This is a genomic window from uncultured Parasphingorhabdus sp. (assembly GCF_963677535.2).
Lineage (GTDB): Bacteria > Pseudomonadota > Alphaproteobacteria > Sphingomonadales > Sphingomonadaceae > Parasphingorhabdus.
In genome coordinates, this window is the sequence record NZ_CAXXUT010000001.1 from 511,748 (window position 1) to 742,433 (window position 230,686).

The 230,686-nt window shown below is 56.8% G+C and carries 218 protein-coding genes, 3 tRNA genes and 1 riboswitch (2 of these 222 cut by a window edge); of the genes, 94 read left to right on the forward strand and 127 right to left on the reverse strand.

Annotated elements, in window-relative coordinates; translation table 11 throughout:
* From ACHZCJ_RS02440 to ACHZCJ_RS02450, 3 genes are all read left to right on the forward strand, one after another.
* A protein-coding gene (locus tag ACHZCJ_RS02440; RefSeq protein ID WP_321323599.1) for an ABC transporter ATP-binding protein crosses the window boundary here: on the forward strand, positions 1–1,398 show its 3' portion. It extends 312 nt beyond the left edge of the window; 1,398 of the gene's 1,710 nt are visible here — the last part of the coding sequence; its start codon lies beyond the left edge, outside the window; it ends in the stop codon at positions 1,396–1,398.
* A 406-nt stretch (positions 1,399–1,804) separates the two neighbouring features.
* Positions 1,805–4,363: a TonB-dependent receptor gene (locus ACHZCJ_RS02445; protein WP_321323601.1), complete on the forward strand. Its 2,559-nt coding sequence runs from the start codon at positions 1,805–1,807 to the stop codon at positions 4,361–4,363.
* Positions 4,364–4,590: 227 nt separating this feature from the next.
* Complete coding sequence (locus ACHZCJ_RS02450; RefSeq protein WP_321323603.1) at positions 4,591–7,542, forward strand: TonB-dependent receptor domain-containing protein; 2,952 nt, start codon at positions 4,591–4,593, stop codon at positions 7,540–7,542.
* A gap of 356 nt (positions 7,543–7,898) precedes the next feature.
* On the opposite strand, the gene ACHZCJ_RS02455 is transcribed toward ACHZCJ_RS02450, so the two are convergent.
* The 7 genes from ACHZCJ_RS02455 to ACHZCJ_RS02485 all read right to left on the reverse strand — a co-directional run bounded on the left by ACHZCJ_RS02455 (position 7,899) and on the right by ACHZCJ_RS02485 (position 15,163).
* Positions 7,899–7,974, reverse strand: a tRNA-Thr gene (locus ACHZCJ_RS02455).
* A 30-nt stretch (positions 7,975–8,004) separates the two neighbouring features.
* Positions 8,005–8,877 carry a hypothetical protein gene (locus ACHZCJ_RS02460; RefSeq protein ID WP_321323605.1) on the reverse strand — a complete coding sequence of 291 codons (873 nt, stop codon included), beginning with the start codon at positions 8,875–8,877 and terminating at the stop codon, positions 8,005–8,007.
* A gap of 85 nt (positions 8,878–8,962) precedes the next feature.
* Complete coding sequence (locus tag ACHZCJ_RS02465; RefSeq protein WP_321323607.1) at positions 8,963–10,210, reverse strand: mechanosensitive ion channel; 1,248 nt, start codon at positions 10,208–10,210, stop codon at positions 8,963–8,965.
* 115 nt (positions 10,211–10,325) lie between these two features.
* The gene (locus ACHZCJ_RS02470; protein ID WP_321323609.1) at positions 10,326–11,324 is read right to left on the reverse strand and encodes an NADPH:quinone oxidoreductase family protein; all 999 of its coding nucleotides are present in this window, start codon (positions 11,322–11,324) and stop codon (positions 10,326–10,328) included.
* A complete protein-coding gene (locus ACHZCJ_RS02475; protein WP_321323611.1) occupies positions 11,321–12,679 on the reverse strand; it encodes a serine hydrolase in 1,359 nt (452 codons plus the stop codon). The genes ACHZCJ_RS02470 and ACHZCJ_RS02475 overlap by 4 nt, the downstream gene beginning before the upstream one ends.
* Positions 12,660–13,979: a replication-associated recombination protein A gene (locus ACHZCJ_RS02480; RefSeq protein ID WP_321323613.1), complete on the reverse strand. Its 1,320-nt coding sequence runs from the start codon at positions 13,977–13,979 to the stop codon at positions 12,660–12,662. The genes ACHZCJ_RS02475 and ACHZCJ_RS02480 overlap by 20 nt, the downstream gene beginning before the upstream one ends.
* 2 nt (positions 13,980–13,981) lie before the next feature.
* Complete coding sequence (locus ACHZCJ_RS02485) at positions 13,982–15,163, reverse strand: glycosyltransferase family 1 protein (RefSeq protein WP_159643058.1); 1,182 nt, start codon at positions 15,161–15,163, stop codon at positions 13,982–13,984.
* Between the two features lie 64 nt (positions 15,164–15,227).
* On the opposite strand from ACHZCJ_RS02485, the gene ACHZCJ_RS02490 reads away from it, so the two are divergent.
* Positions 15,228–15,881, forward strand: a complete 654-nt coding sequence (locus ACHZCJ_RS02490; protein WP_321323616.1) for an MOSC domain-containing protein — start codon at positions 15,228–15,230, stop codon at positions 15,879–15,881.
* 5 nt (positions 15,882–15,886) lie between these two features.
* On the opposite strand, the gene ACHZCJ_RS02495 is transcribed toward ACHZCJ_RS02490, so the two are convergent.
* From ACHZCJ_RS02495 to ACHZCJ_RS02545, 11 genes are all read right to left on the reverse strand, one after another.
* Positions 15,887–16,822 carry a hemolysin family protein gene (locus ACHZCJ_RS02495; protein ID WP_321323618.1) on the reverse strand — a complete coding sequence of 312 codons (936 nt, stop codon included), beginning with the start codon at positions 16,820–16,822 and terminating at the stop codon, positions 15,887–15,889.
* Between the two features lie 21 nt (positions 16,823–16,843).
* Entirely contained in the window at positions 16,844–17,350 is a 507-nt protein-coding gene (gene ybeY / locus ACHZCJ_RS02500) for an rRNA maturation RNase YbeY (RefSeq protein ID WP_321324965.1), read from the reverse strand.
* A complete protein-coding gene (locus ACHZCJ_RS02505; RefSeq protein WP_321323620.1) occupies positions 17,337–18,368 on the reverse strand; it encodes a PhoH family protein in 1,032 nt (343 codons plus the stop codon). Before ACHZCJ_RS02505 ends, ybeY begins: the two co-directional genes overlap by 14 nt.
* Positions 18,368–19,705, reverse strand: coding sequence for a tRNA (N6-isopentenyl adenosine(37)-C2)-methylthiotransferase MiaB (miaB, locus tag ACHZCJ_RS02510; protein ID WP_321323623.1), 1,338 nt, complete (start codon positions 19,703–19,705; stop codon positions 18,368–18,370). Before miaB ends, ACHZCJ_RS02505 begins: the two co-directional genes overlap by 1 nt.
* A 9-nt stretch (positions 19,706–19,714) precedes the next feature.
* On the reverse strand, positions 19,715–20,461 hold the full coding sequence (locus ACHZCJ_RS02515) for a 1-acyl-sn-glycerol-3-phosphate acyltransferase (protein ID WP_236553849.1): 747 nt from the start codon (positions 20,459–20,461) through the stop codon (positions 19,715–19,717).
* A gap of 79 nt (positions 20,462–20,540) precedes the next feature.
* Positions 20,541–20,963 carry a Fur family transcriptional regulator gene (locus ACHZCJ_RS02520; protein ID WP_067199835.1) on the reverse strand — a complete coding sequence of 141 codons (423 nt, stop codon included), beginning with the start codon at positions 20,961–20,963 and terminating at the stop codon, positions 20,541–20,543.
* Between the two features lie 113 nt (positions 20,964–21,076).
* The gene (locus tag ACHZCJ_RS02525) at positions 21,077–21,493 is read right to left on the reverse strand and encodes a MucR family transcriptional regulator (RefSeq protein WP_159643046.1); all 417 of its coding nucleotides are present in this window, start codon (positions 21,491–21,493) and stop codon (positions 21,077–21,079) included.
* Between the two features lie 107 nt (positions 21,494–21,600).
* Entirely contained in the window at positions 21,601–22,104 is a 504-nt protein-coding gene (gene rimI, locus ACHZCJ_RS02530; RefSeq protein WP_321323631.1) for a ribosomal protein S18-alanine N-acetyltransferase, read from the reverse strand.
* A 3-nt stretch (positions 22,105–22,107) separates the two neighbouring features.
* A complete protein-coding gene (gene tsaB, locus ACHZCJ_RS02535) occupies positions 22,108–22,734 on the reverse strand; it encodes a tRNA (adenosine(37)-N6)-threonylcarbamoyltransferase complex dimerization subunit type 1 TsaB (protein ID WP_321323633.1) in 627 nt (208 codons plus the stop codon).
* A gap of 7 nt (positions 22,735–22,741) precedes the next feature.
* Positions 22,742–23,335 (reverse strand): malonic semialdehyde reductase, encoded by a 594-nt coding sequence (locus ACHZCJ_RS02540; protein ID WP_321323635.1) that lies wholly within the window; start codon positions 23,333–23,335, stop codon positions 22,742–22,744.
* A 24-nt stretch (positions 23,336–23,359) separates the two neighbouring features.
* Positions 23,360–23,932, reverse strand: coding sequence for a NifU family protein (locus ACHZCJ_RS02545; protein ID WP_159643038.1), 573 nt, complete (start codon positions 23,930–23,932; stop codon positions 23,360–23,362).
* A 123-nt stretch (positions 23,933–24,055) separates the two neighbouring features.
* On the opposite strand from ACHZCJ_RS02545, the gene ACHZCJ_RS02550 reads away from it, so the two are divergent.
* Entirely contained in the window at positions 24,056–26,974 is a 2,919-nt protein-coding gene (locus ACHZCJ_RS02550) for an insulinase family protein (RefSeq protein ID WP_321323638.1), read from the forward strand.
* A 9-nt stretch (positions 26,975–26,983) separates the two neighbouring features.
* Here ACHZCJ_RS02550 and ACHZCJ_RS02555 read toward each other — a convergent pair whose 3' ends face one another.
* The 4 genes from ACHZCJ_RS02555 to ACHZCJ_RS02570 form a co-directional block, all read right to left on the reverse strand.
* Positions 26,984–27,616, reverse strand: a complete 633-nt coding sequence (locus ACHZCJ_RS02555) for a peroxiredoxin family protein (RefSeq protein ID WP_321323640.1) — start codon at positions 27,614–27,616, stop codon at positions 26,984–26,986.
* Positions 27,617–27,729: 113 nt separating this feature from the next.
* Positions 27,730–29,031, reverse strand: coding sequence for an ATP-dependent protease ATPase subunit HslU (hslU, locus tag ACHZCJ_RS02560; protein ID WP_321323642.1), 1,302 nt, complete (start codon positions 29,029–29,031; stop codon positions 27,730–27,732).
* A 40-nt stretch (positions 29,032–29,071) separates the two neighbouring features.
* Positions 29,072–29,638 carry an ATP-dependent protease subunit HslV gene (hslV, locus tag ACHZCJ_RS02565; RefSeq protein WP_159643030.1) on the reverse strand — a complete coding sequence of 189 codons (567 nt, stop codon included), beginning with the start codon at positions 29,636–29,638 and terminating at the stop codon, positions 29,072–29,074.
* 163 nt (positions 29,639–29,801) lie between these two features.
* Positions 29,802–30,041 carry a hypothetical protein gene (locus ACHZCJ_RS02570; RefSeq protein WP_159643028.1) on the reverse strand — a complete coding sequence of 80 codons (240 nt, stop codon included), beginning with the start codon at positions 30,039–30,041 and terminating at the stop codon, positions 29,802–29,804.
* A 277-nt stretch (positions 30,042–30,318) separates the two neighbouring features.
* Here ACHZCJ_RS02570 and ACHZCJ_RS02575 point away from each other — a divergent pair, with 277 nt between their 5' ends.
* The gene (locus ACHZCJ_RS02575) at positions 30,319–30,564 is read left to right on the forward strand and encodes a hypothetical protein (protein WP_236553847.1); all 246 of its coding nucleotides are present in this window, start codon (positions 30,319–30,321) and stop codon (positions 30,562–30,564) included.
* A gap of 18 nt (positions 30,565–30,582) precedes the next feature.
* Here the strand turns inward: ACHZCJ_RS02575 and ACHZCJ_RS02580 are convergent, their stop codons facing one another.
* Entirely contained in the window at positions 30,583–31,869 is a 1,287-nt protein-coding gene (locus ACHZCJ_RS02580; protein WP_159643026.1) for an MFS transporter, read from the reverse strand.
* 163 nt (positions 31,870–32,032) lie between these two features.
* On the opposite strand from ACHZCJ_RS02580, the gene pgsA reads away from it, so the two are divergent.
* Genes pgsA through ACHZCJ_RS02595 form a run of 3 tightly spaced genes read left to right on the forward strand, consistent with a single transcriptional unit; the run spans position 32,033 to position 33,317 of the window.
* A complete protein-coding gene (pgsA, locus tag ACHZCJ_RS02585) occupies positions 32,033–32,605 on the forward strand; it encodes a CDP-diacylglycerol--glycerol-3-phosphate 3-phosphatidyltransferase (protein ID WP_159643024.1) in 573 nt (190 codons plus the stop codon).
* Positions 32,605–32,868, forward strand: a complete 264-nt coding sequence (gene moaD / locus ACHZCJ_RS02590; protein ID WP_159643022.1) for a molybdopterin converting factor subunit 1 — start codon at positions 32,605–32,607, stop codon at positions 32,866–32,868. The genes pgsA and moaD overlap by 1 nt, the downstream gene beginning before the upstream one ends.
* Complete coding sequence (locus tag ACHZCJ_RS02595) at positions 32,865–33,317, forward strand: molybdenum cofactor biosynthesis protein MoaE (RefSeq protein WP_321323649.1); 453 nt, start codon at positions 32,865–32,867, stop codon at positions 33,315–33,317. The genes moaD and ACHZCJ_RS02595 overlap by 4 nt, the downstream gene beginning before the upstream one ends.
* Here ACHZCJ_RS02595 and ACHZCJ_RS02600 read toward each other — a convergent pair.
* Complete coding sequence (locus ACHZCJ_RS02600) at positions 33,314–34,237, reverse strand: hydrogen peroxide-inducible genes activator (RefSeq protein ID WP_159643018.1); 924 nt, start codon at positions 34,235–34,237, stop codon at positions 33,314–33,316. The genes ACHZCJ_RS02595 and ACHZCJ_RS02600 overlap by 4 nt on opposite strands.
* A 153-nt stretch (positions 34,238–34,390) precedes the next feature.
* On the opposite strand from ACHZCJ_RS02600, the gene epsC reads away from it, so the two are divergent.
* Complete coding sequence (gene epsC, locus ACHZCJ_RS02605; RefSeq protein WP_321323650.1) at positions 34,391–35,095, forward strand: serine O-acetyltransferase EpsC; 705 nt, start codon at positions 34,391–34,393, stop codon at positions 35,093–35,095.
* Positions 35,095–35,448, forward strand: coding sequence for a DUF2794 domain-containing protein (locus tag ACHZCJ_RS02610; RefSeq protein WP_321323652.1), 354 nt, complete (start codon positions 35,095–35,097; stop codon positions 35,446–35,448). Before epsC ends, ACHZCJ_RS02610 begins: the two co-directional genes overlap by 1 nt.
* 42 nt (positions 35,449–35,490) lie before the next feature.
* Here the strand turns inward: ACHZCJ_RS02610 and phoB are convergent, their stop codons facing one another.
* The 7 genes from phoB to ACHZCJ_RS02645 form a co-directional block, all read right to left on the reverse strand.
* Complete coding sequence (gene phoB, locus ACHZCJ_RS02615) at positions 35,491–36,192, reverse strand: phosphate regulon transcriptional regulator PhoB (RefSeq protein WP_100094691.1); 702 nt, start codon at positions 36,190–36,192, stop codon at positions 35,491–35,493.
* Positions 36,192–36,923, reverse strand: coding sequence for a phosphate signaling complex protein PhoU (phoU, locus tag ACHZCJ_RS02620; RefSeq protein WP_159643012.1), 732 nt, complete (start codon positions 36,921–36,923; stop codon positions 36,192–36,194). Before phoU ends, phoB begins: the two co-directional genes overlap by 1 nt.
* A gap of 25 nt (positions 36,924–36,948) precedes the next feature.
* The gene (pstB, locus tag ACHZCJ_RS02625) at positions 36,949–37,746 is read right to left on the reverse strand and encodes a phosphate ABC transporter ATP-binding protein PstB (RefSeq protein ID WP_159643010.1); all 798 of its coding nucleotides are present in this window, start codon (positions 37,744–37,746) and stop codon (positions 36,949–36,951) included.
* A 53-nt stretch (positions 37,747–37,799) separates the two neighbouring features.
* Positions 37,800–39,062 carry a phosphate ABC transporter permease PstA gene (gene pstA / locus ACHZCJ_RS02630; protein WP_159643008.1) on the reverse strand — a complete coding sequence of 421 codons (1,263 nt, stop codon included), beginning with the start codon at positions 39,060–39,062 and terminating at the stop codon, positions 37,800–37,802.
* Complete coding sequence (gene pstC, locus ACHZCJ_RS02635) at positions 39,055–40,440, reverse strand: phosphate ABC transporter permease subunit PstC (RefSeq protein WP_159643006.1); 1,386 nt, start codon at positions 40,438–40,440, stop codon at positions 39,055–39,057. Before pstC ends, pstA begins: the two co-directional genes overlap by 8 nt.
* 60 nt (positions 40,441–40,500) lie before the next feature.
* Positions 40,501–41,544, reverse strand: a complete 1,044-nt coding sequence (locus tag ACHZCJ_RS02640; RefSeq protein WP_321323657.1) for a substrate-binding domain-containing protein — start codon at positions 41,542–41,544, stop codon at positions 40,501–40,503.
* A 182-nt stretch (positions 41,545–41,726) separates the two neighbouring features.
* Positions 41,727–43,103 carry an ATP-binding protein gene (locus ACHZCJ_RS02645; RefSeq protein WP_321323659.1) on the reverse strand — a complete coding sequence of 459 codons (1,377 nt, stop codon included), beginning with the start codon at positions 43,101–43,103 and terminating at the stop codon, positions 41,727–41,729.
* A gap of 129 nt (positions 43,104–43,232) precedes the next feature.
* On the opposite strand from ACHZCJ_RS02645, the gene ACHZCJ_RS02650 reads away from it, so the two are divergent.
* From ACHZCJ_RS02650 to ACHZCJ_RS02705, 12 genes are all read left to right on the forward strand, one after another.
* Positions 43,233–43,649 (forward strand): hypothetical protein, encoded by a 417-nt coding sequence (locus tag ACHZCJ_RS02650; RefSeq protein ID WP_321324967.1) that lies wholly within the window; start codon positions 43,233–43,235, stop codon positions 43,647–43,649.
* Between the two features lie 72 nt (positions 43,650–43,721).
* The gene (locus ACHZCJ_RS02655; RefSeq protein ID WP_321323661.1) at positions 43,722–44,006 is read left to right on the forward strand and encodes an HPr-rel-A system PqqD family peptide chaperone; all 285 of its coding nucleotides are present in this window, start codon (positions 43,722–43,724) and stop codon (positions 44,004–44,006) included.
* A gap of 8 nt (positions 44,007–44,014) precedes the next feature.
* Positions 44,015–44,875 (forward strand): HprK-related kinase A, encoded by an 861-nt coding sequence (locus tag ACHZCJ_RS02660; protein ID WP_321324969.1) that lies wholly within the window; start codon positions 44,015–44,017, stop codon positions 44,873–44,875.
* Entirely contained in the window at positions 44,875–45,906 is a 1,032-nt protein-coding gene (locus ACHZCJ_RS02665; protein WP_321323663.1) for a nucleotidyltransferase family protein, read from the forward strand. The genes ACHZCJ_RS02660 and ACHZCJ_RS02665 overlap by 1 nt, the downstream gene beginning before the upstream one ends.
* 112 nt (positions 45,907–46,018) lie before the next feature.
* Positions 46,019–47,368, forward strand: a complete 1,350-nt coding sequence (gene glmU / locus ACHZCJ_RS02670; protein ID WP_321323665.1) for a bifunctional UDP-N-acetylglucosamine diphosphorylase/glucosamine-1-phosphate N-acetyltransferase GlmU — start codon at positions 46,019–46,021, stop codon at positions 47,366–47,368.
* A gap of 120 nt (positions 47,369–47,488) precedes the next feature.
* Positions 47,489–47,722, forward strand: a complete 234-nt coding sequence (locus ACHZCJ_RS02675) for a ribbon-helix-helix protein, CopG family (protein ID WP_321323667.1) — start codon at positions 47,489–47,491, stop codon at positions 47,720–47,722.
* Between the two features lie 6 nt (positions 47,723–47,728).
* On the forward strand, positions 47,729–48,094 hold the full coding sequence (locus ACHZCJ_RS02680; RefSeq protein ID WP_321323669.1) for a type II toxin-antitoxin system VapC family toxin: 366 nt from the start codon (positions 47,729–47,731) through the stop codon (positions 48,092–48,094).
* Between the two features lie 18 nt (positions 48,095–48,112).
* The gene (gene glmS / locus ACHZCJ_RS02685) at positions 48,113–49,936 is read left to right on the forward strand and encodes a glutamine--fructose-6-phosphate transaminase (isomerizing) (RefSeq protein WP_321323672.1); all 1,824 of its coding nucleotides are present in this window, start codon (positions 48,113–48,115) and stop codon (positions 49,934–49,936) included.
* Between the two features lie 2 nt (positions 49,937–49,938).
* Positions 49,939–50,379: an OsmC family protein gene (locus ACHZCJ_RS02690; protein WP_159642990.1), complete on the forward strand. Its 441-nt coding sequence runs from the start codon at positions 49,939–49,941 to the stop codon at positions 50,377–50,379.
* A gap of 91 nt (positions 50,380–50,470) precedes the next feature.
* Positions 50,471–51,637: a DUF2157 domain-containing protein gene (locus tag ACHZCJ_RS02695; protein ID WP_321323675.1), complete on the forward strand. Its 1,167-nt coding sequence runs from the start codon at positions 50,471–50,473 to the stop codon at positions 51,635–51,637.
* A complete protein-coding gene (locus ACHZCJ_RS02700; RefSeq protein ID WP_321323677.1) occupies positions 51,634–52,170 on the forward strand; it encodes a GDYXXLXY domain-containing protein in 537 nt (178 codons plus the stop codon). The genes ACHZCJ_RS02695 and ACHZCJ_RS02700 overlap by 4 nt, the downstream gene beginning before the upstream one ends.
* 11 nt (positions 52,171–52,181) lie before the next feature.
* Positions 52,182–52,556 carry a GFA family protein gene (locus ACHZCJ_RS02705; protein ID WP_236553843.1) on the forward strand — a complete coding sequence of 125 codons (375 nt, stop codon included), beginning with the start codon at positions 52,182–52,184 and terminating at the stop codon, positions 52,554–52,556.
* 77 nt (positions 52,557–52,633) lie between these two features.
* On the opposite strand, the gene katG is transcribed toward ACHZCJ_RS02705, so the two are convergent.
* Complete coding sequence (gene katG / locus ACHZCJ_RS02710) at positions 52,634–54,829, reverse strand: catalase/peroxidase HPI (RefSeq protein ID WP_321323680.1); 2,196 nt, start codon at positions 54,827–54,829, stop codon at positions 52,634–52,636.
* 271 nt (positions 54,830–55,100) lie between these two features.
* Between katG and ACHZCJ_RS02715 the strand changes: the two genes are divergently transcribed.
* The 6 genes from ACHZCJ_RS02715 to queE all read left to right on the forward strand — a co-directional run bounded on the left by ACHZCJ_RS02715 (position 55,101) and on the right by queE (position 60,063).
* Positions 55,101–56,285: an aspartate aminotransferase family protein gene (locus ACHZCJ_RS02715; protein ID WP_321323682.1), complete on the forward strand. Its 1,185-nt coding sequence runs from the start codon at positions 55,101–55,103 to the stop codon at positions 56,283–56,285.
* Positions 56,282–57,208 carry an ornithine carbamoyltransferase gene (argF, locus tag ACHZCJ_RS02720; RefSeq protein ID WP_321323684.1) on the forward strand — a complete coding sequence of 309 codons (927 nt, stop codon included), beginning with the start codon at positions 56,282–56,284 and terminating at the stop codon, positions 57,206–57,208. The genes ACHZCJ_RS02715 and argF overlap by 4 nt, the downstream gene beginning before the upstream one ends.
* Positions 57,208–58,110: an Hsp33 family molecular chaperone HslO gene (locus ACHZCJ_RS02725; protein ID WP_321323686.1), complete on the forward strand. Its 903-nt coding sequence runs from the start codon at positions 57,208–57,210 to the stop codon at positions 58,108–58,110. Before argF ends, ACHZCJ_RS02725 begins: the two co-directional genes overlap by 1 nt.
* Before the next feature lie 147 nt (positions 58,111–58,257).
* Entirely contained in the window at positions 58,258–58,665 is a 408-nt protein-coding gene (locus ACHZCJ_RS02730; RefSeq protein ID WP_321323688.1) for a hypothetical protein, read from the forward strand.
* 70 nt (positions 58,666–58,735) lie between these two features.
* Positions 58,736–59,422: a 7-cyano-7-deazaguanine synthase QueC gene (gene queC / locus ACHZCJ_RS02735; RefSeq protein ID WP_321323689.1), complete on the forward strand. Its 687-nt coding sequence runs from the start codon at positions 58,736–58,738 to the stop codon at positions 59,420–59,422.
* Positions 59,419–60,063, forward strand: a complete 645-nt coding sequence (gene queE, locus ACHZCJ_RS02740) for a 7-carboxy-7-deazaguanine synthase (RefSeq protein WP_321323691.1) — start codon at positions 59,419–59,421, stop codon at positions 60,061–60,063. Before queC ends, queE begins: the two co-directional genes overlap by 4 nt.
* Before the next feature lie 4 nt (positions 60,064–60,067).
* Here queE and ACHZCJ_RS02745 read toward each other — a convergent pair whose 3' ends face one another.
* Together ACHZCJ_RS02745 and lipB are read right to left on the reverse strand one after the other, a co-directional pair.
* A complete protein-coding gene (locus ACHZCJ_RS02745) occupies positions 60,068–60,295 on the reverse strand; it encodes a hypothetical protein (RefSeq protein ID WP_159642970.1) in 228 nt (75 codons plus the stop codon).
* A gap of 50 nt (positions 60,296–60,345) precedes the next feature.
* Positions 60,346–60,996, reverse strand: coding sequence for a lipoyl(octanoyl) transferase LipB (lipB, locus tag ACHZCJ_RS02750; RefSeq protein WP_321323694.1), 651 nt, complete (start codon positions 60,994–60,996; stop codon positions 60,346–60,348).
* 72 nt (positions 60,997–61,068) lie between these two features.
* Between lipB and ACHZCJ_RS02755 the strand changes: the two genes are divergently transcribed.
* On the forward strand, positions 61,069–61,809 hold the full coding sequence (locus tag ACHZCJ_RS02755) for a hypothetical protein (protein ID WP_321323696.1): 741 nt from the start codon (positions 61,069–61,071) through the stop codon (positions 61,807–61,809).
* Positions 61,810–61,812: 3 nt separating this feature from the next.
* Here the strand turns inward: ACHZCJ_RS02755 and ACHZCJ_RS02760 are convergent, their stop codons facing one another.
* The 3 genes from ACHZCJ_RS02760 to ACHZCJ_RS02770 are packed head-to-tail and all read right to left on the reverse strand — an operon-like array spanning position 61,813 to position 63,717.
* Complete coding sequence (locus ACHZCJ_RS02760; protein WP_321323699.1) at positions 61,813–62,400, reverse strand: GNAT family N-acetyltransferase; 588 nt, start codon at positions 62,398–62,400, stop codon at positions 61,813–61,815.
* Between the two features lie 4 nt (positions 62,401–62,404).
* On the reverse strand, positions 62,405–63,262 hold the full coding sequence (hemF, locus tag ACHZCJ_RS02765) for an oxygen-dependent coproporphyrinogen oxidase (protein WP_321323701.1): 858 nt from the start codon (positions 63,260–63,262) through the stop codon (positions 62,405–62,407).
* Positions 63,259–63,717: a tRNA (cytidine(34)-2'-O)-methyltransferase gene (locus ACHZCJ_RS02770; RefSeq protein ID WP_321324972.1), complete on the reverse strand. Its 459-nt coding sequence runs from the start codon at positions 63,715–63,717 to the stop codon at positions 63,259–63,261. The genes hemF and ACHZCJ_RS02770 overlap by 4 nt, the downstream gene beginning before the upstream one ends.
* A gap of 176 nt (positions 63,718–63,893) precedes the next feature.
* On the opposite strand from ACHZCJ_RS02770, the gene petA reads away from it, so the two are divergent.
* From petA to ACHZCJ_RS02785, 3 genes are read left to right on the forward strand one after another with little or no spacing between them, the layout of a single operon-like run.
* A complete protein-coding gene (gene petA, locus ACHZCJ_RS02775; protein WP_159642962.1) occupies positions 63,894–64,457 on the forward strand; it encodes a ubiquinol-cytochrome c reductase iron-sulfur subunit in 564 nt (187 codons plus the stop codon).
* A 14-nt stretch (positions 64,458–64,471) separates the two neighbouring features.
* Complete coding sequence (locus ACHZCJ_RS02780) at positions 64,472–65,740, forward strand: cytochrome b N-terminal domain-containing protein (protein WP_321323703.1); 1,269 nt, start codon at positions 64,472–64,474, stop codon at positions 65,738–65,740.
* Positions 65,741–65,759: 19 nt separating this feature from the next.
* A complete protein-coding gene (locus ACHZCJ_RS02785) occupies positions 65,760–66,611 on the forward strand; it encodes a cytochrome c1 (protein ID WP_321323706.1) in 852 nt (283 codons plus the stop codon).
* 71 nt (positions 66,612–66,682) lie between these two features.
* On the opposite strand, the gene ACHZCJ_RS02790 is transcribed toward ACHZCJ_RS02785, so the two are convergent.
* Positions 66,683–68,155, reverse strand: coding sequence for a glycerol kinase (locus ACHZCJ_RS02790; protein WP_321323708.1), 1,473 nt, complete (start codon positions 68,153–68,155; stop codon positions 66,683–66,685).
* 116 nt (positions 68,156–68,271) lie between these two features.
* Here ACHZCJ_RS02790 and glpD point away from each other — a divergent pair, with 116 nt between their 5' ends.
* From glpD to ACHZCJ_RS02805, 3 genes are all read left to right on the forward strand, one after another.
* Complete coding sequence (gene glpD, locus ACHZCJ_RS02795; RefSeq protein ID WP_321323710.1) at positions 68,272–69,780, forward strand: glycerol-3-phosphate dehydrogenase; 1,509 nt, start codon at positions 68,272–68,274, stop codon at positions 69,778–69,780.
* Between the two features lie 66 nt (positions 69,781–69,846).
* Positions 69,847–69,920, forward strand: a tRNA-Gly gene (locus ACHZCJ_RS02800).
* A 302-nt stretch (positions 69,921–70,222) separates the two neighbouring features.
* Complete coding sequence (locus tag ACHZCJ_RS02805; RefSeq protein WP_321323712.1) at positions 70,223–71,299, forward strand: PAS domain-containing protein; 1,077 nt, start codon at positions 70,223–70,225, stop codon at positions 71,297–71,299.
* 25 nt (positions 71,300–71,324) lie between these two features.
* On the opposite strand, the gene ACHZCJ_RS02810 is transcribed toward ACHZCJ_RS02805, so the two are convergent.
* Complete coding sequence (locus ACHZCJ_RS02810) at positions 71,325–71,729, reverse strand: response regulator (RefSeq protein ID WP_201295634.1); 405 nt, start codon at positions 71,727–71,729, stop codon at positions 71,325–71,327.
* A 264-nt stretch (positions 71,730–71,993) separates the two neighbouring features.
* Between ACHZCJ_RS02810 and ACHZCJ_RS02815 the strand changes: the two genes are divergently transcribed.
* From ACHZCJ_RS02815 to ACHZCJ_RS02830, 4 genes are all read left to right on the forward strand, one after another.
* Positions 71,994–72,695 carry a hypothetical protein gene (locus ACHZCJ_RS02815; protein ID WP_159642950.1) on the forward strand — a complete coding sequence of 234 codons (702 nt, stop codon included), beginning with the start codon at positions 71,994–71,996 and terminating at the stop codon, positions 72,693–72,695.
* 210 nt (positions 72,696–72,905) lie between these two features.
* Positions 72,906–73,538 (forward strand): hypothetical protein, encoded by a 633-nt coding sequence (locus tag ACHZCJ_RS02820; RefSeq protein ID WP_321323715.1) that lies wholly within the window; start codon positions 72,906–72,908, stop codon positions 73,536–73,538.
* A 106-nt stretch (positions 73,539–73,644) separates the two neighbouring features.
* Positions 73,645–74,364: a response regulator gene (locus tag ACHZCJ_RS02825; RefSeq protein ID WP_321323717.1), complete on the forward strand. Its 720-nt coding sequence runs from the start codon at positions 73,645–73,647 to the stop codon at positions 74,362–74,364.
* Entirely contained in the window at positions 74,361–75,764 is a 1,404-nt protein-coding gene (locus ACHZCJ_RS02830) for a HAMP domain-containing sensor histidine kinase (RefSeq protein WP_159642944.1), read from the forward strand. The genes ACHZCJ_RS02825 and ACHZCJ_RS02830 overlap by 4 nt, the downstream gene beginning before the upstream one ends.
* Positions 75,765–75,807: 43 nt before the next feature.
* On the opposite strand, the gene ACHZCJ_RS02835 is transcribed toward ACHZCJ_RS02830, so the two are convergent.
* Both ACHZCJ_RS02835 and ACHZCJ_RS02840 read right to left on the reverse strand, forming a co-directional pair.
* Positions 75,808–76,050 (reverse strand): hypothetical protein, encoded by a 243-nt coding sequence (locus ACHZCJ_RS02835; protein ID WP_321323721.1) that lies wholly within the window; start codon positions 76,048–76,050, stop codon positions 75,808–75,810.
* On the reverse strand, positions 76,047–77,435 hold the full coding sequence (locus ACHZCJ_RS02840; RefSeq protein ID WP_321323722.1) for a M28 family peptidase: 1,389 nt from the start codon (positions 77,433–77,435) through the stop codon (positions 76,047–76,049). The genes ACHZCJ_RS02835 and ACHZCJ_RS02840 overlap by 4 nt, the downstream gene beginning before the upstream one ends.
* Positions 77,436–77,633: 198 nt before the next feature.
* Here ACHZCJ_RS02840 and ettA point away from each other — a divergent pair, with 198 nt between their 5' ends.
* Positions 77,634–79,313 carry an energy-dependent translational throttle protein EttA gene (ettA, locus tag ACHZCJ_RS02845; RefSeq protein ID WP_159642938.1) on the forward strand — a complete coding sequence of 560 codons (1,680 nt, stop codon included), beginning with the start codon at positions 77,634–77,636 and terminating at the stop codon, positions 79,311–79,313.
* Positions 79,314–79,448: 135 nt separating this feature from the next.
* Here the strand turns inward: ettA and putP are convergent, their stop codons facing one another.
* From putP to ACHZCJ_RS02860, 3 genes are all read right to left on the reverse strand, one after another.
* A complete protein-coding gene (gene putP, locus ACHZCJ_RS02850; RefSeq protein ID WP_321323725.1) occupies positions 79,449–80,921 on the reverse strand; it encodes a sodium/proline symporter PutP in 1,473 nt (490 codons plus the stop codon).
* Between the two features lie 220 nt (positions 80,922–81,141).
* Positions 81,142–81,906, reverse strand: a complete 765-nt coding sequence (locus ACHZCJ_RS02855; RefSeq protein WP_159642934.1) for an NYN domain-containing protein — start codon at positions 81,904–81,906, stop codon at positions 81,142–81,144.
* A 297-nt stretch (positions 81,907–82,203) separates the two neighbouring features.
* Positions 82,204–82,845, reverse strand: coding sequence for a carbonic anhydrase (locus ACHZCJ_RS02860; RefSeq protein ID WP_159642932.1), 642 nt, complete (start codon positions 82,843–82,845; stop codon positions 82,204–82,206).
* 64 nt (positions 82,846–82,909) lie between these two features.
* On the opposite strand from ACHZCJ_RS02860, the gene lipA reads away from it, so the two are divergent.
* Together lipA and ACHZCJ_RS02870 are read left to right on the forward strand one after the other, a co-directional pair.
* Positions 82,910–83,863 (forward strand): lipoyl synthase, encoded by a 954-nt coding sequence (gene lipA, locus ACHZCJ_RS02865; RefSeq protein WP_159642930.1) that lies wholly within the window; start codon positions 82,910–82,912, stop codon positions 83,861–83,863.
* Positions 83,850–84,335 (forward strand): type II toxin-antitoxin system RatA family toxin, encoded by a 486-nt coding sequence (locus ACHZCJ_RS02870; RefSeq protein WP_159642928.1) that lies wholly within the window; start codon positions 83,850–83,852, stop codon positions 84,333–84,335. Before lipA ends, ACHZCJ_RS02870 begins: the two co-directional genes overlap by 14 nt.
* Here ACHZCJ_RS02870 and ACHZCJ_RS02875 read toward each other — a convergent pair.
* Genes ACHZCJ_RS02875 through ACHZCJ_RS02885 form a run of 3 tightly spaced genes read right to left on the reverse strand, consistent with a single transcriptional unit; the run spans position 84,284 to position 86,508 of the window.
* Positions 84,284–84,799, reverse strand: coding sequence for a CinA family protein (locus tag ACHZCJ_RS02875; protein ID WP_159642926.1), 516 nt, complete (start codon positions 84,797–84,799; stop codon positions 84,284–84,286). The two genes, ACHZCJ_RS02870 and ACHZCJ_RS02875, sit on opposite strands and share 52 nt — an antisense overlap.
* A gap of 15 nt (positions 84,800–84,814) precedes the next feature.
* On the reverse strand, positions 84,815–85,333 hold the full coding sequence (locus tag ACHZCJ_RS02880; RefSeq protein WP_159642915.1) for a hypothetical protein: 519 nt from the start codon (positions 85,331–85,333) through the stop codon (positions 84,815–84,817).
* 2 nt (positions 85,334–85,335) lie between these two features.
* Entirely contained in the window at positions 85,336–86,508 is a 1,173-nt protein-coding gene (locus ACHZCJ_RS02885; RefSeq protein WP_321323731.1) for a bifunctional 2-C-methyl-D-erythritol 4-phosphate cytidylyltransferase/2-C-methyl-D-erythritol 2,4-cyclodiphosphate synthase, read from the reverse strand.
* Between the two features lie 149 nt (positions 86,509–86,657).
* Between ACHZCJ_RS02885 and ACHZCJ_RS02890 the strand changes: the two genes are divergently transcribed.
* Both ACHZCJ_RS02890 and ACHZCJ_RS02895 read left to right on the forward strand, forming a co-directional pair.
* Complete coding sequence (locus tag ACHZCJ_RS02890) at positions 86,658–87,593, forward strand: IS1595 family transposase (protein WP_321323733.1); 936 nt, start codon at positions 86,658–86,660, stop codon at positions 87,591–87,593.
* Positions 87,594–87,640: 47 nt separating this feature from the next.
* Complete coding sequence (locus tag ACHZCJ_RS02895) at positions 87,641–88,078, forward strand: hypothetical protein (RefSeq protein WP_321323735.1); 438 nt, start codon at positions 87,641–87,643, stop codon at positions 88,076–88,078.
* 88 nt (positions 88,079–88,166) lie between these two features.
* On the opposite strand, the gene ACHZCJ_RS02900 is transcribed toward ACHZCJ_RS02895, so the two are convergent.
* Entirely contained in the window at positions 88,167–88,316 is a 150-nt protein-coding gene (locus ACHZCJ_RS02900) for a hypothetical protein (RefSeq protein WP_321323736.1), read from the reverse strand.
* On the opposite strand from ACHZCJ_RS02900, the gene ACHZCJ_RS02905 reads away from it, so the two are divergent.
* The 8 genes from ACHZCJ_RS02905 to hflX all read left to right on the forward strand — a co-directional run bounded on the left by ACHZCJ_RS02905 (position 88,315) and on the right by hflX (position 98,242).
* Positions 88,315–88,917: a hypothetical protein gene (locus ACHZCJ_RS02905; RefSeq protein WP_321323738.1), complete on the forward strand. Its 603-nt coding sequence runs from the start codon at positions 88,315–88,317 to the stop codon at positions 88,915–88,917. The genes ACHZCJ_RS02900 and ACHZCJ_RS02905 overlap by 2 nt on opposite strands.
* A gap of 108 nt (positions 88,918–89,025) precedes the next feature.
* Positions 89,026–90,021 (forward strand): tRNA dihydrouridine synthase DusB, encoded by a 996-nt coding sequence (gene dusB / locus ACHZCJ_RS02910; protein ID WP_159642911.1) that lies wholly within the window; start codon positions 89,026–89,028, stop codon positions 90,019–90,021.
* Complete coding sequence (locus ACHZCJ_RS02915; RefSeq protein WP_159642909.1) at positions 90,021–91,094, forward strand: nitrogen regulation protein NR(II); 1,074 nt, start codon at positions 90,021–90,023, stop codon at positions 91,092–91,094. Before dusB ends, ACHZCJ_RS02915 begins: the two co-directional genes overlap by 1 nt.
* 14 nt (positions 91,095–91,108) lie before the next feature.
* Positions 91,109–92,530, forward strand: a complete 1,422-nt coding sequence (gene ntrC / locus ACHZCJ_RS02920) for a nitrogen regulation protein NR(I) (RefSeq protein WP_159642907.1) — start codon at positions 91,109–91,111, stop codon at positions 92,528–92,530.
* A 97-nt stretch (positions 92,531–92,627) separates the two neighbouring features.
* Complete coding sequence (locus ACHZCJ_RS02925) at positions 92,628–94,928, forward strand: ATP-binding protein (protein WP_321323742.1); 2,301 nt, start codon at positions 92,628–92,630, stop codon at positions 94,926–94,928.
* Positions 94,929–94,937: 9 nt separating this feature from the next.
* Complete coding sequence (locus ACHZCJ_RS02930; RefSeq protein WP_159642903.1) at positions 94,938–96,320, forward strand: sigma-54 dependent transcriptional regulator; 1,383 nt, start codon at positions 94,938–94,940, stop codon at positions 96,318–96,320.
* A 132-nt stretch (positions 96,321–96,452) separates the two neighbouring features.
* Entirely contained in the window at positions 96,453–96,947 is a 495-nt protein-coding gene (hfq, locus tag ACHZCJ_RS02935) for an RNA chaperone Hfq (RefSeq protein WP_089132374.1), read from the forward strand.
* Positions 96,944–98,242, forward strand: a complete 1,299-nt coding sequence (gene hflX / locus ACHZCJ_RS02940; RefSeq protein WP_321323748.1) for a GTPase HflX — start codon at positions 96,944–96,946, stop codon at positions 98,240–98,242. The genes hfq and hflX overlap by 4 nt, the downstream gene beginning before the upstream one ends.
* Before the next feature lie 4 nt (positions 98,243–98,246).
* Here hflX and mazG read toward each other — a convergent pair whose 3' ends face one another.
* From mazG to ACHZCJ_RS02990, 10 genes are read right to left on the reverse strand one after another with little or no spacing between them, the layout of a single operon-like run.
* On the reverse strand, positions 98,247–98,990 hold the full coding sequence (mazG, locus tag ACHZCJ_RS02945) for a nucleoside triphosphate pyrophosphohydrolase (protein ID WP_268893894.1): 744 nt from the start codon (positions 98,988–98,990) through the stop codon (positions 98,247–98,249).
* A gap of 53 nt (positions 98,991–99,043) precedes the next feature.
* Positions 99,044–99,661 carry a TIGR02281 family clan AA aspartic protease gene (locus ACHZCJ_RS02950; RefSeq protein ID WP_321323750.1) on the reverse strand — a complete coding sequence of 206 codons (618 nt, stop codon included), beginning with the start codon at positions 99,659–99,661 and terminating at the stop codon, positions 99,044–99,046.
* Between the two features lie 4 nt (positions 99,662–99,665).
* Positions 99,666–100,436 carry an MBL fold metallo-hydrolase gene (locus ACHZCJ_RS02955; RefSeq protein WP_321323752.1) on the reverse strand — a complete coding sequence of 257 codons (771 nt, stop codon included), beginning with the start codon at positions 100,434–100,436 and terminating at the stop codon, positions 99,666–99,668.
* A gap of 2 nt (positions 100,437–100,438) precedes the next feature.
* On the reverse strand, positions 100,439–101,215 hold the full coding sequence (locus tag ACHZCJ_RS02960; RefSeq protein WP_321323753.1) for a TatD family hydrolase: 777 nt from the start codon (positions 101,213–101,215) through the stop codon (positions 100,439–100,441).
* A gap of 1 nt (position 101,216) precedes the next feature.
* A complete protein-coding gene (gene metG, locus ACHZCJ_RS02965) occupies positions 101,217–102,770 on the reverse strand; it encodes a methionine--tRNA ligase (protein ID WP_321323755.1) in 1,554 nt (517 codons plus the stop codon).
* 57 nt (positions 102,771–102,827) lie between these two features.
* Positions 102,828–103,835, reverse strand: a complete 1,008-nt coding sequence (locus ACHZCJ_RS02970; protein WP_321323757.1) for an AAA family ATPase — start codon at positions 103,833–103,835, stop codon at positions 102,828–102,830.
* Positions 103,832–104,461, reverse strand: a complete 630-nt coding sequence (gene tmk, locus ACHZCJ_RS02975) for a dTMP kinase (protein WP_321323759.1) — start codon at positions 104,459–104,461, stop codon at positions 103,832–103,834. The genes ACHZCJ_RS02970 and tmk overlap by 4 nt, the downstream gene beginning before the upstream one ends.
* A complete protein-coding gene (locus ACHZCJ_RS02980; RefSeq protein WP_321323761.1) occupies positions 104,458–105,600 on the reverse strand; it encodes a D-alanyl-D-alanine carboxypeptidase family protein in 1,143 nt (380 codons plus the stop codon). Before ACHZCJ_RS02980 ends, tmk begins: the two co-directional genes overlap by 4 nt.
* Positions 105,601–105,640: 40 nt before the next feature.
* Entirely contained in the window at positions 105,641–106,660 is a 1,020-nt protein-coding gene (locus tag ACHZCJ_RS02985) for a septal ring lytic transglycosylase RlpA family protein (RefSeq protein ID WP_321323764.1), read from the reverse strand.
* On the reverse strand, positions 106,644–107,675 hold the full coding sequence (locus ACHZCJ_RS02990) for a lytic transglycosylase domain-containing protein (protein ID WP_394700053.1): 1,032 nt from the start codon (positions 107,673–107,675) through the stop codon (positions 106,644–106,646). Before ACHZCJ_RS02990 ends, ACHZCJ_RS02985 begins: the two co-directional genes overlap by 17 nt.
* 209 nt (positions 107,676–107,884) lie before the next feature.
* On the opposite strand from ACHZCJ_RS02990, the gene ACHZCJ_RS02995 reads away from it, so the two are divergent.
* A tRNA-Ser gene (locus ACHZCJ_RS02995) sits at positions 107,885–107,974 on the forward strand.
* A 574-nt stretch (positions 107,975–108,548) separates the two neighbouring features.
* Positions 108,549–109,457, forward strand: a complete 909-nt coding sequence (locus tag ACHZCJ_RS03000; protein ID WP_321323766.1) for a hypothetical protein — start codon at positions 108,549–108,551, stop codon at positions 109,455–109,457.
* Positions 109,458–109,675: 218 nt separating this feature from the next.
* Here the strand turns inward: ACHZCJ_RS03000 and ACHZCJ_RS03005 are convergent, their stop codons facing one another.
* From ACHZCJ_RS03005 to ACHZCJ_RS03030, 6 genes are all read right to left on the reverse strand, one after another.
* The gene (locus tag ACHZCJ_RS03005) at positions 109,676–109,903 is read right to left on the reverse strand and encodes a hypothetical protein (protein WP_321323768.1); all 228 of its coding nucleotides are present in this window, start codon (positions 109,901–109,903) and stop codon (positions 109,676–109,678) included.
* Positions 109,900–110,154, reverse strand: a complete 255-nt coding sequence (locus ACHZCJ_RS03010; protein ID WP_321323770.1) for a hypothetical protein — start codon at positions 110,152–110,154, stop codon at positions 109,900–109,902. The genes ACHZCJ_RS03005 and ACHZCJ_RS03010 overlap by 4 nt, the downstream gene beginning before the upstream one ends.
* On the reverse strand, positions 110,151–112,907 hold the full coding sequence (locus ACHZCJ_RS03015) for a tape measure protein (RefSeq protein ID WP_321323772.1): 2,757 nt from the start codon (positions 112,905–112,907) through the stop codon (positions 110,151–110,153). Before ACHZCJ_RS03015 ends, ACHZCJ_RS03010 begins: the two co-directional genes overlap by 4 nt.
* Before the next feature lie 216 nt (positions 112,908–113,123).
* Positions 113,124–113,561, reverse strand: a complete 438-nt coding sequence (locus tag ACHZCJ_RS03020) for a DUF5681 domain-containing protein (protein WP_321323776.1) — start codon at positions 113,559–113,561, stop codon at positions 113,124–113,126.
* Positions 113,562–113,628: 67 nt separating this feature from the next.
* Positions 113,629–114,513, reverse strand: coding sequence for a hypothetical protein (locus tag ACHZCJ_RS03025; RefSeq protein ID WP_321323778.1), 885 nt, complete (start codon positions 114,511–114,513; stop codon positions 113,629–113,631).
* 11 nt (positions 114,514–114,524) lie between these two features.
* A complete protein-coding gene (locus ACHZCJ_RS03030; RefSeq protein WP_321323779.1) occupies positions 114,525–115,061 on the reverse strand; it encodes a hypothetical protein in 537 nt (178 codons plus the stop codon).
* 355 nt (positions 115,062–115,416) lie between these two features.
* Between ACHZCJ_RS03030 and ACHZCJ_RS03035 the strand changes: the two genes are divergently transcribed.
* Complete coding sequence (locus ACHZCJ_RS03035) at positions 115,417–116,013, forward strand: hypothetical protein (protein WP_321323781.1); 597 nt, start codon at positions 115,417–115,419, stop codon at positions 116,011–116,013.
* 97 nt (positions 116,014–116,110) lie between these two features.
* Here ACHZCJ_RS03035 and ACHZCJ_RS03040 read toward each other — a convergent pair whose 3' ends face one another.
* The 15 genes from ACHZCJ_RS03040 to ACHZCJ_RS03110 form a co-directional block, all read right to left on the reverse strand.
* Positions 116,111–116,506: a hypothetical protein gene (locus ACHZCJ_RS03040; protein WP_321323783.1), complete on the reverse strand. Its 396-nt coding sequence runs from the start codon at positions 116,504–116,506 to the stop codon at positions 116,111–116,113.
* A gap of 332 nt (positions 116,507–116,838) precedes the next feature.
* The gene (locus ACHZCJ_RS03045) at positions 116,839–119,169 is read right to left on the reverse strand and encodes a DUF3987 domain-containing protein (RefSeq protein ID WP_321323785.1); all 2,331 of its coding nucleotides are present in this window, start codon (positions 119,167–119,169) and stop codon (positions 116,839–116,841) included.
* The gene (locus ACHZCJ_RS03050) at positions 119,169–119,450 is read right to left on the reverse strand and encodes a hypothetical protein (protein WP_321323787.1); all 282 of its coding nucleotides are present in this window, start codon (positions 119,448–119,450) and stop codon (positions 119,169–119,171) included. The genes ACHZCJ_RS03045 and ACHZCJ_RS03050 overlap by 1 nt, the downstream gene beginning before the upstream one ends.
* Complete coding sequence (locus tag ACHZCJ_RS03055) at positions 119,447–119,623, reverse strand: helix-turn-helix domain-containing protein (RefSeq protein WP_321323788.1); 177 nt, start codon at positions 119,621–119,623, stop codon at positions 119,447–119,449. The genes ACHZCJ_RS03050 and ACHZCJ_RS03055 overlap by 4 nt, the downstream gene beginning before the upstream one ends.
* Entirely contained in the window at positions 119,620–119,814 is a 195-nt protein-coding gene (locus tag ACHZCJ_RS03060; protein ID WP_321323790.1) for a helix-turn-helix domain-containing protein, read from the reverse strand. Before ACHZCJ_RS03060 ends, ACHZCJ_RS03055 begins: the two co-directional genes overlap by 4 nt.
* 90 nt (positions 119,815–119,904) lie before the next feature.
* On the reverse strand, positions 119,905–120,483 hold the full coding sequence (locus ACHZCJ_RS03065) for a hypothetical protein (RefSeq protein ID WP_321323792.1): 579 nt from the start codon (positions 120,481–120,483) through the stop codon (positions 119,905–119,907).
* 9 nt (positions 120,484–120,492) lie between these two features.
* Positions 120,493–120,780, reverse strand: a complete 288-nt coding sequence (locus tag ACHZCJ_RS03070) for a hypothetical protein (RefSeq protein WP_321323795.1) — start codon at positions 120,778–120,780, stop codon at positions 120,493–120,495.
* A 70-nt stretch (positions 120,781–120,850) separates the two neighbouring features.
* On the reverse strand, positions 120,851–122,113 hold the full coding sequence (locus tag ACHZCJ_RS03075; protein ID WP_321323797.1) for an integrase arm-type DNA-binding domain-containing protein: 1,263 nt from the start codon (positions 122,111–122,113) through the stop codon (positions 120,851–120,853).
* 301 nt (positions 122,114–122,414) lie between these two features.
* A complete protein-coding gene (locus ACHZCJ_RS03080) occupies positions 122,415–123,098 on the reverse strand; it encodes a TetR/AcrR family transcriptional regulator (protein ID WP_159642541.1) in 684 nt (227 codons plus the stop codon).
* Between the two features lie 220 nt (positions 123,099–123,318).
* Positions 123,319–124,770: an efflux transporter outer membrane subunit gene (locus ACHZCJ_RS03085; RefSeq protein WP_321323799.1), complete on the reverse strand. Its 1,452-nt coding sequence runs from the start codon at positions 124,768–124,770 to the stop codon at positions 123,319–123,321.
* Positions 124,770–126,365: a DHA2 family efflux MFS transporter permease subunit gene (locus ACHZCJ_RS03090; protein WP_394700018.1), complete on the reverse strand. Its 1,596-nt coding sequence runs from the start codon at positions 126,363–126,365 to the stop codon at positions 124,770–124,772. The genes ACHZCJ_RS03085 and ACHZCJ_RS03090 overlap by 1 nt, the downstream gene beginning before the upstream one ends.
* Entirely contained in the window at positions 126,362–127,600 is a 1,239-nt protein-coding gene (locus tag ACHZCJ_RS03095) for an HlyD family secretion protein (RefSeq protein WP_321323802.1), read from the reverse strand. The genes ACHZCJ_RS03090 and ACHZCJ_RS03095 overlap by 4 nt, the downstream gene beginning before the upstream one ends.
* 248 nt (positions 127,601–127,848) lie before the next feature.
* Positions 127,849–129,717 carry an AMP-binding protein gene (locus tag ACHZCJ_RS03100; RefSeq protein WP_321323804.1) on the reverse strand — a complete coding sequence of 623 codons (1,869 nt, stop codon included), beginning with the start codon at positions 129,715–129,717 and terminating at the stop codon, positions 127,849–127,851.
* 10 nt (positions 129,718–129,727) lie between these two features.
* A complete protein-coding gene (locus ACHZCJ_RS03105) occupies positions 129,728–130,123 on the reverse strand; it encodes a 2,4'-dihydroxyacetophenone dioxygenase family protein (RefSeq protein WP_321323805.1) in 396 nt (131 codons plus the stop codon).
* 22 nt (positions 130,124–130,145) lie between these two features.
* Complete coding sequence (locus ACHZCJ_RS03110) at positions 130,146–132,377, reverse strand: TonB-dependent receptor (protein ID WP_321323807.1); 2,232 nt, start codon at positions 132,375–132,377, stop codon at positions 130,146–130,148.
* 234 nt (positions 132,378–132,611) lie between these two features.
* Between ACHZCJ_RS03110 and ACHZCJ_RS03115 the strand changes: the two genes are divergently transcribed.
* The 11 genes from ACHZCJ_RS03115 (at position 132,612) to ACHZCJ_RS03165 (ending at position 145,837) form a co-directional block, all read left to right on the forward strand.
* Entirely contained in the window at positions 132,612–133,589 is a 978-nt protein-coding gene (locus ACHZCJ_RS03115; protein ID WP_394700019.1) for a helix-turn-helix domain-containing protein, read from the forward strand.
* A gap of 114 nt (positions 133,590–133,703) precedes the next feature.
* Positions 133,704–134,489, forward strand: a complete 786-nt coding sequence (locus tag ACHZCJ_RS03120; RefSeq protein ID WP_321323810.1) for a glucose 1-dehydrogenase — start codon at positions 133,704–133,706, stop codon at positions 134,487–134,489.
* On the forward strand, positions 134,486–135,469 hold the full coding sequence (locus ACHZCJ_RS03125) for a thiamine pyrophosphate-dependent dehydrogenase E1 component subunit alpha (protein WP_321323812.1): 984 nt from the start codon (positions 134,486–134,488) through the stop codon (positions 135,467–135,469). The genes ACHZCJ_RS03120 and ACHZCJ_RS03125 overlap by 4 nt, the downstream gene beginning before the upstream one ends.
* A complete protein-coding gene (locus ACHZCJ_RS03130) occupies positions 135,456–136,505 on the forward strand; it encodes an alpha-ketoacid dehydrogenase subunit beta (protein ID WP_321323814.1) in 1,050 nt (349 codons plus the stop codon). Before ACHZCJ_RS03125 ends, ACHZCJ_RS03130 begins: the two co-directional genes overlap by 14 nt.
* A complete protein-coding gene (locus tag ACHZCJ_RS03135) occupies positions 136,502–136,732 on the forward strand; it encodes a biotin/lipoyl-containing protein (RefSeq protein ID WP_159642521.1) in 231 nt (76 codons plus the stop codon). Before ACHZCJ_RS03130 ends, ACHZCJ_RS03135 begins: the two co-directional genes overlap by 4 nt.
* Positions 136,732–137,412 carry a hypothetical protein gene (locus ACHZCJ_RS03140; RefSeq protein WP_321323817.1) on the forward strand — a complete coding sequence of 227 codons (681 nt, stop codon included), beginning with the start codon at positions 136,732–136,734 and terminating at the stop codon, positions 137,410–137,412. Before ACHZCJ_RS03135 ends, ACHZCJ_RS03140 begins: the two co-directional genes overlap by 1 nt.
* A 175-nt stretch (positions 137,413–137,587) precedes the next feature.
* Positions 137,588–138,787, forward strand: coding sequence for an efflux RND transporter periplasmic adaptor subunit (locus ACHZCJ_RS03145; RefSeq protein ID WP_321323819.1), 1,200 nt, complete (start codon positions 137,588–137,590; stop codon positions 138,785–138,787).
* Positions 138,788–138,831: 44 nt separating this feature from the next.
* A complete protein-coding gene (locus ACHZCJ_RS03150) occupies positions 138,832–142,056 on the forward strand; it encodes a multidrug efflux RND transporter permease subunit (RefSeq protein WP_321323821.1) in 3,225 nt (1,074 codons plus the stop codon).
* Entirely contained in the window at positions 142,053–143,462 is a 1,410-nt protein-coding gene (locus tag ACHZCJ_RS03155; RefSeq protein WP_321323823.1) for an efflux transporter outer membrane subunit, read from the forward strand. The genes ACHZCJ_RS03150 and ACHZCJ_RS03155 overlap by 4 nt, the downstream gene beginning before the upstream one ends.
* A 224-nt stretch (positions 143,463–143,686) precedes the next feature.
* A complete protein-coding gene (locus ACHZCJ_RS03160) occupies positions 143,687–144,859 on the forward strand; it encodes a thiolase family protein (protein ID WP_321323825.1) in 1,173 nt (390 codons plus the stop codon).
* A 48-nt stretch (positions 144,860–144,907) separates the two neighbouring features.
* Positions 144,908–145,837: an acyl-CoA thioesterase II gene (locus ACHZCJ_RS03165; RefSeq protein ID WP_321323827.1), complete on the forward strand. Its 930-nt coding sequence runs from the start codon at positions 144,908–144,910 to the stop codon at positions 145,835–145,837.
* Between the two features lie 3 nt (positions 145,838–145,840).
* Here the strand turns inward: ACHZCJ_RS03165 and ACHZCJ_RS03170 are convergent, their stop codons facing one another.
* The 4 genes from ACHZCJ_RS03170 to ACHZCJ_RS03185 form a co-directional block, all read right to left on the reverse strand.
* Complete coding sequence (locus ACHZCJ_RS03170; RefSeq protein ID WP_394700020.1) at positions 145,841–147,583, reverse strand: class I adenylate-forming enzyme family protein; 1,743 nt, start codon at positions 147,581–147,583, stop codon at positions 145,841–145,843.
* Positions 147,584–147,613: 30 nt separating this feature from the next.
* On the reverse strand, positions 147,614–149,650 hold the full coding sequence (locus ACHZCJ_RS03175; protein ID WP_321323829.1) for a 3-hydroxyacyl-CoA dehydrogenase NAD-binding domain-containing protein: 2,037 nt from the start codon (positions 149,648–149,650) through the stop codon (positions 147,614–147,616).
* A gap of 403 nt (positions 149,651–150,053) precedes the next feature.
* Positions 150,054–150,374 carry a DUF6481 family protein gene (locus ACHZCJ_RS03180; RefSeq protein ID WP_321323831.1) on the reverse strand — a complete coding sequence of 107 codons (321 nt, stop codon included), beginning with the start codon at positions 150,372–150,374 and terminating at the stop codon, positions 150,054–150,056.
* 357 nt (positions 150,375–150,731) lie between these two features.
* On the reverse strand, positions 150,732–151,079 hold the full coding sequence (locus ACHZCJ_RS03185) for a hypothetical protein (RefSeq protein WP_159642505.1): 348 nt from the start codon (positions 151,077–151,079) through the stop codon (positions 150,732–150,734).
* Positions 151,080–151,284: 205 nt separating this feature from the next.
* A riboswitch (cobalamin riboswitch) is annotated at positions 151,285–151,495 on the forward strand.
* An 80-nt stretch (positions 151,496–151,575) separates the two neighbouring features.
* On the opposite strand from ACHZCJ_RS03185, the gene ACHZCJ_RS03190 reads away from it, so the two are divergent.
* The 3 genes from ACHZCJ_RS03190 to ACHZCJ_RS03200 are packed head-to-tail and all read left to right on the forward strand — an operon-like array spanning position 151,576 to position 155,009.
* Positions 151,576–153,513 carry a TonB-dependent receptor domain-containing protein gene (locus ACHZCJ_RS03190; protein ID WP_321323836.1) on the forward strand — a complete coding sequence of 646 codons (1,938 nt, stop codon included), beginning with the start codon at positions 151,576–151,578 and terminating at the stop codon, positions 153,511–153,513.
* A gap of 27 nt (positions 153,514–153,540) precedes the next feature.
* Positions 153,541–154,089 carry a hypothetical protein gene (locus tag ACHZCJ_RS03195; RefSeq protein WP_159642501.1) on the forward strand — a complete coding sequence of 183 codons (549 nt, stop codon included), beginning with the start codon at positions 153,541–153,543 and terminating at the stop codon, positions 154,087–154,089.
* The gene (locus ACHZCJ_RS03200; protein ID WP_321323838.1) at positions 154,086–155,009 is read left to right on the forward strand and encodes a cobalamin-binding protein; all 924 of its coding nucleotides are present in this window, start codon (positions 154,086–154,088) and stop codon (positions 155,007–155,009) included. The genes ACHZCJ_RS03195 and ACHZCJ_RS03200 overlap by 4 nt, the downstream gene beginning before the upstream one ends.
* 216 nt (positions 155,010–155,225) lie before the next feature.
* Here the strand turns inward: ACHZCJ_RS03200 and lpdA are convergent, their stop codons facing one another.
* From lpdA to ACHZCJ_RS03215, 3 genes are read right to left on the reverse strand one after another with little or no spacing between them, the layout of a single operon-like run.
* A complete protein-coding gene (lpdA, locus tag ACHZCJ_RS03205; protein WP_321323840.1) occupies positions 155,226–156,638 on the reverse strand; it encodes a dihydrolipoyl dehydrogenase in 1,413 nt (470 codons plus the stop codon).
* Positions 156,639–156,659: 21 nt separating this feature from the next.
* Entirely contained in the window at positions 156,660–157,043 is a 384-nt protein-coding gene (locus ACHZCJ_RS03210; protein ID WP_321323842.1) for a hotdog domain-containing protein, read from the reverse strand.
* Positions 157,040–158,350, reverse strand: coding sequence for a pyruvate dehydrogenase complex dihydrolipoamide acetyltransferase (locus ACHZCJ_RS03215; protein WP_321323844.1), 1,311 nt, complete (start codon positions 158,348–158,350; stop codon positions 157,040–157,042). The genes ACHZCJ_RS03210 and ACHZCJ_RS03215 overlap by 4 nt, the downstream gene beginning before the upstream one ends.
* 136 nt (positions 158,351–158,486) lie before the next feature.
* On the opposite strand from ACHZCJ_RS03215, the gene ACHZCJ_RS03220 reads away from it, so the two are divergent.
* Positions 158,487–158,942, forward strand: coding sequence for a universal stress protein (locus ACHZCJ_RS03220; protein WP_321323846.1), 456 nt, complete (start codon positions 158,487–158,489; stop codon positions 158,940–158,942).
* Here the strand turns inward: ACHZCJ_RS03220 and ACHZCJ_RS03225 are convergent.
* From ACHZCJ_RS03225 to pgi, 15 genes are all read right to left on the reverse strand, one after another.
* Entirely contained in the window at positions 158,939–159,469 is a 531-nt protein-coding gene (locus tag ACHZCJ_RS03225; RefSeq protein ID WP_321323848.1) for a peroxiredoxin-like family protein, read from the reverse strand. The two genes, ACHZCJ_RS03220 and ACHZCJ_RS03225, sit on opposite strands and share 4 nt — an antisense overlap.
* 71 nt (positions 159,470–159,540) lie before the next feature.
* Positions 159,541–161,844, reverse strand: coding sequence for a ribonuclease R (gene rnr / locus ACHZCJ_RS03230; RefSeq protein ID WP_321323850.1), 2,304 nt, complete (start codon positions 161,842–161,844; stop codon positions 159,541–159,543).
* Positions 161,844–163,379: a proline--tRNA ligase gene (gene proS, locus ACHZCJ_RS03235; protein ID WP_159642487.1), complete on the reverse strand. Its 1,536-nt coding sequence runs from the start codon at positions 163,377–163,379 to the stop codon at positions 161,844–161,846. The genes rnr and proS overlap by 1 nt, the downstream gene beginning before the upstream one ends.
* 31 nt (positions 163,380–163,410) lie before the next feature.
* Entirely contained in the window at positions 163,411–164,028 is a 618-nt protein-coding gene (gene phaR / locus ACHZCJ_RS03240; RefSeq protein ID WP_159642485.1) for a polyhydroxyalkanoate synthesis repressor PhaR, read from the reverse strand.
* A gap of 180 nt (positions 164,029–164,208) precedes the next feature.
* Positions 164,209–165,264 carry an alanine racemase gene (alr, locus tag ACHZCJ_RS03245; RefSeq protein WP_321323854.1) on the reverse strand — a complete coding sequence of 352 codons (1,056 nt, stop codon included), beginning with the start codon at positions 165,262–165,264 and terminating at the stop codon, positions 164,209–164,211.
* 19 nt (positions 165,265–165,283) lie between these two features.
* Positions 165,284–166,921 (reverse strand): MFS transporter, encoded by a 1,638-nt coding sequence (locus ACHZCJ_RS03250; RefSeq protein WP_321323856.1) that lies wholly within the window; start codon positions 166,919–166,921, stop codon positions 165,284–165,286.
* Positions 166,922–166,955: 34 nt separating this feature from the next.
* Positions 166,956–168,929 (reverse strand): acetyl/propionyl/methylcrotonyl-CoA carboxylase subunit alpha, encoded by a 1,974-nt coding sequence (locus ACHZCJ_RS03255; RefSeq protein WP_321324982.1) that lies wholly within the window; start codon positions 168,927–168,929, stop codon positions 166,956–166,958.
* Between the two features lie 117 nt (positions 168,930–169,046).
* On the reverse strand, positions 169,047–170,150 hold the full coding sequence (gene bioB, locus ACHZCJ_RS03260) for a biotin synthase BioB (RefSeq protein WP_321323858.1): 1,104 nt from the start codon (positions 170,148–170,150) through the stop codon (positions 169,047–169,049).
* Entirely contained in the window at positions 170,147–172,282 is a 2,136-nt protein-coding gene (gene scpA, locus ACHZCJ_RS03265) for a methylmalonyl-CoA mutase (protein ID WP_321323860.1), read from the reverse strand. The genes bioB and scpA overlap by 4 nt, the downstream gene beginning before the upstream one ends.
* 62 nt (positions 172,283–172,344) lie before the next feature.
* Positions 172,345–173,127 carry an enoyl-CoA hydratase-related protein gene (locus ACHZCJ_RS03270; RefSeq protein WP_321323862.1) on the reverse strand — a complete coding sequence of 261 codons (783 nt, stop codon included), beginning with the start codon at positions 173,125–173,127 and terminating at the stop codon, positions 172,345–172,347.
* Positions 173,128–173,234: 107 nt separating this feature from the next.
* Complete coding sequence (mce, locus tag ACHZCJ_RS03275) at positions 173,235–173,669, reverse strand: methylmalonyl-CoA epimerase (RefSeq protein WP_159642474.1); 435 nt, start codon at positions 173,667–173,669, stop codon at positions 173,235–173,237.
* Entirely contained in the window at positions 173,670–174,614 is a 945-nt protein-coding gene (locus tag ACHZCJ_RS03280) for a DUF808 domain-containing protein (RefSeq protein WP_159642472.1), read from the reverse strand.
* 10 nt (positions 174,615–174,624) lie between these two features.
* Complete coding sequence (locus ACHZCJ_RS03285; RefSeq protein WP_159642470.1) at positions 174,625–176,151, reverse strand: acyl-CoA carboxylase subunit beta; 1,527 nt, start codon at positions 176,149–176,151, stop codon at positions 174,625–174,627.
* 128 nt (positions 176,152–176,279) lie between these two features.
* Positions 176,280–177,629: a glutathione-disulfide reductase gene (gene gor / locus ACHZCJ_RS03290; RefSeq protein ID WP_321323865.1), complete on the reverse strand. Its 1,350-nt coding sequence runs from the start codon at positions 177,627–177,629 to the stop codon at positions 176,280–176,282.
* Between the two features lie 16 nt (positions 177,630–177,645).
* Positions 177,646–179,145, reverse strand: a complete 1,500-nt coding sequence (pgi, locus tag ACHZCJ_RS03295; protein WP_321323867.1) for a glucose-6-phosphate isomerase — start codon at positions 179,143–179,145, stop codon at positions 177,646–177,648.
* Between the two features lie 152 nt (positions 179,146–179,297).
* Here pgi and lepB point away from each other — a divergent pair, with 152 nt between their 5' ends.
* From lepB to ACHZCJ_RS03315, 4 genes are all read left to right on the forward strand, one after another.
* Entirely contained in the window at positions 179,298–180,101 is an 804-nt protein-coding gene (lepB, locus tag ACHZCJ_RS03300) for a signal peptidase I (protein ID WP_321323869.1), read from the forward strand.
* Positions 180,050–180,766, forward strand: a complete 717-nt coding sequence (rnc, locus tag ACHZCJ_RS03305; protein ID WP_159642462.1) for a ribonuclease III — start codon at positions 180,050–180,052, stop codon at positions 180,764–180,766. Before lepB ends, rnc begins: the two co-directional genes overlap by 52 nt.
* The gene (era, locus tag ACHZCJ_RS03310; RefSeq protein ID WP_321323872.1) at positions 180,763–181,656 is read left to right on the forward strand and encodes a GTPase Era; all 894 of its coding nucleotides are present in this window, start codon (positions 180,763–180,765) and stop codon (positions 181,654–181,656) included. Before rnc ends, era begins: the two co-directional genes overlap by 4 nt.
* Positions 181,657–181,901: 245 nt before the next feature.
* Positions 181,902–183,338: a diguanylate cyclase gene (locus ACHZCJ_RS03315; protein WP_321323874.1), complete on the forward strand. Its 1,437-nt coding sequence runs from the start codon at positions 181,902–181,904 to the stop codon at positions 183,336–183,338.
* Positions 183,339–183,454: 116 nt separating this feature from the next.
* Here the strand turns inward: ACHZCJ_RS03315 and topA are convergent, their stop codons facing one another.
* The 3 genes from topA to plsY all read right to left on the reverse strand — a co-directional run bounded on the left by topA (position 183,455) and on the right by plsY (position 187,893).
* Positions 183,455–186,052 (reverse strand): type I DNA topoisomerase, encoded by a 2,598-nt coding sequence (gene topA, locus ACHZCJ_RS03320; protein WP_321323875.1) that lies wholly within the window; start codon positions 186,050–186,052, stop codon positions 183,455–183,457.
* Positions 186,053–186,175: 123 nt separating this feature from the next.
* Entirely contained in the window at positions 186,176–187,294 is a 1,119-nt protein-coding gene (gene dprA / locus ACHZCJ_RS03325; RefSeq protein ID WP_321323877.1) for a DNA-processing protein DprA, read from the reverse strand.
* 5 nt (positions 187,295–187,299) lie between these two features.
* Positions 187,300–187,893, reverse strand: coding sequence for a glycerol-3-phosphate 1-O-acyltransferase PlsY (plsY, locus tag ACHZCJ_RS03330; RefSeq protein ID WP_321323879.1), 594 nt, complete (start codon positions 187,891–187,893; stop codon positions 187,300–187,302).
* 152 nt (positions 187,894–188,045) lie between these two features.
* On the opposite strand from plsY, the gene murI reads away from it, so the two are divergent.
* Positions 188,046–188,858 carry a glutamate racemase gene (gene murI, locus ACHZCJ_RS03335; RefSeq protein WP_321323881.1) on the forward strand — a complete coding sequence of 271 codons (813 nt, stop codon included), beginning with the start codon at positions 188,046–188,048 and terminating at the stop codon, positions 188,856–188,858.
* Positions 188,859–188,975: 117 nt separating this feature from the next.
* Positions 188,976–190,196 (forward strand): 5-aminolevulinate synthase, encoded by a 1,221-nt coding sequence (gene hemA, locus ACHZCJ_RS03340; protein ID WP_321323883.1) that lies wholly within the window; start codon positions 188,976–188,978, stop codon positions 190,194–190,196.
* Between the two features lie 333 nt (positions 190,197–190,529).
* On the opposite strand, the gene ACHZCJ_RS03345 is transcribed toward hemA, so the two are convergent.
* The gene (locus ACHZCJ_RS03345) at positions 190,530–191,513 is read right to left on the reverse strand and encodes a threonine/serine dehydratase (RefSeq protein ID WP_321323885.1); all 984 of its coding nucleotides are present in this window, start codon (positions 191,511–191,513) and stop codon (positions 190,530–190,532) included.
* Positions 191,514–191,566: 53 nt separating this feature from the next.
* On the opposite strand from ACHZCJ_RS03345, the gene ACHZCJ_RS03350 reads away from it, so the two are divergent.
* The 5 genes from ACHZCJ_RS03350 (at position 191,567) to ACHZCJ_RS03370 (ending at position 196,267) form a co-directional block, all read left to right on the forward strand.
* Complete coding sequence (locus ACHZCJ_RS03350) at positions 191,567–192,784, forward strand: saccharopine dehydrogenase family protein (protein WP_159642444.1); 1,218 nt, start codon at positions 191,567–191,569, stop codon at positions 192,782–192,784.
* A 1-nt stretch (position 192,785) separates the two neighbouring features.
* Positions 192,786–193,955 carry a carboxynorspermidine decarboxylase gene (locus ACHZCJ_RS03355; RefSeq protein ID WP_321323888.1) on the forward strand — a complete coding sequence of 390 codons (1,170 nt, stop codon included), beginning with the start codon at positions 192,786–192,788 and terminating at the stop codon, positions 193,953–193,955.
* Between the two features lie 146 nt (positions 193,956–194,101).
* Entirely contained in the window at positions 194,102–195,301 is a 1,200-nt protein-coding gene (locus ACHZCJ_RS03360; protein ID WP_321323890.1) for a type III PLP-dependent enzyme, read from the forward strand.
* Positions 195,302–195,374: 73 nt separating this feature from the next.
* The gene (locus ACHZCJ_RS03365) at positions 195,375–195,806 is read left to right on the forward strand and encodes an MAPEG family protein (RefSeq protein WP_321323892.1); all 432 of its coding nucleotides are present in this window, start codon (positions 195,375–195,377) and stop codon (positions 195,804–195,806) included.
* A gap of 29 nt (positions 195,807–195,835) precedes the next feature.
* Positions 195,836–196,267, forward strand: a complete 432-nt coding sequence (locus ACHZCJ_RS03370; RefSeq protein ID WP_159642437.1) for an MAPEG family protein — start codon at positions 195,836–195,838, stop codon at positions 196,265–196,267.
* Positions 196,268–196,308: 41 nt separating this feature from the next.
* Here the strand turns inward: ACHZCJ_RS03370 and ACHZCJ_RS03375 are convergent, their stop codons facing one another.
* Genes ACHZCJ_RS03375 through ACHZCJ_RS03410 form a run of 8 tightly spaced genes read right to left on the reverse strand, consistent with a single transcriptional unit; the run spans position 196,309 to position 206,015 of the window.
* Positions 196,309–197,517, reverse strand: coding sequence for a class I SAM-dependent RNA methyltransferase (locus tag ACHZCJ_RS03375; protein ID WP_321323896.1), 1,209 nt, complete (start codon positions 197,515–197,517; stop codon positions 196,309–196,311).
* A complete protein-coding gene (locus tag ACHZCJ_RS03380) occupies positions 197,514–198,917 on the reverse strand; it encodes an NAD(P)H-hydrate dehydratase (protein WP_321323898.1) in 1,404 nt (467 codons plus the stop codon). Before ACHZCJ_RS03380 ends, ACHZCJ_RS03375 begins: the two co-directional genes overlap by 4 nt.
* A gap of 8 nt (positions 198,918–198,925) precedes the next feature.
* The gene (locus tag ACHZCJ_RS03385; protein ID WP_159642431.1) at positions 198,926–199,294 is read right to left on the reverse strand and encodes a hypothetical protein; all 369 of its coding nucleotides are present in this window, start codon (positions 199,292–199,294) and stop codon (positions 198,926–198,928) included.
* 55 nt (positions 199,295–199,349) lie between these two features.
* Positions 199,350–201,071, reverse strand: coding sequence for a dihydroxy-acid dehydratase (ilvD, locus tag ACHZCJ_RS03390; protein WP_321323900.1), 1,722 nt, complete (start codon positions 201,069–201,071; stop codon positions 199,350–199,352).
* A 52-nt stretch (positions 201,072–201,123) separates the two neighbouring features.
* A complete protein-coding gene (locus ACHZCJ_RS03395; protein ID WP_321323902.1) occupies positions 201,124–201,876 on the reverse strand; it encodes an N-formylglutamate amidohydrolase in 753 nt (250 codons plus the stop codon).
* Positions 201,849–202,703 (reverse strand): 4-(cytidine 5'-diphospho)-2-C-methyl-D-erythritol kinase, encoded by an 855-nt coding sequence (locus tag ACHZCJ_RS03400; RefSeq protein WP_321323905.1) that lies wholly within the window; start codon positions 202,701–202,703, stop codon positions 201,849–201,851. Before ACHZCJ_RS03400 ends, ACHZCJ_RS03395 begins: the two co-directional genes overlap by 28 nt.
* The gene (locus ACHZCJ_RS03405) at positions 202,703–204,391 is read right to left on the reverse strand and encodes a tetratricopeptide repeat protein (RefSeq protein ID WP_321323907.1); all 1,689 of its coding nucleotides are present in this window, start codon (positions 204,389–204,391) and stop codon (positions 202,703–202,705) included. Before ACHZCJ_RS03405 ends, ACHZCJ_RS03400 begins: the two co-directional genes overlap by 1 nt.
* Positions 204,360–206,015: an electron transfer flavoprotein-ubiquinone oxidoreductase gene (locus ACHZCJ_RS03410; protein ID WP_321323908.1), complete on the reverse strand. Its 1,656-nt coding sequence runs from the start codon at positions 206,013–206,015 to the stop codon at positions 204,360–204,362. Before ACHZCJ_RS03410 ends, ACHZCJ_RS03405 begins: the two co-directional genes overlap by 32 nt.
* Positions 206,016–206,143: 128 nt before the next feature.
* On the opposite strand from ACHZCJ_RS03410, the gene ACHZCJ_RS03415 reads away from it, so the two are divergent.
* Both ACHZCJ_RS03415 and ACHZCJ_RS03420 read left to right on the forward strand, forming a co-directional pair.
* Complete coding sequence (locus ACHZCJ_RS03415) at positions 206,144–206,920, forward strand: uracil-DNA glycosylase family protein (protein ID WP_159642421.1); 777 nt, start codon at positions 206,144–206,146, stop codon at positions 206,918–206,920.
* Positions 206,917–208,659, forward strand: a complete 1,743-nt coding sequence (locus ACHZCJ_RS03420) for a transglycosylase SLT domain-containing protein (protein ID WP_321323912.1) — start codon at positions 206,917–206,919, stop codon at positions 208,657–208,659. Before ACHZCJ_RS03415 ends, ACHZCJ_RS03420 begins: the two co-directional genes overlap by 4 nt.
* A 76-nt stretch (positions 208,660–208,735) precedes the next feature.
* Here ACHZCJ_RS03420 and ahcY read toward each other — a convergent pair whose 3' ends face one another.
* Complete coding sequence (gene ahcY, locus ACHZCJ_RS03425) at positions 208,736–210,136, reverse strand: adenosylhomocysteinase (protein WP_321323914.1); 1,401 nt, start codon at positions 210,134–210,136, stop codon at positions 208,736–208,738.
* Positions 210,137–210,293: 157 nt separating this feature from the next.
* Positions 210,294–210,866: a YqgE/AlgH family protein gene (locus ACHZCJ_RS03430; protein ID WP_236553827.1), complete on the reverse strand. Its 573-nt coding sequence runs from the start codon at positions 210,864–210,866 to the stop codon at positions 210,294–210,296.
* A 143-nt stretch (positions 210,867–211,009) separates the two neighbouring features.
* Here ACHZCJ_RS03430 and ACHZCJ_RS03435 point away from each other — a divergent pair, with 143 nt between their 5' ends.
* A complete protein-coding gene (locus tag ACHZCJ_RS03435) occupies positions 211,010–211,486 on the forward strand; it encodes a peroxiredoxin (protein ID WP_159642413.1) in 477 nt (158 codons plus the stop codon).
* A gap of 59 nt (positions 211,487–211,545) precedes the next feature.
* Here the strand turns inward: ACHZCJ_RS03435 and ACHZCJ_RS03440 are convergent, their stop codons facing one another.
* The 4 genes from ACHZCJ_RS03440 to ACHZCJ_RS03455 are packed head-to-tail and all read right to left on the reverse strand — an operon-like array spanning position 211,546 to position 215,433.
* Positions 211,546–213,384, reverse strand: coding sequence for a M2 family metallopeptidase (locus tag ACHZCJ_RS03440; RefSeq protein WP_321323917.1), 1,839 nt, complete (start codon positions 213,382–213,384; stop codon positions 211,546–211,548).
* Between the two features lie 57 nt (positions 213,385–213,441).
* Positions 213,442–213,972, reverse strand: a complete 531-nt coding sequence (locus ACHZCJ_RS03445) for a hypothetical protein (protein ID WP_159642409.1) — start codon at positions 213,970–213,972, stop codon at positions 213,442–213,444.
* A gap of 5 nt (positions 213,973–213,977) precedes the next feature.
* Positions 213,978–214,730, reverse strand: coding sequence for an alpha/beta hydrolase (locus tag ACHZCJ_RS03450; protein WP_321323920.1), 753 nt, complete (start codon positions 214,728–214,730; stop codon positions 213,978–213,980).
* A 55-nt stretch (positions 214,731–214,785) separates the two neighbouring features.
* Entirely contained in the window at positions 214,786–215,433 is a 648-nt protein-coding gene (locus ACHZCJ_RS03455) for a DsbA family protein (protein ID WP_321323922.1), read from the reverse strand.
* Positions 215,434–215,522: 89 nt separating this feature from the next.
* On the opposite strand from ACHZCJ_RS03455, the gene ACHZCJ_RS03460 reads away from it, so the two are divergent.
* From ACHZCJ_RS03460 to ACHZCJ_RS03470, 3 genes are read left to right on the forward strand one after another with little or no spacing between them, the layout of a single operon-like run.
* Positions 215,523–215,981, forward strand: coding sequence for a MarR family winged helix-turn-helix transcriptional regulator (locus ACHZCJ_RS03460; RefSeq protein WP_159642403.1), 459 nt, complete (start codon positions 215,523–215,525; stop codon positions 215,979–215,981).
* The gene (locus ACHZCJ_RS03465; RefSeq protein WP_321323926.1) at positions 215,974–217,062 is read left to right on the forward strand and encodes an HlyD family secretion protein; all 1,089 of its coding nucleotides are present in this window, start codon (positions 215,974–215,976) and stop codon (positions 217,060–217,062) included. The genes ACHZCJ_RS03460 and ACHZCJ_RS03465 overlap by 8 nt, the downstream gene beginning before the upstream one ends.
* Positions 217,059–218,609 (forward strand): DHA2 family efflux MFS transporter permease subunit, encoded by a 1,551-nt coding sequence (locus ACHZCJ_RS03470; protein ID WP_321323928.1) that lies wholly within the window; start codon positions 217,059–217,061, stop codon positions 218,607–218,609. Before ACHZCJ_RS03465 ends, ACHZCJ_RS03470 begins: the two co-directional genes overlap by 4 nt.
* On the opposite strand, the gene ACHZCJ_RS03475 is transcribed toward ACHZCJ_RS03470, so the two are convergent.
* The 7 genes from ACHZCJ_RS03475 to ffh all read right to left on the reverse strand — a co-directional run bounded on the left by ACHZCJ_RS03475 (position 218,606) and on the right by ffh (position 223,824).
* On the reverse strand, positions 218,606–219,631 hold the full coding sequence (locus tag ACHZCJ_RS03475) for an aspartate-semialdehyde dehydrogenase (RefSeq protein WP_159642399.1): 1,026 nt from the start codon (positions 219,629–219,631) through the stop codon (positions 218,606–218,608). The two genes, ACHZCJ_RS03470 and ACHZCJ_RS03475, sit on opposite strands and share 4 nt — an antisense overlap.
* Before the next feature lie 83 nt (positions 219,632–219,714).
* On the reverse strand, positions 219,715–220,104 hold the full coding sequence (gene rplS / locus ACHZCJ_RS03480) for a 50S ribosomal protein L19 (RefSeq protein WP_089132446.1): 390 nt from the start codon (positions 220,102–220,104) through the stop codon (positions 219,715–219,717).
* 3 nt (positions 220,105–220,107) lie between these two features.
* Positions 220,108–221,097 (reverse strand): tRNA (guanosine(37)-N1)-methyltransferase TrmD, encoded by a 990-nt coding sequence (gene trmD / locus ACHZCJ_RS03485; RefSeq protein WP_321323932.1) that lies wholly within the window; start codon positions 221,095–221,097, stop codon positions 220,108–220,110.
* On the reverse strand, positions 221,070–221,384 hold the full coding sequence (locus ACHZCJ_RS03490; RefSeq protein ID WP_159642395.1) for a hypothetical protein: 315 nt from the start codon (positions 221,382–221,384) through the stop codon (positions 221,070–221,072). Before ACHZCJ_RS03490 ends, trmD begins: the two co-directional genes overlap by 28 nt.
* Positions 221,381–221,869, reverse strand: coding sequence for a ribosome maturation factor RimM (gene rimM / locus ACHZCJ_RS03495; RefSeq protein WP_159642393.1), 489 nt, complete (start codon positions 221,867–221,869; stop codon positions 221,381–221,383). The genes ACHZCJ_RS03490 and rimM overlap by 4 nt, the downstream gene beginning before the upstream one ends.
* Positions 221,870–221,872: 3 nt before the next feature.
* Entirely contained in the window at positions 221,873–222,316 is a 444-nt protein-coding gene (gene rpsP, locus ACHZCJ_RS03500; RefSeq protein WP_321323935.1) for a 30S ribosomal protein S16, read from the reverse strand.
* Positions 222,317–222,360: 44 nt separating this feature from the next.
* Positions 222,361–223,824 (reverse strand): signal recognition particle protein, encoded by a 1,464-nt coding sequence (gene ffh / locus ACHZCJ_RS03505; protein ID WP_321323937.1) that lies wholly within the window; start codon positions 223,822–223,824, stop codon positions 222,361–222,363.
* A 257-nt stretch (positions 223,825–224,081) separates the two neighbouring features.
* On the opposite strand from ffh, the gene ACHZCJ_RS03510 reads away from it, so the two are divergent.
* The 5 genes from ACHZCJ_RS03510 to ACHZCJ_RS03530 all read left to right on the forward strand — a co-directional run bounded on the left by ACHZCJ_RS03510 (position 224,082) and on the right by ACHZCJ_RS03530 (position 229,456).
* A complete protein-coding gene (locus tag ACHZCJ_RS03510) occupies positions 224,082–225,755 on the forward strand; it encodes a putative bifunctional diguanylate cyclase/phosphodiesterase (protein ID WP_394700022.1) in 1,674 nt (557 codons plus the stop codon).
* Between the two features lie 71 nt (positions 225,756–225,826).
* Positions 225,827–226,633, forward strand: a complete 807-nt coding sequence (gene dapF / locus ACHZCJ_RS03515) for a diaminopimelate epimerase (protein ID WP_321323941.1) — start codon at positions 225,827–225,829, stop codon at positions 226,631–226,633.
* Positions 226,630–227,895 (forward strand): tRNA (N(6)-L-threonylcarbamoyladenosine(37)-C(2))-methylthiotransferase MtaB, encoded by a 1,266-nt coding sequence (gene mtaB, locus ACHZCJ_RS03520; protein WP_321323943.1) that lies wholly within the window; start codon positions 226,630–226,632, stop codon positions 227,893–227,895. Before dapF ends, mtaB begins: the two co-directional genes overlap by 4 nt.
* Positions 227,892–228,821 carry a signal recognition particle-docking protein FtsY gene (ftsY, locus tag ACHZCJ_RS03525; protein WP_321323946.1) on the forward strand — a complete coding sequence of 310 codons (930 nt, stop codon included), beginning with the start codon at positions 227,892–227,894 and terminating at the stop codon, positions 228,819–228,821. Before mtaB ends, ftsY begins: the two co-directional genes overlap by 4 nt.
* A complete protein-coding gene (locus ACHZCJ_RS03530; RefSeq protein WP_321323947.1) occupies positions 228,818–229,456 on the forward strand; it encodes an inner membrane-spanning protein YciB in 639 nt (212 codons plus the stop codon). The genes ftsY and ACHZCJ_RS03530 overlap by 4 nt, the downstream gene beginning before the upstream one ends.
* Positions 229,457–229,477: 21 nt before the next feature.
* Here the strand turns inward: ACHZCJ_RS03530 and ACHZCJ_RS03535 are convergent, their stop codons facing one another.
* On the reverse strand, positions 229,478–230,083 hold the full coding sequence (locus tag ACHZCJ_RS03535; RefSeq protein WP_159642379.1) for a superoxide dismutase: 606 nt from the start codon (positions 230,081–230,083) through the stop codon (positions 229,478–229,480).
* 183 nt (positions 230,084–230,266) lie between these two features.
* Here ACHZCJ_RS03535 and ACHZCJ_RS03540 point away from each other — a divergent pair, with 183 nt between their 5' ends.
* Positions 230,267–230,686, forward strand: partial view of a urate hydroxylase PuuD gene (locus ACHZCJ_RS03540; protein WP_321323950.1) — the 5' portion only. The gene runs 144 nt beyond the window's last position; 420 of the gene's 564 nt are visible here — the first part of the coding sequence; the start codon lies at positions 230,267–230,269; its stop codon lies beyond the right edge, outside the window.

A 230,686-nucleotide genomic window follows, 5' to 3' on the forward strand; every position in this document is an offset into this window, starting at 1 on the left:
AATTTTGGTGCCGAACTTTCCAGAGAGATTTTCGGCCGGATTATCCGGCAGCCATATGCCGAACAGGTAAGAAGAAACTCCAGCGAGATAATGTCGGGAATTTCCAAGGTAAACGATGTTGTTTACGGATTTGTCCAGCCGTTGATGCAGGCGCTGATTTCACTGACTATGGTAATATGCATTTCCGTGCTTCTTTTTGCCATCAGCCCATTTGCGGCGGGTGTCGCCGGGTCAATAATAGTGACCGCCTATGCTTTGGTCGCGCGATTGAGCATCCACCGCTTGCAGCATAATTCGGAAATCATCGCCACGCAGATGACCCGCCGGACCAGGATATTGCAGGACAGCCTGGGCGGAATTCGTGATATTATTCTGGAACGATCACAAGATGTTTTTGAAAGCAAGTTCGCCGATGCCGACCAACGAAACCGCGCTGCAGTCGGGATGAACAATGTGATCGCAACCACTCCCCGATATATAGTAGAAGCAGCCGGTATTCTGGCCATTATCTTTGTTACGGCCAAGATGAGCGCCGGCACGGAGGGCTTCACCGGAGCCATTCCCACTCTCGGTGCTATCTCTTTTGGCGCGCTCAGGCTCTTGCCTCTGGTCCAATCCACCTGGAACGGTCTGAGTGCCGCAATGGGTAATCGCCAGTTGCTGGCAGATGTTTTGACATATTCAGAACTCCCGGTACCGGATCAGCACCCGAAAACCGGCAGGATTACGCTCGACAGGCAACTTGCCTTCAAAAATGTCTCCTTCCGCTATACCGATGGCAGTCCGACGCTCAGCAAGGTGTCGATAGAGATAAACCAGGGGGAGCATATCGGTATATCCGGGATTACCGGTAGCGGTAAATCAACATTTCTCGATCTGGTCTCGGGATTGCTTGTTCCCGACGAAGGCCAGATCAGCGTAGATGGCGTCCCGCTGCGGGATGAGAATATCGGCGCATGGCAAGCCTCGATTGCCCACGTGCCACAGTCGATTTTTCTCGTCGATGATACGATTGCTGCCAATATTATATTCGGGTCCGGGCGCGAAACCATCGATGAATCAAAATTGCGACGCGCCGCAACGGTTGCACAGCTCGATCCGTTTCTGGAAAGCTTGCCACTTGCATTCGACACATGTGTCGGAGAACGCGGCGTGAGATTGTCAGGCGGTCAACGGCAGCGCATTGGTATTGCCCGGGCGATCTATCGACAAGCTTCAGTCCTGATCCTGGACGAGGCCACAAGCGCGCTGGACGGTGTTACCGAAGCAAATATCATGACTGAAATTTCGAAGCTGTCTGACGAGTTTACCGTGATAACGGTTGCCCACCGACAATCCACGCTGGCCTATTGCGACCGGATTTTGAACGTGGCGGATGGCCAGCTCCATTGGCGCTGAACCAGGGCAAGGTCAGCAAAATAGCAGTCGCTCGATAGGTCCTGTGGCCATCTCTATGCCGGCTTCCAAGGGCGTGGATCGGCGAATGCCGGGTTTTGAACGTTGTCAGCTTCGACCGGCGATCATCCGCTTCCGGATATCAGGATCAATTCGGCAACATTCTTAGATCCTTCAGGCGATTGCCGTTGCGATTTGCCGGGAGGCGCTTTCCGAAACCCCCGAAAATTGTGGCCAAGTTGCAACGAATCCGCCGATTTCGTTAATATTGCGACTATCTGACGGGAAAATCGCGCTTATAATCTGGACTATTTTCCGTGTTTGCATCAATTCCCCGGCCAAGATGGGTAGTTGGACCCATTCCAAAATAGACTCACGGACCGGAAAGGTCGGAGCGCAGGAGAAATTGATGAAAATTGCTAAATTTTTGGCCGCTACTGCACTTGGTGGCGTTGTTACCCTATCGCCTGCCCATGCGCAGGATGTGCAGGAACAGGAAACGTTCGAAGACAATGTGATCGTCGTCACCGCGTCCAAGCGCGAGACGACGTTGCAGGAAACACCCATTTCCGTTTCCGTGACGTCCGGTGAAACGCTTGAAAATGCGCAGATCCGCGATGTGCTTGATCTGCAATCGGTCGCTCCTTCACTGCGTGTCAGCCAGTTGCAGACGTCTTCGGCCTCGACCTTCATCATTCGCGGCTTCGGCAACGGCGACAATAATTTCGGCATCGAGCCATCAGTAGGCGTGTTCATCGATGGGGTATTCCGTTCGCGTTCGGCGGCGGCTCTGTCGGATCTTCCCAATGTCCAGCGTATCGAGGTTCTCAACGGCCCGCAATCGACGCTGTTCGGCAAAAATGCATCGGCCGGCGTAATCTCGGTCGTGACACGCGAACCGCAATTTCAGTTTGGCGGTGCTGTTGAAGCGATTTACGGCAATTATAACAATGTCGTCATCAAAGGAGACGTTACTGGCCCGCTGACCGACAATATCGCTTTCTCGCTCGATGGCAGCTACAACCGGCGCGACGGCTATGCGGAGATTGTCAATCTGGGCGTAGACCAGAACGATCGGAACCGCTGGGCGGCGCGCGGCCAGTTGCTGATCGAGCCAACGGCCGATCTCTCCATTCGCGCGATTGCTGATTATTCGCGGATCGACGAAGTCTGCTGTCAGGTGACCACGGTGGTTGCCGGACCGACTGCCGGAGCAATCCAGTTGCTGGGTGGCCAGTTCTCGACCGACCTGTATGACTATAATGCCTATCTCAACCAGATTCCGATCAACAAGGTCGACAATTATGGTGGATCGGTACAGGTCGATTATGAAGCCGGTGCGCTGTCGTTTACCTCGATTTCCTCCTACCGGGAACTGAAGAACCTGTTCGTTTCGGACATCGACTATACCAGCCTCGATATTGCGAACGAAACCCGCAACCAGAAGGTGAAGACGCTCACCCAGGAATTCCGTGTGACGTCCGACTTCGACGGCCCGGTCAACTTCCTGCTCGGTGGCTATTATTTTGACGAAAGCATCTCGCAGCGCAGCCAGATCGAAAATGGCAGCCAGATTCGTGATTTCTTCGAAATATTGGCTGGTGGTAACCCGGCGGATGTCATTGCCGGGAACCCGAGCGTGTTCAACGGCGTGGAATCGGCTCTTGGCCTGCCGCAGGAATCGATCTTTCTGACGCCGTTGCTGACATCCGAGCAATTCTCGATGGACAATACGTCCTACTCGATCTTCGGCACGGTTGATTTCGAACCGGTCGACGGTCTCGTGTTTACCGGCGGTTTCAACTATACCGATGACAAAAAGGATTTCGCTCTCGCACAGCAAAGCTTTGATCCTCTGGGCCAGATCAATCTGATTGATGCCTTCATTGTTGGCGCGACCAGCGGAACCGTGACCACAAGGGATCAGTTCCAGGCGCTTCCGGCTACGACCCAGCAGGCGCTGCTTGCCGCGGCAACCGATGCCAATGTTAACCCGTTGCTCGGTCTTTCCGCGTTTCAGTTCCAGCCTCCGTTCGTCACCATTCCGAACGCGATTGAAGACGGCAAGACCCGGGATGACAAGTTCACCTATCTGCTGCGGGCATCCTATTCGATCTCTGATCAGGTCAATGTCTACGCCAGCTATGCGACGGGCTTCAAGGCCAGTTCTGTAAACCTGTCACGCGACAGCCGTCCCTCCAACACCGACTATGTTGCAGGTATCGGCGGATCGACTTTTGCAGCGCCGTCATCGCCCATTCTCGATGCCGGCCTGGCGGTGCCCAACCTGAGAAGCGGTTCGCGCTTCGCAGGGCCGGAAAATGCCACCGTCTATGAAGTCGGCCTGAAGGGCCAGTGGCCAGGGTTCGGTTTCAACCTCGCCCTGTTCGACCAGACCATCGAGGGTTTCCAGAGCCTGGCCTTCACCGGCACCGGATTTGCCCTGCAGAACGCAGGTCAGCAGTCGGTCAAAGGCTTCGAGTTTGACAGCAATATAAATCCGGCTGACGGACTGGTGTTCACATTTGCCATGACCTATCTGGACCCGCTTTATGATGATTTTCCGGGCAGCGTTCTGGGCGATCTGACCGGCGCTACGCCAGGCGGTATTCCGGAATTCTCGATATCCACTTCCGCGACCTATTCCCACGAATTCGGCGCGAGCGGAAATATGCTGATCACGCGGATTGACTATAATCACGAAAGCAACACGCCGATCAACAATGGCCTGCCGACCTACAATGCCGATCTCGGCAACACCCAGATTTTCGATCGTGAGGTCAATCTGGTTAACGGCTCGATGACGCTCAAGCTCGAGAATGGTCTGGAAGTCGGTGCCTATGTCCGCAATCTGCTCAATGACAAGTATCTCACGACTGTCTTTGACGGCGTGGCCCAGTCGGGCACGGTGTCCGGCTATCCAAGCGCCCCCCGTACCTATGGCGGAGTCGTGCGCTACAAATTCTGATATTGTACGAAAATTACAAGACAGGGCCCTGCCGGGAAACCGGCAGGGCTTTTTTGTGTCCCAATTGCACCAAATTGTCTTTTTTTGGTGCAAAAATGTAATGCGATCATGCATTTTTTATAATTCTGGCTGGACTTAATCGCGCGATTAGTTGAGTATTCGTTCATCGGGGGGATGAGCAAAAGCTACACTCTCCGGTGATACACATTGGGATTTGGGAGAGAGAAATGCGTAAATCGCTACTATTGGCTGCCACAGCTATATCGGGAATGTCCGCACCTGCCTTGGCGCAGGGTCAGGATAATGACGTCATCGACAGCAACGTCATCATCGTCACCGCACAACGCCAGGCGCAAAGCGCACAGGATGTGCCAATTGCCGTTTCCGCATTTTCGCAAGAGGCGCTTGAAGCGCAACAGATCGAGAACAGTTCCGATCTCCAGCTGACGCTTCCGAACATCACCTTTACCAAAACCAATTTTACCAGTTCGAGCTTCACAATCCGTGGCATCGGCGATCTGTGTGTTGGCACATCCTGCGACCAGGCAACCGCCATCCACCTGAATGATCAGCCGCTATTTTCGACCCGCCTGTTCGAGACAGAGTTTTTCGATCTGGAGCGCGTTGAAGTTCTGCGCGGTCCGCAAGGCACATTGTTCGGACGGAATGCGACCGCCGGGGTGGTCAATGTGGTTAGCGCCAAGCCCAATCTGGGAGAATTCCAGGCTTCCGGTGATGTGGAATATGGCAATTATAATGCGCTCAAGGTCAAGGGAATGGTCAACATTCCGATCGGCGACAGTTTGGCTTTCCGTGGAGCGGGCATTTACGTGAAACGCGATGGCTATACAACCAATCTCAATGGTGGCCCTGATCTCGATGACCGCGAGCTATACTCGATCCGCGGCTCGCTGCGGTTTGAACCGGGGCCGGATACCACGATCGATCTGATGGCTTCCTATTTTCGCGAAGACGACAACCGGATGCGCATCCAGAAACAATATTGCCAACGCGACGAAACCGGTATTCTAGGCTGTCTGAATGCCCGCCGCGATGCGCAATCGTTCAACGGCAATGCCACCTTTACCGCAGCGCTGTCCTCGCAGGAATTCCTCGCCACTCAAGGGATACCAACCGCCTTTGCGCTAGGAAGCCTCTACGGTCCGGATCAATATGAAGGTATCGGCATCCCTGCCGATCCGCGGACGGTGAACACGGCATTCTCGCCTGAATATTTCACCAGCGAACTGACTTTCCAGGGCAAGATCGAGCATGACTTCGGACCGATCAGCGCCCAGCTTTCGGGTACCTATCAGAAGGTGAAGCTGGATTCCCGACAGGATTATAACAATAATATCGGCCGCCGGGATATCTATGCTCCCGGCTTGAACACACTTGCCGCCGCAGCAGCCGGCTTGGTTCCGGGCCTGCCGGCAGCCTATTTTGCGCCGCTTGCCGCCGCAATCATCCCCAATGGACCGGATGGCGTGCTATGTACGTCGGACACGGACACGATCGGTCTCGGGGCATTTGGCGGAAACAGCAATTGTTCAATGACGCCGCTGCAATATGACCGATCCAATCAATATAATAGCAGCTGGTCGGCGGAAGCGATAATCTCGAGTGATCTGGACGGACCGTTCAATTTCCTCCTTGGCGGCATCTATGCCGATTATCATCTGACCGAGAACAGCTATTATGTGAATGCGTTCGCGATCGATTATGTTGCCGGTCTGCTCGGCAGCTTCACGTCTCTGGGCGGGGGTTTGCCGCCATCGTACCTCGGTACTCCCTATTTCCGGAACAATACCGATGACCTGACGGTCAAATCCTACGGCCTGTTCGGCGAAGTCTATTTTGACATCAGCGACAGCCTCAAACTGACCGGTGGCTTGCGCTATAATAATGACAAGAAAACTGTGCAGGCGCGTTCAACTCTGGCCAGCTTCCTGGTCCCGTACAGCCAGACCACCAATGCGTTTGAATCGCCTTATGTCGGATCTTTCGATGCAGATCCCGGCACGGTTGGCAACCAGATCTACCAGAATCGCGAGGTCAAGTATAACGAGATCACCGGACGGGCCGTAATCGACTACAAGATCACCGATGACAACCTGATCTATGCATCCTATTCCCGTGGCTACAAATCCGGCGGTATAAACCCGCCACTGCAACCGATTTTCGAGGTTCCGGAATCCTTCCGGCCAGAACAGGTGGATGCGTTTGAAATCGGTTCGAAAAACACCTTCGGTGATGGAGCGCTGCAACTCAATGTGACAGCCTTCTATTACAAATATAAGGATCTGCAACTGAGCAAGATTGTCGCACGAACAGCCGTGAACGAGAATATCGATGCCGATATTTACGGTGCGGAAGTCGAAGCGATCATCCGTCCCGATCCGGACTGGATGATCAATCTGGGTTTCAGTTATCTGCACACCGAAGTGAAGGGCGATACGTTTAACAGCGATCCCCGCGATTTCGGTGGCGGCCGGTCCGATGCGGTGATTATCAAGGATATCACCAATGCATCCAACTGTGCGGTGGCTTCGACATCCGGAAATGCAGCGGGAGTTAACCAGTTCGTCAACTCGGTGAACAGTGTCATCAACGCCGGTCTGGTTCCGGGACTTGCGGCCGGGGCAGGACTCCAGCCTACGGTTTCCTTCCCGGATGATGGCGGCATTGCTTCCACTGGTGCCTTCGGTATCTGCGGCGTGCTTGAAGCAGCGGCTGCGGGTGCATTTGCCGGGGCCGGACTCGATCCAGCTGCATTTGGCGGAGTTGAATATTTTGCCGCGGGCGTTCCCAAGAATATTCGCGGAAATGACCTGCCGCAGGCGCCGCAGCTAAAATTCTCGGTCGGTGTCCAATATACGCATAATTTCGACAATGGCATGAGCCTGGTGCCGCGTGTTGACCTCGCTTATACCGGAGAAAGTTACGGCAGCATCTTCAACGGCAATGTCAACCAGATCGACGGCTATGCGCAGGCCAATGCGCAGATACAGCTGAACGGCACGGATGACCGCTGGTATGTTCGGGGCTTCATCCAGAATATATTCGACAGCAACTCGGAAACCGGACTTTATGTGACGGACCAGTCGTCCGGTCTCTACACCAATGTCTTCACGCTGGAGCCCCGGCGCTACGGTATCGGTGCCGGCTTCAAATTCTGATCTGAAACGATAATGCTGACAGACGAGCCCTGCCGGGAGACCGGCGGGGCTTTTTGCAACTCGTTGAAAAGTCTGTTCACAAAAGAACGGACGGATCCGGATTTGCGAAAACCCTCGACACGGGCCGTTTTTGCCAAGCCGGAATAAAATTGACCAAGATTGGATCCGTTGCGCAGAAACATGCAAGAAGCATAAGGTCCTACTGTGCTATGGATCCGGCAGACAGGCTAGTCTCCCTGCGATGGCCAGGCGGCTGCCTTGCCAAATCTGCAAGATGATCGGGAAAGCCCCAGCTTGCTCGCGCTTCGGTTTTTTTGCTGCCGTCGATCGCCCGGATCAACTTCAATCCGTAAAAATGGTGCCGAATATCCGACTCGAACGGATGACCTACCGCTTACAAGGCGGTTGCTCTACCAGCTGAGCTAATTCGGCATACACTGGATTTGCTGGGCGCTATTAGCGTCAAACCACGCCAAAGGTCCAGCCTTCTTTTTGCGCGATTTCATCGGTCAGGGCAGGCGGGTTCCAGAGCGCCGGATAGGCCGCGGACCGCTTCATCCATGCCGCCGTAATCAGCGCATCGGTGCTATGGTCGTCATAGCGGGGCAGCCTTGACGGGACAGGCGTATCAAGCCGTGTCAGGGCGCGTTTAAGTCCGGCGCGATCACGGACCTTGCTGCGGCCTTTGGGCTGACCCGCGGCCAGCGCCGCGATGGTGGTATATATTTCGACAATGACGGGACCGGATTCGGGCACGGGGTCAAAAGGCCAGATCGGAATCGCGCCATCGAGCTGATTGAGCAGGCGCATACCGGTCAGGCTGGATTTTCCCACCTGCGCCGCGCCGACCAGATTGAAGCAGCTGGCGCTGTTGGCTTGCCGGGTTTCACGCTGATGACGCTCGACTGCGCGCAAGCGGCCGCTGCCGCCGGTAAACAGGTCGCCAACCCGGCCTTGCCCGTGGCGGAAATGACGGCTCGCCTGCGGGTGTTCGAGAAAGCTCGTGACATTGAGATGGGGGTCATCAGCACTGAGTCCATCGATCTGACGCCACAGGTTTTTCGCATCAATAGGACTGTCTTCCCACTCCGGGAAATAAGCCTCCTGATCAAAAAACGGCAGCGCCATCGACAGGTCAAAGCCGATCAGAATATCCCGCTGCGTCGCTGCATGGCCGAGCAGCCAATCCAAGACATCAGCCCGCGACCAGCGCGGTTCGGGCGATAGCAGGGCAGGGGGACCTTCAGGACCGATAATCGCGACCGCGATTCCGGGGGGCCGTTCGGTCCTGGCGCCCGACCAGTCGATGCAGGCAAATTGGGAGAAGTTTCGCACTCGGCAACCCTAGCGGATTGCTCGGGCAAAAGAAAAGGGCGAGTCCAGTGGACCCGCCCTTGTTCTATAACTTGTCAGCCCGTGCCTATTTCTTGGCGGCCGGTTTTGTCGCCGCAGGCTTCCGCGCTGCGGGCTTACGGGCTGCGGGTGCCTTGGGTTTTGGCGGATTGTTGCGAAGGTCCTCAAGAACCTTGCCGGCAACATCGCGACCACCCCAGCCAAAAGCGAGAGCTGCCGCTGCTGCGCCGCCAATCACCAGCGCTGTGAAGGCGGTCTGAACAATCTCCTCGCCCACGCCCATGAACTGCAGACCCATGAAGGTGAACAGGATGATGGTGGCATAGCGGATGATCGTCGCCGCCATGCTGCTTTCGTCCGCAGCGCTCATTACCCGAGCCAGCAGATTGGCAATCAGGAAACCTGCCATGATCACAACACCGCCGAATATGACCCGGCCACCGAGTTCAAGCACCTGGTCCAGTATCTGGGTCAGTTCCGGAAAACCGAGCAGACGCGTTGCTGCGATAGCAAAGAAGAGCATGATGCCGATCTGTGCAATACGTGCCAAAATGGACGTCAGAGAGGTTTTCTCGGGCAATATTCCGATCGCCGCAACCGATTGGTCAACGCCAAGACCGGGCAGGATATCCTTGATGATCTGGACAACAAATTTGCTGATCAAATAGCCGAGTCCCAAGGTGATCGCTGCCGAGAAAATGGCGGGCAATGCCTGGAAGATAGTCCGCAGCATCTCGCTGGCCGGTCCCGAAATTGACTCGATATCGAGAATGTCGAGCGCGAAAATCGCGACGAAGATAACAGTCAAAGCATAGACAATCGAACCGATTGTCGACGAAATCTGGCTATTGCCGGTAGCCGTGTCGATACCGCCCCGGTTGGCCCATTTGTCAAAGTCGAATGTCTGCAAGGCGGTTACCACGAGATCGCGCAATATATCGGCGATCTTGAGGCCGACGAAAAAGACAACCACTGCCATCACAATGCCGGGCAATGCCTGCATCACGGTGTTGAGCAGTCCCTCGATTGGCTGCACAACGCCACCGAGGCCGAACACGGTCAGAACAGCAATCAGGCCAAACAGCCAGATCAACAGGCTGGCGATTTTGCCCAGCGATTCCCCAAGCGATGCTCCCGAACCGGTATCACGGCGCAAAAATCCGATATTGTCTACCAGCTTTGCAAAGGCCCATTTGGCGGCCTTCGCCAAAAACCAAGTGATAAGAAGAATGATGACCGCCAGGCCGATCTTCTGTCCTATTTCTATGGCGAGCTCCGTATCCAGAGCGTAATTGCCTATTCGCATACCATCCATATAGCATCCCCTGCTTAAAAAAAGTTTCGACTGATATCTTGTTACCACATTTCGCGGTGGATAGACAGTTATCAATAGCAAGCCGGCTGAGAGGAAGCGTAAATAGTCGTAAAGATCAGTCGCCTGGAATCATTTCTATTACAACCCGCCCAATGGCTTCGCGCCTTTCGAGCACCCTTAGCGCCTCCGCAGTATCGGCGAGCGCAAAGCGGTGGGAAATATGCGGCCGCATGGCACCCTCGGCGGCCAGTTGCTGCAGCGCGGCACTTTGGCGCCGGGCAAGCTCGGGATCCCGGCGCGGGCTCTCTCCGGCACGCACACCAATCAGGCTGTAGGTCTTGATCATGGCATGATTGGCCGGGAAAGCCGGAATTTTACCGCTGGCAAAGCCGATTATGAGGTATCGGCCGTTCCAGGCGATGGCCCGTGTGGCCGTCAGCGCCAGATCACCCCCGACCGGATCATAGACAAGATCGACACCTTTGCCGTCGGTCAATGCCTTCACCCGGGCGGCCAAATCCGCAGCCGTTGGATTGAGAACATGATCGGCCCCTGCAGCCAGAATGGTCTTGCGCTTATCGTCGCTTGAACCGGTGCCGATGACCGTTGCGCCGATATGCTTGGCCATCTTGACGGCAGCCATACCGACCCCGCCGCTTGCACCGAGAACAAGGACAGACTCTCCCTTCCGGAGGTGGCCCCGCTCGACCAGTGCATGCCAGGCGGTTGAACCGGCAGCTTGCCAACTGGCGCCTTCGCTGAAGGAAAGAGCGTCGGGCAGGGGCGATGCGGCAGCGGCCCTGACGACCCATTGTTCGGCCAGCGCGCCCCCTTTTCCGCCCGTCATGACCCGGTCACCCGGCGTGAAAATGTCAACATCGGAGGCGACTTCGATCACCTCGCCGGCCGCTTCCATGCCGGGAATGAACGGTGGATCGGGCCGAAACTGATATTTGCCCTCGGTCATCAACAGATCGGGAAAATTCAGCCCCGCCGCGTGGACCAGAATACGGATCTCGCCGCTTCGCAACGGCTTCGCTTGCTGCTCCAGGATCCGGATGGAGGAAGGGCCGCCGAGGTCCGTGCAGACGGCGGCCTGATATTTGTCACTCATGATTTTCCTGCTGCTATCACGTCTCTGATGAATGTTTCGATATCGAAACGATTGTCGCTGCTGTCATAACCCCGGCGGACGATCACCATGTCGAGCGAAGGTATGATCACAAGATACTGGCCGCGATTGCCAAAGCCGGCAAAGCTGTCGTCTGGAATCCCCGGTGATTTGTTCATCAGCCAGAAGGTCGCACCATAGCCGAACGCTCGATTTTCAGGCTGCGGTCCGGATGGCTTGCTGACATAGTCCCGCCAGTTCTCCGGCAGCAACGTTTCGCCGTTCCACGATCCATTATCGAGATAGAGCATGCCGAGCCGGCCCAAGTCCCGCGCTGTGGTCCACACCTGGCTGGAAAGGATATAATGACCTTGCCAGTCGGTTTCGGCATAGGTCCGCGTCATGCCAAGCTTCAGGAAGAGGATGAAAGGATCGAACTCCGGATGTTGCTGCCGGGCAGCATGAACCGCGAGCAACGTGTCGTTATTTGCGTAGCGAAAGCGGATGCCCGGTTTATAGAGCAAGGGCCATGCGGTGGCTCGTTCGGTGACGCTTGCCCCGCCCATATAAAGTGGATCGGTGCGGTTTCCGGCGGTATCATTGACCAACCCGCTGCTCATCCGCATCAATTGATCGATAGTGAGCGATGCGCGGGGATCGCCCTGTCTCTGCCATTCGGGAATCTGTACCGGAGCAAATATGTTCAGCTTTTTCTGCTCGACCGAATATCCGATAAGGGTGCCGGCGATGGATTTTGCGACCGACCATGTCCGCTGCGCGGTGTGCAGATCGTGCCCTTTCTTGTAGGATTCCGCGACGATCTTGCCGTTTCTTATGATCAGCACAGCGCTGGTTTTTCCGCCATATGTCTCTGTTTGAAACGCTTGTTCGGCTGTCGTCCGGAAAGCGGCCGGCCGGGCCGTCGCCGCCGAAAGCGCTTCGCGGTCACCCATCGGCCAAGTCCGATCGTCGAAATATCTCCGCTCAGCCGGCGTGGGGCGGATTTCCGTTTGTTCAAAACCGATTGGCATGGACATACAACCGGTTTCGCTATTCCAGACGGCAATCCGCGGCGGGGCATCTTCGGCGAAAGGCACCCGCACTTCGCGCCTTGCCATATCAATGTCTTCAACCAAAAGAGGAACGGTTTCCGCCACCCGATCATAGATACCGGTCAGTTCGTCGTCCTTGATATCAGCCAGCGATTTTCCGCCGTTCCACAGCCCAGAACAGATGAATTGTGCTTTGTAACCGGCCGCCAAAGCCCGGACATAACGCGCCATTTCGTCGCTCTGGGCCATGGCGCTGCTGCTCAGCAGGGCACCGACGACACAGATATTAGCGAGTTTTTTCAGCACGCAGTTTCTCCCAAAAATCCAGCCGTTCCCTTATTTTGTGCTCGAAGCCGCGATCCACCGGATGGTAGAATTGCTGCGCCTGCATATCTTCCGGCCAGTAATTACCGCCCGAAAACCCGTCATCGCTTTCATGATCATAGCTGTAACCGGAACCATAGCCGATTTCCTTCATGAGTTTGGTCGGTGCGTTCAATATATTCTGCGGCGGCATTAGCGAACCGGTGTCTTTGGCAGATTTCCAAGCGGCTTTTTGCGCCCTATAGGCGGCGTTGGATTTCGGCGCGGTCGCGCAATAGAGACAGGCCTGTACGATGGCCAGTTCGCCCTCCGGACTGCCAAGAAATTCATAGGCCTGTTTTGCCGACAGCGCCTGCACCAGAGCCTGCGGATCTGCCATGCCGATATCCTCGCTGGCAAATCGGACGATCCGGCGCAGCAAGAATAGAGGTTGTTCCCCGGCAACCAACATTCTCGCAAGATAATATAGGGATGCTTGCGGATCGGATCCGCGCATCGCTTTGTGAAGCGCCGAGATCAGATTATAATGGCCTTCGCGATCCTTGTCGTAGACGGCCATCCGGCGATGCAGGATTTTGGCGAGACTCCCCGGGGCCAGCGGATCCTTGATATCCAGCGACAGCAATGTTTCAGCCTGATTGAGCAGAAAGCGGCCATCACCATCGGCACTGGCAATCAGCGCCTCTCTGGCTTCCCTGGTAAGCGGCAGGGATTGCTGCTCCAGTGCCTCTGCCTTTGCCAGCAATTGTCCCAGCGCATTGCTGTCGAGCCTGTTCAGAATCAGCACCTGGGCGCGGCTGAGCAGGGCGGCATTGAGCTCAAAGGACGGATTCTCGGTAGTCGCACCAACAAGAACCACGGCGCCGCGCTCGACATATGGGAGGAAGCTGTCCTGTTGCGACCGGTTGAACCGATGGATTTCATCTACGAACAACAGAGTGGCCTTGCCCGACTGAAAATGCATCTCGGCTTCGGCGAAAACCTTTTTCAGTTCGGCAACGCCGGAAAAGACCGCGGAAATCGCCTTGAAATGCAAGTCTGTCTGATCGGCCAATAACCGAGCAAGACTGGTTTTTCCGGTCCCGGGCGGCCCCCATAAAATCATCGAGGAAAGCCTGCCGGCGGCGACCATTCGGGCTATTGTCCCGTCCGCTCCGACAAGATGGTCCTGACCAACAATCTCTTCCAGAACACGGGGGCGCAGCCGGTCTGCCAGTGGCGCGTCCGGCGTGGATTCAGGCGCGTCCTCCTGCCCGTCGTCCTCGTCGAAAAGGCCCTGCATGGCTAGCGGACTGCCGCTTGCTGTATCGGGCCGTGGCCGGCCTGCCGCTGGCGGACCAGACGGATATAGGTTTGCGCCACCACATTGTTGATCTGGTCCCAGCTATAGTCCTCGGCACGCTGTTCGCCGGCGGAGCCATGGGCATTGCGCAGATCGCTGTTCTGGCAATAGAGTTGCAGTGCATCGGCAAATTCGCGAACCGCGCCGGGGGTCACCAGCTTGCCGGATTCGTTATTCTTGACGAGGCTCTGGCTTCCCGTGGCCTTTGCCGCAACGACGGGCAGTCCGCAGGCCATCGCCTCCAGAGTTACATTGCCGAACGTCTCGGTGATTGAGGGATTGAACAGCATATCCATGCTGGCCACCGCGCGACCGAGATCGCTGCCTTGCTGAAATCCGACGAACGCAGCACCGGGGATCCTGTCTTCGAACCATTGCTGGGCCGGTCCTTCTCCAATCACCAGAATCTTGTGCGCCACCTTACGGCGTTTCAACTCGTCGATCGTGTCCGAAAAAACGTCGAGCCCTTTCTCCATGACCAGTCGACCGAGAAAGCCGATCACGGGCATATCATCCTCTATGTCCAGCGACTGCCGCCACGCCAGATCGCGCCGTCCGGAATGGAATATTTCGCGATCGACACCGCGCGACCAGATACCGATGTCATAGTTCATCCGCTGGTCCCTCAAAACTTGCGCCATTGATTCCGAGGGTGCGACCAGCGCGTCGCAACGGCGATAAAGGCGGCGCAAGATCGCTTCGATCACCGGCTCCAGAAAAGCGAGATTATAATAACGAGGATAGGTTTCAAACCGGGTATGGACCGATGCCAGTACCGGAATATTCTGGCGACGGGCCCAGGACACCATCTTGTGACCGACGCGGTCGGGGCTGGAAATCTGCATGATATTCGGATTGAACTGGGCCAGATCCTTGCGCACGTCCCCGGAAATCCGCGTGGGAAAACGATATTCGCCGCGGCCGGGAAAGGCGACCGACGGCACGCTGACCAGGTCTCCTGTCGGCTCAAAGGCAGGCGTGTCAGTGGTCGGGGAATAGACCCGCACAGCGGCCCCCTGCCGCAACAAATAGTCGACCAGACGGTTGAGCGCCTGGTTTGCACCATCGCGCACAAAATTATAATTGCCGCTGTAGAGCGCAATACGAAGATCACTGATTTTCATTCGCGCCTTCAAGCATAATAGCTGGCGAATTGCCAATATGAACTTGGTCGGCTAGCAGAGGAACATGATAAAGACCCGGCTCGACCAGTTGCTCATCGGCACCCCGAAACCCTTTCGCAAAGACGGTGAAACAAGCGCCATTGTCAAAACGCCGGTCGAGGATGCCAGAATGCTCGGCTTTGATGGCCTGTCCGGCAATCAGGTCGCCGATCAGGTCCACCATGGCGGCCGGGACAAGGCTGTCCATCTCTATCCGGCAGATCATTATGCGTTCTGGCAGGACAGATATCCTGATCTTGAGCTGCTCGAGCATCCCGGGGCGTTCGGAGAGAATTTTAGCTGCACCGGCATGAGTGAGGACCGGCTCTGTCTCGGCGATATTTTTCGGCTAGGCGAAGCGCTGATCCAGTGCAGCCATGCCCGGCAACCTTGCTGGAAACTCAATCATCATTTTGGCAAAGCGGATGTTCTGAAAACCATCGTGAAAACCGGCAAATCCGGCTGCTATTTTCGCGTTCTGGAAACAGGAAAGGTGAGGGCAGGAGACCATTTCATCCAGCAGGCCCGCCCTTTGCCCGAATGGCCGCTCGACAGACTGTTCGGCCTGATTATCGGCGGCGGACACAAGGGGCGTAACGCGGAGCTTGAAATGCTGGCCAAAAACCCGCTGCTGGCAGAGAGTTGGCGGCTGCGGGCAGGGCAACTGGCCGCAGCCTGAGTGGACTAGATCTGCTCCGACTTTGGCGGGTGCAGGCGCAATTTCGTCACGCGCCGATCATCCGCTTCGGTGATTTCCAGTATCCAGCCGCTGGGATGTTCCAGCTTTTCGCCGACGACCGGTATATGACCGGCCAGGACGAACGACAGACCGCCGATTGTATCGACATCTTCGTCGATGATTTCCAGCGCCGGATCAACGGCCTCGCCGACATCATCCAGTTCGGCTCTCGCGTCCGCTTCCCAGATACCATTTTCCAGCTGAACCAGCATAGGAACCGGTTCATCATCATGCTCGTCTTCGATCTCGCCGGTGATTTCCTCGACAATATCCTCGATCGTGACGAGGCCTTCGGTACCATTATATTCGTCAAAGATGATGGCTAAATGAGTGCGCGTCGCCCGCATTTCGGCGAGCAGGTCGAGCACGCCCATGGATTCGGGCACGAAGCGCGGTTGCCGGAGGAAGGGGCTAATGTCATCGGGATGTTCGTCCCCTCTGGCAACGATCGCGAAGATATCCTTGATATGGATCATGCCGATAATATTGTCGAGATTCTCCCGATAGACCGGAATCCGGCTGTGGCCGTGTTCGGAAAAAATATCGACGAAATCGCTGAAAGGCGCGCTTTCCTCAATGGCTATGATGTCGGCGCGTGGCACCGCGATATCATCGACCCTATGCTCGCTAAAATGCAGCATATTGCGCAGCATTTCCAATTCCAGCGACGAAACGTCAGGCGGATTATTGGGGTCTGCCTCGGCGTCGCTCTCATGATCGTCGATGACTTCTTCGATCTGCGCGCGCAGGCTGTTGTCTTCGTTATTGCCGAATAGCAGAGCCTTCAGGCTCTGCCATATTCGCCCGGGTTCCTCATCTTCCTTGGATTGGCTGCTGCTGCGCGCCGCACCGGTAGCATTATCATTTTCAACGTCGGTCATTCTGTTTCTTGATTACCTGTTTTACGCTTGTTCTGAATAAGGGTTGGCAATGCCCAGTGTCGCCAATGCTTTGATTTCGCAGTTTTCCATCAATGCAGCATCTGTCTCGTTCTCGTGATCATAGCCTAGCAAATGCAGCGTCCCGTGCACAATCAAATGTGTTATATGGGTGGTGAGGGCAACATTTTTGCCCGCAGCCTCGTCACTGCAGGTTTCGTAGGCCAGAATGATATCTCCGAGCAGGGCTTCGCCATCGTCGGTATTGGCTAGGGCGCCGAGCAGATCCGGCTGAATCTGGGGAAAAGACAGAACGTTGGTCGGCTTGTCCTTGCCGCGATAATCGTTGTTAAGACGATGGACTTCGGCATCGTCCGAGAGCTTGACACTGAGCTCCATATCAAAATTCCGGGCCAGCAGATCCGCATGGGACGAAGCGGTGATTGCCGCCTTGGCCGCACGCGCAGCGAGATTCGACCAATCCCGTTCACTGTCCCAAACGGGAGATGCTGTCAGTTCAGTCCGGAGCATCTTTGCCTTCATAGGCTTCGACAATTTTGCCGACCAGTGGATGACGGACAACATCGCTGGCGCCGAATCTGACTACGCTGACGCTCTCGATATCCTGCAATTTGGATACGGCATCAGCCAGTCCGGACGTGGCCTCCCGCGGCAAGTCAACCTGGTTGGGATCGCCGCAGATCACCATGCGGCTGTTCATCCCGAAACGGGTCAGAAACATCTTCATCTGCGCAGCAGTCGTGTTCTGGGCCTCGTCGAGGATGACAAAAGCGTCGGACAGTGTCCGTCCGCGCATGAAAGCAATGGGTGCAATTTCGATTTCACCGCTTTCGATACGGCGCTCGACCTGTTCGGCTGGAAGCGTATCGTAGAGGGCATCGTATAGCGGTCGCAGAAACGGATCGACCTTTTCCTTGAGGTCACCCGGCAGAAAGCCGATTTTTTCACCCGCTTCGACAGCCGGACGCGACAGGATCAAACGATCGACAGAGCCGCTAACCAACTGGGACACTGCTTGTGCCACGGCCAGATAGGTCTTTCCGGTGCCTGCAGGACCGAGGGCGAAAATCATGTCGTCGCGGGCCAGAGCTTCCATATAATGAGCCTGCCGCACCGACCGCGGAAAGATGGTTTTCTTGCGCGTCCGGATCATGACCTTTGGCGCATCGGCAACATCAATTTTCTTTGCCGTCACACCGGGAGCCGGCTGTTTTGCGGTTTTTGCCACTCGCGGATCTGCAGCCATGGCGATGATCGCCTCGACCGCGCCCGCGTCGATCTCCTGTCCTTGCTCCAGACGGTTGTAAATGCCGGAAATGACATCGCGCGCCTGTGAAACCGCTTCTTCCTCGCCTTCGATTTTCAGCTTCGTACCACGCGCGGCAATATAGACACCGAGCCGGTTTTCGATGGCGACAATATTCCGGTCATATTCCCCGAACAGGTCGCCCAATATCTGCGGGTCGTCAAATTCCAGATCCAAGGTCGTGAGCTTTGCGGATGCACCGGCTTTGCTTTTATTGGCCATCAGGCAGCGAGTCTTTCTTTGATCCGACCGGTGAGACTGTTCGGTCCGGCCTGGGTGATTTCGACGTCGGCCAGATCGCCAATGGCGAGATCGGGCGAAATGATATGCACCGATTGCAGCCATGGCGTTTTGCCGATCAGCTGACCGTCAAGCTTGCCCTGCCGTTCCAGCAGGATATCGGTTGTCCGGCCAACGGTTTTCTGGTTGAAATCAAATTGCTGCTGGTTCAGCAAAGCCTGCAGTCTTTGGAGCCGTTCATCCATCACCTCCGGCGCAATCTGTTCCTCCATTCCGGCCGCGGGTGTGCCCGGACGCGGAGAATATTTGAACGAGAAAGCCTGAGAATATCTGGCCTCGCGGACGATTTGCAAAGTCTCTTCAAAATCCTGATCGGTCTCGCCCGGGAAGCCGACGATAAAGTCGCCGGAAAGCGCTATATCGGGCCGGACTTTCCGCATCTGTTCGAGAATGTCGAGATAACTTTTTGCGCTGTGTGAGCGATTCATCGCCTTGAGAATCCGGTCGCTACCAGACTGGACCGGCAGATGGAGGAACGGCATGAGCGTCTCGACATCACCATGTGCGGAGACGAGACCCCCGGTCATGTCATTGGGGTGGCTGGTCATGTAACGAATACGCTTCAACCCCTTGATCTTGTCGAGCGCACGGATCAGACCATCGAGGCCCTGTGTCTGGCCCTTATCATCTTCGCCGCTCCAGGCATTCACATTCTGCCCGAGCAGCGTGATTTCAAGCGCGCCACCATCAACCAGTGCCTTTGCCTCGTTGACAAGGTCTGCCCACGGCCGGGAGATTTCAGCGCCGCGGGTGTAAGGCACTACGCAATAGGTACAGAATTTGTCACAGCCTTCCTGCACCGTCAGAAATGCGGTTGGTCGCGCCTGTTTGCCGCGCGAGGGCAGGATATCGAATTTCGAAATCGCCGGCATGTCGGTATCGAGCGCCTTCTTGCCGGATTTCGCCACGTCCATCAGTTCTGGGAGCCGGTGATAGGCCTGTGGCCCCACGACAATATCGACGCTGGGCGCGCGACGGGATATTTCCCTTCCCTCGGCCTGGGCAACGCAGCCGGCAACAGCGATCATCGGGCTGCTGCCGTCCTTCCGGCGCAGACGTCCGATATCGGAATAGACCTTGTCGACCGCTTTTTCCCGGATGTGACAGGTATTGAGCACCACAAGGTCAGCATCCTCGCTGCTATCCGCCGCGCTCATGCCCTGATCGGACAGCAGTTCGGACATGCGCTCGCCATCATAGACGTTCATCTGGCAGCCGAAGGATTTGATATGATATTTTTTGGGATCAGCCTGTGTCATAGAGCGCGCCTATACAATGGGTTTGCCCCCCAGGGAAGCCGAAAGCGGCTCGACAATCCGTCGTCTGGCTTCGGCCGCAATATCTTTGCGGCTGGAATAATGGTCAGGATCGAACGGCTCGAGAAAATGGACTTCGACCAGAAAACTGCCGCGCCGGGTGAGCAACCGCCAGGCATTGGACTGTGCACTTTCTTCGCCGGTCCAGCTGACCTCATAGGCGTCGCCGCCATAGTTGAGAAATATCGGCTGCACCAAAATGCCAGGTGGCGGGGGTTCCAGCACCTTGAGCAGCGGTGCCTTGAACGGCAGAAGCGTGGAGCCATCGGTCGTCGTGCCCTCGGGGAATATCGTTATCGCCCAAGTTTCCTCCAGCGCGTCGCGGAGTTGGTTAATCTGCTGTGCGATTCCCATACGGTCCGCTCGCGAAACAAACACCGTATCGTTGAGCCGGCAAAGCCAGCCTATGACCGGCCATCGGCTGATCTCTTCCTTGGATACAAAGGCGGTGCCGCTATGACCGCCGAGTATAGCGATATCGACCCAGGACAGGTGATTGGAAATGAAAAAGACATCGCGTTTGATTGGCGTGCCGATAATGTTCACCCGCGCTCCGCAAGCAAAGGCGGCAATCTTGAGAAACGTACGCGGCCAGGGGTTGGACAGGCCGAAGAGACGCCACAGATAGTAAAGGGGAACGCAGACAAGCAATGCCAAGACCAATATCGTCATACGCAATGCGAATCTCAGATATCCCATCGGTGATGCTCCGCTCCACAACCTATATGCCATCGGCTGGGTGTCGCAGGGGCGGGCCTCCGGGTCGGGATCAAGCACCTCAGCTTTTTCTGGCGAGAGATACGCCATATAGCTCCATGCGATGATCAACCAGCCGGTATCCCAGCTTTTCTGCGATCTGTTTCTGCAATGCTTCCAGTTCCGGATCGACAAACTCGATGACTTTACCGGTTTCCACATCGATCAGATGATCGTGATGCGCTTCCGGCACCGCTTCATAGCGCGCCCGACCGTCGCCGAAATCATGGCGATCAAGTATACCGGCTTCTTCAAACAGCCGGACTGTCCGGTAAACGGTCGCAATCGAAATTCTGGGATCTACTGCTGACGCACGCTCGTGCAAGGTCTCGACATCGGGATGATCCTCGGCGTCGGATATGACACGCGCTATCACCCGACGCTGGTCGGTGATGCGGAGCCCTTTTTCAGCACAGAGTGCTTCAAGATCAATTTTTTGCGGCATGGAACCTTTCCGTTACGCTGGCCAAGACTCTATGCGGGGCAGGGGATATTGCAAAGGGAAAATTGCGACAAGCTTGCCGCAATTTCGATATTTGCTGCAACGAGAAGTCCAGCCTATTTCTTTTTGCCCTTTTTCTTGCCCAGACCGATTGCCTTGGCAAGTTGGCGGCGTTTTTCCGCATAATTGGGCGCGACCATCGGATAGTCGTTGGGCAGCCCCCATTTCGCGCGATAATCCTCGGGTGTCATCCCGTAATGGGTCATCAGGTGGCGCTTGAGCATTTTCAGCTTCTTGCCATCTTCCAGGCAAACGACATAGTCCGGCTTGATCGATGCCTTGATTGGAACGGCGGGTTCCGGGCGGGCCTGTTCCGCTGCCTTGCCCGAAAGCGAGGCCAGTGCTCCGTGAACGCTGCTGATGATCAGCGGCAGATCAGACACTGCGACGCTGTTATTGCTGACATGCGCAGCAACAATGTCCGAAGTGAGCGTAATCAACGTCTCATTCAGAGCGATTTCTTCCTCTGTCATATTAAATTACCTTTGTGCGACCATTATTTTTATAATGCATTTTTAGCGCGCCGGTAATTACACGAACTGTCAGTAGCTGCAATAGGCAAACTGTCAGTTACATTAGTTTAAACGCTGAGCGTTGTCTTGTAAGTAACCGCGTCGAATTTTTGCATATCCGGGCCGGTGTAATAGGCCTTTCGCACACCAATTTTTTGAAATCCAAATTTCGAATATAGTATTTTCGCCGGATTATCTTCTCTCATTTCCAGAAAAACCGCATTAACTCCGTTATTTACTGAAAGTCTCAGCATATGTTCGAGCAAATGATAGCCGACGCCTTTGCTTCGGCATTCCGGAGCCACCGCAATCATCAGAAGTTCTTCTTCGTCTGCAGCCTGCCGGCTGATCAGAAAACCACAGATGATGTTTTTGCATTCTGCAATCAATAGTTTGGCATTCGGCAGGGACAGCATCGAACGGCATTGATGGGTATTCCATCCTTCGCCGTAGGTTTTCGGAAAAGCATGTTCCATGACGTGCATGACATCGCCAAGATCATCGAGATTACCAAGCCGTATTCCGATCGGGAAGAGGCCATGATCTTCGCTAGGGCTTTCGCGCGTGGCCATTGATCAGCCTGTCTTCGTAGGCTTGGCGTCGGGCTTGCGCCCGTAATCCGGTTTGGGGAACATATTCTTCATATCCTCTGCCACTAAAAAGATATGCGCCGCATTTGGCAATATTGAAATGTCTCTTTTGCTACCGGCAAGCGTGGCAAGCTCTTTCGCGGCCGATCCCGCTATGACATCTGCCCGCACCTCTTGCACAGCCTGTTCCGGTGTGAGGGAAGCAAAATCACCGGCCGGTTTGCCGTTAGCGCAATAATTCTGGACAAAATATTGGCCATGGCCGGCCAGCATGGCCACACAAATCGGTTCAGGCTGTTCGAGCTGATCCAGTGCTTGCGCCGCCACCAGTGCGAGACAATTATAGCCGTGAATATCCGAACCCCAAGCGAGCGCAAGCGCCTTGGCGGCGGAAATACCGATCCGAACGCCGGTAAAACTGCCCGGTCCGCAATTGACCAATATCTTGTCGGCCTTGCCGCGATCGGGAAGTTTGGCGATCGCCGGAATCAGCTTTTCCGCATGGCCACGACCGATTTCGGCATAACTAGCAGCCATCAACGCACCATTTTCAAACAGTGCGACGGAACATGCAGGGCTGGCCGTGTCGATCGCGAGAAGGCGCTCGCCCATCAATTCGTCAGATCAGGCTGTTGAATTTATCGAAATCCGGGCGCGGGCTCCGGTCGAAAATTGTCGCGGGATCGCCATAGCCAAGCGTCGATATGAAGTTGGACTTGACGTGCGGCTGGTCGCCGAAAAATTCCTTGTCGACGGCATCATTGTCAAAGCCGGACATTGGACCGGTGTCGAGGCCGAGCGCGCGCGCCGCCAGAATGAAATAGGCGCCCTGGAGCGAGCTGTTGCGCATTGCATGGACCTTGCGGGCCTCGGCATCGCCTTCGAACCAGCTTTTTGCATCGGCATGCGGAAAAAGTTCCGGAAGATGTTCGTGGAAATTCTCGTCCATTCCGATGATCACGGCGGCCGGAGCCTTGCGGATTTTATCCTGATTGCCTGCCGCAGACAGGTTGGCCAACCGGTCGCGTGATTGCTGGCTGTGGCACCAGATCAGCCGGGCTGGCAGCATATTCGCGCTGGTCGGGCCCATTTTCATAAGATTCCAGATAGCGTGTAGCTGTTCGAACGTTACCGGCTTGTCATGATAGCCGTTATAGGTACGGGCTTCGAGAAACAGCTGGTCCAGCGCAGCCTGATCGAGTGGAGAATTCATGGCTCTGCTTTCTTTGGATGACGTTTAGGCGGCCCGGACTTCCGTAACTTCCGGGACGTAATGTTTGAGCAGGGATTCAATGCCGTGTTTGAGCGTCGCTGTCGACGACGGGCAACCGGCGCAGGCCCCCTGCATTTTCAGGAACACGGTGCCCTGGTTGAAGCCGCGGTAGATGATATCGCCACCATCATTGGCAACCGCCGGGCGGACCCGTGTTTCGATCAGTTCCTTGATCTGTGCGACGATGTCGGCATCTTCCGGATCATCATGTACCTCCTCTTCGGGAGGGACAATAATGTCGCCGGCACTGCCCGGTTTGAAGAGCGGCAGTCCGGCAGAAAAATGGTCGAGCAATATGCTTAGCACCTGCGGTTTCTGATCGCTCCAGTCGGCACCTGGTCCACAGGTAACCGAAATGAAATCCGATCCGAAGAAAACACCGGTGACATCGCCGAGCGTGAACAGCGCTTCGGCCAGCGGAGATACTTCGGCATCTTCGGGCGAGGCAAAGTCTCGGGTTCCTTCGGACATGACCGGCCGGCCCAGCAGAAATTTGAGGGTCGAGGGATTTGGTGTTTTTTCGGTTTCTATCAACATGACTGCTATCTGGCGATTATATGCGGAGCGATCAAGGGCTAAACAAAATCTCTCTGTGGAAGATGGGGGAAACGAGAGGACTATTCACTGGCCAGTCAGATTGAGCCTGCTTATACCTGACGCATGAGAACATTATCACTGCGCCTCCATCCAGGCCTTTCCATTCTGTTTCTGTTGCTTGCTCTGCTGGCAATGCCCGGCATGGCGCATGCCGAAGAGAGCCGGACGGATGCTGAAGTCCCGTGGTTATACGAGAACAGCGATGTTCCGGTTGACACAAGCTGGACCTTTGGCGTGCTGGAGAACGGCATGCGTTATGCCGTCAAGCACAATGGCGTCCCGCCGGGCCAGGTATCGATCCGCCTTCGGCTCGATGTCGGCTCGTTAATGGAAACTGAAGCGGAACAGGGATTTGCCCATTTCATGGAGCATCTGACATTTCGCGGCTCGACCCATGTCCCCGACGGCGAAGCAAAGCGGGTCTGGCAGCGTCTGGGAGCAACCTTCGGAAGCGACAGCAATGCCGAAACCACGCCGACGCAAACCGTCTACAAGCTCGACCTTCCCAATGCGAACCGCAACAGTCTCGATGAAAGCCTGAAAATCCTGTCGGGCATGATGCGCTCGCCCGGACTCACTGCCACCGCGGTCAATGCCGAACGTCCCGTCGTTCTGGCCGAATTGCGCGAGCGCGCCGGTCCGCAGGCGGATGTGCAAAACGCGACCCGCGAACTGTTTTTTGCCGGGCAGCGTCTGGCAAAACGCGCGCCCATCGGCACGCCGGAAACATTGAGCGCGGCCACGCCACAGATGCTGCAACTGTTCCATCAGCGCTGGTATCGACCGGAGATGGCCGTCATCGTCATTGCCGGCGACGGTGATCCGGCCCTGTTCGAGCAATTGCTGAACAAGCATTTTTCGCAATGGCAAGGCAAGGGCGAGGCGGGCAAGATTCCCGACTTTGGCGATGTTCGGGCTGATGCCGGTATCAGCCGGGTGGTTATCGAACCCACTTTGCCGCGGTTCATCTCGATGGTCATCGCGCGCCCCTGGGAACAGGTTGAGGACACTATTGAATATAACCAGCAGATTCTGGTCGATCTTCTGGCCTTGCAGCTGATCAACCGCCGGCTCGAAGCGCGGGCGCGGGCAGGCGGCAGTTATTTGCAAGCCAGCGTCGGTCAGGAAGATGTCAGCCGATCGATAGATGGTACTTTCGTCAGCATTGTTCCGCTGGGAGAAGACTGGGAAGCTGCGCTGGAGGATGTCCGTTCGGTTATCGCCGATGCAACCACCACAGCGCCCTCCGAACAGGATATTGCCCGGGAGGTCGCGGAATTTGACGCGGCTCTGGCGATCGGCGTCGAAAGCTATCAGACAGAGGCGGCGCGCAAGCAGGCCGATGATATCATCAATGCTGTCGATATACGCGAAACGGTGGCCACACCCCAGGTGGCTCTCGATGTCTTTCACGCGATGCGGGATATGTACACGCCGGACCGACTGCTCGATTCGACGCAAAAACTATTTTCCGGCGTCGCCACGCGCGCCCTGCTGACTTCGCCTCACATCATCGACAATGGCAAGACCCGTCTGGAGCAGGCGTTGCGACGGCCCGTCGATGCCGCCAGCGACGTCCGTATGGCCCAGTCCGATATCGGTTTTGAAGCGCTCAGGAAAATCGGTGAAATGGGATCGGTGCTGTCGGCCGAGAAATATGATCGTTTTGATATCGAAAAGCTGGTTCTGGCCAATGGCGTCAGGGTGTTGATGTTTCCGAACAACGCCGAGCGCAACAAAGTCATGGTCAATGTCAGATTTGGCAAGGGGTATAGCGGCCTTTCATCTCAAGAGGAGACTCTGGCCTGGTCCGGCGCCATGGCGCTGATGCCCAGTGGTGTCGCCGATCTCGGGCAGGAGGAACTGGACAAGATCACAACCGGTAGACGCATCGGGCTTTCGTTCAACATCGACAATGACGCGTTTGAAATTTCTGCCGATACGCGTCCATCGGATCTAGAGGACCAGTTGCATTTGATGGCGGCTAAACTGGCCTTTCCGCGTTGGGATGCCGCCCCTGTGGTTCGAAGCAAAGCCGCTGCGCTGATTAGCTACGACAGCTTCTCGGCCTCTCCGCAGGCGGTACTTGGCCGTGATCTGGAATGGCTGGTTCGCGGCAAGGATCCGCGCTGGAAGACGCCGAACAAGGAAGATTTCAAGGATCTTACCGCCGAGAATTTCAAGAAATTCTGGAAACCGATACTGGCCAGCGGACCGGTGGAAGTGATGCTGTTTGGTGATTTTGACCGGGACCAGGCCGTCGAATCCGTACTGAAAACGTTCGGCGCGTTGCCAAAACGGGACGCGCAACCGGTCGCCGCGGACGCGCGATCCCCGCAATTTCCAGCGCCAGAAGCCGGTCCAGAAATACTGGTCCACAAGGGTGATCGGGAAAGAGCCGCTGCCATGGTGGCTTGGCCGACGGGCGGCGGGCTGGACAATGTTCGTGAGAGTCGCAAACTGGAGGTCCTGTCGTCGATATTCAATGACCGGCTTTTTGAAATCCTCAGGTCGCAACAGGGGGCAAGCTATAGTCCGCAGGTCATCAACAGCTGGCCTGTGGAATTTGAATCCGGTGGATATATCGGCGCTCAAAGCCAGTTGACCCCGGACAATATTGACCGCTTCTACAATGTCATCGACATGATAGCCAAGGATTTAAGGGAAAAACCGGTTAGCACGGATGAGCTTCAGCGCGTGGTCGAGCCTCTTCGTCAGTTGATCGCGCGGGCCAGCAGCGGCAACAGTTTCTGGATGAGCCAGCTGGAAGGTGCGAGCTACAACCCCCGGAAATTCGCCGCCCTGCAGACCCTGCTGCGTGACTATACGGTAATCACACCGGAAGAAGTGCAGGCGCTGGCAATCAAATATCTTGATGATGCAAAAAAATGGAAGCTCGCGGTGCTCCCCGAAGCGGAAAATCTGGCGGCCAATGACAATGGAGTGCCCGGACAGTCAGTGGATGCCGCCGCCAGCAACTAGCCGCTGGACTCAGATTGAGTCGACCAGCGCGAGTATCTGGTCATTGCTTGGCCGCTTTGTGTAATCGCCGGACACTGTTTTCGCGATGATCTTCCCGGTCTTGTCGATCAGATAGACCGATGCATAAGGAACACCGACGGCACGCCCGTCGGTATATTGCGGGTCGCGCAACCCGAATGCGTCGATCACCGCCGAGGACTGGTCGGACAGCATCTCATATTGCAGCATCTGGTTCTTCGAAAAACGGTCCTGTTGCGCCGGACTGTCATAGCTGAGGCCATAGAGCGTATAGCCACGGTCCTTGAGGTCGCCGACGATGCCGTTGATCGCTTTCAATTGCGTCTGGCAATAGGGACACCATTCGACCGAGCGCGTAAAAACCACGAGGGCAGGACCATTCTCGAGAATTTCGGCAAAGCTTGTTTCATTGCCGTTGGCCAAAAAGCCGGTCTCCAGGGGAACCTGTTCTCCCACCGCGAGACCGGCATCGATGCTTTCCGCCTCGGTTATCGGAGCAACCGAAATTTCCGGCTTGCTTTCCGTCTGATCGGATGCGCCGGTGCCCGTTTCAGAAGCGGGTTCGGAGCAGCCGGTCAGCGCCAGCACGGCAAGGGAAGACAAGGTCAACGCGGTTCGGGTCATTTTATGCTCCATTCAACTATCTTTGCCAATATTCGTGGACCGAAGCCGGAATGTTACAAAGCGGGGCCTGTTTTTACGATCGACAAAACGCCGCCGAACGCTCGCTTTTACCATCACAATACATATTTGGACAGATCGGTGTCTTTTGCCACATCAGAAAGCTGCTTTTCGACATAGGCCCTGTCGATGATGATTTCCTCACCGGTCCGGTCCTCCGCATCAAAGCTGATTTCTTCAAGCAGTTTTTCCATCACCGTCTGCAGCCGGCGGGCGCCGATATTCTCGACCGTTTCGTTCACATTTGCCGCGATTTCGGCCAGCTTGTCAATCGCATCGTCGGTAATTTTGATGGTAACATCTTCCGTTCCCAGCAATGCAACATATTGCTCAGGCAGATTGGCGCGTGTTTCGGTCAATATCCGGACGAAATCGGACTCGGTCAGCGCCCGCAATTCGACACGGATCGGCAACCGTCCCTGCAATTCGGGAAGCATGTCGCTCGGTTTCGATATCGAAAAGGCACCGGAAGCGATGAACAGGATATGGTCTGTTTTCATCGGGCCATATTTGGTTGCAACCGTCGTTCCCTCAATCAGCGGCAGCAGGTCTCTCTGAACCCCTTCCCGGCTAACCGATCCGCCACGCATGTCGCTGACGGCGATTTTGTCGATCTCATCAAGGAAAACAATACCGTTGGATTCGGCGTCGGTAATTGCGGCCCGCGAGATATCCTCGTCGTCCAGCCGCTTGTCGGATTCTTCCTCAATCAGTTTGTCCCAGGCGTCGGCAACCCGCATCTTGCGGCGCTTCAGGCGCGACTGGTTGAACGCTTTGCCCATCATATCCGACAGGTTGATCATCCCGACCTGACCGCCCATACCGGGAATATCCATCGGCATATTGGGCGTGTCTTCCACTTCGATCTCGATTTCGGTATCGTTCATATGATTGTCGACGACCCGTTGACGAAAGCTCTCGCGCGTGGCTTCGCTGGCATTTTCACCACATAACACATCGAGCAGCCGGTTCATCGCGGCTTCCGCTGCCGCTTCATGGACCGCCATTCTCCGGCGGTCGCGCTCCAGCCGGACTGCCTCCTCGGCAAGATCGCGGGCAATTTGCTCGACGTCGCGACCGACATAGCCCACCTCGGTGAATTTGGTGGCCTCGACCTTGATAAAGGGCGCATCCGCCAGCTTCGCCAGCCGGCGCGAAATCTCCGTCTTGCCGCAACCCGTGGGGCCGATCATCAAAATATTCTTGGGCGTGACTTCGTCGCGCAACTCGGCAGGAAGGCGCTGGCGGCGCCACCGGTTGCGCAGGGCAACGGCAACGGCGCGTTTAGCCTCCTTCTGACCAATGATATGGTCGTCCAGTGCCTTGACGATTGTTTTGGGGGTCAGGTTCGCCTGCATGCTAAATTCTCTTCATTGGTGATAATGGGGTCGACCAGGATCAGCTGTCGCTGTCGAGCGTCTCTATGGTGACCTGGTCGTTGGTGTAGACACAGATTTCCGCGGCGATTTCCATCGCCTTTTTCGCCAGCTTTTCGGCGTTCTTTTCGTAATCCATCAAGGCGCGGGCTGCCGAGAGCGCGAAATTACCGCCGGATCCGATCGCCGCGATGCCTTCGTTCGGCTCCAGAACATCGCCGTTGCCGGTCAGGATCAGCGTGACATCCTTGTCCGCCACGATCATCAGGGCTTCCAGATTGCGCAAATATTTGTCGGTTCGCCAGTCTTTGGCAAGTTCGACAGCGGCCCGCATCAACTGCCCGTTATGCCGCTCAAGCTTGGCTTCCAATCTTTCGAACAAGGTGAAAGCGTCAGCGGTTGCCCCGGCAAAACCGCCGATCACCGAGCCATCGTGCAGCTGCCTTACCTTGCGGGCATTGCGCTTCATTACTGTCTGCCCCATCGAGACCTGGCCATCTCCGACGACCACGACCTTGCCATTTTTCCGCACCGATAGGATTGTTGTGCCATGCCATTGCTGCAGGCCATGTTGCTGATTTTCTGTCATGAAAGCAGATATGGGTAATCGCTTCCGAATGTGCAACCAATGGCTTTACGGCTTTGTTTCATTGCAGGAAAGATTGACCGAAACCGGTCAATCAACCCGCAATCGTGGCAAAAAAAATGGCGACCGAAGGGCCGCCATTTTCAAAATCTGTATCTGAACAAGTTCAGGGGGAGGTTGGCGTATCGTCGCTGCCATCGGCTGCGATGATGATGCCAGCAATCACTGCTGCTGCTGCCAGAATTGCGATGATGATGCCGGAGCCACCTTCGAGATCATTTTCGCCTTCGACAGTTGCGCTGGTGCGTACAGCCGAAGAAACAGGCTGGGAGGCCTGTGCCAAAACGGGTGCGCTTACAAGCGATGCAGCTGCTGCTGCAGCCATTCCTATTTTACCGAAACGCATAATTTGCTCCTTCAGGGTTTCGCATTTCACTTAATACGCTTCGAGCATTGACATAAGAGCATGCTGAAATCAACCATCTTATTGTTCAAAACCACAATATCGCCAATCAGTTGCAAAGATCACACAGGTTGAACTTTTGTCTAAAAATAGGCCTTTGAACCGGCGCAGGATGGACAACAGTTAATTTTACCCGCCTGTTATCGCTCTATCCCTTGATTTTCATAGCCTGTACCAATTCAAGACGTTAACCAAAAGGGGCAATTTCGGGCTGGAATATATGGCTAACAAATTGTTAACCAAGGCCATGGACAGAGAGAATTCGAGACATCTGGTTGTAGCAGCCGAACGGCCGGGACACAGTTTTCGCCGCAGTCTGCCGGTAAAAATCGTGGATATCGCCGCTGAAGAGCATGACAGCGACAGAGTATCAATCGCGAAAAGCAAGGGATTCGGAGAAGATGTCAGCCTGTTTCTGCTTAGCTTCCTCGCTTTCTTTACTGCTTTTTACATGTTCATCGTCTGAGCAGTCGTTGCCGCTCGACTAGTCGCAGGCCCGATGCAATTGCTGCCCGAGCCATGCCGCGACCAGGCACATGGCTGCGACCAGCAAAAGCTGTTCGGTCGTTGACACACCGATCATGCTCAGCCCCAGCGCGACCAGAGCGCCCACGACCATACAGCCGGAATTGACAACATTGTTGGCCGCAATCGTGCGGGCGGTCTGGCTGATGTCCACCGTGGTTGTCAGAAAGGCGTATAGGGGAACAACAAACATGCCGCCGAAAATAGATACGCCGGCCAGAGTGCCGAGCAAGGCCCACGCCCCTTCGTGGACGATAAAAGTGTCGAACGTATAAAGTTGGCCCTCCGGCAAACCCTGCCAACTGCGCGCAATGAAATAGAGTATCAGCACGAATACCCCCATCAGGATCACGCTAGCCGGCGCAAAACGCGCTGAAACTTCGCTCTTCAGCAGCCGGTTGACCAGTATCGAACCAACGGCAATGCCGATTGAGAATACGCCCAGAAACAGGCTGGCGACCTGCGGAGTTGCGGTCAGCACATTTTCAACCAGCGGCGGGAATTGGATGATCAGCACCGATCCTATGGTCCAGAAAAAGCTGATCGCGATAATCGCCAGATATAGTCGGCGCACATGCAAGGTAGCGGAAATCAGGCGTATCGATGAGCGGACAAAGTTGAAGTCAATCGCTTCAACTTCCTTTTGTGCCGGTGCTGGCGGCATGAACTGGGCGGCGATGCGTCCAATCAGCGCCACTACAAAAACCGCGATTACGGCAATTTCTACACCATTTCCATTCCGGTCGATGATGATCCCGCCCAGAATCGTGCCGGCCAGAATTGCGATATAGGTTCCCGCTTCTACCAGTCCGGTGCCTCCCAATATTTCGTCTTGCTCCAGATGCTGGGGAAGAACGGCATATTTTATCGGACCAAAGAAAGTCGATTGCAGACCAAGAAGAAACAGGGCGGTCAGCATTATCGGTATCGACTGCAGCCAGAGTCCGATACCGCCGACAACGGCAATGAAAATTTCCAGGGTTTTGACGAAACGCGTAATTCGCGCCTTGTCATAATTGTCCGCCAACTGCCCCGCCAGCGACGAGAACAGGAAAAACGGCAATATGAAAAGGCCGGACGCCAGCGCATTGAACGCGAAATCTTCGGATTCGCTTTCATAAATTCCATAGGTGACCAGGATGACCATCGAGAATTTGAAGAGATTGTCATTAAATGCCCCGAGCAACTGTGTCAGGAACAGCGGCAAAAATCTTCTCGTTCGCAGCAAATGCGCAGTATTTTGCATAAAGTGAAAATCTCTGTTCGAGCAAAGGATGAGGGTTACGGCATCCTTAGTCCTTTCAGCCTGTGCGTCAAATTCAATGACCGACTGTCCTCGCAATGAATTTCCACTCCTGTTGGTTGAAACAATTTTCATTTCGGGCAAATCTGTCTATGCGAGAGCCATAATGCTGAACTTGCCGAACATATTGACGCTCTCGCGAATTTTCGCGGTTCCGATTCTCGTGTTTCTGCTCTGGCCAAATTTCGAATCGGTTCGGCCGCAACCGCTCCCCATCGACTATTTACTGACGTTCGGGCTCTATTGTCTGATGGCGATCACCGACTATTTCGACGGCTATCTGGCCCGTTCCCAAGGCACGGTTTCGAAGCTCGGCATATTTCTCGATCCGATTGCCGACAAGATCATGGTCGCCGCGGTCGTTCTAATGCTGATATTCACACGCGATATCAGCGGATGGCACGCCATTGCCGCCATTATCATATTGCTGCGGGAGATAACCGTATCGGGTCTCCGTGAATTTCTCGCGGGGTTGCAGATCAGCGTTCCGGTTTCTCAATTGGCAAAGTGGAAAACCGGATTCCAGATGATTTCCCTCGGCGCTTTGATTCTGGCAGGCGGTCTGCCGCAATTTCCGATTGTGCAAACCGTTGGCCTGTGGACGCTTTGGGCGGCGGCGATCCTGACCCTGATCACCGGCTGGGACTATCTCCGCGTCGGCCTGAAGCATATGGACTGATGGCACGCTCGCTCGACATCGTCTATTTTGCCTGGGTTCGGGAGCGGCTTGGTCTGGACCAGGAACAGGTCGCGCTCGGCGAGGGCATCGAGACTATTGCCGATGTCGTTATGATGTTGGTTGCGCGAGGCGGCGTCTATGCCGAGATATTTGCCGACCTGGCCAAATTGCGCTTTGCCCTCGATCAGGACTATGGCCTTCCGGCAAGCCCGCTCGGTTCGGCGAAGGAGCTGGCGATTTTTCCGCCGGTAACGGGCGGATGATCAGAATTTCGGTCGGACCGGACGATTTCGACATCGTGGTCGAGACAGCGAGAGTTTCGGGGCAGGGCGGCGGCGCGATTGCCAGCTTTATCGGACAGGTTCGCGATGACGGGAATCTGCAATCGCTCGCGCTGGAACATTATCCCGCAATGACCGAAAAGGCGCTGCACAAGATTGCCGAAACGGCACGGGCGGACTGGCCGCTCCACGCCGTCACCATCATTCACCGCGTCGGGAAACTGGCGGTGGGCGATAATATCGTATTGGTGATAACCGGATCCGATCATCGCGGAGCGGCAATCGAGGCCTGTTCCTTCATCATGGACAAGCTGAAGACGGTTACGCCCTTCTGGAAGAAGGAAACCCGGACCGACGGAACGACGAAATGGATCGAAGAGCGCGCATCGGATGTCGATGCATCGCAAAAATGGGACCTTCGGAAAAACTAGAGTTGTTTTTCGGCAACCCGGTGTTGCGCCCCTTTCATGATTTCTGCCAGCAGCTGAAACTCGCTTCGGCGTGGGCTGTTCTTGCGCCAGACCAGCGCGATGTCGCGCGTGGCACGATCCGACTGTAGCGGTCTGGCAACGATATTGGTGTGATCGAGAATGCCGCTATCTATGGCCATTTTGGGCAACAGGGTCAGACCAAGGCCATTGTCGACCATTTGCACCAAAGTATGCAGGGAAGTACCCATCATCCGCGCGGATGCCCGGAGTTCCGGTCGGTTACAGGCCGCGAGGGCATGATCTTTCAGGCAGTGTCCGTCTTCGAGCAGGAGCAATTGCGTTTCGTCGATGGTAGCCGGATCAACCTGCGGCGGAGGATCGCGCGGATCGTCTTTCGGGAAGGCCACAAAAATTTCGTCGCTGAACAGCATTGCCGATTCGACATCGCCGCAGGGAAAGGGCTGTGCCAGCAAGACGCAGTCCGCATGGCCATGATGCAGCGAGTCGCAGGCTGCCTGACTGGTTTCCTCTTTCAGATAAAGTTTCAGCTCCGGGCGTTCCTTGCGCAGTTGCGGCAGCAGTCGCGGCAGCAGAAAGGGAGCGATGGTCGGGATCACGCTCATCCGGACGTCCCCCGCCAGTGGCTTACCGGCAGATCGGGCCATTTCGGACAATTCCTCAGCCTCCCGTAAAATACGATAGGCTTTCTCGACCATCTGGTTGCCCAGTTCGGTAAAACGGACCACCCGGCGGGTCCGCTCGACCAGAACAATATCGAGCAGCGCCTCCAGTTCCTTGATCCCGGCAGACAATGTCGACTGGGTGACAAAGCAGGATTCCGCCGCTTTTCCGAAATGGCCATGTTCTTTCAGCGCAACCAGATATTGCAATTGCTTCAACGTGGGGAGATAGGTCGACATTATCGAAGCCTTCGATCAGTAAATGTATATTGATCTGCTATAGTGATAAACAATGGGTTGAAAAGTGCGTTCCCATTTCCGTTTCGAAAAAGAACTGGAAATACGGGCCTGTCCTACCTAGTTAATGATATTCGTATCTTCCGGAGGAAATTTATGTTTCGGCAACTCGGCGCCTATCTGGATTCCATAAAGGCGCGCGACCCGGCACCCCGATCGCGCTGGGAAGTGCTGCTTTATCCTGGCGTGCTGGCGCTTGGCCTCCACCGCCTCGCGCATTGGCTATTCAAGGGCGAATTATATTTCTTCGCCCGGTTGATCAACCATATCTCCCGCTTTTTCACAGCGATCGATATCCATCCGGGTGCCAAAATCGGCCGCCATCTGTTCATCGACCACGGGTTTACCGTAATCGGTGAAACTGCACAAATTGGCGATAATGTAACTATCTATCAATGCGTTACCCTGGGCGGGACGAACCCGGCAAATGGCGTCGGCGGCAAGCGACATCCGACAATCGAGGATGACGTTATTCTCGGTTCGGGAGCCCAGGTGCTCGGTCCTATCACGGTCGGCACGCGAGCGAGGGTGGGGGCTAATGCGGTCGTGACCCAGGATGTTCCGGAAGGTGCAACCATGGTTGGTGTCCGCGCCCGCCCGACATTGGTTGAGGCCAAGGATTATCAGAAGGAATTTGTTCCTTACGGCACGCCGTGCAGTGAAATATTCGATCCGTCGACGCAAAAACTGGAAATTCTGCAATGCGAAATGGAACAGTTGCAGAAACGCATAGCGGCCTTTGCGAAAGAGCGAAACGGCGACAAAGAGTCAATTGAATCAGAGGGACGCGACAGCGCTTGATGCGTTTCGGCGATTCCAACATATCCCCTTTTCCGCAGCGCGGCGCGGCCACCCAGGTGGGTTTTGAACGTCGTGAAATAGAGCGGATTCTGGGACTTTACGGCCGAATGGTCGCGGCTGGACACTGGAAGGATTACGCCATGGATATGCGCCGGGATGTCGCGATATTCGCTGCTTTCCGTCGCGCATCGGAACGGCCGCAGATGCGGATAGAGAAGCGACCGTCTGAACGCAATCGCCAGGGCATGTGGTCGCTACGCGGCGAGCAGGGACAGGTTTTGAAACGCGGCCATGATCTGGCCGGCGTGTTGGCACCGATCGAGCGCAAGCTGATGAAACTGGTCGGCGACTAGCAGATCAGATCGGCGCGTGATGAACCTTGCTCCGCCGGGATATCAGCCTTCGACAGCGTCGGTATCGAGCGCATAGCCCGCTGATCTTACAGTACGAATGATATCCGATCTGCCATTGGCGTTTAGCGCTTTTCGCAGCCGCCGGATATGGACATCAACGGTACGCAGTTCAATATCGCTGTCCTGCCCCCACACGCTGTCGAGCAGTCGTTCGCGGGAAAACACCCAGTTGGGATGCTCCAGAAAATGGCGCAGCAGACGAAATTCGGTGGGACCGAGCGGGATAGTGTCGCCGCCTCGCTTCACCTTGTGGCCAACGGTATCCATTTCCAGATCGCCAAAGCTGAGCTTCTCGCCCGCCAGCGCCGGTCGGACACGCCGCAGGACGGCTTTCACTCTGGCGATTAGTTCACGGGGGCTGAACGGCTTGGTGATATAATCGTCAGCACCGGTTTCTAGGCCACGGATCTTGTCCTCTTCCTCTCCACGGGCGGTCAGCATGATGATCGGGATATTGGCGGTTTCCGAAGAGCGGCGCAGGCGGCGACACACTTCGATTCCGGAGAGACTTTCCAGCATCCAGTCGAGCAAGATCACGTCGGGACGATGTTCCTGCACCAGCAGCAAGGCTTCCTCGCCATCCGGTGTATGGATGACGTCATATTCCTCTTTCTTGAAATTCCAGGTCAGCAGTTCCGCCAGGGCGGCATCATCCTCGACCAGCAGTAATTTGGCGTTGACCATCAGTCTTCCCCGTCGATGGGCGCTTCGTCGACCGGTGTCGTCGGATTTTCGCCGCGTGTCCGTTCCGGCATCGGCTCTCCGGTGGCCGCAAAATAGACCATCTCGGCAACATTGGTGGCATGATCACCGATCCGCTCCAGATTTTTTGCGATGAACAGCAAATGGGCCGCTTCCCCGATATCCTTGGGATTTTCAATCATATGGGTGATTACGGCACGGAAAATGCTGTTGTAGAAATCATCGACAATCTGGTCGCGGCGGTTCACTTCCATCGCCAGATCCGCATCCCGTCGCGCAAACGCGTCCAGCGAATCTCGCACCAGTTCGCTGGCGATTTTCGACATGGATGGCAGCAGCGAGATCGGCGTCAGACGATGGGCTGTGGTAACAAGCGGCACCCGCTTGGCAATATTCTTGGCATAATCGCCTATCCGTTCGACCACACCGGATATCTTGAATGTGGCAATCAATTCCCGCAGGTCGTCAGCCATGGGCGCCCGCAGCGCGATGGTCTGGAATGTCAGCTCGTCGATCCGTTTTTCGAGTTCGTCAATGAGCTTGTCTTCCCGAACAACTTCTTCCGCCAGTTCCAGATCGCTGTTCTCCAGCGCGCGCATGGCCTTGGAAATGGCCTGCTCGCTGCGTCCGCCGATTTCCGCGACCATGCCGCGCAATTCGTTTATGTCAGAATCGAAGGCTTTAACCGTATGTTCTGTACCAGTATTGACCATTTTTGACTTCCTAGACTTCGAGATATCAGCCGTAACGTCCGGTGATATAGTCCCGTGTTTTCTCTTCCCGCGGATTGGTGAAAATATCGGTCGTTTCACCATATTCCACCAGGGTTCCCAAGTGGAAGAACGCCGTCTTCTGGGATACGCGCGCGGCCTGCTGCATATTGTGCGTTACGATGACGATCGCATATTTGCCACGCAATTCATGGATCAGTTCCTCGATCTTTGCCGTTGCAATCGGATCGAGAGCTGAGCAGGGTTCGTCCATCAGGATCACCTCGGGATCGACCGCAATGGCACGGGCGATACACAGGCGCTGCTGCTGCCCGCCCGACAATGCGGTGCCGCTATCGTGAAGCCGGTCCTTCACTTCACCCCAGAGACCGGCGCGCTGCAGAGAGGATTCGACAATATTGTCCAGTTCTTCCTTGCCCGTAGCGAGGCCGTGGATCCGCGGCCCATAAGCGATATTGTCATAGATGGACTTGGGAAAAGGATTCGGTTTCTGGAACACCATCCCGACCCGCGCCCGCAACTGGACAACATCCATTTTCGGCGCGTAGATATCATCTCCGTCCAGCTGGATATCACCGGTGACCCGGGCGATCGGAATCGTGTCGTTCATCCGGTTCATGCAACGCAGAAAGGTAGACTTGCCGCAGCCGGAAGGCCCGATGAAGGCGGTCACATTATCCATGTTCACGTCGATGGACACATCATTGATCGCCTGCTTGTCGCCGTAGAACACGTTGACATTGCGAGCCGTCATCTTCGGCGTGGAGGCTTCGCTTGCCATATCAGTCGGGGCCGAATCTGTCATATTTGCGCTTTCACTTGCTTCTTGCATTGTCAGATCATCATTCATCACAGCACCTACCAGCGGGTTTCAAAACGGTTGCGCAGATAGATGGCCAGAGCGTTCATCGTCAGCAGGAACAACAATAGCACGATGATCGCTGCGGATGTTTTTTCTACAAAACCGCGGTCGACTTCATCCGACCACAGGAAAATTTGCACCGGCAATACCGTTGCCGGATCGGTAATGCCATTGGGCGGGGTGGCGATAAAAGCGCGCATGCCGATCATCAGCAGCGGCGCAGTCTCGCCGAGCGCCCGGGCCATGCCGATGATGGTACCGGTCAGGATGCCGGGCAGGGCCAGCGGCAGGACATGGTGAAAGACCACCTGCAACGGACTCGCGCCGATGCCAAGCGCTGCTTCGCGAATAGACGGCGGTACCGATTTAACGGCATTACGCCCCGAGATCACAATCACCGGCATGGTCATTAGCGCCAGGGTCAGGCCGCCGACCAGAGCGCCGGATCGCGGCATGCCGAAGAAATTCAGGAATACGGCAAGCCCCAGCAAGCCAAAGATGATCGAGGGGACAGCCGCCAGATTGTTGATAGAAACCTCGATCAGGTCGGTCAGCCGGTTCTTCGGCGCATATTCCTCAAGGTAGAGCGCCGCCAGCACGCCCACCGGAAAGGCCAGCAGCAAGGTGACAACCATGGTGATCAGCGACCCCTTGAACGCACCCCATATGCCGACCTGCATCGGGTCGGTGGCATCGGAATGGCTGAGGAAATTCCAGTTGAAGCCGGTCGAGAAACGATCTCCCAGTTCGCGCACTTTCTCTTCTGCTTCCGGATTACCGGCATCCTTGTAAGCGACATCGATATCGGAAATAACCGGCAAATATATCGTGGTTTTCTGTTCGACAATATCCGGATCATTCAGAATCATCGCGCTAACCGCGGTCCAGCCACCCGGCGAAAAGAGCTCCGTTCCGTCCGGGCCATATTGGATCTCGATGCTGCTGTCGACGATTTCACGCAGCCCCATGGACTGCAAATTGGCATTGGCATTGGGCCCTTCAAACTGGCTGGCCGAAGCGCCGCCGGTAACAGCCGGAAAATCAATATCGACAGGCAATTCTGTCTGGGTGAAGCCGCGGAAGCCGTTGCCGACCATCACCACCAGCAAAAAAGCAAGAAAGCCCGCCGAAAGCATGACCGCAGCCATGCCCAGGGCCTTGAAGCGGCGTTCGGCCGCATAGCGCCGGGCGATGCGCTTCTGCATCGCCGGGCCCTGCCAGTCAGTCGGATTGCGCTTCGTTTCGGTGAGACTATTCATATGCTTCCCGATATTTTTTGACCACGCGCAGGGCGATAAGGTTGAGCAGCAGCGTTACGATGAACAGAACCAGTCCGAGGGCAAAGGCAGCCAGCGTCTTCGGACTGTCAAATTCCTGGTCACCGGTCAGCAGTTGCACGATTTGCGTAGTGACGGTGGTCACGCTGGAAAAAGGATTGGCGGTCATATTGGCAGCGAGACCGGCAGCCATGACCACGATCATCGTTTCGCCAATCGCGCGGCTGACGGCCAGCAGAACACCGCCAACGACACCTGGCAGGGCAGCCGGGATAAGCACCTTCTTGATCGTTTCGCTATGGGTGGCTCCCATCGCCAGCGAACCGTCGCGCATTGCGCTGGGTACCGCAGCAATGCTGTCATCGGCCATCGACGAGACGAACGGAATGATCATGATGCCCATGACCACACCAGCTGCGAGAGCGGACTCCGACGACGCACCGGCAATGCCGATCGAAACGGCGAAGTCGCGCAAAGCCGGAGCGACGGTCAATGCGGCAAAATAGCCGTAGACAACCGTCGGCACCCCGGCGAGAACCTCGAGTATCGGCTTCATCCAAGCGCGGAATTTCGCTGGTGCATATTGGGTCAGATATATGGCGCTCATCAGGCCGAGCGGGATCGCGACGATCATCGCGATTATCGCGCCGATAAAGACGGTGCCCCAGAAAAGCGGAATGGCGCCAAATCCGGTTTCGCCTCTCGGACCGGCCACCGCTTTCGGATTCCATTCGGTACCGAACAGAAAATCGATCGGTGACACCATCGAGAAGAAGCGTGCCGATTCGAACACCAGCGACAGGAAGATGCCGACGGTGGTGATGATTGCAATAAGCGATGCGAGCAGGAGAATCAGCATTGTCACACGCTCGATCTTGGTCCGCGCCCTCAGGTCAGGCTTGATCTGCAGCCACGCATAGACACCGCAGGCGAATACCATCAGCAGTGCCGCGACCGTTCCGATCATCTGATAATAGGCAATAGCTTCGCGATAGGGTTCGACCATCGATTGCGACAGCGGATTGAAGGCATTGGTCTGGTTGCCATAAGCTATCGCGCGGGCCTCGGACAGGATCGCTGCCCGGGAAAAGCTGTCCTGCGGTAGCCCGGCCGCTGCAGCGCTGGTCAGCGCGGCATCGGTTATCAGCGCCGGGCTGACAAAATTCCAAATGGTCATGAAAATCGCGGCCGGAACGATCGCCCACAAGGCGACATACCAGCCATGATAATTTGGCAGCGAATGGAGCGCAGATCGGGAGGTCTCTCCGCTCGCCTGCATTCCGGAAGCCTTCAGGCGGCCAAAAAACCAGGCGACCAGCCCCAGGCCGATCACGAGAAAAAGAAGCGTCGCACTTGTCACAATATCTGGTTCCGCTCCTGCATCAATATCATCAAGTATGTAGCGCGCGTCAAAGCGTGCCTATTCAAGTTCGCCGATCGCGAGCGGAGGCATGTCACGGATCACGTCGGTCATCACCGCTCGTACATTTTCTGGCGATGCAATCAACCCGGCTTTCACCAGATAACCGTCGCGGCTGCCAGCCTCGATAAACTCAAGCATATATTCGCGAAGCCCCGGAATGACACCGACATGCTGTTTTTTGACATAGACGTAAAGCGGGCGTGCGCCGGGATAATTGCCGGATGCAATCGCATCATAGGTCGGCTCCACCCCCGAGACCGAAATGCCACGAACGCTGTCCAGATTTTCTTCCAGAAAACTGAAACCGAAAATTCCGACGCTGTTGGGATTTGCTTTCAGTTTCTGGACGATGAGATTGTCATTTTCCCCCGCATCGACATAACCGCCGTCGGTGCGGACTTCATGACAGATGTCCTTGAAGGCTTCCTCGTCGCTGTCCTTGAGCGCCTTGGTGGCCGAATCGGTTGTACAGCCCACTTCCATTATCAGTTCGGTCAGCGCGTCGCGCGTACCTGACGTGGACGGCGGGCCGTAAACGCTGATCGCGAAGTCGGGCAGGGACGAATCGATATCAGACCATTTCTCGTTCTTGTTTTCCTTGCCGTAGGGCCTTGCCGCAATGGCTTCGTAAATCTGGGCCGGCGTCAGCGAAAAGGCAGGGCCGTTATTCGCTTGGGCAACCGCGATACCATCGATACCGATCTGCACTTCGACGATGTCGGTCACGCCATTGCTCTGGCACAGTTCAAACTCGGATGCCTTGATCCGGCGGGATGCATTGGCGATATCGGGCGTGTCCGCGCCCACACCGGCACAGAACAGGCTCATGCCGCCACCGGTACCGGTCGATTCGAGGATGGGAGAGGGATTGGCGCCGTTGATGCTGAACTGCTCTGCCACCGCTTTCGCAAAGGGGAAAACGGTCGAGGAACCGACGATCCGTATTTCGCTGCGGGTGCCGCCTTGGCCACCGGACGCCTGGTCCTGGCAGGCCGATAGCCCGAGGGAGGCGACCGCCGCGAGCGCGATTGTTCTCAACATAGAATAGTTCCTAATTCCACTGCAGGTGATCCCTCGCAAAAACTGCCAGAAACCCTTTCAACAGGCTTGTTCGGGAGGCTTCTAGGGAGGCGCAATGTCCTGTTCGTGACAAATATATTACAGTTATGTGACCATGCATTCGGACACTCATTCCCGGGAGAAATATTTCCCGCGATCATCGCTCAATCACTGCCTTGTGCCAGCGAAACGGCTCCCGGACTTTTGCTGGCGATCGGCAACAATACCGATACCGTTGTACCGCGGCCTACCTCACTGCTGATTTCCATCCTTCCCCCATGGCGTTCCGAAATATGTTTTACGATTGCGAGCCCCAGTCCGGTACCGCCAATCGACTTGCTGCGCCCCTTGTCGACACGGTAAAAACGTTCGGTGAGCCGGGGGATATGTTCCGGTGCTATGCCGTCGCCCTGATCACTGATCGACAGATAAAGCATCGTGCCCGATTTATTGGGCGCGACCTTGATCGTGACCGGTGCCCCTTTTCTTCCGTATTTGAATGCGTTGCTCAGCAGATTGTTGACGACCTGTGACAATTGCGCCCGGTCTCCGTGGATCATTGGCATAACAGTCGGGAAATGGACCAGTATTTCACTTTCTTTCTTGCCACGGCTGTTGATGTAGAAATCACGCGCTTCCTCGACCAATTCGCTCAGATCTATCACGTCTGAAGGCAGCTCGAATTTCTCTGCCTCGATCCTGGAGAGCGACATCAGATCCTCGATCAGACGCTGCATCCGGTCGGCTTCGTCATACATGATTTTCAGAAAGCGGGCGCGGGTTGCATCGTCCTTGCCGGCCGTGGGGTCCTCAAGCGTTTCGATAAACCCCTTGATGGCTGCCAGTGGTGTGCGCAGTTCGTGGCTGGCGTTTGCGACGAAATCGGTCCGCATTCTTTCGGCGGCATAGCGACTGGACCGATCGGAAAGCTGGACCAGCTTCAGTCCGTCCTGAAGCGTGTGGATGCGCAATTCCCATCTCTGGTCCGTGCTTCCGACACCGACCAGCAAAATGGGCTCACCGGTATGTTTGGCATCCGGATTTGCCAGACGGTCGGCAGCGGCGGGATGGCGGATGGCGATGCGCACGTCCTCGCCAACGATATGATTGCCCAGGACCTGGGCGGCGGCCGGGTTGGCCGCGGCGACCTTGGCATTGCGGATCAGCATGATCGGATCTGTTATCGGGTCGATAATATCCTGATAGGCCTCCGAGCGCCCCTGATATAATATCCGTTTGGTCTGTCGTTCCAATGCTGCCGGATCCGGCATTGGCGAGGCGGGCCGGTCCTGCATCACCATGAACAGGGCGAAGGTGCCGGAGACAATGACCACGATGAACTGCTGGCCGGATTGTGGCATTTGACCGGCCAGAATGCCACCGCCGACAATGATCGCCAGAGCGATCAGCAAACGAAGAGGGGAAACCGAAGTCATCGGAATGTTTCTGGCATTATCATAGCCGCTGTTTAGCCGGTGCTCCGGCGCATCGGCAACGGGAATGTTTCGGGAGCCTGCACCGGCTTTCGCAAATAGAGACAATATTAACGATTTGCATGTCTATGTCCCGAATATGGACGCGGTTGCGAGCGAGGGACTGTTTGCTCGCCTTTCAATCGATTTCCGCTTATGTGCACCTATCTGAAGCTAAGAAAAATGGACAGAAATTCGATGAAAGAGGGCCTTCCATCTGAACCGTCAGACGCAAATGGCGAGAATTGCGGCATTGTAAACCGTCGCCGCGCCCTGATGATGGGCGCAGTCACGGCTTCAGCTGTAGTCAGCATCAAGCCTGCATTGGCGCAGACCGCCGGTTCCGTTCTCAATTGCGAGATTCCGGTGCCGGGCAAACATGCTTCGGGCGGTTTTATCGCGCCGAACGGGAAAGTGGTCACGGCAGACACGCCAGGAGCATTTCCGCCCGCCGGTCGCAATTTCACCGGCGAGGAAGTACGCCGCGCCATGAGGGGCCGCACCTTGCCCGGGACATCCAACGACCAGTCGCGGGCCTATGTGAAATATATTCGCCGGCTGCAGTCCGGGCAGAGCGGCTTCACCTGTTATGCTTCGCTGCAAATGCCGCGCTGATATATCCGCACCATTTTAACTTTTGCCTGCTATCAATCGGTTATGTCGCACCAGATTCGCAGGTAGTTCTCCATGACCCAGAAATATCGGGCTGCGCCGGCAGAAGATCTGATCTGGCATGACCTGGACAGCATGAAACTGCTGTATCACAGACCGTCCGGTATCACCCATATTCTAGCCGATCCGGCCCCCGCCATATTCGAAGTGATGGAAGAGGCTGCGCTTGCCGCATCCGAGATTATTGCGCGGCTGACTGCCCTGTTCGATATCGAATCCGGCGGAGATGCGGAAGAAATCATTCTGGCACGCCTCGAAGAACTGTCATTGCTCGGTCTCGTGTCCCGGGTCCCCGGCTGATGGGCAAGATGCATCATATCCTGCTCAAAATCGGTCCCGCAGCTTTCCGGATTGCTTCAGCATGGCGACAACCGCTGGATCAGCTGGCCGGTCTCTATCGGCACTATCCGGCACCGGGCGAAGGGCAGGTCGATTTCACGGTTCGGCTGGAGCCAGACAAGCCCTGGCGCCGCCACATCCGCCCGTCCGTCCACATCGGCGGTGACTTCTGGCTGCCCGATGCCGCACCGTTGCCGCTGGCGCAGGGTTTGCTTGCCGCCGAAATGGGCATGAACCTGCAAATGGCGCTCGGCTGGCGGCGGCATCTGCTGCTCCATGCCAGCAGCGTCGAGAAAGACGGCAAAGCGCTGGTCATGACCGGCCTGTCCGGCTCGGGGAAATCGACCCTGTCCGCGATGCTGGCCGAGCGGGGCTGGCGGTTCATGGGGGACGAATTCGCACTGTTGGGCCTCGACGACGGAAAGATTTCGCCTTTTCCGCGCCTGATAAGCCTGAAAAACCAGGCTATCGGGGCGATGCAGAATCTTGCAGCGGATGACCGGTTCGGCCCCGAAATGAAAGCCACCCCCAAGGGCGACATACGCCATCTTGTCCCGTCGCAGGAGGCCGTTACCCGAATGGAGGAGTCGGCCACGCCGGCGCTGTTGCTTTTTCCCCGTTTTGGTCACGCTCGCGAATTGCGCGAAATGGGCCAGGCCGAAATTTTCGTCCGGCTGACCCAGGCCTCAACCAATTATGTCGCGCTCGGAGAATCGGGATTTCGGGCACTGACCCGGTTTGTTGATCGGGTTCCCGCCAGAGCCATGGATTATCAATCGATCGAGCAGGCGGAAGAACTGATCGACGGATTGTGGAGCAAATTGCCATGATGCGCGATGCCCGACGTCTGGTCGATGCCCTGCGCACCCCGGCCAGCGTGGAAATGCTTCGAGGCAGCGAGTGGACCGACCTGATCAGCATGGCCCGGGCCGAATCTCTGATCGGCGCGCTGGCTCACCGGATCGATCATGCGAAGGTGCCGGATCGGATTCGCATGGTTCTGCAAGATGCCGTCGAGGCGCATGATCTGGCGCGGCTGCAGGCCTTGTGGGAAGCCGATTGCGCGCGACGGGCGCTCGCCGACTATCCCGGCAAGATTGTCCTGATGAAGGGGACAGCCTATGTCGCGGCCGACCTCGCCGCTGGCCGGGGCCGTAGCATAGGCGATCTTGACATCATGGTGGAGCGGAAAGATTTGCCGGTGGTCGAAAACGCCTTGCTCGATGCCGGCTGGGAATGGGTTAAACCGGATCCCTATGATGACCAATATTATCGCGAGCATATGCACGAACTGCCGCCGCTGATCCACCGCGAGCGGGACCGGATGATCGACGTACATCATACAATATTGCCGTTGACCGCTGGCCCTACGCCGAATGCCGGAGAGATACACGCCAGTGCCATAGCACTCGCGGATGGCCTGTATGTGATGGCGCCGGCGGACATGGTGCTGCATTCCGTCGCCCATCTGTTTGCGGATGGTGATCTGGCCGGCGGCTTGCGGAATCTGTGGGACATCAACCTCCTGTTGCGGGAAAAGGCCGAAGCCTCAGCATCATTCTGGACCGAGCTCGATAAGCGCGCCCGTCTCCACGGGCTGGCCGACGAACTGGCAAGGGCGCTGCGCCTTGCTGCGGCGCTATATGATACGCCGGTTCTTCCGTCGCTGGCGGGCAAGGCGACGTTTACCGACAATTTCTATGTCCGCCGTTTGCTGGCGCGCGACGGTTATGGCCGCGAAACCCGGAAATTGACGCGCCTTGCCTTCTATATCCGATCCCACTGGCTGCGAATGCCGCCACTGATGCTGGCGCGGCATTTGTGGATCAAATGGCGCAAGGACGGAAAGCCGTCTGGATGAACCCGCCACGCCGACAAGATACAGGGTGGCTTATCCCCGCTTTGCATGGCATTAGCCGCTGCAAATGGCCGAGACAGCGCCGCTATAGTCCCATTTGTTCCGGAGAATTTCGATGTCAGATCGCCCGCTAGCCGCAATCATCCTGGCCGCCGGTCAGGGGACGAGGATGAAATCGGAAAAGCACAAGGTGCTGCACCCGATTGCCGGCAAGCCGATGCTCCACCATCTTCTCGATACTATCGAGTCTGTTGGCGTTGAACGCACCGTCATTGTCGTCGGCGCCCGCCGTGAGCAGATCGAGGAAAGTGTAAAGGACCGCAATGTCGCGATCGCAGTGCAGGAGGAGCAGCTCGGCACCGGCCACGCGGTGGCGCAGGCTCATGACGCGCTAAAGGGCTTCGCCGGCGACGTGCTGATCCTCTATGGCGATGTGCCGATGGTCAGCGCGGATACGATGCGCGACATGATTTTCCGCCTCAACAATGGATCCGATCCGCGCGCCGTCGTGCTCGGCTTCCGCCCAGATGATGCCGCCGCTTATGGCCGGATTATTGCCGATGATCAGGGCGAGATCGAGAAGATGGTCGAGTTTAAAGACGCCAGCGATGCGGAGCGTGCGGTCAATCTGTGCAACAGCGGCCTGATGGCGGCGCGCTCGACCGACCTGTTCATCTTGCTCGACCAGATCAGCAACGACAATGCTGCAGGCGAATATTATCTGCCCGACATCGTCATGCTTCCCGGCCAGAAGAGCGCCGTGATCGAAGTCGATGACCCGGCCGAGGTTGCCGGCGTCAACAGCCGCGCCGAACTTGCCGCGGTCGAAGGCGAATGGCAGGCCCGCCGCCGAGAACAAGCCATGGCCGACGGAGTCAGCCTGATCGCGCCGGACACGGTGTGGTTCTCGCACGATACGCAAGTCGCTTCCGATGTCGTGATCGAGCCCAATGTGATCTTCGGTCCCGGCGTCTCGATCGCCTCGGGCGCGAAAATTTATGGGCACAGCCATATCGAAGGAGCGACTATTGGTCGCAAGACCAACGTCGGACCCTTCGCCCGCCTGCGCCCGGGGGCCGTGATGGAAGAAGGCTCCAAAGTCGGCAATTTCGTGGAAATGAAAAAAGCCACGCTGGGCAAAGGCGCCAAGGCCAATCATCTGACCTATCTCGGCGACGCTGAAGTGGGCGAGGGCGCTAATATCGGTGCCGGCACGATCACCTGCAATTATGACGGCTATTTCAAATATAAAACGGTGATCGGCAAGAGCGCCTTCATCGGCTCGAACAGCGCGCTGGTGGCACCGGTGACGATCGGCGAAGGCGCAATTGTCGGCGCAGGCGCAACCGTAACGAAAGATGTTGCCGCCGGCGATCTGGCGCTGGTTCGCGCTGAACAGACGGCGAAGGCAGGTTGGGCTGCCCGGTTCAATGCGGCAAGCGCTAAGAAAAAATCGGGAAAGTGACGCCGGAACTACATATCGCTTGATTAAGAACCAAGCCGATGCCGCTTGTAACGCCACTTCCCGGCACAAATAGTCGATTCAAATTGACATGATATCACGATATGATATCAATATATCATCATGACCCGAATCCTCGCTGATCTCCCCGAAGACGATGTGAAATGGCTCGACGCTCAGGCGACAGAGCAGGGCAAGTCTCGCGCCCAGTTGTTACGGGATGCAGTGGCTGCCTATCGCGCTGAGGGCAGCAAGGACTGGATCGCCAAGGGCCGCGGCTATTGGAAAGATCGTTCTGATATCGGGGACAGCATGGCATATCAGCGCACCATCCGCACAGACCGCGAACCGGCATAGAAGGCCATGTCCACGCCCTTTTTCGACACTAATATCATCATCGACTGGTTGCAGGACCGGCCCGGCGCGGCCGCTGAATTGCAACGATATGCAAAGCACCGGATCAGCCGTGTCGTCTGGACGGAAGTCATAGCAGGCGAACCGCTGGAAACCCGCCGCAAGATACAGGATCTGCTGGCCCCGTTCGAAATCGTTGAACTGGACGCACGAATTTGCGATGCCGCTGCCGATATCCGCTATCGCATGCAGATGAACTTGCTTGATGCCATGATTCTTGCCACTGCCCAGGTTAGCGGTGCTATCCTGATTACCCGTAATACAAAGGATTTTCCGGCCAACATGCCGGGCATCCGGATACCTTATACATTTTAGCAGAAAGCCCGAAAAACGATGTGCGGAATTATTGGAATAGTTGGCAATCAGTCCGTTTCAGATCGTCTGGTCGATGGCCTGAAACGGATGGAGTATCGCGGCTATGACAGCGCCGGTGTCTGCACCGTGCACAATGGCCAGCTGATCCGCCGCCGGGCGGAAGGCAAGCTGGCGAATCTGGTGGAGGTGCTGAAAACGGATGATGCCGCCGGCAACGTCGGGATTGCCCATACCCGCTGGGCCACCCATGGCGCGCCCACAACCAGTAACGCGCATCCTCATGCAACCGGCGAAGTAGCGCTGGTGCATAACGGCATTATCGAGAATTTCAGGAGCCTTCGCGAAGCGTTGAGCGCGCGTGGCCGGTCATTCGAAAGCGAAACCGATACCGAAGTGGTCGCTCATCTGGTCAGCGAGCAGGTCGAAGCGGGCAAAAGCCCGGAAGAAGCGGTCCAGGCGATCTTGCCACAATTGCGGGGGGCTTTTGCGCTGGCCATCGCTTTCCGCTCGCAGCCCGACCTTCTGATTGGCGCGCGGCTCGGTTCCCCTCTGGTGGTCGGCTATGGCGACGGCGAAACCTATCTCGGATCCGACGCGCTGGCGCTGGCGCCGCTGACCCAGCAAATTGCCTATCTGGAAGAAGGCGACTGGGTGGTCATCACGCGCGATGGCGCAGATATCTATGACAAGGATAATGTCCCGGTGGAGCGCGAGATCACGACATCCGGCGTCTCGGCTTCCGCCATCGAAAAGGGCAATTACCGCCATTTCATGCAGAAGGAGATTTTCGAGCAGCCCACCGTCGTCGCGCAGACATTGCAGAGCTACATCCGCTCGCTCGAACAGCAGGTAGCACTGCCACAAATGGATTTTGACCTGCGCGATATCAAGCGCGTGACGATCGTCGCCTGCGGCACCAGCTATTATGCCGGTATGGTAGCCAAATATTGGTTTGAGACGTTCGCCCGCGTGCCGGTCGATCTCGATTTCGCCTCGGAATTTCGCTATCGTGATCCGGTGCTCGAACCTGGTGGACTGGCGCTGTTCATCTCGCAGTCGGGAGAGACCGCTGACACTCTTGCAGCGCTTCGCCACAGCAAGGAGAATGGCCAGAAAATTGCCGTTGTCGTCAATGTACCGACCAGCAGCATGGCCCGCGAAGCCGATCTCCTGCTGCCCACTCATGCCGGTCCCGAAATCGGCGTTGCATCGACCAAGGCCTTCTCGTGCCAGCTTGCGGTGCTCGCTGCGCTCGCGGCCCATCTGGCCGTGGTGAAGGGCAAAATGACGCGGGACGAGGAGCGGGATGTTGTCAGGCACCTGACCGAGGCGCCCGCAGCCCTGAACGCTGCCCTCGCGCATGACGAAGATATTGCGCAAATGGCGCATCTGATCGCGCCGGCGCGGGATGTGCTCTATCTGGGACGAGGTCCGGATTATCCCTTGGCCCTTGAAGGCGCTCTGAAACTCAAGGAAATCAGCTACATCCATGCCGAAGGCTATGCCTCCGGCGAAATGAAGCACGGTCCGATTGCTTTGATCGACGAAGCGGTACCGGTGATCGTGCTGGCGCCATCAGGCCCCTTGTTCGAGAAAACCGTATCCAATATGCAGGAAGTCATGGCCCGCGGCGGCAAGGTTGTGCTTATCTCCGATGCTGACGGGATAGCGGAAGCGGGAGAGGGCTGTATGGCCACGATCGAGATGCCGAAAGTTCATCCTTTGATCGCGCCGCTGGTCTACGCGGTACCCGTGCAACTATTGTCCTATCATGTCGCAGTCGCCAAGGGCACGGATGTCGACCAGCCCCGCAATCTCGCAAAGTCGGTAACGGTGGAATAATCATGGCAACCAATCCGTCTCTTGTCTCCGTCGAAACCGCTAGCGGCAAATTCCAGCAGACCGTCAGGGTCGGGAAACATCGGTTTCTGGCAGACGAACCGGAATCCTTTGGCGGTAATGACAGCGGCCCGTCACCTTATGACCTGTTGCTCGCGGCACTGGGCAGTTGCACATCAATGACGATGAAGATGTACGCCGATCGCAAGGGTATCGCGCTCGAGGCCGTGCATATCCTGCTCGAGCATAGCCGCGAGCATGTCGATGACTGCCAGAGCTGTAACAATGACGACAATCGCATTGACGTAATCGACCGTTCGATCACTCTTGAAGGGGATTTGAGCGAGGAGGATCGCCGCAAGCTGCTCGAAATTGCCGAAAAATGCCCGGTGCACAGGACTTTGGAAAACCGCATCGACATCCACACCACCGAAGTGCGGGATTGATCCGACCCGACCGTCAGCGCGTGACTGCGCCGCTGCGCTTGCCATTCCAGCCCGCCTCGCGTAGCTTTTTTACCGGAGCGGAGATCGGCAATTGTCAGAAAGAAAAATCAATATCTGGCTAAATGCCGGCGTGATCGATGGAGCGACTGCGCAACGCATCCGGGACTATGAGAGCGATCAGTCGAGACCACTCGGTCTCTGGTCGCTGATCGGACTGGGCGCTCTAGCCATCGGTCTCGGGATCATCTCGCTCGTCGCCGCGAATTGGGATGATATCCCCGGAATGGTCCGCCTGACCGTTCACGGACTTTTGATCAGCGGTCTTTGCGGCGCAATCTATCGCCTGCAGCCGCGCAAAGGCTTTCTCGGTCTCTATCTGAAGGACATTTTTCTGTTCGTGACCGCGGTGCTGGGCTTGACCTTTTTCGGGCATCTCGGTCAGGTCTACCAGACCAGTTCTCCGCTTTGGCAGCCTCTCCTGATATGGCTGCTACTGTTTTCCCCTTTGTTGCTGCTGACCGGTCGCGGGTGGCTGATCTCGTTGCTCTGGCCGGCGTCGTTGATGGGGACGGCCATCAGCGTTCTGGGCTGGTATTTCGAACAAAGCAAAGCCCCCAGTTCCCTCATTGTTGCGGTCATCACCAGCCTGCCGGTTTTTGCACTGCTCCTTGCCGTGGTGATGGGGAAATGGAGCGAAAGGGCGGTTTTCTGGCGACAGATCGGACAATTTGCACTGACAATCTTAGTCGCAGGGGTGGGTTTCAAACTGATAACCGATGGATTGGCATTGGGCACGAGGGAATCGAACCAGTTCCTAAGCGATATAGCAGCAGTCCAGCTGCTGTTGTGGAGCGCAGCTGCGCTTCTGGTCTACTTTTACAATCGCGCCGCATCCGGTATCAGCATCGCCGCGATTGTAACCGGTGCCGCGATCATCAGTTTTGTCAGCAGTATCGCGCAGCCTAGCGCGCCTGTGGTCAACGCTATATTGTTCATGGCCTTTTGGGCCGTGGTTGGCTGGAGTGCGATCCATTCCGGGTGGCGGAACGTGTTTCAGGCGGTTGTCGCGATCATAGCGTTGCGCCTGATCATCCTGAATTTTCAGCTCGCTTATGATCTGTTCAGCAGCGGCATCGGCCTGATTATCGCAGGGTTGATCACCATTGCCATAGCGATGGCCGCCTATCGCCTGTCCCGGACGCTGGCACCAGAAAAGTCGAGTGCAGAAGAACCGAACGAGCAGGGGAGCGACCAATGAGCCACTATCGTCGATTTTTCCTGCCGCTTGCCCTGCTATTGCCGCTGGCCGGTCTGGCACTGATCTGGTGGACCACGGACAGGGAATCGCGCCAGGGAACTGAATGGGATGTGCCGATTGCCGGCTATGATCCGCGCGATCTGCTGCGGGGCCATTATGTACAGTTTCGCTACGACTGGCCTGCGACCGATGAGGGCCAGATACCGTCATGGGCGGCCGCTCGCAAAAGCTTGTGTATCAGCGGCACCGCGCCCGAAATCGCGAGCGTCGAAATATATGACCGGATTGACGCCGATCATCTCGCGGATGGCCGTTGCGATATGGTCGTCCGGGCCAATCCGTGGAGCGAGGAAGGCAATGACGGCCTCACCCGCGACCGCCTCTATGTCGCGCAGGACGCAGCGCGCGACTATGAGAAAAATCTTGTCGATCCGGATTTGCAGGCTATCGCGAGAATCCGGATTAACAATGACGGGTTCATCACTCCGCTGTCGCTGCGTTTCCGCCCGCGTCGCGAAGAAGAGAACAGATAGGAGAAGTTGTCGTGCGCAGCAGCATATCCGGCGGTTGCCATTGCGGCGCTGTCCGCTTCGAAGCCGATGTCGAAAAGGCACCGGCAATGCTTGATTGCAACTGTTCGATCTGTGCCCGGACCGGCTTTCTGCACCTGTTCGTGCCACATCAGCAGTTTAGCCTGCAAAAAGGGGAGGGGGATCTTACCAGCTACCGCTTTGGCAGCGGCCAAGCGAATCATCTCTTCTGCAAGATTTGTGGCGTCAAAAGCTTCTACCAGCCAAAGTCCCACCCGGAGAGCTGGAGCGTGAACTATAACTGCCTCGACACCGGCCATGATCTGCAACCAACGATCACCAAATTTGATGGCCAGAACTGGGAAGCAGCCAAAGCAAAACTGGGCTAAGACGCGGACCATGGTTCCAGCCAAAACGGCCCGCGGATTTTATCCGGCGGGCCGTCTCAGCGGGTGTCGTCCAGATATCAGCCTAGATCGAAGCGATCGGCGTTCATGACTTTTGCCCAGGCCGCGACAAAATCCTCCACGAAATTTGTCTCATGCCCGTCCTCGGCATAGACTTCGGCGACCGAACGGAGCTGCGAATTCGATCCGAACACCAGATCGGTCCGGGTCGCGCGCCATTTCTCCTCGCCCGTCTGCCGGCATTTGCCGATGAACAGTTCGTCGCCGGACTTGTCCACGACTTCCCACGATGTGCCCATTTCGAGCAGATTGACGAAAAAGTCATTGGTCAACTGGCCGGGGCGGTCGGTGAACACGCCCTCGGTCGGCGCGCTCGAATGATTGGCCCCGAGTACCCGCAGACCGCCAACCAGAACCGTCATCTCGGGAATGGTAAGATTGAGGAGATTGGCACGATCGATCAGAATTTCCTCGGTCTTCACGCTTGCCTTGGTTTTCAGATAGTTGCGGAAACCGTCCGCAAACGGTTCCAGCGGTTCGAAGCTTTCTGCGTCGGTTTGCTCTTCACTCGCGTCTCCGCGTCCCGTGGTAACCGGAACGTTGACATCAAATCCCGCATCCTGAGCCGCTTTCTCGACCGCCGCGCTGCCCGCGATGACGATGGCGTCGGCCATTGACAGCGAACCGCGGATTTCGTCGAGCTTGTCCAGAACCTTGGCTAGCTCTCCGGGATCATTGGCTTCCCAGTCTTTCTGCGGTGCAAGCCGGACGCGCGCGCCATTGGCACCGCCGCGGTGGTCACTCTTGCGATAAGTGGAAGCCGAAGCCCAGGCCGCCTTGACCAGTTCCGCAACCGAAAGACCGCTGTCGAGCACCTTGTCCTTGAAGTCCGCCACATCCTGATCCGTAGCCTGCTGGCCTGCGGGAACGGGATCCTGCCAGATCAGATCCTCGGCGGGTACTTCAGGGCCAAGATAGCGGACCTTGGGTCCCATGTCGCGGTGCGTCAGCTTGAACCAGGCGCGGGCGAAGGCATCGTCCAGCGCTGCCTGATCGTCGCGGAAACGTTCGGAAATCTTGCGATAGTCCGGATCGCGCTTCAGCGCCATGTCGGCGGTGGTCATCATCGTCGGAACCTTTTTTGACGGATCACGCGCGTCGGGCGCCATGTCTTCGGGGTCCGGATTGACCGGCTGCCACTGCTTGGCACCCGCGGGACTGTCGACCAGTTCATAATCATATTTGAACAACAGGCGAAAATAGTCGCCGCCCCATTGCGTCGGATTGGGCGTCCACGCCCCTTCCAGCCCGGACGTAGTGATATGTCCCTCGCCAATCTGCTCCGGATCCGTGCTCCAGCCGAAGCCCATCAGATTCAGTTCGCCCGACTCCGGGTCACCGCTTAGCTGGTCGGGCGGAACCGCGCCGTGGCATTTGCCAAAGGCGTGGCCGCCGGCAGTCAGGGCCACGGTTTCCTCGTCATTCATCGCCATCCGCGCGAAAGTTTCCTTCATGTCGCGGGCCATGCCCTCGGCATCATGCGGATTGCCGCCCGGACCTTCCGGATTGACGTAGATCAGACCCATCTGGATTGCCGCCAGCGGATTTTCCATCGCCTTGCCTTCATCGGGATTGATGCGTGTGGCAACGCCTTCATTGACCCATTTTTCTTCCGAGCCCCAGTATACGTCTTTCTCGGGTTCGTAGACATCCTTGCGGCCACCGCCGAAACCGAACACTGGTCCGCCCATCGATTCAATCGCGACATTGCCGGTCAGGATGAACAGGTCGGCCCAGCTAATCTGCTCGCCATATTTCTTCTTGATTGGCCAGAGCAGGCGGCGCGCCTTGTCTAGATTACCGTTGTCCGGCCAGCTGTTCAGCGGAGCAAAACGCTGCTGCCCGCTGGAAGCACCGCCGCGACCATCACCGGTGCGGTAGGTGCCGGCTCCATGCCACGCCATGCGGATGAAAAAGGGACCATAATGCCCGTAATCGGCCGGCCACCAAGGCTGGCTGTCGGTCATCAGCGTCTTCAGATCATTCTTGAGTGCCTGGAAGTCCAGCTCGCCGAAGGCTTTCGCATAGTCGAAATCGGGCCCCATCGGGTCCGGCGATGTGCCGCCCTGAGTCAATATTTCGAGTTGCAGCGAATTGGGCCACCAGTCACGGTTTGTCCGCCCCAATAAGCTCCGTACACCGCCATCAAAACCCATCGGGCAACCATCAGGGGAACCTGTTGTTTTCATATCCATCTGACTATCTCCTTTTCTGGTGTCTGCGTCTGTCCCGCCAGTCACCGATGCCGTTAATTACCTCATGGCGAGTTGGCCGCTAAATGAATTCTCCCTGTCTCTGTGATCAGAACAGTCACTCAACTCGCTCAGCGACAGCATGGCGGCCGCCACATTCTACCATGATTGACCGGCTTAGCGAAGCGGCATATAAGGAGGCCTGTTTCGAGAGGCGGCCAGTCGGGTCGCCTTTTCTATTTTGTTGAAGTCCCGTTTTCGGAAGGAAGAGAAAATGACGATTACCCCGCTCATGCCCGTATATCCCCGGTGCGGTTTTCGTCCTGTGCGCGGCGAGGGCGCCTGGCTGATTTCCGAAGACGGCTCGCGTGCACTGGATTTTGCCAGCGGCATCGCGGTCAACCTTCTGGGACACGGTCATCCGCATCTTACCAAGGCGATCCAGGACCAGGCGGCAACCCTGATGCACGTGTCAAATCTCTATGGCAGCCCGCAAGGCGAGAAATTCGCCCAGCGGCTGGTCGACACGACTTTTGCCGACACGGTCTTCTTTACCAATAGCGGCGCGGAAGCGGTGGAATGCGCGATCAAGACCGCGCGTGCCTATCACCAATCGGCCGGCAGTGAACGGTTCGAGATCATTACCTTCAAAAATGCATTTCACGGCCGGACGATGGCGACCATCTCGGCATCCAATCAGGAAAAAATGCACCACGGATTCTCGCCTTTGCTCGCCGGTTTCAAATATGTCGATTTCGATGATCTGGCGGGAGCGGAAGCGGCTATCACCGACAAGACCGCAGCGTTTCTGGTCGAGCCCATCCAGGGCGAAGGCGGCGTACGTCCGGCGTCGGATGAGTTTATGAAGGGCTTGCGCGACCTGGCCGACAAACATGGCATTTTGCTGGCGCTCGACGAGGTACAATGCGGCGTGGCCCGCACCGGCGCGCTATACGCTTACGAGCTTTACGGCATCAAGCCGGACATTGTCGCGACGGCCAAGGGCATCGGCGGGGGTTTCCCCCTCGGCGCATGCATGGCGACCGAAGAAGCCGCACGCGGCATGGTGCCCGGAACCCACGGTTCGACCTATGGCGGCAATCCGCTGGCGATGGCCGCCGGCAATGCTGTCTGGGACGTGGTTGCCAATGACGAATTTCTGGAAAATGTTCGGGTGACCGGTGAAAAGCTGCGGGCGGCCATCGAGCAGTTCATCGGCAATTATCCGGATCTGTTCATCGGCGTGCGGGGCAAGGGCCTGATGCTCGGTATTATGATGACGCAGGAGGCGCGCAGCTTTGTCGCCCATCTACGGGACCATCACGGGTTGCTGACCGTGGCTGCCGGCGACAATACACTCCGGATATTGCCGCCGCTCAATATCGACGACAGTCATATCGCAACCTTCATCGAGAAACTGTCCGCGGGCGCAGCCGATTACGAGGTACCTGAATCATGACCCGGCATTTTCTCAATCTTTCGGACGCGGGCGGGGACGCCATTGCAGCGATGATCAACGATGCGATCGACCGCAAGGCAGCGCGCGCTGGCTTCCCCAAGGGCAAACCGGACGCAGACCGGCCGCTGGCCGATCATGTGCTGGCGATGATCTTTGAAAAGAGCAGCACGCGAACCCGCGTGTCCTTCGACATGGCAATCCGCCAGCTTGGCGGTTCCAGCATCGTCATGGACAGCGGCTCAATGCAGCTCGGCCGCGGTGAAACGGTCGATGACACGGCCAAGGTCCTTTCCCGGATGTGTGACGCGATCATGATCCGCACCGATGACCATGGGAAAATCGAACAAATGGCCACAAATGCCAGCGTACCGGTGATCAACGGCCTGACCGACCTATCCCATCCCTGCCAGATTGTCGCCGATCTGCTGACGCTGGTGGAACATGGCAAATCCCTGCCGGGTCTTGAAATCGCCTGGCTCGGCGATGGCAATAATGTGCTCAACAGCATCGTCGAAGGGGCCGGGTTGATGAAATATAACGTGCGCATCGGCTGCCCCGAAGGCTATGACTCCGACCCGGAGTTCATCAAACGAGCGCGGGACGCTGGCGCCAATGTTTCGATCCATCGTGACGAGAATGAAGCGGTGGCCGGCGCGGATGTCGTCGTTGCGGACACTTGGGTCTCGATGGGGCAGGAACATGCGGAAGCAAAGCTTGCTGCCATGATGCCCTATCAGGTCAATGATGTGATCATGGAACAGGCCAAAGCGGACGCACTGTTCCTGCACTGTCTCCCGGCCCATCGCGGCGAGGAAGTCATGCCTTCGGTGATCGACGGCCCGCAATCGGTCGTTTGGGACGAGGCCGAAAACCGGATCCATGCCCAGAAGTCCGTTCTGCGCTGGTGCTTCGGGCAACTCTGATGATGGAAATAGGTCTCAGCGACAGCATATTATCCTTTGCGATTCCGGCAAAAAACTGCCGTGGTCGGGTGGTTCGTCTGGGCTCCGCTCTTGATGATATTCTGGGCGCGCACAGCTATCCGCCGGTAATCCGGGACCTGCTGGCGGAGGCCGTCTGCCTCACCGCAATGCTTGGCGCGCTGATGAAGGAAGATGGCTCTCAACTGACCTTGCAGGCCCAGACCGAAGCGGGCGTGATCGACCTGCTGGCCTGTGATTATAAAGATGGTGCCTTGCGCGGTTATGTAGCATTTGACCGCGAACGGTTTGCCGCCCAGCCGGTTGAACCCAGCCTGATGTCGCTGTTCGGCAAAGGCTATCTTGCGATCACATTTGATCTGCCGCAACCGCGTGGCCGCAACCAGGGGATCGTGCCGCTTGAGGGAGAAAGCTTGTCCGAAGCGGTACAGAATTATTTCCTTCAGTCGGAGCAGATTCCGACGCTGATCCGGGTTGCGGTGGACGAGAATGATGGCCGGATTTCTGCTGGTGGGTTGCTTGTTCAGCATCTTCCGGAAGGGGAGGTGGGGCGCGAACGCCTCCATGCGCAGTTGGATCATCCGGAATGGGAACATGTCGAGATCATGGGCGGCAGCGTGCGCCCGGCAGAACTGACAGATGAAAATCTGCCGCTGGAAGACATTTTGTGGCGCCTGTTTAGCGAGAGCGACGAAGTGAGAGTTTTGAGCGGTAAAGCGTGCGTTAAGGGATGCCGCTGTAATGAGGACCATATCAGGGACGTAATCGCACGGTTCCCGAAAGAAGATAAGGATGACATGCTCGATGAACTGGGTAATATCGCGATAGACTGCGCATTTTGTAGCAAGACTTTCACGATCACAGGCGCCAGTCTGAACAATTGAATACCGACAAAATTGAGGCAATCACGCACGATTGTCGAAAAAATCCTAGCGATTGACATAATTGGCGACGATATTGGCCGCAATTCAGGAATATTATCAACCCATTGGCAATCAAACACCCGCAACCAACAGGACAGGAGAAATAATATGAAAGGCATGAAACTGATCAAATCAGTCAGCGCAGTTGCCGTCATCCTGTTGGGCTTTGCTATTGCCGCCCCCGCACAGACCCCCCGCATGGCTTTGCTTGAGGGATTATCGGCCGGCGAATGGACCCTGAAACAGCGGGGATCGACCGGATCGGGCAAGAAAGTCTGTCTCGGAAACCCCGAATTGCTGCTGCAGATCCAGCATGGCCGAGCAAATTGCACCCGATATGTGATCGAAAACGGGCCGAAAAAGCTGCGTGTCAGCTATAAATGCGGCCCTGCGGGCCATGGCGTCACCGAAATCAAGCAGGAATCCAGCACCCTGGTACAGATATCATCGCAAGGCTTTCGCAACGGCGAGCCCTTTTCGGTCGATTTCGAGGGCCGGCGCACCGGCAGTTGCTAGGGCCTGACCCCGTGACCGGCAAGCGCGGAACACTTGCACCGCGCGGTCAAGGCCTTTAGCGGGGCGCATCATGACTTCCGAATCGAAAACAGCGATCATATTATTGTCCGGTGGACTGGACTCGATGGTGTCTGCAGCAATCGCCGCGGAACAGGGCTATCGCCTTATCGCACTCACCGTCGACTATAACCAGCGGCACAAGGTCGAACTGCAATCGGCCCGAACCATCGCCTCGAAACTCGGCGTATCGGAACATATCATCCTGCCGCTCGACCTGAGTCGCTTTGGCGGCTCGGCGCTCACCGCCGATATTGATGTGCCCAAGTCCGGCCTGACCGATGATATTCCGGTGACCTATGTGCCCGCCCGCAACCTTATATTCCTGTCGCTGACTCTCGGTCTTGCGGAAGCGAGGGATGCCCGCGATATATTCATCGGCGTGAACGCGCTGGACTATTCCGGCTACCCGGACTGCCGTCCCGAATTCATTCAGGGGTTCGAACGTCTTGCCGATCTCGCGACAAAGGCCGGTGATCAGGGCAGCGGCTTCCACATCCGGACCCCGCTGCAACATATGACCAAGGCGGATATTGCCCGCGAAGCAATCCGGCTGGGACTTGACCCGTCTTGGAGCTGGTCCTGCTATGATCCGACCGGGGACAATCTCCCTTGCGGGCTATGCGACAGCTGCCGTCTGCGGCAGAAGGGCTTCGAAGAAGCCGGCCTCGTCGACCCGACCCGATACGCGGCATCATGAGCTATGCGGTCAAGGAACGCTTCCTGACCCTGCAGGGCGAAGGTGTGCACGCCGGTCGACGGGCGGTGTTCGTCCGCTTCGCCGGCTGCAATCTCTGGACCGGACTGGAGAGGGATCGCGCTACCGCAATCTGCCAGTTTTGCGACACGGATTTTGTCGGAATGGACGGCGAAGGCGGGGGACGTTTCCATACGGCAGAAGCTCTCGCAGCAGCCGCGGCAGAAACCTGGGGCATGGACCGCGATTCGCGGTTCGTGGTGCTGACCGGCGGTGAACCGATGCTGCAGGTGGATGCAGATTTGATCGATGCGCTGCACGCCGAGAATTTCTTCATCGCCATTGAATCCAATGGAACGCTACCGGTCCCGCGAACGATCGACTGGATCTGCATCAGCCCCAAAGCGGAGAGCGAAACAGTCCAGCGGTCCGGCGACGAACTGAAACTGGTCTGGCCGCAAGAGGGCAGCAACTGGCAGGATATGCAGGACTGGGATTTTGCCAATCTGCTACTGCAGCCGAAAGACGCCATTTCCGATCCTGCCGCCAGCAAGGGCCATCTTGAACAGGCGATTGCCTTTGTGCAGGCCCATCCGAAATGGCGCCTGTCGCTACAGACTCACAAGATACTCGGCCTGGCCTGAGAATTTATTCCGCGGGTTCTTCTGCCGGTTCTTCTGTGTCCTCGCCAGTCGCATCGACTTCCGTGATTGTATCAACATCAACCATTTCATCGCTGATCGTGCCGTCTATGACATCGACATCGTCCATCCGCGTTTCCGTCGTTTCTCCGGAATCGGGAGCCTCACTGCCCGAACAGGCCGAAATCGCCAGGGCAAACGCCGCAACACCGGTCATTCTCGAAAATTTGCTCATGGTCTTCTCCTCTTGTCGTGATCAGGTACTTCCCGCTTCATAACCTGCAATCAGCGACGATCAATCGCCTTCAGGAATCCGCCGGCCGTTTTCTGCAACGCTTCATCAAATTCCTGCAGCGTTGCCGCGATACCCAGTTGGGCAAGGCTGGTGACCGGAAATTCGCTGATTCCGCAGGGAATGATCCCGCCGAAATGGTTGAGATCGGGATCGATATTGACCGAGAAGCCGTGCATCGTCACCCATTTGCGGATACGAATGCCGATCGCTCCGATCTTGGCTTCCTGCCCGTCCGGCGTGTCGCACCAGATGCCGACGCGACCGTCTACCGCCCGTGCCGCCACGCCAAATTCCGCCAGCGCCGCAATCACCCAGTCCTCGAGCGCGTGAACAAACCCGCGCACGTCCGCGTTGCGTCTTTTCAGGTCGAGAATGATATAGCCTACTCGCTGCCCCGGACCATGATAGGTGTGGCGACCGCCGCGCCCGGTCTCATAGACAGGAAAAGTCTGGCTGAGCAGTTCCGCCGGATCGGAGCTTGTGCCGGCGGTATAGAGCGGTGGGTGCTCGAGCAGCCAGACCAGTTCCTGCGCGTCGCCGGCCCGAACCGCAGCGTTGCGCGATTCCATTTCGGCGAGCGCATCAGGATAGTCGATCTTTTCCGGCGCAACGCGCCATTCGATATCGTTGAGGGCATTCATAGAAATTTCGTGCACTTTTGCTGGCCGGGTGGCAAGAGCTTGCAAGACGGAAATGGAATTGGGAACGAAAAAATGAAGCTCGATTATATGCAATGCTGGAATGGTGCAATGGCCCTGCTCGGTGCGCATAAAGAGGCCGTCTTTGCCATTGCCGGCGTTTTTCTATTTCTCCCGACCTTGTTGTTCGCACAATATGTAGCCCCGCCGCTTCTGTCCGGCGAAGAGGATGCCAATGCGCTGTTCACCGTCTATTCCGCCTATTTCAGCGACAATGCCTTTGCGATTCTCGCCTCCAATCTGGTGATGGGATTTGGCGGGCTGGCAATCTATTTTGCGCTGGTGCCGACGCGAAGCCACACCGTAGCCGAGAACCTGTTGGCGGCATTGAAATTTCTCGTCATCTATCTGCTCGCCAATCTGTTGTCCGGCCTGTTCGTTCTGCCGGGCCTGATGCTGTTCATTTTGCCAGGCCTCTATCTAAGCTGCCGCTTCGTCCTGATCCCGGTCATTCTGGCCGATCAGCAGGAACGCAGTCCGGTGGAACTGCTCAAGCGGAGCTGGTCTCTGACCCGGAACAACGGGTTTGCGATTCTCTTTTTCCTGCTGATCATCATGGTTGTCGGCGCTATCGCCATTAATGTGCTGGAAGCCGTGACCGGCATTGTGGTCGGATTGGCAACCGGCGGCGAAGGGTGGCCACTCATCGTCAATCTGGTCGCTTCGCTGGTCGAGACGGTCTTCCAGCTGATTATCTATGCCGCCATCGCTTCGATCTATCTGCAACTGTCCGCCCCGCGGCAATCAGCGGTCTGACGCCTATTCCAGTATCGGGACGTGGGGTGCCGCCGATCGCGGCAAAAGGCCGGTCAGCCGCGGGTCTTCCATCAGGTCGGTCTGCTGCCTGAAAATCCGGAAACCGCATTGCTGGTAAAAGGGCAGGGCGCGCGGCGAATCCTGCGTACAAGTGTGGAGCCAGACCCGGCCGATGCCGTCCCGCCATGCCATGTCCAGCGCCCTGCTCATCATCCAGCGGCCTTGGCCCTTTCCGTTCAACGCCGGGATCAGTCCGAAAAAGGCAATCTCGCATTGGCGGGGAACGCGAAAATCCAGCTCGATAAAACCGACGACGGCTTCATTGCCATCGCGTACAAGCGAGATTTCCACTGCCGGATCATCGAGGATCGCGGTCAGCCCATCGCGGTCCATCAACAGCCGGGATGTCCACATCCATGGCTCTCCGACCTTGCGGAATAGTGCGCAATAATCCTCTGCCGAGGGATCGGCCCAGCGTTCGATATAAAGATCCGATTCCAACAGCGGCAACCGAGGCTTTTCCAACATCTCCAGATGGGAAATGATGGTAGCTACATGGCCGGCCGGAACATCCCGAACCGACATTATCATAGAATCAGACCCATTTTGCCTCGGGCGGCAAGCTCATCAGGATCGCGTCGACATTGCCGCCGGTCTTCAGCCCGAAAGTCGTGCCGCGATCATAGACAAGGTTGAACTCGGCATAGCGCCCGCGCCATTCCAGCTGCTGCTGTTTCTCTTCGTCGGTCCACTCCATTGCCATCCGCTTGCGCACCAGCGCCGGAAAAATATCCAGAAAGGCGCGACCGACATCCTGGGTGAACGCGAAATGGCGGTCGAAATCCGATTCCTTGTCGAGTTCGATATGGTCGTAAAAAATCCCGCCAACACCGCGATGGACCTTGCGATGGGGTATATAGAAATAATCGTCAGCCCATTTCTTGAAGCGCGGATAATATTCCGGGCTGTGCGGCGCGCATGCGGAACGCAGTCGCGCGTGAAACTGTTCGGTATCGTCATCATAGACGATTGCCGGGTTGAGATCAGCGCCACCGCCGAACCAGCGCTTGGTCGTGCACAGGAACCGCGTGTTCATATGTACATTGGGGACATGGGGGTTTGTCATATGCGCGACCAGACTGATCCCGGTGGCAAAGAAGCGGGGATCATCTTCGGCACCATTGATCTGAGCCTGGAATTCCTCGCTGAAAACGCCGTCGACCGTGGAAATGTTGACCCCAACCTTCTCGAATATTTTCCCTTTCATCAAACCTTGCGTGCCGCCACCGCCGGGCGAGCCATCGGGATTCTGCCGGTCCCAGGGAATATAGTCGAAAGTCGCGTCGCTGCCGGCTTCCGACTCAATCTTCTCGAATTCGGCGCATATCTGGTTCCTCAGATCCTTGAACCAGGTCTGAGCCGTAAGCTGCTGGTCATCCAATATATTGGTCATTCCGGAAATTGTCCTGTCTGTCTAAGTGCTTCGCCCAAGGCCATGCCAGCCGAAACCGCCAGATTCAAGCTGCGCATACCGGGTCTCATCGGGATCGTGATTCGTCCATCGCATTGCTCATGTACAGTAAGGGGAACCCCTGATCCCTCCGATCCAAACAACAGGATATCGTCCTTGCGATAGGCAAACTCGAAATACGACGCTTCGGCCTTGCTGGAGAGCAGGATAATCCTTGATTCTTGGGAATCGACACTTGCACGAAATGCATCCCAGTCGGCGTGACGGGTATAGTCGACATGGTCAAAATAATCCATTCCGGCGCGTTTCAAACTGCGGTCGCTGAACGGAAAACCGCATGGTTCGATGATATCGACAGACACATCAAGGCAGGCACAAGTCCTTAATATTGTTCCTAAATTTCCTGCGATCTCGGGCTGATATAATGCTATTCTCATAGGGCAGGCACCTTGCGCGGGAAGTGAATGTTCGGTCAATCGAAAATTCCCTGTTGGCAAACCCTATCCTTCGCGGCTATCAGGCGCGCAATTCACTGCCTGTTCAAACTGCTGTTGAGCAGTATCGGACATTCTGGCAGTCTTGGGGTCATAAATTTTCTATAGGGCTTGTTTGCATGGCAACGGTTGAAACAGCTGATACGGCAGTCGCAGAAGAAAGCGGCGTTCGCCGCCGGGACTTTATCAATATCGCAGCAGTGAGCTTCGCTGGTGCCGGGGCGGTGGCAACGGTTTTCCCGTTGGTCAACCAGATGAACCCGAGCGCTGATGTTCTCGCGCTGTCGTCGATCGAAGTCGACATTTCGGCGATCGAAGCCGGCCAGTCGATCAAGACAAGCTGGCGGAAACAGCCTATTTTCATCCGTAACCTGACGGCAGACGAAATATCCCAGGCCAATGCGGTCGATACTGCCGGCCTGCGTGATCCGGAAACCCTCGCCGACCGGACAACCCCCGGCAAGGAAAACTGGCTGATCACACTGGGCGTTTGCACCCATCTCGGCTGCGTGCCGCTCGGTGCTGCGCAGGGCGAAATAAAAGGTGAATTTGGCGGCTATTTCTGCCCGTGCCACGGATCGCATTATGATACGGCCGCCCGCATTCGCAAAGGTCCGGCCCCGACCAACCTCGTGGTTCCGGAACATGAATTCCTTTCAGATACTGTCGTGAAAATCGGCTAAGGGGCAGAAGAAAAATGAGCTTTCCTTGGGCAAAAGAATATACACCAACAACTGATTTCGGTCAGTGGATGGACAAGCAGCTGCCGCTGCCACGGTTCATTTACAACAGCGTTGGTGCTGGGTATCCCGCGCCGCGCAATTTGAACTATATGTGGAATTTCGGTTCCCTGGCCGGCCTGTTTCTGGTCGTCCAGATCGTGACCGGCATCATTCTCGCCATGCATTATGCGGCCAACGCAAATATTGCCTTTGATTCCGTCGAACATATCATGCGCGATGTGAACAGCGGCTGGATGATCCGCTATGCGCATGCCAATGGTGCAAGCTTCTTCTTCATCGCCATCTATCTGCATATCGGTCGCGGGCTTTTTTACGGCTCGTACAAGGCGCCGCGCGAGATGCTGTGGTTGCTCGGTGTGGTTATCTATCTTCTTGCGATGGCGACCGCGTTCATGGGCTATGTTCTTCCATGGGGCCAGATGAGCTTCTGGGGTGCCAAGGTGATTACCGGCCTGTTTGAAGCCATTCCGCTTGTCGGCAAGCCTATCCAGGAACTGCTGCTCGGTGGTTTCGCGCCGGACAATGCGGCGCTGAACCGCTTCTTCTCGCTGCACTATCTGTTGCCATTCGTCATTGCCGGCGTTGTCATCATGCATATCTGGGCGCTGCACATTCCGGGCTCTAACAACCCGACCGGTGTTGATGTAAAGGGACCACAGGACACGGTTCCATTCCATCCTTACTATACCGCGAAGGACGGCTGGACGATCGGTCTCGCGCTGATCTTCTTCACCGCGCTGATGTTCTTCCTGCCGAACGCACTGGGCCATGCCGACAACTATATTCCGGCCAACCCGCTGTCGACGCCGGCCCACATCGTTCCGGAATGGTATTTCTGGCCCTGGTACGCGATTCTGCGCGCCTTCACCTTCGACTTCCTGTTCATTCCGGCGAAGCTGCTTGGTGTACTGGCGATGTTCTCCGCGATCCTGGTCTGGTTCTTCCTGCCATGGCTGGACAAGTCACCGGTCCGCTCGGGCACCTTCCGTCCCAAGTTCAAGATCTTCTTCGGCATCCTTGTGATCGACGTGCTGATCCTGGGCTATTGTGGCGGTGCGCCGGCCGAAGAACCGTTCGTGATGATCAGCCAATTGGCCGCCGCTTATTATTTCGCGCATTTCCTGATCATTTTGCCGCTGTTGTCGCGGATGGAAAAGCCTGAGCCTTTGCCGAACAGTATCACTGAATCGGTAACCGGCAAGCCACTCAACACTGCCAGCTAAGAAACAGGGACCTGTCGTAATGGTAAGATTTATCGGAATATTGGTTGGCCTGTTCTTTTCAGGCTGGCTCCTGGTTTCTTTTGCAATGGGAGCAAAAGAATATATCTCCAACCCGCCGGCGGAAACCGCCGAACATGCGTTCCATCAGGAACCGAAGGATATTTCCTTCACCTCCGATGGTCCGCTGGGAAAATTTGATCGCCAGCAGCTGCAACGCGGCTTCCAAGTGTACAAGGAAGTCTGCGCAGCCTGTCACTCGCTCCGTCTGGTCGCTTTCCGCAATCTGGAAGAAATCGGCTATAATGAAGACGAAGTGAAGGCAATCGCGGCCAACTGGGCTATCCAGACACCGGATGTCGATCCGGACACCGGCGAAATGTCGTCCCGCCCATCGTTGCCTGCCGACAAGTTCCCCAAGCCATTTGCCAACAACGTTGCGGCAGCCGCTGCCAACAACAACGCGATCCCGCCTGATCTCTCGCTGATCACCAAGGCGCGCGAAGGCGGAGCTCCTTATGTCTATTCGCTGCTGACCGGCTACCAGAACCCTCCGGCAAATCTGCCTGAAGCCAACCAGCCGGGACCGGGACTGCATTATAATCCCTATTTCGCCAACCTGAACCTCGCGATGGCCCCACCACTGGCGGCTGCCGATATGGTCAGCTATTCCGACGGCACCAACGCCAGCATCGAACAGATGGCCGAAGATGTGACGGCTTTCCTGATCTGGACGGCAGAACCAAAGCTGGAAGAACGGCACCAGACCGGCTGGGCGGTCATCGCTTTCCTGTTGATTGCGACGATTCTCGCCTATCTGTCCTACCGGACGATCTGGGCCGACGTGAAAGCGGAAAAGAAAAAGAAGGTCTGAAGACGCACAGCCTCTTCAACTGCTGACTAGAAAAGCCCGCGCAATGCGGGCTTTTTTATGGCTGCAACATCCTAGCTGGCCAGAACCGAAGTGATGGCCCGTTTCCAGCCCGCCAGACGCAAGTCTCTGACATCTGCTGCGATCGCCGGTTCGTGAACGTCGAGCCCCGAGATCATCGTCGCAGCGGCTTCGAGCGAACCATATATTCCGCAACCGACCGCCGCCAGCATTGCGGCACCCAGCGCCGTAGTCTCGAAAAATTCCGGCCGTTCGACCCTGATGTCGAGAATATCGGCGAGATCCTGCACCATCCAGTCATTGGCAACCATGCCGCCATCAATCCGCAAATTTTGCCAGTCGACCCCGTCAGCGGAAAAAGCTGTTTTCAGATCGTGGCATTGGTAGGCCATTGATTCGAGTGCGGCGCGAGCGATATGCGCCTTTTTCGATGCAAAGCTCATACCGGAGATGGTCGCGGTCGCATCGGCGCGCCAGTGCGGAGCGCCGAGGCCGGACAAGGCTGGGACCAGATAGACCCCGCCATTGTCGTCGACCGAGCGCGCCAGTTCCTCGCTCTCTCCGGCAAATTTCAGCAAAGCGATATCGTCTCGCAGCCATTGCATCAGGCTGCCGGCCACGAATACCGACCCTTCGAGCGCATAGACACGGCGGCCCTGATATTGATAGAGAATGGTCGACAGCAGGCGATTGTCCGACCGTGGTGCCGTTTCCCCGCTGTTGGTCAGGATGAAGGCTCCGGTCCCGAAAGTGGCTTTTGTCTGGCCGATCGCCAGACAGGCCTGGCCGATGGTGGCTGCCTGCTGGTCACCGGCGGAACCGCATATCGCGATCGGGCTGCCGAACAGGTCCGGTGCGGTGGTCCCCAGCGTCCCCGCGCAATCGACAATGCGCGGCAGCGTCTTTCTGGGAATGTCGAAAAGCGCCAGAAGCTCATCATCCCAGTCATCCGATTCCAGCCCCATCAGCATTGTCCTGCTTGCGTTGCTAGCGTCCGTGACATGCTGCCCGCCGGTCAGCCGGTAAATGAGGTAGGATTCGATCGTGCCGAAGGCGAGATTATCGCCCGCGGCTTTTACGTCGGGCCAGTGTTCCAGCATCCAGCCGATCTTGCTACCGGAAAAATAGGGATCGAGCAGCAAGCCCGTCTTGTTCTGAACCATCGGCTCGAGGCCGTCAGCCTTCAGCCTGTCGCATGTGTCAGCCGTTCGGCGATCCTGCCAGACGATCGCCCGGCCGAGCGGTTCGCCCGATCTCTTGTCCCAGGCGACGACCGTTTCCCGCTGGTTGGTGATCCCGATCGCCGCGATCTTGTCTGCTCCGCCAGCCTTTTCGATCATTTTCTGGCAGCAACTCAGGGTCTTGTCCCATATTTCGGCAGCATCATGTTCGACCAGTCCCGGAGCCGGATAATATTGCGTCAGCGCTTCCTGCTGCGATCCCTGCAACTTGCCGTCGACGCCAAACAGCATCGCCCGGGTCGATGTCGTGCCTTCATCGATAACCAAAATATGCTGTGCCGCCATGTCCCGCTCCCATATTGCCCTTGCAAGCTATAAGCTGGCATTGAAAAGGCAAGCGAAAGCCGCCTATGTTGCAATGCAACATTGCACATATTGCTGGTTTGTTTATTAGGTCGCTAATGTACGATTTGGCTATCATTGGCGGCGGTATAAACGGCGTCGGCATTGCGCGCGATGCAGCGGGCAGGGGGCTGAAGGTCCTGCTGGTCGAGCGCGACGATCTGGCTTCGCATACATCCTCGGCAAGCACCAAGCTGGTCCATGGCGGTCTGCGCTATCTCGAACATTATGAATTCAACCTCGTCCGCAAGGCGCTCAAGGAACGGGAAGTCCTGCTTCGCGCCGCACCGCATATCATCTGGCCGATGCGCTTCGTGCTGCCGGTCGACCAGGGTATGCGGCCCGCCTGGCTGCTGCGGCTCGGCCTGTTCCTATATGATCATCTTGGCGGTCGCGAGATATTACCGGCCACCAAAAGCCTCAATCTCCGCACCGACCGTCGTGGCGATCCGCTGCAGAAACGGCTCAGCAAAGGCTTTGCCTATTCCGATTGCTGGGTCGAGGATGCCCGACTGGTCTCGCTCACCGCGCGCGATGCCGCCGAGCGCGGCGCCGAGATCCGGACACGCGCCGAATGCGTCGGACTCGATCGCAAGGCCGATCACTGGAATATCGACATCCGGCAGAATGGCGCACCATGCATCGAACAGGCCAGGATATTGGTCAACGCCGCCGGCCCTTGGGTCGACCCGGTCACGGCGCTCTACGACCGCAGCAACCACGCGGCCAAGTTGCGACTGGTCAAGGGCAGCCATATCGTGGTGAGGCGCAAATATCAGGGCGATCACAGCTATATATTCCAGAACAAGGATGGCCGGATCATCTTTGCCATTCCCTATGAGGGCGAGCACACGCTGATCGGTACCACCGACCAGCCGTGGACCTATGCCGAAGGTGATGCGACGATCAGCAACAGCGAAATCGATTATCTCTGTGATGCCGCCAACGAATATTTCGTCAAGCCGGTAACCCGAGACGATATCCAGTGGACCTATTCCGGGGTCCGGCCGTTATATGACGACCATAGCCGTAGCGCCGCCACCGTGACCCGGGATTATGTCTTTGATTATGAGACGGATAACGGCGCGCCGGTGCTCTCGATCTTCGGCGGCAAGATAACCACTTATCGCGTGCTAGCGCTGCAGGCGATCCGGACGCTCGCGGACAAGCTCGATGTCGACACCGATGACTGGACCAGAGAAGCGGCTTTGCCCGGCGGCGATTTCCGGCATGATGGCGTCGAGGTGCTGGTCGACCAATATGAAGAACGCTGGCCTTTCATCGATCGGGTCATATTGCACCGATTGGTCCGGGCTTATGGTACGGATACCGCCACTTTGCTGGCCGAAGTCAAGCAGGCGGCGGATCTGGGCCAGTCTTTTGCTGCCGGCCTCCACGAGATCGAGATCCGCTGGCTGGTCGACCATGAATTTGCACGCAGTGCCGAGGATATTCTCTGGCGCCGGTCGAAGCTGGGATTGCATATGACGAAAGCCGAACAGCAGGCCGTCGCGCAATGGTTTGAACAGCATGCGCTCTCCTCACAGACAAATCTCAAGCTTTCCTGATTGACGGACCACAAAAGCGGTGGCAATAGCAGCGCATTCGGACGATCTGACGGTCGATCGGGAAATGCGGGTGTAGCTCAATGGTAGAGCAGAAGCCTTCCAAGCTTACGACGAGGGTTCGATTCCCTTCACCCGCTCCATCTACCTTGTAACACTGCGCCGTTCCGCCAAAATTTTAATTCTCCGGCCATGTTGCGTTACGTCCGCGCCTCATGGCGAGGGCGTTCAATAGCGATATATCATAATAGCCACAGCGGCTTTAAGCCTTGGGTTCGCCTGTCGGTTTGCCTTGAACATGCATTGCCAGCGACCGGAGGAAAATTCGCAGGTGTAAAAAGATTTGGTTACATTTTTTAAAAATAGACTAAATTGCGCTGACTTGTCCTGTTCCGGATTGTTTGATCACCTGAGCTTCCGTCTCAATAAATAGTGGAATCTGATTATGCCTACTCGCAGCCGGATCAAGAATTTCAGACTGGCCGATTATAAAGACCGGCAGGCAAATGACTCGCGGTTGCAGGAACGCGGCGCATTGCAGAAGAGCGGTGATGCCTTTCATGCGCTGGCCGATACCATGCCACAAATGGTCTGGTCGACGTTGCCCGACGGTGATCATGATTATTATAATGCCCGCTGGTATGAGTATACCGGAGCGCCCAAGGGCTCAACCGATGGCGAAGCCTGGGCCGACATGTTTCATCCCGACGACCAGCCGGAAGCCTGGAAGCGATGGAATCACAGTCTCGAGACCGGCGAGCCCTATGAAGTGGAATATCGTCTGCGTCATCATTCCGGCCAATATCGCTGGGTTCTGGGGCGGGCACTGCCGATTATCGGGCCGGATCAGAAGATCCAGCGCTGGATAGGCACCTGTACCGATATCGAGGATGCAAAACAGGCGGCCAGCCACAACGAGATGCTCAGCCAGGAATTGAGCCACCGGATCAAGAATATTTTTGCCATCATTTCCGGCCTCATCAGCATGACCGCACGCGGCGACGAAAGCTTTCGCGAGCCGGCCGAGACCCTGAAAGGGCGGATAGCGGCGCTGGGGCGAGCGCATGAATATGTGCGGCCGCATAATGACAAGGAACAGGCAGTATTGGGTGATGTGACAATGCAGCGCCTGCTGTCGGAGATATTTGCATCCTATCCCGCCTTTACGGAGAACAGGCTGCGTATTTCCGGCGGCGATATTGCGGTTGGTGACAGGGCGGCAACTCCAATCGCGCTTGTTTTCCATGAACTGGCGACCAATTCTATGAAATATGGCGCCCTGGCCGCTGATGAAGGGCAGGTTGATCTGGTCATTTCCCGGGATCAGGACATGGTGCTTTTCAAATGGTCGGAAAATGGTGGCGCGCCGATCGATACACCGCCAACCGGGTCCGGTTTTGGATCAAAGCTGGTCGAAATGTCAGTAACCCAGCAACTGGGTGGCAGACTCGACCGGCTATGGCTGCCCACCGGTCTGCAGATCGATATGGCGGTCCAGGCAGCCCGTTTATCGGGAAGCTAGCAACTGGGCGGACCGATAGCCGACATCAGTCGAACAGTTTCATTCTTTGCGGCGGTTCGGCATCGTCCCTGTCGTTCGAGACGTCGACCAGATAGTTCAGAACATCCTTCAGGACTTCAATTTCAACCGGTTTGGTCACCGCACCCAATGTTCCCTCGACGCCGTCTCCCAGCTGCCTGGGGTTTGCAGTGATGAAGACCACCTTCACCCCGAATTCATTGGCCAGCCGTTCGCCGATAATCGGGCCGGTCGGCCCGTCGCTCAGATTGACATCGACGAGCGCAATGCCGGGCTTTTTCCTGACGAGCGCCAGCGCGGATTCGGTGTCATCGGCAACACCGATGCAGTCGTAGCCGAGGTTACCGACGATTTGCTCCAGCTCCATGGCGATGAGAAACTCATCCTCCACGATCATAATCTGAGGGGTCATAATATTGGTCCGCTAATATACTATCTGCTTCCTTAACGCGAGAATTGCCAGTCCGGTTCCCGGAAATGGCCAAATAACGCATATTTCAAACGACCGGGAAAAATCAATCATCGATCTACCCCTCGATAGGAATTGGCAAAGCGTGCCTTTCACGCCTGAAAATTTCACCGAACCAGCCCGGCCGGAGCCGGCCTGGTTAAATATCTGACATAATCAATATGCTTATCCCCGTGGTATGGCTAGTATCCGGGGGAGGGGATTTTCATGGACAACCCGTTTGCGAAACCTGTAAAATTGGTCATTCTGGCAAGCAGCATGGCTCTGGCAATGATTCCCGTGCCGGCTTCGGCGCGATTTGGCGATGCTTTCGGAGCCAAATCCGGCGATGCATCACGCGAAGAACCTGCCACCACAGCAGAGCAGGGCGGCGCTTCGGGTCCCCGGTTATCAAAAGAGTCCGCTACGGATGCCGATACGGTAGCCCCCGAAGATAGCGTCGCCGGCCCGGCTGGTGCCACATCCTTTGATACATTGTGCGGCAATGGCCAGGGCAAACCGGATGGGACGAACGCCGGTCCCAGGCGCAAGGGGCTGTTCGGCATGGCCGACCGGATGGCGAAAATGACCAGAAAGATCCCGCTGGTCGGCGATTTTCTCGTCGACAGTGCCAACGATCTTTCTCAGGCAGTGGCCTGCCGACTCTACCCGGAAGAGCAACAACAGGCGGCCGAAGCGACGCAACGGGCGACAGAGGGTGGTGAGATTGGTAAAAAGGTCGAATGGCGGAGCAGCGTGCGCGACAATGTCTCGGGCAGTTCGACCATCGCTTCGAAAAATGCCTTGCCGGACGGAACGCCCTGCATGCTGCTCACAGATATTGTGATTGTGGACGGCGAGGAACTGAAAGTGTCCAAAACCATGTGCAAACCGGCCGGCACAAACCGCTACACGATCATGGACAGCTGATCCGCTATATCGCAAAGTCATCCTGCGGCAGCGGGAACGGCCGCAAAAGCGCTTCTTTCTGACAGGGGAATGAACCATGCGCGTCGATTGATACATTTTGCGACAATTTTTGTCCGTTCTGACAAAGTTCAGCGACAAGTTGCCAGTAGAACGACATTCATGGCGGAACGGAAAAAGCGTTTCCCCGAACTGGAACATGAGGAACATATTATGAAAAAAGCAATTTTGATCTCGAGCGCTACCGCCCTGTTGATGGCAGGCGGCATTGCCGTTGCTGCCCCCGGTGACCGTGGCATGAAAGCTGACGCGAATGGCGACGGCACGATCAGCCGGGCGGAAATGACCGCATCGCTGAACAGCCGCTTTGCCAAGATGGATGCAAATGGCGATGGCCAGCTCTCCAAGGAAGACCGTGAAGCGAAGCGTGCCGAACGTGCGGGCAAGCGCGACGAACGTTTTGCCAAGGCTGACACCAATGGCGACGGCGAACTGAGCCAGGCCGAAATGGAAGCGGCCCGCGCCGAACGCAAGGCCGCGCGCTTTGCTCGCGCCGACAAGGACGGCAATGGCAAGCTCAGCCAGGAAGAAGCCAAGGCCATGAAGGGCAAACGCGGCGGCAAGGGCATGCGCGGCAAAGGCAACAAGCGTGGCGGTCACGGCATGGCGATGATGCGTAATGCCGACACCAATGGTGACCAGAAGATCAGCAAGGCCGAATTTACCGCAGCGGCAATGGCCCGTTTCGACAAGGCCGATGCCAACGGAGACGGCAATCTGACCAAGGAAGAACGCCAGGCGGCCTTCAAGGCGCGCAAAGGCGAACGGAATAAAAGAGGCGGTTGATCCCTGAACCACTCTTTTTGCGAACGGATCGTCAGCCATCCCCCTTCTCCCCCAAAGTGGCTGGCGGTCCGTTCCTATTTTGCAATTTCTCTATTAGGGCAACCCGATGACGAACAAGACCCACATATTGCTGGTCGATGACGAAGCCTCGCTGCGCGAACCGCTGGCCGAATATCTGATCAAACAGGGCTATAAGGTACAGCAGGCCGCCGATGCCAGCATCGCGCGGTCATTGCTCAACGCCTATGATTTCGACATCATCCTGCTCGACATCATGATGCCCGGCGAAGACGGGCTCAGCTTGTGCCGCTTTGTCACCGACAAGACCGATATCCCGGTCATTTTCATCAGTGCCAAGACCGAAGAAACCGAACGGATCATCGGGCTCGAACTGGGCGCAGACGACTATATCACCAAACCTTTCAGTCCGCGCGAACTGGTCGCCCGGATCAAGGTTATTTTGCGCCGCGCTGAAAAAAATGGGGCCGCGCAGGTCGGGACCAACGGCAGCGGCTATCAATTTTCCGGCTGGACCCTGAAATGTGACAAGCGAAGCCTTGTGGATGCCGATGGAGTGAATGTGTCGCTCTCGACCGGCGAATACCAGATGCTGCTGGCGCTGGTATCCCGCGCTGGCAAAGTATTGAATCGCGACCAGCTGCTCGACATCACCCAGGGCCGCGAAGCCCATGCCTTCGACCGCGCCGTCGACAACCAGATCAGTCGCCTGCGCCGCAAGATCGAAGCCGATCCGAAAAATCCCGAAATTATCAAGACCGTCTGGGGTGGCGGCTATGTGCTGGCCGGCGAAGTTAAATCGCTGTGAAGCGCCTGTGGCCCCATAGCCTGGTCGGACAATTGCTGATGGTCGTGGCGCTGATTCTGTTGTTGGCGCAGGGCATCAACAGCTTTCTGCTCTATCGCGGTGCCCAGAACCAGAATCTGGTCGAGGCGTCGACGGCGGCCGTCGCCCGCATTGCCTATGGTTTCGAACGGCAGGCGCGCGATCGTCCGGCCCAGCGCCGCAACAGCAACAGGTTACGGCGCTGGGGGCAGCTCCGCTATAGCCCCGATAGTCCTGTTACCGACAATATGCGGCGGCTGCCCGAACTGGAAGCGCGCGCCGGTCAGGCCCTTGCCAATATGGGCATCGGTTTCACCGAAATCCGCGCCACGGTGCTGACCGACCTGACCAGCGACATGACCGGTCATGTGGTCGGCTCCAATCGCGGCGAGTGGCGCAACAGTCCGATCAACCGGTCGATGGGCGGTGGCACGCAGAAAGCGGAAACCAAAGGCTTCGTTGTCATTTCAGTACAGCAGGACATCGGCCAGTGGGTCAGCATCGCTTCCGCCGTGCGCGAACGATCGCCGCTGCTGGTCCGCACGCTGCTGGTGCAGACCATCACCATCTATCTGCTGATGCTGATCCCGCTGATCCTGCTCGGGCGCTATATTTCCCGTCCGCTGAAATCGCTCACCGCAAGAACCCGATCCTTTCAGCCCGGCACGACCGAAACGCTCGAGGAACAGGGACCGCCGGACACGCGTGAACTGATCCGCGCCTTCAATGACATGAGCGACCGCGTGACGCGGATGATCGATGAAAAAGACGTCATGCTCGGCGCTATCGGCCACGACTTGCGGACTCCTCTGGCCGCCTTGCGGGTGCGCGTGGAAAGTGTCGAGGACGAGACCGAGCGCGAGCGGATGGTCAGCGGTATCGAGGACATGAACAATATGCTGGAGGATATCCTGTCGCTGGCGCGCCTGGGTCGCTCTACCGAGCAAGCGGATCCGGTTGACATCCGGTCGCTTATCGAAACCGTTGTTGACGAATTTACAGATCTTGGCCGTGATGTCCGCTATCAACGCGGTGAAAAGCAGATTGTTGCGGTCCGCGAAACCCTCGTCCGCCGGGCGCTGCGCAATCTGGTCGGCAACGCCACGCTTTACGGCAAGCTTGCGGATATCTCTGTGGAAAAGTCCGACAACAGCCTGTTGATTCATGTGGATGATGACGGCCCGGGCATCCCCGAGGCCAAAATATCCACGATGTTCGAACCGTTTCTGCGCGGTGACGGATCGCGCAATCGTGCCACCGGCGGATCGGGGCTGGGCCTAACTCTCGCCCGCGCCATTGCGCGTGATCACGGCGGTGACATCATTCTCCAAAACCGGGAAAATGGCGGACTGCGTGCCACGCTGATATTGCCGCTCGGCTGAGCTTCGGGCCGGCGGTCTTTGCATCGTCAGAGCGCGGCGGATGTTAGTCTGCCGCGGTTTCCGTATCCGCAACCGGATCGTTGACACCATCGGCGGCCAGTTCCGCATCAATATCCTCGGCCATCACTCTCGCCGCTTCGGCAGCGGCTTCTTCCAGCGACCGCGCATCCTCCTCTATCTCTGCTTCCATTTCGGCAATGGCCTCGTCACCCTGTTCCTCCATCGGCGTTTCGGAACAGGCGGCCAGCAACAATAGGCTGAGTCCGAGAAGCGGAAGCGCTCTCATGGTTTGACAGGCATGGTAAAATCCGCATCGCTATTGGCGATGATCGACAAGACCGTGGTCCAGGCCGCAACATTTTGCCGCAACTGTTCCGGATCAATCTTGTCGAGCGTGTCATCCGGTGTGTGGTGCAGGTCGAAATAGCGGCTGCCGTCCTGCTGCAAATCGATTATCGCAAGATTGCTATCGCTGATGATCGGCCCGATATCCGCGCCGCCACCGGCCTTGCCGCCGGAACGGCCTATGCCAAGATTGAGCAGACTGGCGGATATCCTGTCGGCCACCGGTTTGGCGCTATCGGGCAGGGTAAATTCCACCCGCCAGACCCTGTCGGCGCCGAAGTCCGATTCCATGGCGATCGCATGTTTCTGATCGCGATGGGCATCGCGATAGGCCTTGCCACCCCAGATACCGACTTCTTCCGCGCCCGCCCAGAGCAGTCTGATGGTCCGCAGGGGCTGGCCGTGATCCCTGATATTCTTGGCTGCCGCCGTGATGATACCGCAGCCCGCCGCATCGTCAAAGGCGCCGGTCGCCAGATCCCAGCTGTCGAGATGGCAGGCGATCAATATCATCGGTAGGCTCGGGTCCCGTCCGGTCACTTCGGCGATGACATTGCCCGATTCCTGCTGGCCCAGATTTCTCGGTGTCAGCACCAGATTCATCGTCACCGTCTCTCCGACCCCCTGCGCCAGCTTGACCATCCGTTCAAGATTGTCGGCGTCGGGAAGTGACAATGCACCCGCCGGGATCGGTTTGACGCCTTCACCAAATCCTGTGCTGCCAGTGTGCGGATTGCGGTGATAGTCGGTGCCGATCGACTTTATAACATAAGCAACCGCGCCCTTCTGCGAGGCAATCGAGGGACCGACCCAGCGGACCGGTCCGAAAGCGCTATAACCCGAACCATCCTGGGACCGGTGCATCTTGTGCGTTACAAAGGCGATTTTACCGGCCAAGCTGCCGTCAGGCACCGCCTTCATTGCCTCAAGCGACTCGAAATAGGCAACTTCCGCCGTAATGCCCTCCACCCCGGTGCTGGCGCTATTGCCTAGCGCGGTGACAACCAGCGGCTGGGCATAAGGGGCAACAACGGCAGCCGTTTCTGCCCCGCGCACCCAGGTCGGCATCATGAAGGGTTCGCTACGGACATTGTCGAAACCGTACGCTATCAGCCTGGCCACAGCCCAGTGGCGCGCCTGAGCTTCCTGTTCGGTACCCGCCTGCCGCGGTCCGATCTCGGTGGTCAGCCCCTCGACAATATCATAGGCGACATCGTCCTGCAGCGCCTTGGCCTGAAGCATCATTGGATCATGGTCCGTGGCCAGAGCGGCGGTGGACAGGGACAGCGCGGTTGCGCCAGCGAGCAATGCGGATATTTTTCTCATGACGGCTGACTAACCCGCCCGCCAGTATTTGCCAATAGGCTGGCCAATGGTCTCTTGCGACCGGCGGACGGAATAGCTACATGGACCATCAAACAAGCCCGATTTTTCCGTTAATGCTGCGCCTCCCCGGCCATGCTGAGCCATCAGCACGATCGACAGGCTCGGGGCTAACGGCACTTGAACAAGAGAGAATTTAACATGGCCGCCCAATATTCCTTCGTCATGAAGGGTCTGTCCAAGACCTACCAGAACAAGCAGAAGCCGGTACTGGATAATATCAGTCTCCAATTTTATCCCGATGCCAAGATCGGCATTGTCGGTCCGAACGGCGTCGGCAAATCGACCCTGATGAAGATCATGGCCGGCAAGGACACAGAATTTACCGGTGAGGCCTGGGCCGGAGACGGGATTACCGTCGGCTATCTGGAACAGGAGCCCGAGCTCGACGAGAGCAAGACGGTCAAGGAAAATGTGATGGATGGTGTCGGCGAGATTGCCGATCATATCCGCCGCTTCAACGAGATCACAGAATTGATGGGTGATCCGCCCGAAGACGCCGATTTCGATGCGCTGATGGAAGAAATGGGTGTGCTGCAGGAAAAAATCGATGCGGTTGATGGCTGGACGCTCGACAACCAGCTGGAAATCGCGATGGAGGCCCTGCGCTGCCCGCCCGGCGACAGCGCGGTCGACAATCTGTCCGGCGGTGAAAAGCGCCGCGTCGCGCTCTGCCGTCTGCTGCTAGAGAAACCCAGCATATTGCTGCTCGATGAGCCGACCAACCATCTTGATGCGGAATCGGTTTCCTGGCTGGAAAACCATCTGCGCGAATATCCCGGCAATGTCATCATGGTAACCCATGATCGCTATTTCCTCGACAATGTCGTGAACTGGATGCTCGAACTCGATCGTGGCCGCTATTATGTCTATGAAGGCAATTATTCGCTCTATCTGGAGAAGAAAGCCAAAAGGCTGGAGCAGGAAGCCCGCGAGGACAAGGGCAAGCAGAAAGCGATCAGCGACGAACTGGCCTGGATGCGACAAAATCCCAAGGGTCGCCAGACCAAGTCCAAGGCGCGTATCAAAAGTTTCGACCAGCTGGTCGAGGCCCAGGAAAATCGCGATCCGGGCAAAGCGCAAATCCTCATCCAGACCCCCGAACGGCTCGGCGGCAAGGTGATCGAGGTTGACCATCTCTCGAAGGGCTTTGGCGACAAGCTGCTGATCGACGATCTCAGTTTCACCCTGCCACCCGGCGGCATCGTCGGCGTCATCGGCCCCAATGGCGCGGGCAAATCAACCCTGTTCAAGATGCTGATCGGTCAGGAAGAGCCGGATAGCGGCAGCGTGTCGATCGGCGACACGGTCAAGCTGGGCTATGTCGACCAGAGTCGCGACGAACTCGACCCGAACAAGAATGTCTGGGAAGCGATTTCCGACGGCCATGACTATATGACACTCGGCAAGCATGAAATGTCGACCCGCGCCTATGTCGGTGCCTTCAACTTCAAGGGCACCGACCAGCAGAAGAAGGTCGGCCAGCTTTCCGGCGGTGAACGCAACCGCGTGCATATGGCGCGGATGCTGAAAGAGGGCGGCAACGTGCTGTTGCTCGATGAGCCGACCAACGATCTCGACGTCGAAACCCTGTCAGCGCTGGAAGAAGCGCTGGAAAGCTACGCCGGTTGCGCCGTGGTCATCTCGCATGACCGCTTTTTCCTCGATCGTCTGGCAACCCATATCCTGGCGTTCGAAGGCGACAGCCATGTGGAATGGTTTGAAGGCAATTTCGAGGCCTATGAGGAGGACAAGGTCCGGCGTCTGGGCGAGGATGCGCTGAAACCGAGCCGGGCGACCTACAAGAAATTGACCAGGTGAGACGGATCGATACGGAAAAACACGGACGGAACCCTGTCTAATCGTCATGCTGAACGTGATTCAGTATCCAGAGCGTCAAACCCCTGCAGTCATTGGGTACCGCTCTGGATACCGGATCAAGTCCGGTAAGACGTTTTACGCCGGGCGTGCAGCCGGTTTTCCAGCCAAACTAACCCCGACAATCGCCACCAGCGCCGCAACAAACCCGGGAATAATTTCGTAAACCCCTGGACCACCCAGGAACTCCTTGTTCCAGCCCATAGCGATCCACAGAATCACCACGCCGGCGCCGACAACCAATCCCGAGACCGCGCCCGCGCCGGTCATCCGCTTCCACGTCAGCGACAGCAGGATCAGCGGACCGAACGCAGCGCCGAAGCCGGCCCAGGCGTTGCTGACCAGTCCCAGAACCTTGCTGTCCGGATCGCGGGCGATATAGATGGCGACCAGCGCGACCAGCGCCACAAACAGTCGTCCGATATTGACGGTTTCCCGCTCGCTGGCGTTCTTGCGCAGAAACAAGCGGTAGAAATCCTCGGTCAGCGAGCTGGAGGAAACCAGCAGTTGCGAGCTGATCGTGCTCATGATCGCGGCCAGCAATGCGGCGAGCAGGAAGCCGGTGATCAGCGGGTGGAACAATGTGTTGGCCAGCAAGATGAAAATCGTCTCCGGATCGTCCAGCGTCAGTCCGTTCACCTCGACATAGGCGCGGCCGGTGATGCCGACGCCGATCGCGCCGAGCAATGCCACGCCCATCCAGCTCATGCCGATATTGCGCGCAGTGGCCACTTGCGGCACCGAACGGATCGCCATGAAGCGCACGATGATATGCGGCTGTCCGAAATAACCGAGCCCCCAGGTGATGGCCGAGAGGAAGCCGATGAAGGACAATCCGGCGGTCAGGCTGAGAAAATCGGGGTCGATCGCGTTCAGTTGCGCACTGGCGGCGCTGAAACCGCCATCGCTGGTCAGGACCACGATCGGCATCAGCACCAGCGCCACGACCATTATGCAGCCCTGGACGAAATCGGTCAGGCTGACGGCCAGGAATCCGCCAACCATCGTATAGGCCAATACCACGCCGGCGGTCATCCAGATGCCGGTCATATAATCGCTCATGCCGGTGTCGCCGAACAGGCCGGCGAAGCTGGTTTCGAACAATTTGCCGCCGCCGACAAGGCCGGCTGCGGTATAGACAGCGAAGAACAGGACGATGATGATTGCCGAGGTCACTCTGAGCGCGAGCGCCTTGTCAGGGAAACGGTTGGCGAGAAACTGGGGGATGGTGAGGGCGTTGCCATAGCTTTCCGTCTGCGCGCGCAGACGCGGGGCAACGACGATCCAGTTGACCAGCGCGCCGACAAACAGGCCGATACCGATCCACACCTCGACCAGCCCTGCCGCATATAGCGCACCGGGCAGGCCGAGCAGCAGCCAGCCCGACATGTCGGATGCCCCGGCAGATAGAGCCGCTACCGCCGGATGGAGATCGCGCCCCCCCAGCAGATAGCCTTCGCTACTGTCTGTCGATTTGCGCCAGGCGTAAAAGCCGATGGCCAGCATCAATATGAAATAAAGGGCGAGTGAAAAGAGGGCTCCGGTTTGCATCCGACGGTCATAGCGATTTTGACGCACGAGTCACCCGTTGCATTTGGGAAGGGGGAAACTGCGAATTCCTGTCGCTGATCGTCCCGCAACCCGGCTTGCGGGCTCTGCCATCCTCCCTGCCTACGGGGAAGGGGAAGGCGAGCGCACCATTTTGCAGTGAACCCGGTGGCGGTCCAGATCCAGCCCTAATGTTCCTTCCTCTTCGCGGAGGAAAACATACTCACCGCAAACGCTTCACAAATAACTGTCCATTTTCATCACGTTTTGTCTGAAAGTTCGGAACCTCTTCGAACATTTCCGAAAGCCGCGAAAAACCGTAGTTGCGAACGTCGAAGCTTGACCGGTTGCCGGCAATCTTGCCGACTTCGCTGAGGCTGGCATAGCCCTCGGCATCGCGTTTGGTGGCCTGATAGGCATCGATCAGCAGATTGAGCAGTTCTTCGTCGACCTTGCCGCCGTTGCTATCGCCGGTTCCGTTCGCTGCCTCGCCCTTGGCTGCCGTCTTGACGTCACTTTTACCCGCGCCGGCGCGATGGCGCTTGTCCGCCTTGATCAGCGCATCGACGTCGATAAAGCGGCTGCAGGCCTGCTTGAACGCTTCCGGCGTCTTGGCGCTGCCAAACCCATAGACGGGCAGGCCTTCCTGCCGGATCCGCATCGCCAGCGGCATGAAGTCGCTGTCGCTGCTCATAATTCCGAAGCCGGTAACCTTGCCGCCGAACAGCAGGTCCATGGCGTCAATCGTCATCTTCATGTCAGTGGCGTTCTTGCCCTTGGTCATGTCGAACTGCTGTTGCGGTTCGACACCATATTTGTGCAATATATCGACCCATCCCTTGAGCGACTGCTTGCGCCAGTTGCCGTAGGCGCGGCGGATATTCACGGTGCCCAGCTCGGCTAGCGCGGTCAGCACGGGATCGAGGCCATTGTGGCTGGCATTGTCGGAATCGATCAGCAGGGCGATATTGTCATTATGTTGATTCATGACGCTTTGATGGACCGCGCGGGGAGGGCGTTCAAGAGGAAAAACGCTGTCCTACAGCAGGGCGGATCGATTATATGAGGCGTGGCTCTTTGACAGGCAGCATATCGATTGCGCGGCGAACACCGCTGGCGCATGCGCCTAAGCGCGACCTGGTTCCGGGAGCAGGGAATTTCTTTATAACAGTGTAAAGTGTGTAAAGTTCGCCGCCACAATAGGCGCGAAACCAAAGGGCAAGATTGGTTACATTCTCAAGATAGCGAATCAAGACACTGAAATTACGGGATTCACAAGGCCCCTTCAGTCCACGACCGAGAAATGGTCACCGTCCGGATCGAGCACGTGCAGCTTGCCTTCGGCAATCGCGAACCAGGCGCCGATCAGTCGAATCGAGCCATTTGCTTCCTTTTCCTGAATGCAGGGGAATGTCCGCAAATTGGCCAGGCTGGTCTTGACCCCTTCATGCTCCATCGCCAGTTGGGCGGCGCTGCTGTCGAGGTCTCCGTGTTCATGCGCAACTCTGGCCCGCGCGTCGTCGAGCAGGGTGATCCAGTCGGCGATAAACCCGCCTTTGCCGTGGGGCATGTCCTTCATCTGCTCGGACAAAGCCGCGGCGCAACCGCCGCAGCTGCCATGGCCCATGACGACCACTTCCTCGACCTGAAGAAACTGGACGGCAAATTCGAGCGCTGCCGAGACGCCATGCTGTCCCGGTGTGGTCTCGAACGGAGGCACCAGCGCCGCCACATTGCGGACAATGAAGGTCTCGCCGGGGTTGGTATCGAATATCTGGGTCGGGTCCACGCGGCTGTCGCTGCAGGCGATGATCATCACCTTCGGGCTCTGGCCTTCCTTGAGTTCATCCCAGCGCTCCCGCTGGGTATGCCATTGGTCGGAACGAAAGCGGCGATAGCCGTCGAGCAGGTCTGCAAATTTTGTCATGTTTCGATCCATATCACCGGTTTTGGGGGTGGCAAGAGCGGTTTTCTTTCCCTATCTGATAGAAATGAACGAAATCACCAAGATCACCCCGCCGGAACCCCGCCCCGAACGCCTGCGCAAGCCCGACTGGATCCGCGTCAAAGCCCCGATGGGGACGGAATTCGAGAAGACTCGCGCACTGATGCGCGAGCATAAGCTTAACACGGTTTGCGAAGAGGCGGCTTGCCCGAATATCGGCGAATGCTGGACCAAGAAGCATGCCACCGTGATGATCCTGGGTGATGTCTGCACAAGGGCCTGCGCCTTCTGCAACGTCAAGACCGGCATGCCGATGCCGGTGGACCCGCTGGAGCCGCAGCACACGGCCGATGCCGCCGCCAAACTGGGTCTGGAACATATCGTTATCACCTCGGTGGATCGCGACGATCTGCCCGATGGCGGCGCCAGCCAGTTCGTGAAAGTGATCGAGGCTTTACGCCGGACGACACCGAAAACCACGATTGAAATATTGACACCGGATTTTCGTAACAAGACCGAAGCAGCGGTCGAGGCCATCGTCGCCGCCCGTCCCGACGTCTATAATCACAATCTGGAGACTGTCCCGCGGCTCTATCCGACAATCCGTCCCGGTGCGCGCTATTATGCGTCGCTGCGCCTTCTCGAGCAGGTCAAGCGACTCGATCCGTCGATCTTCACCAAGTCGGGCATCATGCTGGGCCTGAGCGAACAGCGGCTGGAAGTGCATCAGGTGATGGACGATATGCGCAGCGCTGATATTGATTTCCTGACCATGGGCCAATATCTGCAGCCGACGACGAAACATGTAAAAGTCAGCGAATTCGTCAAGCCGCAGGCCTTTGACGCTTATGCGTCGGTCGCCCGGGCCAAGGGCTTCCTGCTGGTCGCATCCAGCCCGCTGACCCGTTCCAGCTATCACGCCGGTGAGGATTTTGCGAAGATGCGCCAGGCGCGCGAGGAAAAACTGGCGCGGTCCGGTGACCTGAATGCCCGTCCATAGGGAAACCCGCGATCTGCCCTACAGCGCCGCGCAAATGTATGCGCTGGTGGCGGATGTAGGACGCTATCAGGAGTTTCTGCCCTGGGTTGTCGGCACGCGGATCAGGGCCGATAACGAGACCGAGATGCTCGCCGATGTCCTCGTCGGATTCAAGGGGCTGCGCGAGCAATTCTCGTCTCGGGTGATCAAGGTCCGGAACGAGTCGATCGACGTGGATTATCTCGACGGTCCGCTGAAGCAGTTACACAATGAATGGCGCTTCCGCTCGCGTGACGGTGGCGGTTGTCATGTCGACTTTTACGTGGAGTTTACCTTTAAAAACCGCATGTTCGAAAAACTGGCCGGACAGATGTTCGCCAAGGCGCTGCACAAGATGACCAGTGCCTTTGTTGACCGCGCCGGCGAAATATATGGCGGCAGCTACGCGCTTTCTTCGGGCAGCAGCAGTTCCAGCGCCACCCGCACCGCCTGAAAGCGGATATCGGCGCGGCTCTGGTCGTCGCCGAAATTCTTGCGGTCGGCCACAACATCCTCGGCGCTTTTACCCTTCTCGGCCTTGGCAAAGACAACCGTACCGACCGGCTTTTTCTCGGTCCCGCCGCCGGGTCCTGCAACTCCGGTGATCGCCACTGCGACATCGCAGCCCGAGCGCTCGAGCGCCCCCTGCGCCATTTCCCAGGCGACCGCGATGGACACCGCACCAAAGGTCTCGAGCAGATCACCGCTGACTCCCACCATCGACTGCTTGGCGTCATTGGAATAGGTGATGAAGCCGCAATCGAATACGTCGCTGCTGCCAGCCACCTCGGTCAGCGCGGCGGCAACCAGACCGCCGGTGCAGCTTTCGGCTACGGTAATCCGTCTGCCAATCTTGCGGTTCTGCTCGATGACTTGGGCCGCCAATGCGGCAAGCTCTGGGGGAAGAAGATTTTGCATGAAAGTGCGGCTACCCTATTTCTCCGTGTTTTCACAAATAATTATCGGCGGCTTTTTCTCACGGTCAGTTCCCAGCTTCATGAACAATCCGATCAATCCACCAACATTAGCCGGCGGCAGCGGTTCCAGCAATGTATAGGCTTCGCTGATCGTGGTGCAGCTTTTGGGCTTGATGCCATCGTTGACCATGGCGCTGACCAGACCATCGAGGAAGGGCCGCATGGCATCAACATCCATGCTTTCCGGCATCTTTTCATCGAACATGATCTTGATTCCGTGCTTGGCTGTCGGCCAGGCCTGCTCCGAAGCGATGCTATATTTCTGATAGGATTGTGAGTTCTGCTGCAACAATGCCGCATTCTCGTCGAGATAGGGGCTGCATTTTGATCCCGCAGCATCAAAAATAACGGGCAGAATATACGTGAATATCGCATTGGCCTGTTCGGCAGAGACACAGGCCTGCGTTTCTGCGGCCTGGGCAGCACCGATGTTGAGCGCGCTGATTAGAGTGACGCAAGATGCAAGCTTCTTCATTCTCATCCTTCCAATAGAATCGTGGCAATGGCTTGCGCCGCTATGCCTTCCCCGCGCCCCGTGAAGCCAAGCGCCTCGGTCGTGGTCGCTTTAACGCTGACACGATCCAGGTCAAGCTGGAGCAGGGACGCGATATTCTGTCGAATGGCTTCGCGGTGCGGCTCGATCTTGGGCGCCTCGCAGATGATCGTCATATCGACATTCTGGATCAAGCCGGCTTTTTCAACAATCAGTTTCACTGCATGTTCCACAAAATGCGCAGAAGCAACGCCACGCCATTGCGGATCCGACGGCGGGAAATGGTCGCCAATATCGCCAGCAGCTATTGTTCCGAGCAGGGCGTCCGTCAACGCGTGGAGCAGGACATCAGCATCGCTATGTCCGGCAAGACCTTTCTCGTGATCGATTTTAACGCCACCCAGCCATAACTGCTCACCGGCAACCAATCGGTGGACATCATAGCCCATCCCGGTACGCGTCTGGTGCATAATCTCCGTTCCTTCTGCCGAAAAATCGGCGGGCAATGTAAATTTCCTGAGCGCTTCGTCACCCGCGACGGTCGAAACCTCATGTCCAGCGGCGCGAAAAATCTGCGCATCATCGCTGGCATCTTTGTCTGCGGTGAAATTTTCATGGGCCGCAACAAGCTTCTGAAAATCGAAGGCTTGCGGCGTCTGCACGCGCCACAGGCTGTTGCGATCAACCGTCCGATCGAGCTGGTTACCGTTCAGTTGCACCATTGTGTCAACGCAGGGCAGCAGCGGAATAGCAGCAGGCGCCCGCTCCAGCTGGTCGAGGAGCCGGTTGACCACCACATCCGGCACAAAGGGCCGTGCGGCGTCATGGACAAGAACATATCGGGCGCCACCGGCACGCAAAATCGCCATCAGCCCGTTATAGACCGACCGCTGGCGGGTCGTTCCGCCGATCACGATATTGTGCGAGGGAAAGGAGACAAGCGATTGATTTAGCATGTCTTCCTGCCCCTCGGCAATCACGATCCATATCCGGTCGACAGCGGGATGGGAGGACAATCTTTCCACGCTGTGCCGGATCATCGGCTTGCCGCCAATGGTTTCAAACTGCTTGGGCAGGTCCAGTCCCGACCGCGCGCCGACACCGGCGGCTACAATCAGAGCGTGGGTCTGCTGGGAAGGATCGGAGGATGCAACCATGACTCGCGATCTACGCCGAGAAAGAGGATGAAGCAATTCTTGCCTCGAAATTGATTTATCGGTAGAGGCTGCTTAAAATTTAGGCAACTATATACTTTACTTAGCAGCCATAATGTGTCATACAATAGGCAACAGAAAGAAGCCTTGCAATGACCAACCTTACAGACCCTATTTTCCACAATGAAGAAGCTGCCGCGAGGCATATCGAGGTATCGCGCTGGAATGGCGAGCCTAGCTGCCCTCACTGCGGATCTGTCAATGCAACGCGCCTAAAGGGCAAGACCCAGGCTGGCTATTTCCAGTGCAACGATTGCCGCGATAAATTCACCGTTCGCACCGGCACTGTTATGGAACGCTCTCACGTTCCGCTTCATAAATGGCTTCTGGCCATGCACCTGCTGTCATCCAGCAAGAAGGGCATTTCGGCCAGCCAGATCGCTCGCAACATCGGCGTAACCTATAAAACGGCTTGGTTCCTTTGCCACCGCATCCGCGAAGCCATGACGCCCATTAATCCCGACCCTTTGGGCGGCGCTGGCAAGATCGTTGAAGCTGATGAAACATACATCGGCGGCAAGGATAAGAACCGCCACGCCCACAAGCGCTCCGGCAGCGGCTCTAGCATGGTTAAAAAGCAGGCTGTTGTGGCTCTGGTCGAACGCGAAGGTGATGTTCGCAGCTTCCACGTTGCAAGCGTGACCGGCCCTTCGCTACGCTCGGTTCTGGTTCAAAATGCTGACCGCAAAAGCTGGTTGATGACCGACGAACATTCCGGATATATCAAGACGGGCAAAGAGTTTGCTGGCCATGCTTCAACCAAGCACTCGCTTGGCGAATATGTGAAACACGGCGTTGTTCACTCCAATACAGTCGAAAACTTCTTTTCCATTATGAAGCGCGGCGTTATCGGAACCTATCACCATTGGAGCGAGCAACACCTAAGCCGCTACACCGCTGAATTTGATTTCCGTTACAATCACCGCGATATTACCGATGGCGAGCGTTCTGCTGCTGTTCTAAAGGGCATTGAAGGCAAGCGCCTGACCTATCTGACCTATCGGCGGGTTGATAGGCTCGCAGCCTAAATACGCTCTGACTGCGGTTAGGATTGGGGAGCGCAGGAAGAGGTATTATGGCAATTGAAAATGCAGATTTAATATCAGGACTAGCTCTAACGGTTTCATTGCTCGCACTATTTTTATCTTGGCGTAGCTTTCGATTCAGCAAAAAGATGGCGCTTCAAAAGCGACCTTATCTGCCAGAAACTACAGTCCTGAGTCACGAAACGTTGAGTTTGCAAGGGCCTGAAAGCGGCCACTGGAAGATTACATCAATTCGGCTGCTTTGGCCTATCGGCTGCGGTTTTGCGAGAAATGATTTTGAACTTGATAGCGGAGGTTCAATCGCAAGATCTTGGCTAACCTCAGTCGGCAAGGCGTTGCCTGATGTTGAATTGCCATTAATAGTAACTGGATCAAAATCAGATTCATTCGCTCTAGTTTGTGCGTCTTCAAAGACGCGACCTAAAATGAGCCAGCGCTGGCTCATTCGCATCAAGAAAAACGATTGAACTATGACGAGCGCGTTGCATATTATTAGTATTGTTCCGATTTCCATACACCACAATTGGCAGGCATTGGCGGCCTCATTACCCCCGATTATTTCTTGCGAGACTTTTTGACGCCCTTCTTGCTATCTTTAAGCGGCTTGGGCGGAGTCGATAGAATATTTTTCAGCACAGCTTCGCGCCGTGCATCCGTCTCCGCTTCGGAGTATGTGTCGTCTTCTTTTTGATCGGGTTTAGTCATGTCTAATATCCAGCCTGAAATTCCTGATGAACTTAAGTTTTTGGCGACCATAGGCTTTGTATCAATGCAATGGGCGCTATTTGAGCATCATGTCTTATTTATCATATACACAATCGAAGTCATACCCGCTGAGCACGGGGATATTATCTATGGTGGGCTAGATTGGCGTCCTAGGTTGAATATGGCCATAAACTTAGCTAAGCGTCATAATTTACCTCCGCCACTCCAAAAGCGACTTCGGGCGATCCGCGCAGAAGTTACAGACAAAAAACTGGCGGAAAGACGCAACACGGCTGTTCACGGCGTCCACAAATCCGGAAAAATTGATGGGGAATACACCCTTACAATGCCGAGGCTTCCGGAACCCAATAAGCATACTGTGTTAACTGCTTACGATTTAAAGGATTTAGGAGATGAGATTAATGCTCTATCCAACAAAACTCTGGAGTTAATGACCGACATTGGAAATTGGAGAATGAGCGATCATGGCTCTAAAAATCGCCTCCACAGCATCCCTATAAGGGAACCCGAAGGCGGGGTCGGTATCGCAAAGAGCTTCTATGCCCGCACGAAGCATCTGTTCGGTAATTTCTGGGGCTAAGCCACCTTCATTTGCGTTATTTTTATCTGCCATCTATCTGTCTTTCAATTCGGGCGACTCATATGCTGCTAAGTAAAGTATATAGTTGCCAAAATTTAGGCAGTAGATATGAAAATTGATCCCATCTTCATTGGTGACTTGAAAATTGACAGCCCGGTCATTCTGGCGCCGATGACCGGCGTCACCGATTTGCCGTTCCGCAAGTTGGTCCGTCGATTTGGCTCCGGTCTCAATGTCACCGAAATGATTGCCAGCCAGGCGATGATCCGCGAAACCCGCCAGTCGCTGCAGAAATGCGCGTGGGATGCGACCGAAGAACCGGTCTCGATGCAACTCGCCGGCTGTGACCCGGCGGTAATGGCTGACGCTGCCAGACTGAATGAGGATCGCGGCGCCCAGATTATCGATATCAACATGGGCTGCCCGGTAAAGAAGGTCGTCAATGGTGATGCCGGCTCGGCGCTGATGCGCGACCTCCCGCTGGCGGCCTCGCTGATCAAGGCGACGGTCGAGGCGGTCAAGGTGCCGGTGACCGTAAAAATGCGCATGGGCTGGGATCATCAGAGCCTGAACGCGCCGGAACTTGCCCGTATCGCAGAAGACCTGGGCGCGAAAATGATTGTCGTACATGGCAGAACCCGATGCCAGATGTACCGGGATAGCGCTGACTGGGCCTTCGTCAGCAAGGTCAAGCAAGCGGTTTCACTGCCGGTGATCGTTAACGGCGACATTTGTTCAATTGAAGACGGGCAGAAAGCGCTCGAACAAAGCGGTGCTGATGGCGTGATGATCGGCCGCGGTGCCTATGGAAAACCTTGGCTGCTCGGGCAGTTCATGCACTGGTTCAAGACCGGGGAACATCTGCCGGATCCGGATATTGCCACGCAATATGCCATTCTCGACGAACATTATCGCGACATGCTGAAACTCTATGGCGACCATGTTGGCGTCAAGGTGGCACGCAAGCACATCGGCTGGTATACCAAAGGCCTGACCGGATCTGCTGAATTTCGCAATCGGGCCAATAGCGAGAACGATCCCTATGTCGTGCTCGAAATGCTCGAGGAATTTTATTCGCCCTGGCTGAACAAAGCGGCCGCTTGATGGACGGGACGCCTCCGGCTGAACTGATACTGTCCGGGCTCAGCCACGCGCTCCTGATCGTCGACTCGGATCATATGGTGACCCGGGTCAATCCTGCAGGCGAAGCGCTTTTTGGCACCAGCGCCAAACATCTGGTCGGTCGCAGGATTGACCAGATTTTGCATTTTTCCGATCCTCGGCTGGATGCGGCGCTGACCGAACGGGACATCAGCCTGACTGCACGTGGCGTGATGATCTCCGGTGACGAGCGCAAATTGGGGATCGTCGATTTCGACATTCATCCGCTCGCCTCGGAATCGCTGTGGCGGCTGATTTCGCTTTCACCCATGCCGCAGGATGGCCCCATCCTCGAAAATGAGAATAATGATCCGTCCAATCTCGCCATTCGCGCGCCGGACATTCTCAGCCACGAGATAAAAAACCCGTTGGCGGCGATCAAGGGCGCGGCTCAGCTGCTCGACCGGCAGCTTGACGACAGCCAGAAACCGCTGACCCAGATGATTACGGCTGAAGTGGAGAGGGTAGTCAATCTGCTCAACCGGATGCAGACCTTGTCGTCCAATCAGCCGGCACAGACCAAGGCGGTCAATATTCACACATTGATCGATCGAGCCCGGCGATCGACCGAGGCGGCCACCGGTCAGGCAGTTAAAATCCGGGACAAATTTGACCCGTCTCTGCCCGACGCGCTGATCGATCCGGATGCAATGATGCAGGTATTGACCAACTTGCTCGCCAACGCCGTCGATGCCACCAAACATCTGCCCGACCCGAAGATCCGCATCATCACCCGCTACAGTTTCGGCGCTTCGCTCTCGGCTCAGGGCCAAACGGCCGCGGTCCGTCTGCCAATCCAGATCATGGTCTGCGACAACGGCCCGGGCGTCCCCGCCGAACTGGAACGGGAAATATTCTCGCCCTTCGTCTCGACCAAAAAGGAAGGGCAGGGGCTGGGCCTCGCACTGGTGAAAAAGCTGATGCGGGATATGAACGGCCGGATCCGCTACGATCGCGAGAACCAGGACGAAATGAGCCGGTTCACTCTATTTCTTCCCGTTGCACCGAAAAACTGACGTCAGGAAATATCATGGCCAAAGAAAAAATCATATTGGTAGAAGACGATCTGTCGGTCAGCCATGTTATCATCACCGCTCTGCGCGCCGAGGGCTACGAAGTGGAGAATTGCAAGTCGATCGCCGAACGCGACGCGCTGATGTCGAGCAGCCATTATGATCTGTTGCTTACCGATGTCGGGCTGGGCGAAGGGGATGGCGACGGGATTTCCTCGCTCGACAGCGTCAAGGCGACCCATCCCGATATTCCGATCATTATCATTTCCGCTCAGAACACCCTCAACACCGCGGTCCGCGCCTCGGAAACGGGAGCGTTTGAATATCTGCCCAAGCCCTTTGATCTCGACGAACTGGTACAGGTCGTGGGCCAGGCGCTGAAACCGAAGAATATTCAGCCGGTAGAGCCTTCGATGGACGAGGAGAGCCTGCCGCTGGTCGGACGCAGTCCGGCGATGCAGGAAGTTTACCGGATGATCGCCCGACTGCTGAAAAACGATCTGTCAGTGCTCGTGCTTGGCGAATCGGGTACCGGCAAGGAACTGGTAGCCGAGGCAATTCACGGGCTTGGCCACCGCAAATCCGGACCATTTGTCGCGGTCAATATGGCCGCGATCCCCTCGGAACTGATCGAAGCGGAGCTGTTCGGCCACGAAAAGGGTGCTTTCACCGGCGCTGTTGCCAATGCCTCGGGCAAGTTCGAACAGGCGCAGGGCGGCACCCTGTTCCTCGACGAAATCGGCGACATGCCGATGCACGCCCAGACCCGGTTGCTGCGCGCTCTGCAATCTGGCGAAATCAACCGCGTAGGCGGCAAGGGGCCAGTCAAGCTCGACGTCCGGATCATTGCCGCCACCAATCATGATTTTCTCGATCTGATTGAGCAGGGAAAGTTCCGCGAGGATCTCTATTACCGGATCAATGTGGTGCCGATCGAATTGCCGCCGCTACGGGAACGCGCCAGCGATATTCCGGCGCTGACCAAGCATTTCCTCAAGCTTGCGGTGACCGAAGGACTGCCCCACAAGCAAATTTCCGAGGAAGGAATGAACCTGCTTTGCCACCATTATTGGCGCGGCAATGTCCGGGAACTGAAAAATGTTATCTACCGTCTGGTCGTGACCGGCAGGGAGGACACGCTGTCGGAAGACGCCATTCGCCAAATTCTCGCGACCGAACGCAGCGAGGACCGGGGCCAGGCGGCAAATATGGAGTTTGAAGCGCATATCAAGGCAATCGTGCTGGACCTGATGGCCGCGCCGGAAAAGGAGAATCTCTATACGCAGGCGCTGGAGAAATTCGAAAAACCGCTGCTGTCCGAAATGATGCACCATGCCCATGGAAACCAGATCAAGGCGGCAAAAATTCTGGGTATCAACCGCAATACATTGCGCAAGAAGCTGAACGAATATCAGATCGATCCATCCGAGTCGAAATGACGTCTTCGCGATGAACTGACGGATTGCTTCGCTCAACCGTGATATTTTTACAATATTAGTGCTTTTTTTGCAACGATTCCGTTGTATTGAAAGCACAATGACAGTGTCTCCCCCCCTGACGGAACAGCGTGTCCCCCTCTGGCTGCGCCGCCTGTCGCTAATGGCCGAGAAAGAAGCGGTCATGCGGCGGGTCGAATGGATTGTCGCGCTGCTGTTCGGCACGATCATGCTGGGCACCTATTTCCTGCTGAGTACGCAATCCGACCAGACCGACTTCATTTCACCGCCGCTGACCGCCGCTTTGTTGGTGGCGAACCTGATTCCGGCGATGACCTTGCTGGTGCTGTTCGGACGCCGGATCGCGAAGGGCAGGGCTGCGCAATCGTCAATCGGCAGCAAGGGCCGCCTGCACGTCCGGTTGGTGGCCCTGTTCTCGCTGGTCGCCAGCATCCCGATGGTGCTGGTTGTAATCTTTGCATCATTATTGTTCCAATATGGCGTCGAATTCTGGTTTTCTGATCGCGCCCGCGGCATGCTGGAAAATGCCAATGATCTTGCGCGCGGCTATTATGAGCAAAACCAGCGCGAAGTGGGAGAAGAGACCATCACCATGGCCAATGACCTGCGCAACTATTTGCAGCAGGCCGAACTGGAAAGCCCGCAATTTGCCGAAGGCTATGTGTTTCAGGTGTTGTCGAGAAAGCTCAATGAATCGGCGATCATCGAATATGGGGCGGATGGTGTCGCCAGGACGGCGGCGGCGGTGGATCCCGATGACACCGACCAGCAACCCAAGATAACCGATGCCGTTCTCAAGCAACTGGAGCAAGGGCAAAGCTATGTGGTCACCGCAAGGCCGGACAAGATCGAGGCGGTTACCGCGCTCGACCTGAATTCCCGCATTTTTCTCTACGCGGCGCGCGACTCCGATATGCTGGCGCTGAGCCAGTGGGAGAGGGCACAATCGGTTCTCGCCGACTATGAAGACCTATTCTCGCGATCGCGCAGCCTGCAATTGCAGTTCAACATAGCCCTGTTCGTCATTTCGTTACTGATTGTCGGGCTGGTCTTGTGGATCGCGCTGGCGGTTGCCGACCGCATGGTGAAACCGGTCAGCGACCTCGTCCACGCGGCCAAACGGGTCACCGAAGGCGATCTTGCCACCCGGGTACCGACGACCTTTGAAAATGACGAAATCGGCACGCTGGGGCGGGCGTTCAACCGCATGACCGAGCGGCTGGAAACCCAGACGACCGCGCTGATAACAGCCAATGAACAGCTCGGCAGCCGGCGTGCCTTCATCGAAGCTGTACTGGAATCGGTCACCGCCGGGATCATCAGTGTAAATGAAAAAGGCGAGATCGGGCTGGTCAATTCACAAGCGCAGTCGCTGCTTTCCAAGCCGATCGACGATCTGCTTGAGGCCGATATCGGCAAAGCCGCCCCGCAATTTGCAAGTCTTGTTCAGGATGGAGTGGAAAATAGCATCATCGAATTTGCTACCGATTCCGACATGCGCACCCTGGCGGTCAAAATTGTCGGCGGACCGACCGGTCATGTTATCACCTTTGAAGATATCACCCAGCAGTTGCTCGACCAGCGACGGGCAGCCTGGTCTGACGTAGCCCGGCGCATCGCGCACGAAATCAAGAATCCCCTGACCCCGATCCAGCTGGCCGCCGAACGGCTGCAGCGCAGATTCGGTGCGCGGATGACCGACGATGTCAGCATTTTTGAAAATCTTACCAATACGATCATCCGCCAGGTTGGTGATCTGCGCAATATTGTCGATGAATTTTCTTCCTTCGCACGCATGCCGAAACCGGTTTTCCGGCGGGAGAATCTGGACGATATCCTGAAGCAGGCGTTGTTCATGCAGGATGTAGCATGGCCGTCTGTCACATTTAATTTTAACGCGGACGTTCAGCCTGTATCGCTGGTCTGCGACCGGCGGCAGCTTGGACAGGCATTCACCAATATTATCAAAAATGCTGCAGAAGCAATTGAGCAACGAGCAGAATCCAGTGCAGATTTTCAACTGTCAGACGGTCAGATCGATCTGGAAATCCGGAGCGAGAACCAGATTGTCGCAATCGAATTGACGGACAATGGCATCGGGCTGCCAATCGAACGAGACCGGATCGTCGAGCCTTACATGACAACCCGGGCCAGCGGCACCGGACTGGGCCTCGCGATCGTCAAGAAAATCATCGAGGAACATTTCGGTGAAATGAAGTTCAGCGATGCTCCGCAAGGTGGCACCCGGGTGACGATCCGGTTCAGCCCATCGCAACTGGCGCGGCTGAGCCACGGAGATACAGAAAATCCGGACAATGCCCCTGACAAGGGACCGAACGGGGACAATAGCGAACAGCACAATGAAACGAATGAGGAATAGAGGTTCAACATGGCGTTAGATATTCTGGTTGTCGACGACGAACCCGATATCCGTGATCTGATATCCGGAGTTCTGGAGGACGAGGGCTATACGACCAGGGTGGCCGCCGACAGTGACGCGGCGCTGGCCGCGGTCAACGAGCGGCGTCCATCTCTGGTTCTACTGGACGTCTGGCTCAGAGGATCGCGTCTTGACGGCTTGGAACTGCTGACCGAGCTGAAACAGCTCGACGCCAAAATGCCGATCATCGTCATCTCCGGCCATGGCAATATCGACACGGCGGTCGCCGCTATCTCGCAGGGCGCGGTCGATTTTATCGAGAAACCGTTTGAAGCCGAACATCTGCTGCATCTGGTATCCAGAGCCACCGAAACAGACCGGCTGCGCCGGGAGAATGAAATTCTCAAGGCCCGCGTCGGCTTCGCCGATGAACTGACCGGCAACTCGGCTGCCGTGAATAACGTGCGCGCCACGCTGAAACGCGTCGCCGGAACCGGGAGCCGCCTGCTGATTTCCGGCCCCGCCGGGGTGGGCAAGGAAGTTGCCGCGCGGCTGATGCATAATTGGAGCTCGCGCTCCGATGCCGCCTTTGTCACCATCAGCGCTGCCCGGCTTTCGCCCGAAAGCGTGGAAGAAGAATTGTTCGGCACCGAACGCAACGGCAAGATAGAAAAAACCGGGCTGATGGAGGAAGCCCATGGCGGAACGCTGTTCATCGACGAAGTCGCTGATATGCCGCTGGATACCCAGGGCAAGATATTGCGGGTCCTAACCGAGCAGAGTTTCAACCGGCTTGGGGGGTCGCAAAAGGTGAATGTCGATGTCCGGGTTGTATCAGCGACGTCGCGGGATCTGGAAGTCGAAATCCGCGAGAAGCGCTTCCGGGAGGATCTCTTCTACCGGCTCAACGTAGTGCCGGTCGTGCTGCCGCCGCTCAACCAGAGGCGGGAGGATATTCCGGTTCTCGTCGACCACTATGCCGCGCGATTTGCGGCCGAACAGCGCCTGCAACCACCGGAAATTACCGATGAAGCCATGGCGGCCCTGCAAGCCTGTGACTGGCCGGGCAATGTCCGCCAGTTGCGCAATGTCGTCGAGCGGACGATCATCCTGGCGCCAAAAGATAATTTTGCGAAGATAGAGGTCGAGATGTTGCCGCCGGAAGTGCTTGGCAATGACGATGATCTCGATCAGGGCGTCGCATCGCTCATGGGCTCCCCTTTGCGCGAAGCACGGGAGAGCTTCGAACGCGAATATCTGAAAGTACAAATCCGTCGCTTTTCCGGCAACATCTCGAAAACCGCCAATTTCATCGGCATGGAGCGGTCGGCCCTGCATCGGAAATTGAAGATATTGGGCCTTGCTTCACGAAAGAAATCCGACGTCGAGTGAGAAAGCAGGCTTGACGGTTGTCGAGACAGGCCGAATATCATATACGATGACAAAGGCTCCCCGAGAAGAGCAGATGCCGTCAGAGAAATAATAATATGCCATCGCAAAGCTGGCCAATAACTGGAGTCAAATATGACCGATAAATCTAACAACTTGCAGGATTTATTCCTGAACTCCCTCCGCAAATCAAAAACCCCTGTCACCATGTTTCTGGTCAAGGGCGTCAAGCTGCAGGGCATTGTCACCTGGTTCGACAATTTTTCCGTGCTATTGCGCCGCGACGGCCAATCCCAGCTGGTGTACAAACATGCCATTTCGACCATCATGCCGTCGGAATCACTGGACACGCAGCCTTTCTCCGATCTGATGGACAAGGCAAAGAACCGGCCCGGCGTGCTGCAGGAAGTATTCCTGACCGCGGTGCGGGACAGCAATGATCCGGTCACCATGTTTCTGGTCAACGGCGTGATGTTGCAAGGCGAAGTTGCGGCCCATGACCTTTTCTGTATCCTACTCGAACGGGAAGGGCTGTCGCAACTGGTGTACAAACATGCGATATCCACCGTGCAGCCCGGCGGCCCCCTCAATCTGGCGGATTATAACAATGCAGATGATGGTGCGCATTGATACCATTTGAGAAGGACAGTCTCGACAGCAAGAGCCAAAAAGCGCTCGTCGTACATCCCGACATGGTGTCGCTGAGCCAGTCTGCGCTCGAACATCGCCTTGAAGAAGCCGTAGGCCTCGCCCTTGCGATCGGACTGGTCGCGACCGGTTCCCACTATTTTTCTGTACGCAACCCCAAGCCGGCAACGCTATTCGGTTCGGGGCAGGTGGACCAGATCCGCAAGATGATGCAGGAACAGGAAGCGTCGATACTGATCGTTGACGGCAGTCTCAGCGCGATCCAGCAACGCAATCTTGAAGAAAAGCTGGAAGTCAAGGTCATCGATCGTACGGGCCTAATTCTCGAAATATTCGGGGCCCGCGCCGCGACTGCGGAGGGCCGTCTTCAGGTGGAACTCGCCCATCTCGATTATCAGGCCGGCCGGCTTGTCCGCAGCTGGACCCATCTGGAGCGGCAGCGCGGCGGTTTCGGCTTTCTGGGCGGGCCGGGCGAGACCCAGATTGAATCTGATCGCCGGATGATCCGCGACCGCATGGCCAAATTGCGTAAGGATCTGGCCCATTTGCGCAAGACTCGCGCGCTGCATCGCGAACGCAGGCAGCGGGCGCCCTGGCCGGTAATCGCGCTGGTTGGCTATACCAATGCCGGCAAATCGACACTGTTCAACCGTCTGTCCGGTGCCGAAGTCTTTGCCGAAGACCTCCTCTTCGCCACGCTTGACCCCACGATGCGGGAATTCCCGCTGCCGGGATATGACAAGGCGATATTGTCGGATACGGTGGGCTTCGTCTCCGATCTGCCGACGCAACTGGTTGCCGCTTTCCGGGCGACCCTCGAAGAGGTGAGCGCCGCCGATATTGTTGTGCATGTGCGAGATATTTCGCACGAGGCCAGCGATGCCCAGGCCCGCGATGTCAGGCAGATATTGGCCGAACTCGGCGTTTCGCAAGAAGCAGGCGAGGGGCCCCCTGTAATCGAGGCATGGAACAAGATTGACAAGATAGGCCCCGATGACCCGCAATTTGAACGGATATCGTCACCATTGCCCGACAATGTCTGCACAATTTCTGCCGCGAGTGGTGAAGGCGTGGAAGATCTGGTCAACATGATTTCCAGAACTTTGTCCGAGGGCTATAAATCGGATACGGTAATCATCGAGGCATCCGACGGCAAAAAAATGGCCTGGTTGCACGAAAATGGGCGGGTTCTGAGCAGCGATCAAGATGGTGACAAGCTGAAGGTGGCGGTTGAAATGTCACCCCGCAATTGGGGTCGTTTTGACGCATTGGGTTGAAGGTTCAGCCGTCGGCCGGGCAATCCTTGGCCTTTTGCCATTCAGCCTCCAGTTCCTCAAGCGACATATCTTGCATGTCTCCGTCAACATTTGACTCTATCCGATTGAATCTCAGGATGAATTTATCCGTAGCATCAACTAGCGCGCGTTCTGCATCGACCTTGTAATGGCGGGCCAGATTGACCGCAGAAAACAGCAGGTCACCGATTTCCTCATGGATGTCCGCCTCACTGGTAGCGGCTGCAACTTCGTCCAGTTCCTCCAGCAACTTTTCTTTCACCGGTTCTTTGTCAGGCCAGTCAAATCCGACCCGCGCCGCCCGTTTCTGGATTTTCTGGGCACGCAGCAGGGCGGGCAGGGCGAGCGCCACACCATCAAGCGCGCTGGACTGTCCCGTCTGAGCACGTTCGTCAGCCTTGATCTGTTCCCAGCCCGGGCTCTGTTCGGCCGTGCCGAAAATATGCGGATGCCGTCGCATCATCTTGTCGCAAATCGAAGTCACGACATCGCCAAACTCGAATTTTCCGGCATCAGCCGCGATCTGGCTATGAAATACAACCTGAAGCAGGAGATCGCCCAATTCATCCTTGAGTGCCAACATATCCTTGCGTTGTATCGCGTCGGCAACCTCATAGGCCTCTTCGATCGTATAAGGCGCAATGCTGTCGAACGTCTGAACCTTGTCCCAGTCACAACCGTCGTCAGGATCGCGCAAATGTCGCATGATTTTCAGCAGGGGATCGATCAAAGGCGTTTCCGTTCTAATCCGTCATTAAGAGTGATAATATATATTATGTTAAATTACCGGTTATCTGGTGTCGCGGGTTCCAGCACCATTTCACCCCCCGCTACGCGCCAACTACCCAGTTTTGACAAAAAATTCATGCCGATCACATTGGCGTCACCAAATTCTTCCGCGACCACTACCGGCAGATCCTGCATTTTCAGCGGTCCGACCTGGATAGACTGGATAACACCGCGCTGCGCCTCGACCGACCCATTGGCGGTGCTGAGAACGACCGGAAACGGGCTGCTGCTGATATCAATGTCCGCAGCCTGCGCCGTACGCAATGCCATAGCGGTCGTGGTCGCGCCGCTATCGATCAGGAACCGTACCGGCGTCGCGTTAACCTTTGCATCCACCCAGAAATGGCCATCAGCCGATTGCCGTATCCGCAAGGTTTCACCAACCACGACTTGGTCATGCGAACCGTTTAATTCTCCGGAAACCCGACTCCAGACAGCCAATATTTCCTGCTTGTACGAGAACCCGACGATGAACAGCCCAAAGATCGCAACCCACACCAGGGCCGTTCGCACAATCTCGCCAAGGCCAATCCGCCGCGAGAATAACGCACTCGCGACCAGCACCAGAGCACCGATAGCGAAAACAAGGTTAATATTCTGATCTTCCGTCAAGGTTTCAGATTTCTTTCACAAAGCCGTCGAAAGCGGGCCGGATATGATTGGGCAATATGGACACAAGATGGTGATAATCCATCGACTTGTCCATATGTGTCAACAGGCTCAACTTCGGCTGGACGTCTTCGATCAGATCCAGTGTCATTTCCAGATGCGCATGCGTGGGATGCGGTTCATCGCGCAACGCATCGACGACCAGCAGATCGCAACCGTGATACAGGGCGCGCATATCGGCAGTAACCTCGCCAAAATCGGTGGCATAGACGATCGATCGCCCCTGAAGTTCGAACCGCAGTCCGGCTGAAGTAATACCGCCATGCGGCTGGTCGACGTGGCGAACCATGATGTCGCCAATGGTAATATCACCGTCCAATATTTGGGCCTCGCAGATCGACGGATAATATTTATGTCCCTCGAAAGCATAAGCGAAGCGATGTTGCAGGCTCTTGAGTGCGAATGGACGGGCATAGCCCGGAATTGGCTGACGCTTCTGCTGGAACACCGCCCTGAGATCATCGATCCCGTGGCAATGATCAGCGTGATCATGCGTCCAGATGACTGCGTCGATCCGGTCTATTCCATTATCGAGAAACTGGTTGCGCAGATCGGGCGATGTATCGACCAGAATTCGGGTGGCGGCGCTTTCAATCAGAATGGACACCCGGCTTCGTCGGTTTTTCGGCTCATTCGGGTCACAATCGCCCCAGTCATTGCCGATCCGGGGCACACCCGCGGACGTCCCGCATCCCAGTATCGTCAGTTTCAAAGCCACATTCAGGGACGTGCTTTATTGAACAATTGGTAGAAATTGCGACTGGTCGTTTCGCATAGCTGATCATAGTCCTCGCCCCGCAACTCGGCCAGATAGCGAGCCGTATCCGCGACAAAGGCAGGCTCCCCTGTCTTACCACGATGCGGAACCGGCGCGAGAAAGGGTGCATCGGTTTCAACCAGAAGCCGATCCGATGGCAATTTCGCTGCCGTTTCCTTCAGGTCCTTGGCATTTTTGAAAGTCACGATGCCGGAGATCGAAATATAAAGCCCCAAAGCCAGAGCCTTCCGGGCGAAATCCTCGCTTGCCGTGAAACAATGGATGACACCGGTATAGGCGCCCTGCTCCATTTCTTCCGCCATGATTTCGGCCGTATCGTCCTCGGCATCGCGCGTATGGACGATGATCGGCAGGCCGGTTTCGCGCGCCGCGTGAATATGCGTGCGAAAGCTCTGTTTCTGACGGTCCCGGTCGCTGTGATCATAATAATAATCCAGCCCGGTTTCTCCAATCGCAACAACCCGCGGATGCGCGGCTTCTTCCAGCAGTTTTGCGAGATCGATATCGGGATGCGCATCGGCCTCATGCGGGTGGATACCGATGCTCGCCCACACATCCTTTTCCCGCTCGGCCGTAGCCACGATATCGCGCCATTCGCGCTCTCGTGTCGAGATGTTGAGCATTGCCGTGACGCCGCTTTGCCGCGCGCGATCAAGGGCAGCGCCCTGCTCTTCGACAAGCCCTTTATAATTCAGATGGCAGTGGCTATCGACAAGCATATCAGGCCTCTGTCACGTCTTTCAGCGGTTCGAGGCGCGGAAAAATTCCCTCCGGCTTCGGCAGTTCGAGCCCCTGCTCTAGCGGCTGGCCAAGATCTTCAAAATCGCGGTTGTCTGGCGACTGCGCCAGCAGATCGAGCATCCGGTCGCAACTGTCGGGCATCACCCAGCGCAACATGATCGCCAGTTGCCGGATCGCTTCGGCGGTATGGTAGAGCACGCAGTCAGCACGCGCAGGATCGGTCTTGCGCAATGCCCAAGGCGCCTGGTCGGCAAAATAGATATTGGTGGCACTCAGCCGTTCGCGGATGACATCGAGCGCCTGATCTATCTTGAACAGACCGCCGGTCATCGCCGATTTCACGTCGGCAAAACAATTGTCCAACTGGCCAAGCAATTCCAGTTCTGCCGCGGTAGGCTCGCCACGCGACGGAATTTTCCCGTCGCAATTTTTGGCAATCATCGACAGGCTTCGCTGTGCAAGATTACCGAAATTATTGGCAAGATCGGCATTGGTCTTGGTAATGATGGCTTCCGCCGAATAGGTCCCGTCCTTGCCGAAGACAACGTCGGCGAGCAGGAAATAGCGAAGCTGATCGACACCAAAGCGTTCCGCCAGTTCCATCGGATCCACAACATTGCCTACCGATTTCGACATTTTCTCGCCACGGTTCAGCAAAAAGCCATGACCGAAAATCTGCTTGGGCAAAGGCAGACCGGCGCTCATCAGGAACGCAGGCCAGTAGACCGCGTGAAAGCGAACGATATCCTTGCCGATGAGATGAAGGTCAGCCGGCCAATATTTGGCGAACATCCCCTCGGTATCGGGATATCCAACGCCGGTCATATAAGTCGTCAGGGCATCGACCCAGACATACATTACATGGCCGGGTGATCCGGGCACCGGAACGCCCCAGTCAAAGCTGGTACGGGAAACACTGAGATCGCGCAGTCCACCTTCGACAAAGCGTCTGACTTCGTTGCGCCGGCTTTCGGGCTGTATGAATTCAGCATGCTCCTCATATAGTTTCAGCAACTTGTCCTGATATTTGGACAATTTGAAAAACCAGGTCTCTTCCGCTGTCCATTGCACCGGAGTACCCTGGGGAGAAAGCTTTTCGTTCCCCTCGCCTGGTTCCAGCTCTTCTTCTGCATAAAAGGCTTCGTCGCGCACCGAATACCAGCCTTCATAGCGATCCAGATAGAGATCGCCATTGGCTTCCATCGCTTTCCATAACGCTTTGCTAGCCTCATGATGAGCCGGTTCGCTGGTTCTCCGAAATCCGTCATAAGCGATATTAAGTTTATCGCACATTGCTATGAAATATGAAGACATTTCATCGGCAAGCTTGATCGTTTCAACGCCCGCGTCCCGCGCCGTCTGGACCATTTTGAGTCCATGTTCATCGGTACCGGTGATCAGACGAACGTCGCGGCCGCCCAACCGTTGAAAACGTGCAATTGCATCAGCAGCAATGGCTTCATAAGCATGGCCAATATGCGGACGCCCATTGGGATAGCTTATTGCGGTGGTAATATAGAAAGGTTCTGACATAGCCGTCTCTCTTGATGCATTGGCGGCCGTTGTAAACAGCCAAATCATCAATTCTGCTCATCCTTCTTTGGCAAGCCCTCCCATCAGGCTGCCTAGCCGGAAAATTACCGCCTGATTGTCGAGCGCTTTTGGTAGCGCCGAAGCCGCCAATTCGCTGGCTTCCCGCCATTTTTCAATATTCTGCATCGAACAGGCAAGGTCAGGCCCTTTGATATGTTCTGCAATAAGGCTGGGAACCCGGTCGAGAAACGCGCGATATCTTGGCGTTGCCGCTTTCAAGGACAACTTGCGGGCCAGTTCACTCTTCAGACTGTTATCCCGATCACCGGACTTGACGATCTGCCGCGCAATTCCTTCCAGTTCGGCAAGGCCGACTTCGGCATATTGCAGGGCCCGCCCGGGCGAACCTTCGCCGGCCCGCACCAGCGTTTCCAGATCCTCTGCCCCGAGGTTCGGCGCAGCGGTTTTGAGCACCGCGCGCATGTCTTCGGCCTCCAGAGGGTCGAATCGCAGCATCTGGCACCGTGAACGGATCGTCGGCAACAGCCGGTCAGGCATATGGCTAATCAGGAAGAAGATTGTGTTTTTCGGCGGCTCTTCCAGGTTCTTTAACAAGGCATTGGCGCCGGCGCGTTCGAGATCGTCAGCCGCGTCAATCACCACCACCCGATAGTCCGAAATCGAAGCCTGATTCTGGAACAATTGCTGAAGGGCTCGAATCTGGTCCACCTTGATATTTCTGGCCAGTTCATGTTCGTCGAGCGAATCCAGACCATTGTCCCGCGCCTTTTTCTCTTCCTTGTCGCCCTTGGCTCCCCGCCGAAGCAGGCGAAAGTCCGGATGCGATCCGGCTGCAAGAAGATGGCCGGCCTCGTCATCCTGACTGTCCGAAAAACCCGGCTGCGCATTGCGCGAATTGAGCAGCAGATGCGCCGCTCGCTGGGCAAATGCCGCCTTGCCGAGACCTTTGTCTCCAGCCAGTATCCAGGCATGATGGAGCTTGTCCCTGGCGAAGGCCTGCAGAAAAATTTTCCGGGGCTTATCATGACCAACATATGACGTCATGGCTTCAAGCCGTCCAGATTCTGCACCAGACTGGCGGTGACCGCTTCGACGGATTGCGAAGCGTCAATCAGGCGTATACGATCGGGTTCGTCAGCGGCGAATTTCCGGAAGTTGGCCATGACCGCCCGATGATAGTCGCGGTCCCTGCCCCCGATCCGGTCACTTTCGCCACGATCTCTCGCCGCCGCTCTGCGCAAGGCATCTGTTTCCGGTAAGTCGAGGACGAAGGTGCGGTGCGGCATCAGATTCTCGCTGCCAATACGATGCAAATCCATGATTTCGGCGTCGCTTATCTCACCGTTAACGCTTTGATAGGCCCGGCTGCTGTCGATGAACCGGTCACAGACCACCCATTCGCCGCGTGCCAGAGCCGGACGGATCAATTTGGCGCAATGTTCGGCGCGTGCTGCCGCGAACAACAACGCTTCAGTCCGGATATTCCATTTTTCCTCGGCCCCCGTGAGCAACAGTTCCCGGATTGTCTCCGCACCGGGCGTTCCGCCCGGTTCACGGGTGAGCACGACTTTCGTGCCATTTTTTTCCAACGCATCAGCGACCGCCTTTGCCTGGGTAGACTTACCGGTCCCCTCCCCGCCTTCCAGCGTGATGAAGCACCCCTGGATCACGCCAATCCGAGCAAGGATTTCAATCCGGCCCAGACGCGGTCAAAAAAGCCCGCCTCGTCCACATCTTCGCCAGCGACGAGATCTACCGACTGCTGTCCGGCATCCGCCGTACTGACGATCAGCTTTGCGATAGGCTGGCCTTTGACGATCGGGGCCTTGATCGGACCGCTATAGGTCACCTTCATTGATATATTGCCATCAGAAGCTTTTGGAATCGTTGCGAATAAATCCTTTGGAGCAACCAGCGAAACAGTGGAACTGTCCCCAAGCTGGACTTCCGCATTCTGGATCCGGGTTCCCTTGTCGAAAAGCTTTTTTGGCTCCCAGGCATTGAAGCCCCAGTTCATGAATTTGACCGACTCCTCGACCCGGCCGCCGTAGCTATCAAGCCCGGCCAGCACCGATATCAGCCGCCGTCCCTTCTGCTCCGCCGAACCGGTGAAGCCGAACCCGGCCTCTTCTGTGTGGCCGGTCTTCAACCCGTCCGACCCGGCCACTTTGCCAATCAGCGGATTACGGTTGGACTGCTTAATGCCGTTCCAGGTAAATTCGTCCTGGCCATAGAAATCATCATAGAGTTTCGGGAAATTGGCCACTGTAGCCGAACCTAGTCTGGCCAGATCCCGCGCGGTGACCATAGTCCGGCCTTCGTCCGGCCAGCCATTGCTGTTGCCGAAGCGGCTATTTGACATGCCCAGTTCCTTGGCCCGCTTGTTCATCAGCCCGACAAAGGCTTCCTCGGTCCCGGCAATGCCTTCCGCCAGCACGACGCAGGCATCATTGCCCGAAAGCGTGACGATGCCGTGCAACAAATCGCTCACGCTAACCTGATCACCGACGCCGAGAAACATTGTCGACCCCTGGTTGTTCCACTTCTTCCAGGTCGCTTCATTGACGCGAAACTTGTCGTCAAGATCGAGCTTGCCTTTGCTGATCAGGTCAAACGCGACATAGACCGTCATCATTTTTGCCATTGATGCCGGCGGGATTTTCCTGTCCGCGTTTTTCTCGAACAGTACCGCTCCCGACGAAAGGTCCGTCATATAGGCTATCGGTGCCTCGGTCTGGAAGTCCGGTGCAGCGACAACAACCGATGACAAGGCGACAAAAGGCAGTGACAACAGAAGATATTTTTTCATTTAGGACAGGATTCCCGATCAGAATTAATGCGGCAACAGACTATTTGTCCCCGCGCAAGATTCGTGCGCCGCTATAGCCGCGCTGCTGCGCCTGTGCCAGCCCTGTCTGCGCGTCTCCTTCGCTGGAATAAGGGCCATAACGCACGCGCCAGATCGACCGCGTTCCATCGGGCATGACCTTGGCTCCGACTTTCTTGGCCAGCGTGTCCGCCCTTGCCTTGCTGCTGAAAGCGGCGATCTGCACAAAATAGGCTCCGACAAGGTCTCCGACGTAATTGTTTCCGACGCTTTGCTGCGCGCCCACCGGTCGTCCAGCGCCCTCGATGATGAAACGTCCGTCACGATTTCCCGTCGCCGGCGCAGGCGTGACCGCTCCGGGCGCAACCTGGCCTGGGGCGGGCTTGACCGGCACAGCGGCTTGCCGGACCGGCGTGGCCGGTTTCGGCAGCTTGGCCAGATTCTTCCGCAATATCATCAGCAGGGAATCGGGCGTGGCGATCCGTTCGGCTGCGGGCGCCCCCATGCGCAGAACCGCGCGTTCCTGTTCGTTGGGATTGACCTTGCGTACGCGCACGCCGGCGACGCCGACCTGATCGATCCCCAGTTGCTTGGCCGCGCCGTGAGACAGGTCGATCAGCCGGTCGTTGGCAAATGGTCCCCGATCATTGATGCGCACCAATATCGTGCGTCCGGTCTCCAGTGCCGTTACCTCGACGTAGGAGGGTAGCGGCAATGTCTTGTGCGCGGCCGAAATGCCTTGTGGATTGAACGCTTCACCATTGGCGGTCGGATTGCCTGACAGCTCTTCACCATACCAGCTGGCATAGCCGACTTCGTCGTAATTCTGCACGTCCTCAGGCGTATAGGTCATGCCGCCCACCTTGTACGGATCTCCGATTTTCTGCGGAAAGTCGGAGACCGCTGCCGAGCCGGATGGCTGACCGGCGCCACGCGGTGGCGGCGCGCCATCGGGAAACTGACCAAAATCGCGCGAGCCGCTGCACCCCGCCAGGGCCAGCGTTGCTACCGATAATATTCCAAATCTAACCGCGTATCTCATCCGCTAATAACCCCACTGCTAGCCCGTAAAAATTCGAACAATTATAATCCAGAATGACGCGATAATTGCCCGTCAGCAAATAAGCGGTACTGCCTGCCCCGTCCGGCTCGAGCAGAGTTGCCATCACATTTTCGTCGAGGATCTTTCCGGTTGCCGGCACAACACCGAGCGCGCGCCATTCAGCCATGCTTTTCCACTGGCTATGGCGGCCGAATACGCGCGGGCATCGCGTCGGCACGATCTTGCTTGCCACTGCATCGCGATCTAGTGAAGACGGCACATTAACGGCGATACCCCACGGCTCGCCGCGACGCCAGCCGGAGCTGACAAAATAATTGGCGATCGAGGCAACAGCATCATGCTCGTTGTTCCAGATATCCGCATAGCCGTCGCCACTGCCATCCTTCGCCAGCCGCAAATAGACCGACGGCAGGAATTGCGGCATGCCCATGGCCCCGGCCCAGCTTCCCTTGAGCGCTGACTGCGGAACACCCTGATCGATCAACTGGAGCACGGCCAGCAATTCGGGCTCGAACAGCGAGCGGCGGCGCCCTTCATAAGCGAGCGTGGCCAGAGAGCGGGGAATGTCGAAATCGCCCATATAGGAGCCGTAATTAGTTTCCTTGCCATAAATAGCCATGATGATCGGGCCCGGCACGCCGGTCTCGCGCTCGACATCGATCAACTTCCCAACGAGACGGCGATAGGCAGCCTTGCCATTGGCGATTCTCTGGCTCGTGATATGCCGCCGCTGATAGGGAGCGAAGGGCGGAATCGCGCTGTTCGGACTTCCTCCCGGCTGCGACTGGTCCAGTGCAACAACCCGCGGATTGTAACTCAGCCCTGGCAACACCTGATCGAGCGTCTGCGCCCGTATGCCTTGCTGCAAAGCTTTTTTCCGCACCTCCAGAAGATAGGTATCGAAACCGGAATTGCTTTGTGCCTTGGCGTTTTGCATCGGTGTCGCGGAACTGATGCCCAGAAGTGCAAGAGTGCCGCAAGCGATAGCGGTCATGATACGCATGAATACTTCCCTTTCGTCACACCGTTGTCGCACAAAGCTCGTCTGAGTGGAATCCCTAAATAACCTGCACAAGCAACCATTCGCCCCAAAAGCCGCAATATGCGGGAATCCGGTATACCGGCTGCCGCCAGCCACAAAATGTTTTGCTCTTTCAAATTGATGGCGCTAGGACGCGTTCGACCCGGCCCGAAGGGCCATGCGGACAGGTGGCAGAGTGGTCGAATGCAGCGGTCTTGAAAACCGCCGAGGGTGCAAGCTCTCCGTGGGTTCGAATCCCACCCTGTCCGCCACTAAACCCCAGAAATTAAGTGTTTTTTGGCCATGTCGTATTTTCCAACACGTTTTTACCAACAAGTTTGATATGCTTAAAAGCCAGGTTATTTCCCCGCCCGACTTGGACTCAAATATTTTGTTAAATAGGGCTCGGCCCTGATCTCCTAATCCCTCGACCAGCGATCCAATGTCACCATTGGCGTATTCTTGCTGGCTGAAACCAGAAAGCTGCAACGACCATCGCAATCGACAAGCCGGCAACGTGGATGCTGGTCAATCAGGCTATAGTCCGGCCCCTTGACCATTATCAGGGCCACTAGTTCAACGCGGAACGTATTGCGGCACTTTTCGCAGTATGCTTTGATCTGGACGCCATTGAGCCGCATTTGCCCAGCGGTGCTGTATGCCTTCGGAAGAATCGGTCTTTGGCCCATATTGTCAATGGAACATAAGTGGACAATGTGGGAAGCTGAATTTTATTCGCGCTTTTCTTTCACATCGTAACTGGCGAAAGCGGCCAAGAATCAAGCTAGATTGACTCTTCGCTAGTTGTGAAAGATATCTAACCCCCTGCAATGGGGGAGAATTTCGATGGTTCAGTTTATAAATGAAGAAGCGGAAGGCGTCCCTCTACGACTTTATTATCGCCTAGAAGATGGTCATACTGCGAATGCAGAGGTCGTGGCTCGCGCCTCACTCGCATTCATCGCTGGGGTAAAAGAGCTTTCTTACGTTCTCGACCCGTCAACCAAGGTTCAGATAGGCATACAGGGCCATGCAGACGGGAGCCTATGGGAAGACTTGCTGCTGCTAGTGGTCAAGGCGACAGACGAATACAAAACCAGACCGACACGATACGGACTGGCGCTGGCTGCTTTAGCATGGATAATGTCTCCACCAGCAGAGCGTGTTCGCGATATCGCATGGCAGCCCATCCTTGATAAATACCTTCCAAATGCGACAGCGGAGGACCTTGCAGAGGCAAAAAGACTGATTGAAATCGCGGAAAGTGGAAAAGTTGCGGTCCGTGAAAAGCAACAGTTTTACCGAGAAGTCGGAAGGGACACTGGGATCACGGGAGTAAGTGCAAACATTGATCGCCAGAAGCCTGAATGGATTGTTCCGAAAGAAGATTTTTCTTCATACAGTGGCCAAGGACCCGTCATAGAATCCGATCTGGATCGCATCACAGTTGGATTAATGCGTCTTATCATTCTTAGCCCCGTTCTGGAAGTTTCAAATCGGCGCTGGAAATTTGCAACGGCGCAGGGAGAGTTTGGGGCGGTCGTTAAAGACAAGGGATTTCTTGAAAAGATAGTCGCAGGTCAAACTAAAGTTCGCATGAGAGGCGGAGTTGAGCTCGACGTAGAACTTGAAACGAAGGAGCGGCTAGTTGATGGCGTGTGGACAATAACGGAAAGAAATGTGCTACGGGTCGTTGACATAAAGGAGCCAGAAGGCAGTCGCCAAGGTTCAATGTTTCCGCCAAAGGGCGACTAGCATGGAAATTGCGGCGAAGCAGATTGTCCCTATGGCTAGGGCTAACGCAATGCGTTGGTCAAATGCCGCAACCGCAGCAAAAATCACAAATCCCCCGATAATCGGCAACAGCTGATAAGCTGTGGTTTTTTTTGATCGTACAGGTGAGGCCATAGCAAAGCAGAATCGCACAATCGCTAAGCTCAAGCAAGTACTAACCGGAGGACGAGTTGGTCCGCTCATCCGGCTTGAGGTGTACCGTGGTTATTGGACTTAATCACATCAACGATCTGGTGCACGATCACACCATCATCCGGGCCGATGCGATCTCGTCCAAATGTGTCGATCGCGCTTTCTAGGGTTTCGCCCGGCTCGAGTATGAATCGATGCCAAATAGGCGAATGATTGCTCGCAGTGGACACGCTGCGCTCGATTGCCGACAAGCGTTTTGCGAGCCCGCCGCTCACGCTGATTTCTCGATGGTATCTGCGAAGTTGCGTAGAAGAGTGGCCATTCCCGGCTTTGCGGCTGGACCATCTAATACAAGCGCCAAATGATAGGCTGCTGATAGTAGGCCGCCAACAGCTTCGATCCCGGCGCCATCCGGTTTATCAGCCGCAAAGATGCGCTCCGCGACGATAGCAGCAATTTCTTTGCCAGCGGCATCCATTGCCTGGGCGGCGGCCGTTTGACGGGCATTTCGTTTTTCTTCGGTCATATTCTAGGCCTACTAGAGCGGCGGAATGTTTCAGATACGGCCGCATTGGTAATTTGAGGCGTCGCAACCTTGACGACTTCGACCGCGATCGGCCCTGCAATGCTTGTGACGCGGGCATCCAAGTCTTCGGAAAGCGTGATGGTAATGCGGCCGTCAGCTTGCCCAGCGCCCTGCCCCTGGTTCATGGCGTTGACCTGATTGGCCGGGATGATCTTACCATCGGTATTGGGCGCGAAATACTCCTGCCCGCTTTCATTGATACGGTAGACCTCCCCAGCGGAAACAGGCCCGCCTGATGCCTTTGGCGATGCGCCGGCAAAGATACTGCCAAGGGTGCCGAACAAGCCACCTCCGCCGCCCAGGCCCTCCAGCAACGGCTTGATGAACAGCAATTGGATGCCCATTTCGATAAGCTGGGCGATGAACCGCTTGCCGGTATTTTCAAGAACATCGCCAAGGTTTTCGCCGTTGACTATCGCGTCAGCTAGGCCGCTGTTGAGATCCTTGATTGCGCTTACAGCATCTCGCTCCAAGGATTCGCCGATCGCCGCAGCACCTTTCGGAATCTCTTTCAAATAGGCTTCCAGAGGCGTGGCCGTGTCGTCCAGAGCTCTTTCTTGATCAGCATTGCGGGCAGCATCTAGCGCAGCAAGCCGGGCCTGCAATATTTGGTAATTGGCATCGCCGATCTTGGTTTCCAGCAATGCCGACTGGATGGCGGCCCGTTCGCTATCATAGTAGGCATCCACTATCCGCAAAGCGATTGTCCGGCGATCCTGCTGTGTCTTTGCCAAGTCGAGTTGATCGCGAAGCCCATCGATTTCTAACTGCGCTTTGTTTTTCGCTGTATCCGATGCCTCACGAGCAAGTTGCGTTTGCTTTTCGCGTTCGACCGCCTCGCGTTCAAACTCGGTCAGCGCCTCGACCTGCTGAGTTAGCCGCTGCTTTTGAACATCGGTGTAATCTTTTTCAGCGTTGATGCCTGCAATGGTATTGACGCGGGCAAGCTCAATGCTTCGCAATTCCAGTTCGGCGCGTTCCTCTGCGCTGGTCGCAAGCTGTTGCTGGGCGGAAAGCGTCTGCTGCGCCAGCGAGGCGAGCTCATCGTTGAAGCGCGCCTGGATCTGGTCTGTGCGATCGTTTTCGGCCTTTGAGCCTTTCGGAGTTTTCTTGCTGTCGGACTTGGGCGATGCGCCACCCGACGAACTAACTGGATCAGCCTTAAACGCAGAGCCTGGCGTCCGTTTCAAGATTTCAATTTCTTGCTCGGTCTTGCGGATAATGGCCTGCTCGGTTGCAAGGCGCGCTTTCAATAGTTCTTGCTGCTTGCCCTGCGTCCCGCGACGGAACGGATCAACCGCGTCGGCAGTGGCGGCCAGCCCCGCGCTAAGTCCGGTTGTGGCGGCCTGTAGCCGCTCCGCGCGCTGCCGCCCCTCGACCAAGCGTTCTTGAGCAACCGCAATTGCAGCAAGCTTCGCGTTGGCAGCGAGTTTGGCATAAGCGTTTGATGTGATATCAAGGAAGGTTGCGAGGCTGCCAAAGAACCCGCCGGCAGACTTTGCCGCCTTGCCGGTTTTTTCAACTTGGACGCCAGCAGCTTGGGCGCGAGCCTTTGTCGCGTCGAGCGAGTTCTGCGCCTTTTGCAATTCGTCATTGAGCCGGGCCGATGCCGATGAAGCTGCCCCAAGCCCGATTACAAGGGCTGTCAGCGCAATGCCCACTGTGCCTCCCAGCATCCGCCCCAGCCTTTGCGCTGCCACCGTAGCGGTTCCGAATGCGCCAGCCATGCCTTGCGCCGCTGCAGCCGTTGCAATCATGGCGATACGGGCGCGAACAGCGTTCGTGACCAGCCCTACGCCCAGCGCGGTCGCAATGACCGTGAGCGCCGGAATTATGACGTTAAGATTATCAGCAAGTCCCTTGATCGCGGCGGAAAGCGTTACAGTTACGCCGCTGGTCTTGGATGCATCGCCCACATAGAGCGTCAACTCATTGCGTAGGACCGTGAATGCGCCAGATAGTGTGAGCGTAGCGGATTCGGCTTGCTTGAGCGTATCGGGCGCGGCGCGCAGGATACCTTCAAAGAATTGCTTACTGGTGATATTGCCTTCGACGACTTCGGAGCGCAGCTTGGCGACACTGCCGCCCATGCCCTCAATCCCGCGTGCGGCCGCTTGGGCGAGTGGCAACGCGCCTTCGAGGATCGAGTTGAATTCCTCGGCCCGAACAACGCCGCTGCCCAGAGCCTGCCCAAGCTGGAGCAACGCGCCACTAGCTTCTTCTGAGCTTGTGCCAGTGATCTTGAGCGAGGCCGCGATAGCCTCATTTAGCTGCAGGATCTGTTCACTGGATGCGCCCAATTCTTTCTGGGCAAGGCTGGCTTTATTGAATACGCCTGCCAGCGCCTCGACCTCAACGCCATATTGCGAGCCAATGCCGCGCAGCCGCTCTTGAACATTGGCAAGGCTTTCGCCTTCAAGCCCAGCAACCTTGAGGCTGTTCTGCAGGCGGGTAAAGCTATCGACCAGCCCGACCAGTTCGCGCCCGGTAAAGACGGTTGCCAGCGTTCCAGCAAGGCCGCGAAAGACCGTGCTGATTGAGCTAGACGAGCGAAGCATTTGCTTTTCAAGCCGCTGGGCGCTGCGTTCCTGTTTGCCGAGTTGCGTCTCGACTGTGCGCGTGGCGTTATTCAGGTCGCGCTTGAATTTTGAAGCATCGACCCGCAGTTCCAAAATAATCGGATCAATTTCCATCGGCTGGCTCCAATTCTAGATTTTCAAAACCCGGCACCTTTTTGAGTATTCGTTGCATTTTCGCCTGATCAGCCTCCGACAAGGCCGGGGGGCAATCTGAAATCCGCTCCAAAATCTTGAGTTCCTGCGTACTAAGACCAGAAAGGTCCAAGCTTTGCGCGGGGCATTGCATTGCTGCCCACCTTTCCGCTGAAACTAGGCGCCGTGCCAGCCCGCTCATTTGCTGCTCTCCAGCCGCGTTTCTATGGCTTCAAGTCGCTCCGCAAGTTCGCCGGTTTCAATTGTCCGGCGTTGAGTTTCCAACATGCCAGATAGCGCGGATCCTTCGGCCGGAGTGATCTCTCCCTCCCCGACTGCTTTTGTGATCGCGCTGATTACAGCCGTAAGGTCGCTCGCCTTTCCGATATCAGGCAATTCGAGCTCGACTGGCCTATCCTTGCGAGGCGGAAGCAATCGCTCAACGCAAAGGCGCAACGCAACGGGATCGCCAGCCTTGGCCAGTTCAATGGCTTTTCTGATAATGGCATCGGCTTCCCCGTCGAATAAGCCCTGCGCTAATACGGTGGAACTATTGCGCGAGCCCTTCTTTCGCCCTTTTGGGTTTCCCGATTTGCCCGGCGCAAACTGGCCATTTGTTTTGCGGTTTTCAGTCATTGCGAATTCCAAATTGGTTTGGCGACGCTGTAGAAATTACGAAGGACCGCAGCGTCGCCGTCCAGCATCACTCTGCCAGATTGCTTAATTGCTCTGAAATTGCAGCGAATTCCGCAGCATCGATTTCGGTTACGGTCACGGGCTGTTTGGCCAATCTCTCGGCTTCGTCCTGCGTTAGTTCATCGACACGCATTTCATTATATACTGATCGCCGAACTGTTTTATCGCGGTCAGGCTTTTCGCGCGCCATGTAGATTATCGGCGAGCCGGTGGCGCTTTCGAGTTTGTAAGGTTTGAATCGCGGGCGATTTTCCTCAATCTGTTTTTCTGCACTGACACGCGCGAACTCCATCGCCTTTCCATGATCAAAGTCTGAGGGCGGAGGCCACGCCAGCCCCTTCCCATCCCAAGCGGGGATTTTCATCTTTGTCAGCCTTTCGACTGGCGTACTAATCCCCGGACGGTAGAAATTGCCGGGAATGCCCCGAGCTTTTGCTTCTGCCCCGTCCAATGGCCGCCCGACCGATGCCATCAACCGATCATTGATTGTGATCTCGGACAGCAACGAAGTTAATTTGCCCAATGCTTCTGGCCACTCAACGCGCAGTTTATCTGCCAGCGCATCGCGTGCCGCAAGGGCATCATCTAACGCCTTCTTTCGAGCCTTGGCAGAGTCGCTATCCTGCTTTGCAGCTAGCTTAGGTCGCAATATCTCGAGAGCATTTTCGAATGCCCGAATAGATCGAGATGCTCGGTCGGCTTGCAAAGCGGCGTCGTCACGATCAGTTTCATTGAGCGCAAAATTAACCGATTCTGCAGATGCGGCCTCATGCCGCGCCAGAGCCTGATCGCGCTCAATACCGATTTCATCGATAATTGCAGATAGGTTTGTGGTGGTTACGCGATTACTCTCAATTGCAGATGCAATACGGGCTTCAAGTGGTTTTGCCATTGTATCGCCCCTCAGCTCGAGTAGCGATTATTGCGTACGGTATCGCGGAACTCGCCTGCGCTGACTGGATCTATTTCAGCCCGTCCTGCGCCTGGCATTGTCGATGCGCTGTGCGAATATCGATAGTCGCGGATGCTTTCGACGGCAGCTTTGTTATGATGGTCGCTCAAGGCACGGCGAAGCGCATCATTGAGATCTGCGTTGCCAGTATCATTGGAGAACATCGCTGCAACACCTTGTCCGCCTGCTTCGCGCAGGGCGCTGGTTACAACGGAATGAGCGAGCTTCTCCAGTTCTTCAAACCGTGCATTGGCCAGCCAATCTGTATATGATTGGTTTGACTGTTCGGATTTCAATTGAATTGCCGCGCGCAACCGTTCGTCGATCGACGATTCTTTTGTGCTGGAAGCGGCATCGCAAGTCATAATATCAAGGCGAGCGTACTCTCCTTCGACCATCACTTCGCGATAGCCGGGTTTTAACATGCCATTGATTTTTGCTATATGTGCCGGAACTGGATTGCCGGCTGCGTCGAGATATCTCGCCATTCTTTTGTCTCCAATAGCCCAGGCCGAAATGGCGGGGCACTTGCAGATTTGAGATGCAAGAAAATGGAGGCATAAGTTACAGCCGAAGCAGCATTACAAGCCCAGCAACAGAGCGAACAATGACCTCATGAACCAATATGCCAAGGGCAAGGCCAGCAGAAATATCAAAAGGCCTAGCGCCAACTCTTCTGGTTCGGGCGGATCCATAACGCATAATTACTAATCCGGCTTTGTGTAGGAAAGCGATATTGAGTCCGTTTTGGTCAACCGTGATGCAACATTTTTTGAAAATCCGATCAGCAAACAGGTTAAACGGGTATATGGGTGCCAAATAAAATAGGCCAAGGAGGGAAATATGGATTGGATAATTTGGGTAATACTTGGGTTAGTCGCTCTCCCAGTTTGGGGATTTATCTCAAACGCGTCAGACAACGCCGAGAAAACGGGTATCATAAATCAAATTTCTGCCGATCTTCCAGATGGCACCCCTGTTTTGGTTAAAAAGGCGACGCTTGGAGCCACTAAGGGATTGGCGATTACGGGCGACACAGTTTTATTAATAGATGGATTAACTCGACATAGAGTAGATTATGACGATCTGATTTCCGCCGAAATCATCACCGACGGTGCGACAATCAACCAAACGTCGCGAGTGTCTCAAGTTGCTGGCGGGCTTGTGGGAGCCGCCATTGCAGGACCAGCAGGTGCCATAATCGGAGGATTAGGAGCATCAAGCAGATCATCGAAAGCGCCGCCGAAGCAAGTAAAATTACGTTTAACGTTGGCCGATATAAAATATCCGAAATTTGATATCGATTTTATTGAAATGACGAACACAGGAAACACTCTTGGTGCTATCGCATTGGAAGAGGCGGAAACTTGGTTGGCTAGATTACAAGGTGTCATTCATATCGCTCATAGACTGCAACGAAAAATAGAACCAACCAATTGAGTGAACCTAACAATTGTGGTCAAGATTGCGTTCAATCGCCGATTTGTATCGAAATAGCGCTGAAATCCGATTGCGCGAGGCGGACGACGCGTCCGCCCTACCCTTTTTTCTCTACTGCCCACTCCGGCTCGCGCGGCTCACAGTTCCAATATGCGGCCATCGACGCAACAAGCTTGTGCCGATCGGGATTCCGTCGCATCAGTTTCCGTTTGGACTGCAGTTCAGCTTTGCCCGCCTCATTTACCCAGCGCCCGATGATCCGCCAGTTGGTGCGGTAATAATCCGGCGCCGCTCGCCATCCCAAGATTTCGAACGCTCGGGCAAAGTGCTTCGGCATCGGACGGCGCGAGATATTCCGAATTGAAGGATCCTGCTGGCGCCAAGTGCTCGCCGTGGTTTTGGTAATCTTGGCCGGCCGGTTTGGTGGCCAAGGAATGCCGTGAAGTTCGCTGCTGATATGAGCGGGTATTTTGTATTCGGGATCGGTTGCCATCCCGAAACGCTAAGGAGAATGGATATCCGCTTTTACGTCCGTCGCGCGCGCGCGCGCGTGTAAGGGACCTGTTGATTGCAGGGTGATCGACTTAGCTCGAAAATATGAAGTTCATCCGCAATTTGAATTCAAACAACACTATTGAAGCTAAGGCTGGCCATTCTCTAGGACTTGGGGTCTAAATTCAAAATTCAACACTTATGCCATAGGATGAACTTGAACGCGGTTGGTTCTAGAATATTCAAAAATGTATTGAACTGTTGAATTATAGACATTTATCGCACTTTCCTGCGCCTTTTAACTTCAAACTCAATTCAAACTGAATTCAAACTTCAATCGATCGCAACGTATCTGCGGCCACGGCTATTACCCAGCCCTGAATCATCGACTCTTATTTGCCCCGCGTTCACCAACTCATCAATGATCTCCGTCCGATCGCGACCGCGACGAGGTAGAAATTGCGTCTTTATGCTAAGTTCCGTTCCGGTCAGTCCGCTTTTGCCGCCAGAACGAATGATCTCGAGCGTCTTTTTCAAGAGCGCTTCGCTCTCATTATCTGCAAGATTTCTATTCATTGATTTGGCGATATGCTCTATCCGCGATTGCACTAGCTCTATTGCCCAAATCATGTCTTCCTTCGAAATGATTGGCGCGCCCGGCTTGATCGATATTGCGCGTATCATGGCAATTTTTATCGATAGTTCACGCATTCGGGCATAAAATGATTCTTCCCGCCCTCCTTGATGGGCCCGTAACAAATCATCCTGCAAGGCCATTAGATTATCATCTTCCCGCACGGCATTTTCGTCCATCCTCACAACATAAGGATTGGGTATTCCGAGATCACCCAGAACAGATTGCCAGCAATGATCATCAGCGCCATTTGCAATTGCCTGTGCTGATTCGACTAAGTGTGGCGGCATCGCGCTTTTCACCACGCGCCGCTGCGTTGGGTAGCTGTCATCACATTCGAAAATAATCATCCTGGCAAGCGAGCCATCCAGTGCTTCGCCTGACGATAGTGCTTTCCAGAATGTAGATCCGGTCGTGACGCCATAGAATGATAGACATGGATTAGGAATGGGCTCCAAGGGTCTTCCGCCCTGCTTCCTGTCTTGGGAAGCATACAGCACACCTCGATATGTTCTTTGGCTTGCAGAAAACATTGTCATGAGCACTTTGAAAATGTCGGCTTCGTGCATACCGCTCTTAGCGCTCGTCAGTTGGCCCAGCTTCTTCCCAAACTCATCAAATGGAAGAAAGCAGGTAGGTCGATCCAGCAGTGTGGTTATAATTGAACGTCCGGAAGCGACCTCTTCACCCCCAAGCATCGACGCAAGTTGGGCCTCATCGAAGAGAGCTTGAGCCATTCCCAGCCCCATTTCTTTGCCTGACCCGCTCCCAGCGATCCCGACCGTATAGAGATTGGTAAGCAATCCCGACTCCGATTGATACCGTCTGCCGGCTAAGGTGCCAAAGACTGGCAGGGCACCGGCAAGCGCCAGCATTGGCTGCTCTCGATGTGATTGATCAATAGTGTGTTGCACATAATCCCTTATTGGCCCCTGAAGGTCGCGCATCCAACCGGGCTCGCCTTTTGGCACGCAAGGTTTTGCAATGACCTTTTGACCGCCGAGATCGTTGCTATCCAGGGGTTCGATTGGTGCGGGATATTTTCTACGAGCCGCTGCTATTGAACGATCCGCCCCTCGGAAAGGGTCAGATTGTTTCAAATAGTGTTCGGAGCAACCATTTTCAGGATTCAGTAAGATACCAGCTATTTGCTGATCATTATAACCATCTCGCGCCATTTGCCCGGCCACAGATTGGCCCCAACGACTCGCATCTCCTTCCCATTTCGCGGCGATGGGGCCCTCAATATCGTCACGCAGACTAAGACCATAAGGCAATCCAAGATCGTCGGGCGTGAAGCGTGCTAAATCGGACGGCAACTGCACGCGGTTTTCAACCTTAACATTGTTGAGCAAGTCGGGCGCCCGCTGCTCAGCTTGGGGAAATGCGGCGGCCAACTCTTCCGGCTTATATACCACACCGTCATCTGCGATTTCGATAGATGATAAAGCCGGAGTCCGGCCAGCGGCCAACTTCTTCTTGTTTGGCCAATTTATAAGGCCAGGCACTCGCATCAGTCGATCAATGTTGAAACACGCGTCGGCATTAAAGGCGTGCTGAATACCTCTATTTATCTCTTCGATATGACTGGTATTTTCGCATGGTTCGTCAAGCCGCCAAAACGCCTGAAGGCCATTGCCGCTGTCAATTATGAAGCTGGGCGGGCATGCCGATTGAACGAGTGAAACCAGCGCGGCCGCACGATCAAATTCGGCCCCGTCCTTCGGCGGATCGATATCGGCATGGGCATATCGGCAAGCCGATATAGCGCCTTTTTTCGGCTTTTTATTTATCCCGCTGACAACAGAATTGACGGTCCAGTAAACCCCCTTTCCTGCCTCATTTTGTTCCAATGCCCACTTGCACGCGCGATCAACATCGCAGCCGAAATCCGTCCCACTTATGGAACCACTATCCGGCGCAATCGATACAAGGTGAATTTGCCCATCATTCACCAGGTCCACGCAAAAACTCCGCACGGCGTCTGAATCCGGCACCATGGCCGGGTGTTGGTTCAAGATCGCCACCATTACGCACCGCCATCCGACGCATCCAGCATCGGCACAAATTCACCGCACCATTCATCAGCATAAACTGTCGGCCATCGAGGATCGAGATGGGTTTCTGCTACGATCGGCGGGCGCACCCTACATTCTTGGCTGTGATCAAAATATGAGCAGTTTCCGCATCTTCGGTTATCAGGGGCGGTTGACTTATTATCATTTTTGGCTGATAAAGTTTCCAGATCGTGGCCTGCAAGCTGATCTGAAGCCTCGCCTAGTGCGGGGCTTTTTCTTATCGGTTGGTTCATAGCTGCATCCCCAATAATTGATGAATGCTGGCGACTTTGACCAGACGCCGCTTTCCTACCTTGACCGTCTCAAGTTCATCGCGATCAAACATGCGATAAAGGGTCGGTATCGAGAGGCTGGTGAGTTTGGCTGCGTCCTTAATGGTCACAACTAAGGGCTGGATAGCGTTCATGCCGCCACCTCGCTTGTCGAAGCATAGTGTCGGGATTGAACCCACCGATCCAGATCGTCTTTGGTATATTTAACGAAGCGACCAATTTTATAAAATTTCGGTCCGTCGCCAGTGCAGCGATAGATCGCGAGCGTGGAAGGACTTAAACCGAGATAAGTTGAAGCTTCATTGGGCAAAATAAAATCAGGCATTTCAATTCCTTTCGGTAGCGGTTGCTTCCGTGGAATTGGGCCAAAATTTGCTAAGTTATAAGGAAGCCAAAAAAATAACTCGAGCGTAACTTAGCCTTTACGCATCATCTTTTGCCTAACGGGGATCATTCCAACGCTAAAATGGAAATCTTCACAGGCAGCGCTGGAGCCTGGCCAGTTGTCGGTTATTCTGCCTTGGGCCGCGAACGGCATATTGCCTATGTCATTGGTCCATTTGATCATTCTTTTGTAGTATCTATGGCTGTCCAAATAGGTCCTCTCTCCTTCCTTCGGGTCAGGACTCGCGCTCTCCTCCATTTCCTTGGTTAGGATTTCTTTTATCGCTTTCGTCTGCGTCCAACCTTTTTCATCCATCATGCGCTGAATCGTTCGTCCCGTTTCAGCCTTTTGCCGCAGCAGATTCAATTGATAGGTGATGTTTGCCCGCTTTCGTTGCCCAATATTCTTTATCTCGATCCGGGGCTCGACACTTTTATTGTCGCCGCCTTCCCTCTCAATGGCGTCAGCAATTAGCTCTTTGACCACCGGATCAATCTGGTCATTGCTTCGGAGAAGCCTCAAAAGTTTTGCCGGCAAATCCTTGTCCGTCAAAGCGAAAGCCGCATAAACATCGAAATTATTGATGCTTGAGAAATCTTCTGGAGTCATGAAAAGCCCTTAATTCGCGGCGAGACGCTTGATATCATCGAGTAAGGCTTCGACGTCTGCCTTGACGACCATGCCATCACGGACTTGCTGGTGCACGATCGAAAGCTTCCATTGGGCGGCCGCACCTAAATCCGGTGCCGGCGATCCCATAAGACTGTCGCGGGCATCAGCATATCGATCGACGATTTCATCTTCGTTTGTCGCTCCTAATGGAGTGTCTTCCATCAGGGCCCTAAGCCCTTCAACGGCCTTTATTTCCTGTTGCCAGGCGTTCTGGGTAATGGTTACGTTATTCATGTTGGCGTCCTTTCATGGTTGCCAGTGTGATAGGCCCAGCTTGGCGCTAGAACGCCTTGCTGGTCCCATGTTAGCCAGCCAGTGCTTTCGCCTCTCTGGCTGCGTCTAGGCTCGATACTGTTGCAATGTTGCTGTTCAGGTAATCCGCCCATTGCTGCATCATTGGTCGGCGTTGCTCTAGATAATTTGATCGGTGATAAGATGCTTCGGTTTTGTCTTTCAGGCCGTGCGCCAGCGCCAATTCAATGATCAGCCGCTTAAATTCTGTGCGTTCGCCCGCCCAATCGCGGAACGTGGACCGCCATCCATGTTGTGTAGTTCCTTTTGCAGCCACTCGCTGAGCCTTGAGCATCGTCATGTTCGACAGAGAGGATCCGCCGCGTGATGGAAAAATGTAGCTGTCATCGCCTTTTTTCAATGGCATAACTTCATCAAGAATTTCCAGCGCTTGGCGCGACAGCGGCACGACATGCTCTTTCTCTTTTTTCATCCTGTCTTCTGGCACGGTCCATGTCTTTTTTGTCAAATCGATTTCAGACCAGCGAGCGAACAGAATTTCACTTGCGCGCGCGGCAGTGTAGATTGCGAATTGCAGCGCAAGCCTTCCCATTGTTTGGTCCGAATCCTGAATTTTACGAAGCGTTTCTGGCGCGGCATCGATCGATACCGCTGCATGGTGTTTTGTTTTGGGGCGCGGCTTGCCGAGCAAGTCGATCATGATCTCGGCTTCAGGAGCAGGAAAATCACGATACTGGCGTGCATTCGCAAAATTCAGAACTTTGTTGATGCGTTTCAGCACCCGCTGCATGGTCACTCTCTTCGTCGTCCACTGGGGTTTGACGGCGTCCATGATGTGACGCGCTGAAATATCGTTGGGGTACATTTTCCCCAATGTCGGATAGGCGTACGTCGCCAGAGTATTCCGCCACTGTTGCCGGTGTTTTTTGTTTTTGAATTGCGTTTCGATCTGGTCAAGCCATTCCTCGGCTACGTCGCGAAAGGTTTTACCAATTCGCTCCTGCACCTCCGCAGCTGCTTGGCGATTCTGCTGCTCTTGGGCTTTTGGATCAATACCCTGTTTAGCCAGCGCGCGCCATTTGGCGGCTTTCTCACGAGCATCCGCCAACTTGAGAACATCAGCGCCGCCCAAGCCAAATTCCCTCGATGTTCCCGTCCCGCCTTCTGGGTTCGGCATTACCACTCGAAGCGACCACTGCTTGGATCCGCCTGGCCGCACGGTGAGATATAATCCGTTTCCGTCGCTCAGCTTGAGAGGCGCTGTTTTTGATTTTGGTTTCGCGTGCTGAACTTCAAGCGGTGTTAGTTTTGCCATGTTGTATCCTCGTTTATGTCCACAATATAATAGAACAATTGTGATTTAACAAGGTATGAAATGATAAAGGCGCGGGGGAAATATCCCACAATTCTAAGGATATAATGGGTTATAGGCCTATGTTTTTCATTCAGGTTAGGCGGTCACCCTGTCCGCCATTTTTCATCGGCAATTCCAGATGACAGGTCACGTGCCTGCGAAACGAGGAAACGGGCGTCAAAGACCACAAGGAAGCAATCCGGAGGCAATATTTTCCCTGGACGCCGATGCGATCGAGATCGCTGCGCCCGCACACGGAGAATCAGAAGCAGAACGTCTTCTTGATCATTGCCCAGTAACGGGTTGCCCATTGCAGATGCGGCTCCCGGTCGAACTTGTCCTGCACTTCAGCCAGACGGGCATGTCCGCAAATCCCTTCCATCAGAAAGAGCGACGCGGTTTTGATCTCGCTCATCCTGATTTCTCCCCGTTGAACAGCACGCTCCAGCAATTCGCTGATATCGTGGATCGCCACTTCTGCACTCCATCCCCGCATCGAAGCACCGCCGTCCTCCGTTTCGATATCAAGCCAGTCGATAAGCCTTTCCATCAGACGCCCTTCCGGAGAATGATAAAACTCCACACCATCTGAGCATAGAGCGGGGATAGCCTCGTCGATATGATGATGCGTGACGCCTTCGAACAACCCCCGGGTGCGTTCCTTGATATTTTTCATCAGAACCGCGCGGAGAAGTTCCGCCTTGCCGGGGAAACGGGCATAGATGGTAGGCTTGCCAAATCTCCCATATTTGGCGAGCTTGTCGATCGAAAAATTCTCAAACCCTATCTGGAGCAACAATTCCCAGCTTGCCTGCAATATACGATCGGTCAGAACCTCGGCATCTTCGGCGCTCGGACGACCGGCGCGAATGACGGAACAGACATCCATATCGTCAGTTTTGGTGCTCGTTTGCACCGGTTCGGGTTGATCTTTCGGATCTGTCACGATTGCGTCCCCGAAGGAAACGATCGCGATGCCGCCTGCAATCGGCACCACAGGAAAGCGTCAAACCGTTCAAGTAAGACGCCCATATTCTTTCCAAAAGCGTTACTCGCCGTTCCATGCCCTTTGATCCTCTCCGCTTTTGCGGCTATCGGATCAATCATTAGAGCGCAGAAGCGCGGTGTCAATATCCAACGATTCGGCATCATTTTCCCTGAAACCATTACGGGGCCTGCTGCCAACCCAGTCCCAACGCCTTGTTTACGGCAATATAGGCTTCCGCAAGCTCGGCCCGCGCCGACGTACTAGACATTTGAGAACGCAGCAAATCGCGGTTCGCAGCCAGCGCATCCGATCGTGCTATCGCTCCTGCCTCGGCACGCATTTGGTCCAGCGCCGCCCCGCGCCGGGCGGCAGCCTCGGCCTCGAGCACCTGACCAAAGGCTATTCTCGTACCGCCAAACCGGGCCAGAGCAGCTTCGCTGTCCGCCAGTGCGCCGAGCACGGCTGCGCGGTAATTGGCCTCTGCTTCGGCAAAAGCGCCCCGGCTTGCATCAACCCGTAACTGGCTACGCCCGCCATCAAAGGCACTCCAGCTCAGACGCGGCAGGGCAAGACCGATCAGCCGCGACGGGTCAAAAAGATCGCCGATGGAATCACTTCCCAGCCCGAGCAATCCGATGAAACTTATTTTCGGGAACAGCTCTGCGACGTTGACCCCGATATCGGCATTGGCCGCAGCTAGATTACGTTCCGCCTGACGAATATCGGGCCGCAATCGCAACATATCTGCCGGCGAGCCAATCGCAACCTGATCCGGCGGCAGCGGAACCGGAGTTTCAGCGGCCAGCAAAATATCAAATGCTCCCGGCTCCCTGCCTGCCAGAACGGCCAACTGGTCCTGCGCGATCGTGATCTCGATATCGTTCCGCGCCATTTCAGCCAGAGTTTGCGTTTCCTGTCCACGCCACTGCTCCACCGGATGCAAGGTGCCGGTTCCCTGCTTATAACGCTGTCGGGCGAAGGCCAGCAGCTGACGGTCAATCCGCAACTGCTCTGCAAACATGGCTTTCATTTGCTGGCGAGCGCGCAAACCGACATAAACTCTGGCAACTTCCGCCGATAGCGAAACCTGCGCATCGGCGAGACTGGCCCGGCTCCCTTCAAAACGCGCATTGCTGGCTTCGACCCGGCGGCGGTTTCCACCAAACAAGTCCAGCTCCCAACTCGCGTCGAAGCCCAGGCTCAGGCTCTCCGCGGTAAAGCGGTCACGGTTACTCTCCGGATCCACCAGCTCAGCTGGTATGTTGATATAGGGGGTGGATGCTGACGCCCCGATTGCTGGCAGCGCATTGGTGCGCGCCGACTGCAATCCCGCACGCGCCTGCGCAACCCGTGCAAGTGCCACATCGATAGAAGGTGCGTTAGTAAGCGCTTCTTCTACCAATCCGGTAAGCACCGGATCATCCAGCTGCTCCCACCAGGCCGCAGCCGGTGCGCGCGGCACAGTTTCATCCGGAGCGCGCAAAAATGCGCCACGCGCGGTGCTCTGCCCCGCCGTTTCCGGCGGACCGGAATAGTCAGGCCCGACTGTCGTACAGGCTGCGACTGCCAACGGAGCCGTCGAGAGCAAAAGGCTTTTGGAAAGGGTTTTGAATATGCTGGAAATTGTCATCAGTGCATTGCCATATTGACCTGCCCCTTAGGCAGCGGTTTCAGGAAGATTGCCAGCGTGGTCACCAACAGAGTGCCGATGGCCAGCAACCAGAATTCGTCGTTAAAAGCCATCACCAGCGCCTCGCGCGTCACGGTGGCGTCGATCATCTGGAAAGCGGCCGTCATGCCTTCCGTCCCGCCACCATATTGTTCGACAAGCGAAGCAAACCACCCTTGCGTTGCCGGATCATTGGCCTGCAGGTTCGCGTGCAGATTCCAGCGATGAAGCTCCCAGCGCGTGTCCTGAACGGTTGCCAGCAAGGCAAGAGTGATCGAGCCGCCGAGATTGCGGGCGGCGTTGAACACGCCGGCTGCATCGCCGGCATCATCGACATCGACCGCGCTGATCGCCGCCTGATTGAGGAACATGAAGCCTAATATCTGGCCAACGCCGCGCATCAACTGGCTTTCCGTAAAGTCCGCGCCGGTCGATTGTGCTGTAAGCGAAGCATCCCAGAAGCAGGAAAAGGCCATCAGTCCAAAACCAAGCGCCACGGCGAGCCGCAGATCGATGGTGCGGATCATCAGCGGCACCAGGGGCATCATGAGCAGCGCCGGAACGCCGGAGAGAAAGACGACCTGCCCAGCCTGCAGCGCGTTGTAATCCGCTATGGCGGCGAGAAATTGGGGAATGACGTAAGAGGTTCCGTATAAAACGCCGCCCAGGATCAATGCGAGCACCGACACTGCTGCAAATTCGCGGTTTTTCAGGAGCGCCAGTTTTATCACCGGCTTTTTTGCCGTGAACTGGCCAAATGCCAGAAGCGCGAAGCCGATTACCGTGACGATACTCAACTGCCATATCAGCGCGGATTCAAACCATTGCTCCTTGTGTCCATCCTCCAGCACGACCGTGAGTCCGCCCAGACCGAGCGACATGCCGATAATGCCGAGCCAGTCGGCCGATTTCAGTTCCTCGAGATTCATTTTCTGGTCAGGCAGGCCAAATATGAGTAGTCCGATCAGCAAGGCACTGACGGGAACGTTGATGAAAAATGCATAGTGCCAGCTAAGATTTTCGGTGAGCCATCCCCCTAGCAATGGCCCCAGAACAGGCCCAAGGATCACCGTCGCACCGAAAAGAGCGGTTCCGATTGGCTGCTGCGAAGGCGGCAAACGGGTGGCAATAATGGTCATCGCCGTGGGTATCATCGCACCGCCGGTAAAACCCTGACCGATACGGCCAATGATCATCGTCGTAAGATCGTCTGCCAGGCCACACATAGTCGAGAACGCCGTGAACAGGACTGCCGCAATCAGCAGGAACCGGCGCAATCCGAAGACCCGTTCAAGCCAGCCGGTAAGCGGTATGATGATGATTTCGGCAACGAGATAGGCGGTTGCCACCCATGTGCCTTCCGACGCAGACGCACCGATTTCGCCCTGAATGGTGGGAAGCGAGGCGTTGACAATCGAAATGTCGAGCGTCGCCATCAGAGATCCCAGTGCCCCGGCGGCGACACCCATCCACGCACCCAGATCGGCTTTTTCCGGTGACGGTGCGGAGCCTGACGTCGTCAGACCGTCGGCGGGAGGTGATGCGGCAGCGCTCACCGGTCGCCAGCCTGCTCGCGCTCAATAGCTGCCAGGGAATCGCGCCCTGATCTCGTGTCGACAGAAACCTCCAGCGACAGGCCGGGCACCAGAATGCGGCGCGATTCCGGCCCCGCTTCGATCCGCAAACGGACCGGCACACGCTGGACGATTTTCGTGAAATTGCCGGTCGCATTCTGGGGAGGAATCAGCGAGAAATTTGCGCCCGTTCCCGGCGTGATGCTTTCGACCACACCGCGAAACTCGACACCCGGAAGCGCATCAGCCACAATGGAGGCGGGCTGGCCCGGCCGCATCAGTCCGATCTGCGTTTCCTTGAAATTGGCCGTCACATAAATATCGCCGGTGGGGACGATGGTCATCAAGCGCTGGCCCGGCTGGACGAACTGACCGGCACGCGCTGCCAGGCTGCCGACGCGGCCGCCCACCGGTGCCGTCAGCTTGGTATCGGACAGATCGTCCCGGGCGCGGCTGCGATCCACCCGGGCGGCCTGGATCTGGGCCTGGGCCGCACCCGTCTGGGCTTGCAGGGACATTACCCGTTGCCGGGCCTGATTTACCGCAGCCTGATTGCCTCGCCGTGCCGCGATCGCCTGGGCAAGTTCGGTTGTGAAACCGTCGAGACGGGTCGAAGGTTCTGCTCCCGAAGCGACCAGCGGCCGGTAGCGGCTAATCTGCTGCTCGAGATACTGTATCCGGGCTTGGACCGAAGCGACTTCCGCTTCGGCGGCCGTAACCGCAGCTTGCGCCTCGCGTATATTCGACCGGGTAACTGCCTCATTGGCGCGGGCCAGGGCAATCTGGCTATCGGCGGCATCGATCCGGTTTGCATAATCTGATGCCCTGATCTGGACGAGTAATGCCCCCTCGTCGACCGTTGCGTTTTCCGCCACCACGACTTTTTCGACAAAGCCGGAAAGTTTCGAAGAAATCGCAACATCATCTGCGGTAACAAAGGCATCATTGGTTGATTCCTGATATTTTCCAACCGTCTGGTAAAGCCAGAATTGATACGCGCCAAAAGCCAGAGCCACAATTGCGATGACGATCAGCAACGGGCGAAACCAGGAACGATCGGTCACCGAGGGAGCATGATCATCCTGCGACTGGTTCTCCGGTGCGGAATCGCTGTCTACGTCCGGGCTATCGCCTCGCAGCTGGTTCTCATCAACCGGACTGTCGGAATTTCTTGTGTGGGAAGAGGGGGAGGAAGTCTGAAGAGGGGTTTCTGTCATTAATAATTCCCGAAACGAAACGGTATCGTTCTATTAAGTTTCTGCGCATTTGGCTGTTCGCTATCGCTATGTCAATGGGCTAGTGATGGCAGCGGGCAAAAAATCCGAGATCGATAGTGTCCGTCACATCGCTTCGAAATGAGAATCGGGATCGTAGCAGGAGATGAGGCCGGGAACAGGTCGTAGGCACAATATCCCCCTGCCCTCAAGCCGCTGCGCTGGATTTCGCGGGCTCGATCTACGAACCGCTAATGGTCGGAAACATCCAACTGGGCTAGTATCGCCTCAATTGCACCAGGATTTTCGATTGTGCTGGGCATGGTGACGTTCTGACCATTGGCAATCGAGCGCAGCGACGAACGCAGAATTTTCCCCGAGCGCGTTTTCGGCAATGCGCCAACGACATGGATGGTCTTCACCGATGCGACAGCTCCTATTTCAGATCGGGCATGCGCGATACAGGCGGTGACCAGTTCCGCTTCACTTTGCTGTCCGGAAGCGACAACAAAAGCAACCGGGATCATCCCTTTCAGCATATCGTCGGCCCCGATCACCGCGCATTCCGACACACCGTCAACCTCAGCCAGCGCGCCTTCCATCTGACCGGTGGACAACCTGTGCCCGGCAACATTTATGATATCATCGGTTCGCCCCATCACGTGCATGAATCCATCCGCGTCGCAAAAGCCTGCGTCACCAGTTTCATAATATCCGGGATAAGATGCAAAGGCTTTTTGAAAGCCTTCGTCATTGCTCCAGAGTCCTTTGAAGCAGCCTGGTGGCAAGGGGCATTCTATCACAATATTGCCCACCCCTTCACCGGATACAGGCTTACCATCGTCGTCCAGCACATGAAATTGGTAACCGGGCACCGGGAAACCCGCGCTGCCGGCTTTACGGCGCACATCACCCAGACCTGCACAAGTTGCCAGCGCGGGCCACCCCAGTTCCGTCTGCCACCAGTGATCGATAACCGGACGCCCAGTACGCTTTTCCAGCCATTTTATCGTGTCCGGGTCAGCGCGTTCGCCGGCCAGAAACACCGCCCGGAGCGAGGGCAAGTTGCTTGCCGGATAGAGCGCGCCATCCTCGTCTTCCTTGCGAATGGCGCGGATGGCGGTTGGAGCGGTGAAAAATACCGAGACCCGGTTTCGCTCGATAACCCGCCAGAATTCCCCGGCATCCGGCGTGCCCACCGGCTTGCCCTCATAGAGGACCACGGTGGCACCCGCGAACAGCGGCGCATAGACAATATAGCTGTGGCCGACCACCCAGCCGACGTCGGAAGCCGCCCAGAAACATTCGCCGGGCTTCAGTCCATAGACATGGCGCATGCTCCATTCGAGCGCCACTGCATGTCCGCCATTATCGCGCACCACCCCTTTCGGCGTTCCGGTGGTTCCCGATGTATAAAGGATGTAGAGCGGGTCGGAGGACATGAGGCGAACGCATTCGGCGGGCTTGGCCTTGGCAAGCTGTTCCGACCAGTCCTGCGCCCAGCCATCGCCGAGGTCGGCGCGCAAAGTCTCGCGCTGGAACAGCAGCACGGCTGGCACCGGGTGCCGGGCCTGCGCCAGACTCTCGACCACCAGCGGCTGGTAGGGAATGACTTTCTGGCCTTCTATTCCGCAAGATGCGGTGAGCAATAATCTGGGCTCGGCGTCATCGATCCGTTTCGCCAGTTCCGGCGGGGCAAAACCGCCGAACACGACCGAATGTATTGCGCCGATCCGCGCGCAGGCAAGCATGGCGAACAGGGTTTGCGGGATCATCGGCATGTAGATGATCACGCGGTCACCCTTCCCCACGCCTTGCGCCGCGATCATGCCGGCGGTTCTTGCAACCTCCGCCTGCAATTCGCGATAAGTAAATGTCTGCCGCCGTCCGGTAACCGGGCTTTCGTAGATGACCGCATTCTGGTCCGCCCTGCCCCCGTCGACATGGCGGTCCACGGCATTATAGCAGCTGTTCAGCTGGCCATCGGGAAACCAGCTGTTGCTGTCCTCGTCCCAGCCGATCGTCGGCGCTGCAATCCAGTCGATTTCCGAAGAGGCTTCCAGCCAGAAACGATCCGGATCGGCGATATTATCCGCTATGGACTTTTCATATTCATGCATCGGGAGCAGCTTATCCGTTCGACAGCTCGGTTAAAAGAGAATGATCCAATATCGATGTCACATTGTCTTCGTCATCGAGAAAAACGACCGGGCCATGATTGGTGAAATAGAGCTCGGTATATTCCGGAAAAGCCGTGTGGTCGTGGATAACATCCAGCGGCTCATAACCATAGGTGCCTTCGAGCGCCACGCCCATGCGATATTCCATCTTGCCCTTGACCACATAATATTCTCCCGCGCCGAGGTGACGGTGCCGGGGAAAGAAGCTGCCTGGCTGGCAGCGTAGCAGCACTGTCCATCTGCCCGTCTCCTTGCTGGCAAAGAAGAGCTTGAAATCGATTCCCTCCACCAGATTGGACCAGCCAATATCTCCGGATGTGGTCAGCAGTTCAGGCACAATATCCATGGTCAAATCCTGTCTTCTGGGGTTAGAACGTAAGCCGGAGTTCGGCGCCATAGGTGGCCCGTTCGCCATAATAGCGCGGCACGAAACCGAAACCGCGCAGATCGGTCGCATCGACAATATAGGCCTTGTTGGTGACATTTTTGGCCCAGGCCGCCAGTTCCCAGCCGTTGTCAGGATCGGATAGCGAGGCCCGCAAATTGAGCAGCCCGTAGCCCTCTCCGGAACTGATCAGAGGGTCCTCGGCATTGTTGTAGAATTTCTTGCCGGTATAATTATATTCGGCCCGCCAGCGCGTTTCGAAGCGTCCGACTGGCACGGTAACCTGGGCGTTGGCCGAGAGGGTGAATTTTGGCGCGCCCGGCATGCTGTTACCGGAGAAATCCCGGGGCAAGCCGGAAACCGGATCAATCGCCCCGGACTGGTAATTTTTGAATTCGGCATCCAGGACACCGAAATTCAGGCCGAGATCGAGCCAGTTCGTCGGCGTCGCAAACGCCTCGACTTCTATGCCCTTGATCTTCGCATCGGCGGCATTGTCGAGGCCCAGGGTCGGGACGGCGCTGCCCGCCTGTGTGTTGACCGACAGGACCTGCAGATCGCTGTAATCATAATAGAAGGCCGCGACATTCAATCTCAGATTGCGGTCGAACAGGGTCGATTTGAAGCCGACTTCGTAGGAAATCAGGGTTTCCGGATCGACCTGTGTGCGCTCCGCGATATCGGTGATAATCCCGATATTGAAGCCACCGGCCTTGAACCCCTTGTCAACGCTGACATAGGCCAGCACGTCATCGGTGACATCATAATCTGCCGAAAGCCGCCAGGAGAATGACTTGTAGGAATCGCTGAGCCTGGCGAATGGTACCAGCGGGATGGGATCGCCATTGGCAATATCGTCATCGAAAAATCCGGAAACCAGGTCGGCCTGATGGGTCGACCGGACCTTGTCGATCGTATAGCGGGCGCCAACAGTAAGGCGCAACTCGGGAAATACCGAATAGGTTGCCTGGCCAAAGGCGGCATAGGCCTTGTTCTTGCGGGTGGCCTGGGTGATCACCGGCAAGGGGCCCTGGGCGAAGGTCAGTTCGCCGAGCAGATCGGCATTGCTACGCGCGTCAAAATCCTCGTAGAAATAATAGAGGCCGGCGATCGCATTGAGGGTGCCGTCGTCATAGGACAGCTGGAATTCCTGGGTGAACTGTTCGGCATCCGTCAAAAAGGTGATTTCATCGATCCGGAACGGCCCGCCATCGACATCCACGCCATTGTCGACGTCGCTCTTGTCATAGCCGGTCAGGGAGCGGATCGACCAGTCGCCGAAATCATGCTGCGCGACGAAATTGACGAAGACATTGTCCGAATGATTGCGTGAAAGGCCGTTGAAATTGAGCAAGCGCTCATCGTTGGGGAACGGATCGGTATAGCCGAACAGATCGGCTCCGTTAATCGTACCCACCGGCTTGTTTTCCAGATAGTCGCTGCGATCCCGTCCCCCGCCGACGGTCAGCCGGAGATCGGTATCGGGACCGGGGCGCAGGCGGAAAATCGCGCGCGCCGCAGCTTCGTCGACATTGATCGCGTCCGTGCCGTCGAACCGGTTGAATTTTTCGCCATCCCGTTTGCGAACCATGCCGGCGATCCGGACCGAGAATCCGTCGGTGATCGGCAGCGATGCGGCCACCTCGCCTTCAAACAGGCTGAAACGGCCATAGCCGAAGCGGGCGTTCCCCTCGAACCGGTCGTCTGGCAATTTGGAGAAAAACTGGATCGCACCGCCGGTGGCATTCTTGCCGAACAATGTGCCCTGCGGGCCACGGACGACTTCTATCCGTTCCAGATCGAACAGCGAGAAAATCTGGCTGCCGGTGGATGCCACCACGACGTCATCGCGATACACGCTGATCGGACCGATCGATGAACTGTTGAAATCATTATTGCCGACGCCGCGAATGAATATATTCGGGACACCACCGAACGTCTTGATCTCAAGATTGGGAACCTGGTCGCCGATCGAAAGGCTGTTGGTGAACCCGGAGTCGGCAATCATCTGCGTATCGAAAGCGGACACGGACACCGGCACATCCTGCAAATTCTGCGCCCGCTTCTGCGCCGTGACGACGATGACATTGACGCCGCCGCTCTGCTCGTCGGTATCGACATTGTCCGGCACGGCCTGAGCCAGCGCTGTGCCGTGGGCTAGCAATGAAACCGATGCCAGGGATGCAGCTAGGGTTGCGCGACATAAATTCTTCATTGTTCTTCCTTCTCCTGAACGGTGAGCCATCTTGTGTGCGGCTTTCCGATTGGCAGGGTATTAGCCCGCATAGCTTCGACGTTTCTTGCTTGGGAACGGCGTCATTTTTGTATTCCTGTGAACCGATTTGTCCGAAATTGTTCCAGAGAGACACCAAACTTGGCAATGTGCGCCAGAAAAGCACACCGGCTTGCGAACGGCGCCAAGCCGTCGTAGCATCGTCCCAGGAGAGGGATGATGAAAATAATTGAGGAAGAGAGCTGGCAATCGACCAGCCTGCCTCCGACGCGGCAATTGCCCGGCTTTCAGGAAGTGCTGGACCGCACCCATTTTCACTGGGATCTGAAATCGGCACGGGAAGACCAATATATAGCCGAAGTACGACGGCGTGCGGTCAATGACTATATGCTCACCCATATTGTCGCCGACCCGGTCACCGGATTCCGGTCGATGGACGATGTCAAGAAAAGCAATGACGCCTATTTCTGTCTGCTGTTTTTCACGCAGGGCGAATGTCTTCTCGAGCAAGGCGCCAATGAAACCGTCGTGTCCAATGGCAAGATCGCGATCTGGGACAGCACCCGTCCCGCCAAATTCCAGAACACCAGCAGGCTGACCCAATATTCAATATTGATCCCGCGCGACAATGCCAAGATCATGATCCCCGGAATCGAGGACATGTGCGGCCTTAGCGTCGATGGCAACAAGGGACTCGGCTCGATCCTGCATTCCCATCTGGTGCAGATCCACCAGGCCATCGAACTGGTGGAACCGGAAGACCGGCCGGCCGTGTTGCGGGCCACCGTCGAACTGGTAGCGGCCGCCTTCAAGCCGGAAAGCACCAACCGCTCGAGCACCGTCTTTCGCCAGGCGGTCCTCAACCGGGTGCAGGAATATATAATAGCCAATCTCGGCGAGCCGAACCTTTCACCGGCAACGGTGGCAGCAGCTTTCAAATTTAGTCCACGCTATCTGCACCGTTTGTTCGAGGAATCGGACGAAAGCGCAGGCAGCTGGATCCGCAAGCGACGGCTGCATGCCGCCAAGGCAGATCTTGCTGACCCGGCAAAAAACAGATTGTCTGTCACCCAGATTGCCATGCGGCGCGGTTTCGCTGACGCTTCCCACTTCAGTCATGCGTTCAAGAAGGAGTTCGGACAATCGCCACGACAGTTCAAGCAGTCATGCAAGAGCATTGATCCGCACGACTGAAGCAATCGCTTCGCACGCAGTTCGCCCAGAATCAACTTTGTAGCCACGCTGACACAAGCGGAACGGCGCGCCCTCTCCTATTTCCGAAACACAGAAAATAAAGAGGATGGGATTATGGCAGCACGACTGCAAAACAAGGTCGCGTGTATAACCGGGGCAGCGCAAGGCATTGGAGCCGGGATCGCAGAAGCCATGGCGAAGGAAGGCGCGCAAATCATCATCGGCGACGTCAATGACGATGGTGCCCAGTCGCTCGCCAAACAAATTGGAGCCAATGCTGTTCATCTGGATGTATCATCGCAAGAGGATTGGCAGGCATTGCAAGATCATGTCGAAGAGCAATTCGGGCGGCTTGATATCCTGGTCAACAATGCCGGTCTGGAGCTGGTCAAGCCGATGCAGGACCATAGTCTGGCAGAGTGGCGCAAGGTCATGGCGGTCAATGTCGATGGTCTTTTTCTGGGCTGCAAGACGTTCGAGGCGTTGCTCCGCGAATCCGGAAAGCCGGGTTCCCCTGCCTCGGTAATCAATATTTCCTCGATTGCGGGCCTGGTCGGCTATCCCGACCAACTGGCCTACAACACATCCAAAGGCGCTGTACGGCACATGTCGAAAAGCCTGGCGATCGAATGGGCGGCGCATGGTGATGCGATCCGGTGCAATTCCATCCATCCTGGCTGCATCCGCACGCCGATGCTCGAAATGGCGGTGGACGGATGGGTTGAAAACGGCTCGGTACCCGCCGATGATCCGTGGAGCGCGGTCGCAGCGCTATGCCCGTTGAACACGGTTGGCCTGCCGGAGGATATTGCCATGGGCGCGATATATCTCGGTTCTGACGAGTCCCGCTTTGTCACCGGAATCGAGCTGGTGATCGACGGCGGGTGGGTTGCCCGATGAGCAGCAACCACAGCAAGCGCCTCTGGATGTATGCGCAGATGGTCAAGAGCCGCCATTTCGAGGATATGATCAAACCGGCCTATTTTGAAGGCAAGACGCCCGTCTTCAATATGGCGAAAGGCCCGCTGCCCGGCGAGATGCATCTCTCGGATGGCCAAGAGCCCTGCGCCGTCGGCGTATGCGCACATTTGCGCGCTGACGACACCGTCACAGCCACCCACCGGCCTCACCATATCGCAATCGCCAAGGGCGTCGATCTAAACGCCATGGCGGCAGAGATTTTCGGCAAGAAGGACGGGTTGGCCGGCGGACGTGGCGGTCATATGCATTTATTCGATCCAGCGGTGAATTTTTCCTGCTCTGGAATTATCGCCCAAGGGATGGGCCCGGCAGTCGGCGCAGCGATGGCGGCGAAGATGCAGGGTAGCGATGCCGTTGCGGTTGCCTTTTTGGGAGAAGGCGCTGCCAATCAGGGCGCTTTTCACGAAAGTCTGAATTTGGCCTCGGTATGGCAAGCGCCGGTGGTCTTCGTCATCGAGGACAATAGCTATGGCATTTCCGTTCCCAAAACCGCCTGCACCGCAGTTGCCAGCAATGTCGAACGTGCGGCGGGCTATGCCATGCCGGGCCATCATGTCAGAAACAATGATCCGGACGGCGTCTATGAAGCCGCGGGTATCGCGATCGACCGGGCGAGGTCCGGCTCGGGGCCCAGCCTGATCGAGATAGAAACGAGCCGGCTGGAAGGTCATTTCATGGGCGATCCGGAAGGCTATCGACCCAAGGACGAGGTCAAGCGATTGCAGGAGCGCGATCCGATCCCAGCCTATCGGGCCCGATTGGTCACGGAAGGATTTGACGAAATGGAACTTGATCGCGCTGAACGCGAAGCCCGCGAACGCGTCGACCAGGCCTTTTCGTTTGCCCGTGGCAATGAGTATCCCGAACCGAAGGAGGCCTTTGACCATGTCTTTGCCTGATGCAACTGTAGAGAAACCGGCTTCCGAACGCCGGCTGACCATCGCCAAGGCGATGAGCGAGGCAATCGGCCAGGAGATGGAACGCGATCGCACCGTACTGGTGATGGGCGAGGATATCGGCAAGATGGGCGGCGTGTTCGGCACCACAACCGGACTATTCGAAAAATTCGGTAAAGATCGCGTCCGAGACACGCCGATTTCCGAAACCGCTTTCATTGGCGCGGCCGTTGGTATGGCCGCTTCGGGGATGCGTCCGGTGGTTGAGTTGATGTTCGTCGACTTTTTCGGCGTCTGCATGGACGCGATCTACAATCTGGCCGCCAAGCAAAGTTATTTTTCCGGCGGCAAAGTCTCCTGTCCGATGGTGCTGATGACCTCGGTTGGCGGCGGCTATGGCGATGCTGGCCAGCACAGCCAGTGCCTCTACGCCACATTCGGCCATCTTCCCGGCATGAAGGTGGTGATCCCGTCCAATGCGCATGATGCCAAGGGCTTGATGCTCTCGGCCATCCGCGACGACAATCCGGTCATTTTCATGTTTCACAAGGCGTTGCAAGGCATGGGATGGCTCGGCACCGTAGCCGGTTCGATCAATGATACACCGGAGCGCGAATATTGCGTGCCGATCGGCAAGGCCTCAGTCGTTCGCGAAGGAAGCGATATCACCATTGTCGGACTCGGGGCCACTGTACACCAGGCACTCGCCGCCGCGAAAAAACTCGATGGCACCGGCATCGACGCAGAAATTCTGGATTTGCGCACGATCGCGCCGCTTGACCGGAAAACAATCCTTGCCTCGGTTGCCAAAACCGGCCGGCTGCTGGTGGTCGATGACGATTATCTGAGTTTCGGGATCGGATCTGAAATCATTGCGACGGTCTGCGAAGCGCTTCCCGCGCCGCTAAAATGTCCACCGCAACGGATGGCCCACCCCGACATTCCGATCCCATTCACCCCGGTGATGGAACATTTTCTTCTGCCCGATGCCGGAAAGATCGAGAGCAGGGTTATCGCCATGATGGGAGAGAAAACATGACTGATATATTGGTTCCCCATGGGCAGTGGGAAGCGGATCAGGACGCCGCCCTCGCCACTTGGCTGTACGGTGATGGCGAAACCGTGCAGGAAGGAGTGACGGTCGCCGAAATCATGGTGGAGAAAACCAGCTTCGAAATCCCCGCTCCGGCCAGCGGTACGCTTTCCATAGCGGTTGAGGAGGATGCAATCGTGGCCCCTGGACAGGTGCTTGGCTCGATCCGATAATGGCGGCTACAACGGAGCGGGCCCTTGTCCGTCATCTGGCCCGCGCGATTTCGCCGGAGACGGAAATTGAAATCTGTTCGGGACAGCAGGCGATCGACCGCGACGATGCACTTATCGAGAAAGTTGCGGCCTTTCCGCCCGGAGCTTCATGCATCAGGATCTGGGAGAACCATAATTGTCTGGTAACAACCCGCCGCATCGCCAGACGGGCCGCTTTTGCAGAAGCTGTCGCCGCGAGCGTTCAATCAGGCTGGCCCGTTTATGTCCGCTCTTCAGGGGGATCGACCGTTATCCATCGCCCGGGAATTTTGAACATCTCGCTCGCCAAAGCGGCAGGCGCCGACACCGTGCAGCCCGAAACCAGCTATGACGCCTTGCTCCTCATGTTGCGAGACGGCTTGCAAAAACTGGGTATCGAACCTTCGATCGGGGCTATCAAGGGCGCCTATTGCGACGGCACATATAATCTCTGCCTGAATGGCAGAAAAATCGCGGGAACCGCATCGCGCATCGTCCGCCGGAAACAGCAGACCGTCTATCTCTGCCACGCATCCATAGCAGTATACGGCTCGCCAGACCGGGACATCTCCCTGATCAGCACATTCGAGCAAAATATGGGCCTGGACCACATATATGTGCCATCAAGCCACACCACCTTGATCGAACTGGCGGGTTTCTGACAGGAACAAGGCTGGCGGCACCCCCGATGCCCAGGGAAAAAAAAGGCATAAAATTGATTCTGAAAATCAAAGATTTATGCTGCAGCGCACAAAGAGTGTTGCGATTGCGGTCTTTTCTTCCTATTTCCCCCGATCAACTTATTGGCGCTCCCCCTCGACCAACAGGACAATCGACATGATGAAAAAAACGCTGGCTGGGCTTTTGCTTCTCGGTCTCACGGCTTGTTCCGGTGAACCGGAAGCTCCTGTTCAGCAACCCGTACCGGTCGAAATATATACTGTCAGCGAATCCGAGATACCCAATATCGTGGAACTGCCGGGACGGGTCGAGGCGATACGTGTCGCCGATGTCCGGGCTCGGGTGACCGGCATTGTGCAGCGGCGCCTATATGAAGAGGGTAGCCATGTGCGGGCGGGACAGCCCCTGTTCGCCATCGATCCGTCGGAACTGCGTGCCAGCACAGCCCAAGTGCGGGCAAGCCTCCAACGGGAAATGGCCACAGCCGCCAATGCGAAGGCCGTGGTGGATCGTTATCGCTCACTGGTCGAGGAGCAGGCTATCAGCCGTCAGGAATATGATGCCGCGGTCGCTGCGTCCCGCGAAGCCCAGGCCAGCGTTGCACAGATCAAGGCCGAGCTTGATGCGGCCAATTTGCAACTCGGCTACACCACTGTCCGTGCGCCTATCGCCGGTCGCTCGCGCAGCGCCGAAGTGACGGAAGGCGCCCTGGTCAGCGCTTCCGAAGCCACGTTGCTGACCCAGATTGAACAAGCTGGTCGCGTATATGTCACGTTCGCGCAATCATCTTCGCGCATTATGGACGTCAGGCGAGGCATTGCTGACGGTACCATTATACTGGACGAGAACGATAGATCCGAAGTCCAGTTGGTTTTCGAGGACGGCACAGAATATCCGATACCCGGGGAGATCGACTTTCTTGATTTTTCCGTCAACGAAACGACCGGCACGGTCAACCTGCGCGCTGAATTTGCCAATCCTACCGGTCTTTTGCTGCCAGGTGAGTTCGTGCGCGCGCGCATATTCGTGGGGACGAGGAAAGGCGGCTTTATAATTCCGCAGAAAGCAGTAACCGTGAGCGAGACGGGTGGCGTCGTCATGGTTATCGACGACGAGGGGAAGGCAGCGGAACGAGCCGTCGAACTCGGCGCGATGACCGGATCGATGTGGATCATCGAGTCTGGTCTGAAAGCGGGCGACAAGGTCATCACCAGCAACCTGCAGAAAATACAGTCCGGCATCCCTGTCACGCCTAAAAAACCCGAAGTAAAGTCGAATGGCTCCGGCACCAAAGCGACGCCGAAGACTCCGGAAGCCTCACCCGCCGCAAAACCGAAAACGGAGGCGGCACAATGAGCGTGAACAACCAATTTCCCGTCGCGCACAAGTCGGATTGAGCCGTGCCGAGATATTTCATTGACCGTCCCATATTTGCATGGGTCATCGCGCTGGGCATCCTGTTGTCGGGGTTCATCGCCCTGCGTCAATTGCCGATCGAACAATATCCCGAAGTCGCACCGCCATCACTGAGCATTTCTGTATCCTATCCCGGTGCAGACGCCGCGACGCTGGAGCAGAATGTCATCCAGCTGATCGAGCAGCAACTGAACGGCATTGATGGCTTCCTCTATATGTCGTCGTCGAGCGAGAGCAACGGCACCGGAACGATCACGCTGACGTTTGAAGCGGGTACCGATATCGATATCGCGCAAACCGATGTACAAAACAGCCTGAGCACAATCGAGGCCCGCCTGCCAAGCGATGTTACCGCTCAGGGTATACAGGTGCGGCAAGCCACAAGCGGATTTCTGCAGATTGTCGCACTAACTTCGAAAAGCGGAACTCTGGATTCAACCGATCTTGGCAATATTGCGTCGACCCAGATTGTCGACGAATTACGACGGGTGAACGGCGTGGGTGACGTGACTCTGCTGGGGTCCGAATATGCCATGCGGATCTGGCTGGATCCGGAACGGCTGGCCTCGTTCGGCCTGACGCCGTCGACGGTACTGGCGGCCATCCAGGAACAGAATAACCAGACCGCAGGCGGTTCGATTGGAGCACTTCCCGTGCTGCAGGACACACAGATCAACGCCACTATCACGACGCAAAGCCGGTTCACCACCACGAAACAGTTCGAAGAGATCATCCTGCGCGCAGAAACGAGCGGCGGCACAGTCACGCTGGGCGACGTGGCGCGGGTGGAAATCGGAGCGCAAAGCTATTCGACATCGACGACACTGAACGGCCAGCCGATGGCCGGGATGGCGATCCAGCTGGGCACCGGCGCAAACGCCCTTTCGGTTGCCGAAGGAGTGGAAGAACGGATGCAGGCGATAGGCGACAGCCTTCCTGCCGATGTCGAATGGGCGATTCCCTACGACACCACTCCATTCATCAATATCTCGATAGAGGAAGTCGTTACCACGCTGATCGAGGCGATGATTCTGGTCTTCCTCGTGATGTTTCTGTTCCTGCAAAGCTGGCGCGCCACGCTCATTCCGACATTGGTTGTGCCGATTGCACTAGCCGGCGCGTGCCTGGGATTGTGGGTGTTTGGATTTTCGATCAACGTTCTCACCCTGTTCGGCATGGTGCTGGCGATCGGCATATTGGTCGATGACGCGATTATCGTAATTGAAAATGTCGAGCGTATCATGCGCGAAGAGGGGCTCGGCCCTGTTGAGGCATCGCGCAAGGCAATGGACCAGATCACCGGCGCGGTCATCGGTATCACATTGGTACTGGTCGCCGTGTTCTTGCCGATGGCTTTCTTCCCCGGATCGACCGGCGGCATCTACCGTCAGTTTTCCGTAACGCTCGCGGTATCCATATTATTCTCCGCGCTGATGGCATTGACACTGACGCCGGCCTTGTGCGCGAGCCTGCTGAAGCCGATCAGAGCGAGCGGATCAGAAGGTCAAGTTGACCGGGAAGAAATCGGCGAGTCTTCCGCCACCGGCGCGACAGGGATATGGGCGAAGCTTCTGGCTTTCGTCTCCGACTGGCTTAACCGGTTCAATCTCTGGTTTGCCAAGCTTACAGAACGCTATGGTCGTGCGACCGACTCCATGCTGGGGCGGCCGATGCGCGGTCTCGCCATATTTCTGCTATTATGCCTGGTCAGTGGCTTCTTGTTCCTGCGCCTGCCGACCGCATTCCTGCCCACCGAGGATCAGGGATATCTGATTACCGTTATTCAATCGCCTTCAGGTGCCACCTTGGAACGGACTGAAGAAGCCGTGGAACCGGTTTCCGAGCATTGGATGAACAAGGAGGAGGTTGCCAATCTGGTCGTGGTGCGCGGCTTTAGTTTCTATGGCCAAGGGCAGAACAACGCGATGATGTTCTCTCCGCTGATCGACTGGAACGAACGCTCGGCGGACGAAAGCAAGGCGGATGCGCTGTTTGAAGAAGCCATGGGCCAGTTCGCGCAGAATGAAGATGCTATCATATTCGTGATACAACCTCCTGCCATCCAGTCATTGGGCAATGCCAGCGGCTTCAGCGTGAAAATCCAGGACCGTGCGGGCTTGGGCCGTGAGAAGCTGACCGAAGCGCGGGACCAGTTACTCGGCATATTGGCTCAAGGCGACATTGTCACGGGTGTCCGTGCGGAAGACCAGCAGGCCGCTCCGCAGCTCAAAGTCGACATCGACCGTGTCTTGGCGCGCTCGCTCGGCCTGTCGATCAGTGATGTTAACACCACATTGTCGATCAATTTCGGATCCGCATTTGCCAATGAGTTCATTCTCGACGGTCGCTCGCTGGAAGTCTACGTGCAGGCCGACGCACAATATCGCATGACGCCGGAAGACGTAATGGCCTTGCAGGTCCCCAATGATTTAGGCGAACTGGTGCCATTTTCGACTTTTGCGACCGCGAAATGGACGGCCGGCGCGCCCAGCCTTGCGCGCTACAACGGCTATCCCGCGATGACCGTTTCCGGATCTGCTGCAGCGGGCGTGTCATCCGGCGATGCGCTTGCAGCGGTAGAAGAGGCCATGACGCAAATGCCTGATGGAATCGGATTTGAATGGACCGGCATCAGCTATGAAGAAAAGCAGTCAGCCGGTCAGATCGGATTGTTGCTTGGTCTCTCGGTTCTGGTGGTCTTCCTGTTGCTCTCCGCTCTTTACGAAAGCTGGGCCGTACCCTTTGCGGTGCTCTTGATCATCCCCATCGGCATGCTGGGCGCGGTGCTATTTTCCATGATGCGGGGATTGTCGGCTGATATATATTTCAATGTCGGCCTGATCACCATCATCGGTCTGGCAGCGAAAAACGCCATTCTGATCGTCGAATTTGCAATTGAAGAAGAGGCCGAGGGAAAATCGATCGTCGATGCCGTCAAAAGCGCTGCCCGCCTGCGGCTGCGACCGATCATCATGACGTCATTAGCCTTCATTCTCGCTATGGTCCCGCTTGCCATTGCCACGGGTGCCGGGGCGAACAGCCGCATAGCGGTGGGCACCGGTGTGATGGGCGGGATGATCAGCGCAACCGCCATCGGCATTTTCATCATTCCTTTGCTGTATATGCTGGTACGGCAAAATCTGAGCCGAAAGGCGCCAATGGCTGCCGGCTCGCTCGAAGAAGAACAGGCAGAGGGAGACAAAGCATGACCGGCACGCCCCGCCTCACTCTGGCAGCCGTTTTTGTTTCGACCAGCATGCTCGGCGCTTGCGTCAATCTGGCGCCCGAAGACCGGCGCCCCGATCTGCCGACAGCGCAAGCCTTTGCCAGCGAATACCGCCCCGACGGCCTCGTGATTGCCTCGCAATTGGGCTGGAGCGAATATTTCAATGACCCGCAGCTCAAGCAGCTGCTCGCTGCGGCGATCGAAAACAACCGTGATCTTGTTGCAGCGACAGCGCGCATCGAACAGGCGCGCGCGCAATATCGAATCCAGGACAGTGCACGCCTGCCGCGGTTTGATGCCAGCGGCAGCGCCACCCGGACACGCACACCAGTGGATACGGATGGCAGCAGCGCGATTACATTTGACAGCTATAATATTGGTGTTGCCGTTACTTCTTTCGAGCTGGATTTCTGGGGCCGCGTTCGCAATTTGAGTGATGCCGCGCGTGCCAGCTATCTGGCCACGATCTCGGCGCAACGCGCTTTCTATCTGTCGCTGATCGGCGATGTTGCCTCGACTTATCTCGAACTTATCGAAACGAGAGAGCAGATTGCCTACGCCGAAGCGACGCTGCAAAGCCGGACCGAAGGGTTGCGGATCGCCAAATTGCGACTGGATGCCGGGATCACATCGGCGCTGGATTACCGGCAGGCCGAAGTTTTGCTGACGCAAGCGCAACAGACACTGGGTGCGCAACGCCTGTCGCAGGCGCAATCCCGTAACCAGCTGGCGGTACTGGTCGGCAGCCAGCTTCCGGACGATCTGGACACTGCCCTCCCTCTCGAGCAACAGGAATTTGCAGGCCCCCTCGATGCTGGCCTTCCCTCCGACCTGTTGCTTGCCCGTCCCGACATCGTTGCGGCCGAGCAAAACCTCAGCAGCGCCCGCGCCAATGTCGGTGCGGCGCGTGCTGCATTTTTCCCGAGCATTTCCCTGACCGGTTCCGGCGGCCTGACGTCGGACAGCTTAGACAATCTTTTCGATGGGGATAATCTTGCCTGGAGTTTTGGACCATCAATCAGCTTGCCGATATTCGACTGGGGTGCCCGAGAGGCCGACCTCGGCCTGGCCCGCGCGCTCGAAACAGAAGCGGTCGCCAATTATGAAAAGACCGTCCAGACGGCCTTCCGCGAAGTATCGGATGCCCTCGCTGGGCGCCGCTGGCTCGGCGAGCAGGTGGTCACGGCAAAACGCACGGTTGCGGCCCAGGAAGAGACGGCGCGAATTGCCCGTTTGCGCTATCGCGAGGGCGTGGTTAACTATCTGGAAGTTCTCGACGCCGAGAGAAACCTGTTCAGCGCCCGGCAGAGCCTGCTGGAGTTGATCCGCACAAATGACCAAAATCATGTATCGCTGTTCATCGCGCTTGGTGGCGGCATAAAGCCCTGATAAGCTCGTCAGCCTGCCCTTTCAGGGCGCTTGTTACCCGGTCGGCGCGGTATCGAACCAAAGGGTCACCCTGCACAGCCGATGATGCATCTGGAACGACCTGCTGAAGGATTCTATACTGTAGCGCGGTGGACATTTTCAACGCGCCTCGTATAAATCCCGATCGCAACAGACCGCCATGTTCCAGAACAAACAATCGCGGCAAATCATCAGGAGAATCCATCATGCGTGAAGCAGTCGTCGTATCCTATGCTCGAACGGGTCTAGCCAAAGCCGCTCGTGGCGGTTTCAATATCACGCCTCCAATGACCATGGCGGCCCATGCTATCAAACATGCAGTGGCCAAATCGGGTGTTGAAGCGGATTATGTCGATGACTGCATATTTGGCAATGTCGCGCACGGGGCACCCAATATCGGACGCAACGCGGCGCTTCTGGCCGGCCTTCCCAAAACAACCGCAGGCGCGACGATCAACCGCTTTTGCTCGTCCGGTATGCAGGCGATTGCCATTGCCGCAAACCATATCCGCGGCGACGGCGCCGATTGCGTGGTTGCAGGCGGCGTCGAAAGCATTTCGATGCAGGGCCCGCGCGCGCCGGAAGGCACTATCGACGAGAAAATCCTGACGATCGCTCCCGCGATTTTCATGCCGATGATCGAAACCGCCGATATCGTCGCAGAGCGCTATAATATCAGCCGCGAATATCAGGACGAATATTCCCTGCAATCGCAGCAGCGCATAGCGAAAGCCCAGGAAGCCGGTCTTTTTGATGATGAGATCGTCCCGATGCAGACTAAAATGAAGCGGGTCGACAAGGAGAGCAAGGAAGAAACCGTCGTTGACTACACGGTCGACCGGGACGAGTGCAACCGCCCGACCACCACGTTGGAAGGTCTTGCCAGTCTCAAACCGATCATGGGCGAAGACAAATATATTACCGCGGGGAATGCCAGCCAGCTGTCCGACGGAGCGGCCGCTCTCGTGCTGATGGAAGCGAAGGAAGCGGAGCGTCGCGGGTTGAAACCGCTCGGGCGCTTTGTCTCCTGGGCGGTCGCCGGGTGCGAACCGGATGAAATGGGCATTGGCCCGGTATTTGCGGTTCCCAAACTGTTGGAGCGCCAGGGCCTGACGGTGAACGACATCGATATCTGGGAACTCAACGAGGCGTTCGCCAGCCAGTGCCTGTACAGCCGCGACCGGCTGGGTATTGATCCGGAAAAGTACAACGTCAACGGCGGCTCTATATCGATCGGCCATCCCTTCGGCATGACCGGCGCGCGCTGTGCCGGTCATCTGTTGCAGGAAGGCCGCAGGCGGGGTGCCAAATGGGGTGTTGTCACCATGTGCATCGGCGGTGGACAAGGCGGCGCCGGACTTTTCGAAATATATCCCTGAGCTAAAAGACCGTCGGACCATGATTGATTACAAGGAATAGTAACAGCTTTGCATAAATTAACAGACGAACAAGTCGCGCGGCGGCTAGCCACCGCTGAGGCCCATCGCAATTCGGTACCGGCAGATGAGCTGATCGCCGGATTGCTCCGCACTTTCACGCTCACTGCGGACGGGAATGACGAATTCATTTATCCGGCTTTGAGTTCCACCACGCGTGAGCGGATTTTCGGTGGCCAGGTGATTGCCCAGGCGATTGTCGCGGCAGACCGGACGGTCGATGACGAGAAAAATATCCATTCGCTCCACTCCTATTTCCTGCGGGCCGGCGACGAAACCAAGCCGCTGCATTTTCGTGTGCACCGCGACTTTGACGGACGCAGCATTTCCAATCGCCGGGTTGTTGTCCGTCAAAATGACAAAGTGATATTCAATCTGACCGCTTCCTTCCAGAAACCGGCGGAAGGGCTACATCATCAGGTAGATATGCCCGATGTCTTGCCGCCGGCGGACTGTATGACCGCGATGGAGCAAATTGCCCGGAACCCTGTGGTTTCGGACGATCATATCGAGCGGATGAGTATGCCAAGACCCTTTGAAATCCGCAGCTTTGAACCCGAAGGCAAAACAAGCCACGCACATCAATATCAATGGTTCAGGACGATCGCTCCCCTTCCCGATGACCCGCTGATCCACAAGGCAACCCTGGCCTTCGCCTCTGACATGGGACTGCTGTCGACATCCATGATACCGCATGGCCTGCACTGGACGACGCCCGGACTATTCTCGACCAGCCTTGATCATGCCATGTGGTTCCATGACGATTTCAGAATGGACCAGTGGGTTTGCTACGTCATGGACAGCGACTGGACCGGCAATACGCGCGGCCTCAACCGCGGCTCTCTATACCGGCAAGACGGCACGCTGATTGCTTCGGCTGTTCAGGAAGGCCTTATGCGCCTGACGCCGCCGAACGTTTGAGCCTCAGAACAGCGCCTTCAGGTCCTTCTTCAGGATTTTTCCGTTGGCGTTGCGCGGCAGGCTTTCGGTCCGGAAGAGCACTTTTACCGGCACGTTGAATGCGGCCAGCCTTTCCCGGACCCATTGCTGAATTTCCGTCTCGCTGGCGGTCTTTCCCGGAGCCAGCTGCACGATAGCCGCCGGTTCTTCGCCCAGTGTCTTGTGGTCGATACCGACGAGGGCGGCATCCATGACCGCCGGATGATCATAGAGAATATTTTCCACCTCGGACGAATAGATATTTTCGCCGCCCCGAATGATCATGTCTTTTGCGCGGTCGACAATATGGCAGAATCCTTCATCGTCCAGTCGCGCCAGATCGCCGGTGCGCACCCAGCCATTGACGAAGGTTTCCGCGGTTGCTTCCGGACGGTTCCAATAGCCTTTGACCACCATCGGGCCTCGGGCCCAGAGTTCGCCGACTTCGCCGACCGGCATTTCCTGATTGCCGTCATCGCTCATGATTTTCAGGTCGGCGACGGCCACTGGCGGGCCGCAACTGGTCGGACGATTGAGATAATCCTCGGCCGTATGCGTCGTCACCGTCGCCATGGTTTCGGTCATGCCCCAGCCATTGCCGGGCAGCGCGCCAAACACTTCGTAAATCTTCCGGGCAAGCTCAGGCGCCGAGGGCGCGCCGCCATAGGCGATGGAATCGATGGAGCTCAGATCATATTGGTCGCGATCCGGATGTTCGATAAGCTGCCACGCGATGAACGGGACCCCTCCGGTTGAATTGACCTTTTCCTTCTCGATGATTTCCATCGCCCGGACGGTATCCCATTTGTGCAGAAAGACCATTTTATGGCCGCCGTGAACGGTCGGCATCATGATCGCCGAACAGGCAGTGCAATGGAACATCGGAACCACGGTCAGACCGACGCGCACCGTCAGCTCGGGAAGTTGGTCGCCGCGTCGCAAGGCTGCCGCCGCGCCGGAATAGCCGACCGAGACGGCATTGGTGGTGAGGTTGCGGTGCGAACCCAGCGCGCCTTTGGGCTGTCCGGTCGTGCCACTGGTGTAGAAAATTGTCGCCGGATCATCGGGCGCAATATCAACCGTCGGCAGCTTCTGATCCGGTAGATCGGCGTAGGCATTGGGTCGACCGATAATATCTTCCAGCGCGCGCGCCGGGCTTGCCAAAGCGGCCTGTCCGCGTGCCACGATGATATGTTTCAGATCGGGCAAGTCCGCCATATGCGGCGCGATCCGGTCCCATCGCTCGGCGTCGCAAAGCAGCACGCTGGTCTGCGAATTGGTCAGTCCGAAAACCAGTTCCTGATCGGTCCACCACGCGTTTAGCGGGACAACAATTGCGCCAATCGACGCTGCGGCAAAGAAGATCACCGGCCATTCGGGCAAATTCCGCATTGCCAGAGAAACCCGGTCGCCCTTGGACACGCCGATATTGTGAAGCTCCGACGCCAGAGCGGCAACGGCGCGATACCAGGCCTCATAGGTTACGCGCTCATCTGCATAGATCAGAAATTCGCTGTCACCATGGCTGCGGGCATGGTCCGCCAGGGCGGCCAGCGTGGGATGGGCATTTTTCCAGACGCGGGTCGGCACCCCGTCTATATCTACCATCTCCATTTCAAACGGTTGACCGGGTGCGCACAATATGGCTTCCACATCCTTGCGCGATCGTACGGGCCATCCAGCGGGCGGTGTCCACTTTTCCAGCGGATATCGTGCTTCAACTGACAAATTTTTCTCTCCTGATCGATAAGCGTGGGCCTATCCGTTGAACGTGCCTCCTGCATCGGCTTTTTCCTTCAGCAGTTTTGCGACCGGCAATCCGTGTTTTTCCAGACCGGCCACGATTTCGCCGAGCCCGATCGTATCGGCCCAGAACATCGGTCCTCCGGTATATAGCGGCCAGCCATAGCCGTTGATCCAGACGACATCGATATCGCTCGCCCGCTGCGCCATGCCTTCTTCGAGGATTTTCGCGCCTTCATTGACCATCGGATAGAGCAGTCGCTCCCGGATCTCGTCTTTCGAAATTTCACGCTGTTCCTTGCCGGCCTTGGCGGCGAATTCGGCGATGATCTTCCTGACTTCATCAGAGGGCGTGCGTTGCCTCGCCTCATCATAATCGTAAAATCCCTTGCCGACCTTCTGGCCCCAGCGACCGGTTGCGCATAAGGCATCCCGCAAGGTTTCGATGCGATCCGGATCGCGATGCCAGCCGATATCGACACCGGCCAGATCAGACATCTGGAACGGGCCCATCGGAAAACCGAAATCGAGCAAGACATCGTCGACGTCCCAGTAATTGGCCCCTTCCATGATCATTGCATTGGCCTGCTCCTGGCGGGGGCTGAGCATCCGGTTGCCGATAAATCCGGGACAGACGCCGGAAACCGCAGCAACCTTGCCAATCTTCTTAGACAGTTTCATTGCCGTCATCAGCACATTGTCGGCCGTTTTCTCGCCGCGCACGATTTCGAGCAATTTCATCACATTGGCGGGCGAGAAAAAGTGCAGGCCGAGCACATATTCCGGTCGCTTCGTGACCGCAGCAATTTCGTCAATATTCAGATAGCTGGTGTTGCTGGCCAGTATTGCGCCCTGTTTCACAATGCCGTCGAGCTTGGTGAATACGTCTTTTTTAACATCCATATTTTCGAACACCGCTTCGATCACCAGATCGCAGTCAGCCAGATCATCATAAGACAGGCTGGGCGTCAAAATGCTCATGGCATCTTCGACTTGCTGCTGGGTCATACGACCGCGCTTGGCCGTATTCTCGTAATTTTTGCGGATCACGCCAACGCCGCGGTCGAGCGATTCTTCTTTCAGTTCGACAATAGTCACCGGGATGCCCGCGGACAGAAAATTCATGGCAATACCACCGCCCATGGTCCCGGCCCCCAGAATGCCGACCTTCATGATCGGGATAAGATCGATATTGGGGTCGATACCGTCAATCTTATTGGCGGCGCGTTCGGCAAAGAAATAGTGCCGCATGGCTGCCGACTGGGTCCCGGTCATCAGCTTGGTGAAAAGCTCGCGCTCCTTGGCGACGCCTTCGACATAGGAATGTTCCCCGGCAGCCTTCACCGCCTGAATAGCGGCTTCCGGCGCGTCAAATCCGCGAATTTTGCGACCGTTTTTCTGCCGGAACTCATCAAAGATAGCGGGGTTTCTCACGCCATCCTGATTGGCCGTGCCTTCGGAAGAGCGTGGCGGCTCCTTGCCAATCTGTTCGCGGGCGAAGGCAATGGCGTCATCGGCCAAGCTGTCTTCGCCAACCAGCTTGTCAACCAAACCGATAGCGTGCGCCTTTTGCGCCGAAATCGGATTGCCAATAACCACCAGTGGCAAGGCCGCTTCGGCCCCAACAACTCGCGGCAGGCGCTGGGTCCCGGCCGCACCTGGAATCAGGCCCAATTTCACCTCCGGCAGCCCCATTTTTGCCGAAGGAACCGCCACCCGGTAATGACAGGCGAGAGCCACTTCACAGCCCCCGCCCAAAGCGGTGCCGTGGATCGCCGCGACCACCGGCTTGCTGCTCGCTTCAAGCCGGTCAATCGCCTGCCCCAGATCGGGCCCCTTCATCGGTTTGCCAAATTCTGAAATGTCGGCGCCGGCAAAAAAAGTCCGTCCGTCGCAGCGGATAACCACAGCCTCGACTTCGTCATCGGACAAGGCTTGATCGATACCGTCGCACAATCCTTGGCGAACGACCGATCCCAGCGCGTTAACTGGAGGGTTGTCCGACACGATGACTAGGACATTGTCATGCTTTTGCGTTGTCACGACAGACATTCTTCTCTCCTCTATATTTATAGTTGGATGCAGAACAGATGCGGTGCGCCGTGTCAATTGGGATGGCCAACGCGAGAACAGACGGACAGTCCGCCCGGTGAACCGTTCGGCCGCCAACTTCGGTAAATCAGGGGTCAGACTTATGCGCACCGATCAATATCCATCGCCCGCCGGTCGGGCCCACCGGATTGATCCTTGTGTAGGGTCCGTACACACGGCCACAAGTCGATAATTCAACGTCGTCGTTGAACCGAATAGGGCTGATCCGGGAGACCCGAGAGGGTGTATAGAGGCAGCCGAGCACATAGCCGGCAGCCCAACCGGTCCCGCGTTATGTTCTTCAGTCAAGCCGAACGGGCTGGCGATCCGGTCCGAAAAGTCTGTCGAACCTGGCGCCCGAGATTTATTTCCGGCGTTTTTTCCGCTTGGCATAGCGCTCATCGCGAGCGGCCTTTTTTTCCGCTTCCGTCAGTCCCAAGGCAAGCTTCGGCTTGGCTTTTTCCTTTGCCGCCTTGCGCTCCGCTTTCGCCTGTTCAAAGGCCGCGCGCTTTGCTTCGCTCGCCGCCGCCTGCTTTTCCTCGCGCGCAAGTTGCGCGGCCTTGCGTTCCGCAATGACCTCTTCGCTCAGCGGCGGTTTTTCTTTCAGCTTCTTGAGGGCAGCCTGTTTGGCTTTGGCTGCCATCTGCGTGCGTTCCTGAAAGGTCGGTGGTGTGAATGGCGGCATTTGAGTTTATATGTCCTCGATCGTGCGATTGGCCCGTGCACACCGATAAATTCCCGCACAGAGGTGCAGCCCGTACAGCCATTGGTGCTATCGGGCAATGTTTTAGCGTCCGCACGCGATTATATTAGGTCGCGACGGTGCCGGGGCATGAACGCTTTTCGATCTGGTTCCAGGAAAGGGCGCCGATCAGGGCGGGTAAAATCACCTGCGAACAGCGCCCGAAACGATGCGCGCAGGCAAAATTCGCGACTGATCAGCGGTGACTGGAATCGTCAAAATATCTGACACGGCCCCGGCCACTATCCATCCCCTGCCCCGCGCTCCAGCGCGGACACTGACAATGCCGCCGGTCCGGTTTCAGTCCTGCTTGACGGGGCGCGTACTGGAACTCGCATAACCGGCATAGCTGTCGGTAAAGGCATATAGAACGCCGTCGGCTTCTTCCTTGGCAAACTGGGCCGCTTCCTCGTCCGAACTGCCGTAAGTTATCTCATCTTTTGTGATGGCGGAGATCATCGCATCGCGCTCAGCGGTACAAGCTGTCTTTGCGGCCTTTTTAAACGCGCCGGTGCCAGTCTTCTCATCCAGCTGCGCTGTTGTGAAGTCGACGAGACAGTTGGAATAGGCAACCCGCGCGGTTTCCGCATCGGCAATTGTTGCGGCTGAAACGGTGCTGAACAAGGCAATACTCAAAAATGCAATCATGACTATCATTCCTAAAGTGAGGCCTCATCCTATAGCATAACTGGAATTCAGGAGCGAAGCAGATTCCACCCTCACCCTGTTAAATTTTACCTTCCGGAATCAGCCTCAATGCTGTTGCCGACGCACACACGATGGTGAAAATGGATAGGCCCCTCGTCCCAATCCGATTGAAATTTGGGCTTGCAACTCGAATCGTTTTCGACGAATGGGGCGCCAGATATCGGGTTTCTCTTAATCGAGAATTTAAAGGGAAATCGGTGAGAAGCTGGCTCTGGCCCCTTCAAATCCGGTACTGCCCCCGCAACTGTAAGCGGCTAGCCGATATGCCATATGCCACTGGATCTGCGGATCTGGGAAGGCGGCATATCGACAGCGATCCGCAAGTCAGGAGACCTGCCCTATATCGTCGTTCTTCAGCCGGACGGGGTGTGTCGGGTGAACGGGGCTTTTCCCTGCGTAACGGCAATATTGGTCGTTAACATAAGGGAATATTACAATGCCTAAATTCACACTATTGACTGCTCAGCTTCTGGGCAGCGCCGCTCTATTATCCGGGTCTGCCGCTTTCGCGCAGGACAGCACCGCTGCGGACGATCGCGATGATCTGATCGTCGTCACCGGAACGCGCTCCGGCGAAGCCATCGCGCCGGATATCCATGCAGGCTCTCTGACCGTTATCGACAGCAGCCAGATCATCAACCGCCAGGTGCGCGAGGTCTCAGAAGTGCTGCGCGACGTGCCCGGAGTCGCGGTCAGCGTCGTCGCCGGCCAGACCCAGTTGCGTTTGCGCGGTGCCGAAGGAAATCACACGCTGTTCCTGATCGACGGGATCGAGGTGTCTGACCCCTTTTTCGGCGAGTTTGATGTCGGAACCCTGATCGCCGATGATTCAGCCCAGATCGAGATTTTGCGAGGCCAGCAAAGCGCGCTTTATGGATCGGATGCCATTGGCGGTGTGGTGCATTACCGGACCCTCAGCGGCGAAGCCGCGCCCGGCCTTTCCGCCCGGATCGAGGCAGGCTCGTTCAACAGCTTCAACAGCGCGGCCCGGTTCGGCGGGAAGAGCGGCGCATTCGACTATGTGGTTACCGCGTCGATGGTTAGCACCGATGGCCAGCCCAATGCCCGCGGCGGGACCCGTGACCTAGGCAGCGACAGCGCAGCCTTCGGATTTGTCGGCAATCTGCAGGCGGCCGACAATCTTCGTTTCGGCATCGTCACCCGCTATTCGGAAAATAGCGGAGATTTCAACGGGACCGAGAGCGATCCAACAAGTGCAAATTTCGGGCAAATTATCGACAGTCCGGGCAAAGGGTTCGAAAATGACGGCCTCTATGGCCTGGTTAAAGCCGAGCTGGATCTGCTGGACGGTCGCTGGACCCATCGGGCGTCGGCCCAATTCGCCAATAGCGAGCGACGCGGCTATTCCGGTGGTTCGCAAAACTCTGGCAGCATCGGCAAACGCCTCAAGGGGAGCTATGAAACCACCGCGAAATTCACCGGTGGGGCGATCGAGCACCGGGTGACTTTTGCCGCCGACCTCGAGCGGGAAACCTACCGGAACGATGATCCGTCCGGCTTCGCCTTTACCGGTGAACGGAGTAACGAGAATCTCGGTCTTGTTGGCCTCTATGAACTGGAGGCCGGTGGTCGCGCATCGTTCAGCGCAGCAATCAGATATGATGACAACGAACGCTTCGCCAATGTCACCACCTATCGCGTGCAAGGCGCCTATCTGCTGCCCACAGGTACACGGCTGCAGGCGGCTTATGGCACCGGCGTCAAAAACCCCGGATTTTTTGAACTGTTCGGCTATTTTGACGGCATATATATAGGCAATCCGGACCTGAACCCGGAAAAGTCGGAAGGATGGGAACTCGGCGTCACGCAGAATTTCCTTGACGGTCGGGGCAAGGTCGGACTGACTTATTTCGAAAGCCAGCTGGAAGACGAAATCTATACAACCTATCTGCCGCCCACCTTTGCTGCGACGCCGGCCAATCGGGACAGCCTTTCCAAACGCAATGGCGTGGAAAGCTGGCTGGAAATCGATCTGGATGACAGCTGGCGGATCAACGGCAGCTACACCTATCTGCGCGCACGCGAAAACGGCGTGCAGGAAGTCCGGCGGCCGAAACATATCGGCAGCATTGCCATTGACTGGCACTTGCCGGACGACAAGGCCGGGGTGACATTGGTGGCGCGCTACAACGGATCACAGCAGGATGTGGCCTTTACCGATCCGAGCTATGTGCCGGTGGATGTCCGGCTTGATGATTATCTGTTGATCAATTTGAACGGCCGGGTGAAGCTGGCCAGCAACATCGAGCTGTTTGGCCGCGTTGAAAACCTGTTCAATGAGCGTTATGAGCAGGTGTTCAGTTTCGTTTCGCCCGGTAGGTCTGTCTACGCCGGCATTCGCGGTCAGTTTTGAATTCAGGAAAATAGAGGGAAACATGTTATGACGACGCAAACTATGTCCGGAAAGGCCGAGAATATCTGGGCCGCAACCGTTGCAGGCGCTTCCGTGCTCGGAAGCTGGATATTTGCCTGTATCATGCCGTTCACCGCAATCGGTGTATTGCTGGCCGCGACCATGCCGTTGCGCAAGGCGATGACATGGATGGCCGGGGTCTGGCTCTCCAACCAGTTGGTGGGCTATCTGATTCTCGACTATCCCCGCACCATGAACAGCTTTGCCCACGGTGGCAGCCTGCTGGTAGCCAGCATGGCCGGCCTGATGGTCGCCCATCACGTCCTGAAATGGCGCAAGGACAGCGGAATCGCCAGCCTGGGCATCGCCTTTGTCGCAGCGTTCACGACCTATGAAGCCCTGCTTTACGTTGCTGCACTCTATCTCGGTGGCATCGCAAATTTTGCTGCGGATATCGTCTGGCTGATTGCCAGAAATGACATGATATGGTTCGCCGGCCTGCTGGCTGTGCGCACGGTGCTGACCCGTGCCCTCCCCCGCTTCTACGCACCACAGCTGGCAGCACGTTCCGCATGAGCAGCGACCTGCGTGTCGTATCCCTGTTGCCCAGTGCCACGGAAATTGCCGTGGCACTGGGTCTTGAACCCAATATCGTCGGACGGTCGCACGAATGCGATTTTCCCGCTTTCGTCGGCGACCTGCCGATCTGCACCTCGACCAAATTGGAAAAGGGCCTGCAATCGGACGAGATCGACAAACGAGTCCAGGAAATCGTGCGCCAGGGTCTATCGGTTTACGAAGTCGATACGCCATTGCTGCAGTCGTTGAAACCGGATGTCATCCTGACCCAGTCGCAATGCGCGGTCTGTGCGGTCACCCCCGATGATCTGGAAGAAGCGCTGGCAAGCTGGATCGGCCAGAAACCACAGCTCATCTCGCTCGCTCCCGACAATCTCGACGACGTATGGCGGGATTTTCGCAGTGTGGGCGAAGCGGTCGGACGGACCGGCGAGGCCGAGCAGGTGATAGCCGGTCTGCAGGAGCGCCTGCGCAAGCTGGGTGAGGGCAGAAAGCAACAGCCGAGCGTCGCCGCGATCGAATGGATCGAACCGCTGATGGTGGCCGGGAACTGGGTTCCCGAACTGATCGAGATCGCCGGCGGACAATCCCTGTTCGCCGAAGCGGGCCAACACTCACCGTGGCTCGAGTGGGACGACCTGCTCGAATCCGACCCCGACAAGATCATTTTCATGCCCTGCGGCTACCAGATCGACCAGACGCTGGCGGAAATGCCGACCATGGTGAAGCACCCGCATTGGGCAAAATTGACGGCGGTCAAAAATGGCGAAGTTTTCCTCGCCGACGGCCATCATTTCTTCAATCGGCCGGGCCCCCGCCTGGTCGAGTCTGCCCAGATCATCGCCGATATATTATATGCCGAGTCCGGCGATAATGGCGACCTGTCGAAAGGTTGGATCCGCTGGACCAGCGAATGATGACCGGGGCAGCGCACCGATCGTGATCCAATCTTTTGCTGCAATGGCCCCGGTAAAATGACAGCCGTACATTTGCGGCCGATTCACCCCCTTAGCGTGAATCAGCAACCCTTGCGCGTTCACTCTGCACCGGCGGCGACGACGAGCTTGTTTCCCGTCCTTATCCTCTCCGGAGAAAAGGACGGAAAGCGGCCTCCTGCCTGAGCAGGAGCACCGTTACATATGCAGGACGCGCCCGTAAGCGTCCAGCACGCTTTCGTGCATCATTTCGCTCAGCGTCGGATGCGGGAAGACCGTGTTGGCCAGCTCCGCCTCGGTTGTTTCCAGCGTCTTGCCGATAGTATAGCCTTGGATCAGTTCGGTCACTTCCGCGCCAATCATATGGGCACCGAGCAATTCGCCGGTCTTGGCGTCAAATACCGTCTTGATAAAGCCTTCGGTCTCGCCCAGCGCAATCGCCTTGCCATTGCCGATGAAGGGAAATTTGCCGACCTTGACGTCATGGCCCGCTTCCTTGGCCTTGGCTTCGGTCAGGCCGACGCTCGCTATCTGCGGGTGGCAATAGGTGCAGCCGGGGATATTGTTGACGTCCATCGCGTGTGGATGACCTTCCTTGCCCATGGACTGGGCGATGGCTTCCGCCGCGATGACGCCTTCATGGCTCGCCTTGTGCGCCAGCCAGGGACCGGCAGTGCAATCGCCGATGGCGTAAATGCCTTCGATATTGGTCCGGCAATATTCGTCGGTTTTGATATGATAGCGTTCGTCCGGCTGGACACCCAGTTCGTCCAGACCGATGGTCTCGATATTGGGCTGGATGCCGACCGCGACGATGACATGGCTGAAATCGTGGACATCCTTCTTGCCCTTGCTGTCCTCGATCTCGGCCTTGACGCCCTTGTCACCGGTTTCGATGCTCTTCACGCCAGCACCGGTCATGATCGTCATGCCCTGCTTTTTCAGCGACTTTTCAAGGAATTTCGAGATTTCCTCGTCTTCCACCGGCACGATCCGGTCGAGCATCTCCACAACCGTAACATCAACGCCGATATCGTTGTAGAAGCTGGCAAATTCAATGCCGATCGCACCGGAGCCGATGACCAGCAACTTGGTCGGTGTTTCGGTCGGGGTCATCGCGTGGCGATAGGTCCAGATACGTTTGCCGTCCGCCTTGGCAAAAGGCAGGTCACGGGCGCGCGCGCCGGTGGCGATGATGATATTCTTGGCCTCAAGCTCTTCCTCGCCCTTGTCCGTTTTCACGGTCATCTTGCCGGGGGCGGTGATCGTGCCATCGCCCATGACGACATCAATCTTGTTCTTCTTCATCAGGCCGGTGACGCCCTGATTGAGTTGCTTGGCGACGCCGCGGGAGCGCTTGACGATGGCATCGAGATCGGCGCTGATCTTTTCGGCAGCCAAACCATAGTCGGCGGCGTGTTTCATATTGTGAAACACTTCCGCCGAACGCAGCAAAGCCTTGGTCGGGATACAGCCCCAGTTGAGACAGATGCCGCCCAGATTTTCGCGTTCCACAATCGCGGTTTTCAGGCCCAGTTGCGAAGCGCGGATTGCGGCGACATAGCCACCGGGGCCGGAACCGAGAACGATGAGATCATATCCGTTTGCCATAATATTCCTTTTCGATAATCTTTAATCTAGAGCGGGGACCCGCACAGGCTTCCCGTCTCCGTCAACAGCCACAAATGTGTAGACACCCGATGCAGCTTTGGTCATTTCATCCGCATGCCGGTCACGGCGATATGTTTCGACCTGAACGGTCATCGAACTGCGGCCGATTTTGGAAAATTCCGCATAGACCGACAATTCATCACCAATTTCAACCGGGTGCCCGAAACGGACATCGTTCGCGCCGACTACAACCGACTGGTGCCGACTATGCTGCGCTGCCAGCGCGCCGCCGGCCTGTGCCATCTGCGCCATCAGCCAGCCGCCAAAGGCAACGCCATAAGGAATGCCTTCGGTGGGCATCACGATGGTTCGGATAGCAGGGATTTTTCCGCTCAGTTCCGTCAAGCGAGCATCCCCATTGGATTTTCAACGGTTTCCTTGAACGCCTTCATGAAGGCCGCACCGGTCGCACCATCAATCGCGCGATGGTCAAAGCTGCCGGTAGCGGTCATGATCGTGGCGATCTGGACACTGTCGTCGATCACCACCGGTTTCTTGATGCCGGCGCTGATCGCCAGGATCATCGCCTGCGGCGGATTGATCACCGCATCAAAGGTCGTCACGCCGAACATGCCCATGTTGGACAGGCTCGCAGTGCCGCCCTGATATTCGTGCATCTTGAGTTTGCCGGCCTTGGCGCGCTCGGCAAGATCTTTCATCTCGGTGGCAATGGCGCTGAGCGACTTGGTATCGGCGCTGGTGATGATCGGGGTGATCAGACCGCCCTTGATGCTCACCGCAACGGCGATATCGGCGCGCTCGTAGCGGATCAGATTATCTTCGGTATAGCTGACATTACAGTCCGGCGCCTGCATCAGCGCAACCGCCTGCGCCTTGATCAGCAAATCGTTGACCGACAATTTGATACCACGCGCTTCGAGCGAAGCGTTGAGTTCGCCGCGCAGTTTCAGCAGCTTGTCGATATTGATATCGATGCTGACGCGATAATGCGGGATGGTCTGCTTGGCCTCGGTCAGGCGGCGCGCGATGGTTTTACGCATGCCGGAAAGTTTCTCGACGGTGTGCGGAATATCGAACTCGCTGCCCGCCGCGGCGCTTTTCTTCGCTGCCGGCGCTGGTGCGGCGCTTGGCGCCGGAGCAGCGGCTTCTGCCTTGGCCGGAGCCGTGCCGCCTTCGGCCGCATCAATATCGGCCTTTACGATACGCCCGCCGGGGCCGGAACCGGTCACGGCGGACAGATCGACGCCTTTCTGTTCGGCGAGACGGCGTGCCAGCGGACTGATTTTCAGGCGATCGTCGCCGGACTGGGCAGCAGCCTTCGGCGTCGGTGCCGGGCTGGCCTTTGGCGCCGGCTTCGGTGCCGGAGCCGGTTCTTCCTTTTGCGTTGCTGGTTCTGCGGCTTTTTCCGCTTTTGGTGCAGGCGCGGCTTTTGCATCACCGACCTCCTCGCCTTCTTCGGCAATGATCGCGATTACATCGCCAACCTTCACATTATCCGTGCCCTCAGCAACCAGTATCTTGGCGATCACCCCCTCGTCGATCGCTTCGAATTCCATGGTCGCCTTGTCGGTTTCAATTTCCGCCAGCAAGTCACCGGAAGATATGCTGTCACCCTCTTTCACCAGCCACTTGGCGAGCGTTCCTTCTTCCATGGTCGGGGAGAGCGCAGGCATTTGGAGGTTAATGGGCATGGCCGGTTATCTTTCCTGAATGAGTCCTGTTATCGCCAAAAGCTGTCCAACATTGCGCCAATGCCGTCAAGGCCAGTCGCTTGCCTTGCGGCTGTTTTTATCGCAACAAGTGTTTTTGACAGGGAGAGGATGGTTCATGCGCACCTATCTGGTAGTAATCGACGAGACCGACGAGGCCAGCCTCGCGCTGCGCTTCGCCTCGCGCCGGGCAATGAAGACGAACAGCGCCCTGCATATTCTGGCGCTGGTGGAGAGCGAGGACTTCGTGGCCTGGGGTGGCGTGCAGGCGACGCTCGAGGAAGAAGCGAAGAGTCGCGCCGAGGCACTGGTCTCCAGCGCGGCCGGCACATTGTTCGAGGAAACGGGCATCCGTCCCTCGATCACGGTCAAACAGGGCAAGGGCCCTAAAGTGGTACGGGAGATGATGGACGAAGTCGACGGCCTGGGCGCATTGGTGCTGGGGGCCGCGGCCACGGGCGCGCCCGGACCGCTGGTCAGTCATTTTGCCGCCACCGAGGCAGGGACTCTGCCCTGCCCGGTGATGGTTGTACCCGGGTCACTGACCAAGGAAGAGATTGACCGGTTGAGCTAGTCCGCTTTTGCCAGTTCGCCGCGGGCGGGATAGTCGTTTTCCAGCGCGAAATCGATACCCTTGAGCAGTTCGTCGAGCGGCGGCCGGGTGAAGGGCATGCTCTGGATGCTGGCGAAATAAAGCGTCTGGTCGGGCCTGACCAGCAGCATCGCCGGTTCGGAGAAGATCGACGGCTCTTTGCTGCCTGGACGACCCGATGAAACATAGAGTCCCATATCGCGGGCCAGATCTTCACCGAGCCCGTAGCCGAGCAGCAAATCGTCAATGCCCCACTCTTCGACCGATTTCTCCGCCCGTTCCTTGCTGTCCATGCTGATCGCGACGACGGTGATACCGCGCTCGGCAAAATCGCCAAGTTTGCGCTGCAAGTCGCGCAACTGCATCTTGCAGATCGGGCAGTGCACGCCGCGATAGAATAGCAGCAGCGTGAAATTTTCGCCAAGCCGCTGGCTGAGCTGGAACTGGCCACCATCGATCAGCGGAACCGTGAAATCGGGGACTGTCTGTGTCGGAAGGATATTAGGCATAGGGGGGAATTCCTTTTCTGTTGATAATCTATACCCCTATTCGAGCGCATTGGTTGCCCGGTGACAATGAACTATTTCTTTCTCCGGGCCTTGCCTTTGTTTCCCCGAATATTGGCAGGCCGTCCCGGTTTCCCCTTGCGATGGACTTTGCCCTTGCCTTTGCCCGGCCTATAGGGCGCAGGACGCGATCCCATATGATTGGCGCCTTCGGGCAATTCGAACAACAGACTGCCGGTGGCGGCATTCGCCTCGACCAGACGCAGTTCGATCTTCTGGCCGATATTATAGGCAGTGCCGCTCTCCATGCCGGTCAGCTGCTGCTTGGCCTCGTCATAGTCGAACCGTTCGGCGCCCAGCGTCCGAACCGGCACCAGACCATCGCCGCCGAGGTCCTCGACCGTAGCAAAAAAGCCGAAATTCTGGACGCCGGTGATCCGGCATTTGACAACCTCGCCGATCCGGTCTGCGAGATGGGCCGAGATATAGCGGTCCACGGTTTCCCATTCCGCCTTCATCGCGCGGCGTTCGAGCTTGGAAATTGTTTCGGAAATCCGTTCGAGACGCCCGGCCTCTTCCTTGCCCAGTCCGGAAAATTCCGGAATGGCGCTGTTCTGTGGCGCCGGTTGTTCCAGCTTGCAAGCGGTGACCAGCGCACGGTGCACAACCAGATCGGCATAGCGCCGGATCGGGCTGGTGAAATGGGCGTAACTGCCCAGCGACAGGCCGAAATGGCCCATATTGGTATGGCCGTAATAAGCCTGGGTCTGGCTGCGCAAAATCTGTTCCATGACCAGAGGCAGCAGCAGTTCGTCGTCGACCTGCCGGATCAGATTGTTGAATACCGCCGGCTTGATCACCTGCCCCATGGCAAAGCTCATGTCGAAGCTCTTGAGATAATCCTTCAGCGCGATCAGCTTCTCGCGGGATGGCGTTTCGTGCACCCGATAGATGACCGGAGATTTTTTCGATTCCAGCATCCGCGCCGCCGCGACATTGGCGACGATCATAAAATCCTCGACCAGACGATGCGCATCGAGCCGTTCGCGGACGGCGATTTCGACAATCTTGCCCTGATCGTCGAGCACCACCCGCTTTTCCGGTAGATCCAGATTGAGCGGTTCGCGTTCGTCGCGCGCCTTGGCGAGCAGCTTCCAGCAAGCCCACAGAGGTTTCAGCGCATTGTTCTTCAGCGGATGATCCCGTTTCCCGTCCATCGCTGCCTGGGCATCTTCATAGGCGATATTGCCCGCAAGCTTGACGATCGCGCGGGTAAAGCGGGAACCGATCACCTTCCCTTTCGCGTCGATGGTGACGTGACAGACCAAAGCCGCCCGGTCGACGCCCTGTTTCAGCGAACAGACATCGGTGGACAATGCTTCGGGTAGCATCGGTACGACCCGATCGGGGAAATAGACGCTGTTGCCGCGCTTATACGCCTCGCGGTCGAGCTTGCTACCCGAACGGACATAATAGGACACATCGGCAATCGCGATCAGTGCATTGAAGCCGCCCTTGTTATCCGGACTGTCATCCGGCTCGGCCCAGATCGCGTCATCATGGTCACGGGCATCGGCCGGATCGATCGCGACAATCGGCAGATGCCGAAGATCTTCCCGCTTTTCCTTCGACACCGGCAGTCTGGTCGCCTGTTCCGCTTCCTCTTTCACCGCATCAGGAAAATGGAGCGGTATCTCGAATTTGTGAATGGCGATCAGACTGAACGACTTGGGAGCGAACGGGTCGCCCAATATGTCCTTCACCCGCGCCTTGACTTCGGATCCCCGCTTAACCGGTTCGGCCAGAACCAGATTGCCCGGTTCGGCTTCACCAAGATCAAGAATTGGCGTGCTGCGACGAATTTTCCGGTCTACCGGCTTCAGCCAATAGCGGTCGCGTTCGTCTTTCTCGACCACACCCATCAGCATCTCGCTGCTCTGGGCGAGCTTCTTCATCAAAAAGGCGACATGCCCCTGCCCGCGGGATTCTGTCCGCGCCAAAATCCGGTCACCAACGGCCAGCGCCGCACGGCGACCTTTTTCCTTGATGCGCAGCTTAGGTGCAGGCGCATTGTCGGCTTCCCAGCGCTCGGGAATCCCGATCGCTTCATTGCCGTCTATTTCAACGATCTTGAGGACGGTAACTTTGGGAATACCGCCCATCTTGTGGAACGCCCGTCCCGGCGTGCTGTCGATCAGCCCTTCATCAGCCATATCCTTGAGCAGCGCTTTCAGCGCAATCTTGTCCGATCCCCGCAATCCGAAGGCTTTCGCGATTTCCCGCTTGCCGACCTGCTGGTCGGACCGCTCGATAAAATCCAGTATCTGTTTGCGCGTGGGAACCTGCTTCGGTTTGTGGGTTTTTCTCGGACCTGCCATCAATATGCTTTGCCGATGATGATCCGCTCGACCGCCGGCTTGCCGGTGAAGATGCAGACCCCGTCTGCCGGCGCGGCATCCACCGGAACATTACGGAAAGTCAGCTTCAGCTTTTTCAGCCGTTCTTCGATCCCGTCCAGTTCGTCAGCGGTGGCCTTGCACCATTGCACTTCGAGCCAGCCCGGATGTTTCTTATTCTCTTTGTAAAACCGCTCGACGTCTGACCAATGTTCGACACCGCGCGTGATATTGCCCTCAAGCCGCTGCCTGGCTTCCGCGTGCAATGCCGACTGGACCTCGGACAAAAGCACCGGGATTTCCGGAATGAAATCCGCCCGGGCGAGAAATTTCGTGTCGAGTTTGCCGCTGTCCTGATAGAGCGCGTCACGCCGGATCATCGCCACCTTGTCGTCGGCCATGTCGCGCGGTCCGATTTCCAATATGACCGGCGCGCCTTTCTTGATCCAGGACCAGCGCTTGGTCTGGGTCTTGGCGCCCGTGATATCCAGCTTTACCCGGACCGGTTCGTCAAAGGCTCTCAGCTTGCCAATGTCCTGCGCCAGCGCCTTGCAATAGTCCAGCACGGCTTCGTCTTCCGGCTTGTCGCGCAGCATCGGCACGATCACCACCTGATAGGGCGCAATAAGCGGCGGCACGCGCATGCCGTCGTCATCGCCATGGGTCATGATGACGCCGCCGATCATCCGCGTCGACGTACCCCAGCTGGTCGTGTAGGCAAACTGGAACTCGCCTTCCTTGTCCTGATAGCGGATATTCTGCGCCTTGCTGAACGTCTGGCCGAGAAAATGGCTGGTGCCCGCCTGCAAGGCCTTGCCATCCTGCATCATCGCCTCGATCGAATAAGTCGCATCGGCGCCCGGAAAACGTTCATTCTCCGGCTTCTCTCCGGCGACGACCGGCATGGCCAGCACGCTTTCCGAAAAGTCGCGGTACATTTCCAGCGCGTTGAGCGTTTCTTCCATCGCCTCGGCCTTGGTGGCGTGGGCCGTATGGCCTTCCTGCCAGAGAAATTCCGTGGTCCGCAGAAACATTCTGGTGCGCATTTCCCAGCGCACCACATTGGCCCATTGATTGATCATCACCGGCAGGTCGCGCCAGCTTTGCACCCAGCGGGCAAAAGCGGTGCCGATCACGGTCTCGGAGGTCGGCCGCACGACCAGCGGCTCTTCCAGCTTGGCTTCCGGATCGACGACCAGCCCGCCATCGTCGCCCTTGATCAGCCGGTGATGCGTGACAACCGCCATCTCCTTGGCAAAGCCGTCGACATGCTCGGCCTCTTTCGAGAAATAGCTGAGCGGGATGAACAGCGGGAAATAGCAATTTTCATGACCAGACGCCTTGATCCGCTGGTCCATCAGAAATTGCACCCGTTCCCAGATGCCATAGCCCCAGGGCCGCATGATCATGCTGCCGCGCACGCCGGACTCCTCGGCCATGTCGGCTTCTGTAATCACCTGTTGATACCATCCCGCGAAATCTTTTTCCCGGGTAATGGATAGGGCATTTTTCTTCACTGGTTTTTCCTGCGGGTTATGGGGCTGAAGATCAGTTGTCGATCTTGTCAATTTTGGACTGGATATCCGCCAACTGTTTTTTCAGCTCCATAATTTCAATATCCTTGTCGGACAATTGATTTTCCGCTTCATCTTCGCTTTCGTTCCGGTCACCCTGACCGATACTCAATGCCTTTTCGAAAACCCCGGCCAACGGACTGGCCTTCAGCGCATTTTCTACCGCTTCCTGAAATTGCTTCTGGTTCTTCACCGCCATCTGGCCCAGCGGGTTTTTGTTGAGCGCGCCTTCAACCGCTTCCTGAAACTGCTTCTGGTTCTTGCGGAAATTATCCATCGAAGCCTCGAGATAGGAAGGCATCAGGGATTGCATGCTGTTACCATACATGGAGATCAATTGACGCAGGAATTTGACCGGCAGCATCTGCTTGCCGCTGCTTTCCTCGTCGACGATGATCTGAGTCAGTACATTATGTGTGATATCCTCGCCGGTCTTCGCATCGACCACGATAAAATCCTGATCGTTGCGAGTCATCTCGGCGAGAAAGTCGAGCGTGATATAGCTCGAGGTCTCGGTGTTGTAGAGACGCCGGTTGGCATATTTCTTGATCGTTATAGGATCACCTGGATTTATGTTCTTGGACTTGGCCATATCTGCTCCCGACGGGTTAAAATCCTGTTCTTGATGAGGACTTTCCAACCGACAATTATTTATATGTTGCAAGAGCACTAAACCTATTTGTGCATTGCCGCAACTTTTGTCGTTATCAGTGTTTTTTGCGCAGCATTTATATTTTGTGCAACTGCGTAGAAATACAGTATTGTTACGGCGCTATGTCCAGTCGCGGGCAAGCCGGTTGCCAAGACCGGTGATCAGCTCATATTGCGACAGGCCCGACTGGGCAGAGGCAACTTCCAGATCATATTCGCAGTCGACCCAGTCGCCTTCTTGCAGACAGGGCGCTGCCGCGAGATCGATCGCGATCAGGTCCATAGACACGCGGCCCAGCACCGGCAGCAGATATCCGTCATGCATGAACATGCCGTTGTTGGAAAAACCGCGCAAATAGCCATCGGCATAGCCCATCGCCAATATGCCGACCTTGTGCGGTTCGGCCGCAATATACTGCGCGTTATAGCCGAGCTTGTCCCCCGCTTGAAGCGAGCGCACCTGGATGATTTCCGCCTGCGGAACTGCGACCTGAGTGATGACGCCGTCCAGATCCGGGCGCTGGATTCCGCCGTAAAGAGAAAGACCGGGGCGGGTCACATCGAAATGATAGTCGCTCCCAAGTGCGATACCGGCGCTGTTGGCAAGACTGGCCCGCTTGCCGGTCACGATTTCCAGCGCAGCATTATATCGCGAGAGCTGCTCCCCATTTTGCGGCCCGTCCTCGTCGGCCGAGGCGAGGTGGCTCATCACCATATCGATCGCCATCCCGGCAAACAGACCGGCGTCCAGATCTTCCACATTGATACCGAGCCGGTTCATGCCGCTGTTGATCATGATGTCGCAGGACCTGCCGCTGGACTTCCAGCGCTGCACCTGCTCAAGACTGTTCAGCACAGGCTTGGCCGGAGAACGGAGCGCGAAGGGCAAATCGGCTGCACGCACCCCGTTGAGCACCGACACTTGTGCCTTGCCCGTGGTCAGGTCTTCGATTTCCTGCGCTTCCTGCCAATTGGCGACGAAAAAGTCGGTGCAACCCGCCGCGACCAGCCTGGCCACGACATTGCGGGCGCCCAGACCATAAGCGTTGGCCTTAACCGCAGCTCCGGCCTTTGCTGCGCCCGACATAAGGTCAAGCGCGCGCCAGTTGGCAAGCAGCGCGTCTGAGTCCAGCTTCACGCATGCGGTCGGCGGAATATTCGGTTTGTCGTCACTCATGAAGCGACCGATAGGGCCTTTAGGCCGCTTCGTCGAGAGCCGCTTCCGGGTCGTTTGGAATGCCCCACCAGGCAACGGCCGCACCGAATGCGACGACCACCCATGTGTACCAGAGACCGGCGTATATATCGCCGGAACGCGCCACGATATATCCGGCAATCAGCGGCAGGAAGCCACCGAGATAGCCGGCGCCGATATGATAGGGAATCGACATCGAGCTATAGCGGATTTTGGCCGGGAACATTTCTGACAGCAGAGCGGCGACCGATCCGTAGGTCAAGGCACTGAGGGCCCCGAGCACCAGCAGGATGGCGACGATCCCCAATATGCTGGCCATGCCCGGCTGCTGCCTGGCAAAATCATAGCCATATGCGGCCAGCGCAGCGCGAATGCCGCTGCTGCGCGCAGCCCCGTCTTCCAGCCACGAAGGCTCGATAGCGATCGGGTTGTTGCCAGCGCTCAATTTCAGTTCGCTGGCATCGACCAATGTATAGGACACGCCGGCAGATGTCAGGGTTTCCAGAATTTTACCGCAATCGCTCTGTTCCCGACTGAACAGTTCGGCAAAAGGATCGGTGCTGCAGGCACTGCCCTCCACCCGCACGGGATGGGCCTTGGCGGCTTCCGCCAGACCGGGATTGGCGAGCTGCCCCAATCCCCAGAACGCTGGAAAGAGCAGCAGCAGCGACAGCAGCGCACCGACGACAATCGGTTTCTTGCGCCCGACCCGGTCCGACCATTTCCCAACAACAAGGTAAAACGACATGGCAATCAGACCGGAGACAAACAGGACGATGTCAACGGTGCGCGCCTCCATGTTCATTGGCCCGCGAAGAAAGGACATGCCGGAAAAGAAGGCGGTATACCAGATGGTGGTCAACACGCCGGTGATGCCGAACAGCGCGACAAAAATCCGCTTCTTGTTGCCAGGGTAGGTGAAACTTTCGACAAAAGGGTTGCCCGCCGTTTCACCTGCCGCCTTCATTGCCTGAAAAACGGGGCTCTCGTTCAGCTTCAGACGCATCCACAGTGATATTGCCAGCAGCATGATCGACAGCAGGAAGGGCACCCGCCAGCCCCAGTCATTAAATTCCTGTTCCGGAATCAGGAAGCGACAGGCCAGAATGACTCCGATCGACAGGACGAACCCGCCGGCAACGCTGGCCTGGATATAGCTGGTATAATAGCCGCGCTTGTTGGTCGGCGCATGTTCCGCGACATAAATCGCCGCGCCACCATATTCGCCGCCCAGCGCCAGACCCTGCAATATCCGCAGAAAGATCACGATCAGCGGCGCCGCCAGCCCGATCGTCTCGGCGCTTGGAATGAAACCAACCCCTGCCGTGGCAATCCCCATCAGGGTTACCGTAACAAGGAACGTATATTTGCGGCCCAGCTTGTCGCCGAGAAAACCGAAAAGAATGGCGCCCACCGGACGGAAACCGAAGCCGATGGCGAAGGTCGCCCAGACCATCAGGATTTCCAGCGTCGGATTGCCGCTAGGGAAAAAGGTCGGCCCGATAATGTAGAAGAGCGTGCCGTAGATGAAAAAATCGTACCATTCGAAAATGGTGCCGGCAGAGGACGCCGCTATGACCAGTCTTATTTCCTTCTGCGTCGGTTCGCGTTGTCCCGCTATCGCAGCTTCACTGGCCATATCTGTGCCCTCCCCGAGGCGTTGTTCAATCGGTCTATTCCAGTTCGAGTATCACCGCATCAACGGCAAGGCTATCACCCTGCGCGGCTTCCACCGATTTTACCACGCCATTTTTCTCGGCACGGAGAATATTCTCCATCTTCATCGCCTCGACCACGGCCAGAGGTTGCCCCTCGACCACGCTATCGCCCTCGCCCACGTGCAGCGCGACCAGCAAGCCGGGCATTGGGCAAAGCAGGAATTTTGACAGATCGGGCGGGATCTTCTCGATCATGTGCACCGCATGTTGCGCAACATGGGCGGGCAGGATCCGTGCCTTGTGGGTTGCGCCATGACTGTTGAGTGCGAAACCGTCGGAGCTTTTCGCGATCTTCACCGACAGCGGCTTGTCTGCAACTTCGGCGAGAATCAGACTATCGCCCGGTGTATATTCCATCGACAGGTCCACAGCCGTGCCATCGACCGAGATTTCCTCTTCGGAAATCAGCACATCCATGATCTTGTCGCCGATCTTCACCTGCCATTCGGAGGGCGCTTCGAGACGCTTGCCGAGCTGATTATCGACTCGGCGCGCCCGATCCGCATGGGCGGTGGCTGCAAAAGCGCCAATGGCGGCAAGATTAACCAGCAGTTCGTCCGACGCCGGAGCGCCATGAAAACCGTCCGGATATTCCTCGGCGATGAAATTGGTGGTGATATTGCCTTCGCGGAAACGCTCGTGCTGCATCAGCGCCGAGAGGAAATCGATATTGTGACCGGGACCGACCAGCTCGAACCGGTTGAGCGCGTCGATCTGGCGATCAATTGCCTCGATGCGGGTTTCACCATAGGTGATCAGCTTCGCGATCATCGGATCATAGAAGATCGACACCTCGCCGCCTTCGGCCACGCCATCGTCAACGCGAATACCTTCTTCCGCTTCCGGTGGCCGATATTTGACCAGACGACCAGTGGAAGGCAGGAAGCCGCGATAAGGATCTTCGGCATAGACGCGGTTTTCGACCGCCCAGCCGGTCAGCGTCACATCATCCTGCGTCAGCGGCAGTTTCTCGCCATAGGCGACGCGGATCATCTGTTCGACCAGATCGAGACCGGTGATATATTCGGTGACCGGATGTTCGACCTGCAGACGGGTGTTCATTTCGAGGAAATAAAAGCTCTTGTCCGCGCCGACGATCAGCTCGACCGTACCGGCGCTATAATAGCCGACGGCCTGCGACAGCGCGACGGCCTGTTCGCCCATCTTCTTGCGCATTTCGGGATCGACGAACGGCGATGGTGCTTCCTCGACAACCTTCTGGTGGCGTCGCTGGATCGAACATTCGCGTTCGCCGAGATAGATGACATTGCCATGTTTGTCGCCGAGCACCTGGATTTCGATATGGCGCGGCTGTTCGATGAATTTCTCGATAAACACGCGGTCATCGCCAAAGCTGGCAAGCCCTTCGCGCTTGGTCGCTTCAAAGCCTTCGCGGACGTCTTTCTCGTTCCAAGCGAGCCGCATGCCCTTGCCGCCGCCGCCGGCGCTGGCCTTCATCATCACCGGATAGCCGATTTCCGAAGAAATGCGCACAGCATGTTCGGTATCGTCAATCTCGCCAATATGACCGGGGACAACGCTGACGCCAGCCTTTTCGGCGAGCTTCTTCGACTCGATCTTGTCGCCCATCGCGGCGATCGCGTTGGGTGGCGGCCCGATGAAGGCAATATCATTGTCCGCCAGTTCCTGCGCAAAGCTGGTCCGCTCGGACAGAAAACCATAGCCGGGATGCACGGCTTCCGCGCCGGTGTCCTTGCAAGCCTGGATGATCTTTTCGGCGATCAGGTAGGATTCCGCAGCAGGAGACGGACCGATATGCACGGCTTCATCCGCCATCCGGACATGCGGACTTCGCGCATCCGCATCGGAATAGACGGCGACCGTCTTGATCCCCATTTTCTGGGCAGTGCGAATGACGCGACAGGCGATTTCACCACGGTTTGCGATCAGGATTTTCTTAAACAAAATATGACTCCAGCAGTTCGTCACCCTGAACTTGTTTCAGGGTCCATCGTGCGAAAAGCACTGACGGTGATTGTTGATAAGTGGATGCTGAAACAAGTTCAGCATGACGAAAATATAAGCTCACTCCGCCGCCTCCAGCTTGCATTCCCGCGGTTCGGCTTCCATCGGAACCAGACCCAGTTTAGCGAACAATGTCTCGTCCGCATCGTCCCCGGCATTGCCCGTGGTCAGCAATTTGTCGCCGGTGAAGATGCTGTTGGCACCGGCAAGGAAACACAATGCCTGCGTGCTTTCGCTCATGCTTTCGCGGCCAGCGGACAGGCGCACCATCGAGGCGGGCATGGTGATCCGTGCCACGGCGATCGTGCGGACAAATTCGATATCGTCGATCTTCGCCAGCGGCGTGTCGGCGAGCATATCGCCGAGCACCGTGCCCTTGACCGGGACCAGCGCATTAACCGGAACGCTTTCCGGATGTTTCGGCAAGGTCGCCAGAGCATGGACAAAGCCGACCCGGTCTTCCCGGGTCTCCCCCATGCCGACGATACCGCCGGAACAGACGTTGATGCCGCTGTTGCGGACATTTTCCAGAGTCTCGAGCCGGTCGCCGAAGGTGCGCGTGGTGATCACCTTCTCATAATGTTCCGGCGAGGTGTCGATATTGTGGTTGTAATAATCGAGGCCTGCCTCGGACAGCATTTCGGACTGTTCCTTGGTCAGCATGCCCAGCGTCATGCAGGTTTCCATGCCCATCTGCCGGACGCCCTTGATCATCTCGATGATCGCCGGCATGTCGCGGTCCTTGGGGTTGCGCCAGGCAGCGCCCATGCAGAAGCGCGAGCTGCCGCGGTCCTTCGCCTGCGCCGCCGATTGCAGAACGGCGCGCACATCCATCAGTTTTTCCGCTTTCAACCCGGATTTTGCGCCCGCAGACTGATTGCAGTAGCCGCAATCCTCGGGGCAACCGCCGGTCTTGATCGACAGCAGAGTCGAGAGTTGCACCTCGCCCGGCGTGTGGTTGGCGCGGTGGACGGTTGCGGCCTGGAAGACCAGTTCGTCGAACGGCAGGTTGAACAGGGCCGCGATGTCCTCGCGGGTCCAGTCGTTGCGGACCTCGTGTCCCTGCGAAGGCAGGGCCCCATCTCGGACCTGCTCGTCCGGACGCGATGGCGGGAGATGGGCACCTGCCTGCGCAGGTGCACTGATATTTTCGTCTAAACTCATTCCGCAGCTTCCTCTTCGGGAGGCATATTATGCCCCAGCAGTCTCAAGATGTCCGCGGCACATTCCACAATATTGCTGCCCGGTCCATAGATTCCGACCACGCCGCTTTTGCGGAGAAATTCATAATCCTTGGCCGGGATGACGCCACCGGCAAATACCTTGATATCGCCGCGTCCGGATTCCTTCAGCAGGTTGATCAGTTCCGGGATCAAGGTCTTGTGGCCCGCCGCCAGGCTGGACGCGCCGACCGCGTCGACATTTTCCGCCAGAGCCAGATCGCGGGTTTCGCCGGGCGTCTGGAACAGAGGCCCGGAAATCACGTCAAAGCCCATATCGGTAAAGGCGCTGGAAACGACATTGGCACCACGATCATGGCCGTCCTGCCCCATTTTCGCGACCAGGATTTTCGGCTTGCGACCAAGCCGTTGCGAGACCGCGTCGACGCCGTCGATGACCATGGCGTAACGGGCATCATTTTCATAGGCCTTGCCGTAAATGCCCTTCACCGGCGTCGGCTTGGTTTCGTAACGGCCGAACACCGCTTCCATCGCATCGGAAATCTCTCCGAGCGAAGCGCGCTGACGCGCCGCATCGACGGCGAGCGCCAGCACATTGCCGCCGCCTTTCGCACCGTCGGTCAGCGCCTTGAGCGCTGCCTGACAGGCCGCTTCATCCCGATCAGCACGCATTTTTTCGAGCCGGGCAATCTGGCCCTGCCGAACCTTGGCATTGTCGATATCGAGCGTTTCCATCGCGTCTTCTTCAGGAAGGCGGTATTTGTTGACGCCAACGATCACCGCGTCGCCCTTGTCCACGGCGGCCTGACGACCGGCAGCGGCTTCCTCGATCATGGCTTTCGGCCAGCCATCGGCAACCGCTTTCGCCATACCGCCTTCGGAACCGACGCGTTCGATAATCTCCCAGGCCCTATCGACCAGTTCCTCGGTCAGCGCCTCGACATAATAGCTGCCGCCGAGCGGATCGACGACCTTGGTGATGCCCGCCTCTTCCTGCAGCACAATCTGGGTGTTCCGCGCAATACGTGCCGAGAAATCGGTCGGCAGCGCAATCGCTTCATCCAGCGCGTTGGTGTGCAGCGACTGGGTTCCGCCCAAAGTCGCGGCCATGGCTTCAATCGTGGTACGGATGACATTATTGTAGGGATCTTGCTCGGTGAGCGACACGCCCGACGTCTGGCAATGGGTGCGCAGCATTTTCGAGCGTTCCGACTTAGCGCCGAGATCGGTCATAACGCGATGCCACAGGGTTCGCGCCGCGCGCAGTTTGGCCACTTCCATGAAGAAATTCATGCCGATGCCAAAGAAGAAACTCAGACGACCTGCAAAAGCATCGATATCCAGACCCGTCGCCATCGCCTGTTTGGCATATTCGCGGCCGTCGGCAATGGTGAAGGCCAGTTCCTGCACCGCCGTCGCGCCGGCTTCGTGCATATGATAGCCGCTGATCGAGATGCTGTTGAATTTCGGCATATGCTCGGACGTGTAACCGATAATGTCGGAAATGATCCGCATCGAAGGCGCCGGCGGATAGATATAGGTGTTGCGCACCATGAACTCTTTGAGAATATCATTCTGGATCGTGCCGGACAGCTTGTCCTGCGAAACCCCCTGTTCTTCCGCGGCAATAATGTAGAAAGCGAGACACGGAATGACCGCCCCGTTCATCGTCATCGACACCGACATTTCGTCGAGCGGAATCTGGTCGAACAGGATTTTCATATCCTCGACGCTGTCGATCGCGACGCCGGCCTTGCCGACATCGCCGACCACGCGCGGATGATCACTGTCATAGCCGCGGTGGGTTGCGAGATCGAAGGCAACCGAAAGCCCCTTCTGTCCCGCCGCAAGATTGCGACGATAGAAAGCGTTAGATTCTTCGGCGGTGGAAAAACCGGCATATTGGCGGATCGTCCAGGGCCGACCGGCATACATGCTCGCCTTCACGCCCCGGGTGAACGGACCAAAGCCCGGCAAGCCCGGATCGCCGGCATCTTCGGCCGTATAGAGCGGCTTGACGGCAATACCCTCGGGGGTTTCCCAGGTAAGGTCGCGGCCCTTGACTTCCTTGTCAGCCAGTTCCTGCCAGTCTTTGATTGTCGGTTTGTCGGTCATAATATCGCCATGCTTGGGTGAACGGAAAATGCTTCACTTATATACGTTAGTTATACAAATCATCACTTGCCTTTGAACTCGGACTTGCGTTTCTGCAGGAAAGACAAAGCGCCTTCCCTCGCATCTTCGCTGTCACCGGCAATTCGCTGGCCTTCCGCCTCGCGAAGCAGTGCAGTCGCATAATCGCATTCCAGTGCTTCGGTAAGATTCTTGCGCATGACGCCCAGCGCCACAGTTGGCCCGCCGGCCAGTCGCTTGGCGAGGGCCATGGCCTCATCCATCAGGGCATCCGCTTCGACGACTTTGTGGATGGCCCCCCATTCAAGCGCTTTGGCTGCAGGCAGTTTCTCGCCCAGCATCATCAGTTCGGTGGCCCGTGCTTTGCCGACCAGACGCGTCAGCATCCAGCTGGCACCGCCATCGGGAACCAGCCCGATATTGACGAAGGCTTGCAGAAAATAGGCTTTCTCGCTGGCGACCACGAAATCGGGTGCCAGGCCGATCGAACAGCCGACGCCCGCGGCAGGGCCATTGACCGCGCTGATGGTGGGAATATTAAGCTTGTGCAGCTTGAGCAGCATCGGATTATAATGGAGCATCAAGGCCTTGTAGCTGCCCTGCCCGCCGGAAATCTCGCTGTCGCGACCTCCCTGGAGGTCAGCGCCGGAACAGAAGCCCTTGCCTTCGCCAGTAATGACCAGAGCCCGGGCGTCGCCGAGACGATCCAGCGCATCGTTGATATCATCCGCCATGTCCAGCGAGCAGGCGTTCAGCCGCTCCGGCTTGTTGAGCGTGATGGTGGCCACCTGGTCGGTGATGTCGAGCTTGATATTTTCGAATTCCATGTTCGGTCCTTTTAAATATTTCGTCATCCTGAACTTGTTTCAGGGCCTCCTCGAGATCCTGAATCCAGTTCAGGATGACGGTCCCGTAGATGATGACGATCCAGCGATTAATGCCCCTCGGGCGTTTCCATAATTTCGGTTAGCATTCCGCCCATATCCTTGGGATGCACAAAAAAGATAAGCGTACCATGCGCGCCGATCCGCGGTTCGCCGAGGACTCGCTTGCCCATCGCTTCGAACTCGGCCTTGGCGGCGTGAATGTCGGGCACTTCAAAACAGATATGATGCTGACCGCCGAGCGGGTTCTTCTCCAGCCATTTGCCAACCGCGCTGTCCGCTTCCGTCGGCTGCAGAAGCTCGATCTGCGTGCCGGCGGTTTCGCCCTCGCCCGGTGTATTCACGAAACAGACGCGTACTTTCTGCGAATCCAGCACGAATGGTTCGGTGATATCGGTAGCGCCCATGACATCGCGATAGAAAGCAATAGAGGCGTCAAGATCGGGTGTTGCCACGCCGATATGGTTCAATCTTCCCAATTTCATCTAATGTCCTTCTCCATGTGGAATGAATCTGTGCACAAGCGGCGCTATCCCGGCTCCGACGAGCACGCCGAGAATTCCCGACAGGAGCGCAAAGGCAATCCCGCCAACCATAAGTTCGGCAGATGCCGGGAACAGGCCGAGCAAAGGATGCGAGAGCCAGTCGATCAGATGTTCCGGCCCGTGCCAGCCCAGCGCAGCAATATTGTGCACCAGCAATCCGCCACCGACCCAGGCCATGGCCAGGGTGCCGATAATCGACAGGGCGGAGAGCAGCTTGGGCATCAACCGAACCAGACTGCGGCCGAAAGAGCGCAACGCGCCCTCGTTATTCTGCGCGATATGCAAGCCGATATCGTCCATTTTCACGATCAGTGCAACCGCGCCGTAGACCGCCACGGTAATCACAATGCCAATGATCGCGAGGATGATTGCCTGTTCCCACCAGACCTGATCGGTCAGTTCGGACAGGGCAATCGCCATGATCTCGCCGGACAGGATCAGGTCGGTACGGATCGCGCCGGAGACCATTTCCTTCTCCCGCCCCGGCCCCTCGATAATGGCGGGCTGGTCATGCTTTGTGGACTCGTCGACGTGGAAAAATTCCAACACCTTCTCGGCGGCTTCATAACAGAGGAACAATCCGCCGAAAATCAGGATGATCGGTATCAAAAAGGGCGCAAATTGCCCCAAAAGAACCGCAGCCGGTAGCAAGAAGACCAGCTTGTTCTTGAACGACCCCTTGGTGATTTTCCAGATCATCGGCAATTCGCGCGACGGATCAAAACCGGTGACATAAGTCGGCGTCACCGCCGCATCGTCGATCACCACGCCAGCGGATTTGGTCCCCGCGCGCGCGGCTGCGGCACCGATATCATCAACCGACGCCGCCGCAACTTTCGCAATGGCTGCGACATCGTCGAGCAGGGCTACTAATCCTGTTGGCACATTCTATCCCCTACAACGGAATATTGTCATGCTTCTTCCACGGATTCTCCAGCTGCTTGTTGCGCAGTTTCCGTAATCCCAGAGCCACCCGGCGACGGGTCGAATGCGGCATGATCACTTCGTCGATAAAGCCCTTTTGGGCCGCGACGAACGGATTAGCGAAACGCGCTTCATATTCCGCAGTATGCTCCGCGATCTCTTCCTCGGTCTTGCCACGGAAGATGATCTCGACCGCACCTTTTGCGCCCATCACGGCGATTTCCGCGGTCGGCCAAGCATAGTTGAGATCGCCGCGGAGATGCTTGGACGCCATCACGTCATAAGCGCCGCCATAGGCTTTGCGGGTGATGATGGTGATCTTCGGCACGGTCGCTTCGGCATAGGCGAAGAGCAGCTTGGCGCCATGCTTGATGATACCGTTATGCTCTTGTGAAGTGCCGGGCAGGAAGCCGGGAACGTCCACCAGAGTGACGATCGGAATGTTGAACGCATCGCAATAGCGGACAAAACGGGCCGCTTTCTTCGACGCATTGATATCCAGGCAACCGGCGAGCACCATTGGCTGGTTGGCAACGACGCCGACGGTGGCGCCTTCCATCCGGCCAAAGCCGCAGATGATATTGCCGGCATGGGCCGGCTGGACTTCAAAGAAATCGCCCTCGTCGACCATCTTGCGGATGACCTCGTGCATGTCATAAGGCTGGTTGGCATTGTCGGGGATCAGCGTATCGAGGCTTTCCTCGAGCCGGTCCCACGGATCGGCGGTCGGCCGTTCGGGCACTTCTTCCCGGTTGGAGAGCGGCATGAAGTCGATGAAATCGCGTGCTGCCAGCAGCGCTTCGACATCATTTTCATAGGCGACATCGGCGACACTCGTCTTGGTCGTGTGCGTGACCGCTCCGCCCAGTTCTTCCTGTGTAACGATCTCGTTGGTCACCGTTTTGACCACATCGGGCCCGGTAACGAACATATAAGAACTGTCCTTCACCATGAAGATAAAGTCGGTCATCGCCGGTGAATAGACTGCACCGCCGGCGCAGGGCCCCATGATCAGGCTGAGCTGAGGAATGACGCCGCTGGCCAGAACATTTTTCTGGAACACGTCGGCATAGCCGCCAAGCGATGCCACGCCTTCCTGAATACGCGCGCCGCCGCTGTCATTGATGCCGATCACCGGCGCCCCGACTTTCATGGCATTGTCGAGGACCTTGCAGATTTTCTCGGCATGGCGTTCGGAGAGCGATCCGCCGAATACGGTGAAGTCCTGGCTGAACACGAAAACCAGCCGGCCGTTGATCGTGCCCGAGCCGGTAACCACGCCGTCGCCGGCGATCCTGGTCTTGTCCATTCCGAAATCGACGCAATTATGTTCCACATACATGTCGATCTCTTCGAACGAATCTTCGTCGAGCAGAATTTCGATCCGCTCCCGCGCCGTCAGCTTGCCCTTGGCATGCTGGCTATCAATCCGCTTTTGCCCGCCACCGAGCATAGCTTCAGCGCGCTTGGCTTCCAATTGTGCGATAATGTCTGACATTAAACCCCCGGCTGTGAATCACTTGATGCGATACGCCCTAGTCAAAGAGCAGCCGGTTAGGCAATCGTCAATAGCAATTAATTGCCCGATTAAACCATATCTTCACGCTATGGATGCCGTAACGTTATCTATTTAAGCAGTACCAGCTCTTCGGACATGCTGGGGTGCAACGCGACCGTATCGTCAAAAGCCTGCTTGGTTAGCCCTGCCTTCACCGCGACCGCTGCCGCCTGCAATATTTCCGGCGCATCGGGCCCGATCATGTGCAAGCCGAGAATCTTCTCGGTCGGATGCTCGACGATCATCTTGTAGAGGCTGCGCTCGGCCCGGTCGGCAAAAACATTGCGCATCGCCCGGAAATCCGACGAATAGATTTTTATATTGCCATATTGCTTGCGCGCCTCGCTCTCGGTCAGGCCGACCGAGGCAATTGGCGGCTGCGAGAATACCGCGGACGGGATGTTGTCATAGTCGACCGTGCGCGGATTGTCGCCAAACACGGTGTCGGCAAAGGCCTGCCCTTCACGGATGGCGATCGGCGTCAGTTGCACGCGGTCCGTGACGTCGCCTACGGCATAGATATTTTCGACATTGGTCCGGCTATAATCGTCGACGATGATGGCGTTTTTGTCATTGGTTGCAACGCCGGCATTTTCCAGCCCCAAATTGTCAACTTTTGGCCGTCTTCCGGTTGCTGCGAGCACGATATCGGTACGAACCGGGTCTTTTTTGCCGTCCATGTACACGTCGAGCGCCCCGTCATCCCGCTTCTCGATCCGGTCAAATGTGCAGTTGAATTTATAGCTGATACCTTTGGCGAGGGAAATCTGGATCAGCCGGTCGCGCACGCTTTCGTCATAGCCGCGCAGGATGATATCGGACCGGTTAACCACCGTCACATCACTGCCCAAGCCATTGAATATTCCGGCAAACTCATTGGCAATATAGCCACCGCCGGCGATGATGATCGATTCGGGCAGCGCCTCCAGATGGAACATCTCATTGGACGTCGACATCAGCTCGCTGCCGGGAAAATCAGCCACGGCGGGCCAGGCGCCGACCGCGATCAATATATATTTCGCCGTAACGGTCTTTCCGCCCGCCAGCTTGATCTCATGCGGGCCCGCCAGCTCGGCGCGCTCGAGAATAATCTCAACCCCATGATTTTTAAGGGTATCGGTATAGGCATTGTTCAGCCGGTCGACATCCTTGAGGACATGGTCCCGCAATTTGGTCCAGTCGAATTTGGCATTCTCCCAGGTCCAGCCGAAATTTTTTCCGTCTTCCAGTTCTTCGGAAAAATGCGAACCGTAAACCAGCAGTTTCTTTGGCACACAGCCGCGGATTACACAGGTGCCACCGACCCGATATTCCTCGGCTACCGCGACTTTCGCGCCATAGGATGCAGAGACCCGCGCAGCCCGTGTTCCGCCGGAACCTGCCCCGATAACGAACAGGTCATAATCATATTTAGCCATTTATCGTTCCTTATTGTCAGGCGCCAAAAGCCCGCTTCTTTAACTCTTCGGTCGATGCATCCAATCGGTTACCATCATCGGCTCCCAGCTTGTTTGCCATTTGCTTGCCAAGCTCGACGCCAAATTGGTCAAACGGATTGATGTTTAGCAACACCGCATTCACAAACGTCCGATGCTCATAAAAAGCCAGCAGCGCACCGAGTGAAGATGCTTCCAGCTCTTCCAATAAGATCGTGACCGAGGGCCTGTCACCCGGATAGTTTCGATGACTGTCATCGGATTTTTCCCCCGCCATCAACGCAGCGCCCTGAGCGAAACAATTGAGCAACAAGCCGTTGTGATGAGCCGGATCCAGCGAATCCCCCGGTTCGACAACCGCAAGAAATTCAACCGGCACAAGATGGGTCCCCTGGTGCAGCAGCTGAAACACGGCATGCTGCGCATCGGTGCCGACACCACCCCAGACGATCGGACTGGAATGCAAAGCCAGCGCTTCGCCATCCAGCGTCACCGCTTTGCCGTTACTTTCCATTTCAAGCTGCTGAAGATAGTCGGGTAACAAGCCCAGCCGCTCGTCATAAGCGAATACCGCCCGGGTCTCACAGTCACGGATCTGGGCATAATATTGATCGGCGAAGGCCGCTAGCACCGGAATATTCTGGTCCCACGGGCTATCCCGGAAATGCTGATCCATAAGGGCAGCGCCAGCCAGCAAATCCGCGAACACATCATAGCCGAGCGCGAGAGCAACGCTGAAACCGATGGACGACCAGAGCGAATAGCGTCCGCCGACCGTTTCCGAAAACGGCAATATGCGCGTTTCATCCACGCCCCATTTCACTGCCTGTTCCGGGCTTGCCGTCAGTGCAACCACCTGCCCCAGTGGATCCGCAACGCCCTGCTCCCGCATCCAGTCGAGTACCGACTGGGCGTTCATCAGGGTCTCTGCGGTGGTAAATGTCTTCGAGGCGATCACCAGCAGCGTTTTGCCGGCATCAAAGCGCTCCAGAACCGGCTCAAGCGCGACTCCGTCGATATTCGAGACCACCGCCAGTTCATATTTCTCGTCGCCCAGTTTGAGCGCCTGATGCAGCATTTTTGGTCCCAGTGCCGAGCCACCGATGCCGAGATGAATGATCTGCGTGAATTCGCCGAGCGCGCCGGAATCGATAATTTCCACCAGACTTTTCATCCGCTGGTGAAGCGCCTGCGCGTTTTCGACGCTTGGCGGACTGCCGATGCCCCGTTCCGCGCAATGCTCCGCCGCACGGCCTTCGCTAATATTGACCGTCTCTCCGGAAAGCAGGGCCTGAACGCGTTGCGACAGTCCCATGTCGTCAGCGAGGGCAGAGAAAGCGCCGACTGTCTTGTCGTCGAGATGGGTTTTCGAAAAATCGAAATAGATACCAGCCTGTTCCCATCCGAAACCGGAGACTCGCTTGCTATCCGCTTCAAACAGACTGGTGAGAGTTGTCTGAGGAAGGCTCCTGAGGCTTTGCCACTGGTCTGAAGTCATTCAATCATCCGATCCTGATAGTGTAAATCATGCGTGCCCGTTGGTTGCACTAGCCCTATCCGGCGGACAGACCGGCCTCAAGTTGAAAATAGCAGGGATCGGCAGGTTGCAAGAAATCTTGACGCCACTGCCATTGTCGGCGAAGGGGCGGCATGGCGCGAAACAAAGCAGAACGATCGGAAACAGGCGACTTTGTCGCGTTCCTTGTAAAACTTGCATTATTCATTCTGATTTTGCGAAGTTTTATCGTGTCACCGTTCAATATTCCGTCGGAATCCATGCAGCCGCGTCTGGTGGTTGGAGACTATCTGCTGGTGGCAAAATGGCCCTATGGCTTTTCCAGATATAGCCTGCCATTCAATCTACCGCTGCTTCCCGGACGCGTCTTGCCACATTCACCCGAACCAGGTGATGTTGTAGTGTTCAAGGCACCGCCGACCGCGCAGGACGACTATATCAAGCGGGTTATCGCGTTATCAGGTGATATCGTGCAGGTTACCAATGGCGTTATCTCCATCAATGGAACACCTGTCGAGCGCAAGAGAATAGAAGATTTCGAATTGCCAGTCACGCCCAACAGCCCCTGTTACCGCGAGGAATTTGTGTCCGCAGTACACGATGGTTCCACGATTTGTCGCTATCCGCAGTTTCAGGAGACGCTCCCCAACGGGGTTACATATCGTACCCTCGATATTTTCGAAAATTCGGAAGGTGATAACACACAGGCATTTGTCGTTCCTGATGGCCACCTGTTTCTGATGGGCGACAATAGGGATCGCAGTGCAGACAGCCGGTTCCCGGCCCAGGAAGGCCAGGCTATCGGCATGGTACCGGAAGAAAATCTGGTGGGAAAAGCACTTGTTTCGGTTTTTTCAACCGACGGCTCGGCCGAATGGATCAAACCATGGACCTGGTTTACCGCAGCACGTTGGGAACGGATCGGAGAAGGTTTTTGAGCCGGCCCGACTTTCTGAACTGGATCGCAGAGATTACCGGCAAACAACCTGTGACACCGGAACTCTATGTTCGCGCGGCAACGCATGGAAGCCACGGAGAGAAAGACTATCAGCGCCTCGAATTTCTCGGCGACCGGGTTTTGGGGCTGGTGATCGCCGATCATCTCTATCACCAGTTTCCCAATGAGCCGGAAGGCCAATTGTCGCAGCGACTCAACGGACTGGTTTCCGGTTCGGTGTGTGGTGAAGTCGCCAGACAGATCGGCGTTGGCAACCATGTTCTCCTCGGCAAACAGGCGCGCGACGATGGCGCGCGAAAGAGCGTCAAGGTCCTGGGTGACGTAATGGAATCGCTGATTGGCGCAGTCTATATCGATCATGGTATGGACGCCGCCCGCGAATTCATCCTCAGCCATTGGGAAAACCGGGTTTCCACGACGGCCGGCGATGTTCGCCATCCGAAATCCGCGCTGCAGGAATGGGCCGCAGCCAATAATCGCAAAATCCCCGAATATGAACTGGTCGATAAAAGCGGCCCGGATCATGACCTGAAGTTCACTGTACGGGTGAGCGTACGCAATGTCGGCGAAGTTATGGCCACTGCGTCCGCCATTCAGGCGGCCCAAACCGAAGCGGCCAAGAAATTTCTGGAAACATTCACATGACACAAAAATGCGGCGTAGTGGCGCTGATCGGCGCACCGAACGCCGGAAAATCAACTCTGATAAATGCGCTGGTCGGCCAGAAGGTCGCGATAACCAGTTCCAAACCGCAAACCACGCGAACGCGGCTGCTGGGCATCGCGATCGAGGAAGACACACAGCTGCTGCTCGTCGATACGCCGGGTATTTTCGAGCCGCATCGCCGGCTTGACCGGGCGATGGTTTCCGCAGCATGGGAAGGCGCTGAAGACGCCGACATCATCGTCCTTCTGGTTGATGCTCGCGCCGGTCTCGGGACCAAAGTCACCTCAATCGTAGACCGGATCAAGCATCGCTCCGAGAATATCATCCTTGTCATGAACAAGGTCGATATCGCCGCGAAAGACAAGATGCTCGGACATGTCGTCAAACTGCATGAACTGGCGGACTTCGATGAGACGTTTTTCATCAGCGCCAAAACCGGCGACGGACTTCAGGAATTGCGGTCTTATCTGGTGCAAGCAATGCCGGAAGGCCCGTGGCATTTTCCGGCCGACCAGGTTTCCGATGCCAGCGAACGAATTCTGGCTGCAGAAATCACCCGCGAGCAGGTATTCCGGCAACTGCATGCCGAACTGCCCTATGCAACCGCCATCGCTATGGAACAATATAAGGAACGGCCTGACGGTTCGCTCGAGATCCATCAGCAAATATTGGTGGAAAAGGCCAGCCAGAAAGCCATTATCTTGGGCAAAGGCGGGCATCAGATCAAGGAAATCGGCGCCAAAGCCCGCGCCGAACTGTCCGGTATTCTGGGCAGGCCGGTCCACCTTTATCTTCACGTCAAGGTCAGCGCGAACTGGGACGAAGACCGAAGCCTCTATCAGGACATGGGTCTCGACTGGGTCAAATAGGCTGAACCGATATTCTGACTGTCCGGGAAAAGCCGGCGCCTGACATCAGTCCTGACAGGCTCCCCAAGCAGCTTCCGACGGCGGGTGGCATTCTCCCGACATGCGCACGCGGCCGTGCAACGCCCGTCCAGAAACCTGAGCAATCTTAACCTTAAATTAGCCCTTCTCTGCGATAGATTCCCGGGGGCCAATTACGTTTTGAATTGGGGACGGTTTTGCAAAATCTGGCTTCGAAATTAGCTGCTATGCGGCATACATCAACCCGCGCAGCTCTGGTAACAACCCTGTTCTGCCTGAATTCGCTGATCGTCATTGCAGCGTCAAACCATACCGGCGGTTTTGCAGCCTTATGGTCAGCCAATGCCAGCCTAGTGTTCATGCTGATGATTTTCCCGAGAAAAGAGCATCCGGTTTATTGCACCGGTGTCTTTCTGGCGAGTTTGGTTGTAAATTTATACTCCGGTTTCCCCTTGCAAGCAGCCCTGCTCTATTCGCTCTCGAACGTGCTGGAAGCGGTCTTGGTTTTCCTGGCTCTCGCGCGCCTCGGATTTCCCAAAACCGGATTATATAACCCGGCCCAACTGGTCGAATTTGGCATAGTGGCAACTATCGTGACGGCCATTTCCGCATCCATCGCGTCTCTCGGAGACATCGAAAATTTCGCGAATGCCTGGTTGTCGTGGTTCGCATCCGATCTACTCGGGCTGCTGATTTTCCTGCCCTGCTTCAACATCATTCATGCAACGATCACCGGCGCGGAGAAATATATCTGGCCCGGACGCCGCTGGTTCGAATTTGCCGGGATCATGTCACTGGTTTTCGCTGTATCGGCCGTTGCACTCGTTCAGACTGCAGTACCTCTGCTTTTCCTGACAGCGATTCCCGTTTTTGCAGCGGTTTTTCGCTTCGGTCCCTTTGGCGGGATGGCCTCCACCCTCATGGTCGCCATCGTGGCAGAGTTTTTCACCCTTTCGGGATTTGGTCCGATCGCCGGACTGGAGGCAAGCCAGATTACCAAGATATTCGTCCTGCAAGCCTATATCGCGAGTCAGCTGATGCTGGCACTGCCGATCGCTTCCTTGCTGGCGGACCGCCAGAGCAAGGTCGAGAAGATCATTGAAAACGAAAAGCTCCTGAGAATTCTGGCAGAAAAAGACCAGCGGAAAGCAGAAGAAGCAAAATTGCAAAAGATGCGGCTGCTCGCTCGCGACGAGCTGACGGGCCTTTCGTCCAGACGCCATATCATGGAACAGTGCGAACTTGCCTTGCAACGCGCCCAGGAAGGGAACGGAGCATTTTCCATCGCGATCTTCGATGTCGACAAATTCAAAGCTGTAAACGACCGGTTTGGCCACGCTGTGGGCGATGATATTCTCAGAATGATCGGCAAAATCTGCAAGCGCACGATATCCCGAAACCAACTCGTAGGCCGCATCGGCGGTGAGGAGTTTTTGATGTTGTTGCCCGACACGTCAATCGCCGAAGCAGAAGCGCAGGTCGAACGATTGCGCCTCGCGATAATGGATGCGCGGTTGCTGCAGCCTGACATCGGGGTGACTGTGAGCGCAGGATTGGCCAACAGCGCCGGATTTCACGAACTGAAAGAAATGCTGCTACTGGCCGACAAAGCATTATATGCTGCAAAACATGGCGGCCGCAATCGGCTGGAAATTGCCGCCTGATCTGAAGAGCAGATGACAGGATTGGGCGGTTAGCCCTGAACCAGACCACTCTCGCGGTTCGGTTCCTGGAGAGCGAGCAGCGCACCGGCCTCTCGCCCTTCTTGCCCAGCCCTGCCCTATTCGGGATCGGCCTTGGCTGGCGCCTTTTTTGCAGCCGGTTTCTTCTTCGCTGCCGGCTTCTTCTTTGCAGCAGGTTTTTTCTTGGCGGCCGGCTTTTTCTTTGGAGCCGTTTTTTTCTTGGCCCGTTTCTTAGCCGGGCCTTTGGCTGCGCGAGCGTCAATCAGTTGCGCCGCTTCTTCCAGCGTCAATTGATCCTTGTCGACTGTCTTCGGCAACGAAGCGTTGGTTGTCCCGTCGGTAACATAAGGCCCATAACGGCCGTCCATCAGTTTGATCTCGGATTCGGTTCGCGGATGTTTGCCCAATATCTTGAGCGGTTCCATTTTCCCGCGGCCGCGACCGCCACCATTTTTGGCAGCATCCGCCAGTTTGGCAACGGCTGCATTCATACCGATTTCGAAAACTTCCTGGGTATTTTCAAGCCGTGCGGATTTGCCATTGTGGCTCAGATAGGGGCCATAACGACCGATCTGCGCCATCACCGGTTCACTGGTTTCCGGGTGTTTGCCAACTTCTCGGGGAAGTGACAGCAGCTTCACGGCCCATTCGAGGCCGAAATCTTCCGGTGGAATATCCTTCGGGATAGAAGAGCGCTTTGCTTCCTTGCCCTCGCCTTTTTCCACATATGGGCCGAAGCGACCGACCTTTTTGGTAATTTTCTCGTCGCTGTCGGGGTCAACGCCCAGTTCCTGCGGACCTTCATCTTCGTCTGCGTTGGCGCCGCCGCCTTGCGCAAATCGACGGGTAAACTTGCATTCAGGATAGTTGGAACAGGCGACAAAAGCGCCGAAACGACCGCCGCGTAGCGCCAGCTTGCCTTCATTGCAGCGCGGGCACAGTCGCGGATCCGAGCCATCTTCCTTTTCCGGGAACAGATAGTCACCCAGAAACTTGTCCAGTTCCGCGGTGACTTCCGACGGCATTTTCTCCATTACCTCGACGGTCTTGGGTTTGAAATCATGCCAGAAAGCTTCAAGGATTTCCTGCCACTGGGCGCGACCACCGCTGACTTCATCCAGCTCATCTTCGAGACCGGCGGTATAGTCATAGGCAACGTAGCGATCGAAAAAGCGCTCGAGAAATCCTGTCAGAAGCCGGCCGCTTTCTTCAGCGAAGAACCGGTTTTTCTCGACGCGTACATAGGCGCGGTCTTTCAGCGTCTTGATAATCGAGGCATAGGTCGACGGCCGACCGATACCCAGCTCCTCCATCTTCTTGACCAGACTGGCTTCGCTATAGCGTGGAGGCGGCTGGGTGAAATGCTGCGATGCATCGACGGATTGTTTGGCCGGACTGTCCCCCTTGGACATCGCTGGCAACAATCCACCATCCTCGTTCTTGTCGTCATCGCGGCCTTCCTCGTATAACGCCAGGAAACCGGGAAATTTAACGACCTGACCATTGGCCCGCAGTCCGGTCTGACCACTACCATCAAGCATTTCGACGGTGGTGCGTTCGAGCCGGGCCGACGCCATTTGACTTGCCATGGCCCGCTTCAGGATCAGGTCATACAGCTTGGCGTGATCGCCGCTTCCAACGGTCCGCTGAGTGAAGTTCGTGGGACGAATGGCTTCATGGGCTTCCTGCGCATTTTTGGCCTTCGACTTATATATGCGCGGGCTGTCCGGAACATAGCTTGCGTCGTAACGGTCAGCGATCGCCTTGCGCGCGGCAGAAATTGCACTGCCGTCCATCTGGACTCCGTCGGTACGCATATAGGTAATCGCACCATCTTCGTAGAGCTGCTGCGCGATGCGCATCGTATGACTCGCGGAATAGCCGAGTTTGCGCGCGGCTTCCTGTTGCAGCGTGGAAGTCGTGAACGGTGGTGGTGGATTGCGGGTTAGCGGCTTTGTCTCGATAGTTTCGACCGTAAAAAGACCGTTTTCAACGGCTTTTTTGGCGATCATGGCCTGCTCTTCGGTCACAAGGTCCATCTTGCCGAGCTTCTTGCCCTGATGCACGGTCAGGCGCGCCTCGAACGGCTGGCCACCCTGCTCCATCTGCGCGGTAACCGACCAATATTCCTGTGGCTTGAACGCCTCGATTTCGCGCTCCCGCTCGACGATGAGCTTGAGCGATACCGACTGCACGCGCCCTGCAGACTTTGCGCCCGGCAACTTGCGCCACAATACCGGTGACAGGGTGAACCCGACAAGATAGTCGAGCGCCCGCCGTGCCCGATAGGCATCGATCAAGTCTTCGTCCAGCTCGCGTGGATGCGCCATGGCGTCGGTCACGGCAGCCTTGGTGATGGCATTGAAGGTAACCCGGTCGACCTTCTCCGGAAGTGCCTTTTTCTTGCGCAAGACTTCCTGAACATGCCAGCTGATTGCTTCCCCTTCACGGTCAGGGTCAGTCGCGAGAATCAATCGTGTCGCTTTTTTCGACTCGTCGGTAATCGCCTTCAGCTGCTTTGTTTTGTCGGTGTAATTTTGCCAAGTCATCGCGAAACCATCGTCCGGATCGACGGAGCCATCCTTGGGTGGAAGGTCGCGGATATGGCCGTAGGAAGCCAAAACCTTGAAATCCGATCCCAGATATTTCTCGATGGTTTTCGCTTTGGCGGGTGATTCGACAATGACTAGCTGCATATGTTCCGATTTTCTTTGTTCTCACGTACACGCACGAGGCTGTGGCAGGGATTGGCTACAGGTCAAGGGCCTGTGTGAAGATTTTTGTCAATGGCGGTCGAGATTTTACCAGTCTACAAGCGATCAGTTCGACAGGCTGACCCGGGCCCCGGCATGACGGATCAGTCGTCCGGCCAGCTCGAGTTCAAGCAGGGCCAGTTGCACCGCAGGAGCATCCAGCCCCGATTGCCTGACCAACTCATCGACAGTCACTGGCGTCATGCTCAGCAACGCTATCACCGGCTCCCGTTCTGCATTGTCCATTTCCGTCAGTCCGTTCCCGTACAAGGCCGGATAGTCCCGATCGGCCCGAAATTCGCTGCCACAAGCCGCCGGTTCCGCGCGATCGTCAAAATGCCGGATCATTTCCAGTATATCCTCGGCCGATTGGATCAGCGTCGCGCCCTCCCGGATCAGCATATTACAGCCCCTCGATCTCGGATCGAGCGGAGAGCCGGGAACCGCCATTACCTGCCGCCCTGCTTCCGCCGCCAGCCGGGCCGTAATCAATGAGCCCGAACGCGGCGCCGCTTCGATAACCACCGTGCCTCTCGCGAGTCCGGCGATGATCCGGTTGCGATAGGGAAAATGCCGGGCGCGCGGTTCCGTTCCCGGAGGCTGTTCTGCCAGCAGCAACCCGCGCTCGGCTATCGTCCGCTGCAATCTTTCATTCTCCGGTGGATAGAAAACATCCAGACCGCCAGCGATTACCGCGATCGTGGCCTTACCCAGCGAACCCTGATGAGCGGCGGTATCGATGCCCTTCGCCAGACCGGACACTACTGCAATCCCCGCTTCCGACAGTCTATTGGCTAGATCGCGGCCAATGCGGCACGCCGCTGCCGACGCATTTCTTGCTCCCACTATGGCGACCACTGGTTTGTCCAACAGACCTGAGTGGCCCTGCCAGATCAGGACCGGTGGGGGATTGCCAAGCTCCGCGAGCAACACAGGATAAGCGGGATCCCCGAGGAACAGGCACTCGGCTCCCAGTTGGTGAATCGATTGCATTTCCGCTTCTATTCGCTTCACTTCTGCAATCCGTGGCGCGCGTCCGCCACCCCGAGCCGCCAGATCGGGAATAGCTTCCAGTGCCCGGGCTGCTGTCCCGAATCTTCTGATCAACTGCTGATAAGTAACGGGTCCGATATTCTCGGATCGGATTAGCCGGAGCCGGTCAAACGCTTCCTGGCTTTCGCCCATTCACTTCATGCCTTTTTTGACGCTCCGACTTTTGGCTCTTCGCCCGCGATCAAACGCTCGATGTTGGAGCGATGTTTCCACAAAACCAGCAAGGCCAGCCCGATGAACATGGGCATCATCGCATATTCACCCAGAACGAAGGCTGCTATCGGCACCGATATCGCAGCGAGCATCCCGCCAACCGAAGAGTAGCGCCAGATCGCCAGCGATCCAAGCCACGTGACCGCAAATATCAAGCCCGCAATGGGGATCAGGGCGGTGACAATGCCGAGCAGTGTCGCAACGCCTTTGCCCCCGTTGAACCGGAGCCATATCGGGTAAAGATGGCCGAGAAAGGCACCGAGACCGGCCAGTACGCCCAGTTCGTTAGAAACCTGCAAGGCTATGTAAACCGCAGCAAATCCCTTGCCGATGTCGAGAAGCAGGGTTAGCGCAGCCATCGCCTTGTTGCCGGTCCGGAGAACATTGGTGGCGCCGATATTGCCAGACCCGGTCTGGCGCAGATCGCCGCCGCCGGAGAGCCGCGTCAGCACCAGCCCGAAAGGAACGGAACCCAGCAAATAGCCAAGCCCTAACGCCAAAATTGGTTCTACCCACATAGACTGCACTGCAAATACCCCTATTTCGATCCGCGCTATAGTTACCGGTGGTGATGGGCAAGTATTTCGCTCGAAAAAACGTCAAGGCCAAACATCTGTCAGACGAACCGAAGCGGTTGCCGTCGCGTCGTTATTCTGGCTATGGGCATAACATGACTGAAGCGCAGAATGGCGAATGCCCTCCCTTGTTGTTTTTCGATACCGGTGTCGGCGGGCTTTCGGTTCTGGGCGAGACACGACACTTGCTGCCCAAGGCACCGGTCATCTATGCTGCGGATTATGCTGGATTGCCTTATGGCATGAAGTCCGAAGCCGAGCTCGCCGCCCGCGTTCCGGCGCTCCTCGGCCGTCTCGTCGAACGGTACAAACCGCAACTGGTCACGATCGCCTGTAACACCGCATCGACCATTGCTCTCGATCATGTCCGCTCCGCGCTGGACATCCCGGTTGTTGGCACCGTGCCCGCGATCAAACCGGCAAGCGAGCTGACCAAGACCGGGGTGATCGGCCTTCTCGGCACGAAGGCGACCATCCGGCAACCTTATGTCGACCGGCTCGCTGCCGATTTTGCCGCTGACAAAATGCTGCTGCGCCATGCTGCTCCGGAACTGGTTTATGCCGCCGAGGCCAAGCTGCGCGGAGAGCAGCCCGACGCCGGAGCAATAGCGGCCGCCATGTCCGGGCTGGTTGAACAGGCCGGCGGCGCGGAGCTGGACACGGTCATCCTGGCCTGCACCCATTTTCCGCTGTTGCGCGACGAACTGGCCGTCGCGGCAGGAAGGCCCGTCCAATTCATTGACGGCGCCAAAGGTATCGCGCGCCGGATTGCCTATCTGACCGGGAACAGGACATGGCCGGACGATGAGCGGGAAGGGACTTTTGTCACAACCGGAGATATCGCCAATATCGAGCCCTACCGCCCGGCCTTCGCCAGATATGGTATAAGCCGGTTCGAAAAGCTGTAAGCCCGTGGCGGGCAACCCTTATTGCGAGTGGTTCGCGCTGGAAATTGTGCGAAAAGGCCGCTAAAGGCCATTTCCAGAAAACAGCAAACTCAGATTTGACGCAGGATTTGGTGCACAGTGGACTACGACAAGATTTTTTCGCAAGCGATTGACCGGCTGCATGCCGAGGGTCGCTACCGGGTATTCATCGACATCCTGCGCAACAAGGGATCCTTTCCCAATGCCCGCTGTTTCGCACATCATAACGGTCCGCAACCGGTCACCGTCTGGTGCTCGAATGACTATCTCGCCATGGGCCAGCATCCTGATGTGATCCAGGCGATGGAAGAGGCTCTGCACGACGTCGGAGCCGGATCGGGCGGAACCCGCAATATCGGCGGTAACACCCATTATCATATCCAGCTTGAGCGGGAACTGGCCGACTGGCATGGCAAGTCCGCCGCGCTGCTTTTCACCTCGGGTTATGTATCGAATGAGGCGACGTTGTCCACGCTGACCAAGGTACTGCCGGGCTGCATCATCTTTTCAGACGAACTGAACCACGCTTCGATGATCGCCGGAATCAAGAACAGCGGCTGCGAGAAACGGGTTTTCCGGCACAATGACCTCGAGCATCTCGAAGAATTGCTGGCTGCCGCAGATCCCGAAGCGCCGAAGCTGATCGCCTTCGAAAGCATCTATTCGATGGATGGCGATGTCGCGCCGATCCACGCCATTTGCGATCTGGCCGACAAATATAACGCGCTCACCTATTGCGACGAAGTCCATGCGGTCGGCATGTACGGCAAGCGCGGCGGCGGTATTTCCGAACGCGACAAGGCGGCTGAGCGGATCACGATCATCGAGGGGACATTGGCCAAGGCCGTTGGCGTGATGGGCGGCTATATTACCGCTGACCAGAAGATCGTCGACGTGATCCGGTCCTATGCCCCGGGTTTCATATTCACCACCAGCCTTTCGCCAGTGCTTGTCGCCGGCGCCCTGGCCAGCATCCGGCACCTGAAACAGTCGACCGCCGAGCGCGATGGCCAGCAGGCAGCCGCCCAGAAACTCAAGGACCTGTTCGCCGAGGCGGGTCTGCCGGTGATGGATTCCACGACTCATATCGTTCCGCTGCAGGTGGGCGATCCGGTCAAGGCCAAGAAAATCAGCGATATATTGCTCGCCGAATATGGCGTCTATGTGCAACCGATCAATTATCCGACCGTACCGCGCGGAACGGAACGTCTGCGCTTCACGCCCGGACCGGCGCATAGCGAGGCGATGATGGTTGACCTGACCAAGGCGCTGGTGGAAATCTGGAGCCGGATGGATCTAGAACGGGCGATCGCGGCCTAGTTTTCAAATTCGGATTGCCGCATTGCCATAAAATTATCGGAACAAACTCCCGATTGATCTTCCCTGTTTTTGCCGCGCAATGCCCCCCGCCAGAACTTTACACAAGCGCGCGTTTTTCATTTCTGTGACTTTTGCCTCCAGTCCGCAGAATTGCTGCCGTTCTCGTTCCGCCGCTGGTTGCCGAGTGTGACTTTCCAAACCGCAGGCAAATCCGGATAGCTTTGCGTGCGGATCATTGGTGGCGCTATCATCTAATCAAATTGTCAAAGAGCCTGAATCAGAAACAGCAGAAGATAGGCCCTCAGGACCGGTGTAGGAAAGACTTATCAAACCCTAGCCACCCCTAATGATGTCCGCGAAGCGCTGACGGTCGACATTGCCACCGGACAGGGTGATGGCGGTCCGGTCGGTCAGCCCGACCTTGCCGGCAAGAATGGCAGCCAGCGCAACGGCACCGCCCGGTTCAACGACCAAGCGCAATTTCTCGAATGCTACCCGCATCGCGTGATGCACTTCAGCGGTGGAAACGGCGATGCCTGTGGCGTCGCGATCTTTCAGAATATTGAACGTGATTGGCGCAACGCTGAGCGTTTGCAGCGCGTCGCAATCGGTCGCGGGCGGGTTGTCCTCTACCGGCACGATCGCTCCACCTTCCAGCGAGCGTTTCATGTCATCCCAGCCTTCCGGCTCGACGACCATAATTTTGGCGTCAGGGTTAGCCAGAGCGGTCCCGCTTGCCAGGCCTCCACCGCCGCAGCAGGCGACAATCTGATCCGGCTCCGATCCGGTTCGGGCCCGCACCTGTTCGCGGATTTCCAGACCGCAGCTACCCTGTCCCTCGACGATCCAGGGATCATCGAAACTGGGAACAACCACGGCTCCGCTTTTCTTCGATAGATCGGCTGCCAATTGTTCCCGATTACCGCCCATCCGGTCATAGGTGATGACCTTGGCGCCCAATGCCTTTGTATTCTCCAGTTTCGCCCCGGGAGCATCCTCAGGCATGATGATCGTTGCAGGTATGTTCAGCCTGCGAGCAGCCCATGCAACGCCCTGTGCATGATTTCCGCTGGAAAAGGCAATGACACCCCGCTGGCGCTGATCATCGTTCAGATCGGTCAAACGGTGCCAGCCACCCCGTATTTTGAACGCGCCAATCGGTTGCAGGCATTCTGCCTTGCACCAGACTGTCTTGCCATCAATTTCCAAAGGCAACAGCGGTGTCGCCGGCAGTATGTCAGCAACTTTTCTTGCCGCTCGTTCAACCCCTGCAAGTGTTGGTTTGCGCTCAGGGTCCATCAGGTCTTGCTCTGTCATGACCTCTCCCTATATGCGGGGCTAACATTTCTCCAGCATTTAGAGTGGAAATCATGGGCAAAATATTGGTGATCGGCGCAGGCGGCGTCAGTTCGGTTGCAGTGCATAAAATGGCACAGTTGATAGCGGCAGGCAGCGGGCCTTTCAGCGAAATTCTACTGGCCAGTCGGACTTTATCAAAATGCGACGCGATTGCCGAGTCGGTCAAAGAGCGGACCGGCGTGGCGATATCCACGTCCCAGATTGACGCCGACAATGTTCCGGCGCTGACCGCATTGATCGAGCAGGAAAAGCCTGATCTGGTGGTCAATCTGGCGCTACCCTATCAGGATTTGCCGATCATGGACGCCTGTCTGGCGACCAAGACCGACTATCTCGACACCGCCAATTACGAACCGCGCGACGAAGCCAAGTTCGAATATAAATGGCAGTGGGATTATCAGGACCGGTACAAGGACGCTGGGATCATGGCGCTGCTCGGCTCCGGCTTTGATCCGGGCGTGACCAGCGTGTTCACCTGCTGGCTGAAGAAACATCATTTCGACCGAATCGATACGCTCGACATTCTCGACTGCAACGGCGGCGATCATGGCCAGCATTTCGCGACCAATTTCAATCCGGAAATCAATATCCGCGAAGTTACCGCCAACTCGCGGCATTGGGAGAATGGCCAGTGGGTCGAGGGACCGGCGCTGACCCAGAAGCAGGAGTTCGATTTCGAGGCGGTCGGCCCGAAGAATATGTATCTGATGTATCACGAGGAAATCGAGTCGCTAAAGACGCATCTCCCGGAAATTCAGCGGATTCGCTTCTGGATGACCTTTGGCGATGCCTATCTGACCCATCTCGAAGTGCTGCAGAATGTCGGTATGACCCGGATTGATCCGGTGATGTACGAAGGCCGCGAGATCATCCCGCTGCAGTTCCTGAAAGCCGTATTGCCGGAGCCTGCGAGCCTCGGTGAAACCACCAAGGGCAATACCAATATCGGTGTTATCGCAACCGGCGTGAAAGACGGCGTCGAGAAGACGCTCTACGTCAAGAATATCTGCAGCCATGAGGCGGCCTTCGAGGAAACCGGCAACCAGGGCGTCAGCTATACCACCGGCGTTCCGGCGATGATCGGCGCGGCGATGATGCTGTCCGGCCAGTGGAAGGGCGACGGCGTGTTCAATATGGAAGAATTCGATCCCGATCCATTCATGGCGATGCTGAACGAGCATGGTTTGCCGTGGACATTGGAAGAATTGGAAGCACCTTTGGCGTTCTAGGATGGAGACCAAGGCAGGCGATCCCGGCGCTTTTGCGTATTTTGATTTGGCACGGGTTCCCTCGCCCGCCTTCGTCGTGGACGAGGCAGCCGTGCGGCGGAATCTGGCGATATTGGCAGATATCAGGACGCGTTCGGGTGCCAAGGTCCTGCTGGCGCTAAAAGCATTTTCGATGTGGTCTCTGGCGCCACTGATCGACGAATATCTCGATGGCTATTGCGCGTCGGGCCTGTGGGAAGCGCGGCTTGCCAGAGAGCATTTCAGCGGACCGATCAGCACCTATTCTCCGGCTTATAGAGCTGGTGATCTGGCTGAAATCAGCGATATTTCCGAGCATATCACCTTCAACAATCCTGCGCAGATTGAACGATGGAAAAGTGATTCTCGTCAAGAGATTACGCTTGATAGTTCTGAAATTGGATTAAGAATCAATCCACAAATCCCGCTGGGCGAAACCGAAAAATATGATCCGAGCCAGCCGCATAGCCGGCTCGGCTTTCCGGTCAGCCAGCTGGCACCAGAGCATTTCCGACATTTGAGCGGCATCCACTTTCACAATCTATGCGAGCAGGGTTTTGACGCGTTGCAGCAGACATGGGAGAAGGTCGAGCCGTATATCGCGCCGCATTTCGGCACGCTCAAATGGATAAATCTGGGTGGCGGGCACCATATCACACGCGATGATTATGATCGCGAGGCGCTGGTGTTTTTGCTGAAAGATCTGAAAGCGCGGTCGGGTTGCGATATCTATCTCGAGCCGGGCGAGGCCGTGGCGCTGGATGCGGGCATCCTGGTCGGCGAGATACTGGATGTCTTCGACAATGGCATGCCGGTCGGGATCACCGACATATCGGCGACCTGCCATATGCCGGACGTAATCGAGGCGCCCTATCGGCCGGCCATGCTGGGTGAGCGCAGCGAAGGCACCGCCATTCGCCTCGGCGGACCCAGTTGCCTCGCGGGTGACATTATCGGCGATTATATCCTGCCCGCCGACGCGCATATCGGGCAACGCATCGCTTTCCTTGATCAGGCCCATTATTCGATGGTAAAGACCAACACATTCAACGGTGTTCCCCTGCCCTCGATCTGGCTGTGGAACAGCGACAATGACACGCTAAAATGCGTCAAAACATTCGATTGGACGGTGTTTCGGAACCGGTTGAGTTAGAAAATGGACCGGTAGCAGCACTTTCTGTAAATGTAGGACTTTACAGACTCATATAGCGGCCATATAGCCGCGCTTCGCTGCCCCATGGCCGCTTGCGAATCCGCAAGGCAGCTCAATCGATCTAAGCCGATAGGGGGTCCCTTGAGTTGCGCTATTACCATGATGCCGAGGAGCTGACGAAGGCTCTTAGCCCAGATATTCCAGTTTTGCTTAACCGGCCACACGCTGCCCGTCGTGCTGCGCGTTATTTCGTCGAGCAGTTTCCCGGCAAGTCGCTCTATGCGGTGAAGGCGAATCCTTCGCCAACCTTGCTGCAATTGCTTTGGAAAGAAGGCGTCACCCATTTCGACGTCGCCTCGATCGACGAAGTGCGGACCGTGCGCGCGGCGCTGCCAGAGGCGACGCTTTGCTACATGAACCCGGTCAAGCAGTTGGCTTCGGTGCGGGAAGCCTATCACGAGCATGGCGTGCGGATTTTCTCGCTCGACAGTATCGAAGAGCTGGAGAAGATCGAACTGGGCACCGGTAATGCCGAAGACCTGACGCTCTGCGTCCGGATTCGCGTGGCTTCGGAATTTGCCGAAATCAGCCTCGCTTCGAAATTCGGTATCGATGTCGATGAATCGGCCGAATTGCTGCAGCGCGTGCGGCAGCGGGCCGACTGCCTCGGAATCTGCTTTCATGTCGGAAGCCAGGCGATGACGCCGCTCGCCTATGTCCATGCTCTCGAGCGGGTCCGTACCGCGATTGTCGGCGCGTCGGTGACCGTAGACATCGTCAATGTCGGTGGTGGTTTTCCGTCCATTTATCCCGATCTGGCGCCGGTTTCGCTCAACCATTATTTCACCGCCATCGACCGCACGTTCGAGGATCTGCCGATCAGCTATTCCGCAGAGCTGTGGTGCGAACCCGGTCGCGCATTGTCGGCCGAATATAGCTCGCTGGTGGTCAAGGTTGAACGCCGTCGTGGCAACGAGCTCTATATCAATGACGGCGCCTATGGCACCCTGTTCGACGCGGCCCATATCGGCTGGCGCTTTCCGGTACGCCAGGTGGGTTCCGATGAAGTTGATGGTGCAACCACCGGCTTCAGCTTCTACGGCCCGACCTGCGACGACATGGACTTCATGGCCGGACCGTTCACCCTGCCCGACAGCATTCAGGCCGGCGACTATATCGAAATCGGTATGATCGGTGCCTATGGCTCGGCGATGCGGACCAAGTTCAACGGCTATGGCAGCAGCGAGGAATATGATGTCGCCGACGAACCGATGGCCAGCCTTTATGTCGGCGAAAATCTCGACCGGTCCGATCGCGACAATGTGGTGTCCTTTCCGAGCGCCTAGCCACTGATTTAGGTTGCAATTGACAATCGGTTACAGTTGACGCAGTTTCTTCCCGTTTTCGGGAGGACGAAACATGGAAATTGCAATTTTGGCTCCAGCGGCCGTGCTGGTCTTGTGGTCGCTGATCATGCTGTTCTGGGTGGCCGCGACAAGATTCCCCGCGATGGCGAAATCCGGCGCGGATCTAGGCAGCGCAAAACCGGGTGGACGCGGCAGCGATCTCGAAGGGGTCATTCCCGACAAAGTAAACTGGAAGGCCCATAATTACACCCATTTGATGGAACAACCGACTCTGTTCTACGCGACGGTCGTCATTCTGGCCCTTGCCGGTGCAGGGCACGGAATGAATCTCTATCTGGCATGGGCCTATGTCATCATCCGGATCGTCCACAGCATCTGGCAGGCGACGGTCAATCTGGTGAAGGTCCGCTTTCTGCTCTTCATATTGTCGACCGTCTGCCTGCTGGTCATGGCGGTCAACGCCCTGTGGGCCACGCTTTTCTAGCATCATAACAATATTCGGGAGGAAATTTAATGGACAACAGCCCCTTGCTGCAACCGATGGTTGCGCTCATTCTGTGGACCATGCTGATCTGGCTGTGGATGTATGTCACGCGGATTCCGGCGATGAACAAGGCCAAGATCGACACCGCCAATCTGGTCGGTGGCAAAGGCGGTGATCTCGACGAATTGCTGCCGCCGGACGTGCAGTGGAAAGCGCATAATTATAACCATTTGCTGACAGAACCGACGCTTTTTTATGCAATTTGTGTTGTTTTAATCCTTTCGGGACAGGATTATGGACTGAACCAGACCATTGCCTGGGCCTATGTTGCCCTGCGCGTGTTGCACAGTCTGGTACAGGTGACCGTCAACCGCGTGCTTTTCCGGTTCATATTATTTGCCCTGTCGAGCCTGTGCATTATCGCGCTCGCAATTCACGCAGCTATCGCGGTCTTCCATTAGACGAGGTGATGGCTGGAGCGGACCAGCCCTTGCAGGCGTAGCTAGCGGCTGAAGCTGGAGACAAGCTCGACATGGGTCGACCAGAGAAACTGGCCCACCGGCCAGACCTGGTCGAGCTTGTAGCCGGCGTCGCACAGTTGCTTCGCATCGCGGGCGAAACTGGCCGGATTGCAGCTGATATAGCAGATTTTCGCGACATCGGACTGAGCCAGTTGCAATATCTGGTCGCGGGCGCCGGCCCGCGGCGGATCGAGAATGACGGCATTGAAGCGGTTCAGTTCCTCGACGCTTAGCGGTCGCCGGAACAGATCGCGATGCTCGCAGAAAATCTGTCGAGTCGAATGGTTGGCCGCCATTTTCAGCGAACCGATGGCATCGCGCGCGCCCTCGGCGGCATAGACTTTCTGGTCCGGGCCCAGAGCAAGCGTGAACGTACCCAGTCCGGCGAACAGGTCCGCAACCAGACGCGCATCGCCAACCGTTTCCCGCATGGCAGCGACCAGCACCTGCTGACCTTCCCGTGTCGGCTGCAGGAAGCTGCTGTGCGGAAAACCGACCACAGTGCCGCCCAGCGTGACCGTCACCGGCTCCGGTTCCCACTGGGTTTCGGGACCATAGCCGCCATCGACCGACAGGCGCGCCAGGCCGTTGTTCTGGGCAAAGGCCGATAGCGCTTCGCGCTGCTCCAGACCTTCCGGTTCGTAATTGCTAATCAGCAGGTCAATGCCCTGGTCGATCAGGGTCATTTCGATATTCATGTCATGTTTACGGCGGGCCGCTTTCTTGAGAAAGCTCCGAAGCGGCGCGAGTAGCGCGAACAGCTCGGGCGCCATAATCTCGCATTGCTTTAGATCGACAATCCTGTGGCTGCCCGCACCGCTGAACCCCAGCTTGAACTGGTCGCCGAGCTTGGCCGCGCGCAGGCTGGCGCGAATGCGGCTTTTGGGTTGCGAAATCTGCGGCGGGTGGAGCTTTCCGGCGACCACCCCCTGTCCTTCCAGCGCATAGGCCACGCGCTCGGTGAGGAAGCGGGCGTAGCTCTCGGCATCGAGATGTTGCAGGCTGCAACCGCCGCAGGACTGGAAATGCTGACAGGGTGGTTCGACATGATGCGGTCCCTTGATCAGGCCACCATCTTCGTTCAGCCGGTCGAGCGGTGCGGAAAAGGCAATATGGCGGCCATCGGCAGTCACGCCGTCCCCCTTCGCGGCGACGCGAATGATCAGGTCTGGATCGGCGGTCGCGGTCATAAACATTCCTGCAAGCTGGCGGGGATCTGGTCGACAAGCATTTCCGGCGTGAATGCCGGGCCCGCCAATTGTCCGGCCCGGCTGTGCAGCCACTGGCCTTCGCAGGCTGCCTTATAAGCACTCAGGCCCGTTGCCAAGCGACTTGCGATGATCCCGGCCAATATGTCACCGGTGCCCGCCGTGGACTGCCACGGGCAGTCCTGGGCTGATATCGATGCCTTGCCGTCAGGACCGGCGATCACCGTATCCGAGCCCTTCAGCAAAATGCTGCATCCGGACTGCTGCGCGAGTTGCCGGCTGTCGTCGATTTTATGCTCGGGCGCTCGTCCCGTCAGGGCAGCGAATTCTCCGCCATGGGGAGTCGCGATCGTCTCGGCAGAGCGCCCTTTCACAAGATCGGTGAATTGCGGTCCGGCAACGGTCAACGCGTCGGCATCAATCACCAGCGGTGCATCGGCTGCCAGTGCTATTGTCAGGAGCTCCTTCGCCCGGTCATCCCGGCCCAGGCCGGGACCGACGATGATTGCGGAGATCCGCTTGTCGGAAAGCTTTTGCTGCAGGTCCGCCATGTCCTGCACGGTTTCGACCACGATACTGGGGTGGGGCGATGAAAAGCCGGAGGGCGCAAGGATTTTGACATAGCCCGCTCCCGCTTTCTGGGCCGCCATCGCAGTGAGTTGCGCGGCGCCGGGCATTGCGCCGGCGACCACGGCAACCAGACCGCGGCTATATTTATGATCCAGCGATGTCGGTCCGGATATCCGCGGTTTCGGCAATATTTCCAGATTGCTGTCCGCTGATATGCCGATATCGATGCCGACCAGATCGCCCATTTTCGACCGCGCCGGCTCCAGATAATGGGAAGGTTTATACGCTCCGAGCGTGACGGTCATATCAAAAGCCGGAAGGTCATTGAGCAATAGACCGTGATCGGATTCAACGCCGCTGGGCAAATCGATCGCAACCCGACGTTTCGCACCGGCAAACAGGCGGCTGAAATGGCTGAACCAGCCATCACCAATGGCGCGCGTCAATCCGGTGCCGAAGAGACAGTCGACAAATTGCGCGGCGGGTTGTGCATCTTCCAGCAAGACGGTTTCCCCATGCCAAAGCGATTTGGCATGGCGCGCGGCGGCGGTTGTCGGATCAGCCGCCGCGGCGATGCCGACTTCAACGCCTTTATCCCGCAGCCATTGCGCGATCACATAGCCGTCTCCGCCATTATTGCCCGGACCACAAAGCACCAGAGTCGGCATATCGGCGGCAACGCGCCAGATCATCTGCGCGGCGCCTTGCCCTGCGCGGCGCATAAGTTCGTCAACGCTAACGCCGGAGTCGATCAGCTTCTGTTCCGCACGCTTCATTTCAGCGGCGGTCAATATATTCCCCTGATTGATCATGCCTGCCTCTAGCTTCCGGCTGGCGCCGGTTCTTCCTGGCTGTCGGTGGGCCCTTCTGCACCAGCGTTCGGTTTGATCTGTGCGGGCAACAGATATTTGTCGGGTCCGACGCTGACCTGGATCTTGCCATCTTCAACAATCATGATCCGCGCCCTGTCAAAACCGTCCGCGGCTTCCAGGCCATGACCGTCGGTCAGCACATTGAATCGACGGAAACCGCCGTCGGGGTGCCGGATGATCATGGTGACGCCATTTTCACCGCTCAGCCGTTCAATCAGGCAGTCGCGGGTAAAATCGGTTGCACCATCGATGGCGCAACTGATTTTTCCGTCTTCTCCGGCTTGTGCAGCCGCTCGCTGCTCTGCTTCGGCAAGCACAGCATTGTCCGGCCTGCTGTCGCAAGCAGTCAACAATAACGCGAAGGCGACAGCACTAGATATCCGCATAGACATGTTTTTCCGCTTTGGCTCCCGGATGGGTAACCGCGCCCTTATAGGCCGGTCCCACATTCTGGGCATAGCGCCACAAGGTCCCCGAACCATAATCACTTTCGCGTTGCGTGAAGTTTTTCCTCCGCTCGGCCAATATCGCCTCGTCGACTTCCAGATCGATAAGGCCCTTCTCGGCATCAATATTGATCATGTCGCCATCCTCGATCAGGCCGATAGGTCCACCATCGGCCGCCTCCGGTCCGACATGGCCAATGCAGAAACCGCGAGTGGCGCCCGAGAAGCGGCCATCGGTGATCAGCGCGACTTTCTCGCCCATGCCCTGACCATAGAGCGCGGCGGTGGTGGCCAACATTTCCCGCATGCCGGGGCCGCCTTTCGGCCCTTCGTTGCGGATAACGACGACAGCGCCTTCCTTGATCTTCCGGTCTTCGACGGCTTCAAAAGCATCTTCCTCGCACTCGAAGACCTGGGCCGGACCGCGGAACTGCAGGCGTGCCATGCCGGCGACCTTGACGATCGCGCCTTCTGGCGCCAGCGAACCGCGCAGACCGACGACGCCGCCGGTCGGGGTGATCGCATTTTGTACGTCGTAGATCACTTTCTGGTCCGGATTCCAGACGATTTCCTCGATATTCTCGCCAAGCGTCTTGCCGGTAACGGTGATGCAGTCGCCCTTGATCAGACCATTGTCCATCATCGTCTTCATCAGCATATAGACACCGCCGGCATCGTGCATGTCCTTGGCGACATATTTGCCGCCCGGCTTGAGGTCCGCCAGATAGGGGGTGGTCTTGAAGATTTCCGCGACGTCGAACAGGTCGAAATCTATACCCGCCTCGCTGGCCATGGCCGGCAGATGAAGAGCCGCATTGGTCGAGCCACCCGTTGCGGCGACCACGCGGGCCGCGTTGACGAACGCATCCCGGGTACAGATATCGCGCGGGCGCAGGTTGCGCTCGATCAGGTTCATGATCTGGCGGCCGGCGGCGCGCGCCATGTCGTCGCGGGTTTCATAGGGGGCCGGCGCCATATTGCTGTTTGGCAGCGACAGACCAATCGCTTCGGCGACGCAGGCCATGGTGTTGGCGGTAAACTGGCCACCGCAAGCGCCATGGCCGGGACAGGCGACCTTCTCCAGTTCGATCAGCTCCTGCAGCGGGCAATTGCCGGCGCTATGCTGTCCGACGGCTTCGAAGACATCGACCACGGTCACATCATGGTCGTGGAAACGACCGGGCAGGATCGAGCCGCCATAGACAAATATCGACGGGACATTGAGCCGCAGCATCGCCATCATCATACCGGGCAGGCTCTTGTCACAGCCGGCATAGCCGATAACCGCGTCATAGCAGTGGCCACGAACGCTCAGTTCGACGCTGTCGGCGATGACCTCGCGAGAAACGAGCGAGGCTTTCATGCCCTGATGGCCCATGGCAATGCCGTCGGTGACAGTGATCGTATTGAACCGGCGCGGCGTACCGCCGGCCTCGATCACGCCTTCACGCGCGATATCGGCCTGACCGTCGAGCAATGTGTTGCAGGGCGCGCTGTCGTTCCCCGCGGAAGCGATGCCGACAAAAGGTTTTGCGATATCTTCCTCGGTCATTCCCATGGCATAATAATAGCTGCGCTGGGGGGCGCGTTCGGGACCGACGCTGACGTGACGGCTGGGCAAACGGGATTTATCGAATCTGTTGGTCATTCTGGCTTTCCAATATGGCAATTTCCGGATCGTCCTTCCAAAAGTCCGCCGGTTAAGCAAGAGCCGTTCTTATTTTATCGCACGTACGCAATAAAATATCGGCAAATCGCCGCTGTCCGGTCTCTTCCCGGATCAGGTCCTGACGGACTTCGACCCCGATATAGGGCTGGCCGACGGTTTCACACTGCCGGTTCATCGTCGCGTTGAGATCCTTGCCCGAATACGGCATCTGGTCACCGACGATCAAGCCCTCCTCCTCGCCGAGATACTGGAGCGCGAGGCGCGGGGCCGTCTGATGATCATTATACATGATGCCGATGTCCCACGGACGTTTCAGCTGCGGATTGGTCCGCAGCACCGGCGAAAAGCTGTGCAGCGAAGCCACCAGCACCGGCTTCAGGTCGGCGATCAGCGTCGCCACCCGGTCATGATAGGGCGTGAAGAAGCGATCCAGCCTCGCCCGTTTTTCTGCTTCGGAAAGACGATTGCCCGGGATTTCAACGCCGTCGCTGCGCTCCACGATGACGGCTGGTTCATCGGGATAGCGGTTGAGATCGACGATAAGCCGGGAAGCCGTGCTGAGAACGGCGAGATAGCCTCCCTGCTCGGTCATCAACCGGGCTATCGGTGCGATCCCGGGATCATAGGCGATATGGTCCGTGGCATATTGTGGCGGAATACCGAGATCGATATCGTCGGGGACGTGGCAGGAGGCATGATCAACCAGCAGCAGAACGCCGCCTTCGGAGGGCACGCCAGAAATTTCGAATGCTTCGGTCACCGGATTTTCCCAATCATCGTCCATATTCGGTCCATCGTCTTGCGGCAGTGGCTCTCTGCTTTTCTGGCTTCGGCGGTTGAATCAAACAAGGCAAAACATGTTGCACCCGATCCCGACATACGGGCTAGCACCGGCCGGCAATTTTCCAGCGCCTGGAGGACTGCCGTCAACTCCGATACCAGCGCCACGGCCGGGTCCTGCAGGTCATTTCTGCCTTTGCGGGCCGAGGCGATCAGCGGTCCACCCGAAAGGGCGCCGCGATCCACACCGTCCCAGGCCGCAAATATGTCCGCTGTAGACACCGGGACCAGAGGATTGACCAGCAGCGCGTCGGTACCGCGCAGATCATCATCGACAATCGGCTCCAGATCCTGGCCGATACCCGTGCCGCGGCAGGTTTTGCTGGCGACGCAGGCCGGGACATCGGCGCCGAGCGGCCGCGCCACAACCGCCAATTCTTCTGGCGACAGCCCAAGCCCCCAGAAGCGGTTGAGCAACCGCAGCGTCGCTGCGGCATCGGCCGATCCTCCGCCGATTCCGGACGCGACCGGCAGTTGCTTGTCAAGATGCAGACGGGCCCCGCGCTTCATATCTGCGTGCTGCGCGAGCCGGTCTGCCGCCTGTATAACCAGATTGTCGGTCGCGCTCAAACCGTCCGCAAAAGGACCATCGATCTGCAAACTGATACCCTCGCCCGGACGCACCGAAATCCTGTCTCCCTGATCGAGAAAGGCAAATATCGTCTCCAGTTCGTGATAGCCGTCGGGCAGCCGCCTGCGGACATGCAGCGCCAGATTGATTTTTGCATAGGCCGTTTCCCGATCCGGCCCATCCCGTTCTGAACCGGACATCAGGGCGATACGAGGTCGGGCTGGAGACCGATATCTATTTTGCTGGCAAGCCGCTGTGCATCCTCGTCTTCTGCGAACAATTTTGCAGATTTCCAGGCATAGCGCGCCTCGTAAAGCCGACCGACGGTCCAATAGGCATCTCCGAGATGCTCATTGATCGTCGGGTCCTGTGGCTGGCCTTCCAGAGCGCTTTCCAGATAGGTAACGGCCCGTTTGTGGTCGCCGGTAATGAAATAGGCCCAGCCGAGGGAATCGGTGATCGCGGGCGAATTCGATCGCAATTCGTGCGCCTGCTTGATCGCAGCGACCGCTTCCTCCTCGTTCTCCCGCCGTTCGAGTTGGGCATAGCCGAGATAATTGAGGATTGTCGGGGAATTGGGCAGCAGCTCATTTGCCCTGCGCAGCGATTCCAGCCCTTCCGGCCAGATTCCGGCCTGTTCCTGCGCGCCGCCCAGTGCCAGCCAGTAATTGGCGAGAACCAGATCGGAGCGGTTCTGCTGCTCCGCCAGCCGGACGGCCGAGGTAAAAGCATCCGCCGCCGCCGCATGGTCACCCTGTGCCTGCAATACCTGGCCGCGCAGCATATGGAGTTCGGGAGCCTCCGGATCCGATTCCAGAACAGACACGAGCCGAGCCTTGGCTCCGTCATAATTATCGTTGGCAACCAAGCTGGCGATCTGCGAACTCAGTCCGACGAGAAAATAGGGACTGTCGCTGCCAATCCGCGCGTATTCCGCCGCCGCCAGATCGTGCTTCTCGGCCAGTGCATAGGCACGGCCCAGTATCAGCCAGGCATAGTCGGACCTGCCGGCAACCTGCGCGCCGGACAGCGCGAGCAGTTGCGAGAGAAAATTGGCCTGCTGCGCAGCCAGATCGCTCGAGAGCCGCTGGAAAAGAAAGGCCAGACCGGTGGTTGCCGTTACTTTTCGGGCCACGCCTTTTTTCAGCCCGGTTTCGATCTGATGATATAATCTCTGCTCGGCCGCGGTAGACCGTAGCTTCAGAATTTCCTTTGCCGCTTCCGGTTTGTTTCGCGCCCAGAAATGTCGGGCCGCCATTATTCGTACCGGCGCCATCCGCGCTTCGTTGCGCTCGACCAGAGCGGCGATCAAGGAGAGCGCGGCATCTTCCTGTCGGCGGGCGAGGCTGTTCAGGATCAGCTGCTCTTCGAGATAATAGCGGGCGGTCGCATTGCTTCTGGCTCGCGAAAGCATCGCGGTCCCGTCACGCCCTCTTGCGGTTTCCAGCCAAGCCGCCAGAAACGGTTCAAGAAAGGCAAAATTCCCGAGTGATTCCGCCTCGACAGTCGCCAGATCGGCGCCATTCCAGTCCCGCTGCGCAAAGGCCGAAGCATAGAGCAGCAGTGGCATTTCCGGCTCCACCGTACCGCGCAACTGCATGACCCGGACCGCTTTTACGGCCAGATCGAAATCTCCCGTTTCCACGGCGCTAACATAGGCTTTGCCAGCGAACAACTCGTTGTCCGGCTGTTCCTTCAGACCGTCCGCGTAGATGGCGGCCGCAAGCTGATTCTGATCGGCGGACTCGGCCAGTCTGGCTTCAACAAAGCGATTGAGGCCCGTGTTGCTGTCGCCGCGACTGGCTAGCGCCGGTGCAGCAATCTGACTGGTGGCGAGCAGCGCCCATAGGCCGAGACTACATATTCGGATAATTTGGACCTCCGCCACCTTCCGGAACCACCCAGTTGATATTCTGGGCCGGGTCCTTGATATCACAGGTCTTGCAGTGCACGCAATTTTGCGCGTTGATCTGGAATTTCGGCTTGCCGGCCTCGTCCTCGACAAATTCGTAGACGCCTGCCGGGCAATAGCGCGCCGAAGGGCCGGCAAAGACCGGCAGATTGACATTAACCGGTATATCGGGATCTTTCAGCTGCAGATGGACCGGCTGGTCTTCTTCATGGTTGGTGTTCGACAGGAATACCGACGACAGGCGATCGAAACTGATCACCCCGTCGGGCTTCGGATATTCGATCGGATTGCAATGTTCCGCCCGCTTCAATCGCGACCAGTCAGGGTGCAATTTCATCGTGAACGGCATTTTGATCTTCAGATGCTCGGCCCACATGTTGATCCCGGAAATGATCGTGCCGAGGAAATCGCCATATTTCTCGACCGCCGGCAACACGTTGCGCACCACGCGCAATTCTTCCCGGACCCAGCTATTTTCGTAAGCCGCGCCATAAGCGGTCAGTTCGTCGCTGCTGCGGTCTGCCACAATCGCTTCATAAGCAGCTTCTGCGGCCATCATTCCGGTCTTCATGGCGGTGTGCGTACCCTTGATTCGCGGAACATTGACGAAGCCGGCGGAACAGCCGATCAGCGCGCCGCCCGGAAAATAGAGCTTGGGAACGGCTTGGAAGCCGCCATCGTTGATTGCTCGCGCGCCATAGGAAACGCGTTTGCCGCCTTCCAGGATCTGGCGGATTTCCGGATGCTGCTTCCAGCGCTGCATTTCCTCGAACGGCGACAGATAGGGGTTTTCGTAATTCAGCCAGGTGACAAAGCCGAGCGCGACCTGATTGTCCGCCTGATGATAGAGGAAGCCGCCGCCATTGGCGCCTTCGCTGAGCGGCCAGCCCTGCGAGTGGATCACACGGCCCGGCTTGTGCTTGGCCGGATCGATATCCCACAATTCCTTGATCCCGAGACCATAGATTTGCGGCTCGCTTTCGGCATCCAGCGAAAACTGGTTTTTCAGAATCTTGGTCAGATGGCCGCGCGCGCCTTCGGCAAAGAATGTATATTTGGCGTGCAGTTCGAGACCGGGTTCATAATCCGGCTTGTGGCTGCCATCCCGTGCCACGCCCATATCGCCGGTGGCAACGCCTTTTACCGATCCATCCTCATTATACAGGATTTCGGCGGCCGCGAAGCCCGGGAAGATTTCGACGCCCATATTTTCGGCCCGTTCGCCCAGCCAGCGACACAGATTGCCGAGCGAACCGGTATAGGTGCCCTTGTTGTGCATGAAAGACGGGGTCATGAAATGGGGCAGCGAAATTTTTTTCTTCTTGGTCAATATCCAGTGATGGTTTTCGGTCACCGGAGTCTGCGCGAGCGGACAATCTTCGTCGCGCCATGACGGGAAGAGTTCATCCAGGCCCTTGGGGTCAATCACCGCGCCGGACAGGATATGCGCGCCGATTTCGGAGCCTTTTTCCAACACGCAGACCGACAGGTCCTTGCCTGCCTCGTCGGCCATCTGTTTGAACCTTATGGCTGCACTGAGACCGGCGGGACCACCCCCGACTATCACCAGATCATAAGGCATTGACTCTCGTTCACTCATGTCGCTTTTCCTACAATTCTTGCTTTTATTCTCTTCTATAATCGGTCTGTCGTAAACCGAAACCCGCTGGGCAGAAACCTGCTTTCCCGCCAATTGACCTATTCGTCAACTCATGACTCTATGCATAAATGAATTTAATCTCCGCACCAACGCCTAATCCTTCACCCGAGTCGATGATCGCCAGCCTGCAAGACTGGTGGTCGCTGGCTGGCGTCGATCTGGATTATGCCGACCGGCCGGCGGCGCTGCTGGCCCCCGCAACCATCGCTCCGGTGCAGGATCTGCCGCAAACAGCAACCGTTACGGAACGCGTGCCGGAAGAGGCCAGAACTCCGGTACAGGCCGAGCCATTGCCGGCCACCTATCCCGAATTTCTTGATTGGCTGGCCAATGACAGGAAGCTGGTTGAGTCGGGCTGGTCGAAGCAAAGGGTAATGCCGCAAGGGGACCTGGAACCGGAAATCATGGTGATTTCGGCGCTGCCGGAAAAAAACCGCAATGGCGACGTCCATCTCTTCAACCCGGACAACCGAAAACTGCTGGAAAAAATGCTGACGGCCATCGGATGTGATTCGGGCCAATCCTATCTAGCAAATATCGCTCTTTCCCTCTCCTATGATGGCCGGATAGACGAACAGCATTGGCCAGTGCTGAAAAACCGGCTTTTGCACCATATCGGGCTGGTCCGTCCGCACCGTATCATCTGCTTCGGCGACCTGGCGGCCAAGATCATATTCGGGCAGGACCTGCTGACCGCGCGCAAGAATAAGCAATTTATTAACCATAGTTCCTCACAAACAGAAGCGATCGTGACATTTCACCCGCGGATCCTGATCGAACGGCCATTGTTCAAGGCCGAAGCGTGGAAGGATTTGCAAATGCTGACAAGGATTTCTGCCTCGTGAAACTGAAATTTGCACTGACCGTATCGCTCCTGACCCTCACCGCTGCACCCGCGCTCGCAGACGATGGTGCCGTTCTCTACAACAGCGCTTCGGTTGCGAAATATGTTCCCTCACAGCTCAAGCAGAAACAATCGGACCATTATCGCGCCCTGTTTTCAGCGATGAGCAGCAATCACTGGGACGTGGCGAAAAACCTGCTCGACACGGCGCCGACCGGCCCGCTGAAACCGATTGCGCAAGCCGAATATTTCCTGGCTGCCGATAGTCCCCGGGCAGAACTTGGGCCGTTGCTGACTCTGGTCAATGAAGCGCCGCAAATACCGCAAGCCGCGCAATTGGGCCGCCTGGCCCAGAAACGCGGCGCGCAACTGCTGCCCGACCTGCCCCAGCGCCGCAACCTGTCATGGATTCCCGGTTCTCCGATCCGGTCGAAACCGAAAGATATCAGCTCCGACAGCGCAGCCAATAGCGTGCGCGGCCAGATTATAGACTTTATCAAGAATGACAATCCACATGGCGCGGAAGCACTGCTGAACGCCAATGCCAGCCAGATGTCCTCCGAAGCACGCACGGAACTGGAGCAGCGGGTTGCCTGGTCCTATTATATCGAAAATGACGACAGCTCCGCATTGCGGCTCGCCCGGCAGGCACAAAATGGCTCGGGTGAATGGGTTGGCCATGCCAACTGGGTGGCCGGGCTGGCATCATGGCGGCTGAACGACTGCCGCACAGCCGGCAACGCATTTGAACAGGTCTCCCGGTCTGCCGCCAATGTCGACCTGCAGGCTGCCGGTCTCTACTGGAGCGCCCGATCCGATCTAAAATGCGGCCTGCCTGAGCGGGTGCAGGGCAAGCTGCAGGCCGCGGCGCGTTTCGATGACAGCTTTTACGGTATGCTTGCGGCGCAGACACTCGGCATGGAACCGGACCGGTCCGGCCAAAGCGAGTCGTTCGAGAAAGCGGACTGGCGCGCGCTGGAACGGCACGAAAATGTCCGCGCTGCCATCGCTCTGGTGGAAATTGGTGAGGAACAGCTGGCCGATGAGGTGCTGCGGCATCAGGCGACGATCGGCGACAGCGGCGACCACCCTGCCCTGATCAAACTGGCCCGCGAACTTGATTTGCCACGGACCCAGCTCTGGCTCGCCCATAATGCGCCGCGCGGGGTGAAACCCGATGTCCAGGCCCGCTTCCCGGCGCCGAAATGGAAGCCGGACGGTGGCTGGCGCGTCGATCCGGCATTGGTCTATGCCCATACATTGCAGGAATCCGCATTCCGCAGCAAAGTGGTCAGCCCAGCGAACGCCATCGGCCTGATGCAGGTCCGTCCCGGAACCGCCGGCGATATCGCCCGGGCCAATGGCCTCAATTTCAGCGAATCCGATCTATACCGCCCCTCGACCAATCTCGAATATGGCCAGTCCTATCTCGAATATCTTGGCAAATCATCGATCACCGGCGGCAAGCTGCCCAAAATTGCCGCGGCTTATAACGCCGGGCCAGGCGCGGTGCAGCGCTGGAACAGCGAAGTTCGTGATAATGACGATCCGCTGCTGTTCATGGAAAGCATTCCCTATGTCGAGACTCGTGGCTATGTCTCGATTATATTGCGCAACTACTGGATGTACGAGAAACAGGCCGGTCTCCAATCGGTCAGCGCCCGCGCGCTTTCACAAAATCAATGGCCGCAGTTTCCCGGCAATCCGGACCGGCACAGGACCCAGTTCACTTCCCGCTAAGAATATTTCCAGACATTAAAAAGCCGGGCCATGCATTGCGCAGCGCCCGGCTTTTTTGTTCGGAATATCCTGTCGCCTAGTAGCGATAATGGTCCGGCTTGAACGGGCCTTCGACCGGAACACCGATATAGTCAGCCTGTTCCTGGCTCAGCTTGTCCAGTTTCACGCCCAGTTTCGCGAGATGCAGTTCGGCGACCTTCTCGTCGAGATGCTTGGGCAGAACATAGACGTCATTTTCATATTGTTCCGGACGCAGCCACAATTCCATCTGAGCCAGCACCTGGTTGGTGAAGCTGGCTGACATCACGAAGCTCGGGTGGCCGGTCGCGCAGCCCAGGTTCACCAGACGGCCCTGAGCGAGAACGATCAGCTTCTTGCCGTCCGCAAATTCGACCTCGTCGACCTGCGGCTTGATTTCGGTCCACTTCATGTTCTTCAGCGCACCAATCTGGATCTCGCTGTCGAAATGGCCGATATTACAGACGATCGCACGATCCTTCATGGCGCGCATGTGATCGACAGTGATGACATCCTTGTTGCCGGTCGTGGTAACAAAAATATCGCCCCGTTTGGTGCCTTCTTCCATGGTGACGACTTCAAAGCCTTCCATGGCCGCCTGCAGCGCGCAGATCGGATCGATTTCGGTCACGAGGACGCGAGCGCCGCCGTTGCGCAGCGACTGGGCAGAGCCTTTGCCGACATCACCGAAACCGGCGACAACAGCAACCTTGCCGGCCAGCATGACGTCGGTGGCGCGGCGGATTGCGTCGACCAGCGACTCTTTGCAACCATAGAGATTGTCGAACTTGGACTTGGTGACACTGTCGTTGACGTTGATTGCCGGGAAAGGCAGCTTGCCGATCTTGGCGAGTTCATAGAGACGGTGAACACCGGTGGTGGTTTCTTCCGAAACGCCTTTGATCGCTTCAACCGTGCGGGTCAGATAGCCGGGACGTTCAGCAAGAAAGCGGGTCAGGGTAGCAACAAAGACTTCCTCTTCTTCATTTTCCGGCTTGAACAATTCTTCTCCGGCTTCCACCCGCGCGCCCCAAAGCGCGAACATGGTAGCATCGCCGCCATCATCGAGGATCAGGTTGCAGGTCTGGTCAGTGCCCCAGTCGAAGATGCGCTCGACATAGGCCCAATATTCTTCCAGCGTTTCGCCCTTGATAGCGAAAACCGGGGTGCCACCGGCTGCGATCGCAGCTGCGGCATGATCCTGGGTCGAGAAGATGTTGCAGGATGCCCAGCGCACTTCCGCGCCCAGTTCCAGCAAGGTTTCGATCAGCACGGCGGTCTGGATGGTCATGTGCAGCGAACCGGTGATGCGGGCGCCCTTCAGGGGCTTTTCCGCTCCGAATTCTTCGCGCAGCGCCATCAGGCCCGGCATTTCGGTTTCGGCTATTTCAATCTCTTTCCGGCCGAAATCGGCGAGGGAAATATCCTTGATGATATAATCCTGGGTTGCGGTGGCCACGTCATGTCTCCTTGAAAAACGAAATGCCGCACAGGCGTTCCGGTGCGACAACATGGCCGTTCAATAGAGGCTCGCCGCCTCGGAAGCAAATATAAAGATGTCTTTATATTTGATATATTGTGAGTCTGACACTGCACGGACCGTAACAAACAATGCGTCAGGCACTGCCAAATCCGGTCGACAGTTTGGTCGGATCGATGCCCAAAGCGTCCCATGCCATCAGCCATTTGTCGCCGGACCTATGTTCGTACAGCCAGTCGGGCGATCCCTTGGCGATCGTCCAGCCATTCTGGGTCAGTTCGCTTTCCAGCTGCCCCTCTCCCCAGCCGGAATAACCGAGCGCGATGCTCCACTGTTGCGGACCGCGCCCCTGCGAAATCGCTTTCAGCATGTCGACAGAGCTGCTCAGTCCCCAGCTGTCGCCGACCTGCAGCGTGTCCGACATGTTGATATCCAGGCTGTGCAGGATGAAACCGCGCTGGGTTTCCATTGGTCCACCCAGATAAACATCGCAATCGGGCGCTTCGGTCGTGTCGATATCAAACTGCCGGAGGATATCGTGAAACCGGATACCCTCCACCGTCTCGCCGATATTGATGCCCAGCGCGCCATTTTCATCGTGCGAACAGATTGCCACGACCGATCGCGAGAAGCGGGGATCGGCCATTCCGGGTGTCGCCAGGAGGAACTGGCCGGAGAAAAACAGAGGATCATTCATACTGGTCAGCATAGCGTCGCAATTATGAACTTCCCATGGCAAAAGTCACAGCTCTCGTTTCCTGTTGTTTTGCCAGCTTGCATTTTCCTGCCTCTGTCACCACTATCACCAATAGAGGCATGCATTCCCAGCCCGATCAAAACCAGGAGCAACATATGATTAACAAAGGCGACAAGATTCCCGACGTGAAATTGGTCAAGGCGACCGCCGAAGGCCCGCAGCAGATCAATTCCAGTGAATATTTCGCAGGCAAGAAAGTGGCGCTATTTTCAGTCCCCGGCGCGTTCACGCCAACCTGTTCCGCCAAACATCTTCCCGGCTATGTCGAGAAGGCGGCCGATCTGAAAGCCAAAGGCGTCGACGAGATTGCCTGCACCGCCGTCAATGATGCCTTCGTCATGGGCGCATGGAATGAAGCCGCCGGTTCGGAAGACGTCACCATGCTGGCAGACGGCAATGGCGATTTTGCCGAGGCGGTTGGCCTGACCATGGACGGTTCCGGCTTTGGTCTTGGCCAGCGCGGCCAGCGTTTCTCGATGATCGTCAATGACGGCGTGGTCGAGGAACTGAACGTCGAAGCACCGGGCGATTTCAAAGTTAGCGCCGCCGAATATATGCTCGATCAGCTCTAAGGTTCAAAAATCCGAAAGGCGGCCGGCGGAAACAGATGTTTTCGCCGGCCTTTTATTGTCTACCATCCGCAGCTTTTGCTTTTATTTTCTTCCTTCAGCCAGTCCATCAGCGGTGCGAAATAGCTGATCATCGCCGATCCATCCATTTCCCGCGTTCCGGTAAAAGCTTCCAGAGCGTCGGGCCAAGGCTTGGACGCCCCCAATTCCAGCATCGCATTCAGCTTCGCGCCGACCTGTTCGTTGCCATAGAAGGAACAGCGGTGCAGCGGGCCGGTCCATCCGGCTTCGTCACAGGCAGCCTTGTAGAACTGGAACTGCAGGATCCGGGCAAGGAAATAGCGCGAATAAGGCGTGTTGCCAGGGATATGATATTTGGCACCGGGATCGAACGCATCGGCGGGACGATCGACCGGCGGCGTGATGCCCTGATAGTCAAGTTTCAGATCATGCCAGGCTTGGGTGTAATTGTCCGGCTGGATCTCGCCCGAGAAAACCTGCCAGCGCCATTTGTCGACCAGCAGGCCGAATGGCAGGAAGGCAACCTTGTCCATCGCCTGGCGCAGCAACAGACCGATGTCCTTGTCCGCGCTCGGGACCTTTTCGGCGTCAAGCAGGCCGACCTGCACCAGATATTCCGGCGTGATCGACAGCGCGACCATATCGCCAATGGCTTCGTGGAAACCATCATTGGCGCCGTCGAGGTGCAGATAGCTTTGCTCGTTATAAGCGCGCTGGTAATAATTATGGCCGAGTTCGTGGTGAATGGTGACGAAATCGTCGCCATTCACCTTGATGCACATCTTGATCCGGATATCGTCCTTGTTGTCGATATCCCAGGCGCTGGCGTGGCAGACCACTTCGCGGTCGGCTGGCTTCGTAAACAGGGAACGTTCGTAGAATGTTTCCGGCAGCGGTTCAAAACCGAGCGAGGAGAAGAAACCTTCGCCAGCCTTGACCATCTTCATCGCGTCATAGTCATTGGCGACCAGCAATTCGGTTGTGTCATAACCAATATCGCCGGCTCCTTCCGGTGCGACGATATCATAAATATTGCCCCATTCCTGCGCCCACATATTGCCGAGCAGATCGGCGCGGATCGGTCCGGTAGCAGGCTGCACCTCGTCACCATATTTTTCATTGAGCTTGTCGCGCGTGTAGCAATGCAGCTGGTCGTATAGCGGTTTGACCTGCGCCCACAGCTTGTCGGTCAGCTTGGCGAAGTCGTCGGCCGGCATGTCATAGCCGGACCGCCACATTGCGCCGACATCGGCGAAACCGAGCTCCTGCGCCCCTTGATTGGCGATTTCGACCATGCGGGCATAATCGTCTTTCATCGGCGCGCCGACGTTACTGTGCCAGCTTTCCCACATTTCAGACAATTCTTCCGGATTGCGGTTGGTGCCCATGGCCGCTTCAATATCGGATCCGTTGATTTCTTCGCCATTCAACGTGCCCTTGCCCTTGCCATAGGCCGAGTTCAATTTGGTGGCGATTTCGTTCAGTTCGGTAGCGGCGCCATCCGTGGTCGGAGCGGGAAGCACAATGCCGCCGCGTAACTTGTCCAGCTTGCGGCGGGTGACGGCATCGAGACCGGCGACATCGTTGAACCTGGCGGCCTCGATCGCCGCCTCCACCGACATGGTCGTCCCCTCAGCGCCGACTTTGGCCGCAAGAGCATCGGTATCATCTGTGATGAAATTCGCGTTAATCCAGTAAATCCGCGCAGCATCGACCGAGAAATCGAACAGTTGCTGTTCGGTCTCGGCGATAAATTGCTCGGCATCGGCGGCTGTCGGTGCAGCCGTTTCCTCCATCGCATCTTTTTCATGATGCTTGGCCAGAGCCGGTGTTGCCAGCGCCATGGTGGCGATTGCGACGATCGAAGCGGCGGTTTTCATATGTGGATCCTCAACTGTTTTGACTCTGGTTGGAATTGAAACTTTATCGTGCGCCGGTCAAGCCCGCGTTTCGCGCCATCGCCAGACGAGCGCACCGATCATTGCGACCGTACCGACAATCCAGCATATGATTTTGGCAGGTCTTGCCAGGGCCGCGGTTCCGGCCAGAATATCGCTGCCCTGTTCATTGACCAGTTGCACCAGCTGGCACACGGTCTCGACATAGTCGGTCACCCCGAAGATAAAATAGCTGAGGACGCACAGCAATCCGATTTTCTTGAGCGTCGGCGATACGGCGCGCTGCCAGATCAACCGCCCGCCGATAATGCCGCCGGACATATAGAGGGTAATGAATACAAGGTCTGCGATCATGCCCCAGCGGGCGATGTCCAGCACGCCAGCGTCGGCCCAGCTTTGCTGGATAGCGTTGACCCTGTCGGCTGTTGCTGCGCTCTGATGGTCGAGGATACCGTCGGGAGCGACGATGGTCTCCAGCACTCCGCCCGAGAGAATCAGACAGATGAAGAGCGCCAGCCCTCCGCCCCAGAATATCCAGAAATTGCGCCAGCTATACAGTTTCGGCATCATCCCTCCTATCCAACCAGAAAGCGCACCATCTCCTGGCTCATTTCCGCCTTTGTCACGCTGCTCATATGGGTACCGGATATCTCAACATGGTGGCCATTGAGCAAAATTGCCGCCAATTCTTCCGGATCGCCGTTGTCGCGATCCTCGCTGCCGCACAGCACCAGCGTTTCGGTTTCTATGCTGGCTGCCTCGGCAGGATCCATATCGGAAAAAGTCGCGAGCAACAAACTTGCTGCCTCCGGATCGATTTTCTGGCTCTTCATGAACTGGATGGCCATCCAGTGCGGATCGCCGCGTTTGGCGCTATCTTTGAGCCGGATTGCCTCCTGAAAAAATGCCTGACGCTGTTCCCATCCCGCAAGGCCCTGAAGCCCCATGCCGGCAAGGATCGCCCTGCCCGGCTTTGCTCCGGTAACCAGCAGCCGGGCCGTCGTCCGAGCACCCAGCGAGAAGCCGCCGAGATCAAAATCGGTCAACTGCAGTTGCGCGATCAGCGCCAGCGCATCCCGGACCAGCACATCATCGGGATAGGCCGCAGGATCATGCGGCGCTTCGCTTTCGCCATGCGCACGGAGGTCGGGCATGATCACCCGGAAGCCCGCATCGGCCAGCGCCCGTGCATGACCGAATTTGATCCAGTTGGTATCGGCACTGGAGAAGAGGCCGTGCAGCAAAAGCAGCGGACGCCCCTCGCCCATCTCGTGGATTTTGAGCTTCACCCCGTCAAAAGACGTAAAGTCCCATTTCTTCGCAGTCATTTTTTACTTTCCCAATTCTCGCGATGAACGACCGGATTGCCGGACCGACGCGCACTCATCGCTCGGCAAGGCCTTTTTGTTTCATCCGCCAGACCGCAAGTTCGATCCGATCCTGACCGAAAAAGGGCTCGTCTTCGAATACCAGCGTCGGTACGCCCCAGTGGCCTGCGGCTTCCAGTGCCTTCTGGTTTTCGGCTATTTCGGCGTCGAGCCCTTCCGCCTGGGTCGAGGCTTCGGCACGCAATTCGGTCAGGTCCAGTCCGGCGCGCTCGGCGGCTTTTTCCAGATGATCGCCCTCGTTCCAGCCTGCGGTGCCGCCCCAGATGAGCTGCGACACCTCATTGGCAAAATCCAGTCCTTTGCCACGCCGCGATGCTGCCTGTCCCATCCGGGTCAGTTCGAAAATATAGGGCTGTTCGTCGGCAATCTTGCGCGTGGCGATGTCCTGCACGATCGGATCGGGCTTTGGCGGTGCCATCGGGATGCCCATATGCTGCGCCACGCGGAATATATCGCGAAATGTATAGCCGAGCCAATTGGGATGGTTTTTCTCGAAGAAATCCGGTTCGCGGATTGCCAGCGGGTATACGAAGCGCTGGTTGATCTGCAGGTCATAGTCCTGCGTCAGCGCGACATAACGCCGCGTAGCCAGATAGCTGTAGGGCGAACGGAAGGACCAATAAACGTCTGCTTGCAATGTCATGGCAATCATATGGCACAATCATTGACCGGCTTCTATAAATTTCAAAGCTAATCATTGCATATTATAACATATGTTATTAAACGGCGGCCATGAGCGATAATATGGGATTTCTGGTTGGCGACATTTCCCGGCTGATCCGCCGGACCTTCGACAAACGGGCCAAGGCGATCGGCGTCACCCGCCCGCAATGGCGGGTGTTGACCTGGCTGCAACGTCATGAAGGAATCAACCAGAGCGCCCTTGCCGACATGCTGGAACTGGATGCCATGGCCCTGTGCCGGATGGTCGACCGGCTACAGGCAGCAGACATGGTCGAACGCCGTGCCGACCCCACCGACCGGCGGGCGTGGAAATTATATCTCACCAGCAAGGGCAGTGCGCTGACCGAGCAGCTACAACCCATTGGTGAAGAATTGCTGCAGGAGGCGCTTGTCGACATATCACCCGAGGATCAGGACAAGCTGTATCGTTTGCTCGAACGGTTCCGCACCAATCTGCAATCAATCGACGAAGGTGACTTGCTAGAGAATCGGCCTGCCCATGGCTGACAATCCCAATCCCGGTATCGACAGGACGCTGTTGACGGAAGGCTCACCCGAAGCACCCACTGCGGAGCGGTCGACCGGACGGAATGTCATCCGCTGGCTGTTGATGCTGTCTGTGCCGTGTTTACTCGCTGCTGCAGGCATCTTTTACTGGATTGCCAGTGACCGCTATGCGTCCACCGACAATGCCTATGTGCAGCAGCACATCGTTTCCATTTCTCCCGAGGTGGGGGGGAAAATCGTGCAAGTAGCCGTCGAGGAAAACCAGCAGGTGGCGGCCGGCGACCTCCTGTTTGCCATAGACCCCGCGCCCTTTGAACTGACCGTAGCGCAAAGCAATGCCCGCATTGCCGCCGCGCAAGTCGAGGTTCAAAATCTGCGCACCGATTATCAGGTGAGCGGCGTGGATATCGAGGTGGCGCGCCAAGACATCGCCTTCGCCCAGTCCAATTATCAGCGGCAGGCCGCGCTGATGGACAAGGGCTTTACCACGCGGGCGCGGCTCGATGCCGCCCAGCATGAAGTTGATCTCGCACGCGCCAGACTGAAATCCGCGCAGGCCGATGTCGTCGCGGCCAGGTCGCGTCTGTCAACCGGATCCGCCGCTCCTGGCGAAAATCCGGACGTTGCCGAGGCCAGAGCGGCCCGGGACCAGGCCTTGCTCGACCTCGCACGCACGCGGGTGGTGGCTCCGTTTTCCGGACGGGTCGCCCAGTCTACCCGGTTGCAGATCGGACAGATGATGGTGTCCGGACTGCCGGCGCTTTCCATCGTCGATGACAAGAACAGCTGGGTGGAAGCCAATTTCAAGGAAACCGATCTCGCCCGGATGAAGGTCGGACAGAAGGCTATAATCAGCTTTGACGCCTATCCGGAGCTGGAGCTTGACGGCGAGGTCGAGAGCATTGGTGCGGGCACGGGATCGGAATTCTCGGTGCTGCCGGCGCAAAATGCCAATGCCAACTGGGTCAAGGTCACCCAGCGTGTGCCGGTCCGGATCCGGATATTGGACAAACCTCCACGACAGCTGATCGCCGGTATTTCGGCGGAAGTAACCGTCGACCTGCGCAACGGTAACGAGTGAACACGCAGGATCCCGACGTAGCGGCGCTACCGGTCGATAACCGGGTCCTGCTTACCATTGCCGTCATGCTCGGCAATATCATGCAGATACTGGATTCGACGATCGCCAATGTCGCGCTGCCGCACATGCAATCAGGCCTTGGCGCTACGCTCGACACGGTGACCTGGGTATTGACCAGCTATATATTGGCCTCGGCGGTCGCCATCCCGATCACCGGCTGGGTCGCCGACCGGATCGGCTCGCGCAAGCTGTTCCTGCTGTCGATAGCGGGCTTCACCCTGTCATCCTTTCTCTGTGCGACGGCCAGCAACCTGGAAATGCTGGTATTCTACAGGGTCATGCAGGGCCTTTCCGGTGCCTTTGTAATGCCGCTTTCGCAAACGGTAATGCTCGACATCAACCCGCCGAAAAACCATCCCAGGGCAATGGCAATATGGGGCATGGGGGTGATGATCGCACCGATTACCGGACCGGTCATCGGCGGCTATCTGACAGAAAATTACAGCTGGGAATGGATTTTCCTGATCAATGTCCCGCTGGGGATTATTGCCTTCATCATGCTATGGACGCTACTCCCCTCGCGACCGGTTACCCGGCGCAAGTTTGACCTGCTCGGCTTCGCCCTGTTCGCCGGATTCATGGCCTCTTTCCAGCTGATGCTCGATCGCGGCAATGGCGAGGACTGGTTCGAGAGCTGGGAGATCATCATCGAGTTCGGCATTGCCGCAGCGGCTTTGTGGATGTTCTCAATCCATATGGTCTCCGCGAAAAATCCGTTCTTGTCGCGCGATCTGTTTCGTGACCGCAATCTGGTCACGGCGATGCTGCTGATGATGGTGGCCGGCGTTTCAATGTTCTCCACCATGGCCCTGCTGCCACCGATGCTGCAGAATATCTATCATTATACGCCGGTTGATGCCGGCCTCATCCTCGCGCCGCGCGGGATTGGCGTTTTCATGGGAATGGCAATCGGCAGCCGTCTGGCGACCCACATCGATGCCAGATTTGTGGTGGCGGTGGGCATGGCGCTGGCTTCCTATTCGGCCTGGATGATGACCGGCTGGAGCCTGGACATGGACCGCTGGCCCGTGATCATCAGTGGCATCGTGCAGGGTTTGGGTATGGGCGGGCTGTTCGTGACCATGAATATATTGGGCTTTTCTACGCTTTCGCCGGCCTTGCGCACCGATGGCGCCAGTCTGCTCAATCTTTCGCGAACCATCGGTGCTTCGGTCGGAATAGCGGTGTTTGTCGGGCTGCTGGGCCGCAACTGGCAGACCAGCCATGCCGATCTGGCGGGCCATGTCACCGAAGCGCAGCTGTCGCCGGTCAGCCCGACCAGCATCAACCGGCTCGGTCAATATGGCGAACAGGCGATGATGGTGATCGACGGAGAGGTGAACCGGCAGGCGCTGATGATCGCCTATCTTGGCGATTTCTGGCTGATGGCTGTGGTTACCGCCTTATGCGTTCCGCTGGTGTTCCTGATGAAGAAACCCCAGCGGATAAAACTTGATTCAACCGAAGCGGCGAGTGCGGCGCACTAGCCTTTCTTCAGATGCTTGCGGCCGAGTAGCTCGGCAATCTGCACCGCGTTCAGCGCCGCGCCCTTGCGCAGATTGTCGCTGACGCACCAGATGTTCAGGCCGTTTTCGACCGTCGGATCTTCGCGGACGCGGCTGATGAAGGTGGCGCCATCGCCGACGCATTCTACCGGCGTGACATAGCCTTCGTCCTCGCGCTTATCGACCAGCATGATGCCGGGCGCGTCGCGCAGGATTTTCTGCGCGTCCTTGGCGGACAGTTCCTTTTCAAACTCGATATTGATCGATTCGCTGTGACCGACAAAGACCGGCACGCGCACGCAGGTAGCGGACAGCTTGATCTTCGAATCGAGGATTTTCTTGGTCTCGACGACCATTTTCCACTCTTCCTTGGTCGATCCGTCGTCGAGAAACACGTCAATATGCGGGATCACGTTGAATGCGATCTGCTTGGTGAAGACATGGTTTTCCTTCGGGTCACCGACAAAGATCGCGCGCGACTGTTCGAACAGCTCGTCCATGCCGCCCTTGCCCGCACCGGACACCGACTGATAGGTAGAGACAACCACCCGCTTGATCGTCGCCGCATCGTGCAGCGGTTTGAGCGCGACAACCATCTGGGCGGTCGAGCAATTGGGATTGGCGATGATATTGCGCTTGCTATAGCCGCTGATCGCCTCGGGGTTCACTTCGGGTACGATCAGGGGGATATCCGGATCCATGCGATAGAGAGAGCTATTGTCGATCACCACACAACCGGCAGCGGCAGCTTTGGGTGCATATTCCTTGGTCGGGCCGGAACCGGCAGCAAACAGGGCGATATCCCATCCGGAAAAGTCGAAATGCTCGATATTCTGAACCTTGAGCATTTTACCGGTATCACCGATTTCGATCTCGCTGCCCTGCGAGCGGGACGAAGCGACGGCAGCAATCTCGTCATAGGGAAATTCACGCTCGACCAATATATTGAGCATTTCACGCCCGACATTGCCGGTGGCGCCAACGACTGCGATTTTGTAACCCATGAAACTTTTCCTGTAGCTGATATTAAAACAGCCGGTTTTCCTGTGGGGAGAACCGGCTGTTTGAAACTTTTATGAAGCGTTGGTTATTTTGCTTCAGTGCCTTTCGAAGGCTGGTTCAAACGGCGCTCCGCAATACGGGCCCGTTTACCTGTCCGCCCGCGCAGATAGTAAAGTTTCGCACGACGCACGATACCGCGGCGAACCACGGTGATGCTTTCGATGTTCGGGGAATATAGCGGGAAAACACGCTCAACGCCTTCGCCGAACGACATTTTGCGTACGGTGAAATTGGAGCCCATGCCGCGATTGGTCCGTGCAATGCACACACCTTCAAAATTCTGGGTACGAACGCGCTCGCCTTCGACGACGCGCACACCGATCCGCAGTGTATCACCAGCGCGGAACTCGGGAACTTCTTTCGATGCTGCAAATGCTTCTACAGCTTCTTTTTCCAATGTCTGAATCAGGTTCATGACCTATTCCTTATCTTTATCTTTTTCCTGCGCACCAGAGGGCGACTGATCCGGAGCGTCCCTGTGACGCTCCCATAAATCCGGCCGCCTTAGCCGTGTATCTTCTTCTGCCCTTTGTTTCCGCCAAGCAGCTATTTTCGCATGATCCCCCGATCGCAAGACTTCAGGGATAATGCGCCCTTCCCATATTTGAGGTCGGGTATATTGCGGATATTCGAGTATTCCGTGCTCGAAACTCTCGTCATCTCCGCTAGAAGACGCGCCCATTACCCCGGGAAGCAGGCGAATGCAAGCGTCTAAAAGCACCAGAGCGCCCATTTCTCCGCCGGACAGGACATAGTCGCCGATCGAGACCTCTTCAATGGGCCGCCCCTGAAACAGCCGTTCGTCAAATCCCTCGAAACGGCCACAGATGATGGTGACACCGGGACCGGTCGCGATTTCGCGGACGCGGGCCTGTGTGAGAGGCTTTCCGCGTGGAGTCATGGCGAGGATGGGGGCTGCTGGCAAACGGGTGGCTACTCGTCCCCGGACCTGATCGGGGGTTGTCGAAGTCGGGGCGGCGGAAGACGACAGCCCTGCGACAGGCTCCGGGCGAACGGAATTGGAGGACAACCGCTGTCCGCGGGAATCGAGCGCGCCCTCCCCGTTCGTGTCGAGCGAAGTCGAGACACCTTCGTTCCCCAGATCGCCTCTCGACTGCGCTCGAGACGAACCGATCTTTTCCGTCATCCGTTCAATCGCATGGTCCACTGCCGCCGCCATGACGTCAACCCGCAACACCATACCGGCGCCGCCACCGGCCGGCGTATCGTCGACACTGCGGTGCTTGTCGGTAGCGAAATCACGCGGGTTGATGGTGTCGAGCGCCCATTTCCCTTCTGACAGCGCCCTGCCCGCCAGCGATGTGCCGAGCGGTCCGGGAAATATTTCCGGGTAGAGAGTCAGGATTTGCGCGTTGAAGGTCACTTCTTCCTGCGCCAGTTGATCCACAGGATGGAGATAGTCATGCCGATAAAGAAACTGCCGAAAAAGCCGACGGCGGCACCGACAGACATGCTCATCATTGCCGCGCGACCACAGTTTTGCATATCCAGGCAATTATCCGATTGCAGCCACCAGAGATTGAACAGCCAGTAGAGCACAGACAGGCCGGGTACGGGCAAGCTTGCCAGAAAAGGCAACCAGGCAAGGTTAATATCCGGCTGCACCCGCTTCGCAATTTCGATAATCGCGATAGACAGACCGGCTATCACCAGAATGATCAGGATCAGCATCATGGTTCGACAAACTCCGCCTGCACGATGGCCGGATCATCGCGCATGTCGATCGCGTGCACCGGGACCATGAACTTTTTGCCGCTGGCGCGTTCTATCTCGATCACATCGCCCGCGCCGAATTCGTATATGGCGAAGATTTTTCCGAGTTCCTCGCCGGCGTCGGAGACACAGCGCAGGCCGATAATATCAATATGATAGAATTCGTCTTCGTCCAACTCCGGCAAAGCCGAACGCGGGACGCTGAGCTCGGTACCGCGGGCGGCTTCGGCGCCGTTGCGGTCGGTAATTTCGGCGATCCGCGCAATCGCTCCCATCTTGTGGGGCTTCGCGGATTTCAGCGTCAATGCGCCGCCGTTAAATATCTTGTGCGCCCTGAGACTGTCGAGGCTGTCACAGAAAAGCTTGAGCCGGACTTCCCCGGTCACCCCGTGCGCGCCAATGATGACGGCAAGAGGGACGGGTTTGTCCGGATCAACCGTGTCCAAGGATTAACCCTCGGACTTTTCTTCGGTTGCAGCTTCTTCAGCGGGTGCTTCTTCGGCTGGTGCTTCTTCAGCAGGAGCCGCAGCGGCTTCCTTGGCGGCTTCTTCGGCAGCAGCTGCTTTTTCCGCTTTTTCTTCCAGACGCTCGGTGGCCTTCTCGCCTGGCTTGCCCTTGTTCGGGTTGTTGCGCGCTTCACGCTTCATCAGACCGGCGGCGTCAAGGAAGCGGGCGACGCGGTCGGAGGGCTGTGCGCCGTTTTCGAGCCAGTGCTTTGCCCGTTCGGTGTCCAGAACAACACGCTTTTCGTCATCTTTCGCGAGCAGCGGATTGTAGCTGCCGATGCGTTCGATAAACTTGCCGTCGCGCGGGGCGCGGGCATCGGCGATCACGATTTTATAGTAAGGGCGTTTCTTGGAACCGCCACGGGACATTCTCATTGCTACTGCCATTGTAATAAACCTTTCTAAAAATACATAAATTCAAACTGTTACGACTATTTCTTCTTGTTCAATAAATTCGCCAGATCAGGGGGAAGGCCGCCTGATGTCATGTCGGGCAGCCCGGGCATGCCAGCGAGGCCGCCATCCTGGCCACCCATCCCCGCCCCGGCGGCTCCGCCACCATTGCCAAACATCGACATCAGCCCCTTGATTCCGCCCATTTTCTTGATGCGCTTCATCGCCTTGGCCATTTCCTGATGCATCTTGAGCAGCTTGTTGACATCCTGCACCGTGGTACCGGAACCGATCGCGACCCGGCGCTTGCGCTTGGCGTTGAGAAGGCCCGGACGACTCCGCTCTTCCTTGGTCATCGACCCGATGATGGCATCCATGCGAACCAGAACCTTTTCATCCATCGCGCCGCCGGCCATCGCCGCTTTCGCCTTTTTCATGCCCGGCATCATCGAAGCCATGGCACCCAGACCACCCATCTTGGTCATCTGATTAAGCTGCGAGCGCAGATCATTGAGATCGAACTGCCCCTTGAGCATTTTCTCGGCAAGCGCTTCGGATTCTTCCTTGTCGACGACCTGTGCCGCTTTTTCGACCAGGCTGACAACATCGCCCATGCCCAATATCCGGCCGGCAACGCGTTCCGGGTGGAATTCTTCCAGAGAATCGATCTTCTCGCCGACACCGACAAATTTGATCGGCTTGCCGGTGACGGCTCGCATAGACAGCGCCGCACCGCCGCGGGCATCACCATCCATCCGGGTCAGGACCACGCCGCTCAGATCGACCTGATCGGAAAAATTCTGCGCTACATTGACGGCATCCTGGCCGGTCAGTGCATCGACAACCAGCAGCGTTTCCTGCGGCTTGGCAATGTCGGCCACCGCCTTCATCTCGTCCATCAGCTGCTGGTCGACATGCAAGCGGCCGGCAGTATCCAGCAGCAGAACATCAAAGCCCTGCAATTTGGCGGCTTGCAACGCACGCCTGGCAATTTCGACCGGCTGCTGGCCGGCTACAATCGGCAGGGTGGCAGCATTGATCTGCTCGCCCAGTACTGCCAGCTGCTCCTGCGCAGCCGGACGGTTGACATCGAGAGAGGCCATCATGACCTTCTTATTCTCTTTGTCCTTTAGCCGTTTGGCGATTTTCGCGGTCGTGGTCGTCTTACCGGACCCCTGCAGGCCGACCATCATGATGATGGCGGGTGGAGCAACCGACAACTCAAGACCGCTGACCTCGGAACCCAGCATTTCGGCAATACCGTCATTGACGATCTTGACCACTTGCTGGCCCGGCGTGACCGATTTGAGGACCGACTGGCCTACCGCCTGCTCGGTGACCTTCTCAACGAAATCCTTGACGACGGGCAGCGCGACATCGGCCTCGAGCAAGGCAATCCGCACTTCCCGCATGGCACCGCGAACATCTTCTTCCCGCAGGGCACCACGGCCGCGCAACTTGTCGAATACGCCACCAAGGCGGTCGCTCAACTTATCAAACATGTCTCCGCCTTTCTTCCTTCAAGAGACCGGTTTCCCGGCCAACGCAAAAAGCGCCGATGGGCGAAACCTCGCTGATCGACGTGTGAGTTTTTCGAACTCTAAACTGGGTTGGCGATACAAGCATCGCCTGATTTGGCAGGCTATTAGTGCAGTTCGGGCGATATCGCAAGCCTGGAATTTCAAAGATATGAACAGCTGTTAACCAGAAATTGAGAACTGTTTGGCAAAAGCCGTCCGGCAACAGCGGGAAAACAACTATGGCTCGACCGGCAGCCGACCAACATCTCAGGTTGATGAAGAACGGTTATAAGATTTCGATTGGTCGTGATGTTGTAACCGGCGTCATCGTCATTCTGGCAATTTTGATGTTCGCCGGCACCGGCGGCACTGTGCTGTCCGATGCTATCGGTTCGATCACTGGCCAGACCAAGGCCGGCGACAATGTGCTGGTCCCCGCTTTCCTGCTGAATATCGCCCTGATCCTGTTCGGCTGGCGCCGATATAATGACTTGACCAAAGAGGTCGAAGAACGGGCCGCCGCGGAGCAGCTGGCTCGCTCTCTTGCTGTTACCGATCCGCTAACCGGACTGCTCAACCGTCGCACCATCGGCGAAAGAACAGCGGAAATGATCAGTCTCGCGCAAAAGCAGAAAAAGAGCATAACATTCATGATGCTCGATCTCGACAATTTCAAAGCCATCAACGATGTACACGGCCATAGCGCCGGCGACGCCGTATTGAAGCAAGTAGCCAATCGTTTGCAGCGTGTATTGCCGCCCCATAATCTGCTGGCACGGCTTGGCGGTGACGAATTTGCCTGCGCCTTTGTATTCAACCCCGAACAGCCGACAATGGTTGAACGGATTGCCGATGATCTGATCGAAACAATCGCGGCACCGATTGTCGAAAATGGCATACAGCTTGCCGTGACCACATCGATCGGCATGGCCCGCTATGATTCAGAATCGGAGGGCGTTGATCTGCTGATGCGCCGCGCCGACATCGCCATGTACAATTCGAAGAAGCAGGGCCGAAACCGCTATTGCTGGTTTGACATTAACATGGAGCAGGAACTGCAAACGCGCAGCCTGCTGGAAACCGGCATGCGAATGGGCATCCCCAATGGAGAGTTCGTTCCCTATTTCGAGCAGCAGATTGATCTCGCTACCGGAAAATTGACCGGCTTTGAAGTTCTTGCCCGCTGGGAATCGCCGACACAGGGGCTGATTTCGCCGGAAGTATTCATCCCGATCGCCGAAGAAACCGGAATGATCGGTGATCTGTCACTCAGCATCATGCGGCAGGCGCTCGACCACGCAAAATATTGGGACCCGTCGCTGAAGATTTCCGTCAATATCGCGCCGGTCCAGCTGCTTGATCCTTGGCTGGCGCAGAAAATCGTCAAACTGCTTGTCGAAAGCGGATTTCCGCCGAGCCGTCTGGAAATCGAGATTACAGAAAGTGCACTGTTCGAGAATCTAAGCCTCGCCCAGTCGATCGTCGGCAGTCTGAAAAATCAGGACATCAAAATTGCCCTCGACGATTTCGGGACCGGCTATAGCTCACTCGCCCACCTGCGCGCCCTGCCGTTTGACCGGATCAAGATTGACCGCAGCTTTGTCTCGTCCCTAATGCACAATGCGGAAAGCAAGGCTATCGTGAAGGCGATCAACGGCCTGGGCGAAAGTCTCGGCCTGCCAATCACCGCAGAAGGCATCGAGGATAAGGATACCGAGAATGCGTTGCGCAGCATCGGCTGTGCCCAGGGTCAGGGCTGGTATTATGGACGCCCCTGTACGGCGCTCGAAACGCGGAAGATTCTCGCCCAGCGCAATTTGTTGCCGGCCGGTGATCTGGACGAACCGGAGACCGCGCAAACCGGAGCCAGCGCCTCCCCCACCGTAAAAGAACCGATGCAAAACGCAGGCTAGGACCACCTGCCGCCAGCGATTGCTAGCCGAATAGCTGGACTCCCGGGAACGGCATCCCTAAATCGCTGGTCATGACCACAGGACGCTTCCATAAAATGCACGGATTGGGCAATGATTTTGTCATCATCGATGCGCGCGAAACGGAAATGAACCTGTCGAGCGCGATAGCGACCGCCATCGCAGACCGGCGTAGCGGTATCGGCTGCGATCAGCTGATCGTGTTGCGCCCGTCTTCTGTTGCCGATGTGAGGATGCAGATATTCAATGCCGACGGCAGCGAAGTCGAGGCCTGTGGCAATGCCAGCCGATGCGTCGCCAAGCTGATCGGCGACGAGACACGGATCGAGACCGCCGGCGGCATCATTACCGGCCATGCGACCGAAGAGGGTGCCATTGTCGATATGGGCAAGCCCCGTTTCGAATGGCAGTCCATTCCCCTTGCCTATGCCATGGATACGCTTTCCATGCCGGTCGGCTGGGAAGATTTGCAAAATCCCGCGACCGTCAATGTCGGCAACCCGCATGTCATATTCTTTGTCGATGACAGCGATGGCGTCGAGTTGGAGCGCCTCGGACCGATGATCGAAGTCGACCCGCTGTTTCCGGACAAGGTCAACGTCAATATCGCCCATATTGCCGATGGAATCATCCATTTGCGGGTCTGGGAGCGGGGTGTCGGCCTGACGCGGGCCTGCGGCACCGGTGCCTGCGCCACCGCCGTGGCGGCGATCAGGCGCGGTCTGGTGAACAGCCCGGTACAGGTCAATTTGCCGGGCGGGTCTCTCACAATCAGCTGGCAGGACGGCGAGCATATCCAGATGCAGGGCCCGACCACCTATGTCTTTTCCGGCGAAGCAGACTGGGACCGGTTCGGATGAACGCACCGGAAATGATCAGCATGGGCTGCCGGCTCAATATCGCAGAAAGCGAGACTTTGCGGCAAAATCTTGCGGCCAGCAATATTGACGGCGACAATCTGGTGATCGTCAACAGCTGCGCGGTTACCAACGAAGCGGTCCGGCAAACCCGGCAAGCCATAAGGCGGGCCAAGAAGAAAAATCCGGAAAAGAATATCATTGTCACCGGATGTGCCGCGCAGATTGACCCCGCCATGTTTGCCGACATGCCGGAAACCAGCGCGGTGGTCGGCAATTCCGACAAATATGATGCAGCCAATTTCAAACTGGGTCTGCAAAGCAATCATCCGGACATCCGGGTTTCCGATATCATGGAGATCACGGAAACCGCGCCGCATATGGTCGGCGCCTTTGCCGACCGTTCGCGCGCCTTCGTGGAGATACAGAATGGCTGTGACCATCGCTGTACCTTCTGCATCATCCCTTATGGCCGCGGAAACAGCCGGTCCGTCCCGGCGGGGGAAGTCGTCAGCCAAGTCCAAGCGCTGGTTGACCAAGGCTTTAAAGAAGTGGTTCTTACCGGCGTCGACGTTACCAGCTATGGTCCGGATCTTCCGGGCGAACCGACTCTCGGCATGCTGGTCGAGCGGATATTGAAATTCGTGCCGGACTTGCCAAGACTGCGGCTGTCGTCGCTTGACGGGATCGAGATTGACGACCGGCTGTTCGATTTGCTTACCGGTGAGGTACGGATCATGCCCCATGTCCATTTGTCTCTGCAATCGGGTGACGACATGATCCTCAAGCGGATGAAGCGGCGGCACAGTCGCGAACAGGCAATCACGCTGGTCGCACAGCTGAAAGCGAAGCGGCCGGAAATTGCGATAGGGGCGGATATCATCGCTGGTTTTCCGACCGAAGAGGAAAACATGTTCGCTAACAGCCTGGCCATAGTCGACCAATGCGACATAGTTCACGGGCATATATTTCCCTATTCACCGAAATCGGGCACGCCCGCAGCGAAGATGCCGCAGGTCGAAGGGCATATCGTTCGGGAAAGAGCGAAAATATTGCGCAATCGCGTAACGGAACGCGCCGCACAATGGCGGCAGTCGCTCGTTGGGACGCAACAGAAGCTGTTGGTCGAGATGTCGGGCGATGCCGGATATGCGGAAAATTTCTCTCGCGTGCAGCTCGACCGACCGGCTGGCAAGGGACAGATCGTGCCAGTGGAGATTACCGGCATGCAAAACAAACAATTGATTGGTAGAGTGACAGCGTGAGCGAGAATAGCAGTTGGAAAGACCGCCTGTTCGGCGGATTTAGCAAGACATCCTCCCGGCTGACCGAGAATCTGACCGGGCTGGTGACCAAGGCCAAGCTTGATGACGCCACGCTCGACGATATCGAGGACGCGCTGATCATGTCGGATCTGGGTCCGGCTACGGCCGCCTCGATCCGTGAGAAATTGGCTACCGAACGCTTTGAAAAAGGCCTGAGTGAGCAGGCGGTGAAAGAAATCATCCAGCGCGAGATTTCCGCGATTCTGGAACCGGTAGCGGTTCCGTTGGAGATCGACGCCTTTCCCCGCCCCCAGGTCATTTTGGTCATCGGCGTCAACGGTTCGGGCAAGACCACCACCATCGCCAAGCTGGCCCATCTGTTTCTGGAACAGGATTATGGCGTCATGCTGGCGGCGGGTGATACTTTTCGCGCGGCTGCAATCGGGCAGCTCAAGGTCTGGGCCGAACGACTGGGCGTACCCATTGTCAGCGGGCCGCAAGGCGGCGACAGCGCCAGCATAGTTTACGAAGGCGTCAAACAGGCAACGGCCACCGGGATCGACGTGTTAATCGTCGATACAGCCGGACGGCTGCAAAACCGCAGCGAATTGATGGACGAACTGGACAAGATCCGGCGGGTGCTCGGCCGACTCAATCCGGAAGCGCCGCATAATGTGGTGCTGGTGCTGGATGCCACGACCGGACAAAATGCCCTGTCGCAGATTGAAGTGTTTCAGGACGTGGCCAAGGTCACCGGCCTTATCATGACCAAGCTCGACGGTACCGCCCGCGGCGGCGTTCTGGTGGCGGCGGCAAAACAGTTCGGAATGCCGATCCACGCCATCGGGGTTGGTGAAACAATAGAAGACCTGCGCCCCTTCAAGGCCGAAGATCTGGCCGCAGCCATAGCCGGGATAGAATCATGACCGAAGCCACAGCAATTGAAGAAATTCCGAAAGAGCACAGAGGCCTGAGCTTCGCGCTCGATTTCGGCCCGCTGCTGCTGTTCTTTCTGGTCTATAAATTCGGTGCCCCCGAGGGCAATCCCATCACCTCGGCGATTTATGGCACGATCGCCTTCATGATCGCCATCGTCATCGCGATGATCGTATCGAAATGGAAGCTGGGCAAGATTTCGCCGATGATGTGGATGTCCGCGATCCTGATCCTCGGGTTCGGCGCCCTTACCATCTATTTCAATGATCCGCGATTCATCCAGCACAAGCCGACGATCATCTATGCCGGCTTTGCAATCATATTATTTGGCGGGTTGCTGCGCGGCAAGGCCATGCTGAAAAGTCTGCTGCAGGCGGCGTTTGAAGGACTGAGCGACGAAGGCTGGCTGAAACTCTCGCGCAACTGGGCGCTGTTTTTTACCGGCATGGCGGCTATCAATGAACTGATGGTGGCTATGCTGAGCTTTGACTGGTGGTTGACCATCAAGGTCTGGGGTGTAACCGCCGCCTCCTTCATCTTTGCCATGGCCAACATCCCGATGCTGATGAAGCACGGTTTTTCGGTTGAAGAAAAGCCGCGCCCTGATGGTCAGGACGCGGCTTGAATATAGTTCTGCTACTGGTCTTTAGCCCTGGTCGGCGCGGCTGACACCGTCTCCGTCAAGGTTCAGCGCAACAAAGTCCCAGTCGACCGCATTGTCGAGCAGTGCGGATACATAGTCCGGACGTGCGTTCTGATAATCGAGATAATAGGCATGTTCCCAGACATCGAGCGTGAACAACGGTTTCACGCCATGAACGACAGGCGTGTCGGCATCATGATAGGAAGTGATCTTCAGTTCGTCACCGTCCAGTACCAACCATGCCCAACCGCTGGCGAAGTGACCAACGGCCTCTTCCTTGAACTTGCTTTTGAATTCTTCGATCGAACCAAAGCTGCTTTCGAGCCGGTCTTTCAACTCGCCGGTAATTTCCTTTTTCTCGGGCGAAAGGCAAAGCCAGTAGAAGCTGTGGTTCCAGACCTGAGCGGAATTGTTGAACAGACCGCCGTCGGCCGCCTCAATGACTTCGGAAAGCTTTTTTCCTTCGTGGTCTGTGCCGGCGATCGCGTCATTGGTCTTGCTTACATAGGCGTTATGATGCTTGCCGTGGTGATAGTTGAACGTGTCTTCGGAAATCAGGTCGCCGAAGGCGGTTTTTTCATAAGGTAACGGGGGCAGTTCGAAAGCCATATCGTCTTTTCTCCATAGTTTTTGAGATGTGGTGCCTCAACGCATCAATAGCATAAAAGATGCAAGCATAAATATTCCGATAATCGTCAGGCGCGGTTAAAAAGCCATTTTTTCGTGACATAGACCTATGGGTTGCATAAAGTTAATGTCTGATTGCAAATTGGATCATCCGGGGGGAATGTAATGGCGAAATTTTTTGGAAATCTTAATGCGGTGATGATTGTCGGCCTGATCGCTGCGGTCGCGCTTATGTTCGGCCTGCACGGTGATATGGTCACCGGCAATGCTATCGGTCGCTGGCTGCATCTGTTCTTCGGGGTGTTGTGGATCGGTCTGCTCTATTATCTGAATTTTGTACAGGTACCGCTGATGCCTGCCATTCCGGACGATCTGAAGCCGGCTGTCGGCAAGCATATCGCGCCGAAAGTCTTGTTCTATTTCCGCTGGGCTGCCCTGCTCACCGTGATCACCGGTCTTTACGTCGCTTGGGCCAGCGGCTGGGTTCATCAGGCGATGACCTTGCAGCAGCCATTCACGCTGATCGGCGTGGGCATGTGGATCGCCATCGTCATGGCGGCCAATGTCTGGTTCATTATCTGGCCG

Coding starts and splice junctions, on each gene's coding strand:
- ACHZCJ_RS02445 (WP_321323601.1), top strand. CDS start 1,805: ATGAAAATTGCTAAATTTTTGGCCGCTACTGCACTTGGTGGCGTTGTT.
- ACHZCJ_RS02450 (WP_321323603.1), top strand. CDS start 4,591: ATGCGTAAATCGCTACTATTGGCTGCCACAGCTATATCGGGAATGTCC.
- ACHZCJ_RS02465 (WP_321323607.1), bottom strand. CDS start 10,210: ATGGATGGTATGCGAATAGGCAATTACGCTCTGGATACGGAGCTCGCC.
- ACHZCJ_RS02470 (WP_321323609.1), bottom strand. CDS start 11,324: ATGAGTGACAAATATCAGGCCGCCGTCTGCACGGACCTCGGCGGCCCT.
- ACHZCJ_RS02480 (WP_321323613.1), bottom strand. CDS start 13,979: ATGCAGGGCCTTTTCGACGAGGACGACGGGCAGGAGGACGCGCCTGAA.
- ACHZCJ_RS02485 (WP_159643058.1), bottom strand. CDS start 15,163: ATGAAAATCAGTGATCTTCGTATTGCGCTCTACAGCGGCAATTATAAT.
- ACHZCJ_RS02490 (WP_321323616.1), top strand. CDS start 15,228: ATGATAAAGACCCGGCTCGACCAGTTGCTCATCGGCACCCCGAAACCC.
- ACHZCJ_RS02495 (WP_321323618.1), bottom strand. CDS start 16,822: ATGACCGACGTTGAAAATGATAATGCTACCGGTGCGGCGCGCAGCAGC.
- ybeY (WP_321324965.1), bottom strand. CDS start 17,350: ATGCTCCGGACTGAACTGACAGCATCTCCCGTTTGGGACAGTGAACGG.
- ACHZCJ_RS02505 (WP_321323620.1), bottom strand. CDS start 18,368: ATGGCCAATAAAAGCAAAGCCGGTGCATCCGCAAAGCTCACGACCTTG.
- miaB (WP_321323623.1), bottom strand. CDS start 19,705: ATGACACAGGCTGATCCCAAAAAATATCATATCAAATCCTTCGGCTGC.
- ACHZCJ_RS02515 (WP_236553849.1), bottom strand. CDS start 20,461: ATGGGATATCTGAGATTCGCATTGCGTATGACGATATTGGTCTTGGCA.
- ACHZCJ_RS02520 (WP_067199835.1), bottom strand. CDS start 20,963: ATGCCGCAAAAAATTGATCTTGAAGCACTCTGTGCTGAAAAAGGGCTC.
- ACHZCJ_RS02525 (WP_159643046.1), bottom strand. CDS start 21,493: ATGACAGAGGAAGAAATCGCTCTGAATGAGACGTTGATTACGCTCACT.
- rimI (WP_321323631.1), bottom strand. CDS start 22,104: ATGGCCACGCGCGAAAGCCCTAGCGAAGATCATGGCCTCTTCCCGATC.
- tsaB (WP_321323633.1), bottom strand. CDS start 22,734: ATGGGCGAGCGCCTTCTCGCGATCGACACGGCCAGCCCTGCATGTTCC.
- ACHZCJ_RS02540 (WP_321323635.1), bottom strand. CDS start 23,335: ATGAATTCTCCACTCGATCAGGCTGCGCTGGACCAGCTGTTTCTCGAA.
- ACHZCJ_RS02545 (WP_159643038.1), bottom strand. CDS start 23,932: ATGTTGATAGAAACCGAAAAAACACCAAATCCCTCGACCCTCAAATTT.
- ACHZCJ_RS02550 (WP_321323638.1), top strand. CDS start 24,056: ATGAGAACATTATCACTGCGCCTCCATCCAGGCCTTTCCATTCTGTTT.
- ACHZCJ_RS02555 (WP_321323640.1), bottom strand. CDS start 27,616: ATGACCCGAACCGCGTTGACCTTGTCTTCCCTTGCCGTGCTGGCGCTG.
- hslU (WP_321323642.1), bottom strand. CDS start 29,031: ATGCAGGCGAACCTGACCCCCAAAACAATCGTCAAGGCACTGGACGAC.
- hslV (WP_159643030.1), bottom strand. CDS start 29,638: ATGACAGAAAATCAGCAACATGGCCTGCAGCAATGGCATGGCACAACA.
- ACHZCJ_RS02570 (WP_159643028.1), bottom strand. CDS start 30,041: ATGCGTTTCGGTAAAATAGGAATGGCTGCAGCAGCAGCTGCATCGCTT.
- ACHZCJ_RS02575 (WP_236553847.1), top strand. CDS start 30,319: ATGGCTAACAAATTGTTAACCAAGGCCATGGACAGAGAGAATTCGAGA.
- ACHZCJ_RS02580 (WP_159643026.1), bottom strand. CDS start 31,869: ATGCAAAATACTGCGCATTTGCTGCGAACGAGAAGATTTTTGCCGCTG.
- pgsA (WP_159643024.1), top strand. CDS start 32,033: ATGCTGAACTTGCCGAACATATTGACGCTCTCGCGAATTTTCGCGGTT.
- moaD (WP_159643022.1), top strand. CDS start 32,605: ATGGCACGCTCGCTCGACATCGTCTATTTTGCCTGGGTTCGGGAGCGG.
- ACHZCJ_RS02595 (WP_321323649.1), top strand. CDS start 32,865: ATGATCAGAATTTCGGTCGGACCGGACGATTTCGACATCGTGGTCGAG.
- ACHZCJ_RS02600 (WP_159643018.1), bottom strand. CDS start 34,237: ATGTCGACCTATCTCCCCACGTTGAAGCAATTGCAATATCTGGTTGCG.
- epsC (WP_321323650.1), top strand. CDS start 34,391: ATGTTTCGGCAACTCGGCGCCTATCTGGATTCCATAAAGGCGCGCGAC.
- ACHZCJ_RS02610 (WP_321323652.1), top strand. CDS start 35,095: ATGCGTTTCGGCGATTCCAACATATCCCCTTTTCCGCAGCGCGGCGCG.
- phoB (WP_100094691.1), bottom strand. CDS start 36,192: ATGGTCAACGCCAAATTACTGCTGGTCGAGGATGATGCCGCCCTGGCG.
- phoU (WP_159643012.1), bottom strand. CDS start 36,923: ATGGTCAATACTGGTACAGAACATACGGTTAAAGCCTTCGATTCTGAC.
- pstB (WP_159643010.1), bottom strand. CDS start 37,746: ATGACAGATTCGGCCCCGACTGATATGGCAAGCGAAGCCTCCACGCCG.
- pstA (WP_159643008.1), bottom strand. CDS start 39,062: ATGAATAGTCTCACCGAAACGAAGCGCAATCCGACTGACTGGCAGGGC.
- ACHZCJ_RS02640 (WP_321323657.1), bottom strand. CDS start 41,544: ATGTTGAGAACAATCGCGCTCGCGGCGGTCGCCTCCCTCGGGCTATCG.
- ACHZCJ_RS02650 (WP_321324967.1), top strand. CDS start 43,233: ATGAAAGAGGGCCTTCCATCTGAACCGTCAGACGCAAATGGCGAGAAT.
- ACHZCJ_RS02655 (WP_321323661.1), top strand. CDS start 43,722: ATGACCCAGAAATATCGGGCTGCGCCGGCAGAAGATCTGATCTGGCAT.
- ACHZCJ_RS02660 (WP_321324969.1), top strand. CDS start 44,015: ATGCATCATATCCTGCTCAAAATCGGTCCCGCAGCTTTCCGGATTGCT.
- ACHZCJ_RS02665 (WP_321323663.1), top strand. CDS start 44,875: ATGCGCGATGCCCGACGTCTGGTCGATGCCCTGCGCACCCCGGCCAGC.
- glmU (WP_321323665.1), top strand. CDS start 46,019: ATGTCAGATCGCCCGCTAGCCGCAATCATCCTGGCCGCCGGTCAGGGG.
- ACHZCJ_RS02675 (WP_321323667.1), top strand. CDS start 47,489: ATGACCCGAATCCTCGCTGATCTCCCCGAAGACGATGTGAAATGGCTC.
- ACHZCJ_RS02680 (WP_321323669.1), top strand. CDS start 47,729: ATGTCCACGCCCTTTTTCGACACTAATATCATCATCGACTGGTTGCAG.
- glmS (WP_321323672.1), top strand. CDS start 48,113: ATGTGCGGAATTATTGGAATAGTTGGCAATCAGTCCGTTTCAGATCGT.
- ACHZCJ_RS02690 (WP_159642990.1), top strand. CDS start 49,939: ATGGCAACCAATCCGTCTCTTGTCTCCGTCGAAACCGCTAGCGGCAAA.
- ACHZCJ_RS02700 (WP_321323677.1), top strand. CDS start 51,634: ATGAGCCACTATCGTCGATTTTTCCTGCCGCTTGCCCTGCTATTGCCG.
- katG (WP_321323680.1), bottom strand. CDS start 54,829: ATGGATATGAAAACAACAGGTTCCCCTGATGGTTGCCCGATGGGTTTT.
- ACHZCJ_RS02715 (WP_321323682.1), top strand. CDS start 55,101: ATGACGATTACCCCGCTCATGCCCGTATATCCCCGGTGCGGTTTTCGT.
- argF (WP_321323684.1), top strand. CDS start 56,282: ATGACCCGGCATTTTCTCAATCTTTCGGACGCGGGCGGGGACGCCATT.
- ACHZCJ_RS02725 (WP_321323686.1), top strand. CDS start 57,208: ATGATGGAAATAGGTCTCAGCGACAGCATATTATCCTTTGCGATTCCG.
- ACHZCJ_RS02730 (WP_321323688.1), top strand. CDS start 58,258: ATGAAAGGCATGAAACTGATCAAATCAGTCAGCGCAGTTGCCGTCATC.
- queC (WP_321323689.1), top strand. CDS start 58,736: ATGACTTCCGAATCGAAAACAGCGATCATATTATTGTCCGGTGGACTG.
- queE (WP_321323691.1), top strand. CDS start 59,419: ATGAGCTATGCGGTCAAGGAACGCTTCCTGACCCTGCAGGGCGAAGGT.
- ACHZCJ_RS02745 (WP_159642970.1), bottom strand. CDS start 60,295: ATGAGCAAATTTTCGAGAATGACCGGTGTTGCGGCGTTTGCCCTGGCG.
- lipB (WP_321323694.1), bottom strand. CDS start 60,996: ATGAATGCCCTCAACGATATCGAATGGCGCGTTGCGCCGGAAAAGATC.
- ACHZCJ_RS02755 (WP_321323696.1), top strand. CDS start 61,069: ATGAAGCTCGATTATATGCAATGCTGGAATGGTGCAATGGCCCTGCTC.
- ACHZCJ_RS02760 (WP_321323699.1), bottom strand. CDS start 62,400: ATGATAATGTCGGTTCGGGATGTTCCGGCCGGCCATGTAGCTACCATC.
- hemF (WP_321323701.1), bottom strand. CDS start 63,262: ATGACCAATATATTGGATGACCAGCAGCTTACGGCTCAGACCTGGTTC.
- ACHZCJ_RS02770 (WP_321324972.1), bottom strand. CDS start 63,717: ATGAGAATAGCATTATATCAGCCCGAGATCGCAGGAAATTTAGGAACA.
- petA (WP_159642962.1), top strand. CDS start 63,894: ATGGCAACGGTTGAAACAGCTGATACGGCAGTCGCAGAAGAAAGCGGC.
- ACHZCJ_RS02780 (WP_321323703.1), top strand. CDS start 64,472: ATGAGCTTTCCTTGGGCAAAAGAATATACACCAACAACTGATTTCGGT.
- ACHZCJ_RS02785 (WP_321323706.1), top strand. CDS start 65,760: ATGGTAAGATTTATCGGAATATTGGTTGGCCTGTTCTTTTCAGGCTGG.
- ACHZCJ_RS02790 (WP_321323708.1), bottom strand. CDS start 68,155: ATGGCGGCACAGCATATTTTGGTTATCGATGAAGGCACGACATCGACC.
- glpD (WP_321323710.1), top strand. CDS start 68,272: ATGTACGATTTGGCTATCATTGGCGGCGGTATAAACGGCGTCGGCATT.
- ACHZCJ_RS02805 (WP_321323712.1), top strand. CDS start 70,223: ATGCCTACTCGCAGCCGGATCAAGAATTTCAGACTGGCCGATTATAAA.
- ACHZCJ_RS02810 (WP_201295634.1), bottom strand. CDS start 71,729: ATGACCCCTCAGATTATGATCGTGGAGGATGAGTTTCTCATCGCCATG.
- ACHZCJ_RS02815 (WP_159642950.1), top strand. CDS start 71,994: ATGGACAACCCGTTTGCGAAACCTGTAAAATTGGTCATTCTGGCAAGC.
- ACHZCJ_RS02820 (WP_321323715.1), top strand. CDS start 72,906: ATGAAAAAAGCAATTTTGATCTCGAGCGCTACCGCCCTGTTGATGGCA.
- ACHZCJ_RS02825 (WP_321323717.1), top strand. CDS start 73,645: ATGACGAACAAGACCCACATATTGCTGGTCGATGACGAAGCCTCGCTG.
- ACHZCJ_RS02835 (WP_321323721.1), bottom strand. CDS start 76,050: ATGAGAGCGCTTCCGCTTCTCGGACTCAGCCTATTGTTGCTGGCCGCC.
- ACHZCJ_RS02840 (WP_321323722.1), bottom strand. CDS start 77,435: ATGAGAAAAATATCCGCATTGCTCGCTGGCGCAACCGCGCTGTCCCTG.
- ettA (WP_159642938.1), top strand. CDS start 77,634: ATGGCCGCCCAATATTCCTTCGTCATGAAGGGTCTGTCCAAGACCTAC.
- putP (WP_321323725.1), bottom strand. CDS start 80,921: ATGCAAACCGGAGCCCTCTTTTCACTCGCCCTTTATTTCATATTGATG.
- ACHZCJ_RS02855 (WP_159642934.1), bottom strand. CDS start 81,906: ATGAATCAACATAATGACAATATCGCCCTGCTGATCGATTCCGACAAT.
- ACHZCJ_RS02860 (WP_159642932.1), bottom strand. CDS start 82,845: ATGACAAAATTTGCAGACCTGCTCGACGGCTATCGCCGCTTTCGTTCC.
- lipA (WP_159642930.1), top strand. CDS start 82,910: ATGAACGAAATCACCAAGATCACCCCGCCGGAACCCCGCCCCGAACGC.
- ACHZCJ_RS02870 (WP_159642928.1), top strand. CDS start 83,850: ATGCCCGTCCATAGGGAAACCCGCGATCTGCCCTACAGCGCCGCGCAA.
- ACHZCJ_RS02875 (WP_159642926.1), bottom strand. CDS start 84,799: ATGCAAAATCTTCTTCCCCCAGAGCTTGCCGCATTGGCGGCCCAAGTC.
- ACHZCJ_RS02880 (WP_159642915.1), bottom strand. CDS start 85,333: ATGAAGAAGCTTGCATCTTGCGTCACTCTAATCAGCGCGCTCAACATC.
- ACHZCJ_RS02885 (WP_321323731.1), bottom strand. CDS start 86,508: ATGGTTGCATCCTCCGATCCTTCCCAGCAGACCCACGCTCTGATTGTA.
- ACHZCJ_RS02890 (WP_321323733.1), top strand. CDS start 86,658: ATGACCAACCTTACAGACCCTATTTTCCACAATGAAGAAGCTGCCGCG.
- ACHZCJ_RS02895 (WP_321323735.1), top strand. CDS start 87,641: ATGGCAATTGAAAATGCAGATTTAATATCAGGACTAGCTCTAACGGTT.
- ACHZCJ_RS02905 (WP_321323738.1), top strand. CDS start 88,315: ATGTCTAATATCCAGCCTGAAATTCCTGATGAACTTAAGTTTTTGGCG.
- ACHZCJ_RS02900 (WP_321323736.1), bottom strand. CDS start 88,316: ATGACTAAACCCGATCAAAAAGAAGACGACACATACTCCGAAGCGGAG.
- dusB (WP_159642911.1), top strand. CDS start 89,026: ATGAAAATTGATCCCATCTTCATTGGTGACTTGAAAATTGACAGCCCG.
- ACHZCJ_RS02915 (WP_159642909.1), top strand. CDS start 90,021: ATGGACGGGACGCCTCCGGCTGAACTGATACTGTCCGGGCTCAGCCAC.
- ntrC (WP_159642907.1), top strand. CDS start 91,109: ATGGCCAAAGAAAAAATCATATTGGTAGAAGACGATCTGTCGGTCAGC.
- ACHZCJ_RS02925 (WP_321323742.1), top strand. CDS start 92,628: ATGACAGTGTCTCCCCCCCTGACGGAACAGCGTGTCCCCCTCTGGCTG.
- ACHZCJ_RS02930 (WP_159642903.1), top strand. CDS start 94,938: ATGGCGTTAGATATTCTGGTTGTCGACGACGAACCCGATATCCGTGAT.
- hfq (WP_089132374.1), top strand. CDS start 96,453: ATGACCGATAAATCTAACAACTTGCAGGATTTATTCCTGAACTCCCTC.
- ACHZCJ_RS02960 (WP_321323753.1), bottom strand. CDS start 101,215: ATGCTTGTCGATAGCCACTGCCATCTGAATTATAAAGGGCTTGTCGAA.
- metG (WP_321323755.1), bottom strand. CDS start 102,770: ATGTCAGAACCTTTCTATATTACCACCGCAATAAGCTATCCCAATGGG.
- ACHZCJ_RS02970 (WP_321323757.1), bottom strand. CDS start 103,835: ATGACGTCATATGTTGGTCATGATAAGCCCCGGAAAATTTTTCTGCAG.
- ACHZCJ_RS02980 (WP_321323761.1), bottom strand. CDS start 105,600: ATGAAAAAATATCTTCTGTTGTCACTGCCTTTTGTCGCCTTGTCATCG.
- ACHZCJ_RS02985 (WP_321323764.1), bottom strand. CDS start 106,660: ATGAGATACGCGGTTAGATTTGGAATATTATCGGTAGCAACGCTGGCC.
- ACHZCJ_RS02990 (WP_394700053.1), bottom strand. CDS start 107,675: ATGACCGCTATCGCTTGCGGCACTCTTGCACTTCTGGGCATCAGTTCC.
- ACHZCJ_RS03000 (WP_321323766.1), top strand. CDS start 108,549: ATGGTTCAGTTTATAAATGAAGAAGCGGAAGGCGTCCCTCTACGACTT.
- ACHZCJ_RS03010 (WP_321323770.1), bottom strand. CDS start 110,154: ATGACCGAAGAAAAACGAAATGCCCGTCAAACGGCCGCCGCCCAGGCA.
- ACHZCJ_RS03015 (WP_321323772.1), bottom strand. CDS start 112,907: ATGGAAATTGATCCGATTATTTTGGAACTGCGGGTCGATGCTTCAAAA.
- ACHZCJ_RS03020 (WP_321323776.1), bottom strand. CDS start 113,561: ATGACTGAAAACCGCAAAACAAATGGCCAGTTTGCGCCGGGCAAATCG.
- ACHZCJ_RS03025 (WP_321323778.1), bottom strand. CDS start 114,513: ATGGCAAAACCACTTGAAGCCCGTATTGCATCTGCAATTGAGAGTAAT.
- ACHZCJ_RS03030 (WP_321323779.1), bottom strand. CDS start 115,061: ATGGCGAGATATCTCGACGCAGCCGGCAATCCAGTTCCGGCACATATA.
- ACHZCJ_RS03035 (WP_321323781.1), top strand. CDS start 115,417: ATGGATTGGATAATTTGGGTAATACTTGGGTTAGTCGCTCTCCCAGTT.
- ACHZCJ_RS03040 (WP_321323783.1), bottom strand. CDS start 116,506: ATGGCAACCGATCCCGAATACAAAATACCCGCTCATATCAGCAGCGAA.
- ACHZCJ_RS03045 (WP_321323785.1), bottom strand. CDS start 119,169: ATGGTGGCGATCTTGAACCAACACCCGGCCATGGTGCCGGATTCAGAC.
- ACHZCJ_RS03050 (WP_321323787.1), bottom strand. CDS start 119,450: ATGAACCAACCGATAAGAAAAAGCCCCGCACTAGGCGAGGCTTCAGAT.
- ACHZCJ_RS03055 (WP_321323788.1), bottom strand. CDS start 119,623: ATGAACGCTATCCAGCCCTTAGTTGTGACCATTAAGGACGCAGCCAAA.
- ACHZCJ_RS03060 (WP_321323790.1), bottom strand. CDS start 119,814: ATGCCTGATTTTATTTTGCCCAATGAAGCTTCAACTTATCTCGGTTTA.
- ACHZCJ_RS03065 (WP_321323792.1), bottom strand. CDS start 120,483: ATGACTCCAGAAGATTTCTCAAGCATCAATAATTTCGATGTTTATGCG.
- ACHZCJ_RS03070 (WP_321323795.1), bottom strand. CDS start 120,780: ATGAATAACGTAACCATTACCCAGAACGCCTGGCAACAGGAAATAAAG.
- ACHZCJ_RS03075 (WP_321323797.1), bottom strand. CDS start 122,113: ATGGCAAAACTAACACCGCTTGAAGTTCAGCACGCGAAACCAAAATCA.
- ACHZCJ_RS03085 (WP_321323799.1), bottom strand. CDS start 124,770: ATGACAATTTCCAGCATATTCAAAACCCTTTCCAAAAGCCTTTTGCTC.
- ACHZCJ_RS03095 (WP_321323802.1), bottom strand. CDS start 127,600: ATGACAGAAACCCCTCTTCAGACTTCCTCCCCCTCTTCCCACACAAGA.
- ACHZCJ_RS03100 (WP_321323804.1), bottom strand. CDS start 129,717: ATGCATGAATATGAAAAGTCCATAGCGGATAATATCGCCGATCCGGAT.
- ACHZCJ_RS03105 (WP_321323805.1), bottom strand. CDS start 130,123: ATGGATATTGTGCCTGAACTGCTGACCACATCCGGAGATATTGGCTGG.
- ACHZCJ_RS03110 (WP_321323807.1), bottom strand. CDS start 132,377: ATGAAGAATTTATGTCGCGCAACCCTAGCTGCATCCCTGGCATCGGTT.
- ACHZCJ_RS03115 (WP_394700019.1), top strand. CDS start 132,612: ATGATGAAAATAATTGAGGAAGAGAGCTGGCAATCGACCAGCCTGCCT.
- ACHZCJ_RS03120 (WP_321323810.1), top strand. CDS start 133,704: ATGGCAGCACGACTGCAAAACAAGGTCGCGTGTATAACCGGGGCAGCG.
- ACHZCJ_RS03125 (WP_321323812.1), top strand. CDS start 134,486: ATGAGCAGCAACCACAGCAAGCGCCTCTGGATGTATGCGCAGATGGTC.
- ACHZCJ_RS03130 (WP_321323814.1), top strand. CDS start 135,456: ATGTCTTTGCCTGATGCAACTGTAGAGAAACCGGCTTCCGAACGCCGG.
- ACHZCJ_RS03135 (WP_159642521.1), top strand. CDS start 136,502: ATGACTGATATATTGGTTCCCCATGGGCAGTGGGAAGCGGATCAGGAC.
- ACHZCJ_RS03140 (WP_321323817.1), top strand. CDS start 136,732: ATGGCGGCTACAACGGAGCGGGCCCTTGTCCGTCATCTGGCCCGCGCG.
- ACHZCJ_RS03145 (WP_321323819.1), top strand. CDS start 137,588: ATGATGAAAAAAACGCTGGCTGGGCTTTTGCTTCTCGGTCTCACGGCT.
- ACHZCJ_RS03155 (WP_321323823.1), top strand. CDS start 142,053: ATGACCGGCACGCCCCGCCTCACTCTGGCAGCCGTTTTTGTTTCGACC.
- ACHZCJ_RS03160 (WP_321323825.1), top strand. CDS start 143,687: ATGCGTGAAGCAGTCGTCGTATCCTATGCTCGAACGGGTCTAGCCAAA.
- ACHZCJ_RS03175 (WP_321323829.1), bottom strand. CDS start 149,650: ATGTCTGTCGTGACAACGCAAAAGCATGACAATGTCCTAGTCATCGTG.
- ACHZCJ_RS03180 (WP_321323831.1), bottom strand. CDS start 150,374: ATGCCGCCATTCACACCACCGACCTTTCAGGAACGCACGCAGATGGCA.
- ACHZCJ_RS03185 (WP_159642505.1), bottom strand. CDS start 151,079: ATGATTGCATTTTTGAGTATTGCCTTGTTCAGCACCGTTTCAGCCGCA.
- ACHZCJ_RS03190 (WP_321323836.1), top strand. CDS start 151,576: ATGCCTAAATTCACACTATTGACTGCTCAGCTTCTGGGCAGCGCCGCT.
- ACHZCJ_RS03195 (WP_159642501.1), top strand. CDS start 153,541: ATGACGACGCAAACTATGTCCGGAAAGGCCGAGAATATCTGGGCCGCA.
- ACHZCJ_RS03200 (WP_321323838.1), top strand. CDS start 154,086: ATGAGCAGCGACCTGCGTGTCGTATCCCTGTTGCCCAGTGCCACGGAA.
- lpdA (WP_321323840.1), bottom strand. CDS start 156,638: ATGGCAAACGGATATGATCTCATCGTTCTCGGTTCCGGCCCCGGTGGC.
- ACHZCJ_RS03215 (WP_321323844.1), bottom strand. CDS start 158,350: ATGCCCATTAACCTCCAAATGCCTGCGCTCTCCCCGACCATGGAAGAA.
- ACHZCJ_RS03220 (WP_321323846.1), top strand. CDS start 158,487: ATGCGCACCTATCTGGTAGTAATCGACGAGACCGACGAGGCCAGCCTC.
- ACHZCJ_RS03225 (WP_321323848.1), bottom strand. CDS start 159,469: ATGCCTAATATCCTTCCGACACAGACAGTCCCCGATTTCACGGTTCCG.
- rnr (WP_321323850.1), bottom strand. CDS start 161,844: ATGGCAGGTCCGAGAAAAACCCACAAACCGAAGCAGGTTCCCACGCGC.
- phaR (WP_159642485.1), bottom strand. CDS start 164,028: ATGGCCAAGTCCAAGAACATAAATCCAGGTGATCCTATAACGATCAAG.
- alr (WP_321323854.1), bottom strand. CDS start 165,264: ATGAGTGACGACAAACCGAATATTCCGCCGACCGCATGCGTGAAGCTG.
- ACHZCJ_RS03250 (WP_321323856.1), bottom strand. CDS start 166,921: ATGGCCAGTGAAGCTGCGATAGCGGGACAACGCGAACCGACGCAGAAG.
- bioB (WP_321323858.1), bottom strand. CDS start 170,150: ATGAGTTTAGACGAAAATATCAGTGCACCTGCGCAGGCAGGTGCCCAT.
- scpA (WP_321323860.1), bottom strand. CDS start 172,282: ATGACCGACAAACCGACAATCAAAGACTGGCAGGAACTGGCTGACAAG.
- ACHZCJ_RS03270 (WP_321323862.1), bottom strand. CDS start 173,127: ATGGAATTCGAAAATATCAAGCTCGACATCACCGACCAGGTGGCCACC.
- mce (WP_159642474.1), bottom strand. CDS start 173,669: ATGAAATTGGGAAGATTGAACCATATCGGCGTGGCAACACCCGATCTT.
- ACHZCJ_RS03285 (WP_159642470.1), bottom strand. CDS start 176,151: ATGTCAGACATTATCGCACAATTGGAAGCCAAGCGCGCTGAAGCTATG.
- gor (WP_321323865.1), bottom strand. CDS start 177,629: ATGGCTAAATATGATTATGACCTGTTCGTTATCGGGGCAGGTTCCGGC.
- pgi (WP_321323867.1), bottom strand. CDS start 179,145: ATGACTTCAGACCAGTGGCAAAGCCTCAGGAGCCTTCCTCAGACAACT.
- lepB (WP_321323869.1), top strand. CDS start 179,298: ATGGCGCGAAACAAAGCAGAACGATCGGAAACAGGCGACTTTGTCGCG.
- rnc (WP_159642462.1), top strand. CDS start 180,050: ATGGACCTGGTTTACCGCAGCACGTTGGGAACGGATCGGAGAAGGTTT.
- era (WP_321323872.1), top strand. CDS start 180,763: ATGACACAAAAATGCGGCGTAGTGGCGCTGATCGGCGCACCGAACGCC.
- ACHZCJ_RS03315 (WP_321323874.1), top strand. CDS start 181,902: ATGCGGCATACATCAACCCGCGCAGCTCTGGTAACAACCCTGTTCTGC.
- topA (WP_321323875.1), bottom strand. CDS start 186,052: ATGCAGCTAGTCATTGTCGAATCACCCGCCAAAGCGAAAACCATCGAG.
- dprA (WP_321323877.1), bottom strand. CDS start 187,294: ATGGGCGAAAGCCAGGAAGCGTTTGACCGGCTCCGGCTAATCCGATCC.
- plsY (WP_321323879.1), bottom strand. CDS start 187,893: ATGTGGGTAGAACCAATTTTGGCGTTAGGGCTTGGCTATTTGCTGGGT.
- murI (WP_321323881.1), top strand. CDS start 188,046: ATGACTGAAGCGCAGAATGGCGAATGCCCTCCCTTGTTGTTTTTCGAT.
- ACHZCJ_RS03345 (WP_321323885.1), bottom strand. CDS start 191,513: ATGACAGAGCAAGACCTGATGGACCCTGAGCGCAAACCAACACTTGCA.
- ACHZCJ_RS03350 (WP_159642444.1), top strand. CDS start 191,567: ATGGGCAAAATATTGGTGATCGGCGCAGGCGGCGTCAGTTCGGTTGCA.
- ACHZCJ_RS03355 (WP_321323888.1), top strand. CDS start 192,786: ATGGAGACCAAGGCAGGCGATCCCGGCGCTTTTGCGTATTTTGATTTG.
- ACHZCJ_RS03365 (WP_321323892.1), top strand. CDS start 195,375: ATGGAAATTGCAATTTTGGCTCCAGCGGCCGTGCTGGTCTTGTGGTCG.
- ACHZCJ_RS03370 (WP_159642437.1), top strand. CDS start 195,836: ATGGACAACAGCCCCTTGCTGCAACCGATGGTTGCGCTCATTCTGTGG.
- ACHZCJ_RS03375 (WP_321323896.1), bottom strand. CDS start 197,517: ATGACCGCGACCGCCGATCCAGACCTGATCATTCGCGTCGCCGCGAAG.
- ACHZCJ_RS03380 (WP_321323898.1), bottom strand. CDS start 198,917: ATGATCAATCAGGGGAATATATTGACCGCCGCTGAAATGAAGCGTGCG.
- ilvD (WP_321323900.1), bottom strand. CDS start 201,071: ATGACCAACAGATTCGATAAATCCCGTTTGCCCAGCCGTCACGTCAGC.
- ACHZCJ_RS03395 (WP_321323902.1), bottom strand. CDS start 201,876: ATGGACGATGATTGGGAAAATCCGGTGACCGAAGCATTCGAAATTTCT.
- ACHZCJ_RS03400 (WP_321323905.1), bottom strand. CDS start 202,703: ATGTCCGGTTCAGAACGGGATGGGCCGGATCGGGAAACGGCCTATGCA.
- ACHZCJ_RS03410 (WP_321323908.1), bottom strand. CDS start 206,015: ATGAGTGAACGAGAGTCAATGCCTTATGATCTGGTGATAGTCGGGGGT.
- ACHZCJ_RS03415 (WP_159642421.1), top strand. CDS start 206,144: ATGAATTTAATCTCCGCACCAACGCCTAATCCTTCACCCGAGTCGATG.
- ACHZCJ_RS03430 (WP_236553827.1), bottom strand. CDS start 210,866: ATGCTGACCAGTATGAATGATCCTCTGTTTTTCTCCGGCCAGTTCCTC.
- ACHZCJ_RS03435 (WP_159642413.1), top strand. CDS start 211,010: ATGATTAACAAAGGCGACAAGATTCCCGACGTGAAATTGGTCAAGGCG.
- ACHZCJ_RS03440 (WP_321323917.1), bottom strand. CDS start 213,384: ATGAAAACCGCCGCTTCGATCGTCGCAATCGCCACCATGGCGCTGGCA.
- ACHZCJ_RS03445 (WP_159642409.1), bottom strand. CDS start 213,972: ATGATGCCGAAACTGTATAGCTGGCGCAATTTCTGGATATTCTGGGGC.
- ACHZCJ_RS03450 (WP_321323920.1), bottom strand. CDS start 214,730: ATGACTGCGAAGAAATGGGACTTTACGTCTTTTGACGGGGTGAAGCTC.
- ACHZCJ_RS03455 (WP_321323922.1), bottom strand. CDS start 215,433: ATGACATTGCAAGCAGACGTTTATTGGTCCTTCCGTTCGCCCTACAGC.
- ACHZCJ_RS03460 (WP_159642403.1), top strand. CDS start 215,523: ATGAGCGATAATATGGGATTTCTGGTTGGCGACATTTCCCGGCTGATC.
- ACHZCJ_RS03465 (WP_321323926.1), top strand. CDS start 215,974: ATGGCTGACAATCCCAATCCCGGTATCGACAGGACGCTGTTGACGGAA.
- ACHZCJ_RS03475 (WP_159642399.1), bottom strand. CDS start 219,631: ATGGGTTACAAAATCGCAGTCGTTGGCGCCACCGGCAATGTCGGGCGT.
- rplS (WP_089132446.1), bottom strand. CDS start 220,104: ATGAACCTGATTCAGACATTGGAAAAAGAAGCTGTAGAAGCATTTGCA.
- ACHZCJ_RS03490 (WP_159642395.1), bottom strand. CDS start 221,384: ATGATGCTGATCCTGATCATTCTGGTGATAGCCGGTCTGTCTATCGCG.
- rpsP (WP_321323935.1), bottom strand. CDS start 222,316: ATGGCAGTAGCAATGAGAATGTCCCGTGGCGGTTCCAAGAAACGCCCT.
- ffh (WP_321323937.1), bottom strand. CDS start 223,824: ATGTTTGATAAGTTGAGCGACCGCCTTGGTGGCGTATTCGACAAGTTG.
- ACHZCJ_RS03510 (WP_394700022.1), top strand. CDS start 224,082: ATGGCTCGACCGGCAGCCGACCAACATCTCAGGTTGATGAAGAACGGT.
- dapF (WP_321323941.1), top strand. CDS start 225,827: ATGACCACAGGACGCTTCCATAAAATGCACGGATTGGGCAATGATTTT.
- mtaB (WP_321323943.1), top strand. CDS start 226,630: ATGAACGCACCGGAAATGATCAGCATGGGCTGCCGGCTCAATATCGCA.
- ACHZCJ_RS03530 (WP_321323947.1), top strand. CDS start 228,818: ATGACCGAAGCCACAGCAATTGAAGAAATTCCGAAAGAGCACAGAGGC.
- ACHZCJ_RS03535 (WP_159642379.1), bottom strand. CDS start 230,083: ATGGCTTTCGAACTGCCCCCGTTACCTTATGAAAAAACCGCCTTCGGC.